At 52.8% G+C, this 230,686-nt stretch carries 194 protein-coding genes, 6 pseudogenes, 1 riboswitch and 1 other annotated feature (2 of these 202 only partly in view); of the genes and pseudogenes, 121 read left to right on the top strand and 79 right to left on the bottom strand.

What is annotated here, in order from left to right:
* Together rcsA and ACM5QY_RS01525 are read right to left on the bottom strand one after the other, a co-directional pair.
* Positions 1 to 93, bottom strand: partial view of a transcriptional regulator RcsA gene (gene rcsA, locus ACM5QY_RS01530; RefSeq protein WP_416118944.1) — the 5' portion only. It extends 606 nt beyond the left edge of the window; 93 of the gene's 699 nt are visible here — the first part of the coding sequence; it begins with the start codon at positions 91 to 93; its stop codon lies beyond the left edge, outside the window.
* A 338-nt stretch (positions 94 to 431) separates the two neighbouring features.
* Positions 432 to 3,170: a cation-transporting P-type ATPase gene (locus tag ACM5QY_RS01525; protein WP_416118943.1), complete on the bottom strand. Its 2,739-nt coding sequence runs from the start codon at positions 3,168 to 3,170 to the stop codon at positions 432 to 434.
* 647 nt (positions 3,171 to 3,817) lie between these two features.
* On the opposite strand from ACM5QY_RS01525, the gene sltY reads away from it, so the two are divergent.
* The gene (sltY, locus tag ACM5QY_RS01520) at positions 3,818 to 5,737 is read left to right on the top strand and encodes a murein transglycosylase (RefSeq protein ID WP_416122798.1); all 1,920 of its coding nucleotides are present in this window, start codon (positions 3,818 to 3,820) and stop codon (positions 5,735 to 5,737) included.
* A 56-nt stretch (positions 5,738 to 5,793) separates the two neighbouring features.
* Entirely contained in the window at positions 5,794 to 6,129 is a 336-nt protein-coding gene (gene trpR, locus ACM5QY_RS01515; RefSeq protein WP_416118942.1) for a trp operon repressor, read from the top strand.
* A 22-nt stretch (positions 6,130 to 6,151) separates the two neighbouring features.
* On the opposite strand, the gene yjjX is transcribed toward trpR, so the two are convergent.
* Positions 6,152 to 6,685, bottom strand: a complete 534-nt coding sequence (gene yjjX, locus ACM5QY_RS01510; protein WP_195813683.1) for an inosine/xanthosine triphosphatase — start codon at positions 6,683 to 6,685, stop codon at positions 6,152 to 6,154.
* 51 nt (positions 6,686 to 6,736) lie between these two features.
* Between yjjX and gpmB the strand changes: the two genes are divergently transcribed.
* Positions 6,737 to 7,384, top strand: coding sequence for a 2,3-diphosphoglycerate-dependent phosphoglycerate mutase GpmB (gene gpmB / locus ACM5QY_RS01505; protein ID WP_416118941.1), 648 nt, complete (start codon positions 6,737 to 6,739; stop codon positions 7,382 to 7,384).
* A gap of 12 nt (positions 7,385 to 7,396) precedes the next feature.
* On the opposite strand, the gene robA is transcribed toward gpmB, so the two are convergent.
* Positions 7,397 to 8,260, bottom strand: coding sequence for an MDR efflux pump AcrAB transcriptional activator RobA (gene robA, locus ACM5QY_RS01500; protein WP_416118940.1), 864 nt, complete (start codon positions 8,258 to 8,260; stop codon positions 7,397 to 7,399).
* Positions 8,261 to 8,443: 183 nt separating this feature from the next.
* Here robA and creA point away from each other — a divergent pair.
* Positions 8,444 to 8,949: pseudogene (creA, locus tag ACM5QY_RS01495) on the top strand (protein CreA).
* A gap of 99 nt (positions 8,950 to 9,048) precedes the next feature.
* Here the strand turns inward: creA and arcA are convergent.
* Positions 9,049 to 9,765 (bottom strand): two-component system response regulator ArcA, encoded by a 717-nt coding sequence (gene arcA / locus ACM5QY_RS01490; protein WP_013577079.1) that lies wholly within the window; start codon positions 9,763 to 9,765, stop codon positions 9,049 to 9,051.
* Between the two features lie 665 nt (positions 9,766 to 10,430).
* On the opposite strand from arcA, the gene ACM5QY_RS01485 reads away from it, so the two are divergent.
* The 5 genes from ACM5QY_RS01485 to thrC all read left to right on the top strand — a co-directional run bounded on the left by ACM5QY_RS01485 (position 10,431) and on the right by thrC (position 16,196).
* Positions 10,431 to 11,117 carry a tRNA/rRNA methyltransferase gene (locus tag ACM5QY_RS01485; protein ID WP_416118939.1) on the top strand — a complete coding sequence of 229 codons (687 nt, stop codon included), beginning with the start codon at positions 10,431 to 10,433 and terminating at the stop codon, positions 11,115 to 11,117.
* Positions 11,118 to 11,333: 216 nt separating this feature from the next.
* Positions 11,334 to 11,402 carry a thr operon leader peptide gene (gene thrL / locus ACM5QY_RS01480; protein WP_071823645.1) on the top strand — a complete coding sequence of 23 codons (69 nt, stop codon included), beginning with the start codon at positions 11,334 to 11,336 and terminating at the stop codon, positions 11,400 to 11,402.
* Positions 11,341 to 11,457 (top strand) — a sequence feature (Thr leader region). Its footprint overlaps the gene before it by 62 nt.
* Before the next feature lie 34 nt (positions 11,458 to 11,491).
* Positions 11,492 to 13,951, top strand: coding sequence for a bifunctional aspartate kinase/homoserine dehydrogenase I (thrA, locus tag ACM5QY_RS01475; protein ID WP_416118938.1), 2,460 nt, complete (start codon positions 11,492 to 11,494; stop codon positions 13,949 to 13,951).
* A gap of 1 nt (position 13,952) precedes the next feature.
* A complete protein-coding gene (thrB, locus tag ACM5QY_RS01470; protein WP_416118937.1) occupies positions 13,953 to 14,882 on the top strand; it encodes a homoserine kinase in 930 nt (309 codons plus the stop codon).
* Positions 14,883 to 14,906: 24 nt separating this feature from the next.
* Complete coding sequence (gene thrC, locus ACM5QY_RS01465; RefSeq protein ID WP_416118936.1) at positions 14,907 to 16,196, top strand: threonine synthase; 1,290 nt, start codon at positions 14,907 to 14,909, stop codon at positions 16,194 to 16,196.
* A gap of 67 nt (positions 16,197 to 16,263) precedes the next feature.
* Here thrC and yaaA read toward each other — a convergent pair whose 3' ends face one another.
* The gene (gene yaaA / locus ACM5QY_RS01460) at positions 16,264 to 17,037 is read right to left on the bottom strand and encodes a peroxide stress protein YaaA (protein ID WP_416118935.1); all 774 of its coding nucleotides are present in this window, start codon (positions 17,035 to 17,037) and stop codon (positions 16,264 to 16,266) included.
* Between the two features lie 106 nt (positions 17,038 to 17,143).
* Positions 17,144 to 18,577 carry an alanine/glycine:cation symporter family protein gene (locus tag ACM5QY_RS01455; protein ID WP_416118934.1) on the bottom strand — a complete coding sequence of 478 codons (1,434 nt, stop codon included), beginning with the start codon at positions 18,575 to 18,577 and terminating at the stop codon, positions 17,144 to 17,146.
* Between the two features lie 275 nt (positions 18,578 to 18,852).
* Between ACM5QY_RS01455 and tal the strand changes: the two genes are divergently transcribed.
* The 3 genes from tal (at position 18,853) to ACM5QY_RS01440 (ending at position 21,972) form a co-directional block, all read left to right on the top strand.
* A complete protein-coding gene (gene tal, locus ACM5QY_RS01450; RefSeq protein ID WP_416118933.1) occupies positions 18,853 to 19,806 on the top strand; it encodes a transaldolase in 954 nt (317 codons plus the stop codon).
* A 125-nt stretch (positions 19,807 to 19,931) separates the two neighbouring features.
* Positions 19,932 to 20,519 (top strand): molybdopterin adenylyltransferase, encoded by a 588-nt coding sequence (gene mog / locus ACM5QY_RS01445; protein ID WP_416118932.1) that lies wholly within the window; start codon positions 19,932 to 19,934, stop codon positions 20,517 to 20,519.
* Between the two features lie 130 nt (positions 20,520 to 20,649).
* Positions 20,650 to 21,972: an MFS transporter gene (locus ACM5QY_RS01440; RefSeq protein ID WP_416118931.1), complete on the top strand. Its 1,323-nt coding sequence runs from the start codon at positions 20,650 to 20,652 to the stop codon at positions 21,970 to 21,972.
* Positions 21,973 to 22,042: 70 nt separating this feature from the next.
* Here ACM5QY_RS01440 and satP read toward each other — a convergent pair whose 3' ends face one another.
* Positions 22,043 to 22,642 carry an acetate uptake transporter gene (gene satP / locus ACM5QY_RS01435; protein WP_416118930.1) on the bottom strand — a complete coding sequence of 200 codons (600 nt, stop codon included), beginning with the start codon at positions 22,640 to 22,642 and terminating at the stop codon, positions 22,043 to 22,045.
* Positions 22,643 to 22,961: 319 nt separating this feature from the next.
* On the opposite strand from satP, the gene dnaK reads away from it, so the two are divergent.
* The 4 genes from dnaK (at position 22,962) to nhaR (ending at position 28,470) form a co-directional block, all read left to right on the top strand.
* On the top strand, positions 22,962 to 24,863 hold the full coding sequence (dnaK, locus tag ACM5QY_RS01430) for a molecular chaperone DnaK (RefSeq protein ID WP_416118929.1): 1,902 nt from the start codon (positions 22,962 to 22,964) through the stop codon (positions 24,861 to 24,863).
* Positions 24,864 to 24,963: 100 nt separating this feature from the next.
* Entirely contained in the window at positions 24,964 to 26,097 is a 1,134-nt protein-coding gene (gene dnaJ, locus ACM5QY_RS01425; protein WP_416118928.1) for a molecular chaperone DnaJ, read from the top strand.
* A 240-nt stretch (positions 26,098 to 26,337) separates the two neighbouring features.
* Positions 26,338 to 27,516, top strand: a complete 1,179-nt coding sequence (nhaA, locus tag ACM5QY_RS01420) for a Na+/H+ antiporter NhaA (protein ID WP_416118927.1) — start codon at positions 26,338 to 26,340, stop codon at positions 27,514 to 27,516.
* Between the two features lie 66 nt (positions 27,517 to 27,582).
* Positions 27,583 to 28,470, top strand: a complete 888-nt coding sequence (gene nhaR, locus ACM5QY_RS01415; protein WP_416118926.1) for a transcriptional activator NhaR — start codon at positions 27,583 to 27,585, stop codon at positions 28,468 to 28,470.
* 118 nt (positions 28,471 to 28,588) lie between these two features.
* Here the strand turns inward: nhaR and rpsT are convergent, their stop codons facing one another.
* Positions 28,589 to 28,852: a 30S ribosomal protein S20 gene (rpsT, locus tag ACM5QY_RS01410; protein WP_416118925.1), complete on the bottom strand. Its 264-nt coding sequence runs from the start codon at positions 28,850 to 28,852 to the stop codon at positions 28,589 to 28,591.
* 439 nt (positions 28,853 to 29,291) lie between these two features.
* On the opposite strand from rpsT, the gene ribF reads away from it, so the two are divergent.
* The 5 genes from ribF to ispH all read left to right on the top strand — a co-directional run bounded on the left by ribF (position 29,292) and on the right by ispH (position 35,025).
* Entirely contained in the window at positions 29,292 to 30,230 is a 939-nt protein-coding gene (gene ribF / locus ACM5QY_RS01405) for a bifunctional riboflavin kinase/FAD synthetase (RefSeq protein WP_416118924.1), read from the top strand.
* 62 nt (positions 30,231 to 30,292) lie between these two features.
* Entirely contained in the window at positions 30,293 to 33,109 is a 2,817-nt protein-coding gene (gene ileS / locus ACM5QY_RS01400) for an isoleucine--tRNA ligase (protein WP_416118923.1), read from the top strand.
* On the top strand, positions 33,109 to 33,615 hold the full coding sequence (gene lspA, locus ACM5QY_RS01395) for a signal peptidase II (protein ID WP_416118922.1): 507 nt from the start codon (positions 33,109 to 33,111) through the stop codon (positions 33,613 to 33,615). The genes ileS and lspA overlap by 1 nt, the downstream gene beginning before the upstream one ends.
* A 5-nt stretch (positions 33,616 to 33,620) precedes the next feature.
* Positions 33,621 to 34,091 carry an FKBP-type peptidyl-prolyl cis-trans isomerase gene (gene fkpB, locus ACM5QY_RS01390; protein ID WP_416122797.1) on the top strand — a complete coding sequence of 157 codons (471 nt, stop codon included), beginning with the start codon at positions 33,621 to 33,623 and terminating at the stop codon, positions 34,089 to 34,091.
* On the top strand, positions 34,072 to 35,025 hold the full coding sequence (gene ispH / locus ACM5QY_RS01385) for a 4-hydroxy-3-methylbut-2-enyl diphosphate reductase (protein WP_416118921.1): 954 nt from the start codon (positions 34,072 to 34,074) through the stop codon (positions 35,023 to 35,025). Before fkpB ends, ispH begins: the two co-directional genes overlap by 20 nt.
* A 67-nt stretch (positions 35,026 to 35,092) precedes the next feature.
* Here the strand turns inward: ispH and ACM5QY_RS01380 are convergent, their stop codons facing one another.
* Together ACM5QY_RS01380 and ACM5QY_RS01375 are read right to left on the bottom strand one after the other, a co-directional pair.
* Positions 35,093 to 35,968 carry an SMP-30/gluconolactonase/LRE family protein gene (locus ACM5QY_RS01380; protein WP_416118920.1) on the bottom strand — a complete coding sequence of 292 codons (876 nt, stop codon included), beginning with the start codon at positions 35,966 to 35,968 and terminating at the stop codon, positions 35,093 to 35,095.
* A 159-nt stretch (positions 35,969 to 36,127) separates the two neighbouring features.
* A complete protein-coding gene (locus tag ACM5QY_RS01375) occupies positions 36,128 to 37,273 on the bottom strand; it encodes a porin (RefSeq protein WP_416118919.1) in 1,146 nt (381 codons plus the stop codon).
* 687 nt (positions 37,274 to 37,960) lie between these two features.
* Here ACM5QY_RS01375 and dapB point away from each other — a divergent pair.
* The 5 genes from dapB (at position 37,961) to kefC (ending at position 46,197) form a co-directional block, all read left to right on the top strand.
* Entirely contained in the window at positions 37,961 to 38,782 is an 822-nt protein-coding gene (gene dapB, locus ACM5QY_RS01370; RefSeq protein WP_416118918.1) for a 4-hydroxy-tetrahydrodipicolinate reductase, read from the top strand.
* 477 nt (positions 38,783 to 39,259) lie between these two features.
* Positions 39,260 to 40,432 carry a glutamine-hydrolyzing carbamoyl-phosphate synthase small subunit gene (gene carA / locus ACM5QY_RS01365; protein WP_416118917.1) on the top strand — a complete coding sequence of 391 codons (1,173 nt, stop codon included), beginning with the start codon at positions 39,260 to 39,262 and terminating at the stop codon, positions 40,430 to 40,432.
* 18 nt (positions 40,433 to 40,450) lie between these two features.
* Positions 40,451 to 43,675 carry a carbamoyl-phosphate synthase large subunit gene (gene carB / locus ACM5QY_RS01360; protein WP_416118916.1) on the top strand — a complete coding sequence of 1,075 codons (3,225 nt, stop codon included), beginning with the start codon at positions 40,451 to 40,453 and terminating at the stop codon, positions 43,673 to 43,675.
* A 124-nt stretch (positions 43,676 to 43,799) separates the two neighbouring features.
* Positions 43,800 to 44,354, top strand: a complete 555-nt coding sequence (gene kefF, locus ACM5QY_RS01355) for a glutathione-regulated potassium-efflux system oxidoreductase KefF (RefSeq protein WP_416118915.1) — start codon at positions 43,800 to 43,802, stop codon at positions 44,352 to 44,354.
* Positions 44,347 to 46,197, top strand: coding sequence for a glutathione-regulated potassium-efflux system protein KefC (kefC, locus tag ACM5QY_RS01350; protein WP_416118914.1), 1,851 nt, complete (start codon positions 44,347 to 44,349; stop codon positions 46,195 to 46,197). Before kefF ends, kefC begins: the two co-directional genes overlap by 8 nt.
* A gap of 59 nt (positions 46,198 to 46,256) precedes the next feature.
* Here the strand turns inward: kefC and ACM5QY_RS01345 are convergent, their stop codons facing one another.
* Positions 46,257 to 46,871 carry a LysE family translocator gene (locus ACM5QY_RS01345; RefSeq protein ID WP_416118913.1) on the bottom strand — a complete coding sequence of 205 codons (615 nt, stop codon included), beginning with the start codon at positions 46,869 to 46,871 and terminating at the stop codon, positions 46,257 to 46,259.
* Positions 46,872 to 47,276: 405 nt separating this feature from the next.
* Between ACM5QY_RS01345 and folA the strand changes: the two genes are divergently transcribed.
* Positions 47,277 to 47,762: a type 3 dihydrofolate reductase gene (gene folA, locus ACM5QY_RS01340; RefSeq protein ID WP_416118912.1), complete on the top strand. Its 486-nt coding sequence runs from the start codon at positions 47,277 to 47,279 to the stop codon at positions 47,760 to 47,762.
* 72 nt (positions 47,763 to 47,834) lie between these two features.
* Here the strand turns inward: folA and apaH are convergent, their stop codons facing one another.
* The 6 genes from apaH to lptD all read right to left on the bottom strand — a co-directional run bounded on the left by apaH (position 47,835) and on the right by lptD (position 54,651).
* Positions 47,835 to 48,689 carry a bis(5'-nucleosyl)-tetraphosphatase (symmetrical) ApaH gene (gene apaH / locus ACM5QY_RS01335; RefSeq protein WP_416118911.1) on the bottom strand — a complete coding sequence of 285 codons (855 nt, stop codon included), beginning with the start codon at positions 48,687 to 48,689 and terminating at the stop codon, positions 47,835 to 47,837.
* A 5-nt stretch (positions 48,690 to 48,694) separates the two neighbouring features.
* Positions 48,695 to 49,072: a Co2+/Mg2+ efflux protein ApaG gene (gene apaG, locus ACM5QY_RS01330; RefSeq protein WP_416118910.1), complete on the bottom strand. Its 378-nt coding sequence runs from the start codon at positions 49,070 to 49,072 to the stop codon at positions 48,695 to 48,697.
* A gap of 4 nt (positions 49,073 to 49,076) precedes the next feature.
* Positions 49,077 to 49,904, bottom strand: a complete 828-nt coding sequence (gene rsmA / locus ACM5QY_RS01325) for a 16S rRNA (adenine(1518)-N(6)/adenine(1519)-N(6))-dimethyltransferase RsmA (protein WP_416118909.1) — start codon at positions 49,902 to 49,904, stop codon at positions 49,077 to 49,079.
* Between the two features lie 5 nt (positions 49,905 to 49,909).
* A complete protein-coding gene (gene pdxA, locus ACM5QY_RS01320) occupies positions 49,910 to 50,917 on the bottom strand; it encodes a 4-hydroxythreonine-4-phosphate dehydrogenase PdxA (protein ID WP_416118908.1) in 1,008 nt (335 codons plus the stop codon).
* Entirely contained in the window at positions 50,907 to 52,202 is a 1,296-nt protein-coding gene (surA, locus tag ACM5QY_RS01315) for a peptidylprolyl isomerase SurA (protein ID WP_416118907.1), read from the bottom strand. Before surA ends, pdxA begins: the two co-directional genes overlap by 11 nt.
* A gap of 85 nt (positions 52,203 to 52,287) precedes the next feature.
* The gene (gene lptD, locus ACM5QY_RS01310; RefSeq protein ID WP_416118906.1) at positions 52,288 to 54,651 is read right to left on the bottom strand and encodes an LPS assembly protein LptD; all 2,364 of its coding nucleotides are present in this window, start codon (positions 54,649 to 54,651) and stop codon (positions 52,288 to 52,290) included.
* Between the two features lie 181 nt (positions 54,652 to 54,832).
* Between lptD and djlA the strand changes: the two genes are divergently transcribed.
* The gene (gene djlA / locus ACM5QY_RS01305) at positions 54,833 to 55,654 is read left to right on the top strand and encodes a co-chaperone DjlA (protein WP_416118905.1); all 822 of its coding nucleotides are present in this window, start codon (positions 54,833 to 54,835) and stop codon (positions 55,652 to 55,654) included.
* A gap of 62 nt (positions 55,655 to 55,716) precedes the next feature.
* Here the strand turns inward: djlA and rluA are convergent, their stop codons facing one another.
* From rluA to ACM5QY_RS01290, 3 genes are all read right to left on the bottom strand, one after another.
* Positions 55,717 to 56,418 carry a bifunctional tRNA pseudouridine(32) synthase/23S rRNA pseudouridine(746) synthase RluA gene (gene rluA, locus ACM5QY_RS01300; RefSeq protein WP_416118904.1) on the bottom strand — a complete coding sequence of 234 codons (702 nt, stop codon included), beginning with the start codon at positions 56,416 to 56,418 and terminating at the stop codon, positions 55,717 to 55,719.
* 68 nt (positions 56,419 to 56,486) lie between these two features.
* A complete protein-coding gene (gene rapA, locus ACM5QY_RS01295; RefSeq protein WP_416118903.1) occupies positions 56,487 to 59,384 on the bottom strand; it encodes an RNA polymerase-associated protein RapA in 2,898 nt (965 codons plus the stop codon).
* Between the two features lie 223 nt (positions 59,385 to 59,607).
* Positions 59,608 to 61,971, bottom strand: coding sequence for a DNA polymerase II (locus ACM5QY_RS01290; protein ID WP_416118902.1), 2,364 nt, complete (start codon positions 61,969 to 61,971; stop codon positions 59,608 to 59,610).
* Positions 61,972 to 62,255: 284 nt separating this feature from the next.
* On the opposite strand from ACM5QY_RS01290, the gene ACM5QY_RS01285 reads away from it, so the two are divergent.
* The 3 genes from ACM5QY_RS01285 to ACM5QY_RS01275 all read left to right on the top strand — a co-directional run bounded on the left by ACM5QY_RS01285 (position 62,256) and on the right by ACM5QY_RS01275 (position 65,497).
* The gene (locus ACM5QY_RS01285; protein ID WP_416118901.1) at positions 62,256 to 63,023 is read left to right on the top strand and encodes a DedA family protein; all 768 of its coding nucleotides are present in this window, start codon (positions 62,256 to 62,258) and stop codon (positions 63,021 to 63,023) included.
* A 408-nt stretch (positions 63,024 to 63,431) separates the two neighbouring features.
* Entirely contained in the window at positions 63,432 to 64,196 is a 765-nt protein-coding gene (locus ACM5QY_RS01280) for a nucleoside-specific channel-forming Tsx family protein (protein WP_416118900.1), read from the top strand.
* A 44-nt stretch (positions 64,197 to 64,240) separates the two neighbouring features.
* On the top strand, positions 64,241 to 65,497 hold the full coding sequence (locus tag ACM5QY_RS01275) for a nucleoside permease (RefSeq protein ID WP_416118899.1): 1,257 nt from the start codon (positions 64,241 to 64,243) through the stop codon (positions 65,495 to 65,497).
* Here the strand turns inward: ACM5QY_RS01275 and thiQ are convergent.
* From thiQ to sgrR, 4 genes are all read right to left on the bottom strand, one after another.
* Complete coding sequence (gene thiQ, locus ACM5QY_RS01270) at positions 65,487 to 66,200, bottom strand: thiamine ABC transporter ATP-binding protein ThiQ (protein ID WP_416118898.1); 714 nt, start codon at positions 66,198 to 66,200, stop codon at positions 65,487 to 65,489. The genes ACM5QY_RS01275 and thiQ overlap by 11 nt on opposite strands.
* Positions 66,184 to 67,794 carry a thiamine/thiamine pyrophosphate ABC transporter permease ThiP gene (gene thiP, locus ACM5QY_RS01265; protein ID WP_416118897.1) on the bottom strand — a complete coding sequence of 537 codons (1,611 nt, stop codon included), beginning with the start codon at positions 67,792 to 67,794 and terminating at the stop codon, positions 66,184 to 66,186. Before thiP ends, thiQ begins: the two co-directional genes overlap by 17 nt.
* Positions 67,770 to 68,753 (bottom strand): thiamine ABC transporter substrate binding subunit, encoded by a 984-nt coding sequence (thiB, locus tag ACM5QY_RS01260; protein WP_416118896.1) that lies wholly within the window; start codon positions 68,751 to 68,753, stop codon positions 67,770 to 67,772. The genes thiP and thiB overlap by 25 nt, the downstream gene beginning before the upstream one ends.
* Before the next feature lie 43 nt (positions 68,754 to 68,796).
* Positions 68,797 to 68,912, bottom strand: a riboswitch (TPP riboswitch).
* Between the two features lie 40 nt (positions 68,913 to 68,952).
* A complete protein-coding gene (gene sgrR, locus ACM5QY_RS01255; RefSeq protein ID WP_416118895.1) occupies positions 68,953 to 70,617 on the bottom strand; it encodes an HTH-type transcriptional regulator SgrR in 1,665 nt (554 codons plus the stop codon).
* 101 nt (positions 70,618 to 70,718) lie between these two features.
* Between sgrR and sgrT the strand changes: the two genes are divergently transcribed.
* Positions 70,719 to 70,904, top strand: a complete 186-nt coding sequence (sgrT, locus tag ACM5QY_RS01250) for a glucose uptake inhibitor SgrT (RefSeq protein ID WP_416118894.1) — start codon at positions 70,719 to 70,721, stop codon at positions 70,902 to 70,904.
* Positions 70,905 to 71,164: 260 nt separating this feature from the next.
* Complete coding sequence (locus ACM5QY_RS01245; RefSeq protein ID WP_416118893.1) at positions 71,165 to 72,328, top strand: MFS transporter; 1,164 nt, start codon at positions 71,165 to 71,167, stop codon at positions 72,326 to 72,328.
* A 60-nt stretch (positions 72,329 to 72,388) separates the two neighbouring features.
* Here the strand turns inward: ACM5QY_RS01245 and leuD are convergent, their stop codons facing one another.
* The 4 genes from leuD to leuA are packed head-to-tail and all read right to left on the bottom strand — an operon-like array spanning position 72,389 to position 77,087.
* Positions 72,389 to 72,991: a 3-isopropylmalate dehydratase small subunit gene (gene leuD, locus ACM5QY_RS01240; RefSeq protein WP_416118892.1), complete on the bottom strand. Its 603-nt coding sequence runs from the start codon at positions 72,989 to 72,991 to the stop codon at positions 72,389 to 72,391.
* A gap of 10 nt (positions 72,992 to 73,001) precedes the next feature.
* Positions 73,002 to 74,402, bottom strand: a complete 1,401-nt coding sequence (gene leuC / locus ACM5QY_RS01235) for a 3-isopropylmalate dehydratase large subunit (protein ID WP_416118891.1) — start codon at positions 74,400 to 74,402, stop codon at positions 73,002 to 73,004.
* 1 nt (position 74,403) lies between these two features.
* Positions 74,404 to 75,495: a 3-isopropylmalate dehydrogenase gene (leuB, locus tag ACM5QY_RS01230; RefSeq protein WP_101075153.1), complete on the bottom strand. Its 1,092-nt coding sequence runs from the start codon at positions 75,493 to 75,495 to the stop codon at positions 74,404 to 74,406.
* A 2-nt stretch (positions 75,496 to 75,497) separates the two neighbouring features.
* Positions 75,498 to 77,087 (bottom strand): 2-isopropylmalate synthase, encoded by a 1,590-nt coding sequence (leuA, locus tag ACM5QY_RS01225; protein WP_416118890.1) that lies wholly within the window; start codon positions 77,085 to 77,087, stop codon positions 75,498 to 75,500.
* Positions 77,088 to 77,839: 752 nt separating this feature from the next.
* On the opposite strand from leuA, the gene leuO reads away from it, so the two are divergent.
* From leuO to lpxC, 21 genes are all read left to right on the top strand, one after another.
* Positions 77,840 to 78,787: a transcriptional regulator LeuO gene (gene leuO, locus ACM5QY_RS01220; RefSeq protein ID WP_416118889.1), complete on the top strand. Its 948-nt coding sequence runs from the start codon at positions 77,840 to 77,842 to the stop codon at positions 78,785 to 78,787.
* 290 nt (positions 78,788 to 79,077) lie between these two features.
* Entirely contained in the window at positions 79,078 to 80,874 is a 1,797-nt protein-coding gene (locus tag ACM5QY_RS01215) for an AMP-dependent synthetase/ligase (RefSeq protein WP_416118888.1), read from the top strand.
* A gap of 419 nt (positions 80,875 to 81,293) precedes the next feature.
* Positions 81,294 to 83,012: an acetolactate synthase 3 large subunit gene (gene ilvI, locus ACM5QY_RS01210; protein WP_416118887.1), complete on the top strand. Its 1,719-nt coding sequence runs from the start codon at positions 81,294 to 81,296 to the stop codon at positions 83,010 to 83,012.
* Between the two features lie 2 nt (positions 83,013 to 83,014).
* The gene (gene ilvN, locus ACM5QY_RS01205) at positions 83,015 to 83,506 is read left to right on the top strand and encodes an acetolactate synthase small subunit (protein WP_192938010.1); all 492 of its coding nucleotides are present in this window, start codon (positions 83,015 to 83,017) and stop codon (positions 83,504 to 83,506) included.
* A gap of 167 nt (positions 83,507 to 83,673) precedes the next feature.
* Positions 83,674 to 84,678 carry a catabolite repressor/activator gene (cra, locus tag ACM5QY_RS01200; protein WP_416118886.1) on the top strand — a complete coding sequence of 335 codons (1,005 nt, stop codon included), beginning with the start codon at positions 83,674 to 83,676 and terminating at the stop codon, positions 84,676 to 84,678.
* Between the two features lie 709 nt (positions 84,679 to 85,387).
* Entirely contained in the window at positions 85,388 to 85,846 is a 459-nt protein-coding gene (gene mraZ, locus ACM5QY_RS01195) for a division/cell wall cluster transcriptional repressor MraZ (protein ID WP_104923345.1), read from the top strand.
* Positions 85,847 to 85,848: 2 nt separating this feature from the next.
* Complete coding sequence (gene rsmH, locus ACM5QY_RS01190) at positions 85,849 to 86,790, top strand: 16S rRNA (cytosine(1402)-N(4))-methyltransferase RsmH (protein ID WP_416118885.1); 942 nt, start codon at positions 85,849 to 85,851, stop codon at positions 86,788 to 86,790.
* Positions 86,787 to 87,107, top strand: coding sequence for a cell division protein FtsL (gene ftsL, locus ACM5QY_RS01185; RefSeq protein ID WP_416118884.1), 321 nt, complete (start codon positions 86,787 to 86,789; stop codon positions 87,105 to 87,107). Before rsmH ends, ftsL begins: the two co-directional genes overlap by 4 nt.
* 27 nt (positions 87,108 to 87,134) lie before the next feature.
* Positions 87,135 to 88,898 carry a peptidoglycan glycosyltransferase FtsI gene (locus tag ACM5QY_RS01180; RefSeq protein WP_416118883.1) on the top strand — a complete coding sequence of 588 codons (1,764 nt, stop codon included), beginning with the start codon at positions 87,135 to 87,137 and terminating at the stop codon, positions 88,896 to 88,898.
* The gene (gene murE / locus ACM5QY_RS01175) at positions 88,885 to 90,372 is read left to right on the top strand and encodes a UDP-N-acetylmuramoyl-L-alanyl-D-glutamate--2,6-diaminopimelate ligase (RefSeq protein ID WP_416118882.1); all 1,488 of its coding nucleotides are present in this window, start codon (positions 88,885 to 88,887) and stop codon (positions 90,370 to 90,372) included. Before ACM5QY_RS01180 ends, murE begins: the two co-directional genes overlap by 14 nt.
* Positions 90,369 to 91,730, top strand: coding sequence for a UDP-N-acetylmuramoyl-tripeptide--D-alanyl-D-alanine ligase (gene murF / locus ACM5QY_RS01170; RefSeq protein ID WP_416118881.1), 1,362 nt, complete (start codon positions 90,369 to 90,371; stop codon positions 91,728 to 91,730). The genes murE and murF overlap by 4 nt, the downstream gene beginning before the upstream one ends.
* Positions 91,724 to 92,806, top strand: coding sequence for a phospho-N-acetylmuramoyl-pentapeptide-transferase (gene mraY / locus ACM5QY_RS01165; protein WP_101075164.1), 1,083 nt, complete (start codon positions 91,724 to 91,726; stop codon positions 92,804 to 92,806). Before murF ends, mraY begins: the two co-directional genes overlap by 7 nt.
* A gap of 2 nt (positions 92,807 to 92,808) precedes the next feature.
* On the top strand, positions 92,809 to 94,125 hold the full coding sequence (gene murD / locus ACM5QY_RS01160; protein ID WP_416118880.1) for a UDP-N-acetylmuramoyl-L-alanine--D-glutamate ligase: 1,317 nt from the start codon (positions 92,809 to 92,811) through the stop codon (positions 94,123 to 94,125).
* Between the two features lie 5 nt (positions 94,126 to 94,130).
* Positions 94,131 to 95,333: a cell division protein FtsW gene (gene ftsW, locus ACM5QY_RS01155; RefSeq protein ID WP_416122796.1), complete on the top strand. Its 1,203-nt coding sequence runs from the start codon at positions 94,131 to 94,133 to the stop codon at positions 95,331 to 95,333.
* Complete coding sequence (gene murG / locus ACM5QY_RS01150; protein ID WP_416118879.1) at positions 95,330 to 96,397, top strand: undecaprenyldiphospho-muramoylpentapeptide beta-N-acetylglucosaminyltransferase; 1,068 nt, start codon at positions 95,330 to 95,332, stop codon at positions 96,395 to 96,397. The genes ftsW and murG overlap by 4 nt, the downstream gene beginning before the upstream one ends.
* 78 nt (positions 96,398 to 96,475) lie before the next feature.
* A complete protein-coding gene (gene murC, locus ACM5QY_RS01145) occupies positions 96,476 to 97,951 on the top strand; it encodes a UDP-N-acetylmuramate--L-alanine ligase (protein WP_416118878.1) in 1,476 nt (491 codons plus the stop codon).
* The gene (locus tag ACM5QY_RS01140) at positions 97,944 to 98,864 is read left to right on the top strand and encodes a D-alanine--D-alanine ligase (RefSeq protein WP_416118877.1); all 921 of its coding nucleotides are present in this window, start codon (positions 97,944 to 97,946) and stop codon (positions 98,862 to 98,864) included. The genes murC and ACM5QY_RS01140 overlap by 8 nt, the downstream gene beginning before the upstream one ends.
* Before the next feature lies 1 nt (position 98,865).
* Entirely contained in the window at positions 98,866 to 99,702 is an 837-nt protein-coding gene (gene ftsQ, locus ACM5QY_RS01135) for a cell division protein FtsQ (protein ID WP_416118876.1), read from the top strand.
* A complete protein-coding gene (gene ftsA / locus ACM5QY_RS01130; RefSeq protein ID WP_416118875.1) occupies positions 99,699 to 100,955 on the top strand; it encodes a cell division protein FtsA in 1,257 nt (418 codons plus the stop codon). The genes ftsQ and ftsA overlap by 4 nt, the downstream gene beginning before the upstream one ends.
* A gap of 71 nt (positions 100,956 to 101,026) precedes the next feature.
* Positions 101,027 to 102,181, top strand: a complete 1,155-nt coding sequence (gene ftsZ, locus ACM5QY_RS01125) for a cell division protein FtsZ (protein ID WP_416118874.1) — start codon at positions 101,027 to 101,029, stop codon at positions 102,179 to 102,181.
* Positions 102,182 to 102,279: 98 nt separating this feature from the next.
* Positions 102,280 to 103,197: a UDP-3-O-acyl-N-acetylglucosamine deacetylase gene (gene lpxC / locus ACM5QY_RS01120; protein ID WP_416118873.1), complete on the top strand. Its 918-nt coding sequence runs from the start codon at positions 102,280 to 102,282 to the stop codon at positions 103,195 to 103,197.
* A gap of 12 nt (positions 103,198 to 103,209) precedes the next feature.
* Here the strand turns inward: lpxC and ACM5QY_RS01115 are convergent, their stop codons facing one another.
* The gene (locus ACM5QY_RS01115) at positions 103,210 to 103,737 is read right to left on the bottom strand and encodes a DUF721 domain-containing protein (protein WP_416118872.1); all 528 of its coding nucleotides are present in this window, start codon (positions 103,735 to 103,737) and stop codon (positions 103,210 to 103,212) included.
* 26 nt (positions 103,738 to 103,763) lie between these two features.
* Between ACM5QY_RS01115 and secM the strand changes: the two genes are divergently transcribed.
* From secM to mutT, 3 genes are all read left to right on the top strand, one after another.
* Positions 103,764 to 104,291: a secA translation cis-regulator SecM gene (gene secM, locus ACM5QY_RS01110; protein WP_416118871.1), complete on the top strand. Its 528-nt coding sequence runs from the start codon at positions 103,764 to 103,766 to the stop codon at positions 104,289 to 104,291.
* An 80-nt stretch (positions 104,292 to 104,371) separates the two neighbouring features.
* Positions 104,372 to 107,089: a preprotein translocase subunit SecA gene (gene secA / locus ACM5QY_RS01105; protein ID WP_416118870.1), complete on the top strand. Its 2,718-nt coding sequence runs from the start codon at positions 104,372 to 104,374 to the stop codon at positions 107,087 to 107,089.
* A 113-nt stretch (positions 107,090 to 107,202) separates the two neighbouring features.
* Entirely contained in the window at positions 107,203 to 107,604 is a 402-nt protein-coding gene (gene mutT, locus ACM5QY_RS01100) for an 8-oxo-dGTP diphosphatase MutT (protein WP_416118869.1), read from the top strand.
* 86 nt (positions 107,605 to 107,690) lie between these two features.
* Here the strand turns inward: mutT and yacG are convergent, their stop codons facing one another.
* The 3 genes and pseudogenes from yacG to coaE form a co-directional block, all read right to left on the bottom strand.
* Complete coding sequence (gene yacG / locus ACM5QY_RS01095) at positions 107,691 to 107,888, bottom strand: DNA gyrase inhibitor YacG (RefSeq protein WP_416118868.1); 198 nt, start codon at positions 107,886 to 107,888, stop codon at positions 107,691 to 107,693.
* A gap of 9 nt (positions 107,889 to 107,897) precedes the next feature.
* Positions 107,898 to 108,649: pseudogene (zapD, locus tag ACM5QY_RS01090) on the bottom strand (cell division protein ZapD).
* Positions 108,642 to 109,271 carry a dephospho-CoA kinase gene (coaE, locus tag ACM5QY_RS01085; RefSeq protein ID WP_416118867.1) on the bottom strand — a complete coding sequence of 210 codons (630 nt, stop codon included), beginning with the start codon at positions 109,269 to 109,271 and terminating at the stop codon, positions 108,642 to 108,644. Before coaE ends, zapD begins: the two are co-directional and overlap by 8 nt.
* Before the next feature lie 241 nt (positions 109,272 to 109,512).
* Between coaE and ACM5QY_RS01080 the strand changes: the two genes are divergently transcribed.
* The gene (locus tag ACM5QY_RS01080) at positions 109,513 to 110,556 is read left to right on the top strand and encodes a GMP reductase (protein WP_416118866.1); all 1,044 of its coding nucleotides are present in this window, start codon (positions 109,513 to 109,515) and stop codon (positions 110,554 to 110,556) included.
* Positions 110,557 to 110,617: 61 nt separating this feature from the next.
* On the opposite strand, the gene hofC is transcribed toward ACM5QY_RS01080, so the two are convergent.
* The 3 genes and pseudogenes from hofC to ppdD form a co-directional block, all read right to left on the bottom strand.
* Positions 110,618 to 111,838: a protein transport protein HofC gene (gene hofC / locus ACM5QY_RS01075; RefSeq protein WP_416118865.1), complete on the bottom strand. Its 1,221-nt coding sequence runs from the start codon at positions 111,836 to 111,838 to the stop codon at positions 110,618 to 110,620.
* Positions 111,835 to 113,330, bottom strand: a pseudogene (gene gspE, locus ACM5QY_RS01070) (type II secretion system protein GspE). The gene hofC and the pseudogene gspE overlap by 4 nt, the downstream one beginning before the upstream one ends.
* Complete coding sequence (gene ppdD, locus ACM5QY_RS01065) at positions 113,327 to 113,776, bottom strand: prepilin peptidase-dependent pilin (protein WP_416118864.1); 450 nt, start codon at positions 113,774 to 113,776, stop codon at positions 113,327 to 113,329. The pseudogene gspE and the gene ppdD overlap by 4 nt, the downstream one beginning before the upstream one ends.
* A gap of 50 nt (positions 113,777 to 113,826) precedes the next feature.
* Between ppdD and ACM5QY_RS01060 the strand changes: the two genes are divergently transcribed.
* Positions 113,827 to 113,952 carry a hypothetical protein gene (locus tag ACM5QY_RS01060; protein WP_416118863.1) on the top strand — a complete coding sequence of 42 codons (126 nt, stop codon included), beginning with the start codon at positions 113,827 to 113,829 and terminating at the stop codon, positions 113,950 to 113,952.
* 117 nt (positions 113,953 to 114,069) lie between these two features.
* Here ACM5QY_RS01060 and nadC read toward each other — a convergent pair.
* A pseudogene (gene nadC, locus ACM5QY_RS01055) lies at positions 114,070 to 114,962 on the bottom strand (carboxylating nicotinate-nucleotide diphosphorylase).
* Between the two features lie 94 nt (positions 114,963 to 115,056).
* Here nadC and ampD point away from each other — a divergent pair.
* Positions 115,057 to 115,629, top strand: coding sequence for a 1,6-anhydro-N-acetylmuramyl-L-alanine amidase AmpD (gene ampD, locus ACM5QY_RS01050; RefSeq protein WP_416118862.1), 573 nt, complete (start codon positions 115,057 to 115,059; stop codon positions 115,627 to 115,629).
* Positions 115,630 to 115,684: 55 nt separating this feature from the next.
* The gene (gene ampE, locus ACM5QY_RS01045) at positions 115,685 to 116,539 is read left to right on the top strand and encodes a beta-lactamase regulator AmpE (protein WP_416118861.1); all 855 of its coding nucleotides are present in this window, start codon (positions 115,685 to 115,687) and stop codon (positions 116,537 to 116,539) included.
* A 72-nt stretch (positions 116,540 to 116,611) separates the two neighbouring features.
* Here the strand turns inward: ampE and ACM5QY_RS01040 are convergent, their stop codons facing one another.
* From ACM5QY_RS01040 to aroP, 3 genes are all read right to left on the bottom strand, one after another.
* The gene (locus ACM5QY_RS01040; protein ID WP_416118860.1) at positions 116,612 to 117,592 is read right to left on the bottom strand and encodes a glycoside hydrolase family 43 protein; all 981 of its coding nucleotides are present in this window, start codon (positions 117,590 to 117,592) and stop codon (positions 116,612 to 116,614) included.
* Positions 117,585 to 119,021: an MFS transporter gene (locus ACM5QY_RS01035; RefSeq protein ID WP_416118859.1), complete on the bottom strand. Its 1,437-nt coding sequence runs from the start codon at positions 119,019 to 119,021 to the stop codon at positions 117,585 to 117,587. Before ACM5QY_RS01035 ends, ACM5QY_RS01040 begins: the two co-directional genes overlap by 8 nt.
* A gap of 218 nt (positions 119,022 to 119,239) precedes the next feature.
* A complete protein-coding gene (gene aroP / locus ACM5QY_RS01030; protein ID WP_416118858.1) occupies positions 119,240 to 120,610 on the bottom strand; it encodes an aromatic amino acid transporter AroP in 1,371 nt (456 codons plus the stop codon).
* A gap of 428 nt (positions 120,611 to 121,038) precedes the next feature.
* Here aroP and pdhR point away from each other — a divergent pair, with 428 nt between their 5' ends.
* The 8 genes from pdhR (at position 121,039) to yacL (ending at position 136,484) form a co-directional block, all read left to right on the top strand.
* Positions 121,039 to 121,809: a pyruvate dehydrogenase complex transcriptional repressor PdhR gene (gene pdhR, locus ACM5QY_RS01025; RefSeq protein ID WP_013576986.1), complete on the top strand. Its 771-nt coding sequence runs from the start codon at positions 121,039 to 121,041 to the stop codon at positions 121,807 to 121,809.
* A 164-nt stretch (positions 121,810 to 121,973) separates the two neighbouring features.
* On the top strand, positions 121,974 to 124,637 hold the full coding sequence (aceE, locus tag ACM5QY_RS01020) for a pyruvate dehydrogenase (acetyl-transferring), homodimeric type (RefSeq protein WP_416118857.1): 2,664 nt from the start codon (positions 121,974 to 121,976) through the stop codon (positions 124,635 to 124,637).
* Between the two features lie 13 nt (positions 124,638 to 124,650).
* Positions 124,651 to 126,531: a pyruvate dehydrogenase complex dihydrolipoyllysine-residue acetyltransferase gene (gene aceF / locus ACM5QY_RS01015; protein ID WP_416118856.1), complete on the top strand. Its 1,881-nt coding sequence runs from the start codon at positions 124,651 to 124,653 to the stop codon at positions 126,529 to 126,531.
* A 213-nt stretch (positions 126,532 to 126,744) separates the two neighbouring features.
* On the top strand, positions 126,745 to 128,169 hold the full coding sequence (lpdA, locus tag ACM5QY_RS01010) for a dihydrolipoyl dehydrogenase (RefSeq protein WP_192938166.1): 1,425 nt from the start codon (positions 126,745 to 126,747) through the stop codon (positions 128,167 to 128,169).
* Positions 128,170 to 128,655: 486 nt separating this feature from the next.
* Positions 128,656 to 131,253 carry a bifunctional aconitate hydratase 2/2-methylisocitrate dehydratase gene (gene acnB / locus ACM5QY_RS01005; RefSeq protein ID WP_416118855.1) on the top strand — a complete coding sequence of 866 codons (2,598 nt, stop codon included), beginning with the start codon at positions 128,656 to 128,658 and terminating at the stop codon, positions 131,251 to 131,253.
* 105 nt (positions 131,254 to 131,358) lie between these two features.
* Positions 131,359 to 135,522 carry an Ig-like domain-containing protein gene (locus tag ACM5QY_RS01000; protein ID WP_416118854.1) on the top strand — a complete coding sequence of 1,388 codons (4,164 nt, stop codon included), beginning with the start codon at positions 131,359 to 131,361 and terminating at the stop codon, positions 135,520 to 135,522.
* Positions 135,480 to 135,992 (top strand): hypothetical protein, encoded by a 513-nt coding sequence (locus ACM5QY_RS00995; RefSeq protein WP_416118853.1) that lies wholly within the window; start codon positions 135,480 to 135,482, stop codon positions 135,990 to 135,992. The genes ACM5QY_RS01000 and ACM5QY_RS00995 overlap by 43 nt, the downstream gene beginning before the upstream one ends.
* Positions 135,993 to 136,118: 126 nt before the next feature.
* On the top strand, positions 136,119 to 136,484 hold the full coding sequence (yacL, locus tag ACM5QY_RS00990) for a protein YacL (RefSeq protein WP_416118852.1): 366 nt from the start codon (positions 136,119 to 136,121) through the stop codon (positions 136,482 to 136,484).
* A 3-nt stretch (positions 136,485 to 136,487) separates the two neighbouring features.
* Here the strand turns inward: yacL and yddG are convergent, their stop codons facing one another.
* From yddG to ACM5QY_RS00965, 5 genes are all read right to left on the bottom strand, one after another.
* A complete protein-coding gene (gene yddG, locus ACM5QY_RS00985; protein WP_416118851.1) occupies positions 136,488 to 137,366 on the bottom strand; it encodes an aromatic amino acid DMT transporter YddG in 879 nt (292 codons plus the stop codon).
* 100 nt (positions 137,367 to 137,466) lie between these two features.
* Positions 137,467 to 138,336 carry a hypothetical protein gene (locus ACM5QY_RS00980; protein WP_416118850.1) on the bottom strand — a complete coding sequence of 290 codons (870 nt, stop codon included), beginning with the start codon at positions 138,334 to 138,336 and terminating at the stop codon, positions 137,467 to 137,469.
* A gap of 442 nt (positions 138,337 to 138,778) precedes the next feature.
* The gene (gene speD / locus ACM5QY_RS00975; RefSeq protein WP_104923307.1) at positions 138,779 to 139,573 is read right to left on the bottom strand and encodes an adenosylmethionine decarboxylase; all 795 of its coding nucleotides are present in this window, start codon (positions 139,571 to 139,573) and stop codon (positions 138,779 to 138,781) included.
* 28 nt (positions 139,574 to 139,601) lie between these two features.
* Positions 139,602 to 140,477: a polyamine aminopropyltransferase gene (gene speE / locus ACM5QY_RS00970; RefSeq protein ID WP_416118849.1), complete on the bottom strand. Its 876-nt coding sequence runs from the start codon at positions 140,475 to 140,477 to the stop codon at positions 139,602 to 139,604.
* Positions 140,478 to 140,670: 193 nt separating this feature from the next.
* Positions 140,671 to 141,018, bottom strand: coding sequence for a YacC family pilotin-like protein (locus ACM5QY_RS00965; RefSeq protein ID WP_195813749.1), 348 nt, complete (start codon positions 141,016 to 141,018; stop codon positions 140,671 to 140,673).
* Between the two features lie 212 nt (positions 141,019 to 141,230).
* On the opposite strand from ACM5QY_RS00965, the gene cueO reads away from it, so the two are divergent.
* The 9 genes from cueO (at position 141,231) to hpt (ending at position 148,697) form a co-directional block, all read left to right on the top strand.
* Positions 141,231 to 142,841 (top strand): multicopper oxidase CueO, encoded by a 1,611-nt coding sequence (gene cueO / locus ACM5QY_RS00960; RefSeq protein ID WP_416118848.1) that lies wholly within the window; start codon positions 141,231 to 141,233, stop codon positions 142,839 to 142,841.
* Between the two features lie 261 nt (positions 142,842 to 143,102).
* Positions 143,103 to 143,651: a PTS glucitol/sorbitol transporter subunit IIC gene (gene srlA / locus ACM5QY_RS00955; RefSeq protein ID WP_416118847.1), complete on the top strand. Its 549-nt coding sequence runs from the start codon at positions 143,103 to 143,105 to the stop codon at positions 143,649 to 143,651.
* Positions 143,652 to 143,665: 14 nt separating this feature from the next.
* Entirely contained in the window at positions 143,666 to 144,646 is a 981-nt protein-coding gene (srlE, locus tag ACM5QY_RS00950; protein WP_416118846.1) for a PTS glucitol/sorbitol transporter subunit IIB, read from the top strand.
* A gap of 9 nt (positions 144,647 to 144,655) precedes the next feature.
* Positions 144,656 to 145,018: a PTS glucitol/sorbitol transporter subunit IIA gene (srlB, locus tag ACM5QY_RS00945; RefSeq protein ID WP_416118845.1), complete on the top strand. Its 363-nt coding sequence runs from the start codon at positions 144,656 to 144,658 to the stop codon at positions 145,016 to 145,018.
* Positions 145,019 to 145,039: 21 nt separating this feature from the next.
* The gene (gene srlD / locus ACM5QY_RS00940; RefSeq protein ID WP_416118844.1) at positions 145,040 to 145,819 is read left to right on the top strand and encodes a sorbitol-6-phosphate dehydrogenase; all 780 of its coding nucleotides are present in this window, start codon (positions 145,040 to 145,042) and stop codon (positions 145,817 to 145,819) included.
* A gap of 55 nt (positions 145,820 to 145,874) precedes the next feature.
* On the top strand, positions 145,875 to 146,237 hold the full coding sequence (gene gutM / locus ACM5QY_RS00935) for a transcriptional regulator GutM (RefSeq protein ID WP_416118843.1): 363 nt from the start codon (positions 145,875 to 145,877) through the stop codon (positions 146,235 to 146,237).
* 80 nt (positions 146,238 to 146,317) lie between these two features.
* Positions 146,318 to 147,091: a glucitol operon DNA-binding transcriptional repressor SrlR gene (gene srlR, locus ACM5QY_RS00930; protein ID WP_416118842.1), complete on the top strand. Its 774-nt coding sequence runs from the start codon at positions 146,318 to 146,320 to the stop codon at positions 147,089 to 147,091.
* Positions 147,084 to 148,049: an arabinose-5-phosphate isomerase GutQ gene (gene gutQ, locus ACM5QY_RS00925; protein WP_416118841.1), complete on the top strand. Its 966-nt coding sequence runs from the start codon at positions 147,084 to 147,086 to the stop codon at positions 148,047 to 148,049. Before srlR ends, gutQ begins: the two co-directional genes overlap by 8 nt.
* Before the next feature lie 111 nt (positions 148,050 to 148,160).
* On the top strand, positions 148,161 to 148,697 hold the full coding sequence (hpt, locus tag ACM5QY_RS00920; protein WP_416118840.1) for a hypoxanthine phosphoribosyltransferase: 537 nt from the start codon (positions 148,161 to 148,163) through the stop codon (positions 148,695 to 148,697).
* 117 nt (positions 148,698 to 148,814) lie between these two features.
* Here hpt and can read toward each other — a convergent pair whose 3' ends face one another.
* The gene (gene can / locus ACM5QY_RS00915; RefSeq protein ID WP_104923295.1) at positions 148,815 to 149,471 is read right to left on the bottom strand and encodes a carbonate dehydratase; all 657 of its coding nucleotides are present in this window, start codon (positions 149,469 to 149,471) and stop codon (positions 148,815 to 148,817) included.
* A gap of 132 nt (positions 149,472 to 149,603) precedes the next feature.
* Here can and ACM5QY_RS00910 point away from each other — a divergent pair, with 132 nt between their 5' ends.
* Both ACM5QY_RS00910 and ACM5QY_RS00905 read left to right on the top strand, forming a co-directional pair.
* Positions 149,604 to 150,527, top strand: coding sequence for an ABC transporter ATP-binding protein (locus ACM5QY_RS00910; RefSeq protein WP_416118839.1), 924 nt, complete (start codon positions 149,604 to 149,606; stop codon positions 150,525 to 150,527).
* On the top strand, positions 150,527 to 151,297 hold the full coding sequence (locus tag ACM5QY_RS00905) for an ABC transporter permease (protein ID WP_104923293.1): 771 nt from the start codon (positions 150,527 to 150,529) through the stop codon (positions 151,295 to 151,297). The genes ACM5QY_RS00910 and ACM5QY_RS00905 overlap by 1 nt, the downstream gene beginning before the upstream one ends.
* A gap of 66 nt (positions 151,298 to 151,363) precedes the next feature.
* Here ACM5QY_RS00905 and panD read toward each other — a convergent pair whose 3' ends face one another.
* From panD to panB, 3 genes are all read right to left on the bottom strand, one after another.
* On the bottom strand, positions 151,364 to 151,744 hold the full coding sequence (gene panD / locus ACM5QY_RS00900) for an aspartate 1-decarboxylase (RefSeq protein WP_101075221.1): 381 nt from the start codon (positions 151,742 to 151,744) through the stop codon (positions 151,364 to 151,366).
* Between the two features lie 106 nt (positions 151,745 to 151,850).
* Positions 151,851 to 152,705 carry a pantoate--beta-alanine ligase gene (gene panC / locus ACM5QY_RS00895; RefSeq protein WP_416118838.1) on the bottom strand — a complete coding sequence of 285 codons (855 nt, stop codon included), beginning with the start codon at positions 152,703 to 152,705 and terminating at the stop codon, positions 151,851 to 151,853.
* A 14-nt stretch (positions 152,706 to 152,719) separates the two neighbouring features.
* Positions 152,720 to 153,514, bottom strand: a complete 795-nt coding sequence (panB, locus tag ACM5QY_RS00890) for a 3-methyl-2-oxobutanoate hydroxymethyltransferase (RefSeq protein ID WP_416118837.1) — start codon at positions 153,512 to 153,514, stop codon at positions 152,720 to 152,722.
* A gap of 157 nt (positions 153,515 to 153,671) precedes the next feature.
* Here panB and qseB point away from each other — a divergent pair, with 157 nt between their 5' ends.
* Positions 153,672 to 154,349, top strand: coding sequence for a quorum sensing response regulator transcription factor QseB (gene qseB / locus ACM5QY_RS00885; RefSeq protein ID WP_416118836.1), 678 nt, complete (start codon positions 153,672 to 153,674; stop codon positions 154,347 to 154,349).
* Positions 154,350 to 154,354: 5 nt separating this feature from the next.
* The gene (gene qseC / locus ACM5QY_RS00880; protein ID WP_416122795.1) at positions 154,355 to 155,713 is read left to right on the top strand and encodes a quorum sensing histidine kinase QseC; all 1,359 of its coding nucleotides are present in this window, start codon (positions 154,355 to 154,357) and stop codon (positions 155,711 to 155,713) included.
* A gap of 5 nt (positions 155,714 to 155,718) precedes the next feature.
* Here qseC and folK read toward each other — a convergent pair whose 3' ends face one another.
* The 6 genes from folK to thpR form a co-directional block, all read right to left on the bottom strand.
* Positions 155,719 to 156,198, bottom strand: coding sequence for a 2-amino-4-hydroxy-6-hydroxymethyldihydropteridine diphosphokinase (gene folK, locus ACM5QY_RS00875; protein WP_416118835.1), 480 nt, complete (start codon positions 156,196 to 156,198; stop codon positions 155,719 to 155,721).
* Entirely contained in the window at positions 156,195 to 157,520 is a 1,326-nt protein-coding gene (pcnB, locus tag ACM5QY_RS00870; RefSeq protein ID WP_416122794.1) for a polynucleotide adenylyltransferase PcnB, read from the bottom strand. The genes folK and pcnB overlap by 4 nt, the downstream gene beginning before the upstream one ends.
* A gap of 525 nt (positions 157,521 to 158,045) precedes the next feature.
* A complete protein-coding gene (gene gluQRS / locus ACM5QY_RS00865; RefSeq protein WP_416118834.1) occupies positions 158,046 to 158,912 on the bottom strand; it encodes a tRNA glutamyl-Q(34) synthetase GluQRS in 867 nt (288 codons plus the stop codon).
* Positions 158,913 to 158,972: 60 nt separating this feature from the next.
* Entirely contained in the window at positions 158,973 to 159,428 is a 456-nt protein-coding gene (dksA, locus tag ACM5QY_RS00860; protein ID WP_095924702.1) for an RNA polymerase-binding protein DksA, read from the bottom strand.
* 244 nt (positions 159,429 to 159,672) lie between these two features.
* On the bottom strand, positions 159,673 to 160,392 hold the full coding sequence (gene sfsA, locus ACM5QY_RS00855; protein WP_416118833.1) for a DNA/RNA nuclease SfsA: 720 nt from the start codon (positions 160,390 to 160,392) through the stop codon (positions 159,673 to 159,675).
* A 23-nt stretch (positions 160,393 to 160,415) separates the two neighbouring features.
* Positions 160,416 to 160,958, bottom strand: a complete 543-nt coding sequence (thpR, locus tag ACM5QY_RS00850; RefSeq protein ID WP_416118832.1) for an RNA 2',3'-cyclic phosphodiesterase — start codon at positions 160,956 to 160,958, stop codon at positions 160,416 to 160,418.
* Between the two features lie 93 nt (positions 160,959 to 161,051).
* Here thpR and hrpB point away from each other — a divergent pair, with 93 nt between their 5' ends.
* The 6 genes from hrpB to fhuB all read left to right on the top strand — a co-directional run bounded on the left by hrpB (position 161,052) and on the right by fhuB (position 172,630).
* Positions 161,052 to 163,496 (top strand): ATP-dependent helicase HrpB, encoded by a 2,445-nt coding sequence (gene hrpB, locus ACM5QY_RS00845; protein ID WP_416118831.1) that lies wholly within the window; start codon positions 161,052 to 161,054, stop codon positions 163,494 to 163,496.
* Positions 163,497 to 163,710: 214 nt separating this feature from the next.
* Complete coding sequence (gene mrcB, locus ACM5QY_RS00840; RefSeq protein WP_416118830.1) at positions 163,711 to 166,338, top strand: bifunctional glycosyl transferase/transpeptidase; 2,628 nt, start codon at positions 163,711 to 163,713, stop codon at positions 166,336 to 166,338.
* 294 nt (positions 166,339 to 166,632) lie between these two features.
* Positions 166,633 to 168,849 (top strand): ferrichrome porin FhuA, encoded by a 2,217-nt coding sequence (gene fhuA, locus ACM5QY_RS00835; RefSeq protein ID WP_416118829.1) that lies wholly within the window; start codon positions 166,633 to 166,635, stop codon positions 168,847 to 168,849.
* 79 nt (positions 168,850 to 168,928) lie between these two features.
* On the top strand, positions 168,929 to 169,741 hold the full coding sequence (gene fhuC, locus ACM5QY_RS00830; RefSeq protein WP_416118828.1) for a Fe3+-hydroxamate ABC transporter ATP-binding protein FhuC: 813 nt from the start codon (positions 168,929 to 168,931) through the stop codon (positions 169,739 to 169,741).
* 1 nt (position 169,742) lies between these two features.
* Complete coding sequence (gene fhuD / locus ACM5QY_RS00825) at positions 169,743 to 170,645, top strand: Fe(3+)-hydroxamate ABC transporter substrate-binding protein FhuD (RefSeq protein ID WP_416118827.1); 903 nt, start codon at positions 169,743 to 169,745, stop codon at positions 170,643 to 170,645.
* Entirely contained in the window at positions 170,642 to 172,630 is a 1,989-nt protein-coding gene (fhuB, locus tag ACM5QY_RS00820) for a Fe(3+)-hydroxamate ABC transporter permease FhuB (RefSeq protein ID WP_416118826.1), read from the top strand. Before fhuD ends, fhuB begins: the two co-directional genes overlap by 4 nt.
* Before the next feature lie 113 nt (positions 172,631 to 172,743).
* Here the strand turns inward: fhuB and hemL are convergent, their stop codons facing one another.
* Positions 172,744 to 174,024 carry a glutamate-1-semialdehyde 2,1-aminomutase gene (gene hemL / locus ACM5QY_RS00815; RefSeq protein WP_416118825.1) on the bottom strand — a complete coding sequence of 427 codons (1,281 nt, stop codon included), beginning with the start codon at positions 174,022 to 174,024 and terminating at the stop codon, positions 172,744 to 172,746.
* A gap of 186 nt (positions 174,025 to 174,210) precedes the next feature.
* Here hemL and clcA point away from each other — a divergent pair, with 186 nt between their 5' ends.
* Positions 174,211 to 175,674, top strand: coding sequence for a H(+)/Cl(-) exchange transporter ClcA (gene clcA, locus ACM5QY_RS00810; RefSeq protein WP_416118824.1), 1,464 nt, complete (start codon positions 174,211 to 174,213; stop codon positions 175,672 to 175,674).
* Between the two features lie 88 nt (positions 175,675 to 175,762).
* Positions 175,763 to 176,122, top strand: coding sequence for an iron-sulfur cluster insertion protein ErpA (erpA, locus tag ACM5QY_RS00805; protein ID WP_369825840.1), 360 nt, complete (start codon positions 175,763 to 175,765; stop codon positions 176,120 to 176,122).
* A gap of 222 nt (positions 176,123 to 176,344) precedes the next feature.
* On the opposite strand, the gene ACM5QY_RS00800 is transcribed toward erpA, so the two are convergent.
* The 3 genes from ACM5QY_RS00800 to mtnN form a co-directional block, all read right to left on the bottom strand.
* A complete protein-coding gene (locus ACM5QY_RS00800) occupies positions 176,345 to 176,590 on the bottom strand; it encodes a hypothetical protein (RefSeq protein ID WP_416118823.1) in 246 nt (81 codons plus the stop codon).
* A gap of 341 nt (positions 176,591 to 176,931) precedes the next feature.
* The gene (btuF, locus tag ACM5QY_RS00795) at positions 176,932 to 177,744 is read right to left on the bottom strand and encodes a vitamin B12 ABC transporter substrate-binding protein BtuF (protein ID WP_416122793.1); all 813 of its coding nucleotides are present in this window, start codon (positions 177,742 to 177,744) and stop codon (positions 176,932 to 176,934) included.
* Entirely contained in the window at positions 177,744 to 178,448 is a 705-nt protein-coding gene (gene mtnN / locus ACM5QY_RS00790; protein ID WP_416118822.1) for a 5'-methylthioadenosine/S-adenosylhomocysteine nucleosidase, read from the bottom strand. Before mtnN ends, btuF begins: the two co-directional genes overlap by 1 nt.
* A gap of 183 nt (positions 178,449 to 178,631) precedes the next feature.
* Between mtnN and dgt the strand changes: the two genes are divergently transcribed.
* The 6 genes from dgt (at position 178,632) to gudD (ending at position 187,555) form a co-directional block, all read left to right on the top strand.
* Entirely contained in the window at positions 178,632 to 180,146 is a 1,515-nt protein-coding gene (gene dgt, locus ACM5QY_RS00785; RefSeq protein ID WP_416118821.1) for a dGTPase, read from the top strand.
* Between the two features lie 208 nt (positions 180,147 to 180,354).
* On the top strand, positions 180,355 to 181,794 hold the full coding sequence (gene degP, locus ACM5QY_RS00780; protein WP_416118820.1) for a serine endoprotease DegP: 1,440 nt from the start codon (positions 180,355 to 180,357) through the stop codon (positions 181,792 to 181,794).
* Positions 181,795 to 182,009: 215 nt separating this feature from the next.
* Positions 182,010 to 183,170 (top strand): CdaR family transcriptional regulator, encoded by a 1,161-nt coding sequence (locus ACM5QY_RS00775; protein ID WP_416118819.1) that lies wholly within the window; start codon positions 182,010 to 182,012, stop codon positions 183,168 to 183,170.
* Positions 183,171 to 183,474: 304 nt separating this feature from the next.
* The gene (locus ACM5QY_RS00770) at positions 183,475 to 184,851 is read left to right on the top strand and encodes an MFS transporter (RefSeq protein WP_416118818.1); all 1,377 of its coding nucleotides are present in this window, start codon (positions 183,475 to 183,477) and stop codon (positions 184,849 to 184,851) included.
* A complete protein-coding gene (locus tag ACM5QY_RS00765) occupies positions 184,848 to 186,188 on the top strand; it encodes an enolase C-terminal domain-like protein (protein ID WP_416118817.1) in 1,341 nt (446 codons plus the stop codon). Before ACM5QY_RS00770 ends, ACM5QY_RS00765 begins: the two co-directional genes overlap by 4 nt.
* 29 nt (positions 186,189 to 186,217) lie before the next feature.
* Complete coding sequence (gene gudD / locus ACM5QY_RS00760) at positions 186,218 to 187,555, top strand: glucarate dehydratase (protein WP_416118816.1); 1,338 nt, start codon at positions 186,218 to 186,220, stop codon at positions 187,553 to 187,555.
* 92 nt (positions 187,556 to 187,647) lie between these two features.
* On the opposite strand, the gene ACM5QY_RS00755 is transcribed toward gudD, so the two are convergent.
* The 3 genes from ACM5QY_RS00755 to ACM5QY_RS00745 all read right to left on the bottom strand — a co-directional run bounded on the left by ACM5QY_RS00755 (position 187,648) and on the right by ACM5QY_RS00745 (position 189,918).
* Positions 187,648 to 188,466, bottom strand: coding sequence for a shikimate 5-dehydrogenase (locus ACM5QY_RS00755; RefSeq protein ID WP_416118815.1), 819 nt, complete (start codon positions 188,464 to 188,466; stop codon positions 187,648 to 187,650).
* A gap of 101 nt (positions 188,467 to 188,567) precedes the next feature.
* Positions 188,568 to 189,068, bottom strand: coding sequence for a P-loop nucleotide/nucleoside kinase family protein (locus ACM5QY_RS00750; RefSeq protein WP_416118814.1), 501 nt, complete (start codon positions 189,066 to 189,068; stop codon positions 188,568 to 188,570).
* Positions 189,069 to 189,117: 49 nt separating this feature from the next.
* Positions 189,118 to 189,918 (bottom strand): isocitrate lyase/PEP mutase family protein, encoded by an 801-nt coding sequence (locus tag ACM5QY_RS00745; RefSeq protein WP_416118813.1) that lies wholly within the window; start codon positions 189,916 to 189,918, stop codon positions 189,118 to 189,120.
* A 90-nt stretch (positions 189,919 to 190,008) separates the two neighbouring features.
* On the opposite strand from ACM5QY_RS00745, the gene ACM5QY_RS00740 reads away from it, so the two are divergent.
* From ACM5QY_RS00740 to ACM5QY_RS00730, 3 genes are all read left to right on the top strand, one after another.
* Positions 190,009 to 190,893 (top strand): LysR family transcriptional regulator, encoded by an 885-nt coding sequence (locus tag ACM5QY_RS00740; RefSeq protein ID WP_416118812.1) that lies wholly within the window; start codon positions 190,009 to 190,011, stop codon positions 190,891 to 190,893.
* A gap of 69 nt (positions 190,894 to 190,962) precedes the next feature.
* Positions 190,963 to 191,616: a DNA oxidative demethylase AlkB gene (gene alkB / locus ACM5QY_RS00735; protein ID WP_416118811.1), complete on the top strand. Its 654-nt coding sequence runs from the start codon at positions 190,963 to 190,965 to the stop codon at positions 191,614 to 191,616.
* A gap of 112 nt (positions 191,617 to 191,728) precedes the next feature.
* On the top strand, positions 191,729 to 192,208 hold the full coding sequence (locus tag ACM5QY_RS00730) for a cold shock domain-containing protein (RefSeq protein ID WP_416118810.1): 480 nt from the start codon (positions 191,729 to 191,731) through the stop codon (positions 192,206 to 192,208).
* A 56-nt stretch (positions 192,209 to 192,264) separates the two neighbouring features.
* On the opposite strand, the gene ACM5QY_RS00725 is transcribed toward ACM5QY_RS00730, so the two are convergent.
* From ACM5QY_RS00725 to ACM5QY_RS00695, 7 genes are all read right to left on the bottom strand, one after another.
* A complete protein-coding gene (locus ACM5QY_RS00725) occupies positions 192,265 to 193,230 on the bottom strand; it encodes a Csu type fimbrial protein (protein ID WP_416118809.1) in 966 nt (321 codons plus the stop codon).
* A complete protein-coding gene (locus ACM5QY_RS00720) occupies positions 193,214 to 195,769 on the bottom strand; it encodes a fimbria/pilus outer membrane usher protein (protein ID WP_416118808.1) in 2,556 nt (851 codons plus the stop codon). The genes ACM5QY_RS00725 and ACM5QY_RS00720 overlap by 17 nt, the downstream gene beginning before the upstream one ends.
* Before the next feature lie 16 nt (positions 195,770 to 195,785).
* Positions 195,786 to 196,583 carry a fimbrial biogenesis chaperone gene (locus tag ACM5QY_RS00715; protein ID WP_416118807.1) on the bottom strand — a complete coding sequence of 266 codons (798 nt, stop codon included), beginning with the start codon at positions 196,581 to 196,583 and terminating at the stop codon, positions 195,786 to 195,788.
* A gap of 18 nt (positions 196,584 to 196,601) precedes the next feature.
* Complete coding sequence (locus ACM5QY_RS00710; protein WP_416118806.1) at positions 196,602 to 197,132, bottom strand: Csu type fimbrial protein; 531 nt, start codon at positions 197,130 to 197,132, stop codon at positions 196,602 to 196,604.
* A gap of 12 nt (positions 197,133 to 197,144) precedes the next feature.
* Complete coding sequence (locus tag ACM5QY_RS00705; RefSeq protein ID WP_416118805.1) at positions 197,145 to 197,660, bottom strand: Csu type fimbrial protein; 516 nt, start codon at positions 197,658 to 197,660, stop codon at positions 197,145 to 197,147.
* 62 nt (positions 197,661 to 197,722) lie between these two features.
* Entirely contained in the window at positions 197,723 to 198,265 is a 543-nt protein-coding gene (locus tag ACM5QY_RS00700; protein ID WP_416118804.1) for a Csu type fimbrial protein, read from the bottom strand.
* A 422-nt stretch (positions 198,266 to 198,687) separates the two neighbouring features.
* On the bottom strand, positions 198,688 to 200,223 hold the full coding sequence (locus ACM5QY_RS00695; RefSeq protein ID WP_416118803.1) for an MFS transporter: 1,536 nt from the start codon (positions 200,221 to 200,223) through the stop codon (positions 198,688 to 198,690).
* Between the two features lie 118 nt (positions 200,224 to 200,341).
* Here ACM5QY_RS00695 and ACM5QY_RS00690 point away from each other — a divergent pair.
* A pseudogene (locus ACM5QY_RS00690) lies at positions 200,342 to 201,219 on the top strand (LysR substrate-binding domain-containing protein).
* On the opposite strand, the gene ACM5QY_RS00685 reads toward ACM5QY_RS00690, so the two are convergent.
* The 4 genes from ACM5QY_RS00685 to ACM5QY_RS00670 all read right to left on the bottom strand — a co-directional run bounded on the left by ACM5QY_RS00685 (position 201,220) and on the right by ACM5QY_RS00670 (position 204,843).
* Positions 201,220 to 202,350: an aminotransferase class I/II-fold pyridoxal phosphate-dependent enzyme gene (locus ACM5QY_RS00685; protein WP_416118802.1), complete on the bottom strand. Its 1,131-nt coding sequence runs from the start codon at positions 202,348 to 202,350 to the stop codon at positions 201,220 to 201,222.
* Positions 202,351 to 202,377: 27 nt separating this feature from the next.
* Complete coding sequence (locus tag ACM5QY_RS00680) at positions 202,378 to 203,202, bottom strand: amino acid ABC transporter permease (RefSeq protein WP_416118801.1); 825 nt, start codon at positions 203,200 to 203,202, stop codon at positions 202,378 to 202,380.
* Entirely contained in the window at positions 203,202 to 204,020 is an 819-nt protein-coding gene (locus ACM5QY_RS00675; RefSeq protein WP_416118800.1) for a transporter substrate-binding domain-containing protein, read from the bottom strand. The genes ACM5QY_RS00680 and ACM5QY_RS00675 overlap by 1 nt, the downstream gene beginning before the upstream one ends.
* 163 nt (positions 204,021 to 204,183) lie before the next feature.
* Positions 204,184 to 204,843: a DUF1345 domain-containing protein gene (locus ACM5QY_RS00670; protein WP_416118799.1), complete on the bottom strand. Its 660-nt coding sequence runs from the start codon at positions 204,841 to 204,843 to the stop codon at positions 204,184 to 204,186.
* Between the two features lie 171 nt (positions 204,844 to 205,014).
* Between ACM5QY_RS00670 and ACM5QY_RS00665 the strand changes: the two genes are divergently transcribed.
* Complete coding sequence (locus tag ACM5QY_RS00665) at positions 205,015 to 206,307, top strand: hypothetical protein (protein WP_416118798.1); 1,293 nt, start codon at positions 205,015 to 205,017, stop codon at positions 206,305 to 206,307.
* Positions 206,304 to 206,939 (top strand): LysE family transporter, encoded by a 636-nt coding sequence (locus tag ACM5QY_RS00660; protein WP_416118797.1) that lies wholly within the window; start codon positions 206,304 to 206,306, stop codon positions 206,937 to 206,939. Before ACM5QY_RS00665 ends, ACM5QY_RS00660 begins: the two co-directional genes overlap by 4 nt.
* Here ACM5QY_RS00660 and ACM5QY_RS00655 read toward each other — a convergent pair.
* Together ACM5QY_RS00655 and ACM5QY_RS00650 are read right to left on the bottom strand one after the other, a co-directional pair.
* Complete coding sequence (locus ACM5QY_RS00655; protein ID WP_416118796.1) at positions 206,929 to 207,738, bottom strand: helix-turn-helix transcriptional regulator; 810 nt, start codon at positions 207,736 to 207,738, stop codon at positions 206,929 to 206,931. The genes ACM5QY_RS00660 and ACM5QY_RS00655 overlap by 11 nt on opposite strands.
* Positions 207,739 to 207,839: 101 nt before the next feature.
* The gene (locus ACM5QY_RS00650) at positions 207,840 to 208,808 is read right to left on the bottom strand and encodes a GGDEF domain-containing protein (RefSeq protein ID WP_416118795.1); all 969 of its coding nucleotides are present in this window, start codon (positions 208,806 to 208,808) and stop codon (positions 207,840 to 207,842) included.
* 571 nt (positions 208,809 to 209,379) lie between these two features.
* Between ACM5QY_RS00650 and ACM5QY_RS00645 the strand changes: the two genes are divergently transcribed.
* A complete protein-coding gene (locus ACM5QY_RS00645) occupies positions 209,380 to 210,741 on the top strand; it encodes an APC family permease (RefSeq protein WP_416118794.1) in 1,362 nt (453 codons plus the stop codon).
* Positions 210,742 to 210,789: 48 nt separating this feature from the next.
* Here ACM5QY_RS00645 and ACM5QY_RS00640 read toward each other — a convergent pair whose 3' ends face one another.
* Both ACM5QY_RS00640 and ACM5QY_RS00635 read right to left on the bottom strand, forming a co-directional pair.
* Positions 210,790 to 211,113 (bottom strand): AzlD domain-containing protein, encoded by a 324-nt coding sequence (locus ACM5QY_RS00640; RefSeq protein WP_416118793.1) that lies wholly within the window; start codon positions 211,111 to 211,113, stop codon positions 210,790 to 210,792.
* The gene (locus ACM5QY_RS00635; protein ID WP_416118792.1) at positions 211,110 to 211,778 is read right to left on the bottom strand and encodes an AzlC family ABC transporter permease; all 669 of its coding nucleotides are present in this window, start codon (positions 211,776 to 211,778) and stop codon (positions 211,110 to 211,112) included. Before ACM5QY_RS00635 ends, ACM5QY_RS00640 begins: the two co-directional genes overlap by 4 nt.
* A gap of 98 nt (positions 211,779 to 211,876) precedes the next feature.
* On the opposite strand from ACM5QY_RS00635, the gene ACM5QY_RS00630 reads away from it, so the two are divergent.
* Positions 211,877 to 212,425: a helix-turn-helix domain-containing protein gene (locus ACM5QY_RS00630; protein ID WP_416118791.1), complete on the top strand. Its 549-nt coding sequence runs from the start codon at positions 211,877 to 211,879 to the stop codon at positions 212,423 to 212,425.
* On the opposite strand, the gene ACM5QY_RS00625 is transcribed toward ACM5QY_RS00630, so the two are convergent.
* Positions 212,426 to 212,599, bottom strand: coding sequence for a hypothetical protein (locus ACM5QY_RS00625; RefSeq protein ID WP_416118790.1), 174 nt, complete (start codon positions 212,597 to 212,599; stop codon positions 212,426 to 212,428).
* Here ACM5QY_RS00625 and ACM5QY_RS00620 point away from each other — a divergent pair.
* Positions 212,576 to 212,770, top strand: coding sequence for a hypothetical protein (locus ACM5QY_RS00620; RefSeq protein ID WP_416118789.1), 195 nt, complete (start codon positions 212,576 to 212,578; stop codon positions 212,768 to 212,770). The two genes, ACM5QY_RS00625 and ACM5QY_RS00620, sit on opposite strands and share 24 nt — an antisense overlap.
* A 58-nt stretch (positions 212,771 to 212,828) precedes the next feature.
* Here ACM5QY_RS00620 and ACM5QY_RS00615 read toward each other — a convergent pair whose 3' ends face one another.
* Positions 212,829 to 214,361, bottom strand: coding sequence for a methyl-accepting chemotaxis protein (locus ACM5QY_RS00615; protein WP_416118788.1), 1,533 nt, complete (start codon positions 214,359 to 214,361; stop codon positions 212,829 to 212,831).
* Between the two features lie 331 nt (positions 214,362 to 214,692).
* On the opposite strand from ACM5QY_RS00615, the gene ACM5QY_RS00610 reads away from it, so the two are divergent.
* From ACM5QY_RS00610 to ACM5QY_RS00535, 16 genes and pseudogenes are all read left to right on the top strand, one after another.
* Positions 214,693 to 214,983, top strand: coding sequence for an NADPH-dependent FMN reductase family protein (locus ACM5QY_RS00610; protein WP_416118787.1), 291 nt, complete (start codon positions 214,693 to 214,695; stop codon positions 214,981 to 214,983).
* A 958-nt stretch (positions 214,984 to 215,941) separates the two neighbouring features.
* Complete coding sequence (locus ACM5QY_RS00605; RefSeq protein ID WP_416118786.1) at positions 215,942 to 216,445, top strand: helix-turn-helix transcriptional regulator; 504 nt, start codon at positions 215,942 to 215,944, stop codon at positions 216,443 to 216,445.
* Between the two features lie 88 nt (positions 216,446 to 216,533).
* Entirely contained in the window at positions 216,534 to 217,229 is a 696-nt protein-coding gene (locus ACM5QY_RS00600; RefSeq protein ID WP_416118785.1) for an EAL domain-containing protein, read from the top strand.
* Positions 217,230 to 217,493: 264 nt separating this feature from the next.
* On the top strand, positions 217,494 to 217,709 hold the full coding sequence (locus tag ACM5QY_RS00595; protein WP_416118784.1) for a hypothetical protein: 216 nt from the start codon (positions 217,494 to 217,496) through the stop codon (positions 217,707 to 217,709).
* Positions 217,710 to 217,783: 74 nt separating this feature from the next.
* Positions 217,784 to 218,440: a YjbF family lipoprotein gene (locus ACM5QY_RS00590; RefSeq protein WP_416118783.1), complete on the top strand. Its 657-nt coding sequence runs from the start codon at positions 217,784 to 217,786 to the stop codon at positions 218,438 to 218,440.
* Positions 218,437 to 219,180, top strand: a complete 744-nt coding sequence (locus tag ACM5QY_RS00585) for a capsule biosynthesis GfcC family protein (RefSeq protein WP_416118782.1) — start codon at positions 218,437 to 218,439, stop codon at positions 219,178 to 219,180. Before ACM5QY_RS00590 ends, ACM5QY_RS00585 begins: the two co-directional genes overlap by 4 nt.
* Complete coding sequence (locus tag ACM5QY_RS00580) at positions 219,180 to 221,270, top strand: YjbH domain-containing protein (RefSeq protein WP_416122792.1); 2,091 nt, start codon at positions 219,180 to 219,182, stop codon at positions 221,268 to 221,270. Before ACM5QY_RS00585 ends, ACM5QY_RS00580 begins: the two co-directional genes overlap by 1 nt.
* 169 nt (positions 221,271 to 221,439) lie before the next feature.
* Positions 221,440 to 222,870, top strand: a complete 1,431-nt coding sequence (gene wbaP, locus ACM5QY_RS00575) for an undecaprenyl-phosphate galactose phosphotransferase WbaP (protein WP_416118781.1) — start codon at positions 221,440 to 221,442, stop codon at positions 222,868 to 222,870.
* Between the two features lie 97 nt (positions 222,871 to 222,967).
* Positions 222,968 to 224,100, top strand: a pseudogene (locus ACM5QY_RS00570) (polysaccharide export protein).
* Between the two features lies 1 nt (position 224,101).
* A complete protein-coding gene (locus ACM5QY_RS00565; RefSeq protein WP_416118780.1) occupies positions 224,102 to 224,536 on the top strand; it encodes an arsenate reductase/protein-tyrosine-phosphatase family protein in 435 nt (144 codons plus the stop codon).
* Positions 224,537 to 224,555: 19 nt separating this feature from the next.
* Positions 224,556 to 226,721 (top strand): polysaccharide biosynthesis tyrosine autokinase, encoded by a 2,166-nt coding sequence (locus ACM5QY_RS00560; RefSeq protein ID WP_416118779.1) that lies wholly within the window; start codon positions 224,556 to 224,558, stop codon positions 226,719 to 226,721.
* Positions 226,722 to 226,765: 44 nt separating this feature from the next.
* Positions 226,766 to 227,428, top strand: a complete 663-nt coding sequence (locus tag ACM5QY_RS00555; protein WP_416118778.1) for a hypothetical protein — start codon at positions 226,766 to 226,768, stop codon at positions 227,426 to 227,428.
* Positions 227,398 to 228,144 carry a right-handed parallel beta-helix repeat-containing protein gene (locus tag ACM5QY_RS00550; RefSeq protein WP_416118777.1) on the top strand — a complete coding sequence of 249 codons (747 nt, stop codon included), beginning with the start codon at positions 227,398 to 227,400 and terminating at the stop codon, positions 228,142 to 228,144. Before ACM5QY_RS00555 ends, ACM5QY_RS00550 begins: the two co-directional genes overlap by 31 nt.
* A gap of 28 nt (positions 228,145 to 228,172) precedes the next feature.
* On the top strand, positions 228,173 to 229,375 hold the full coding sequence (locus ACM5QY_RS00545; RefSeq protein WP_416118776.1) for a hypothetical protein: 1,203 nt from the start codon (positions 228,173 to 228,175) through the stop codon (positions 229,373 to 229,375).
* Positions 229,376 to 229,430: 55 nt separating this feature from the next.
* On the top strand, positions 229,431 to 230,477 hold the full coding sequence (locus ACM5QY_RS00540) for a glycosyltransferase (RefSeq protein ID WP_416118775.1): 1,047 nt from the start codon (positions 229,431 to 229,433) through the stop codon (positions 230,475 to 230,477).
* Between the two features lie 23 nt (positions 230,478 to 230,500).
* Positions 230,501 to 230,686, top strand: the beginning of a protein-coding gene (locus ACM5QY_RS00535) for a glycosyltransferase family 4 protein (protein WP_416118774.1). 798 nt of this gene lie beyond the right edge of the window; 186 of the gene's 984 nt are visible here — the first part of the coding sequence; the start codon lies at positions 230,501 to 230,503; its stop codon lies off the right edge, out of view.

Here is a 230,686-nt window from a genome sequence, read left to right as displayed (position 1 = left end):
AAGAATATCTTTCTGATGTTGTCCGTTAAGTTGCAAGAGTGAATGCAATGCCAGCTGCGTGTAAAAACACTGATCTACAATGAGCGATGACATCGTAAGTTACCTATTTTTTGGCTCTATGTTTTTCTGCAGGCGCAGAGAGCTCGTTTTTATAAAGGCGACCGGTTTTTCAACGCAGCCGTATTGCGATGGGGCGTATCCCTGGGAAATTGCCAGAGGGCGGCAAAAAAGACTTTGCTGTGTGACGGGAAAACCCTTACGCAGAGTAATAAGGCGGGGATGGATTGATGTAAATCAGCAGAACGGGCTTTGGGACGTTTTGTGAGATCTTTGAGACAAAATGAGGGCAGGAAGCACTAAAGTTTCAGAATTGTGATGTTTTTAATATAAAAACCGGGCGACAGAAAGCCGCCCGGCGGAGAACATTATGGTCAGATTTTCTTGCGAATGAAGCGGTTAACCAGCCATTTTTCGATTTCGACAATCACGAAGATCATCGCACCGACCAGCAGGGTAATGCCCCAGAATTTCAGCGGCAGCGGTACGGTGCCAAACAGATGGTTCATGAACGGCAGATAAATCAGCGCCAGTTGCAGTACCAGCAGCACGCCGGAGACAATCCACAGGCCTTTGTTGACGAACACTTCGCGGCTCAGCGGGAAGCGGTCCATCACGCGGCAGTTAAACATATAAACCCATTGCGCGGTGACCAGCGTTTGCAGCAAGACGGTACGAATCAAATCGCTGCTGTAGCCGAGCGGTTGCATCCAGGCCTCAAGAATGAAGGCGCTACAGGCAATCAGAATACCGACGAACGCGATACGCCAGACGGCGTGCAGGTCTAAAACATGCTGACCCGGCTCACGCGGACGGCGGCGCATCATGCCTTTCTCGGCAGGCTCGAAGGCCAGACCGAATGACAGCGTGGTCGACGTCGCCATGTTCATCCACAGGATCTGAACCGGCGTCAGCGGGATCACCGCACCGGCCAGAATCGCCAGAATAATCAGCAACCCCTGCGCGAGGTTAGTCGGCAGAATAAACAGAATGGTTTTCTTCAGGTTGTCGTAAACACGACGGCCTTCTTTCACCGCGCTGGCGATGGTCGTGAAGTTGTCATCCGTCAGCACCATGTCTGCGGCTTCTTTGGTGACTTCAGTACCTTTGATGCCCATCGCGATGCCGACGTCAGCCTGTTTCAGCGCCGGCGCATCGTTCACGCCGTCGCCGGTCATGCCGACCACTTCCCCGTTTTCCTGCAATGCTTTCACCAGGCGCAGCTTATGCTCAGGGCTGGTACGGGCGAAAATATCGTACTGGCTGGCCGCGATCGCCAGCTCAGCGTCGTCCATATGCTCAAGCTGATTGCCGGTGATGGAATCCCCGCTGTTGCCAATGCCTAACATTTTACCGATAGCCATCGCGGTTTCCTGATGGTCACCGGTGATCATTTTCACGCGGATACCGGCCTGTTGACATTGCGCGATTGCATCGATAGCTTCAGGGCGCGGCGGATCCATCATCCCGGCGATACCGGCAAAGACCAGATCTTGCTGCAAATCGTCATGGCTCAGGTCGCCGTTAATAACCGGCTCTTCTTTGAACGCAGCGGCAACCATGCGCAGGCCCTGACGGGCGTAGCGCGCCATCTCTTCTTCCCAGTACTCACGACGGAAAGGTTTGACGCCATTTTCGGTCAGCTCAAATTTTGCCAGCGAGAACAACACATCCGGCGCGCCGGTCACAAAGAGCTGCGTTTTGCCGTTAATGCGTTGCAGGGTGGACATGTATTTGTGTTTAGAATCGAACGGGATTTTATCCAGAGATTCGACTTTACCGGTATTCAGCGTGCATTTTGCTGCCAGGACTTTCAGCGCGCCGGAAGTCGGCCCGCCGGTAATGCCCCAGTGACCTTTGTTGTCCTGAATCAGCTGGCTGTCGTTACATATATCGACCGCCATGATGAAGGTGTTAAGCACCGGCGTATTGATGACATCAATTTGTTGCTGCGTCGTGGCGTCTGTAATCCGGCCTTTCGGCTGGTAGCTTTCACCTTCAACGTGATAAGCGCGGTCTGCCAGAATCACCGCCTTGACGGTCATTTCATTCATGGTCAGCGTGCCGGTTTTATCCGAGCAGATGACGGTCATTGAGCCCAGCGTTTCGACGGTCGGCAGCTTACGGATAATCGCGTGGTTACGCGCCATCGACTGAACGCCGAGGGACAAAATAATCGAGATGATGGCGGGTAAACCTTCCGGCACGGAGGCGACGGCGAGGCTTATCAGTGACAGCAGCAATTCGCCGAGCGGCATGTCACGCAGGATAAAGGCGAAGACAAACAGGAACGCCATCATCAGCAAAATCAGGGCGAAAATGCCTTTCCCCAGTTTGTCGATTTGCTGCAACAGCGGGGTGCGCTGCGGTTCAATCGACGACATCATCTGGTTGATATGACCCAGTTCCGTGTCTTTACCGGTGGCGTACACCACGCCGGTAGCTGTACCGCCGCTGATCATGGTGCCCGAGAACAGCAGGTTGTGACGGTCACCAATCATGACTTCATCGTCGATGGTTCGGGCTGTTTTGGTGACGACGGTGGACTCGCCGGTCAGGATGGCTTCTTCAACCTGCAAATTGTGTGCGCTGACGATACGCAGGTCTGCGGGGATTTTATCGCCCGGACGCAGCTGAACGATATCGCCGGGCACCAGCTGGTCGGCATTGAGGGTCTGAATTTGTCCGTCACGGAATACAACCGCCTGACTGGACAGCATATTCTGAATGCTTTTCAGCGATTTCTCGGCGCTGTTTTCTTGCAGGAAACCGATCATGGCATTAATGACGGCAACGCCGAGGATCACCAGCGTATCGACCCAGTGGCCCATCGCGCCGGTCACGACCGCCGCCGCCAGCAGGATGTAAATCAGGACGTCATTGAAATGCGCGAGGAAGCGCATCAGGGCGCTTTTGGTTTGTTTTTCAGGTAAGGCATTCGGGCCAAATTCTTTCAGGCGCTCAGCGGCAACCTGCTGGCTCAGACCCGCTTCGCGAGTTTCCAGCCGCGACATGGCATCGTTACCACTAATCTGATACCAGTTTTTGTTTTCTGCCGCCGTTGAAGAAGAAGGGCTGGCATTGGTTTTTACAGATGATGGGGAATGAGTCATATACTTTTCCATAGGCGATGAATAAGAATGCTTGCACATGAATAAATTAAGCGTGTAATTGCTACGGGTATTCAAATGGGGTTGAGAATATGACGTGATAATAAGTAATTATGCGAAAATAAAATTGATCTGAACCAGTAAAGACTTTTTTAGTCACGGAAATAATAAAAATAATCAATAAAAACAGTGCTATGAATAAATTAGGAATATCGGTATTTTTCGTTTTTCATTTAGGTTTTGTTTAAGGTTTAAATATCACGGTAAATTAGCGTAAATAATGATGAGTTTTGTCAGTGCATTTATTTAGATTGTCATTGTAAGCGTGCTATCTGTTTTTATTGTCTCACCTGTTAGGCATTTTCAGGGAAATTGAAAAAACATGAGCGCTTATTCGTCTGCTACGTTGTGTTACGTAAAATAAGGGCGGGGTTCTCTGGTAACGGCTTTGCGCTTGCATCACACTGTGTAAAGTTTGTGATGCGGTTCCCGCATGACTTCAATTTTAAAAATGAATCGATTAGCGTAGTGACTGTCTACAGAACGAAGAACGGTTCTTACATCAAAAACAGCACGTCTGTAGGGCAATATCTGTGCCGCTGGCACAGCAGGAAAGACAACCCGTGAGGATAAAGGTAAGTATGGTCAAGGTGGACAAATGGCACGCTCTGGCAATGAGCGTAATGCTGGTGACAGCATCGGGCGTGGCGAAAGCGGATTCGCTTGATTCGCAACGTCAGCACTATATGCAGATTAAGCAGGCGTGGGATAACAATCAGATGGATGTCGTTGGCCAGCTGATGCCGACGCTCGAAGACTATCCTCTTTATCCTTATCTCGAATACCGCCAGCTGACGCAGGATCTGGGCGAGGCGACGCCGGCTCAGGTGAATGCCTTTGTGAAAGCGAATCCGACGTTGGCGCCAGCACGTTCCCTGCCTGCACGCTATGTGAATGAACTGGCGCGTCGTCAGGACTGGAACAGTTTGCTGTCTTTCAGCCCGCAGCCACCGAAGCCGGTCGCTGCCCGCTGTAACTATTACTATGCCAAATGGACCACCGGCGACCAGAAAACCGCGTTCGATGGCGCGAAAGATATCTGGTTAACCGGCACGTCACTGCCGGGTACCTGCGATAAATTATTCTCCGTCTGGCAAGGCGCCGGGAATCAGACCGCACTGACTACGCTGCAACGTATTGGTCTCGCAATGAAAGCCGGGAACACCAGTCTGGTCAGTTTTCTGGCGAAGCAGTTGCCGCCGGATTATCAGACCATGCGCGACGCGCTGGTCGATCTGCAAAATAACCCGAATACGATTGAAAGCTTTGCGCGCAACGTCGGGCCAACAGATTTTACCCGCAACGCCACCAGCATTACGTTCGCCCGCATTGCCCGTGATGATTCGGAAAACGCACGTTCGATGATCCCGGTTCTGGCCCGTTTGCAGAAGATGAGTGACAGCGATCGCCTTGAGCTGGAAGAAGCCGTGGCCTGGCGTTATATGGGCAGCGATGCCACGCCGGAGCAGGCCGCATGGCGCGATAACGTGATTCTGCGCAGCCATTCCACCACGCTGGTTGAGCGCCGGATCCGTATGGCACTGGCCGCCGGTGACCGTCAGGGGCTGAGTCAGTGGCTGGATCGTTTGCCGTCGGACGCTTTGCAGCAGGACGAATGGCAATACTGGCGTGCGTCAGTGATGATCGACAAAGGGCAGCGTTCGCAGGGCGAAGCGATGTTGCGCACCTTAATGAAGGGGCGCGGTTTCTATCCGATGGCGGCGGCGCAGAAGCTGAATGTCGCGTATCCGATGCAGATTTCTGTGGCGACGAAACCGGATTCCAGTATTTCTTCCTTACCGGAAGTGGCACGCGTTCGCGAGCTGATGTACTGGCAGATGGATAATCTGGCGCGCACCGAGTGGAGCTATCTGGTGAGCAGCCGAAGTGAGGCACAGCAGTCTGCGCTGGCGCGTTATGCCTTTGAGCAGAAATGGCCGGATCTGAGCGTACAGGCCACGATTACCGGCAAGCTGTGGGATTATCTCGAAGAACGTTTCCCGCTGGCGTGGCCGGATGAATTCCGTCGTGCGACCAACGATAAAGGCATCACACAAAGCTACGCGATGGCCATTGCCCGTCAGGAAAGCGCATGGAACCCTAAAGCACGTTCTCCGGTGGGCGCGGCTGGCCTGATGCAGGTTATGCCTGCGACGGCGCAGCACACGGTCGACATGTTTGGTTTGCAGGGTTACAGCAATCCGGCGCAGCTGCTGGATCCGCAGATGAATATCACCATCGGCACCAGCTATCTTGAATACGTTTATCAGATGTTTGGCCGCAACCGTATTTTATCCAGCGCCGCCTATAACGCCGGCCCGTCGCGGGTGAATACCTGGCTGGGAACCAGCGCGGGCAGGGTGGACTCCGTCGCATTTATCGAAAGTATCCCTTTCTCTGAAACGCGCCGATATGTTAAAAATGTGTTGGCTTATGATGCGTTTTATCGTTATTTTTTACATCAACCGGCCAAAATTTTGACGGATGCCGAATGGCAGAGGCGTTACTGATTTTCGGGCGTTTATGTTAAGCTGCTGTACTAGTTCAATAGTATGGCAGCCCTCACATGACGCAACGAACACTCACTGACCCTGCTCTTTCCCAACAAGGCAATGAGGACTGGCAGTGCTTTCTGGTACTGCTACAGCAATCTTTTGCTGAAAATCTGCATCAGGATTTGTTGCAACTGCTTCTTACGCCCGATGAACGTGCGGCGCTGGGAACGCGGGTGCGCATTATTCAGGAACTGATGCGGGGAGAAATGAGCCAGCGTGAGCTGAAAAGCCAGCTGGGTGCCGGTATCGCGACGATTACCCGGGGTTCCAACGGTCTGAAAACGGCACCGGCGGAACTGAAAGAATGGCTGGGTGAGCAGTTACTGTCAGAAAAAACGGACGACTGATGCGTCCGTTGTCATTTAAAGCTCAGTGCGTCTGCGCGCGAGCCTGATACACCGGATTATGGAACGGCGCTAAAGCCAGAACCAGCGCCTGATGATAAACGCTGGTGCGCGTCAGTTTCCCCGCCGTAAAAATGCCAATCGCGCCGCCTTTACGTTTAACTTCCGCAATACCGGTCAGCTTCTCCATCTCATCTCCCAATTCGCTGCCCTGATTGATTCCCTGTAAAATAATTTCAGGTAACATCAGGCTTGCAGAACGGGATTCGCCGCGCTGGTGCATATTCTCAATCACCATCCAGGCGAACGTCATATTGTCTTCGATACCGGCTTCCACGCCGACCCAGAAGTCCGCTTCCGGGCGAACCTGACGCGCACCAATAACGCGATGACGCGCACCGGTACGGGTCTCATTACTGCCGATAGGCTGATTGGGAACACCACTATCGACGTCAACGCCTTCAATGCGAAACGCCTCAGCGCCGAAAATGTCTTCAAAAGCCATGGCGATAGCTTTGATCTTTGCCGGGTTAGTGGTTGCAGCGACAACATGGTACATAGAGTTCTGGCATCCTTTAGCAAATTTCACGCAGTATAACGGAAAACACACATGTTACAGGTATATCTCGTCCGTCACGGCGAAACAGAATGGAACGCAGCGCGTCGTATTCAGGGGCAGTCAGACAGCCCGCTGACGGCCAAAGGTCTTTATCAGGCCCGTCAGGTTGCTGAGCGCGTGCGCAATGAAGGGATTACTCACGTCATCACCAGTGATTTGGGGCGAACCCGTCACACCGCGCAGATTATCGCTGATGCCTGTGGCTGTGAAGTGATCAATGAACCACGTCTGCGCGAGCTGCACATGGGCGTGCTGGAAGAACGTGTTCTGGATGGCCTGACGGAACAGGAAGAAATCTGGCGTAAGCAGATGGTCGATGGTTCGCCGCAAGGGCGTATTCCTGAAGGAGAAACCATGACGGAACTGGCTGCGCGTATGCGCGCTGCGCTCGACAACTGTCTGCAACTGCCGCCGGGCAGTAAACCTTTGCTGGTCAGCCACGGCATTGCGCTGGGGTGTCTGATCAGTACGATTCTGGGATTGCCTGCCTATGCGGAACGTCGTCTGCGCCTGCGTAACTGTTCATTGTCGCGCGTGGATCATCAGCAAAGTGCCTGGCTGGCGAATGGCTGGATTGTTGAAACAGCGGGCGATGTATCACATCTGGATATGCCCGCGTTAGACGAATTACAACGCTAACGCCTGGAGGCGTTAGCGGCGGATTGGGATCAGGTAATCACACTGTATTTCTAATGGTGCAGTGCCGGGATCACGGCCATTAGTGTAGAAGCGTTCGATATCCTGTCCCTTTCTGCGGGTCAGTTTCAGCGTTGGCAGACAGGTGCTGTACAACGTCAAAATGAACTCCTGTAAATGCTCAGGCGTGCCAGTGTAGTGGAACATGGCATACTCACCTTCCTGCAACACAATCGGCTGACCTTCCACATTTTCCGGCAGATGTGCGGGCTCAAGCGCGGTGGTGTAAAGGACTTCCTGTTCGTCATCTTTTTCCTGGCTTGGACGTGAATGGTGCAGGCCATAAAGGATCGGCGGCAGCGTTTTCGCTTCACCAATGTATTGACGCCAGAAATGACGACGCATCTCGTTACGGTACGTGGTGATTTGCTCCAGCGTACAGGCGTAACTTTGCGTCATGCCGATCAGATGCTGTTCAGGCAACACGATATATTCCGGCTGAGGCAGAATAAAGGCACCCAGACGAATTGGCGGGCAGATCCCGAAGGAGTGCCAGTCTTCAGCACGACGATACAGTGCCGGAGTTTGAGCAAATTGCTTTTTGAATGCCCGGGTAAACGTTTGTTGAGAGTCAAAACGGTACTGAAGGGCGATATCTAAAATGGGGCGACTGGTGAGGCGCAGAGCGACGGCCGCTTTTGAAAGGCGACGCGCGCGAATATAAGCACCGATTGCATTGTTTGTGACATCTTTGAACATTCGCTGCAGGTGCCACTTTGAATAGCCGGCCTTGGCTGCGACATTGTCGAGTGACAAGGGCTGGTCTAAATGGGTTTCTAACCAGCTAAGAAGGTCACGAATGATTCCTGCTTGATCCATAGATCGTCCTCGTTGAGCTAAGATAATTCAGAGAATGTTGGGCGGCATAATAGCAACTTTTTCCTGATAAGACTTCCTAAGAATTTTTTGGCTATCTGTGCTATTTACAGGTGTTACAGAGTATTTCATTCAGAAACTGTGAATACACGCTTTCTGAATGGGGTTTCTTTAGAAAACAACGTCATGCTTATGACGCGGAGTAACTTAATGAAAAAGTGTTGGATTTTTGTTTTTGGGATGTTTGTTTTTTGTTCTGGCGCAGCCCATGCTGAGGAAGTGGGATCGGTTGATACGGTCTTTAAACTGTTCGGTCCGGACCACAAAATTGTCGTCGAGGCCTTTGATGATCCTGATATTAAAAATGTAACGTGTTATATCAGTCGCGCAAAAACCGGCGGGATCAAAGGGGATTGGGGCTGGCAGAAGACACGTCAGATGCGGCGATTTCCTGTCAGCAGGTTGGCCCGATTGATCTGAGCGATAAGATTAAACAAGGCAAAGACAAGGGAACCGTGGTGTTTCAGAAACGGACGTCTCTGGTATTTAAAAAACTTCAGGTCGTGCGCTTCTACGATGAGAAACGCAATGCGCTTATCTACCTGAGTTACTCCGACAAAGTGGTCGATGGCTCGCCTAAAAATGCGCTGAGTGCAGTACCGATCATTCCGTGGGCGCACACGACGCCGTAAGTTTTCGGTGATGTCAAAGCACTAAAACAAAAGGCCAGCTTTCGCTGGCCTTAAATGGTTTTGATGCATCGACTACAGAGCGGTTGGCAACCTTCTGTATTAGTCTTCCAGATCACCACAGAAACGGTAACCTTCGCCATGAATGGTCGCGATGATTTCCGGGGTATCTGGCGTCGCTTCGAAATGTTTACGAATGCGGCGGATGGTAACGTCAACAGTACGGTCATGCGGCTTAAGCTCGCGACCGGTCATTTTCTTCAGCAGATCGCCACGGGTTTGGATTTTGCCTGGGTTTTCGCAGAAGTGCAGCATCGCGCGGAATTCGCTGCGCGGTAACTTGTATTGTTCGCCCTGCGGGCTGATCAGTGAACGGCTGTTGATATCCAGTTCCCAACCATTGAATTTGTAGCTTTCTACCAGACGACGTTCTTCGCCGGTTGTGCCCAGGTTCATTGTACGGGACAAAAGATTGCGTGCGCGGATAGTCAGTTCACGCGGGTTGAATGGCTTCGTGATGTAATCATCAGCGCCGATTTCCAGACCCAGAATTTTGTCAACTTCGTTGTCGCGGCCCGTCAGGAACATCAGAGCAACGCTGGCTTGTTCGCGTAATTCGCGTGCCAGCAGCAGGCCGTTTTTGCCTGGCAGGTTGATATCCATGATAACCAGATTGATGTCATTTTCGGACAGAATGTGGTGCATTTCCGCGCCATCATTGGCTTCATGTACCATGTAGCCTTCTGCTTCAAAAATGCTCTTTAACGTATTACGTGTCACTAACTCGTCTTCGACGATCAGAATGTGAGGGGTCTGCATGATTGCTACCTAAGATTGCCAACAAATAGAAAATAGGAGTACAGAAGTCCTTGTTATCCCGATGAATTTCGATGCCTTATTGGCCATCTCACTCGTTACATGACTAAAGTACGTAAACGCGTTCTCGATGCAATTTCCATCAACGGCAACAACATCGCAAGCTCGGTCAGGGATTCCACTTTCTGCAGTTCCACGGGGTCCTAAAGCGGCAAACATCCTAACCCTATTAACAGCAATATAACAGCGAGTGTCGAAATTACCACCCAACAAAATTACGGTTTGTTGACATATATCAAGTTCAATTGTAGCACGGTAACAGAACAGTGAAAAACACTTACAAGAATGCACGCTTGAGTCACATTTCGGCCTTTATTGTACACGATTCAGCAATGCATTAAGAAACGAAAGATAAATGCAAAATCTGTATGTGTCGTTATTATATATCCGCATGAAAAATAATGATAATTTTTTCTTTAAAGTGAGCTTAACCGCGCCAGCACCTTTTTTACCTATCGGATAAGCTTTTCCGATAAAATAAAGGAATATATTCAGCCGACTGTTAAGTTCTTGTGAAGAATATAAGCGAGGAGCCGTTTTGAAAGCGGATAAAATTTCATCGCTGAAAAACAGGCGGCAATTTCATTCACTCTTTGCAGAGGCACGACATGCAACTTCATATTATTTTAGTCTCTCCGGCTCGCCCGGAAAATGTCGGCGCAGCAGCCCGTGCAATGAAAACGATGGGCTTTGCGTCATTACGTATTGTTGACAGCGAGGCACATCTCAGGCCAGAAGCCGGCTGGGTGGCGCACGGTTCGCAGGAGATCCTGCAAAATGCGCTGCATTTCGATACGCTTGCGCAAGCGCTGGCTGACATCGATTTTACCGTTGCCACCACCGCACGCAGTCGCGCGCGTTTCCACTATTACTGCACGCCTCAGGAATTGCAGGTTCAGCTCGAAGAGAAAAGTGACTGGATAAACCATGCGGCGCTGGTGTTCGGGCGCGAAGATTCCGGGCTGACCAATGAAGAGCTGGAACTTGCCGACGTTCTGACCGGTGTTCCGATGGTGGCGGATTATCCGTCGCTGAACCTGGGCCAGGCGGTGATGGTTTTCTGTTATCAGTTGTCGGCACTGAATCAGGTGACGTCAGTGAAAGCGGAAAATGCGCAGGAAGGGCAGCTGGCTGCGCTGCGTGTCAGAGTGGATAGTTTGCTGGAAAATGTCGGTGCCGGAGACGATCAAAAACTGTCGGACTGGTTGCATCAGAGGCTTGGTCTTTTGCAGCAGCGGGATGCTGCGATGCTGCACACTTTGCTGCATGACATCGAAAAAAAGCTGACCCAATGATCTGATAAGAATATCCATTTCACCGGTGCGATCTGCGGCATCAGGAAAATTGACCTGCAGATAACACTGGAATTGTTTTTAAACGCAGGTCATTATTCATTTAATACTGCCCGTGATTAACCGGGCAAAAAGAGAAAAAAATTGACTTATTTTGCCTTATGCTTTAGCTAATAGAGGCAGACAGAGTAGAAACCTAAAGACAGACAGAAAATAAAAATGCGAATCATCAGCCTGAACACAACAATTATTACCACCACCGATACCACAGGTAACGGGGCGGGCTGACGCGTACAGGAAAAAGAAAAAAAGCCCGCACCTAAACAGTGCGGGCTTTTTTTTTACATTTAAACGAGAGCTTCAGGAGAAAACCAGAAATGCGAGTGTTGAAATTTGGCGGGACCTCAGTAGCAAACGCAGAACGCTTTTTGCGGGTTGCGGACATTATGGAAAGCAATGCGCGTCAGGGACAGGTGGCGACGGTATTATCCGCGCCTGCCAAAATTACCAACTATCTGGTTGCCATGATTGAACGGACTGTCGCCGGGCAGGACATCAGGAGCATCATGAGCGACGCAGAAAACATTTTTGGTCAGCTCATCACCGGTCTGGCGGCACAGCAGCCGGGCTTTGATTTGCCGAAAGTGAAAGCGTTTGTCGATCAGGAATTTGCCCAGCTTAAACAGTTGCTGCACGGCATCGCGTTGCTGGGGCAATGTCCGGACAGCGTGAATGCTTCAATCATCTGTCGTGGCGAAAAGCTCTCCATCGCCATTATGGAAGCCGTTTTCCTCGCGAAAGGGTTTGGCGTCACCGTCATCAACCCGGTCGAAAAATTGCTGGCTCAGGGCCACTATCTTGAATCGACTGTGGATATCAACGAATCCACCCGCCGTATCGCCGCCAGTGCCATTCCTGCCGATCACATCGTGCTGATGGCCGGTTTCACTGCGGGCAACGAGAAAGGTGAACTGGTTGTGCTGGGGCGTAACGGCTCCGACTATTCTGCGGCCGTGCTGGCGGCGTGTTTACGCGCTGACTGTTGCGAGATCTGGACTGACGTCGATGGCGTGTATACCTGTGACCCGCGTACTGTGCCAGATGCCCGTTTGCTGAAATCGATGTCGTATCAGGAAGCGATGGAGCTGTCGTACTTCGGTGCAAAAGTGCTTCACCCGCGTACTATCCTGCCAATTGCCCAGTTCCAGATCCCTTGCCTGATCAAAAACACTACCAACCCGCAAGCGCCCGGCACCCTGATTGGCAGCGAAAGCCTCGGCGACAATACGCCGGTGAAAGGCATCACTAACCTGAATAATATGGCGATGATCAACGTCTCCGGCCCGGGGATGAAAGGGATGATCGGCATGGCGGCGCGCGTTTTCGCGGTGATGTCGCGTTCCGGAATTTCGGTTGTGCTGATCACCCAGTCTTCGTCTGAATACAGCATCAGCTTCTGCGTGCCGCAAAGTGAGCTGGTTCGCGCACGCAAGGCGCTGGAAGATGAATTCTACCTTGAGCTGAAGGATGGCCTGCTTGAGCCGCTGGACGTCATGGAAAAACTGGCCGTGATTTCAGTGGTCGGCGACGGCATGCGTACGCTGCGCGGCATCTCTGCGAAATTCTTCTCCGCACTGGCACGCGCCAATATCAACATCGTCGCCATCGCGCAGGGGTCTTCTGAACGTTCCATTTCCGTGGTGGTGAATAATGAAGATGCGACCACCGGTGTCCGCGTCAGCCACCAGATGTTGTTCAACACCGATCAGGTTATTGAAGTATTTCTGATCGGTGTCGGCGGTGTCGGCGGGGCATTGATCGAACAGATCCGCCGTCAGCAGACCTGGCTGAAAACCAAACATATTGATCTGCGCGTGTGTGGCATCGCCAACTCCCGCGCGTTGCTCACCAATGTTCACGGCATTGCACTGGATACCTGGCAGGACGAGCTGGGCGCAGCGAAAGAGCCCCTGAATCTGGGCCGTCTGATCCACCTGGTGAAGGAATACCATCTGCTGAACCCGGTGATTGTGGACTGCACGTCCAGTCAGGAAGTGGCGGATCAATACGCCGATTTCCTGGCAGACGGTTTCCACGTTGTCACGCCGAACAAAAAGGCCAACACCTCGTCGATGAATTATTACCATCAGTTGCGTAAAGCGGCAGATGGCTCACGCCGTAAGTTCCTGTATGACACCAACGTCGGCGCGGGTTTGCCGGTTATCGAGAACCTGCAAAACCTGCTGAATGCGGGCGACGAACTGTTGCGTTTCTCCGGGATCCTCTCCGGATCGCTGTCGTTCATCTTCGGTAAACTGGATGAAGGCATGTCGCTGTCTGCGGCCACTTTGCAGGCGCGCGATATGGGTTACACCGAGCCTGATCCGCGTGACGACTTGTCGGGTATGGACGTCGCCCGTAAGCTGCTGATTCTGGCGCGTGAAGCCGGTTATAAGCTGGAACTGTCGGATATCGACGTCGAATCCGTTTTGCCTGCGTCATTTGATTCCTCAGGGAATGTGAATGAATTTGTGGCACGTCTCCCAGAGCTGGACGCCGAATTTGCGCAGCGCGTTGCGGATGCGACGGCAGCGGGTAAAGTATTGCGTTATGTGGGCGCTATCGAAGAAGGGCGTTGTAAGGTAAAAATCGACGCTGTCGATGGTAATGACCCGCTTTATAAAGTAAAAAATGGTGAGAATGCGCTGGCGTTTTACAGCCGCTATTACCAGCCGCTGCCGCTGGTATTGCGCGGCTACGGTGCCGGTAATGATGTGACGGCGGCGGGTGTGTTTGCCGATCTTTTGAGAACGCTGTCATGGAAGTTAGGAGTTTAATATGGTTAAGGTGTATGCCCCGGCTTCAATCGGGAACGTCAGCGTAGGCTTCGACGTTCTGGGCGCAGCAGTGTCTCCGGTGGATGGCACGCTTCTGGGTGATTGCGTATCGGTAGAAGCCGCTACATCATTCAGCCTGAAAAACGAAGGTAAGTTTGTTTCCAAACTGCCTGACCGGATGGAAGACAATATCGTTTATCAGTGCTGGCAGCGTTTCTGTCAGGAAATCGGCAAAGATGTGCCGGTGGCGATGACGCTTGAAAAAAATATGCCGATCGGTTCCGGGCTGGGTTCCAGCGCCTGTTCGGTGGTTGCCGGTCTGATGGCGATGAATGAATTCTGCGGCAAACCGCTCAGCGACAACAAAATGCTGGAGCTGATGGGCGAACTGGAAGGGCGGATTTCCGGCAGCGTGCATTTTGATAACGTCGCACCGTGCTATCTGGGCGGCATTCAGCTGATGCTTGAAGAGCTGGATATTATCAGCCAGAACGTGCCAAGTTTTGACGACTGGCTGTGGGTGATGGCGTATCCGGGCATCAAAGTCTCGACGGCGGAAGCGCGCGCGATTTTACCGGCGCAGTATCGCCGTCAGGATTGCATCAGTCACGGGCGCTATCTGGCGGGCTTTATTCATGCGTGCCACACACAGCAACCGGCGCTGGCCGCGAAGCTGATGAAAGACGTGATCGCTGAACCTTACCGCACACGTCTTCTGCCGGGCTTTGCCGAAGCGCGCAGCGCGGCCGAAGAAATCGGTGCACTGGCGTGCGGGATTTCCGGTTCCGGCCCGACGCTGTTTGCCGTCTGCAATGACAGCGCAACCGCGAAACGTATGGCCGACTGGTTGCAGACGCACTATCTGCAAAATGACGAAGGCTTTGTTCATATTTGTCGTCTGGATACCGCTGGCGCGCGGGTATTGGGATAACTCGATAATCGACTGGGATAACTAATGAAATTGTACAACCTGAAGGATCACAACGAGCAAGTGAGTTTTGCGCAGGCCGTCAAACAAGGTCTGGGCAAACAGCAGGGATTATTCTTCCCGCTCGACCTGCCGGAGTTTGAGCTGACCGAAATTGACCGCCTGCTGGATCTGGATTTCGTCACCCGTAGCACGCGCATTCTTTCTGCTTTCATCGGCGATGAAATTCCTGAAGACGAATTGCATCAGCGCGTGAAAAACGCGTTTGCTTTCCCGGCGCCAGTTGCAAAAGTGGAAGACGATATTGCCTGTCTGGAGCTGTTCCACGGCCCGACCCTGGCCTTTAAAGATTTCGGTGGCCGCTTCATGGCGCAGATCCTGACGCAGGTATCAGGCGACCAGCCAGTGACCATCCTGACCGCGACGTCCGGTGATACCGGTGCCGCTGTGGCGCATGCGTTCCACGGTATGAAAAATGTTCGCGTGGTGATTCTGTATCCGCGCGGCAAAATCAGCCCGCTCCAGGAAAAACTGTTCTGTACCCTCGGTGGCAATATTCACACCGTGGCTATCGATGGCGATTTCGATGCCTGCCAGGCGCTGGTCAAACAGGCGTTTGATGATGAAGAACTGAAACACGCCCTGAAGCTGAATTCGGCAAACTCCATCAACATCAGCCGTCTGCTGGCGCAGATTTGCTATTACTTCGAAGCCGTGGCGCAACTGCCGCAGGAAGCCCGCAATCAGCTGGTGGTTTCCGTGCCAAGTGGTAACTTCGGTGATCTGACGGCCGGTCTGCTAGCGAAATCTCTCGGCCTGCCGGTGAAGCGTTTTATCGCTGCCACTAACGCCAATGACACCGTGCCGCGTTTCCTGAGTAACGGTGAATGGGATCCGAAGAAAACTGTCGCGACTCTGTCGAACGCCATGGACGTCAGCCAGCCAAATAACTGGCCGCGCGTGGAAGAACTGTATCGCCGTAAAATCTGGCAACTGAAAGATCTCGGTTTTGGTGCGGTCAGCGATGACACCACGGAAGACGCGATGCGTGAGCTGGCGAATATCGGTTACATCTCTGAACCGCATGCCGCGATTGCTTATCGCGTTTTGCGTGACCAACTGCAACCGGGCGAATTCGGCCTGTTCATCGGCACGGCGCATCCGGCGAAGTTCAAAGAAAGCGTGGAAGCGATTTTGGATCAGGACATCGGCTTGCCGAAAGAACTGGCGGATCGCGCTGACCTGCCGCTGCTGTCGCACAATCTGCCGGCAGACTTCAGCGAAATGCGCGCATTCCTGATGGCGCTGCCTGAATAAAATTCGGGGCCTCTGAAATGCAAAAGCCCTCTTCGTGAGGGCTTTTTTACGGGTATAGAAAGAGAAATCAGCGTTCAGGACGCGTAAAGACCAACTCGTTGCCCTGTGAGCGTGATTCGTCAAAGGCATAACCTTCCAGATTGAAATCCTGTAATTGCTTTGCCTTATCCAGACGTTCTTTGATGATAAACCGGCTCATCAGCCCGCGCGCTTTTTTCGCGTAGAAGCTGATGACTTTGTATTTGCCATTTTTTTCATCAAGGAAAACCGGTTTGATGATTTCGCCATCCAGCAGTTTAGGTTTTACCGCTTTGAAATATTCGTCGGACGCCAGATTCACCAGCACTTTGCTTTTTTGTTCGCTCAGCAGCTGGTTGAGTTTTTCGGTCAGCAGCTCACCCCAGAAGGCGTAAAGATTAATGCCCTGCGGGTTTTCCAGCCGGATGCCCATTTCCAGGCGATACGGCATCATCAAATCCAGCGGGCGCAGCAGACCGTATAAACCGGACAACATGCGTAAATGCTTTTGCGCAAAATCGAAATCTTTCTCACTGAAATCTTCCGCCTGCAGGCCGGTATAAACGTCACCTTTGAACGCCAGTAATGCCTGGCGCGCATTATCTGGCGTAAAAGCCGGCTGCCAGTCATTGAAGCGTTCGGCATTCAGGTGGGCCAGTTTATCGCTGATCCCCATCAGTGAAGAGATTTGTGCGGGAGACATTTTACGTGCCACCGTGATTAACTGAGCGGATTTATCCAGCAGCTCAGGTTGGGTGTAGCGCGTTGTCGCAAGCGGGCTTTCGTAATCGAGCGTTTTGGCAGGTGAAATAATGGTCAGCATAGTCTCGTCCGTTGGTCAGTGACGCTTCAAATTTGGAATTTTTTTCGTTGCACTACTGTAGCAAAAAAGCCGCTGCGGGGGAGCCATGATATCGATAGGTGAAAGCTTACCGGTCAGCGCCGGGGCGGTTCTTATCCCAAATCCCCGGCTCCAGCTGACCACGTAATTCCGGGAAATGGTCGGGATTAAACACCGGTATTTTCCCCATGCGCTGCTGGCGTTCATAGTCTTTCACCACTTTGACCGCCACGCCCGAAAGGAGCAGCAGCGCCGTCAGGTTCAGTATCGCCATCAGTGCCATGAAAATATCCGCCAGTTTCCAGACGATATGCAGTTCCATCAGACAGCCGCAGAACACCATAGCGATGACCAGTAAACGGAAAATCAGTAACTTATACGGCGCGGCGCGGTGAACTAAACTCAGGTTGTTTTCCGCGTAAGCGTAGTTGCCTGAGATCGACGTAAAGGCAAAAGAAAACACCAGTACGGCCAGCGCAATGTGGCTCCATCCGCCTGTTGAGGGCGTAATCGCTTGCTGCAATAAGCGGATACCAAAAGGCGCGTCCGGGTGATCAAGCACGCCGGATGTCAGCACAATCAGCGCTGTGGCGGTGCAAATCACCACCGTATCAATGAAGACGGCAAACATCTGGTTGAAACCCAGGGTGGCGGGGTGACGGACGGACGCCATGGCCGCCGCATTCGGCGAGGAACCCACGCCCGCTTCACTGGCAAACACGCCGCGCTGCATGCCCTGAGTGACGGCCTGTGTGACGCCATAAGCCAGCGCGCCGGAGGCCGCTTCCTGCAAGCCGAAAGCGCTTTTGAAGACCAGTGCGATCACCTGTGGCAGTTTTTCGATGTTATGGCCGATGACCCAAATTGCCAGCAGCAGGTACGTAAAGGCCATCAGCGGAACCAGCCATTTGGACAGCCAGATGACAGAGCGTATGCCGCCAAAAATCAGCACGGCGGTCAGCGTGGCCAGAATAGCGGCGGTGGTGAGGTGGGGAACATGCAGCAGATGGAAGGAGGCTTGTGCAATAGAATTGGCCTGTAACGCACTGAAAACAAAACCGCAGGAGATGACCATCAGCAAAGAGAACAGAATGCCCATCCAGCGCATGCCCAATCCTTTCTCCATGTAATCCGCCGGGCCGCCGCGAAATTTACCGTGTTCGCCCACGCCTTTGTATATCTGTGCCAGCGTATTTTCAATCAGCGCCGTCGCCATACTGAAGACGGCAATCACCCACATCCAGAAAATCGCGCCCGGCCCGCCGAGGGTAATGGCTATCGCGACACCGGTCAGGTTACCGGTACCAATACGTGAGGATAAACTCAGGCACAGCGCGCGCCAGGCAGGCATTCCTCGCGGATCGCGGCCTGATTTAAAAAGGGTCGGGGAGAACAGATGTCTGAAACGACGAAACTGGATGAAACTCAGACGAACGGTGAGATAAATGCCGGTGCCAAACAGCAGGTAAATCAGGATGGAGCTCCAGAGAATTGTGTCGAAAAAATCCAGCAGATCATTCATGAATTATCCTTGGTTGATTAACCCTTCATTTTTTTAGTTGTTCGCTCAGAGTGTCATGACCACTTTGGCTGGCTAACATACCTTTTTTATTGAAACGGGGACATATGCAAATTGGCTGATTTTGTGTGTTTTGGAAGGTGAGAAATCCAGAGATGTTCGTAGCCGAGCATGCCGCGATAAGCGCCTTGCGCATGGCTTTTTGCATGTTATCATCAGCCAAAGGCAAGGCATGAAAATGCCTATACGAAAACGTCCAAACGATGAGATATGCCAAAATGACCGATAAACTGACTTCCCTACGCCAAATGACCCAGGTTGTTGCTGACACCGGAGACATCGCGGCAATGAAGTTGTACCAGCCGCAGGATGCGACCACTAACCCGTCACTGATCCTCAGCGCTGCGCAAATTCCTGAATACCGTAAACTGATCGACGAAGCCATCGCCTGGGCACGTGACCAGAGCAGCGATCACGATCAGCAAATTACTGATGCCGCTGACAAACTGGCAGTGAACATCGGTCTGGAGATCCTGAAACTGGTTCCGGGCCGTATTTCGACTGAAGTTGACGCACGTCTGTCTTACGACACTGACGCAAGCGTGGCCAAAGCGAAACACCTGATCAAGCTGTACAACGATGCAGGTATCAGCAACGACCGTATCCTGATCAAACTGGCTTCTACCTGGCAGGGTATCCGCGCGGCGGAAAAACTGGAAAAAGAAGGCATCAACTGTAACCTGACGCTGCTGTTCTCCTTCGCTCAGGCGCGTGCATGTGCAGAAGCCGGTGTGTTCCTGATTTCTCCCTTCGTTGGCCGTATCCTCGACTGGTACAAAGCCAATGGCGACAAAAAAGAGTTCGCACCCAATGAAGATCCGGGCGTTGTGTCCGTGACCGAAATCTACGAATACTACAAACAACACGGCTACGAAACTGTCGTGATGGGCGCAAGCTTCCGTAACATCGGCGAAATCATTGAACTGGCTGGCTGTGACCGTCTGACCATCGCACCTGCACTGCTGAAAGAGCTGGCAGAAAGCGAAGGTCCGCTGGAGCGCAAACTGTCCTTCTCCGGCGAAACCAAACCACGTCCTGCGCCACTGACTGAAGCTCAGTTCTACTGGGACCATAACCAGGATCCAATGGCGATCGACAAACTTGCTGACGGCATCCGTAAGTTTGCCATCGACCAGGGCAAACTGGAAAAAATGATTTCTGACCTGCTGTAATCAGCACTCAGTTTTCGATGAAAAGCGGCTAATCAGCCGCTTTTTTTGTGTCTGCGATAAAACCCCCGCGTCGTTATCGATATAATAAGGCGTATTGAAAGCAGATTTTGTCACGGAGAAATGGCATGGATAAATTGCGAATTGGTCTGGTATCGGTGTCAGACCGTGCCTCAGGTGGGGTGTATCAGGACAAAGGTATTCCGGCGCTGGAAGAATGGCTGGAAAAAGCGCTCATTACGCCCTTCAAGCTGGAAACCCGGCTTATCCCGGATGAACAACCTCTGATTGAACAGGCGATCAGCGAGCTGGTCGATGAAAGCGGCTGTCATCTGGTACTGACCACTGGCGGAACCGGCCCCGCGCGCCGCGATGTAACGCCGGATGCCACGCTGGCTATTGCCGATCGTGTGATGCCGGGCTTTGGTGAACAGATGCGTCAGATCAGCCTGCACTTTGTCCCGACGGCGATTTTATCGCGTCAGGTCGGCGTGATCCGCAAACAGGCGCTAATCCTCAATTTACCGGGGCAACCTAAATCCATTCAGGAAACGCTGGAAGGGCTGAAAGATGCCGACGGTAAAGTGATCGTTTCCGGCATTTTCGCCAGCGTCCCTTACTGCATCCAGTTACTGGACGGGCCTTATATCGAAACACACGACCACGTGGTAGCAGCTTTCCGTCCCAAAAGTGCCCGTCGCGACACAAAAAACTGAATACGGTTTGTTTTTGAAATAAGATTCAGACGCTCTGGTGTGAAAAATATTTGCCGCTATAGTAATAATTACTTTACAGGATGCGGCAAAAAATCGTTTCCATTTTCACTCTGGCGTCACACGGACTCTTATGCAACACGCACAATCGCGCCGGCTGAACCGGCAGGACTTCAAAACGCTTTCCCTGGCTGCGTTGGGCGGCGCGCTCGAATTCTACGATTTCATCATTTTCGTCTTCTTCGCTGCCGTCATTGGCGACCTCTTTTTCCCGTCTGATATGCCAGACTGGCTGCGTCAGGTGCAGACGTTTGGCATTTTTGCCGCCGGTTATCTGGCGCGTCCGCTGGGCGGCATTATCATGGCGCACTTTGGGGATCGGGTTGGCCGCAAACGGATGTTCAGCCTGAGCATTCTGCTGATGGCGTTACCGACGCTGGCGATGGGGCTTCTGCCGACCTATGCCTCAATAGGCATTGCCGCACCGTTATTGCTGTTGCTGATGCGTATTTTGCAGGGCGCGGCGATCGGCGGCGAAGTGCCCGGAGCCTGGGTTTTTGTGGCGGAACACGTTCCGCGTAACCGCATTGGTTTTGCCTGCGGGACGCTGACGGCGGGTTTAACGATGGGGATTCTGCTGGGTTCGCTGGTGGCAACTTTACTGAACACCAGCATGACGCCTGCAACCATCAGCCAGTATGGCTGGCGCATTCCGTTCTTCATCGGCGGGATCTTCGGGTTAATCGCCCTGTATCTGCGACGCTGGTTGCAGGAAACGCCGGTCTTTATTGAGATGAAAGCCCACAAAGCGCTGGCAGAAGAATTGCCGCTGAAGGCCGTTGTCGCGAATCATAAAAAAGAAATTGTGGTGTCGATGCTGATGACCTGGTTGCTGTCCGCGGGCATCGTGGTGGTCATTCTGATGACGCCAACGTGGCTGCAAAAACAGTTGGGCATTCCGGCGGCGGCGGCCTTGCAGGCAAACTGCCTCGCCACCGTTGCGCTAATGTTTGGCTGCATTATTTCGGGCAGCGTTGTGGATCGCCTGGGCGCCAGTAAAACGTTCATTATCGGCAGCCTGTTCCTCGGTATTTGCAGCTGGTCTTTCTATCATAGGGTTGCGGCTGACCCGTCTGTACTGATGGGCATGTACGCGCTGGCAGGGCTTAGCGTGGGGATCGTTGGCGCGGTGCCTTATGTGATGGTGCGGGCTTTCCCGGCGGAAGTGCGGTTTACGGGGATTTCGTTCTCTTACAATGTGGCCTACGCCATTTTCGGTGGCCTGACGCCAGTGTTCGTGACGCTCATTATGCGTCTGACGCCGATGGCACCGGCTTATTACGTGCTGGCATTGTCAGCGATTGGTTTACTGACCGGCATCTATCTCAGCCGTGATTTGAACAGTGAAACTGCCCGCGAAGCTAAATTTGCAGAACGCGCCGCTTCCGGCCAGTAAGTTTTCGTTTTTGCATACAAAAAAAAGCCCCGTTTATGAATCGGGGCTCTTTCATCTGAGACGTCGTGCGTTATGCCGTCACCGCATTCACATCACGCGCATGGCTTTTCGGTTCGCCAATCGGCAAAACGGTACGGCCATACTGCTCGTTGAGCACTTCGGCCATCGCCAGATAAATCGCGCTGGCGCCGCAGAAGATGCCTTCAAAACCTGCAAAATGCAGAACTGCCGTATTGCCGGTCATGTTGCCGAAACACAGCAGGGCAAACAAAAGGGTCAGGCTGCCGAAAACGACCTGTAAACCACGGTTTGCTTTCAACGTGCCAAAAAACATGAAGAGAGTGAAAACGCCCCAGATGCCCAGATAAGCGCCCAGGAAACTTTCGCTGCTGGCATCCGCCATGCCCATGCGTGGCAGCATCAGAATACCGACCAGGCTCAGCCAGAACGCACCGTAGGAGGTAAACGCCGTGGTGCCGAAGGTATTCCCTTTTTTAAATTCCATCATCCCGGCAAGAATTTGAATTAAACCACCATAAAAAATGCCCATGCTGACAATAACGGCGGTCAGCGGGAAAAAGCCTGCGTTGTGTAAATTCAATAAGATAGTAGTCATACCAAATCCCATTAACCCGAGCGGGCCTGGATTTGCCAACGTTTTGGTCTGCATAGATCCTCTGTATCAGAATTATTATTAATTGATAATCGGGGGAAGAAACGCTTGGGAAATGGGTAAAAAAGCCGCATATCTTTGGAAGCGCGCGGCATCATAAGGAGGGTTGCGTCAGTAAACATTGATCTGGCGTAACAGCAATTGAAGATTTTTTTTCACTTTGCCCCTTGATGCTGAGCGTCAAGGCCCCATCTTATCCTCAACCGCAGTTGTTACCGTCGGTAAAACCGTAATATGGGGCTGTTGAAATCGAAAAGATCGTCCTCATATACAGTAGCAACCTGAACGAATATGAATTTAAGTGGAGACGTTTTAGATGGGTAAAATTATTGGGATCGACCTGGGCACCACCAACTCTTGTGTAGCTATCATGGATGGCACGACTGCTCGTGTACTGGAGAATGCTGAAGGCGACCGCACCACTCCTTCCATCATCGCATATGCGGCAGATGGCGAGACTCTGGTAGGTTCTCCGGCTAAACGTCAGGCAGTGACCAACCCGCAGAACACCTTGTTTGCGATCAAACGCCTGATTGGCCGTCGCTTCCAGGATGAAGAAGTACAACGCGATAAAGGCATCATGCCTTACCAGATCGTAGGCTCCGACAACGGCGACGCCTGGATCGACATTAAAGGTCAGAAAATTGCACCTCCGCAGATTTCTGCTGAAGTGTTGAAGAAAATGAAGAAAACCGCTGAAGATTACCTGGGTGAGCCAGTAACTGAAGCTGTTATCACCGTACCTGCATACTTCAACGATGCGCAGCGTCAGGCAACGAAAGATGCTGGCCGTATCGCAGGTCTGGAAGTTAAACGTATTATTAACGAACCAACCGCTGCGGCACTGGCTTACGGCCTGGATCGCGAAATCGGTAACCGCACTATTGCGGTATACGACCTGGGTGGTGGTACTTTCGATATCTCTATTATCGAAATCGACGAAGTTGACGGTGAAAAAACCTTCGAAGTTCTGGCAACCAACGGTGATACTCACCTCGGTGGTGAAGACTTCGACAGCCGTCTGATCAACTATCTGGTTGAAGAGTTCAAGAAAGAACAAGGTATGGATCTGCGTAACGATCCGCTGGCGATGCAACGTCTGAAAGAAGCGGCTGAAAAAGCGAAGATTGAACTGTCTTCTGCTCAGCAAACTGACGTGAATCTGCCGTACATCACTGCGGATGCAACCGGTCCGAAACACATGAACATCAAAGTGACCCGTGCAAAACTGGAATCTTTGGTGGAAGACCTGGTTAACCGTTGTATCGAACCACTGAAAGTGGCTCTGAAAGACGCAGGCCTGTCTGTGTCTGACATTCAGGATGTTATCCTGGTCGGTGGTCAGACACGTATGCCAATGGTTCAGAAGAAAGTGGCTGAATTCTTTGGTAAAGAACCGCGTAAAGACGTGAACCCGGACGAAGCTGTGGCAATCGGTGCAGCAGTTCAGGGTGGTGTGTTGGCGGGTGATGTTAAAGACGTTCTGTTGCTGGACGTAACGCCGCTGTCTCTGGGTATCGAAACCATGGGCAGCGTGATGACTCCGCTCATCACCAAAAACACCACCATCCCGACGAAACACAGCCAGGTGTTCTCTACTGCGGAAGACAATCAGTCTGCAGTAACCATCCACGTGTTGCAGGGTGAGCGTAAGCGTTCAAGTGATAACAAATCTCTGGGTCAGTTCAACCTGGACGGTATTCAGGCAGCACCGCGCGGTCAGGCACAGATCGAAGTGACCTTCGACCTTGACGCCGACGGTATCCTGCATGTGTCTGCGAAAGACAAGACGACCGGCCGTGAGCAGAAGATCACCATCAAGGCATCTTCTGGTCTGACGGAAGAAGAGATCCAGAAAATGGTTAACGACGCTGAAGCGAATGCTGAAGCTGACCGTAAGTTTGAAGAACTGGTTCAGACCCGTAACCAGGCGGACCACCTGATCCACGGAACCCGTAAGCAACTGGACGAAGCTGGCGACAAACTGCCAGCAGAAGACAAAACTGCTGTAGAAGAAGCCCTGAAAGCACTGGAAGTTTCTGCTAAAGGTGAAGACAAGGCGGATATCGAAGCGAAAATCCAGGCGCTGGTTCAGGTTTCCGGCAAACTGATGGAAATGGCTCAGCAGCAAGGCCAGGCCGAAGGCGGCGACAACAGCGCGAAGAAAGATGACGACGTTGTTGATGCTGAATTCGAAGAAGTGAAAGACAAGAAATAATCGCCCTTTAGCGGGCACAGTAAGAGTTCATTACTGAAAACCAGCACGGGCGTCGAGGAAACTCTACGCCCGTGCACGCATGTTGAGGGCAGGAAAAAGCATGGCGAAGCAAGATTATTACGAGCTGTTGGGCGTTTCCAAAACGGCCGATGAGCGCGAAATTAAAAAGGCCTACAAACGGCTGGCAATGAAGCATCACCCTGACCGTAATCAGGGCGACAAAGAATCTGAAAGCAAATTTAAAGAAATTAAAGAAGCTTATGAAATTCTGACCGACGCGCAAAAACGTGCGGCCTACGACCAGTACGGTCATGCAGCCTTTGAACAGGGTGGTATGGGCGGTGGCGGTGGTTACGGCGGCGGCGGTGCAGATTTCAGCGACATCTTTGGTGACGTCTTTGGCGACATCTTTGGCGGCGGACGCCGTCAGCGTGCCAGCCGGGGTTCAGACCTGCGTTACAACATGGATCTGACTCTGGAAGAGGCCGTTCGTGGTGTCACCAAAGAAATCCGCATCCCGACTCTGGATGAATGTGACGTTTGCCACGGCAGCGGCGCGAAAGCGGGCAGCTCACCGACCACCTGTCCGACTTGTCACGGTGCGGGCCAGGTGCAGATGCGTCAGGGCTTCTTTACTGTGCAACAGGCGTGTCCGACTTGTCAGGGGCGTGGCAAAGTTATTAAAGATCCGTGCAACAAATGCCACGGTCATGGCCGCGTAGAACGTGCAAAAACATTGTCCGTTAAAATCCCTGCGGGTGTAGACACCGGCGACCGTATCCGTCTGGAAGGTGAAGGCGAAGCGGGTGAGCACGGTGCACCGTCAGGCGATCTGTACGTTCAGGTTCAGGTAAAAGCGCACAAAATCTTTGAGCGTGAAGGCAACAACCTGTACTGCGAAGTGCCAATCAACTTTGCGATGGCAGCACTCGGTGGAGAAATTGAGGTTCCTACGCTCGATGGCCGCGTAAACCTGAAGATCCCAGCCGAAACGCAAACCGGCAAAATGTTCCGTATGCGCGGACGTGGTGTGAAATCCGTTCGTGGCGGCGCGCAGGGCGACTTAATGTGCCGTGTGGTCGTCGAAACGCCGGTAAGCCTGAGCGAAAAGCAAAAGCAATTGCTGCGTGATCTGGAAGAGAGCTTTGGTGGCGTATCGGGCGAAAAAAACAGCCCGCGTTCTAAAAGCTTCCTGGACGGCGTGAAAAAGTTTTTTGATGATCTGACTCGCTAACCGCCTCCTGCAAAACAGGAACGGCAGTCCAGATAAATCCCCGGCAGCATTTCGCGCCGGGGATTTTTTTTATGGGATTTTTGGAGTTATTAGCCTAAAACCGTGTAATGAATGATTCGTAAAAACCGAGTTATACTCCAGAAATAATCGAGTTTTTACGAAGTGAATCACTGCGTACAATCCGCGTATCCCATTGTGGCGTCCCGATTTCAGCCACGCTTATTTTACAGGAGAGTCCGAATGCCGAATTTAATTCGTCGTTTTTTGCGTATGGAAGCTGCGGGCGGCATTGTACTCATCATTGCCGCCATCGTGGCACTACTTATGGCTAACAGCCCGTTGCAGGGCGCTTATCAGGCGTTTTTAGAGATTCCGGTCACGCTGCGTTTTTCTGAATTGCTGATCGATAAACCGCTTTTACTGTGGATTAACGATGGCCTGATGGCGGTGTTTTTCCTGATGATTGGCCTGGAAGTAAAACGTGAGATGTGTGAAGGCGCACTGGCTAATCGCGAGCAGGCGCTGTTTCCAGCCATTGCCGCGCTGGGCGGCATGATCGTTCCTGCGCTGATTTACCTGCTGTTCAACGGCAATGACGAAATTGCGCGTCAGGGCTGGGCAATCCCGGCTGCAACGGATATTGCTTTTGCACTGGGCGTAATGGCGCTGTTGGGATCGCGTGTACCGACCGGGCTAAAAGTATTCTTGCTGGCGCTGGCCATCATTGATGATCTGGGTGCCATCGTGATTATCGCGCTGTTCTACAGCCACGATATTTCGATGATGGCGCTGGGGCTGTCGGCAATTTGTATCACCGCCCTGGCCTGCCTGAACTGGCGCGGGGTCACTAAACTGACGCCTTACCTGCTGATTGGCGCGATTTTCTGGGTATGTGTTCTGAAATCAGGTATTCATGCGACGTTAGCGGGGGTGATCCTTGGCTTCCTGATCCCGCTCAATACCAAAGAAAATAAGGCTTCGCCGGCACGCCGCCTGGAGCACGGAATTCATCCGTACGTCGCCTGGTTTATTTTGCCGATCTTCGCTTTTGCGAATGCGGGGATTTCTTTGCAGGGCGTCTCTGCTTCCGGTGCTTTTTCCCTGCTGCCGATGGGGATTGCAGCAGGCCTGTTGCTGGGCAAACCGCTGGGCATCATGTTGTTCAGCAGTGTGGCGCTTAAATTGGGCATCACCCGTTTGCCGTCAGGTATTTCGTTCGGCCAGATTTCAGCGGTATCTGTGTTGTGCGGCATTGGTTTCACTATGTCGATTTTTATTGGGTCACTGGCTTTCGCCTTGCGGGATCCGGCTCTGCTGACTTACGCAAAAATGGGTATCCTGATGGGGTCAGTCGCTTCGGCCCTGCTGGGATACGTGCTGTTAAGTCGTGCTTTACCAAAGAAAGTTGTTAAACACTGACCGACTGGGTGCGCGCTGAGTCGCGCAACCTGATAGCCATCTCGTACTTCAGAAAAGGTTGAAAACATGCCTCATATTAATTACAACCATTTGTATTATTTTTGGCACGTGTGTAAATCAGGTTCTGTTGTGGGAGCCGCCGAGGCGTTATATCTGACCCCGCAGACTATCACCGGCCAGATCAAATCACTGGAAGAAAGGCTTGGCGGAAAGCTTTTTAAACGGCAGGGGCGCGGGCTGATACCTTCAGAGCTGGGCCAGCTGGTCTATCGCTATGCGGACAAAATGTTCACACTGAGCCAGGAAATGCTGGATATCGTCAATTACCGCAAAGAGTCGAGCCTGCTGTTTGACGTGGGTGTGGCAGATGCCTTGTCCAAGCGTCTGGTCAGCCGTGTGCTGGAAGCCGCCGTGCCAGACAACGAACAAATTCATTTACGCTGTTTTGAATCGACGCATGAAATGCTGCTCGAACAGCTCAGTTTGCATAAACTGGACATGATCCTGTCCGATTGCCCGGTGGATTCGACGCAGCAGGAAGGGTTGTTTTCGGTCAAGCTGGGTGAAAGCCCGATCAGCTTCTTTTGTTGCAGACCGCCGGAAGGCGTAGATTTCCCGGCCTGTCTTGAGCAACGTTCATTGCTGATCCCTGGCCGCCGTTCGATGCTTGGGCGTAAATTGCTGAACTGGTTTACGACGCAGGGGCTGAACGTGAATATTCTCGGTGAGTTTGATGACGCGGCGCTGATGAAGGCGTTTGGAATGAACAACGATGCCATTTTTGTCGCACCGGCAATCTACTCTTCGACGGAATTTCAGGACGAGAAAATTGAAGAAGTCGGGCGGGTAGAAGGGATCATGGAAGAGTATTACGTGATTTTTGCGGAAAGGATGATTCAGCATCCTTCGGTACAGCGGATTTGTCACACCGACTTTTCGGCGCTCTTTTCCTGAAACTTAAAGGCCTGAAACTTAAAGGCCTGAAGCTTAAAGCCTGAAATGACTCAAATTCCAGATATAAAAAAACCGGCCAGGGCCGGTTTTTTTATCAAAGCATTTCAGCGTAATGCGATTATTGCATTGCGTTGATTTGCGCAGTCAGGCTTGACTTATGACGCGCTGCTTTGTTTTTGTGGATCAGGCCTTTGCAAGACTGACGGTCCACAATTGGTTGCATTTCGTTAAATGCATTTTGTGCAGCAGTTTTGTCGCCTGCTGCGATAGCCGTGTGAACCTTTTTGATAAAGGTACGCATCATTGAACGACGGCTCGCGTTGTGCTTACGGCGTTTTTCTGACTGTACGGCGCGTTTCTTAGCTGATTTGATATTAGCCAAGGCCAACTCCCAAATATTTTTCTATTGATGAACAATTCAAAGGCCGAGGAATATGCCTTTTCGGTCTTCTTTTGTCAACGGATTTGTGCAAATAAGCGGCGATTTTAAGCGTAAACTTTAATCGTCACTTGTTACGTTGTGATGGCGCAGGATTTTAACAGCTTCCGGCATCGGAATACAGTCTTTCGCGAGAAAAATCGACAGGAGAGTGTACAAACTGCCCACTGCGGCCATTAACGCCTTGTTTATGCGAAAAGTCACGCATTCCCTGTATGCAACGAAAGATTTTCATCGCCACGTATCCATTTGAACCGCAATATCTGCGGTATGCAAGGGAGAATGGTGTGATCCTGTGAATCGCTGGTTAACCTTGGAGGCTGTACAAGGTATAATCCGCCGATTTCCATCGTTATGAGTCAGCATTGGATTTGAGCCAGCTATGGAGCTAATTCGCGGAATACACAATATTCGAGCACGTCATCATGGATGTGTGCTGACTATTGGCAATTTTGATGGTGTACACCGGGGTCACCAGGCCCTGATCGAACAGCTGAAGCTGGAAGGTCAACGTCTGGGTCTGCCGGTGATGGTAATGATTTTTGAGCCACAGCCGCTGGAGCTGTTCGCCGGTGATAAAGCACCGGCGCGCCTGACCAGTTTGCGTGACAAAGCCAAGTATCTGGCCGAGTGTGGGGTGGATTATCTGTTGTGCGTTCGCTTCGAGCCCCGGTTCGCTGCGCATATTGCACAGGAATTTATCTCTAAACTGCTGGTGGAGAAACTGGGGGTCAGGTTCCTGACGGTCGGGGATGATTTCCGCTTCGGCGCAAGCCGTTTGGGGGATTTTGAGCTGTTGCAGAAAGCCGGTGAAGAATATGGCTTTGAAGTGATCAGCACACAAACCTTCCGCGAAGGCGGCAATCGTATCAGCAGCACCGCGATCCGCGATGCGCTGCGCGACGACGATCTGGCGCTGGCCGCCAATTTACTGGGCCATCCGTTCAGTATCTCGGGCCGCGTCGTTCACGGCGATAAACTGGGGCGTACTATCGGTTTCCCGACGGCCAACGTCCCGCTGAAACGCGTGGTTTCACCCGTGCGCGGTGTTTATGCCGTGGACGTTTTAGGCCTTGGGCCAGAACCTTTGCCGGGCGTCGCCAACATTGGTATACGCCCGACGGTCGGTGGCGTGCGCAAGCAGTTGGAAGTGCACCTTATCGACACCACATTAGATTTATACGGGCGCCACATTGACGTGGTGCTTCGCGCAAAATTGCGCAACGAACAGCGTTTTTCCTCGCTTGATGCTTTGAAGCAACAAATTGCGAACGATGAGGTGACGGCCCGGGAATTCTTTGGGTTAAAGACACCACGCTAAACATGTACTGACAGGCGTGTAACAAAGCCTGGAATCCAGCCGAAAAACGGAACCGAGAATCTATGAGTGACTACAAGAACACCCTGAATTTGCCGGAAACAGGGTTCCCGATGCGTGGCGATCTGGCCAAGCGTGAACCTGACATGCTGAAAAATTGGTATGACCAGGATCTGTACGGGATTATTCGTGCTGCCAAGAAAGGCAAAAAAACCTTTATTTTGCATGACGGCCCTCCGTATGCGAACGGCAGCATTCATATTGGTCACTCAGTAAACAAAATTCTCAAAGACATGATTATCAAGTCCAAAGGGCTTGCGGGCTTCGACGCGCCGTACGTTCCGGGCTGGGATTGTCATGGTCTGCCGATTGAGCTGAAAGTTGAACAACTGATCGGCAAGCCGGGTGAGAAAGTGACGGCGGCTGAGTTCCGTGAAGCGTGCCGTAAATACGCCGCCGAGCAGGTTGAAGGTCAGAAGAAAGACTTCATCCGTTTGGGCGTGTTGGGCGACTGGGATCACCCGTACCTGACCATGGACTTCAAAACTGAAGCCAATATCATCCGTGCGCTGAGCAAAATCATCGGTAACGGCCACCTGCACAAAGGTGCGAAGCCTGTACACTGGTGTACCGATTGCGGTTCTTCACTGGCTGAAGCGGAAGTTGAGTATTACGACAAAACGTCTCCGTCTATCGATGTGACGTTTAACGCTACTGACGCAGCGGCTGTGGCAGCGAAATTCGGTGCGGCTTCCTTTAATGGCCCGATTTCTCTGGTTATCTGGACCACCACGCCGTGGACCATGCCAGCAAACCGCGCAATTTCACTCAATCCTGAATTCTCTTATCAGCTGGTTCAGGTGGAAGGTCAGTGTCTGATTCTGGCAACCGATCTGGTTGAAAGCGTCATGAAGCGCGCAGGTATTGCAGAATGGACCGTGCTGGGCGAATGCAAAGGTGCAGACCTTGAATTGCTGCGCTTCAAACACCCGTTCCTGGACTTCGACGTTCCGGCTATTTTGGGCGATCACGTGACGCTCGACGCCGGTACCGGTGCTGTGCATACCGCGCCGGGCCACGGACCTGATGACTTTGTTATCGGCCAGAAATACGGTCTGGAAGTGGCTAACCCGGTTGGCCCGAACGGTTGCTATCTGCCAGGCACTTACCCTGCGCTGGACGGTAAATTCGTCTTTAAAGCCAATGATTTGATTGTCGAGCTTCTGCGTGAAAAAGGCGCATTGCTGCACGTTGAAAAAATCACGCACAGCTACCCGTGCTGCTGGCGTCACAAAACGCCAATCATCTTCCGCGCCACGCCACAATGGTTCATCAGCATGGATCAGAAAGGCCTGCGTAAGCAGTCTCTGGAAGAGATCAAAGGCGTTCAGTGGATCCCGGACTGGGGTCAGGCACGTATTGAAAACATGGTCGCCAACCGTCCTGACTGGTGTATCTCCCGTCAGCGTACCTGGGGCGTGCCAATGTCTCTGTTTGTCCACAAAGACACCGAGCAACTGCATCCGCGCAGCCTTGAACTGATGGAAGAAGTCGCGAAACGCGTTGAAGCCGACGGTATTCAGGCGTGGTGGGATCTGAACCCTGAAGACATTCTGGGCGCAGACGCTGCTGAGTACGTCAAAGTGCCGGATACGCTGGACGTGTGGTTCGACTCCGGTTCTACGCATTCTTCCGTTGTGGATGTGCGCCCTGAGTTCAACGGTCATTCTCCGGATCTTTATCTGGAAGGCTCCGACCAGCATCGCGGCTGGTTCATGTCTTCACTGATGATTTCGACAGCAATGAAAGGCAAAGCGCCTTACAAACAAGTTCTGACACACGGTTTCACCGTGGACGGTCAGGGCCGCAAAATGTCCAAATCCATCGGCAACACCATCGCGCCTCAGGACGTGATGAACAAGCTGGGTGGCGATATTCTGCGTCTGTGGGTCGCGTCAACGGATTACACCGGTGAAATCGCCGTGTCCGACGAAATCCTCAAACGTGCTGCGGATTCTTACCGCCGTATCCGAAACACCGCGCGCTTCCTGCTGGCGAACCTTAACGGTTTCGATCCGGCGCTGCACAGCGTGGCTCCGGAGGAGATGGTGGTTCTGGATCGCTGGGCCGTTGGCCGCGCGAAAGCTGCACAGGAAGAGATCATTGCCGCGTATGAAGCCTATGATTTCCACGGTGTGGTTCAGCGTCTGATGCAGTTCTGTTCCATCGAGATGGGTTCTTTCTATCTGGATATCATCAAAGATCGCCAGTACACCGCAAAAAGCGACAGCGTTGCACGTCGCAGCTGCCAGACCGCGCTGTATTACATCAGCGAGGCTCTTGTCCGCTGGATGGCACCGATCATGTCCTTCACTGCGGATGAAATCTGGGCGGAATTGCCGGGCCAGCGCGAGAAATTCGTCTTCACCGAAGAATGGTTTGACGGTCTGTTTGGCCTGACCGGCAACGAATCCATGAACGATGTGTTCTGGGATGAGCTGCTGAAAGTCCGTGGCGAAGTGAACAAAGTCATCGAACAGGCGCGTGCGGATAAACGTCTTGGGGGTTCCCTGGAAGCCGCAGTGACGCTGTATGCCGACGACGCTCTGGCGACCGATCTGCGCTCTTTAGGCAATGAACTGCGCTTTGTTCTGCTGACCTCTGGCGCGAAAGTTGCTGCGCTGTCAGAAGCTGACGAATCCGCTCAGCCAAGTGAATTGCTTAAAGGCCTGAAAATTGGTCTGGCAAAAGCAGAAGGCGACAAGTGCCCGCGCTGCTGGCATTACACCACTGACGTCGGCCAGAATGCGGAACACAGCGAACTCTGTGGCCGTTGTGTGACTAACATTGCCGGCGACGGCGAAGAGCGTAAGTTTGCATAATGAGTAAATCTATTTGTTCCACCGGACTCCGCTGGCTCTGGCTGGCGGTCGTGGTCATCATCGTGGATCTGGGCAGTAAGTTCCTCATTATGGGGAACTTCCAGCTTGGCGAATCCATGCCGCTGATCCCGTATTTAAACCTGTTCTATGCGCAAAACCACGGCGCGGCATTTAGCTTCCTGGCAGATAAAGGCGGCTGGCAGCGCTGGTTCTTTGCTGTCATTGCGCTGGCCATCGTCGTGGCGCTGGTCGTACTGATGTACCGCGGCACTGCGAAGCAGAAACTCAATAACATCGCGTTTGCGATGATTATCGGCGGGGCGTTAGGCAATTTATTTGACCGCCTGTATCACGGTTTTGTGGTCGACTTTATCGACTTCTATGTCGGTAACTGGCATTTCGCGACATTCAATCTGGCTGACAGCTTTATTTGCGTCGGTGCAGCGCTGGTCGTGCTGGAAGGTTTTCTGGCAAAACCTACTCAGGCGGAAAAGAGCAAAGGATAAGTATGATGTCTCAACAGGTGAAACATGACAGCGCCGTGCTGGTGCATTTTACGTTGAAACTGGAAGACGGTTCGACGGCAGAATCAACCCGCGCTAATGGGAAACCCGCGCTGTTTCGCCTTGGCGATGGCAGCTTGTCTGACGCGCTGGAGAATCAGTTGTTAGGTCTGGTGGTGGGCGACAAGCGTGCATTTACCCTTGCACCTGAATCGGCTTTCGGGGGCAAAAGCCCCGATCTGGTTCAGTTCTTTTCGCGCCGTGACTTCCAGGAAACAGGCGTGCCGGATGTCGGCACGATTATGCTGTTTTCCGGGCGTGACGGCAGCGAAATGCCGGGCGTGGTGCGTGAGGTGACGGAAGATTCTATCACTGTCGATTTCAACCATCCGCTGGCGGGCCAGCATATCGATTTCGATATTGAAGTGCTGGAAATCGACCCGCAACGGGAGGAGAAGCATGCAGATATTGCTGGCTAATCCGCGAGGATTTTGTGCGGGCGTTGACCGTGCAATCAGCATCGTAGAACGCGCGCTGGAAATTTACGGCGCGCCGATTTACGTTCGTCATGAAGTGGTGCATAACCGCTATGTGGTTGACAGTCTGCGTCAGCGCGGGGCAATTTTTATCGAGCAAATCAGCGAAGTGCCTGACGGCTCGATTCTGATTTTCTCGGCTCACGGCGTGTCTCAGGCCGTCCGTGCAGAGGCCAAAGCGCGTGACCTGACCATGTTGTTTGACGCCACGTGTCCGCTTGTGACCAAAGTCCATATGGAAGTTGCACGTGCCAGCCGTAAGGGCACTGAAGCGATTCTGATTGGTCACGCCGGTCACCCGGAAGTGGAAGGCACAATGGGCCAGTACAGCAACCCGAACGGGGGAATGTATCTGGTGGAGGCGCCGGAAGACGTCTATAAATTGCAGGTGAAAGATGAAAATAACCTGTGCTTTATGACGCAAACCACGCTTTCTGTTGATGATACTTCTGCGGTGATTGATGCACTGCGTGAGCGTTTCCCGAAGATTATCGGGCCACGCAAAGACGATATTTGCTATGCGACAACCAACCGTCAGGAAGCCGTGCGAACGCTGGCGGATGGTGCGGATGTCGTGCTGGTAGTCGGGTCGAAAAACTCTTCCAACTCCAACCGTCTGGCGGAACTGGCTCAGCGCGTCGGTGTGCCTTCTTATCTGATCGACTCTGCGGCAGATATCCAGGAAAGCTGGCTGAAAAATGCGAAAAGCATTGGCGTAACGGCCGGCGCTTCAGCACCGGATATTCTGGTGCAGGACGTGATCAGCAAGCTGAAAGCGTTTGGTTGCCTCGATGTGATTAATATCGAAGGGCGCGAAGAAAATATCGTCTTCGAAGTACCGAAAGAGTTGCGTGTGGATGTGCGTCAGATCGACTGATGAAACGCATAAAATTAAAAAACCGGCTCACGTGGCCGGTTTTTTTACGTCTTTTGTCAGGCTCCCCTTAAGGGGTTCCGAGTTTGAACAGATTCTGCGGCGCGCCGACGGTCGTCGTTTGGGCGTGCAGCAACGCGCCTTCCAGTGCATGCGGGGTATCCAGATTTTTGCGCGCCGAGGTAATAAATATCTCAGTCATATCCGGGCCACCAAAGGTGCAGCAGCTTGGCTGCGTGACGGGCACCGGCAGGGTATCCAGCGTCAGCAGTTCCCCCTGATTAATCTGCTGGCGTAACAGGCACTTTGAGCCCCAGCAGGCGGTAATCAGCCAGCCGTTTTGCGTCAGCGCCGAGCCGTCAGGTATTTTATCGCCGGAAGAGTAACAGGAGATTTTCAGAGGATTCATGCGTCGCGCGTTAGCGGAATAAAAGCGTTTTTTCCGGCTGTCTGCAAACCACACTTTGCCTTCATACCAGACCAGCGTATTGGTCGTTCCCACGTTATCGAGCATGACTTCAGGCTTTTCAGCCCCGGCTTCAAAGCGGTACCACGCGCCGGTCATCTGCTTTTCTTCAATATCCATTGTGCCAAACCAGAGTGACCCATCGGGCGCGACAGCGGCTTCGTTTGGACGCGTTCCTTCCGCGCCAGGGTAATCGCAGAGTTTTTGCCGGATTTCGGATTCATAGTCGTACAGATGAACGCCATCCTGAGAAACCAGCAAAAAGACATTTCGTTTTTGCGTTAACAATACGGCGCTGGTCAGGGAAGGGAGTTCGTGGATTTCAGTCTGGCCGGAGGCTGGCCAGTAACGTAATACGCGCTGCGCCAGGATATCGACCCACAATAATGACTGGGTGCGCTGGCACCAGACGGGCGTTTCACCCAATTCGGCTCGATAGTCGCCAATGGCAGTTATGTCGGACCGGAAAAATGCTGACATCGCAAAGCTCTCCTGCTGGCTGCAAAGTGGATATAGCGAAAAACTGTCTGTGATCAGTCTAGTCTGGCTTTGCCCGCAGGGAATAACAATGAAGTAAAAAGAAAGGGCCAGCCCGTCAATAAGACGTAAAGCTGGCCCCTGAAGTTCAATCATTCAGACTTAGAAATCGTATCTCAGGCGGATCAGGTTCATATCACCGAGATTATCGGTAGAGGAAGTGAACACATGTTCGTAATCAACACGGAAACCGTAATCAAGCTGGACAGACACACCCAGACCGTTATCGATGCGCTGATAGTTACGGCCAGTCACATAAGTCAGGCGGTCACCCATGAAGTATGGCTGAATGGTTTTCACAGCAAGCTGGTTGATTGGGAATGCATAGCCCAGGAAATATTCCAGACCGTACGCATCACCCGCGAAGAAGTGATCTTCAGTTTTCAGGCCAGTGGTCAGGAAGTCATGGTAATAACCGCCACCGAAGGACGCGGTCCAGTTGCCTGGTTTCCAGCTCAGAGCGGTACCCACGATGCTCTGATTGTAGTCTTTCGAAGTATTGTTATTCGGGTTTTTCATTTCTGCGTCGGTGTAGTTGTACGCAGTACCCCATGTCAGCTCTTTGGTGATGTGGTAATCCACGCCCACGGAACCGCCACCGTTACGTTTGTAACGCAGGCTGTTTTTGCCGGTCAGTAAATCGTTATCTGAGAACAGATAAGACGCATATACATCAGCATCGCCAAAGGTATTTTTGTATTTCAGCATCTTACGTGAACGGTAAGAACCATCGTAGTCGCCGTTAACACCGTTGCCTGGTGCCTGGGCGAGCATGTCGTAGTCCCAGATATCCGTTTTCGCACCGACTACATCATAATAGACGCTGTTCTGCTGGCCGAAAGTCAGCTGACCGTAGGTTTTGCTTTTCAGACCGGTGTACAGCATACGACGGGTCGTATTGTGCGCGCCGGCAGCGTGGTGATTATCCCAGCCAGTCAGTGCCGGAATATTGACACCCAGCTCGTAGTAGTTAATCCAGCTGATATCGTCAAACAGATAATAATCGGTGGAGAAACGGAAACGTGTACCGCCATCAAAACCGTTGGTTTTGTAGTTTTTCACGCCGTTCTGGAATTGGAACTGTGGACGAATACTCCCGCCAACTTGAAATTGCAGACGGCTCAGCGGATCGTTTGGCTGCGGGTCTTGTTTAATCAGTGTGATTTCTGCGTGTGAGGCAAAGGAAGCCAGACCAAACAGCAGGCCTGCAGTCGCCACTTGCGTGACTTTGTTAAGTTTGAATTTCATGTTAAGTCCCTGCGCCAATATACTTATCCGAAAGAACCGGAGGTGAATTGGCGGTGTATTTTTATTATTTCCCCTTACCGGTAACTGTCTGGTCAGGGTGAAGACGCGCCTCATGGAACCAGGCTACTTATTCTAACGTGCCTAAATCAAATTTAGGTGGTTAAAATTAGGTTGCTATTTATTATCACAATCATTGATTTTATCAATATTATTTCATCACATATAATAAAAAATTAATGTTTCAGATCTAAGAAAAGGCGAGTTTGTTCTTTTATTTGTCTTACGCAGCGCGGAGATACCACGGTGATAATTCGTATCTTGCTATATTTCCTCTGCACAGGAATGTTGTAATGCCGGGGTTATTTGCTGCGTTTTCAGACTGGCGGGAAAGAGTGCCGCACGGTGCATTGAAGCGATGCCGGGCGTTTATGCACGGAAATGAATGATTATGCGAAGTGCTTGGGGGAGGGGGTTTAAGGCATTTTTTCTCAATCGGTTCCGATTTTACGAACCGTTTAACACAAAAACTCAGATTACGTAACCTGAAATCAGATGGCTTTTACTGATGTTAACCGGCCTGTATCATAATTTTCTAATTATGAGGCAATTTCTCTGGCTCCTGGATCGCAGGGTCGATAACCTGATTCTGTTTCACGGCAGAACGACTATAAGAAGAGAGTAGTAATTATGAGTAACGCTGATATTCGCATGGCTATCGTTGGCGCGGGCGGTCGTATGGGCCGGCAGCTGATTCAGGCCGTTTCTGATACCGATGGCGTGGTATTGGGCGCTGCGCTGGAGCGCAAGGGTTCTTCACTGGTCGGCGCCGATGCGGGCGAACTGGCGGGTACCGGCACTTCCGGCATCAGAGTGAATGATGACCTCGATGCGGTGGCGAATGACTTCGATATTCTGATCGACTTCACCCGCCCGGAAGGCACGCTGGCGCACCTGGCTTTTTGTCAGAAACACCATAAAGGTATGATTATTGGCACTACGGGCTTCGATGACGCCGGTAAGGCCACAATTAAGCAGGCTTCAGAAAGTATTCCTGTGGTTTTTGCCGCTAACTTTAGCGTGGGCGTGAACGTAGTGCTCAAGTTACTGGAAAAAGCCGCGAAGGTGATGGGCGATTATACGGATATCGAAATTGTGGAGGCGCATCATCGCCACAAAGTCGATGCGCCTTCTGGCACTGCGCTGGCGATGGGCGAGGCGATTGCTGATGCTCTGGGCCGTGATCTGAAAGAGTGCGCCGTGTATGCCCGCGAAGGCCATACCGGCGAACGTGATCCGAAAAGCATTGGTTTTGCGACCATTCGTGCCGGGGATATTGTCGGTGAGCATACCGCCATGTTTGCAGACATTGGTGAGCGCGTTGAGATAACGCACAAGGCTTCCAGCCGTATGACTTTCGCAAATGGCGCGGTTCGTGCGGCAAAATGGCTTTCTTCGCATAAAAGTGGTCTTTATGACATGCGGGATGTGCTTGGTTTAGATGATTTGTAGCAGATGATTTAGATGTGATGTGGTTGTTTTGGTCATAATCTTTTGATAAAAGGGCAGTTCCTTGATTGCCCTTCTCTTTTTATTCTTAAAATATCGGTTATGGGGTCGATTCTTTCTGTATCACTTATTTTTATATATTTTCCTCCTAAATACTCCGTGCTCTGTCTGTTTTTTGAGCGCAGCACCTTCCCTGATTTGCAATAACCTCGTTTACATCACCATTTTTCAGACATCGCCTTCCGCAAACGGTTACTATACTGACTTTGGCTGTGCTTTTATGGCGGTAAGCGGGTCTTTTCCCTGAGTTGTGCGAAAAACAGAGAAATAATGATGCTTTTGGTAGACAAACCTCATCACCCTCTCTAAAATGCCGCCGTTTGCCAAAAATTGGCTTTGGGAGCAATTTTTGCATTGATTTAGATCTCGTTATCTGAATTAATATGCAAATATTGTGATTTATTATTCTTGGAGGATGCTTTGATAAAGTCAGCGCTATTGGTTCTGGAAGACGGAACCCAATTCCACGGTCGGGCCATCGGGGCAGAAGGGTCGGCAGTGGGGGAAGTGGTCTTCAATACCTCGATGACCGGTTATCAAGAAATCCTCACTGATCCTTCCTATTCCCGCCAAATTGTCACTCTCACTTATCCCCATATCGGTAATGTCGGCACCAATGCCGCTGATGAAGAATCCTCCGCAGTACACGCTCAAGGCCTGGTCATTCGCGATTTGCCTCTGATCGCCAGCAACTACCGCAATGAAGAAAACCTCTCTGATTACCTTAAGCGCAATAACATTGTTGCCATCGCCGATATTGATACCCGTAAACTGACGCGCCTGCTTCGTGAAAAAGGTGCGCAAAATGGCTGCATCATCGCCGGCGATTCACCAGATGCTCAACTTGCGCTGCAAAAAGCCCAAGCTTTCCCGGGGCTGAAAGGGATGGATCTGGCAAAAGAAGTCACGACAGCAGAATCCTACAGCTGGCAGCAAGGCAGCTGGACGCTGGAAGGTGAGTTGCCTGAAGCGAAGAAAAATGAAGAATTACCGTTCCATGTCGTGGCCTACGACTACGGCGCGAAACGCAATATCCTGCGCATGCTGGTGGATCGCGGTTGCCGCCTGACGGTGGTTCCGGCGCAGACTCCGGCGGCCGAAGTGCTGAAACTTAATCCGGACGGCATTTTCCTGTCCAACGGTCCGGGTGACCCGGAGCCTTGCGATTACGCTATCGCTGCGATTAAAACTTTCCTCGAAACCGACATTCCGGTGTTCGGCATCTGCCTGGGCCATCAGTTACTGGCTCTCGCCAGCGGCGCGAAGACGCTGAAAATGAAACTCGGCCACCACGGCGGTAACCACCCGGTTAAAGATATCGATAACAACGTGGTGATGATTACGGCGCAGAACCACGGTTTTGCGGTCGATGAAAGCAATCTGCCAGCAAACTTGCGTGTCACGCACAAATCGCTGTTCGACCACACGGTTCAGGGCATCCACCGCACCGATAAAGCGGCATTCAGCTTCCAGGGACACCCGGAAGCGAGCCCCGGTCCGCATGACGCTGCGCCACTGTTCGACCATTTTATCGAACTGATAAACGCTTACCGCGCTTCTCATAACAACAACGCCACTCTTATAAGCAAATAAATCAGGAGCGAATAAAAAATGCCAAAACGTACAGACATAAAAAGCATCCTGATTCTGGGCGCAGGTCCGATTGTTATCGGCCAGGCTTGTGAGTTCGACTACTCCGGCGCACAGGCGTGTAAAGCGCTGCGCGAAGAGGGTTACCGCGTCATTTTGGTGAACTCCAACCCGGCAACCATCATGACTGACCCTGACATGGCCGATGCGACGTATATCGAGCCGATTACCTGGGAAGTGGTGCGCAAGATTATCGAAAAAGAACGTCCGGACGCCGTTCTGCCTACCATGGGCGGCCAGACTGCACTGAACTGTGCGCTGGAGCTGGAACGTCACGGCGTGCTGGAAGAATTCGGCGTGACCATGATTGGTGCGACCGCAGACGCCATTGATAAAGCCGAAGACCGTCGCCGCTTTGACATTGCGATGAAGAAAATCGGTCTTGATACCGCTCGTTCAGGCATTGCGCATACCATGGAAGAAGCGCTGGTTATCGCCGCTGACGTGGGTTTCCCGTGTATCATTCGTCCTTCATTCACCATGGGCGGCACCGGTGGCGGTATCGCATATAACCGCGAAGAGTTCGAAGAGATTTGCGAACGCGGCCTGGATCTTTCCCCCACCAAAGAGCTGCTGATTGATGAGTCGCTGATTGGCTGGAAAGAGTATGAGATGGAAGTGGTGCGTGATAAAAACGATAACTGCATCATCGTCTGCTCAATCGAAAACTTCGATGCGATGGGGATTCACACCGGTGACTCCATCACTGTCGCGCCCGCGCAGACCCTGACCGACAAAGAATACCAGATCATGCGTAACGCCTCGATGGCGGTACTGCGTGAAATCGGCGTAGAAACCGGCGGTTCAAACGTCCAGTTCTCGGTCAACCCGAAAAATGGCCGCCTGATTGTTATCGAAATGAACCCGCGCGTTTCCCGTTCTTCTGCGCTGGCCTCTAAAGCGACCGGCTTCCCGATTGCAAAAGTCGCCGCGAAACTGGCTGTCGGCTATACCCTTGATGAACTGATGAACGACATCACCGGTGGCAAAACGCCTGCATCGTTCGAACCGTCTATCGACTACGTTGTGACGAAAATCCCTCGCTTTAACTTCGAGAAATTTGCCGGTGCTAACGACCGTCTGACTACGCAAATGAAATCTGTCGGCGAAGTGATGGCGATTGGCCGCACCCAGCAGGAATCTCTGCAAAAAGCGTTGCGCGGTCTGGAAGTCGGCGCCAGCGGCTTCGACCCGAAAGTGAGCCTGGATGACCCGGAAGCGCTGACCAAAATCCGCCGCGAGCTGAAAGAAGCGGGCGCGGAACGCATCTGGTACATCGCGGACGCTTTCCGCGCCGGGATGTCTGTTGACGGTATCTTCAACCTGACCAACGTTGACCGCTGGTTCCTGGTGCAGATTGAAGAACTGGTGAAGCTGGAGAACGAAGTCGCCGAAGGCGGTTTCAACATCCTGACGCAGGATTACCTGCGCATGCTCAAACGCAAAGGCTTTGCTGACCTGCGTCTGGCGACGCTGGTCGGCGTTTCAGAAAGCGAAGTGCGCAAACTGCGCCACAAATACAATCTGCACCCGGTTTACAAACGTGTGGATACCTGTGCGGCGGAATTCTCGACGGACACCGCGTACATGTACTCCACGTATGAAGAAGAGTGCGAATCCAACCCGACCAATGACAAGCCAAAAATCATGGTACTGGGCGGTGGACCAAACCGTATCGGTCAGGGTATCGAGTTCGACTACTGCTGCGTGCACGCCTCACTGGCGCTGCGTGAAGACGGTTACGAAACCATTATGGTCAACTGTAACCCGGAAACGGTTTCGACCGACTACGACACCTCTGATCGCCTGTACTTCGAATCCGTGACGCTGGAAGACGTGCTGGAAATCGTGCGCATCGAGCAGCCGAAAGGCGTCATCGTGCAGTACGGTGGTCAGACCCCGCTGAAACTGGCGCGTGAACTCGAAGCCGCTGGCGTGCCGATTATCGGCACCAGCCCGGATGCCATTGACCGCGCCGAAGACCGCGAACGTTTCCAGCAGGCGGTTCACCGTCTGGGCCTGAAACAACCGGCTAACGCCACGGTCTCGACCATTGAACAAGCCGTTGAGAAAGCCGCTGGCTTGGGTTATCCGCTGGTGGTTCGTCCGTCCTATGTTCTGGGCGGCCGTGCGATGGAAATCGTATACGACGAAATCGACCTGCGTCGTTACTTCCAGAATGCGGTCAGCGTTTCCAACGATGCGCCGGTTCTGCTGGACCGCTTCCTGGATGACGCAATCGAAGTGGACGTTGACGCAATCTGCGACGGCGAACGCGTGCTGATTGGCGGCATCATGGAGCACATCGAACAGGCGGGCGTTCACTCCGGTGACTCCGCATGTTCACTGCCTTGCTACACGCTGAGCCAGGAAATTCAGGACGTGATGCGTCAGCAGGTCGAGAAACTGGCCTTCGAGCTGAGCGTTCGTGGCCTGATGAACGTCCAGTTCGCGGTGAAAAACAACGAAGTTTATCTGATTGAGGTCAACCCGCGCGCCGCACGTACCGTACCGTTCGTGTCCAAAGCGACCGGTGTACCGCTGGCGAAAGTGGCGGCCCGCGTCATGGCAGGCCAGACGCTGGCGCAGCAGGGCATCACAAAAGAAGTGATCCCGCCTTACTACTCCGTCAAAGAAGTGGTGCTGCCGTTCAATAAATTCCCTGGCGTTGACCCGATTCTCGGGCCAGAAATGCGTTCTACCGGTGAAGTCATGGGGGTCGGCCGCACTTTCGCAGAAGCGTTTGCGAAAGCGCAACTGGGCAGCAACTCCGGCATGAAGAAAGCCGGTCGCGCGCTGTTGTCAGTGCGTGAAGGCGACAAAGGCCGCGTGGTGGATTTGGCCGCGAAACTGCTGAAACGTGGCTTCGAACTCGATGCAACTCACGGCACTGCAGTGGTACTGGGCGAAGCCGGGATTAACCCGCGTCTGGTCAACAAGGTGCATGAAGGCCGTCCGCACATTCAGGACCGTATCAAAAACGGTGAGTATGTGTACATTGTCAACACCACGGCGGGCCGTCAGGCGATTGAAGACTCCAAGCTGATTCGTCGCAGTGCGCTGCAATACAAAGTGCATTACGACACCACGCTCAACGGTGGTTTCGCCACGGCGATGGCGCTGTCTTCTGACCCGACCGAACAGGTGACTTCCGTGCAGGAAATGCACGCGAAAATCAAAGGGTGATGGCATAATTGGTTGGCAAAAGGCGTGGCGAAAGCTGCGCCTTTTTCATTTAATGCGTCAGGATTTCAACAGAAAGCCCAAAATTGCGTATGCTGAAGTAAATGAAATAAGACAAGAGACCTGCATGATTTTAATAATTTACGCCCATCCTTATCCGCGCCATTCGCGGGCCAATCAGGGACTGCTCTCGGCAGTATCAGATTTACCCAACGTCGAAATCCGCTCGCTGTACGACCTTTACCCCGATTTCAATATCGACATTGACGCTGAACAGAAAGCCGTCGAGCGCGCCGATCTGGTGGTCTTCCAGCATCCGATCCAGTGGTACAGCCTGCCGCCGCTGATGAAATTGTGGATAGATAAAGTGCTGGAGCACGGCTGGGCCTACGGCCATGAGGGCAATGCGCTTAACGGAAAACATTGCCTGTGGGCGGTGACCACTGGCGGTAACGAGCATCATTTTGAACTGGGCGACCACCCGAATTTCGATGTACTGGCGCAGCCATTACAGGCGACGGCCGTTTACTGCGGCATGCACTGGTTGCCGTATTTTGCGGTGCATAACACGTTCATTTGTGACGAAGTGGCGCTGAAAGCCGCCGGAGAGGAATACCGCCAACGCCTGACTGCCTGCCTGAGTCTGAAAGAAGGCTGCCCGACGGAGGTGAATCATGGATAACCATACCCTGATGATTGAAGGGCTGATTTATCTCGGCTCCGCGGCGCTGTTTGTACCGATTGCCGTCCGCCTCGGGCTGGGCTCCGTGCTGGGTTATCTGATTGCGGGCTGCATTATCGGGCCGTGGGGATTGAAACTGGTGTCTGATGCCGAGTCGATTCTGACGTTTGCGGAAATCGGCGTGGTGCTGATGCTGTTTGTGATTGGTCTGGAGCTTGATCCTAAACGGTTATGGACCATGCGCGCTTCCGTTTTTGGCGGCGGCAGTATTCAGATGGCCGGTTGCGGCGCGGTACTCAGTGCATTTTGTTATTTCCTCGGGCTGGACTGGAAAGTTGCCTTACTGATAGGCATGACGCTGGCGCTGTCTTCCACCGCGATTGCCATGCAGGCGATGAGCGAACGCAGCCTGACGGCGTCACCCATTGGCCGCAGCGCGTTTGCCGTGCTGCTGTTCCAGGATATAGCCGCGATCCCGCTGGTGGCAATGATCCCACTTCTTGCCAGCACCGGCGAAGCCACGACGCTCCTGAGCTTCGGTCTGTCGGCGGCAAAAGTGGCCGGTGCGCTGGTGCTGGTGGTGTTGCTCGGGCGCTATGTCACGCGACCTTTGCTGCATTTCGTTGCCCGTTCCGGCATGCGTGAAGTGTTCAGTGCCGTCGCACTTTTCCTGGTGTTCGGTTTCGGCATTCTGCTGGAAATGGCCGGCATGTCGATGGCGATGGGCGCGTTTCTGGCGGGCGTATTGCTGGCGAGCTCGGAATATCGCCACGCGCTGGAAAGCGATATTCAGCCATTCAAAGGTTTACTGCTTGGGCTGTTCTTTATCGGCGTCGGGATGTCTATCGACTTCGGCACGCTGGTGCATCAGCCGTTGCTGATCGCCACCTTGCTGGTGGGCTTTATGGCGCTCAAGGCGGCGCTGTTGTGGCTGATTGCACCGTGGCTGGGTGTTCCGAAAAAGCAGCGCGGCCTGTTTGCAATCTTAATCGGGCAGGGCAGTGAATTCGCCTTTGTGATTTTCAGTGCTGCGAAAATGGCCGGCGTGATGCCTGACGAATGGTCAAAAGCGCTGACGCTTGCCGTTGCGCTTTCTATGGCTGTCACACCGCTGCTTTTGGTGATTGCGAGCCGCCTGGAGCGTAATGCGCCGAAAGATGATCGTCCGCAGGACACCATTGACGACGAAAATGCGCAGGTGATTATCGCCGGGTTTGGTCGTTTCGGGCAGATTGCCGGTCGTTTGTTGCTGGCCAACAATGTTCATACCGTCGTTCTGGATCACGATCCGGACCATATCGAAACGCTGCGAAAATTCGGTACCAAAGTGTTTTACGGTGACGCGACCCGCGTGGATTTGCTGGAATCGGCAGGCGCAGCGCAGGCCAAAGTCCTGATCAACGCCATCGATGATGTCGAAGCCAACCTGCAACTGACGGCGCTGGCAAAAGAGCATTTCCCTAATCTGAAAGTGATTGCGCGTGCCCGCGACGTTGACCACTGGTATCAGTTACGCCAGTTAGGTGTGGAAGCGCCGGAGCGTGAACTGTTTGAAGGTTCCCTGCGTGTGGGGCGTGACGTGCTCGAAGAACTCGGGCTGGATGCGTATGAAGCGCGCGAAAAAGCCGATTTGTTCCGCTGCTATAACCTGAAAATGCTGGAAGCGACCATTGAGAACTACGAAGATACTGAATTCCGTATTGCCAGTATGCAACGTGCGAAAGACATGCTGACCGCGGCTATCGAGCAGGATCAGGTACGTCTGTCATCGGTTCAGTCTGGCTGGCGCGGAAGTATTGATGGCAAAGCGCCGGAAAAGGATGTGATTGAAGCGAAGGGATAAACGCAGAAACCATTAACGTGTTAACGGAAAGCCGGCATCCGCAGTGCCGGCTTTTTTGATCAGCTCAGCGCGACTTTGATGCCTAAACCAATCAGCACGCCGCCGAGCAGTTTATCGATAATTTTCTGTGCTTTTGCCAGACCACGGCGAACCGGGGCGCTCTGGATTAATAACGCCAGCGAAGGCCACCAGACCAGGGATAAGCTGACAATAATCGACGCGTACCACAGCTTTTCGCCAAGAGTGGAGTTGATCTGCAATACCTGCGTAAACATCGCCAGGAAAAACAGTGTCGCTTTCGGGTTCAGCAGATTACACAGATAACCCTGCACGAATGCGGTACGCAGTTTGACCTGCTGCGGTTCCAGCCCGTCGAGATTCATTTTGCTGTTGCTGCGCGAGAACAATGCCTGAATGCCGACCCAGATCAGATAGACGGCGCCGACGTATTTCAGCAAATCAAACAGCCACGGCGTGGTGGTGATCACCACCGCCAGACCGGCCACGCAATAAGACATGTGCGTGATGACGCCGCAAATAACACCCAGTGACGTCATGAGTGCCGCTACGCGCGGGTATCGGGCTGCATTTTTGATGACCAGAAAGAAATCAGGGCCGGGGGAAAGCATGCCGAGGAACGCAATACTGGCAACAAAAAGGGTGGTTTCAAGCATGTAAATAACCGTTGTTAATGTTCAGAGCAAAATGAAGGCCGCATGATACGCCAATCCTTCGCAAGATAAATCACTCTTATGGCTTTTTTTGCGACGGGTGTTTATGGAAATAGCGGCGACTGTACCGTAAACGCCCCGGTGTGTAAGCGTTGTTGTACAAGGCCAGTGAGAAGGATAAACCCCCGATCACATTTCCAGCATTTTCGGCTGGGTTAGTGAAAGTTTTTCCGGTTTTTAACGCCCTTTTATGCCGGAAACTGGCACGACAGGCGGGTAAAATCCTGCGAGGGTAAGCGCTCTCTTATATCTTTGTAAAGCGTGAGTCTCCCTATCGACGGCTGATTGGGCTTTCCGTATAGTGTGGGCTGTTTTTTTGGGTCTCTTCAATCAACACAGGGCTTCATAATGATTATCAGCCTGATCGCCGCACTGGCGACCGATCGCGTTATTGGCATGGAAAACGCAATGCCTTGGCATTTACCCGGTGATCTGGCCTGGTTTAAGCGTAATACGCTCAACAAACCTGTCATCATGGGGCGCAAAACGTTCGAGTCGATTGGGCGTCCGTTACCCGGCCGGCTGAATATCGTCATCAGCTCAAAGCCTGGTGAACACGACGGCGTGACCTGGGTGACCTCTCTGGATGCCGCACTGGCCGCAGCCGGTGACGTGGAAGAAGTGATGGTGATGGGCGGTGGCCGCGTGTACGAGCAATTATTGCCGAAGGCGAACCGTTTATATCTGACCCACATTGATGCGGAAGTGGAAGGGGACACGCATTTCCCTGACTACGAGCCGGATGACTGGGAAAGCACGTTCAGCGAGTTCCACGACGCTGATGAGCAAAACTCTCACGGCTACTGCTTCGAAATTCTTGACCGGCGCGCCTGATTTTTCGGGCTGATGCGTAAAGCCAAAAGGCACCTTTCAGAGGTGCCTTTTGTATTTTATCCCGCCGCAAAATTACAGCATTTTCGGCAGTTCAGCTTGCTCTTTTTCTTTGTGGCGGTTCGACGGTTGGGTGAAATAGGTTTTATCTTCCCAGCGCAGCATCGTTAAATCCCCGCCCCAGCAACAACCGGTATCCAGCGCGTAAATGCCTTCCGGCGCGCCTTTCCCTTCCAGCGATGCCCAGTGACCAAACGCAATGCTGTAACCCGCCTCCTGCACCGGACCCGGAATATCAAACCAGGGTTTGAGGGGCCTTGGCGCGTTCTCCGGCACATCTTTGCAAATCATATCCAGCTGCCCGTTCGGGAAACAGTAGCGCATGCGGGTGAACGCATTGGTGCTGAAACGTAAACGAGCCAGACCGCTGAGCTCTGGATGCCAGTTGTTCGGCATGTCTCCGTACATGGCATCGAGAAACAGCGGATAGGTGTCGCTGCTCAGCACGGCTTCCACTTCACGGGCGCACATTTTCGCGGTGTCGAGATCCCACTGCGGCGTAATGCCCGCATGAGCCATCACCAGTTTCAGGTCATCATCCACCTGCAACACCGGCTGGCGGCGCAGCCAGTTGATCAGCTCATCGGCATCTTCTGCTTCGAGCAAAGGCGTGATGCGGTCTTTCGGCTTGTTAAAGCTAATGCCTGCGTAAACCGCCAGCAGATGCAAATCGTGATTACCCAGCACCATTCTCACGCAATCGCCCAAACCGCTGACAAAACGCAGTACTTCATGCGAAGCAGGCCCGCGTGCGACGAGATCGCCCGTCAGCCAGAGAGCATCATTTTGCGGATCAAAATCCACTTGCGCCAACAGCGCCTTGAGTTCATCGATGCAGCCGTGAACGTCACCAATAAGATATGTCGACATGTGGATTAATTTATCAGTGTAGGGATGGCGAGGCGGAAGACCGGAACCGGCACACGGAAGCTTTCACCGTTGTGCGTGATCATTTCGTAATGGCCTTCCATCGTGCCCAGCGGCGTTTCTAAAATCGCACCGCTGGTGTAGTGGAATTCGTTGCCAGGCAGGATCAGCGGCTGTTCACCGATAACCCCTTCGCCCTGGACTTCAGTCTGACAGCCGTTACTGTTGGTGATTAACCAGTAACGGCGAAGCAGTTGCACATTAAAACGCCCCAGATTGCGGACAGTGATGGTGTAGGCGAAGACAAAACGTTCTTCTTCCGGTATCGACTGTGACTCAACGTAGATACTTTGCACCTGAACACAAACACGGGGCGAATTAAGCATAACGCTACTCCTGAGGTTCCGGGGTTTTAGGTCGCGTGGACAACCAGTTAGCCAGTTTACAGAATTGCTCAACCGAAATATTTTCAGCACGCATGCTGAGATCCAGCCCCAGATCGCTCATTTGTTCTGGTGTGAACAGATGGCCCAGACTGTTGCGGATAGTCTTGCGGCGCTGGTTGAACGCATCGGTGGTCAGACGGCTGAGAATACGAATATCTGAGACCGGGTAAGGAATATTGTCGTGTGGGACTAAACGGACCACGGCCGAATCAACTTTCGGTGCCGGCGTGAAGGACTCCGGTGGCACTTCCAGTACCGGGATAATGTTGCAGTAATACTGCGCCATCACCGTTAAACGACCATACGCTTTGCTGTTCGGGCCTGCAACCAGGCGGTTCACCACTTCCTTCTGCAACATGAAGTGCATGTCTTTGATGGCATTCGTGTAGGTGAACAGATGGAACATCAGCGGCGTCGAAATGTTATAAGGCAAATTGCCGAATACGCGCAGCGGCTGGCCTAATTCTTCGGAGAGTTCCGCGAAATTAACTTTCATCGCATCAGACTGGATAACGCGCAGCTTGCCCTGAAACTTTGGATTGCTTTCCAGGCGCGCGGCCAAATCACGGTCAATTTCGATCACCGTCATACTATCCAGACGTGAGGCAACCGGCGCCGTCAAGGCAGCCAAACCGGGCCCGATTTCGACGACAGATTCGCCCGGCATAGGATGAATGGCCGACACGATGCTATCGATAACAAACTGATCGGTTAAGAAGTTTTGCCCAAAACGTTTACGGGCAAAGTGACCTTGGTGGACTCTACTATTCATTGTTGTTATTTATCGTTGCTGTTATTTGCCATACGAATGGCGAGATTTATTGCTGTCTTGAAACTGCCTGCATCGGCAGTGCCGGTTGCAGCGAGTTCAAGGGCGGTGCCGTGATCAACGGAAGTCCGGATAAAGGGAAGGCCCAGCGTGATATTCACGGCGCGACCAAATCCCTGATATTTTAGCACCGGAAGGCCCTGATCGTGATACATCGATAAAACAGCATCGGCGTGTTGCAGATATTTAGGCTGGAATAACGTATCGGCGGGCAGCGGGCCAATAAGATGCATTCCCTGCTGGCGCAGTTCTTCCAGCGCAGGAATGATGGTGTCTATCTCTTCATGACCCATATGACCGCCTTCACCCGCGTGCGGATTCAGACCACATACGTAGATTTGCGGCTCGGCGATGCCGAATTTGGTTCTCAGGTCATGATTCAAAATGGTGATGACTTCGTGCAAACATTGACGCGTGATCGCACCCGGTACGGCTAATAACGGTAAATGCGTAGTCGCCAGTGCGACACGCAACTCTTCCGTTGCCAGCATCATCACGACACGGTTGCAATGGCTGCGGTCTGCGAAGAATTCGGTATGGCCGATGAACGGGATACCGGCATCGTTGATAATGCTCTTTTGCACCGGGCCGGTGATCAGTGCGGCAAACTCGCCGCTGATTGCGCCATCGCAGGCACGGGCGAGCGTTTCAATGACATAATGGCTGTTGGCGACATTCAGTTTACCGGGCGTCACAGGCACAGCCGTGCTGACTGGTAAAACCGTTAATGTCCCTGCGGCCTGAGGTTCTGCCGGGCTGTCTTTTTGGTATTCGCGCAACCGGATCTTCAGACCCAGTTTTTCAGCGCGATCAAGCAGCAGGGCCGGATCGGCACACACCACCAACTCAACAGGCCATGCCTGCTGAGCCAGCGCCAGTACCAGATCCGGCCCAACCCCGGCAGGTTCGCCGGGGGTAATGACGACAGATTTCGTTGTCAGAGTTTTATTGTCCATTACCGTCCATAATTTTCACGTACGCTTCAGCACGTTGTTCCTGCATCCAGGTCTGAGCTTCTTCCGCAAATTTACGGTTGAACAGCATGCGGTAAGCACGTTCTTTCTGTGCTGCATCTGTTTTATCCACCTGACGGGTATCCAGTAACTGGATCAGGTGCCAGCCGAAGGAGGAGTGAACCGGCGTACTGACTTCACCTTTTTTCAGGTTCATCAGCGCATCGCGGAACGCCGGATCGTACATATCCGGAGACGCCCAACCTAAATCGCCGCCCTGATTTGCAGAGCCTGGATCCTGAGAAAGCTGTTTGGCTTCATCAGCAAACGTTGCTTTGCCACTCTTAATATCAGCGGCAGCCTGCTCCAGCTTCGCACGTGCCTGCGCATCGGTCATCACGACGGATGGCTTGATCAGGATATGGCGTGCATGGACTTCGGTCACGGAAACCGTTTTGTTATCACCACGAATATCGTTCACTTTCAGAATGTGGAAGCCCACGCCTGAACGGATCGGGCCGATAATCTGGCCTTTCTGCGCGGTGCTCAGCGCCTGAGCGAACAGGGAAGGCAGTTCCTGCAATTTGCCCCAGCCCATATTGCCGCCTTTCAGCGCCTGAGAATCAGCAGAATAGGTGATAGCCAATTTGCCGAAATCCGCACCGTTGTTCAGATCGGCGACGATTTTCTTCGCCAACTGCTCTGCAGTATCGACCTGATCCTGCGTTGGATTTTCTGGCAGTGGCAACAGAATATGGCTGAGGTTAAATTCAGCACTGCCGCCGTTCTGAGCAGCAACCTGCTTGGACAACTGATCGACTTCCTGAGGCAGAATTGTTACGCGACGGCGAACTTCGCTGTTGCGCACTTCACTGATCAGCATTTCTTTGCGGATCTGGGCACGATAGGTGCTGTAGTTAAGGCCATCGTACGCCAGACGGCTGCGCAGCTGATCAACGGAAATATTGTTCTGCTGTGCAATACCCGCAATCGCTTTATCTACATCCTGATCGGTCAGCGTGATCCCCATACGTGTCGCCATCTGCAACTGGATCTGATCCATGATCAGGCGATCGAGGATCTGATGGCGCAACGTTGCTTCATCGGGCAACTGTTGATTTGCTTGTTTGGCCTGCTGTGTCACCGACTGATACAGGCTGTCTACGTCACTTTGTAACACAACGCCGTTGTTCACGACGGCGGCAACTTTATCAACTTCCTGAGAGGCTGCAAACGCAGTGCTGGCACAAAGCGTCACGCCGAGGAGAAGTGTTCTCCAGTTCTTCATACTTTTTCCATTTGTCTAATCCGCAAGCGCGGGTTTCAAGTTCACTGAGTTCGTCGAGTCTTAACTCATCAATCGTGGTGTCGGCTTAGAAAGCGCGTTGATAAGGCAGTATGCCGCTGCCCAACATTTCTTTCGTTCCGAGGGTTTGATTGTTCCCCAGGCCTCTAAGTTCAATGTTGAATCCAATCTTATTGTCATACTTACTTTCGGACTTGGTAGTATCGTAGCTGGTGATCTTACGTTCGTAGCCCACGTTGATGGCCCAGCAGCAGGTGTTGTACTGCAAACCAATCAGCTGATCGGCGGATTGCTGTGCTTTGGTGTCGTAATAATACGCCGCAACAACGGCCCAGCGGTCGGCAATCGGCCAGCTGGCGATGCCGCCCACCTGCGAAATACCATCCTGATAGCCTGGGTTAGTCAGTTTTGGTAGCGTCGCCTGAATATATTCCGGGCTGGCATAACGGTAGCTCAACTGAACCATTCTTTCTGAGTCAGCGCGGTATTCCAGAACGGCATCACCTAACGCCAGCGCATCTAAACGGGTGTCATACTGCACACCGCCACGGATGCCCCAGAAATTATTGATTTTGTAATAGCTGTCACCGGCCCAAACCAGGCTGCCCCGGTCATCACTTTTATCCAGTACACTGTCCACGTCGCCCGTGCGCGGTGGCTGGAAGTAGTAAATCTGACCGGCAGACGCATTGAAGCGTTCTTCCAGATTTTCGTCGTAAATACGTGTCGTTAAACCGGTTGCCACCTGGTTTGCAGACGCAATACGATCCAGGCCGCTGTAGCTCTTATCGCGGAACAGACCGGTATAGTCGGACTGCAGCAGCGTTGAGTCATAGGTATTAATGCCACTCTGATTACGATACGGAATGTACAAATACTGCGCACGCGGTTCGAGGGTCTGGGTATAATCACTGTTCCAGTCCATCGTCCGGTCAAAGACCATTTTGCCGTCGGTTTTGAACTCAGGCATCACGCGGTTCACGGATGAACGAAGCTCCGTATCCGTATTGCTATCAGGAATATCCTGCTGATAGTGTGTCGCCATCAGCTTAACTTCGTTATCCAGGCTTCCCCAGCCGTTACTCAGCGGCAGGCTCAGCGTCGGTTCGAAGTGCGTACGAACCGCTTCCGGGTTGTCCGGATTAACGCTGGTGAATTTCACCGCCTGACCATAAAGGTGCAGGTCGAATGGACCCAGATCGTTTTTATAATAGTTGATGTCCAGTTGTGGTTGAGCGCGATAAGCATCTGTATCGCCGGAACCTGCGAACACCTGGAACTGCTTACTGGCCAGCGTCACATCCCAGTTTTCGTTGGCATAGCCTACGCTAAACTTCTGGGTGGAATAGCCGTCAGTGCTTGAACCGTATTTCGAGTCGAAATCGGTGAAATAGTAGGGATCACTGACCTTGGTGTAGTCGACGTTGAAACGCCAAACCTGATCGTATACGCCGGCATGACGCCAGTAGTACATCCAGCGTTTTGTCGTATCGTCGGTACGCCCCTCATCTTTTACAAACTGATCATCAATCTTCTTATCATTACCCAGGTAATCAAATTCCATCAGACCTGCACCGGCCACGGTCAGATAGCGGAATTCGTTCTGCAATTGCAGACCCCGGTTACTCATGTAGTTCGGCGTAATCGTGGCATCGTAGTTTGGCGCAATGTTCCAGTAATAAGGAACCATCAGGCCGAAGCCGTTATTACTGCTGTATTTGGCATTCGGGATGAGGAAGCCCGAGCGGCGTTTGTTACCAATCGGCAACTGCATATACGGGCTGTAGAACACCGGAACCGGGCCGATATGGAAGCGGGCATTCCAGATTTCAGCCACTTCTTCCTGACGGTCCTGAATCACTTCTGAACCCACCACGCTCCAGCTGTTATCGCCAGGCAGACAGGTCGTGAAGGTGCCGTTGTCCATGATGGTGTAGCGGTTGTTGTCACGCTGCTTCATCTTGTCGGCATTACCCCGGCCCTGTCGGCCCACCATCTGGTAATCGCCATCCTGAACGTCGGTATCTTTCGTCGTCAGGTTCGCAAAGCCTTTCGGCCCGTTCAGCTTGATCTGGTTATCGTTATAACGCACGTTCCCGGTCGCCGTGGCGGTGCGGGTCGGAGTGGGCTGATTGGGGTTGGCAATTTGGTTGAGCTGAACATGATCGGCATCGAGCGTACTGTTACCCTGAACAATATTAACGTTGCCGCTGAAAAGCGCGCTGTCAGGATAATTTCCGGTGGCCTTGTCGGCATTGATGGTCACAGGCAGTGAATTAGGATCACCCTGCACCAAAGGTTTGTCATAGGTCGGAACGCCGAGCATACATTGCGCTGCGAGGTCGGCCATTGCGCCGTGACTGTACAATACTGACCAGATTGTGGCAGCCAGCACTGTGGGTAAGCGTGTTTTCAGACGTCTGTTTTTCATACGTAAAATGGTGTTCCGTCATCAGAGGCATCATGCCGGCAAACGGTCAGAGACTATCTCACTCATCATGGTTGCGCTAGTGTTAAATCCAACCTGTTACGCTGTCGCCGTTAGGCACAACGATAAATGCCGGTTATGATAAAGCAATTTTTAAGCGACGGCATGGCGAATTGAGGAGTATATGCAGTATTGGGGAAAACTGCTCGGACTTATCCTGGGCTTATGGTCCGGTTTAGGCTTCTGGGGAATTGTTTCAGGGGTGTTGATAGGGCATATGTTTGATACCGCGCGTTCAGCGAAACGCCGTGGATATTTCGCCGATCAACAGACACGTCAAACTCTCTTTTTCCGCACCACGTTTGAAGTGATGGGGAATCTGACTAAATCAAAAGGCAGAGTGACCGAGGCGGATATACAAATCGCCAGTCTTTACATGGAACGTATGCAGTTGCACGGTGAGCAGCGTGAAGCCGCCCAGCGCGCCTTCCGCGACGGGAAAGAGGCGAATTATCCGTTGCGGGAAAAAATGCGGGCATTGCGCACTGCGTGTTTCGGCCGCTTTGATCTGATCCGGACTTTTCTGGAAATCCAGATCCAGGCGGCGTATGCCGACGGTTCTTTGCACCCGAACGAGCGCGAAGTGTTGTATGTGATTGCCGAAGAACTCGGGATCTCCCGCATGCAGTTCGATCAGTTCCTGCGCATGATGGAAGGCGGACAACAGTTCGGTGGAAGTCAGCAGGGCGGAAACTCTTATCGCGGCGGCTATCACCAGACACAGCAAGGCCCTACGCTGGCCGATGCCTGTAAAGTGCTGGGCGTGAATGCTACGGACGATGCGACCACTATCAAACGTGCGTACCGTAAGCTGATGGGCGAACATCATCCGGACAAACTGGTGGCAAAAGGTTTACCGCCGGAAATGATGGAAATGGCGAAAGAGAAAGCGCAGTCGATTCAGGCCGCGTATGATCTCATCAAAAGAGAGAAAGGTTTTAAGTAATCTTCTCCGCCACAAAAGTAAAAGGCGCTGAATTCAGCGCCTTTTTTGTGTCTTCCGGAAGCTTAAAAATCCGGCTCGCAGCTGAATACCAGCGGCGCGTCAGTGATCGGATGGTAAAACGACAGCTCCTGCGCATGGAGTTGCAGACGGTCTGCGGCGGCCAGCGCCTGCGGATGTGCGTAAAACTTATCGCCCAGAATCGGATACCCGAGCGCCAGCAAATGCACGCGTAGCTGATGCGAACGTCCGGTAATTGGCCGGAGTTTTACGCGCGTCGTGCCGTCTTCATCCCACGACATCACTTCATACTGCGTCAGCGCTTTTTTCCCGGTCTCATGGCAGACTTTCTGCTTGGGCCGGTTGGGATAATCGCAAATCAGGGGTAAATCAATGATGCCGTAATCCTCTCCGACCCGCCCCCAGACGCGCGCGATATACACTTTCTTGGTTTCGCGTTCGCGGAACTGGCGTTTAAGTTCACGCTCAGCCTCTTTGGTCAGCGCCACCACGATCACGCCGCTGGTCGACATATCCAGACGATGTACCGATTCCGCTTCCGGATATTGCTGCTGAATGCGCGTCATCAGGCTGTCCTGATGTTCGGCTAATTTCCCCGGTACCGAAAGCAGCCCGCTTGGCTTATTCACCACCATGATGTGTTCATCCTGGAAAATCACCTGCAACCAGGGATCGGTCGGTGGATTGTAATTCTCCAGCGGCCGGGTTTTGGACGGTTCAGGCATTGTCGGTTGATGTTCGCTCATAGCGGTTTCAGTCTGCATTCAGGGTGGAATAAAAGAAGGGATGCAGTACCGGCTGCATCCCGACAGGCTTACTGGTGGCTGACGACCACCAGACGGATCGCATCCAGACGCCAGCTTGCGTCGTTCAGATTCGCCAGTACCTGCTTACGGTTTGAGTCTACCGATTCCAGTTCGTCATCGCGAATGTTCGGGTTCACTTCTTTCAGCGCCTTCAGACGATCCAGCTCCTGGGTCAGTTGCTCGTCCGCTTCGACTTTCGCCGCGTCAATCAGCGCACGCGCCTGCTCTGCAATTTCCGCTTCAGCCTGTTGCAGCATGGCGTGAACATCCTGCTGTACGGCATTTACCAGCTTGCTGGAATTATGACGGTTGATGGCGTTCAGCTGGCGGTTAAAGCTTTCGAACTCCACCTGCGCGGCCAGGTTAGTGCCTTTGCGATCCATCAGCATACGCACCGGCGTCGGTGGCAGGAAGCGGGTCAGTTGCAGGTGTTTCGGTGCCTGACATTCGACCACATAAATCAGTTCTGCCAGCAGCGTACCGACCGGCAGCGCCTTGTTTTTCAGGATTGACACCGCACAGCTGCCGGTATCGCCGGAAAGGATCAGATCCAGACCGTTACGCACGATCGGATGCTCCCAACTGATGAACTGCGTATCTTCACGCGACAGCGCCTGTTCACGGTTAAACGTGACAGTACAACCGTCTTCAGGCAAGCCCGGGAAATCCGGCACCAGCATATGATCAGACGGCGTCAGAACGATCAGGTTATCACTGCGATCGTCCTGATTGATGCCGACGATATCAAACAGGTTCAGCGCGAAATTCACCAGATTGACGTCGTTATCCTGCTCGCCAATTTCCTTCGCCAGCTGCTGCGCACGTTCGCCGCCGTTGGAATGCATCTCCAGCAAACGGTCGCGGCCATTTTCCAGCTTCTCTTTCAGCGCGTCGTGTTCTGCGCGGCATTTGAGAATAAAGTCGTCCAGACCTGCCTGCTCAGCCGGTGTGGCGAGGAACGCAATCAGCTGATCGTAAGCGCTGTCATAAATAGTGCGGCCGGTCGGGCAGGTATGTTCGAACGCATCCAGACCTTCATGGAACCAGCGAACCAGCACCGACTGCGCGGTTTGTTCGAGGTAAGGCACCATGATGTCGATATTGTTTTGCTGGCCGATACGGTCCAGACGGCCAATACGTTGCTCGAGCAGATCCGGATTGAACGGCAGATCGAACATCACCATTTTGCTGGCGAACTGGAAGTTACGGCCTTCGGAGCCGATTTCAGAACACAGCAGAACCTGGGCCCCTTCTTCCTGAGAAGCAAAATACGCGGCGGCGCGGTCACGTTCGATGATCGACAAACCTTCGTGGAACACGGCGGCGCGGATGGCTTCGCGTTCACGCAGAACTTGTTCCAGTTGCAGTGCGGTGGCGGCTTTGGCGCAAATCACCAGCACTTTCTCGTCACGGTTGGCGGTCAGATAACCGAGCAGCCATTCCACGCGCGGGTCGAAGTTCCACCAGGTGGCGTTTTCGCCTTCGAACTCCTGATAAATCTGCTCCGGGTACAGCATGTCGTGCGCACGGGCTTCGGCAGTTTTCTTCGCGCCCATAATGCCCGAGACTTTAATCGCGGTCTGATACTGCGTTGGCAGCGGCAGTTTCACGGAATGCAGATGACGATCCGGGAAACCTTTTACGCCGTTACGGGTGTTACGGAACAGTACGCGGCTGGTGCCGTGGCGATCCATCAGCATCGAAACCAGCTGTTTTGCGGCGGCTTCGTCGCCTTTATTGGCGGCGGTCAGCAGCGCGTCGGTGTCAGCATTGCCGACGCTTTCGCCCAGCAAGGCCAGCGCTTCCGGCGTCAGCGGCTCTTTGTTGAGCAGCAGCGTCACGGCATCAGCGACCGGCTGATATTGCTGCTGTTCTTCGATGAACTCTTCGTAATCGTGGAAACGATCCGGATCCAGCAGGCGCAGACGCGCAAAGTGACTTTCCTGGCCCAGTTGTTCCGGCGTTGCGGTCAGCAGCAGGACGCTCGGGATTTGCTGGGAAAGCTGCTCGATAACCTGATACTCGCGGCTCGGCGCGTCTTCGCTCCACACCAGATGGTGCGCTTCATCGACCACCAGCATGTCCCAGGACGCATCGGACAACTGCTCGAGGCGGGACTTGTTGCGGCGCACGAAATCAAGCGAACAGATGACCAGTTGTTCGGTTTCAAACGGGTTGGTCGCTTCATGCACGGATTCGGCGTAGCGGTCATCATCAAACAGAGAGAAACGCAGGTTGAAGCGGCGCAGCATCTCAACCAGCCACTGATGTTGCAGGGTTTCAGGCACCACGATCAGCACGCGTTCGGCGCGGCCGGACAGCAATTGCTGATGAATAATCATGCCGGCTTCGATGGTTTTACCCAGGCCCACTTCATCGGCCAGTAAAACGCGCGGCGCATGACGCTGGCCGACTTCGTAAGCGATGTGAAGCTGGTGCGGGATCAGGCTGGCGCGCATACCGCGCAGGCCGCCGAACTCCAGACGGAACTGCTCGCGCTGATATTTACGTGCGCGAAAACGCAGGGCAAAACGATCCATCCGGTCAATCTGACCGGCGAACAGGCGATCCTGGGGTTTGCTGAACGTCAGTTTGCTGTCGAGCAGCACTTCACGCATGGCAACGCCGGTTTCTTCCGTATCCAGACGGGTACCGATATAGGTCAGTAAACCTTTGTCCTCAATGACTTCTTCGACTTGCAGCTGCCAGCCTTCGTGGCAACTGATGGTATCACCGGGATTGAACATCACGCGGGTGATCGGGGAATCATTTCGGGCATACAAACGGTTTTCACCGGTGGCGGGGAAAAGCAGGGTAACCATGCGCACATCCAGCGCGACCACGGTTCCTAATCCTAATTCGCTTTCCGTATCGCTTATCCAGCGTTGACCCAATGTAAACGGCATAATCTCTCTCTGTGTTATTTGCTCTGTATACGATAACTGCGGCAGCGACTGCGCATTGCTCGCTATGCCTCTGATAATGCTCGGGCAATAGTTTTCTTTTCCCGTCAGCAGGCGGGAAGTGATTCACTGTGTGAGGATGTTTCAGAAATGGGAAAGGGCGCTATGGTAATGGAAGGTAAGCGATTCGTCACCTTAGAATCACATTCGCCGCACCTTCTTTTGCTTAAAATAGCCCCATCTGTCCTGTAATGAGTGTAGCAAAATCGTCATGAAGGAAAGGCAAAATGCCGTCGGCCACTGGTTCAAGCTGACGTTCGATGTAGTGATCGTAATCAACCGGTGACTGGCGGTTCTCCAGCGGTTCCGGCCCGGAGGTGGTCATTACGTAGCTTATCCACCCGCCATTCTGGTACTGCTTTGCGCGGCCATGCTGCACATTATACTCATCCGCCAGCCGCGCTGCGCGGACGTGCGGCGGCACATTTTTCTCGTAATCACTGAGCTTGCGGCGCAGGCGTTTGCGGTACACCAGTTTATCGTCTAACTCGCCATTGAGCGTGCGCGCCACGTAATCACGGACATAATCCTGATACGGCTTCTGATGGAAAATCCGCTCATACAGTGCCTGCTGAAACTCCTGCGCCAGCGGCGTCCAGTCGGTACGCACCGTTTCCAGCCCCTTGTAAACGATGTGTTCGCCGTCGGCATCTTTCACCAGCCCGGCATAACGCTTTTTACTGCCGGTTTCAGAACCGCGAATGGTCGGCATCAGAAAGCGTTGATAATGGGTTTCGAATTCCAGTTCCAGCGCGCTTTCCAGCCCGTATTCCTGCTGTAAATGCTGCTTCCACCAGGCATTCACCTGCTCCACCAGACGGCGGCCAATCACATCGGCGTCTTCCTGCGTATGGGCTTTGTTAAGCCAGACAAAGGTGGAATCCGTGTCGCCGTAAATCACCTGATAGCCTTCGGCCTCAATCAGCTCGCGGGTCTGGCGCATGATGTCGTGCCCGCGTAGCGTAATGGAAGAAGCCAGACGCGGATCGAAAAACCTGCAGCCGCTCGAACCGAGTACGCCATAAAAGGCGTTCATGATGATTTTCAGCGCCTGCGACAGCGGTTTGTTTTTGTGTTTTTTTGCGGCTTCGCGCCCCTGCCAGATCTGGTTGACGATTTCCGGCAGGCAATGTTTTTCCCGTGAAAAACGGGCGTTGCGGTAGCCGGGAACAGAATGTTCATCGTCGGGCTGTTGCATCCCGGCCACCAGCCCGACCGGGTCGATCAGGAACGTACGGATAATCGACGGGTACAGACTTTTGTAATCGAGCACCAGCACGGAATCATATAAACCGGGGCGGGAATCCATCACAAAACCGCCGGGGCTCATTTCGCCTTCCAGCTCACCCAGATTCGGCGCGACATACCCGGCGCGGTGCATTCGCGGTAAATAAAGGTGAGTGAATGCGGCGACTGAACCGCCGCTGCGGTCGACGGCCAGCCCGGTCACCGACGCGCGTTCGAGAAGAAACGGCATCAGCTCGGTTTTGGCAAAAATACGCGTGACCAGCTCGCAGTCTTTCAGGTTATAGCGTGCCAGCGCGGGTTTGTCTTCGCGAAAACGTTGTTCGATTTCGGCCAGACGCTGATACGGGTTATCGCTGGATTTCCCTTCGCCTAACAAACTTTGCGAGACGAATTCCAGGCTGAAAGAGTTGAAGTTCCAGAAGGCGGATTTCAGGGCTTCAATGCCGTCGATAATCAGACGACCCGCAGCGGCGGCAAAGAAATGCCCCTGTTTGAAACCGTGCTCGCGCCATTCCAGCTCACTGCCGCCGCGCCCGAATTTAAGCGGGATTTTGTAGCGGTCGGCGTGTTTTTGTAACACGCGTAAATCGAACTGCACAACGCTCCAGCCGATAATCGCATCCGGATCGTAAGCTTCCAGCCACTCATTGAGTTTTTGCAGCAATTGCGGACGGCTGTCGACGTATTCCAGCGTAAAATCAAACTGACTGTCCGGGTCACCGTTCGGCGGCCCGAGCATATAGACGTGGCGCTGTCCGCAGCCTTCCAGCCCGATGCAGTACAGCTCGCCGTTGCCGCTGGTTTCGATATCCAGAGAACAGAGTTTCAGCGGCGGGCGGTATTCCTGCGCCGGTTTCATTTTGGTCTCAAGCAGCAGATTGCCCGGCCCCGGTTTACCGCTGAACCACACCGGCGCAGTGATGTAGCGCTCCATCAGAAAGCGTTCCGGCGGGCGGATATCCGCTTCATAGACCCTGACGCCGTACTCTTTTAGCCGCTTTTCAATCCGCATTAACTGCCGGTGTTGCGGGCAATACAGGCCGAGAACCGGCCGGGAATGGAAATCCTGCAACGGCAGGTCGCGCAAACTGACATTTTTTTCATCGGCCAGCAGACGCTCAGCCAGCGCCCGCTGTTCCACCGGAATAAAGGCGACCGATTCCTGCAACGGCAGGCGAACTTTCTGCGGGCCGTCGTCAGTCGCCAGCCACAATTCCACTTCCGTGCCACGCGGCGTGTCGCGCCAGTGGCGGGTCAGCACGAATCCCTGACGTGGCGACATGTCGGGGGTACGTGTGGCGGAAGGAGTGGATTGTGCGTTAATAAGCGCCTCGGAAGCGGAAAAAAAATCAATGACAGAGTATGGTTATTTATACAGTCTTTGTCCACGACTCTGGCTTCTGCCAAATACGCATACAATTACTGGGTTGACGACAATAGTTCGTGCGCTGACAATCCAGCCGCTTGATGTATTTACTACAATCAAAGTTCAGAAAACTGACATTTGTCTCATTATTTATCCGTACTGATGCTCTACGCCTTTTGCGTCACAATTACTGGGAATTTATGGAAGCCTATTTACAACATCTGGTCGCTCAGTCGGTGGGCTTTGCTTTAATTATTGTCGCCGTGGTGGCTTTTTTCGAATCGCTGGCGCTGGTCGGGCTGATTCTGCCCGGCACGGTGATGATGGCGACGCTCGGGACGCTGATCGGCAGCGGGCAGGTCGGCTTGTATGAAGCGTGGCTGGCAGCCGGACTCGGTTGCTTCTTGGGCGACTGGGCGTCTTACTTTATCGGACGGCGTTTCAAAGAACCGCTGCATCAGTGGAAGTTCCTGCAACGCTATCAGTCATTGCTCGATAAAACCGGGCTCGCCCTTGATCGCCACAGTTTTGCCACCGTGATCATCGGGCGTTTTATTGGCCCGACGCGCCCGCTGGTGCCGATGGTTGCCGGTATGCTGAATCTGCCGCCGTTTAAATTTGCGCCGCCCAATATCGTCGGCTGCATTGCCTGGCCGCCAGTCTATTTCTTGCCGGGAATTCTGGCCGGTGTGGCGATCGATATCCCTGCGGGCCATAACAGCGCGGTCTTCAAATGGATGCTCTTTGCGGCGTTCGTACTGATCTGGCTGAGTGCCTGGCTTATCTGGCGCGGGTTCCGCGCCGGAAAAGCAGCGCCAGATGCGATGACAAAATGGTTACCGTTGCCGCGTCTGCGAGTGGTGTGCGTGCTGAGCCTGGTTGCGACGGTAGTAAGCATCGTGATGCTGAGCAAACAGCCGATGATGCCGGTTTACGGTCATCTGCTGTGGAAAGTGATTACCCGCTGACGGGAACGGCAATTTCCTGCTAAACGCTTTCTGCAGGAGATTGCCGTATTATTTCTCTTTGCATGAAATGATATCGTCTGCTTATCATTCATGATAACTTTCCTCTATAAATAGTTCACCTTACCGATTATTTTTTAATTGATTTACTTAATTTGAACTCTCTCTCAGTTCTGACCGATAGTTTATTTTCCTTTCCGAATTTTCCGTTTTTTAAAATTTCACAATGGGTTGTTTTTTATAGATAAAATACCGTTCCGTGCCATTTATAGGTAAAAACTATAAATGCCCCGATAAATCAATATTGGTTTAACTCTTTCCTCATCGTGAATACTCCCAGCGCTCTGACATTTGAATCCTATGCGCACAGACTTTACGCGTGTGCATTTCTGGCTAAGGGAATTAAGCTCAATGAAAAAAATTATTAAATATACGTTACCTCTTGCACTGTCATTTTTAACGCCTGGCGCTCAGGCTGAATATTTATGGGGATTCTTTGATACCGGTTTGCATTATCTGGACTGGACACAAAACACCACGCACAGAACGGGAATGAAATCGCATAAAGATGACTTTTTCTATCTTGAACTGGAGGGCGGTGCGGGATTTACCTGGGGCGAAACCTATGGTTTCTTCGATCTGGAAAATCCGCTGAATAAAGAACATGACCAGCCGGGAGATGAACAGCGTTATACCTTCAAAAGTACCAACCGGTTCTATCTGGGAAATTCAGGTTTTAACCTTTACGGGCATTTATATGGCACCTACGGCGCGCCGCTCGGTGTGCATTTCCATGACGTTATGGCGTTATACGGAATTGGCTACAACATTAAAGCGGGTAACTTCTGGTATAAGCCTTTTATTGCCAAACGTTATACCGATCAGACGTATTACACCGGCGATAATGGCTATGTATTTGGCTGGGCTGCGGGGTATGACTTCACCGCGTGGGGTGAGAATTTCAGCCTGACTAACTGGACGGAATATGAATTTGACCGCGCTGACCAATATGCTGCCGGCAACGGCGGTAAAGAAGGTGTTAACGGCGGTGCCGGGTTCTGGTGGAAGCCTAATCCAAGCCTGACGGTCGGTTTACAGTACCGTTATGCGGATAATAAATTGGGTGAAAGTTTCCTGCAGGACGGGATTATTTATTCCATAAAATATAACTTCTGATCTGCTCGTATCGCATTGTTCATGCTCTCCTGAAAGGAAATAAAATGACAATACAAATCCGGCTGAAAATTATGTTCTTTCTTCAGTTTTTTATCTGGGGTTCCTGGCTGGTGACGCTGGGTTCTTATATGATCAACACATTGAATTTTACCGGTGCGCAGGTGGGATTAGTTTACGGCGCAAAAGGCATTGCCTGTATTATTATGCCCGGCATCGTCGGTATTATTGCGGACCGATGGGTAAAAGCCAATAAACTTTATGCGCTGTGTCATTTCTTCGGCGCGATAGCCTTATTTACAGCGGCCGGCATCGCAGACCCTGATCTGATGTTCTTTGCGATGCTGTTTAATGCGATGGTTTATATGCCGACCATCGCACTATCCAATACCATTTCCTATATTTGCCTTGAGAAAGGCGGGCTGGATACGGTGAAAAATTTCCCTCTGGTACGCGTATTTGGCACGGTCGGGTTTATTTTTGCCATGTGGGTCATCAGCCTTTCCGGCTTCGAGCTTAGCAACATTCAGCTGTATATCGCGTCGGGCATCTCCGTGGTGCTGGCTCTGTACGCGTTAACGCTGCCGGCTTGCCCGACGTCCGGCGTGAAGAAAGGCAGTTCGTGGGGGACCTTGCTGGGGCTGGATGCGTTTGTGCTATTCCGCCAGAAGAAGATGGCCGTTTTCTTCCTTTTCGCCATGCTGCTCGGCGTTTCCCTGCAAATCAGCAACACGTTTGCCAGCCCGTTTATGCATGATTTCTACCGCAATCCGCTGTTCCACGACAGCCTGGTGGTGAAGTATCCGTCCATTCTGTTGTCGATGTCCCAGATTGCCGAAGTCTTCTTTATTCTGACCATCCCGTTCTTCCTGTCCCGGTTTGGGATCAAGCGGGTCATGATGATCAGCATGGCGGCCTGGACGCTGCGCTTTGCGTTGTTCGCTTTCGGCGATCCGTCGTTTGGCGGGATGATTTTCCTGCTGTTGTCGATGCTGGTGTACGGCTGCGCGTTCGACTTCTTCAACATTTCAGGGGCGATATTCGTTGAAAAAGAAGTGGCGCATAACATCCGCGCCAGCGCTCAGGGCTTATTTATGACGATGGTGAATGGTGTCGGAGCGTATATCGGTGCCATTGCCAGCGGGCACGTGGTCGATCACTTTACGGTGGATGGCGTTAAAGACTGGCAAAGCATCTGGCTTGCTTTTGCCGCTTATACCGTGGTTCTGGTGATCGTCTTTGCCTTCACGTTTAAATACAAACACAACCCGGCCGGATTCACCAAACCGGTCCTCAGCCACTGATATCAGGACGCCGGATGCCCAGCACTTTGGCTTCCGGCGCGGTGCCGTCAGCCAGCGCCTGCGTCGGACCATCGTAGAAAATCCGGCCATCCACAATCAGTAAGGTGCGCGGCGCAATCCGCGCCGCATCGTCCAGATTGTGCGACACCATCAGCAGCGTGAGATTGCGCTGCTCACACACGTTATCCAGCAAACTTAGCATCTCACTGCGCAGCGCCGGATCGAGTGCCGAAAACGGTTCGTCGAGCAGCAAAACCGGCTGACTGCGTAACAGGCAACGCGCCAGTGCCACGCGCTGACGCTGCCCGCCGGAAAGCTGCGACGGCAGGCGTTCCAGACACTCTTGCAGCCCGACCTGCCGGGCGATTTCCTCTAATGCCTGCTTTTGCTGCGCGCTGAGTTTCAGCCCCGGATGCAGCCCCAGCCCCATGTTCTGGCGCACGGTCAGATGTGAGAACAGATTGTTTTCCTGAAACAGCATCGAGACCGGACGTTTCGCCGGTGGCGTTGCGCTGTGATCGGCACCGTTCAGCAAAATCTGCCCGCTGACCGGCGTCAGAAAACCCGCCACCAGGCTGAGCAGGGTACTTTTCCCCGCACCGCTCGGGCCGAGGATCGCCACGCGTTCACCCGCCGCGATACGCAAATCAAAGCGCATCGGCAAATGCTCGTACAGGTAAGTCAGTTTATTCAGCGTCAGCATGGCGGCCCGGCAATTTCTCAATCAGGGTAAATAACAGGAAGCATAGCAGCAGGAGTAAAAGCGCCGTGACCGCACCGTCCTGGCTGCGATAGGAACCCATCTGCTGATACAGATAAAACGGCAGCGTGCGGAAATTCTCGTTGCCAAACAGCGCTATCACACCGAAATCGCCGAGTGACAGCACGCAGGCGAACGCCAGTGCCTGCGCAATCGGACGTTTCAGCGCGCTGAGTTCCACCCGGCGCAAGCGCTGCCAGCCGTGCATATCCAGCGAAAGGCACAGAGGATTGTAGCGTTCGGCCACGTCGCGCATCGGGTTATCCAGCACTTTTAAGGCGTAAGGTACGGCCATCAGCGCGTTGGTCAAAATGACCAGCGGCCACGGCGATTGCGGCAAACCCGTGGTGTCGCCGAGCAGCAGGAAAAAGCCCGTCGCCAGCACAATACCCGGCATGGCGAGGATCAGCATTCCGCTGAGATCCATCGCCTGCGCCCAGCCACTTCTCCGGCGCAAACGCAGCTCGCGGCTGCTCCACAGCAACATCATCGTCAGCAACACGCACACTACTCCGCTGCCCAGCGCGATACGGACTGACGTCCATAACGCCTGCCACAGCGCGGGCTGTTGCAGCACACTGATGGCGGCGCGATTCACACCATCGAAAATCACCGCCAGCAGTGGTGGCAGGATCAGCAGCAAAGCCAGACCAATCAGCAGGCCGTCGGTGATGCGGCGCAGCGGGGAATCGTCCGGATTACGCCAGCGCTGCGCATGCGTTTGCCCGACCGGCAGCGCCTGACTGAGTTTCTGGCTGAGCAGCACCAGTGCCAGACAGCAAAATAGCTGGATCAGCGCCAGTGTGGCGGCGCGGCCTAAATCGTAGTCGTAACTCAGCGCCTGATAGATTGCCAGTTCGATGGTGGTCGCCTGCGGGCCACCGCCAAGGGAAAGGACGGTCGCAAAGCTGGCGAAACACAGCATAAAAATCAGCGCCGCCGCCGGGAAAATCTGGCGACGCAGCGCGGGCCATTCGACAAAGCGAAACTGCTGCCACGCGTTCATCCCCAACTGAGCCGCCAACTGGCGCTGCTCAACCGCGATATTTTCCAGTGCCTGCAATAAAAGACGGGTCGCCATCGGCAGATTGAAAAAGACGTGCGCCAGCAAAATGCCCTGTAAGCCATACGGCGAAAAATGGTAATCCACGCCCAGCCAGCCGCAAATCTGCGCCAGCCAGCCCTGTCTTCCGTACACGCTGAGAATGCCGAAAACCGCGACTAAAACCGGCAATACCAGGGTCATCGCGCACAAGCGTAATAAAAGCTGGCGGCCGGGAAAACGGCGGCGGAAGAGGGCGCGGGCCAATAAAATGGCGGGCAGCATCGAGCAGAGCGCCGAAAGCAGCGCCTGCCAGAAGGTGAAGCGGATGACGTGCCAGAGATACGGATCCTGCCACACAGACGCGCCGCTCATGTGTGGCGCATGACGCCACAACGAGCCTAATGCCAGCGCGGCGACCAGCAGCATCACCAGTGACGCCACCGCGCCCGGCCAAAGCCAGCGGGGGATCAACGGCTGACGGCGTTCTGCCATGCCTGAATCCATTCGCTGCGGTGAGTAGCCACATCCTGGGCGCTGTATTGCAGGGATTTCGCCGGTACGGTCAGCTGTTTGAAGGCATCAGGCAATGGCGTACTGATCACCGGATACATCCAGTTGCCGGTCGGAATGACTTTCTGGAAATCTTCGGTGGTGACGAATTTCATGAACTGTTCAGCCAGTTTCGGCTGTTTGCTGCTGGTCAACTGACCTGCGACTTCCACCTGCATGTAATGGCCTTCGGTAAAGTCAGCGGCGGCATAATTGTCTTTCTTCTCTTCGACAATGTGATACGCCGGAGAGGTGGTGTAGCTCAGCACCAGATCGCTTTCGCCCTTGAGGAAAAGGCCGTAAGCCTCGCTCCAGCCTTTAGTGACGGTCACGGTTTTTGCCGCCAGTTTTTGCCACGCTTCCGGCGCTTTATCACCATAGACTTTTTGCATCCACAGCAGCAGGCCAAGACCCGGCGTGCTGGTGCGCGGATCTTCGTAAATCACTTTCCATTTCTGGTCGCTGTTGATCAGCTCATCGAGGCTTTTTGGCGGGTTTTTCAGTTTGTTTTTGTCATACACGAACGCGAAATAGCCGTAGTCGTAAGGCACAAACGTCGTGTTATTCCAGCCGCCCGGCACTGTCAGTTTTGCGTCGGTTTTCGGCGCTTTGGCAAACAGACCGGTTTGCTCAGCGGCCTGCAACAGGTTGTTATCCAGCCCGAGCACAACGTCTGCTTTGCTATTTTTGCCTTCCATCCGCAGACGGTTCAGAAGCGACACGCCATCTTCCAGCGCGACATATTTCAGTTCGCAGCCGCATTGTGCTTCAAAGGCTTTTTTGATTGCCGGGCCAGGGCCCCAGTCGGCAGAGAAAGAATCGTAGGTGTACACCGTCAGAACGGGTTTTGCAGCAAAGGCAGGTGCAGAAAGTAACAGCAGGCAGGACAATAATTTTTTCAACTTTGCGCTCCAAAAAAGAAAAGGGGCAAAGGATTTTGAGTGAGCATTGCACAGTCTCAAATCCCTCCGCCGGGGTTAACCGGATCAGGTTCGACGGGTATCAGGTCTCAGCCATATTTAAACTTGCGTTAACAAGTGCAGGCACCCCGTTGAGAACGGATGTCATTCTAGTGATTATCGGCGCAATGCGATAGTCCGATTAGCTGTCGGGGGGCGCGAACCAGGCAGATTTGAAGTCGAACCAGCCGAGGGTGTTCATCCGCACGCCGCGCATACTGCGCTGGCCTTGCAAAACCAGCCAGTGATGGAACAGCGGATGAATATGGTGGGTGGCGACCTGTTTCTCGCTCCAGTGTGCCATCGACAGCTTACCGTCGTGCCATAACGCGGCGTCTTCATCCATCGTTTGCGGGAAGCAATAGGCCGTCAGCGGCAGTTCAAAGAACGTCGCAAACAGGGAAAATTCCAACGGCAATGTGAAGTTTGCGCTGCCGAGCCACAGATCACTGTGTGCATCGCCACGGTGCCAGACGGCGTAATCCACGATCTGAATGATCAGTTCGATCCCCTCCGAAGCCAGTATTGGCCGCAGCGCGTTACAGATGGCGTGATGTTCAGAATGCTCGCTGTAAAACGTCAGCGTTATCTGCGTCAGATTTTCGGGTTTTGGCGGACGTGTTTGAAGCGCCTTGTGATGCCAGCGGGGCAACAGGCCGTATGCCGGCGACCAGTAGCGCTGATAGATTGGCTCTGCGGCATTCAGTAAAGCAATCGGACTCAGTAAATCACACAGCCATGCCCGTATTTCATCCTTCTGGCCGATGGCCGAGCGCTGGTCGAACATCAGGAAATAGCAGCCCTCTTCAAGGCGGCTTTCAAGCTCACTTTTGCCGGATTCATCGGCCTGAAGCTGGACGCCGGAATGTACCAGTTCTTCAGAGAGTTCCGGTAAAACCCAGATATTGACCTCGTCGATCAGCGCCCGGAATCCAAAATATTCGTCAAACGCGCGGATCCGCAACTGGGTTTTCTGGTTTCGCACCACGGCATACGGGCCCGTGCCCACCGGATGGCGGGCGAAATCCGGCAAGGACTCCCATTCCTGCGGCAGGATCGTGGCGTGAATATTGCCTAACAGCCACGGCAGCCAGCGATCGGGCGCGTTCAGATGGATGTCGATGACATTGGGCGTCGGCGATGTCACAGACGCGAGATTACTGAACAGCCGGTGTGAATGCATCAGGCGGGTAAAAGTGGCGATGATATCCGCCATTTCCAGCTCGCGACCATGATGAAAATGAATCGCCGGGCGAAGATAAAATCGCCAGTGTAGTGGCGAAAGTTCCTGCCAGTGGTGCGCTAAGTCGTCTTCCGTTTCCCCATTTTCCTCATTTATGCGCGTCAGCCCGCTAAAAATCTGCCGCGCGATATGCGTTTCAGAACGGCGGAGCATGGTGCCGGGCAGCAGGTTAAACAGCGGGCGATAATACAGGACGCGCAGAATATGTTTGCCCTGACGGAAGCTGCGTCCCAGTTGGGATAACAGCATCTGGCGGACACTGCTTTTGTCGCCCACCAGTTGTACCAGTTGATCGATATGATCCTGTTCAAGCAGTTCTTCCGCCCGCTGCTGCTGGAGCGCCAGCCCGGTATAAAGGAATGTCAGCGTTGATCGTTTACCTCGCCCGGCCTCGGCATCCCAGTTCAGCCAGCCCTGTTCCTGCATGGTGCGAAGCAGTGACCGCATATGCCGCCGCGAACAGTTCAGGATTTCCGATAATGCCTGCAAGGTGGTCTCGGTTTCTTCGCCGTGGCAGCTTTGCCACAATTTGATGAACTGCTGTTGCAAACGGGATGAGGTCATAAAAGAGGAACTCCGCAGGAAATCTCATCAATTTATCTTTCCTCATATTACCCCGATACTGATCTCCAACGAAAGCCCGTCATGAAGGTCAGGAGGTCATCATGAAAAACGTTCTAACTGCCCGCTTCTATCAGCGCTATTTCTCTGCCATCAGCAGAAATGCGGCCAGAAATCATGCTGACTGGTTGTCATGGGTTCCGGTGGAATACCGTTTAGACATTCTCTCCCGTCTGACACAGTGGGACATAGAATCGCAGAGCGATGAGCAATACCGTCGTCATTTATAATCCGCCGACGCGGCCAGATTCGATTTTCTGAGTAATGGTGTAATGTCACCAGCCAGTGGGGTAGCCCACTGGTTTTTTTCTATTCAATATCCCCTTCACACTTCGAGCCGCAGATGCGTTGGCCGCTCTTGTTCACCCGAATCACTGACTCATGTCAGCTCATCGGGATTCGCGCGTTTGCCGCCTTCCTGCAACTCGAATTGTTTTGGGTATACACTGTATGTTTCGTTGTAAGACTTTCATTTCTCAGGGATGGCGTTATGTCTAAACCTCGTATTAATGCAATTTATGTCACCTTTCTGGTGGTCTCCTTGCTGTGTGGTATCGCCGGTGCATTACAGGCGCCGACGCTCAGCCTGTTTCTGACCAACGAAGTGAAAGTCCGTCCGCTGTGGGTTGGCTTCTTTTATACCGTCAATGCGCTTGCCGGGATTGCGATCAGCTTTCTGCTGGCGAACCGCTCGGACAATAAAGGCGACCGCCGCAAGTTGCTGATGTTTTGCTGCCTGATGGCGATCGGTAACAGTCTGGTGTTTGCGTTCAGCCGCGATTATCTGGTGCTGATCACCGTCGGTGTTTTACTTGCAGCTATCGGGAATGCGGCGATGCCACAACTGTTTGCGCTGGCGCGTGAGCACGCCGACCGTTCTTCCAGTGAAGTCGTCATGTTCAGCTCGATGATGCGTGCGATGCTGTCGCTGGCGTGGGTGCTGGGCCCGCCGCTGTCTTTTATGCTTGCGCTGAATTACGGCTTTACGCCGATGTATCTGAGTGCGGCAGCGGTGTTTGTCGGCAGCATACTGATGATTGCCTTTTTCCTGCCGTCCGTGCCGCGCCTCGAACAGCCGGTGGATGAAAAAGTGGTGCCGGTCAGTGCGTGGCGGAACAAAGATGTGCGTCGGCTGTTTTTCGCGTCATTGCTGATGTGGACGTGCAATATCATGTACATCATTGATATGCCGCTGTATATCACCCGGGATTTAGGTTTGCCGGAAGGGCTGGCGGGGTTGCTGATGGGAACGGCTGCGGGGCTTGAGATCCCGGCGATGTTACTGGCGGGCTATCTGGTTAAACGTACCGGTAAGCGCAAACTGATGCTCTATGCGGTGGCGAGCGGGGTGATTTTCTATGCCGGTCTGGTGGCGTTCCCGTTCAAAGCCGCGCTGATGATCCTGCAACTGTTTAACGCGATTTTCATCGGCATCGTGGCGGGTATCGGGATGCTGTATTTTCAGGATCTGATGCCGGGGCGCGCCGGTTCTGCGACCACGTTATTCACCAACAGTATTTCGACCGGGGTGATTTGTGCCGGTTTGCTTCAGGGCGTGATCGTGGAGAACTTCGGCCATTACCCGGTGTATTGGGCCGCGACCGTTCTGGCGGTTTTATCGCTCGGCCTGATGGTTAAAGTGAAAGACGTCTGACCGCGCTGAAAAGAAAAACCCGCGAATTTCGCGGGTTTTTTTATGCCTGATGCACGGTAATCAGTGCATAAATTCAGGCTGATTTTTCTCGTAGCTGGAGATGTTTTCTTCGTGCTGCAAGGTCAGGCCGATGCTGTCCAGACCGTTGATCATGCAGTGGCGGCGGAAGCTGTCGATGACAAACGGATAGCTTTTATCACCGGCTTTCACGGTTTGCGCTTCCAGATCCACTTCGAACTGAATGCCTTCGTTGTCACTCACCAGCTGGAAAAGTTCGTCAACTTCCGCTTCGCTCAGGGTGATGGGCAGCAACTGGTTGTTGAACGAGTTGCCGTAGAAAATATCGGCAAAGCTCGGCGCGATGACCGCGTGAAAACCGTAGTCGGTCAGCGCCCACGGCGCATGTTCACGGGAAGAACCGCAACCAAAGTTTTCGCGTGCCAGCAGAATACTCGCGCCTTTGTAGCGCGGTTTGTTCAGCACGAAATCGGGATTCGGCATCTGGCCGGCGTCGTCCAGAAAACGCCAGTCATTAAACAGGTGCTGGCCGAAACCGGTGCGGGTTACTTTCTGCAAAAACTGTTTCGGGATAATCGCATCGGTATCGACGTTTGCGGCATCCAGCGGAACCACCAGACCGATGTGTTGGGTAAATTTAGCCATGGTGTTTTCCTCAGTTCAGTTCACGGACATCAGCGAATCGGCCGGTGACCGCCGCCGCCGCCGCCATTGCCGGGCTGACCAGATGCGTACGGCCGCCACGGCCCTGACGGCCTTCGAAGTTACGGTTGCTGGTAGATGCGCAACGTTCGCCCGGTTCCAGACGGTCGTTGTTCATCGCCAGACACATGGAGCAGCCCGGCAGACGCCATTCAAAACCGGCTTCGATGAAGATCTTATCCAGACCTTCTTCTTCTGCCTGCGCTTTAACCGGACCAGAGCCTGGCACTACAATCGCCTGCACGCCGGTCGCCACTTTGCGGCCTTTGGCAACCGCTGCGGCTGCGCGTAAGTCTTCAATACGTGAGTTGGTGCAGGAACCGATGAAGACTTTATTGATCGCAACGTCGGTCAGTTTAATGCCCGGCTGCAAATCCATGTACGCCAGCGCTTTTTCAGCGGAAGCGCGTTCAACCGGATCGGCAAACGAAGCAGGATTTGGGATCACCTGATTCACCGCCATTACCTGACCCGGGTTGGTGCCCCAGGTCACCTGTGGGGCGATTTCAGCCGCGTCCAGCGTCACAATGCTGTCGAACTTTGCGCCATCCTCAGTTTTCAGGGTTTTCCAGTATTCAACAGCGGCGTCCCAGTTCTGCTCTTTCGGCGCAAACTGGCGGCCTTTCAGATAAGCAAACGTGGTTTCATCAGGCGCAACCAGACCGGCTTTTGCCCCCATTTCAATTGCCATGTTGCACAGGGTCATACGACCTTCCATGCTCAGCGCTTCAATGGCTTTACCGCAGAATTCTACAACGTGGCCGGTACCGCCCGCGCTGCCGGTTTTACCGATAATCGCCAGCACGATGTCTTTGGCGGTGATGCCCGCCGGGGCTTCGCCGGTGACTTCAATTTTCATGGTTTTCGCGCGGCCCTGTTTCAGGGTTTGCGTGGCCAGAACGTGCTCAACTTCAGACGTACCGATACCGAAAGCCAGTGAGCCGAACGCGCCGTGCGTGGCGGTGTGGGAGTCGCCGCACACGATAGTCATGCCCGGCAACGTCATACCCTGCTCAGGGCCGATGACGTGTACGATGCCCTGGAACGGGTGGTTCAGGTCATACAACTGCACGCCAAATTCTGCACAGTTTTTGATTAATTCCTGCATCTGAATGCGCGCCATTTCGCCGCTCGCATTGATGTCTTTGGTTTGCGTGGACACGTTGTGATCCATGGTCGCAAAAGTTTTGCCCGGCTGACGCACCGGACGGCCCATCGCACGCAGGCCGTCGAATGCCTGCGGAGACGTCACTTCATGAACCAGATGGCGGTCGATGTATAATAATGGCGTTTCGTTTTGCGCTTCGTAAACCACGTGAGCATCAAACAATTTTTGGTACAGCGTCTTGGCCATGTTATGCCCCTTCTTTCACAAAGCGGGCAATAATGTCGCCCATTTCACTGGTGCCCAACGCCTGCTGGCCGTTCGCCAGATCGCCGGTGCGGTGGCCTGCTTCCAGCGCTTTATTCACGGCCTGTTCGATTGCATTTGCCGCGTCATCCGCGCCCAAACTGTAGCGCAGTAACAGTGCCGCAGACAGGATTTGTGCAATCGGGTTAGCGATGTTTTTACCGGCGATATCCGGCGCTGAACCGCCTGCCGGTTCGAACAGACCAAACGCCTGCTCGTTCATGCTGGCAGAAGGCAACATGCCCATAGAGCCTGTGATCATCGCGCATTCGTCAGACAGGATGTCGCCGAATAAATTGGAACACAGCAGCACGTCAAACTGGGACGGATCTTTAATCAGCTGCATGGTCGCGTTGTCGATATACATGTGGCTCAGGCTGACGTCAGGGTAATCTTTTGCGATTTCGTTAACCACTTCGCGCCACATAATAGAGGTCTGCAACACGTTGGCTTTATCGATGGAGGTCACTTTGCTGCGGCGTTTGCGCGCAGATTCAAACGCGATGCGTGCAATACGTTCGATCTCGAAGCGGTAATACACTTCGGTATCAAACGCTTTTTCGTGTTGTCCCTGACCTTCGCGGCCTTTCGGCTGACCGAAGTAAATACCGCCGGTCAGTTCCCGCACGCACAAAATGTCGAAGCCTTTTGCGGCGATGTCGGCACGCAGCGGGCAAAATTCTTCCAGACCTTGATACAGACGGGCAGGGCGCAGGTTGCTGAACAATTTAAAGTGCTTACGCAGCGGCAATAATGCGCCGCGTTCTGGCTGATCGTTCGGCGGTAAATGTTCCCATTTCGGTCCGCCGACGGAGCCAAACAGAATGGCATCGGCCTGTTCGCAGCCCGCAACGGTGGCTTCCGGCAACGGGCTGCCGTGTTTATCGATGGCTGCGCCACCGACGTCATATTCGCTGGTCGTAATTTTCAGGCCAAAACGCTGACGCACGGCGTCCAGAACTTTATAGGCCTGGGCCATAACTTCAGGGCCAATTCCGTCTCCGGGTAAGACGGCAATATGATGGGTCTTGCTCATGTTCACACCGTTTCCTGATTATTTTGAATGTTGTTTTGTTGCTGACTTTCCTGCTGCAAACGTTGTTTTTCGATCTCAACTTGTTTGCTGCGCCAGATGTTGTTCAGTACGTGCACCATCGCTTGTGCGGAGGATTCGACGATGTCCGTCGCCAGACCCACGCCGTGGAAGCGGCGGCCATTAAAGGAGACGACAACGTCGACCTGACCCAGCGCGTCGCGGCCCTGGCCTTTTGCACTCAGCTGGTATTTGACCAGCTCAATCTGATAGCCGGTGATGCGGTTGATGGCCTGATAGACCGCATCAACCGGGCCGTTGCCGGTGGCGGCTTCGGTCATGATTTCTTCGCCACAGGCCAGATTCACAGAAGCCGTTGCGGTAATTTTGGAACCGGACTGCACGCTGAAGTTATCCAGACGGTAGAATTCTGGTTCTTCCTGCTGCTTATTAATGAAGACCAGTGCTTCTAAATCGTAGTCGAAAACCTGACCTTTTTTGTCGGCCAGCTTCAGGAATGCGGTATACAGATGATCCATGTTGTAATCGGATTCTTTATAGCCCATTTCTTCCATACGATGCTTCACGGCCGCGCGGCCGGAGCGGGACGTCAGGTTCAGCTGAATCTGGTTCAGACCGATAGATTCCGGGGTCATGATTTCGTAGTTTTCGCGGTTTTTCAGCACGCCGTCCTGATGGATACCGGAGGAGTGTGCAAACGCGTTAGACCCGACAATCGCCTTGTTGCCCGGAATCGGCATGTTGGTGATCTGGCTGACAATCTGGCTGGTGCGGTAGATTTCTTTGTGATTGATGTTGGTGTGAACATTCATGTATTCCGAACGGGTGCGGATGGCCATGATCACTTCTTCCAGCGCGGTATTCCCGGCGCGTTCGCCGATACCGTTCAGCGTGCCTTCAACCTGACGCGCACCAGCCTGAATGGCGGCGATGGAGTTACCGACCGCCATGCCCAGATCATCGTGGCAGTGAACGGAGATAATCGCTTTATCGATGTTAGGCACGCGTTCGTACAGGTTAGTAATGATGCCGCCGAACTGAACCGGCGTGGTGTAACCGACGGTGTCCGGGATATTAATGGTGGTCGCGCCGGCTTTGATGGCGGCTTCCACGACGCGGCACAGATTGTCCAGCGGCGTACGGCCTGCATCTTCGCAAGAGAATTCCACGTCATCGGTATAATTACGGGCGCGTTTCACGGAGTGAATCGCCATATCCAGCACCTGATCAAACGAACGTTTCAGTTTGGATTCAATGTGCAGGGTAGAGGTCGCCAAAAATACGTGAATACGGAAGGCTTCTGCCACACGCAACGCTTCGGCTGCGGCATCGATATCGCCGTCGACACAACGGGCCAGACCGCAAACACGGCTGTTTTTAATCTGACGCGCGATAGTTTGTACAGACTCGAAATCGCCAGGAGACGAGACCGGGAAGCCCACTTCCATGACATCCACGCCCATTCTTTCCAGCGCCATTGCAATTTGAATCTTCTCTTTAACACTCAGGCTGGCTTGCAACGCCTGTTCACCGTCACGCAGCGTGGTATCGAAAATAATGACTTGCTCGCTCATGGGTTATTCCTTGTCTGCTTTATTTTCGCGCCCTGCGGGGGAGATAAAAAAAAACCCGCGCATCGGCGCGGGTTTATTGTCTGTGGAAGTTGAAATCAGTTCTGATTTTCGCCCACTGGCTTACCGCGCAAATTTTCTGCGTTGAGTAGTAGGCCTGGGAGACGGGTAATCATGAACATGTTTTCAGCTTCTCTTGATTGGGTGGTCGGAACGTATACCGTTCAAACAGTGCCTAAAGTGATACGGGAATGTCCCTGGCATGTCAACCTTCACTGTGTGGAAAACGCAAAAAACCTTGCAAATGATATTTTATCTCATTTAGCATAAAAAACTGGTTGTCAGAACATGTCTGGCGCAAAGGTTTTCGCGGTTTTTTCCTTCATGCAAAGCACATAAAAAGACCAAAAATAGGCAGGAATTTTAAGCATTGCGTTAAATAACCCTTCCAATACAGATAATTAGAGATAATGTAGCTCTGCTTAACTTATTATTCATTTTTCGCATGTTGTTTCCATAATCATTTTATTGTCTTATATCATCAGTTTTTAGGGGGAAGTGAGATTTATATTTCCCTTTATGATTATTAGGAAAGGTATTTCTCTATCCTTTCCTAAATAACATGATGAATTCCCACGGAATTACCGGTTATTGTTTCTGCTGGTCTGATATTTCTCCGTGCCCTGTTTTTATAAAGAAAGTTATTAACGTCGTTACTCCTTTATGATATTGGAGTGATCTTGATGGAGAACTTCATGTCAGATATGACCACAGAAAATAAAAATAAGCAGACCGAAACCGAAACACATCTTCGTAATGTGGATTTAAATTTATTGACGGTATTCGATGCGGTAATGCAATTACAAAATATTACCCGCGCCGCCAATATGCTGGGAATGTCTCAGCCCGCGGTCAGTAATGCCGTAGCCCGGCTGAAAGTCATGTTTAATGATGATTTATTTGTGCGTTATGGGCGGGGCATTCAGCCTACCATGCGTGCCCGCCAGCTTTTCGGGCCTGTCCGGCAGGCATTACAACTGGTGATGAATGAGCTGCCGGGCGCCGGTTTTGACCCGCACAACAGCATGCGTCAGTTTAATGTGGCGATTTGCAGCCCGCTGGATAAGCGTCTGACTTCTCAGGTTCTCAATGCTATTGAGACGTTATCAACCGGCGTCAGCATTAAATTACAGACCATCGTCAATGATAATATTGAGCATCAGCTGCGTTATCAGAATATTGAATTTATGATCAGCTATCGCAAATTCGAACGTGCCGATTTTTGTAATCAGGCGTTATTTAATGACGAACTGGTTCTGGTTGCGGCGAAAAATCACCCGCGCATTAGCCCGCATATGTCTGATGAAAAATACCTGAAAGAAAAACATGCCGTGATGGTGCTGGACCGTTTCTATTCTTTCAGCTCGGCTTATTACGACGACCCTGAAATGCAATCTTTAATTTCTTATCAGGGAACCGATCTTTTCAGCGTAATGGAAATTGTGTCTAAAACCGAAATGGTCGCACTGGTTCCGCGCTGGCTGGCACAGTCAAATGCAGGAATGCTCAATTTATCCGTGATCCCTCTGCCGTGGATGAAAAATCATCTGACCTGTTATCTTTCCTGGCATGAATCATCCAGCAAAGATAAAGGGAATATGTGGATGAAGTCTTTATTAAGCCAATGTGTTCTGTCTCTGTAAAAAGCCAACGACTCATACTTTTATTGCAGCCCCGGCTGGAGTAAAAGTGGCTGGTTATGATGTTCTTTGGAGTGTTTTATCCTGCTTGTTTTTTTTACCTCGTTAAAACCAGGCAGGTTTTTTTTGCAGTAAAAATTCATCAGGCCTCCTTTCCAAAAGCGCTTAGCGCACCCACAATTTCATTTCACCATGCCCTCTTTGTCGGTAGACTGCGTTAAATCTTTGTAATAAAGCAATGCAGTCAATCCTCCTCCTTTCCTGATGACGCTGGATGTCGGTGTAAACGCTCAATGAATCCAACCTTAAATAACTACCATCTGATTACCCGTTTTCGCCAGCAAGTCAGTGCCCGTGCCGGGCAGGTTGCTTTCCGTGAATGGTCCCCTGCGAGGGAAGTCTCCCTGACCTGGCGTGAACTTGGCGAAAAAGTCGATGCCCTGTCCGACGTGTTATTGCAGGAACAGGTGAGTGTTCAGGAACGCATCGCGATATGCGGAAATAACTCTATGGCGTGGTCCATCGCCGATCTGGCGATTCTCCAGCTACGTGCCGTGACCGTACCTATTTATGCCACCAATACGCCTGCGCAGTCGGCGTATGTGCTTAATGATGCGGATATCCGCATTCTCTTTGTTGTCGGCCAGAAACAGTACGACGCGGCAGTAGCTTTGCGCGACCTGTGCCCGCAGCTCAAACATATTCTGGTGCTGGACAGCAGCGTTGATCTGGGCGGCGTCACTATTGCCCGGCACGTTTCCGAACTCGTTCCGCAGGACCGGTTTTTGTCTGCTGAACGTGAAGTCCGCGTGAATGCCGGTAATCTGGATGATTTATTCACGCTGATTTATACCTCGGGCACCACGGGCGAAGCGAAAGGCGTCATGCTCGATTACACCAGCATGGCGACGCAACTCCGGCAACATGAAGAACGACTGAGTATCTCGGACACCGATGTTTCATTGTGTTTTCTGCCGCTCGCGCATGTCTTTGAGCGGGCCTGGAGTTTTTTCGTGCTCCATTCTGGCGCGCAGAATGTGTTCCTGCGGGAAACCGATTTGGTGCGTGATGCTTTGCAAGCGGTCAAACCGACGGTTATGTGCGCTGTGCCGCGTTTCTATGAAAAGGTCTTCAGCGCAATCCATGACAAAGTTGCCCGCTCAGGCTCGCTGAAGAAGCGGCTTTTCCACTGGGCTGTGGCGCAGGGCAAAGAAAAATACCTGACCGAACGTCGCGGTGAGCGTTATCCTTTCTGGCTTTCTCCTGCTCATTATCTGGCGGATAAGTTGGTGCTGCAAAAGCTGCGCGGTTTGCTCGGCGGTAACTTGCGCTTTCTGCCTGCGGCCGGCGCGAGCCTGGATGACAATGTCATTTTGTTTTTCGAATCCCTCGGGCTGCACATTAAATACGGTTATGGCCTGACGGAAACCTGCGCGACGGTAACCTGTTGGGAAGAAAAAAATTTCCGTTTTGGCTCGGTGGGAACGGCGTTGCCGGAAGTCGAAGTGCGCATCGGCGATGAAAATGAGATCCAGGTGCGCGGCCCGACGTTGCTGCGCGGGTACTTCAATAAGCCGGAAGAAACGGCCGCCAGTTTTACCGCGGATGGCTGGTTCAAAACCGGTGACGCCGGGAAAATGGACGAGCAGGGCAACGTTTTCATTACTGAACGTCTCAAAGACTTAATGAAAACGTCGGGCGGAAAATACATCGCGCCGCAGCGGATCGAAGGCACGCTGGTGCAGGATCGTTATATTGAACAGGCAGCGGTGATTGCCGATGAGCGCCATTTTGTTTCCGCGCTGATCGTCCCGGATTTTGATGTGCTAAACGTGTATGCCCAGGCGCATCACATTGATTATTTCAACCGGGCCGGGCTGGTGAAAAACGAACAGATCCTGTCACTCTTTGCACATCAGTTGCGTGAGATCCAGCATGATCTGGCCGGTTTTGAACAGGTCAAAAAGTTTGTGCTGCTGACGAAACCTTTCACCATGGAAGCCGGAGAACTGACGCCGACGCTCAAACTGCGCCGTAAAATCATTTTCAGCCGCTACCAGCAGGAAATTGATCAGCTTTATCGCGAGTAAGTCGAACCCGTCGATTTACCACTTTTTTGTTAAAAATACCGGCCGACGCCCGTTTGCCGGTTTCTCTCTTATTTTTATGTCAGCCCCGGACATAATTTAATACTGTAATTTTTCCGACCTTCCTGATATTTCTGACTGGTTAGCGCACGCAGGCAGTGTTTTGTCCCGAACGGGTGAATGAAGACAGTGTGAGGTAATAAAACAACGGCTTCGGACAATTTTTGGCGTTTGCCTGACTCAGATTCTGACGCTAAGGTACTGAGTTAGATTCGTTAACGCCAATAAGAACAGCAGGGTTTTTTAAACCCGACAGAAAGTCCTAAAATTCAGAGATTTATCGTTAAATCGTTGCCTGATAGAACAGCGAGCTGAAAGAAAAGTCACCCTATAGAAGAAGCAAAAAGCCTGGAGGCAAAACCATGGAGATGTTGTCAGGAGCCGAGATGGTCGTCCGGTCGTTAATCGATCAGGGCGTTAAGCACGTATTCGGTTATCCCGGCGGAGCGGTGTTGGATATCTATGATGCCCTGCATACGGTCGGTGGGATTGATCATGTGCTGGTGAGACATGAACAGGGTGCTGTTCATATGGCTGACGGTTATGCGCGCGCCACAGGCGATGTGGGCGTGGTGCTGGTGACTTCGGGTCCCGGCGCAACCAATGCGATCACCGGTATTGCCACGGCTTATATGGATTCCATCCCACTTGTGGTGCTATCCGGCCAGGTACACAGTTCACTCATTGGGTATGACGCGTTTCAGGAATGCGACATGGTGGGGATTTCCCGCCCGGTGGTGAAACACAGTTTTCTGGTAAAACGTGCGGAAGATATTCCGACGGTCCTCAAAAAAGCGTTTTATCTGGCATCCACCGGCCGTCCTGGCCCGGTCGTTGTCGATTTGCCTAAAGACGTGGTGAATCCGCAAATCAAACTGCCTTACGCCTACCCCGATCAGGTTTCGATGCGTTCGTATAACCCGACCGTGCAGGGCCATCGCGGGCAAATCAAACGTGCTGTTCAGACCCTGCTGGCCGCGAAAAAGCCGGTGTTGTATGTCGGCGGCGGCGCGATCAACTCTGAATGTGATGCAGAGCTTTTACAACTGGCCGAGAAACTGAATCTGCCGGTGACCAGTTCCCTGATGGGGCTGGGCGCGTTCCCGGGCACGCATCGTCAGAGTCTCGGTATGCTGGGCATGCACGGCACGTATGAAGCCAATATGGCGATGCACAATGCTGATCTGATTTTCGGTGTGGGTGTGCGCTTCGATGACCGTACCACCAATAATCTGGCGAAGTACTGCCCGAATGCCACGGTCATGCATATCGATATCGACCCGACGTCTATTTCCAAAACCGTTAATGCCGACATCCCGATTGTGGGCGATGCGAAGCAGACGCTGGTTCAGATGCTTGAACTGCTGGCGCAAAGCGATGAGAAGCAGGAATACGACGCGCTGCGTGACTGGTGGCAGAATATTGAGAACTGGCGCGGGCGCGAGTGTCTGAGCTACGACAAACATAGCGGCACCATCAAACCGCAGGCGGTTATCGAAACACTGCATCGTCTGACCAAAGGTGAGGCTTACGTGACCTCTGATGTCGGTCAGCATCAGATGTTTGCCGCCTTGTATTACAAATTCGACAAACCGCGCCGCTGGATCAACTCCGGTGGTCTGGGCACGATGGGCTTCGGCTTACCGGCCGCGTTGGGTGTGAAACTCGGCCTGCCAGACGAAACGGTCATTTGTGTGACGGGTGACGGCAGTATCCAGATGAATATTCAGGAGCTGTCTACCGCGCTGCAATACGATTTACCGGTGATAGTTGTCAACCTGAACAACGGTTATCTCGGCATGGTGAAACAGTGGCAGGACATGATTTACTCCGGCCGCCATTCGCAATCTTATATGCAGTCGCTGCCTGATTTCGTCAAACTGGCGGAAGCTTACGGACATGTCGGTATTGCAATCCGTACGCCTGAAGAACTGGAAAGCAAACTGGCGCTGGCGCTGGAACAGAAAAATCGTCTGGTATTTGTCGATATCAGCATTGATGAAACAGAACACGTTTACCCGATGCACATCCGTGGCGGTGCGATGGACGAAATGTGGTTAAGCAAAACGGAGAGGACCTGATCATGCGCCGGATTTTATCAGTATTACTGGAAAACGAATCGGGCGCGTTGTCCCGCGTAGTCGGCCTGTTCTCTCAGCGTGGCTACAACATTGAAAGCCTGACGGTTGCCCCGACCGATGACCCGACGTTGTCCCGTATGACGATTCAGACCGTCGGCGATGCCAAGGTGCTGGAGCAAATCGAAAAGCAGTTGCACAAGCTGGTTGACGTATTGCGTGTTACCGAACTGATCCAGGGTGCGCACGTTGAGCGCGAAATCATGCTGGTTAAGGTGCAGGCTTCCGGTTATGGACGTGAAGAAGTGAAGCGCTCGACAGAAATTTTCCGTGGACAGATCGTGGATGTGACTGCAACGCTTTACACCGTTCAGCTGGCGGGAACCAGCGATAAACTTGACGCCTTTTTAGCCAGCATTCGCGATGTGGCTGAAATTGTGGAAGTTGCCCGTTCCGGCGTGGTCGGTGTTTCCCGTGGTGAGAAAATCATGCGCTAAAGCGTAAATAATCAGCAGCATGTAAAACTTCTTAGCCTGATGAAAGCCCAACTTTTCCGTTGGGCTTTCTTTTTTGCTGATCAGGTGAAGCGATTCGGTAAAACCCCTTGCCCGGCAATGGCTTCTGAGGTTAGATAAAGCATTATCTTTATTAAGGGGTTTTCTCAGTGAAGCTGGATGAGATCGCGAAGTTAGCGGGCGTTTCGCGTACGACGGCCAGTTATGTCATTAACGGCAAGGCGAAACAGTATCGTGTCAGCGATAAGACAGTCGAAAAAGTCATGGCTGTCGTGAAGGAACATAACTATCACCCGAATGCGGTGGCCGCAGGTTTGCGTGCCGGCCGAACCCGTTCTATTGGTCTGGTAATCCCGGATCTGGAAAACACCAGCTACACCAAAATCGCCAATTTCCTCGAACGTCAGGCCAGACAGCGTGGGTATCAGTTGCTGATCGCCTGTTCTGAAGATCAGCCTGATAACGAAATGCGTTGCATCGAACATCTGCTTCAGCGGCAGGTAGACGCAATTATTATTTCCACGTCTTTACCGCCAGAGCATCCTTTCTATCAGCGCTGGGCCAATGATAATTTCCCGATCATCGCACTCGATCGTGCGCTGGACCCTGAGCATTTCATCAGTGTCGTGGGCGCTGATCAAGAAGACGCGCTGATGCTGGCGCAGGAATTGCGCACATTCCCGGCTGAATCGGTCCTGTATCTGGGCGCGTTGCCTGAACTTTCTGTGAGTTTCCTGCGTGAGCAGGGCTTCCGTCAGGCCTGGGCAGATGATCCACGTCAGCCAAAATATCTGTATGCCAATGCCTACGATCGTGAATCAGCGGCTGTCGTTTTTGCCGAGTGGCTGAAAACTAATCCGATGCCTCAGGCGTTGTTCACCACCTCTTTCCCGCTGTTGCAGGGCGTGATGGACGTGACGCTCAAAACAGAAGGGCGCTTGCCTGTAGATCTGGCGATCGCCACGTTTGGCGATAACGAGCTGCTCGATTTCCTCGAATGCCCTGTTCTCGCCGTCGCTCAACGTCATCGTGATGTGGCTGAACGCGTGCTGGAGTTGGTGCTGGCGTGCCTTGATGAGCCGAAGAAACCGAAAGCCGGTCTGACCCGGATCCGTCGCAATCTGTTCCGCCGTGGTCGCCTGAGCCGCAAGTAAACACCGCAACGGGCAGTCATCCAGATTGCCCGTCACTTTCTTCCCGACACATCCGGTCTTCGCTTAAGATAATTCGAGTTATTCTTACTGATAATACCAATACGAAAATTCCCATAGAAGTGGAATGGGTAATTTAGGAGCATTCTCAGATGACTGAATTATTAAGAAATGTTTTTGCGCTTCTTTGGTTGATATAAACCTTCCAATCAATTTCTAAAATACGTTAATACTGTCTGCAAAAGTGCTGTAGAATTCCCCGCTTAATTTCCTTCGGTATGTGTACACCCCCGACGCTGATGGTTTTTAAAACGGCGCAGAGGCTTATGTCATGCGGGTTGGCATACAAAATGATGATGATTTAGCAGTGATAGCCAGAAAAAAATTGAGAATGATTTTTTTTATGGCAAACCGGTCAAGAAATGAGAGTTAGATAGCAGAAGAATATAAATAGTTAAATAATGTTCAGTTTGGTTTTTTTTTAAACGAAATTATTAACCCTGCAAAATTTCTTCAACTAATCATGACGTTATTTTCTATCCCTCCTCTAAAACACCTCACGACAATGCGCAGCACTTTCGTTTACCTGCGTAAATATTGCCAAACCGCCTCTGCTCTGGCTTGACAAGGTTTTAAAACCATCCGTAAACTCTTTTATGTGGGAATTTGTGGGGGAAAGTGGTGAAAAAGGTCACAGAGGGGTAAATCGGTCATGTTTCGTGGCGCGACGATGGTTAACCTCGACAGCAAAGGGCGACTTGCCGTACCCACCCGTTATCGGGATTTGCTGAGCGAAGAATCGCAAGGTCAAATGGTGTGCACCATAGACCTCCATCACCCATGTCTCCTCCTTTACACCCTCCCGGAATGGGAAGTTATCGAACAAAAATTGTCCCGTCTGTCGAGCATGAACCCCGTCGAGCGCCGTATTCAGCGGCTGTTACTCGGGCATGCGAGTGAATGTCAGATGGATAACGCCGGGCGTTTACTGATCGCTACCACGTTGCGTCAGCACGCCGGGCTCGCAAAAGAAGTGATGCTGGTTGGGCAGTTCAATAAGTTTGAACTGTGGGATGAACAGACCTGGTATCAACAAGTTAAGGAAGACATCGACACTGAACAATCATCTCAGGAACCGCTTTCTGAGAGATTACAGGACTTGTCATTATAAGCATGGTTGAAAACTACAAACACACTTCCGTTTTGCTGGATGAAGCCGTTAACGGCCTCAACATTCGACAGGACGGCATTTACATCGACGGAACTTTTGGCCGTGGTGGCCATTCACGTCTGATTCTGTCCCAGCTTGGGCCGGACGGACGCTTGCTGGCAATTGACCGCGATCCACAGGCGATCAAAGCCGCAGAGGCTATTGAAGACCCACGGTTTTCGATTATTCACGGGCCGTTTTCTGACCTCGCTGAGTATGTCCGCGATCGCGGCCTTGAAGGCAAAATCGACGGCGTACTGCTCGATTTAGGTGTTTCTTCACCGCAACTCGACGACGCAGAGCGCGGCTTCTCTTTCATGCGCGACGGGCCTCTGGATATGCGTATGGATCCGACCCGTGGTTATTCAGCCGCAGAATGGCTGATGAAAGCGGAAGAAGAAGACATCACCTGGGTACTGAAGACGTTTGGTGAAGAGCGTTTCGCAAAACGTATTGCGCGCGCAATTGTTGAACGTAACCGTGAATTGCCTATGACACGTACCAAGGAACTGGCTGACCTGATTGCGAATGCCTCGCCGTTTCGTGAAAAGCATAAGCATCCGGCCACGCGCAGTTTCCAGGCGATCCGTATTTATATCAACAGCGAGCTGGAAGAAATTGAACGTGCGCTGGACGGTGCTCTGGAAATTCTGGCACCTCAAGGGCGTTTATCCGTGATCAGCTTCCATTCACTGGAAGACCGTATCGTGAAGCGTTTTATCCGCCAGCACAGTCGTGGTGCACAGGTTCCGGCGGGTATCCCGATGACCGAAGCACAGATCGCAGAACTTGGCGGACGTTCGCTGAAATCCGTCGGAAAAATGATGCCTTCTGATGCAGAAGTGTCAGAAAACCCACGGGCACGCAGTTCTGTTCTCCGTTTTGCTGAGAGAACGAGCGCGTGATTGGTAACGAACGCCACGGACTGGTGGGGGTCATTGCCAGCGATATTCTTCGCAACGGCAAGATCCCGATGATTTTGCTGACCGCCGTTCTGGTCAGCGCAATATTCGTTGTGACCACTGCGCACCGTACGCGTTTGCTGACGGCGCAGCGTGAGCAACTGGTATTGGAAAGGGATGCGCTGGACATTGAATGGCGCAACCTGATCCTCGAAGAGAACGCTCTCGGTGATCACAGCCGGGTAGAACGCATCGCAACGGAGAAATTGCAGATGCAGCACGTTGATCCCTCTCAAGAAATTATTGTGGTTCAGCCTTAAAATGCGCATGGAGAATACAGGCAGCTAATGAAAGCAACACGCACCGCGAAGTTAAAGCGCCCCGAAGACCAAGCCAGCTTTATCAGCTGGCGTTTTGCGTTGTTGTGCGCCTGTATCCTTCTGGCCCTGGTGGGTCTGATGTTGCGTGTGGCTTACCTGCAAGTCATCAATCCGGACAAACTGGTCAAAGAAGGAGATTTACGCTCCCTGCGCGTCCAGACCATCCCCACGTCTCGCGGCATGATCACTGACCGCTCTGGACGCCCGCTGGCGGTGAGCGTGCCGGTCAATGCTATCTGGGCCGACCCGAAAGAAATCAATGATCGCGGTGGTATAACCGTCGATACAAAATGGAAAGCGCTGGCCGATGCGCTGAACATGCCGCTCGATCAGCTTTCTGCCCGCATCAATGCCAATCCGAAAGGCCGTTTCGTGTATCTGGCGCGTCAGGTGAATCCGGCCGTCGGCGAATATGTCCATAAACTCAAGCTGCCGGGTATTTCCCTGCGTCATGAATCCCGCCGTTATTATCCGGCCGGGCAGGTGACGTCGCATGTGATTGGTGTCACCAACATTGATGGCGAAGGTATCGAAGGCGTTGAGAAGAGTTTTGACCGCTGGCTGACCGGTAAACCGGGCGAGCGCACTATCCGTAAAGACCGTTTTGGTCGCGTCATTGAAGACATCTCCACCGTTGACAGCCAGGCCGCACACAATCTGGCGCTGAGCATCGACGAACGTCTGCAGGCGCTGGTGTACCGCGAACTCAATAACGCCGTCGCTTTCAACAAAGCGGAATCCGGCACAGCGGTGCTGGTCGATGTGCAAACCGGCGAAGTGCTGGCGATGGCCAACAGCCCGTCCTACAACCCGAACAACATGCCGGATACGCCGAAAGACGTCATGCGTAACCGCGCGATCACAGACATTTTCGAACCGGGTTCTACCGTGAAACCGATGGTCGTCATGACCGCGTTGAAAAATGGCGTGGTTCGTGAGAACAGCGTGCTGAATACGCTGCCGTACCGGATCAACGGCCATGAGATTAAAGATGTGGCCCGTTACGCGGAGCTTTCCGTGACGGGTATCTTGCAGAAGTCGAGTAACGTCGGTGTTTCACGACTGGCGTTATCGATGCCATCCGCAGAGCTGGTAGACACTTACTCGCGATTCGGATTGGGAAAACCGACCAATTTGGGGCTGGTTGGAGAAAGCAGTGGCTTATACCCTAAAAAACAACGGTGGTCTGACATAGAGAGGGCCACCTTCTCTTTCGGCTACGGGCTAATGGTGACACCTCTCCAGCTAGCGCGAGTCTATGCCACGATCGGCAGTATGGGCATTTATCGCCCGTTGTCGATCACACGTGTTGATCCGCCGGTTTCCGGCGAACGCATATTCCCTGAGCCGGTGGTGCGCACCGTCGTGCATATGATGGAAAGTGTGGCGCTGCCGGGCGGCGGCGGCGTGAAAGCCGCCATCAAGGGCTACCGGATTGCGATAAAAACCGGTACGGCGAAGAAAGTCGGTCCGGACGGTAAATACGTCAATAAATACATTGCTTATACCGCCGGCGTTGCGCCAGCAAGCAACCCAAGATATGCCCTGGTGGTCGTGATTAACGATCCGCAGGGAGGGAAGTATTACGGTGGGGCTGTTTCCGCACCGGTGTTTGGCGCCATCATGGGCGGGGTGTTGCGTACCATGAACGTTGAACCTGACGCGCTGACTGCCGATGAAAATGCAGACATAGTAAATAATCAAAAAGAGGCAACAGGTGGCAGATCGTAATTTGCGCGACATCTTAGCGCCCTGGGTGAATGAAGCCCCAGCGGTAGCGCTAAAAGACATGATCTTAGACAGCCGCATCGCGGCTGCCGGCGATCTGTTTGTCGCGGTCTCAGGCCATACCAGTGATGGGCGTCGTTATATTCCCCAGGCAATTGCCCAGGGCGTCGCTGCCGTCGTGGCCGAAGCAAAAGGTGAAAAAGAGCACGGCACGGTTAGCCAGATGCATGGTGTACCAGTGATTTATCTTGAGGATCTTAACGTCTTGCTTTCCGAACTGGCAGGCCGTTTTTATCAGCAGCCAGGCAAGTCATTACGTTTGGTTGGCGTGACCGGTACCAACGGTAAAACTACTACCACACAACTGCTGGCGCAGTGGAGCCAGTTGCTGGGCGAAACCAGCGCGGTGATGGGGACGGTAGGAAATGGCCTGCTCGATAACGTGGTTCCAGCCGAAAACACCACCGGTTCAGCCGTCCAGGTGCAGCATATTCTGGCTGATTTAGTGAAACAGGGTGCCACTTTCGCCGCGATGGAAGTTTCTTCCCACGGGCTGGTGCAGCATCGTGTGGCCGCGCTGCCGTTTGCCGCCGCCGCGTTTACCAACCTGAGCCGCGATCATCTGGATTACCACGGCGACATGCAAAGCTACGAAGACGCCAAATGGCTGCTCTTCTCTTCGCATCAGGTCGGTCAAAAAATTATCAATGCTGACGATGAAGTCGGGGCGCGCTGGCTGGCGAAAACCCCGAATTCCATTGCGGTCAGCATGGAAGACAAAATCCCGGCAGGCTGGAAAGGCCGCTGGCTGGTTGCCCGTAGCGTGAATTATCACGACAACGGCGCGACGGTGAATATCGATTCAAGCTGGGGCGAAGGCAAGCTGGAGAGCCGCCTGATGGGCGCGTTCAACGTCAGCAATCTGCTGGTCGCACTGGCGACGCTGCTTTCCCTTGATTATCCGCTGGCACAATTGCTGGCGACAGGTTCCCAGTTACAACCGGTTTGCGGTCGTATGGAAGTCTTCAACGCGCCGGGTAAACCTACCGCCGTTGTCGATTATGCACATACGCCGGATGCGCTGGAAAAAGCGCTGGCGGCTGCCCGTCTGCACTGTAAAGGGCAACTGTGGTGCGTGTTTGGTTGCGGTGGCGATCGTGATAAAGGCAAGCGTCCTCTGATGGGCGGGATCGCAGAACAGTTCGCCGACCGCGTTATCGTGACCGATGACAACCCGCGCAGCGAAGAACCCCGCGCCATCGTGGCAGATATTCTCGCCGGATTGCTGGATGCAGGTCGTGCGCAGGAAATTCACGGTCGTGCGGAAGCCGTGACCAGCGCCATCATGCAGGCTAAAGAAGACGACGTTGTGCTGATTGCCGGTAAAGGGCACGAAGATTATCAGCTGGTAGGGAATCAGCGTCTTGATTACTCCGATCGCGTCACGGTCGCACGCTTGCTGGGGGTGATCGCATGATCCGCGTTTCTCTGCAAACTTTGGCTGACGCGCTCAACGCTGAACTTATCGGTGCGGATACGCAAATTGACAGCGTGACCACGGATACCCGTCAGATCACCTCTGGTTGTTTGTTTGTGGCGCTGAAAGGCGAGAAATTCGATGCACACGATTTTGCGGCAGACGCCGTTAAAGCGGGTGCAGGGGCGTTGCTGGTAAGTAAGCACTTACCGGTGGAAGTCCCTCAGTTAGTGGTCGATGATACCCGTATTGCGCTGGGGCAACTCGGTGGCTGGGTTCGTCAGCAGGTGCCAGCCCGCGTGGTCGGCTTGACCGGCTCTTCCGGCAAGACTTCTGTTAAAGAAATGACCGCTGCGATATTGCGTGAGTGCGGCAATGTGCTCTACACCACAGGAAACTTCAATAACGACATCGGCGTGCCGCTGACGTTACTGCGCCTGACCGCAGAGCATGATTTTGCCGTCATTGAGATGGGCGCAAACCATCCGGGCGAAATCGGCTATACCACGGCGCTGGCACGTCCTGAGACGGCGCTGATCAACAACCTGTCCGCGGCTCATCTGGAAGGTTTTGGTTCTCTGGCCGGTGTTGCCCGCGCCAAAGGCGAGATTTTCGACGGTTTGCCTGAAAACGGTATTGCGGTGATCAACGCCGGCAGTAATGACTGGGCAAACTGGCAGCACAAACTGACCGGTAAAACCGTCTGGCAATTTTCTTCTTCAAATACGGAAGGCACCGATTTCAACGCGACAGACGTCATACTCAGCCCGCTGAAGACCGCTTTCACTCTGCATTCTCCGAAAGGCAGCATTGATGTTTCGTTACCGGTGCCGGGACGTCACAACATTGCTAACGCACTGGCTGCGGCGGCGCTGGCGCTGTCTGTCGGCGCTTCGCTTGAAAACGTGCGCGCTGGCCTGAAAACGCTGCAATCTGTCAAAGGACGCCTGTTCCCGATTGCACTCAGCGAAGGCAAAACCCTGCTCGATGACAGCTATAACGCGAACGTCGGTTCCATGACGGCGGCGGCACAAGTGCTGTCAGAAATGCCGGGTTACCGTGTGATGGCCGTTGGCGATATGGCTGAACTGGGCGCCGAAAGCGAAAGTTGTCACCGTCAGGTCGGCGAAGCGATTCGTGCAGCAGGCATCGACAAAGTATTCAGCATAGGCCACGACAGCCGCATCATCAGTGATGCCAGCGGATGTGGTGAGCATTTAGAGGATAAGGCAGCCCTGACGGCCCGTTTAACGAGCTTACTGTCTGAACATGCGGTAATTACCGTTTTGATTAAAGGTTCACGTAGTGCCGCAATGGAGCAGGTAGTACGCGCGTTACAGGAGAATGCAACATGCTAGTTTGGCTGGCCGAACACTTGGTCAAATATTATTCCGGCTTCAACGTCTTTTCATACCTGACGTTTCGCGCCATTGTCAGCCTGCTGACTGCTTTGTTCCTGTCTTTGTGGATCGGACCACGGATGATCGCCCGTCTGCAAAAAATGTCTTTTGGTCAGGTTGTCCGCAACGACGGCCCGGAATCGCATTTCAGTAAACGCGGAACGCCAACGATGGGCGGCCTGATGATTCTGGCTTCCATCACGATTTCTGTCCTGATGTGGGCTTATCCTTCAAACCCGTACGTCTGGTGCGTGCTGTTTGTCCTGCTGGGCTACGGTGTTGTCGGGTTTATCGATGACTATCGCAAAGTTGTCCGTAAAGATACCAAGGGCCTTATCGCCCGCTGGAAATACTTCTGGCAGTCGGTGATTGCGCTTGCCGCCGCCTTCACGATGTACGCCATCGGGAAAGACACGCCAGCCACCGAGCTGGTTGTTCCGTTCTTTAAAGACATCATGCCGCAGCTCGGCCTGCTGTATATCCTGCTGAGTTACTTCGTGATTGTCGGAACCAGCAACGCGGTCAACCTGACGGATGGTCTGGATGGTCTGGCAATTATGCCCACCGTGTTCGTCGCTGCTGGCTTTGCGCTGGTGGCCTGGGCGACCGGTAACATGAATTTTGCCAGCTACCTGCACATTCCTTACCTGCGTCACGCGGGCGAACTGGTGATCGTGTGTACCGCCATTGTCGGTGCCGGGCTTGGGTTCCTGTGGTTTAACACCTATCCGGCACAAGTTTTCATGGGCGATGTCGGCTCTCTGGCTCTGGGCGGTGCGCTGGGGACTATCGCCGTGTTGCTGCGTCAGGAGTTCTTACTGGTGATTATGGGCGGTGTGTTCGTGGTTGAAACACTGTCTGTCATCTTGCAAGTCGGGTCCTTTAAGTTACGCGGTCAGCGCATTTTCCGTATGGCGCCGATCCATCACCATTACGAACTTAAAGGCTGGCCGGAACCGCGCGTCATTGTGCGCTTCTGGATTATTTCGCTGATGCTGGTCCTGATTGGTCTGGCGACGCTGAAGGTGCGGTAATTATGGCTGACTATCAGGGTAAAAAAGTGGTCATCATCGGGCTGGGTCTTACCGGCCTGTCCTGTGTTGATTTCTTTGTGGCACGGGGCGTGACGCCGCGTGTTATTGATACCCGCGTCAGCCCGCCCGGACTGGATAAACTCGCGGATAACATTGAGCGTCACCTCGGTTCGCTCAATGAAGACTGGCTGCTGGATGCGGATCTGATTATCTCCAGCCCCGGAATGGCGCTGGCCACCCCTGCACTGAGCGCTGCCGCTGACGCAGGCGTGGAAATTGTCGGCGATGTCGAGCTGTTCTGCCGCGAAACGCAAACGCCGGTTGTGGCGATCACCGGATCGAACGGTAAAAGTACCGTGACGACGCTGGTCGGCGAAATGGCGAAAGCCGCCGGATGGCGCGTCGGCGTGGGCGGCAACATCGGTTTGCCGGTGCTGACAATGCTTGATCAAGAATACGATTTGTTTGTGCTTGAGCTGTCCAGTTTCCAGCTTGAAACCACGCACAGCCTGCGTGCAGCGGCCGCGACCATTCTTAACGTGACCGAAGATCATATGGATCGCTATCCGTTTGGTTTGCAGCAGTACCGTGCGGCAAAACTGAAAGTTTACGAGAATGCCGCGCTGTGCGTCGTCAACGCGGATGATGCGCTGACAATGCCGGTGCGTGGCGCTGATAAGCGTTGCGTGAGTTTTGGTGTGGATGTCGGTGATTATCACCTGACACGCCAGCAGGACGATATCTGGCTGCGCGTGCGTGGCGAGAAGGTTCTGAATACCAACGAAATGCCGCTGACGGGCCGCCACAATTATACCAATGCGCTGGCCGCGCTGGCGCTGGCAGATGCCGTGGGCATTCCTCATGCATCTGGCCTGAAAGCCCTGACGACCTTTACCGGTCTGGCGCACCGTTTTCAGGTGGCGTGGCAGCACAACGGTGTGCGTTGGATCAACGATTCCAAAGCAACCAACGTGGGCAGCACCGAAGCGGCACTCAACGGCCTGCATGTTGAGGGCACATTGCATCTTCTGCTGGGCGGGGACGGAAAATCTGCGGATTTCTCACCGCTGACGAAATATTTGCAGGGCGACAATCTGCGTATTTACTGCTTTGGCCGTGACGGCGCGGAGCTGGCGGATTTACGGCCTGAAGTTTCTTCTTTGTTTGAAACGATGGAACAGGCGATGCGTGATATCAGTACGCGTGTGGCGTCAGGCGACATGGTTTTACTGTCTCCGGCCTGCGCCAGCCTCGATCAGTTCCGCAGTTTTGAACAACGCGGTGATATTTTCACTGCGCTGGCGAAGGAGCTGGGTTAATGCGGATCCGTATCCCTGGGTTGAGCCTCGTCAGAAAATTTAACGACTGGGTGATGGGGTCGAAAGAAAACGACTCTCTGACGCTGGTGTTGTATGACCGGACACTGCTGTGGCTGACCTTTGGTCTGGCGATTATCGGTTTTGTGATGGTGACGTCGGCTTCGATGCCGATCGGACAGCGTCTGGCGGATGACCCGTTTTTGTTTGCCAAGCGTGACGCAATTTACCTTGCTCTGGCCTTCGGGTTGTCGCTGGTGACGCTGCGCGTACCGATGGCGGTCTGGCAGAAATACAGTAACGTCCTGCTGTTGCTTTCCGTGGTGATGTTGCTGGTTGTGCTGGTGGTGGGGAGCTCGGTAAACGGGGCATCGCGCTGGATTTCACTGGGGCCATTGCGTATTCAGCCCGCAGAGTTTTCCAAGTTGTCACTGTTTTGTTATCTCGCCAGTTATCTGGTGCGAAAGGTTGATGAAGTCCGAAGCAACTTCTGGGGCTTTTGTAAACCGATGGGCGTGATGGTGGTTCTGGCCGTTCTTCTGCTGGCTCAGCCTGACCTCGGCACGGTCGTTGTACTGTTTATTACCACGCTGGCAATGCTGTTCCTGGCGGGGGCAAAGATGTGGCAGTTTCTGGCCATCATCGGTTCCGGTGCTTTCGCCGTTGTGCTGCTGGTTCTTGCCGAACCTTACCGTATGCGCCGCGTAACGTCGTTCTGGAATCCATGGGCCGATCCGTTCGGGAGTGGCTACCAGTTAACCCAGTCACTGATGGCGTTTGGCCGTGGTGAACTCTGGGGACAGGGGCTCGGGAATTCGGTGCAGAAACTGGAGTATTTACCGGAAGCGCATACCGACTTCATCTTCTCCATATTGGGGGAAGAACTGGGGTATTTCGGTGTGGTTCTGGCGTTGTTGATGGTATTCTTCGTCGCTTTTCGCGCCATGTCGATTGGGCGTCGCGCATTAGAGCTAGATCAGCGGTTTTCCGGGTTTTTGGCCTGCTCAATTGGTGTGTGGTTCAGTTTCCAGGCGCTGGTTAACGTTGGGGCCGCGGCGGGGATGTTGCCAACGAAAGGCCTGACCTTACCGCTCATCAGTTACGGTGGTTCGAGCCTGATCATTATGTCGACAGCAATCGTGTTATTGCTGCGAGTGGATTTTGAAACGCGCCTGGCAAAAGCCCAGGCGTTTGTAAGGAGTGCCCGATGAGTGGCAATACCCGGCGTTTAATGGTGATGGCAGGCGGTACCGGCGGGCACGTTTTCCCCGGTCTGGCAGTCGCACATCACCTGATGGCACAAGGCTGGGAAGTCCGCTGGCTTGGCACGGCAGATCGAATGGAAGCGGATTTGGTGCCAAAGAATGGCATCGAGATTGATTTCATTAAAATCTCAGGATTACGTGGGAAAGGTCTGAAAGCGCAGCTCACTGCCCCCATTCGCATATATCATGCGTGGCGCCAGGCGAAAGCCATCATGAAGCGCTTCCAGCCGGATGTCGTTTTAGGCATGGGCGGTTACGTTTCCGGCCCTGGCGGCCTGGCAGCATGGTCACTGGGTATTCCGGTGGTGCTGCATGAACAAAATGGTATTGCGGGCATGACCAATCGCGGTTTGTCGCATATTGCCAAAAAAGTATTACAGGCGTTTCCCGGCGCGTTCCCGAATGCGGCCGTGGTCGGTAATCCGGTGCGTACCGACGTGCTGGCGCTGGAATTACCGCAAACCCGTCTGGCCGGGCGCGAAGGCCCCATCCGCGTACTGGTCATTGGCGGAAGCCAGGGCGCGCGGGTGCTGAATCAGACTATGCCTGAAGTGGCGGCGCTGATGGGCGATAAAATTACGTTGTGGCATCAGGTCGGTAAAGGCGCGCTGGAGTCCGCAAATCAGGCTTACGAAAAAGCCGGTCAGACTCAGCATAAGGTCACCGAATTTATTGATGACATGGCGCAGGCCTATGCCTGGGCGGATGTTGTGGTCTGCCGTTCCGGTGCGTTGACGGTCAGCGAAATAGCGGCCGCTGGTTTACCGGCGATCTTCGTGCCGTTCCAGCATAAAGATCGTCAGCAGTACTGGAATGCGTTGCCGCTGGAAAAGGCCGGTGCCGCGAAGATTATTGAGCAGAAAGATTTTAGTGCCGCAGCCGTCACTGACCTGATGGCCGGATGGGACAGAACCCATCTGATGGAAATGGCTATCGCTGCCCGTGCAGCCGCTATTCCTGATGCGACAGAGCGCGTGGCCGCAGAAGTGGTCGCCGTCAGCAAAAAATGAAATTGAACGGGCCATGCGCAGCGTGGTCCTGGCCGTATGAAACGGATTAATCAGTAACCTGAAATAGTGAATAAAAACGTGAATACACAACAATTGGCGAAACTGCGTACCTTCGTGCCAGAGATGCATCGTGTCCGGCACATTCACTTTGTTGGCATCGGTGGTGCCGGCATGGGTGGTATCGCCGAAGTGTTGGCCAATGAAGGCTATCAGATTAGCGGTTCTGACTTAGCACCGAACGCGGTCACGCAGCAACTGACCGCACTGGGCGCGACGATTTATTTCAATCACCGCCCGGAGAATGTGCTCGATGCCAGCGTGGTGGTGGTTTCGACGGCAATCTCTTCCGATAACCCGGAAATTGTTGCCGCCCGTGAAGCGCGTATCCCGGTTATCCGTCGTGCGGAAATGCTCGCCGAGCTGATGCGTTTTCGTCATGGCATCGCTGTGGCAGGGACACACGGTAAAACCACGACCACCGCGATGGTCACCAGTATTTACGCAGAAGCCGGGCTGGATCCGACTTTCGTGAATGGTGGACTGGTTAAAGCGGCAGGCACGCATGCGCGTCTGGGCTCAAGCCGTTTCCTGATTGCAGAAGCGGACGAAAGTGATGCGTCCTTCCTGCATCTGCAACCGATGGTGGCGATTGTCACCAACATCGAAGCAGATCATATGGATACGTATCAGGGTGATTTTGAAAACCTGAAACAGACGTTTGTGAATTTCCTGCACAACCTGCCGTTCTACGGACGTGCGGTGATGTGTCTTGATGATCCGGTGATCCGTGAGCTGATCCCACGCGTAGGCCGTCACATTACCACTTACGGTTTCAGCGAAGATGCGGATGTGATTATCGAGAATTACCGTCAGGTTGGCGCACAGGGGCACTTTACGATACGTCGTCAGGATCTGCCGCTGATCAGCGTCACGCTGAACGCGCCGGGCCGACATAACGCCCTGAATGCCGCTGCGGCTGTGGCCGTGGCGACGGATGAAGGTATCAGCGATGACGCCATCCTGCGCGCGCTGGAAGGCTTCCAGGGAACCGGTCGTCGTTTTGATTTCCTGGGCGACTACGCGCTGGAAAATGTGAACGGAAAAACCGGCAGCGCGATGCTGGTTGATGACTACGGCCATCACCCGACAGAAGTGGATGCGACAATCAAAGCCGCACGCGCGGGCTGGGCGGACAAGCGTCTGGTCATGATTTTCCAGCCACACCGTTACACGCGTACCCGCGATTTGTATGACGACTTCGCGAATGTGCTGTCTCAGGTAGATGTGCTGATCATGCTCGATGTTTATCCGGCCGGTGAAGCGCCGATTCCGGGTGCCGACAGTCGCTCGTTATGCCGCACCATTCGTGCGCGAGGTAAACTGGATCCTATTCTGGTTTCTGATATTGACGCTGTGCCTGAAAGCCTGGCGCAGATCCTCGAAGGTGATGATTTAGTGCTGGTGCAGGGTGCCGGTAACGTTGGCAAAGTGGCCCGTAAACTGGCTGATCAAAAGTTGCAGCCAGTGAAAAAAGGTGAAGAACATCATGTCTGAGAAAGTAGCGGTATTGTTGGGTGGTACTTCCGCAGAACGCGATGTGTCATTGCAGTCCGGCGCTGCGGTGCTGGCAGGTTTACGCGAATCAGGTGTGGATGCGCATGGCATCGACACCAAAACATTTAACGTGGCGCTTCTTAAAGAAGAAGGGTTCAGCAAAGTCTTTATCGCGCTGCATGGCCGCGGTGGTGAAGACGGTACTTTGCAAGGGTTGCTTGAGCACATTGGCCTGCCGTATACCGGCAGTGGCGTCATGGCTTCTGCGCTGACCATGGATAAATTCCGCACCAAGCTGGTGTGGCAGGCGCTGGGTTTACCGGTTGCTCCGTTCGTGGCATTGCATCGTTCACAAATTGAAGCCGCAGGGCAGGGCGCTCTGGCAACGAAAATTGCCGAATTAGGCCTGCCGGTTATCGTCAAACCCAGCCGTGAAGGTTCCAGCGTTGGCATGAGCAAAGTGACAACTGAAAAAGAGTTGCTGCCAGCCCTGCTGGAAGGCTTTCGTCATGACGATAACGTACTGATTGAAAAATGGTTAAGTGGTCCGGAATACACGGTAGCGATCGTGGGTGATCAGGTTATGCCATCCATCCGTATCCAGCCTGCCGGGACATTTTATGACTATCAGGCGAAATATCTGTCTGATGAAACACAGTATTTTTGCCCAAGCGGTTTGAGCGAGGCGCAAGAGCAGCAGTTATCTGCGCTGGCGTTGCAGGCTTATCAGGCGCTCGATTGCAGTGGCTGGGGCCGTGTTGATGTGATGCAGGACGGTGACGGCAGCTTTAATTTGCTGGAAGTGAATACATCACCGGGAATGACCAGCCACAGCTTAGTGCCGATGGCGGCAAAACATTCCGGTCTGAGCTTCCCGCAACTCGTTTTCCGTATTCTGGCTTTGGCTGACTGATATGTCTCAAGCCGCCCTGAATACCCGAGAGCGTGAGACGGTCGAGACTAACGGCCGTCGCAGTAATGGTGGCCAGCTTGCAGGGATTGTGTTTCTGCTGTTGGTAGTAGGAACGATTTTATGGAGTGCGTGGGCGGTAATTATCTGGATGCAGGATGCGAACCGGTTGCCGTTGTCCCAGCTTGTGGTTACGGGAGAACGTCATTACACGACCAACGATGATATTCGTCAGGCGATTCTGTCCTTAGGGGCACCGGGAACGTTTATGACGCAGGATGTTAACGTCATTCAGCAGCAGATTGAGCGTTTACCCTGGATAAAACAGGTCAGCGTCCGTAAGCAATGGCCGAACGAATTGAAGATACACCTGGTGGAGTATGTGCCGGTCGCACACTGGAATGATCTGCATATGGTTGATGCCGATGGCAAATCATTCAGCATACCCGCTGAACGTGTGGTCAAACAGAAAATGCCGTTGCTTTACGGTCCGGAAGGCAGCGAACAGGATGTTTTGCAGGGCTTTCAAACGATGAGTCAGGCGCTGGCCGCCGGAAAATTCACGTTGAAGGCAGTCGTAATGAGTGCGCGTCACTCGTGGCAGTTAACTCTGGACAGCGACGTCCGGCTGGAATTGGGAAGAGATGACCGGATGGGGCGTTTACAACGTTTTATCGAGCTTTATCCGCGATTCCAGCAACAGGCTGAAGCCGATAAAAAACGCATCACTTATGTCGATTTACGTTACGACAGCGGTGCGTCGGTCGGTTGGGCTCCGGAGTTTATTGACCAGCAAAACAGTAATCAGCAACAGAATCAGGCACAGGCTAAACAACAATGATCAAGTCGACGGACAGAAAACTGGTAGTTGGGCTGGAAATCGGTACGGCAAAAGTTGCCGCATTGGTGGGGGAAGTTCTGCCCGATGGCATGGTCAATATTATCGGTGTGGGCAGTTGCCCGTCCCGTGGCATGGACAAGGGTGGCGTGAATGATCTGGAATCGGTGGTGAAGTGCGTACAGCGCGCCATCGATCAGGCTGAACTGATGGCGGATTGCCAAATTTCCTCTGTTTACCTTGCTTTGTCCGGTAAACATATCAGTTGTCAGAATGAAATAGGGATGGTTCCTATTTCAGAAGAAGAAGTCACGCAGGAAGATGTAGAGAACGTTGTGCATACCGCGAAATCGGTTCGCGTTCGTGATGAGCATCGTGTTTTGCATGTGATCCCTCAGGAATATGCCATTGATTATCAGGAAGGGATCAAAAACCCTGTCGGGCTTTCCGGTGTGCGTATGCAGGCAAAAGTTCACCTGATTACCTGCCATAACGATATGGCGAAGAACATTGTAAAGGCGGTTGAACGCTGTGGCTTAAAAGTTGACCAGCTGATTTTTGCCGGTCTGGCGTCCAGTTATGCGGTTCTGACCGAAGATGAGCGCGAATTAGGGGTCTGTGTCGTCGATATTGGTGGTGGAACCATGGATATCGCGGTTTATACCGGCGGCGCACTACGTCATACTAAGGTTATCCCTTATGCAGGGAACGTGGTGACCAGCGACATCGCTTATGCGTTTGGAACGCCACCGACCGATGCAGAAGCCATCAAGGTTCGCCACGGTTGTGCATTAGGATCGATTGTCGGCAAAGACGAAAACGTCGAAGTGCCGAGCGTAGGCGGACGTCCGCCACGCAGTCTGCAACGTCAGACACTGGCTGAAGTCATCGAGCCTCGTTACACAGAATTGCTGAATTTAGTGAACGACGAAATTTTGCAATTGCAGGAGCAGTTACGTCAGCAAGGCGTAAAACATCATCTGGCCGCAGGTATTGTTTTGACAGGCGGCGCAGCACAAATTGATGGTCTGGCAGCTTGTGCGCAGCGGGTATTCCATACCCAGGTGCGTATCGGGCAACCTCTGAACATCACAGGGCTGACAGATTATGCGCAGGAACCTTACTACTCAACGGCTGTAGGGCTGCTGCACTACGGGAAGGAGTCTCACCTGAGCGGTGAGGCCGAAGTGGAAAAACGCGCCTCAGTGGGCAACTGGTTCAAACGAATCAATAGCTGGCTGAGAAAAGAGTTTTAATGTTTTAACAACGGGATCATGCTCTTATAGCTTTTGATTCCGACGCGACAGGCACAAAACGGAGAGAAACTATGTTTGAACCTATGGAACTGACCAACGACGCGGTGATTAAAGTCATCGGCGTCGGCGGTGGCGGCGGTAACGCTGTCGAACACATGGTGCGTGAGCGCATTGAAGGTGTTGAATTCTTTGCCGTTAACACAGACGCCCAGGCGTTGCGTAAAACGGCTGTAGGCCAGACGATTCAGATCGGTAGCGGTATTACCAAAGGTCTGGGTGCTGGTGCGAACCCTGAAGTGGGTCGTAATTCGGCAGAAGAAGACCGTGAAGCCCTGCGCGCTGCGCTTGAAGGTGCAGACATGGTCTTTATCGCAGCGGGCATGGGCGGCGGTACCGGTACCGGTGCAGCGCCAGTGGTGGCTGAAGTAGCAAAAGACTTGGGTATTCTGACCGTTGCTGTGGTGACTAAGCCTTTCAATTTTGAAGGCAAGAAGCGCATGGCATTCGCGGAGCAGGGTATCGCTGAACTGTCCAAGCATGTGGACTCCCTGATTACCATCCCGAACGACAAGCTGTTAAAAGTGTTGGGTCGCGGTATCTCTCTGCTGGACGCCTTCGGTGCAGCCAACGACGTGCTGAAAGGCGCGGTGCAGGGTATCGCTGAGCTGATCACCCGTCCGGGTCTGATGAACGTCGACTTTGCTGACGTGCGCACCGTAATGTCCGAAATGGGTTATGCCATGATGGGTTCCGGCGTGGCATGCGGTGAAGACCGTGCTGAAGAAGCGGCTGAAATGGCGATCTCCAGCCCGTTGCTGGAAGACATCGACTTGTCTGGCGCGCGCGGCGTTCTGGTCAATATTACCGCGGGCTTCGACCTGCGTTTGGATGAATTTGAAACCGTGGGTAACACCATCCGTGCTTTCGCTTCTGACAACGCGACCGTCGTTATCGGGACCTCCCTTGACCCGGAAATGAATGACGAACTGCGTGTTACCGTGGTGGCGACCGGCATTGGCATGGACAAACGTCCTGAGATCACTTTGGTGACCAATAAGCCAGCCAGCCAGCCAGTGATGGATCACCGTTACCAGCAGCACGGGATGTCTCCGCTGCCGCAGGAAACTAAGCCAGCGGCTAAAGTGGTGAATGATCCAAGCGCGCAATCTAATAAAGAGCCCGACTATTTGGACATCCCGGCCTTCCTGCGTAAGCAGGCAGACTAGTCCGAATTGTAGGATCTCCGCTCTTTGTGCTAAACTGTCCCGCCGATCTTAAGGTAAGCTTAGGTCGGTTGGATGGATAACATTGCGAGATAAAAACGATGATCAAACAACGTACATTAAAACGTATCGTTCAGGCGACGGGCGTCGGTTTGCATACCGGCAAGAAAGTCACCCTGACTCTGCGTCCTGCACCGGCAAATACCGGGGTCATCTATCGTCGCACTGACTTGAATCCCCCGGTTGATTTCCCGGCAGATGCAAAATCCGTGCGTGATACCATGCTCTGTACTTGCCTGGTGAATGAGCAAGACGTACGCATTTCTACGGTTGAACACCTTAATGCGGCATTAGCGGGCCTGGGCATTGATAACATTGTTATCGAAGTCGATGCGCCTGAAGTGCCGATTATGGACGGTAGCGCCGCGCCTTTCGTCTATCTGCTGATGGACGCTGGGATCGAAGAACTGAAGAGCGCGAAGAAATTCCTGCGCATCAAAGAAACTGTGCGTGTTGAAGACGGTGATAAGTGGGCTGAGTTCAAACCATTCAATGGTTTTTCTCTGGACTTCACTATCGACTTCAATCACCCGGCGATTGATTCCAGTTCTCAGCGTTACAAAATGAACTTCTCCGCAGAAGCATTTGTTCGCCAAATCAGCCGCGCACGTACTTTTGGTTTTATGCGTGATATCGAGTATCTGCAGTCACGTGGTTTGTGCCTGGGTGGCAGCTTTGATTGCGCGATTGTTGTGGATGATTACCGCGTGCTTAACGAAGATGGCCTGCGTTTTGAAGACGAATTCGTTCGTCACAAAATGCTTGATGCTATCGGCGACCTGTTCATGTGTGGGCATAACATTATTGGTGCGTTTACCGCATTCAAATCTGGCCACGCGTTGAACAATAAGTTATTGCAAGCGGTACTGGCTAAGCAGGAAGCCTGGGAATTAGTTACCTTCCAGGATGAAGCTGAAATGCCTGTGGCTTTTAAAGCACCCTCTACAGTATTGGCGTAATCGCTACTGATATCATGACTTATTACGACTGGTTGTTTTGGCACCCTCTCCGGCCAATTCAGCCAGTCGTTCTAATGCCTTTCTGAGTTTTTCCGGGCTACGGCTCGCAAGTCCCCGTAATCCTTCCGCACTCTGCGCACTTAAATGCCTGACGGGCATTGATTCCGAAGCGATCGCTTTATTTTTAACGGCAATCTGCGAGGCATTTTCCATTTTCGCCATGAGCGAAGGATTAATCCTGATGTCGATTGACGACAAAGATGGTAGAATTTGCGCTCGAAGTGCAGAGAGTAGTGCCGGTTGTTCATAGCGTAAGCGCATCATCCAACTGGCATTGGCTATCTCCAGCACTAAAACTCCCTGTCGATAATTACCGACACGACACCATGGTTGCATGGGCGCCGGTAACAGACCTTTCACTGCGCGGTTTAGATTTAATAACGCCGCCGCACGCTGTTGAACAATACGCAGCGGGCTTTGCTCAGTGGAAGAAGCATCATCGAACAGGATATCTAATAATTGTGGGCGGCTATCGCGCATGATGGGCTCCGGCGGATTGTAAACTTGTGATTGGTATTCTAAATCGTTGGCGACAATTTGGCAGAAAGTATTTTTGGCCGCATCTCCTGTTGGGGATGGTCGCGGCAAGCCTTGGCGTGTCAACGAACCTCTCGCAAACGGAACTGCCTGCGGTTCCCAATACGTCCTCAAGCCTAAACAGACTTAACATCGGCAGTTCAGGGCTGAGTAATCTCGCATTGCTCCAGGCGAATCGCCGCCCGTCTTTCGGTGTGGATTACTGGCAGCAGCATGCACTGCGCACGGTTATCCGTCATCTTTCTTTTGCGCTGGCACCCCAGGTCGTTTATACCGTATCCCAACCTGAAATTGTTGCGCAGGAAGCCGAACCCCTGCACGTACAGCAACTTGCACTGCTGGTAACCCTGAATGCATTACTGACGCATGAATCCAAACCGCCGGTTATCATCCGTCACACGCAACAACCTTTTTACACCTTCTCTTCGTCGTACCAAACCGGACTGTGGTTAGCACAGGTGCAAGGCATTCGTGCCGGCCCGGCCTTCCTGATTTAACAGACTGTAAGTTTAAACTCTATCTATAAATCAACAAATTAGTGGCTACATTACGTGGCCTCCAAGAGATATTAAGCATCATGTTAATCAAATTATTGACCAAAGTTTTTGGTAGCCGTAACGATCGTACATTGCGCCGCATGCGTAAAGTGGTTGACCTGATCAGCCGCATGGAACCTGAAATTCAGAAGCTGACCGATGAGCAACTGAGAGCTAAAACCGATGAGTTCCGTGAGCGTCTGGCGAAAGGTGAAGTGCTTGAGACGCTGATCCCGGAAGCTTTTGCGGTGGTTCGTGAATCCAGTAAGCGTGTATTTGGTATGCGCCACTTTGACGTTCAGTTACTCGGCGGCATGGTGCTCAACGAGCGCTGCATCGCTGAAATGCGTACAGGTGAAGGTAAAACCCTGACCGCAACGCTGCCGGCATACCTGAACGCACTGAGCGGTAAAGGCGTTCACGTTGTGACCGTCAACGATTACTTAGCACAGCGTGACGCCGAAAATAACCGTCCACTGTTTGAGTTCCTCGGTCTGAGCATCGGTATTAACTTGCCGGGCATGCCTTCTCCGGCTAAGCGCGAGGCTTACGCTGCTGACATCACTTACGGCACAAACAACGAATACGGCTTTGACTACCTGCGCGACAACATGGCTTTCAGCCCTGAAGAACGTGTTCAGCGTAAACTGCACTACGCACTGGTGGATGAGGTCGACTCCATCTTGATCGATGAAGCGCGTACCCCGCTGATCATTTCCGGTCCGGCTGAAGACAGCTCAGAAATGTACACCCGCGTCGACAAATTGATCCCTAAACTCATCCGTCAGGAAAAAGAAGACTCAGAAACCTTCCAGGGTGAAGGCCATTTCTCTGTGGATGAGAAAGCGCGTCAGGTTCATCTGACTGAACGTGGTCTGGTGCTGATTGAAGAATTGTTGGTGGAAGCAGGCATCATGGAAGAGGGCGAATCTCTGTACTCCCCGACCAACATTATGCTGATGCACCACGTGACCGCCGCTCTGCGCGCGCACGTGCTGTTCACCCGTGATGTCGATTACATCGTGAAAGACGGTGAAGTTATCATCGTTGACGAACACACCGGTCGTACCATGCAGGGTCGTCGCTGGTCTGATGGTCTGCATCAGGCTGTGGAAGCGAAAGAAGGCGTTGATATTCAAAACGAAAACCAGACGCTGGCTTCTATCACCTTCCAGAACTACTTCCGTCTGTACGAAAAACTGGCCGGTATGACCGGTACTGCGGATACTGAAGCGTTCGAATTCAGCTCCATCTACAAACTGGACACCATCGTTGTGCCAACGAACCGCCCTATGGTGCGTAAAGATATGGCCGATCTGGTGTACATGACTGAAATGGAAAAAATTGGCGCGATTATCGAAGATATCCGTCAGTGTACTGCCAGAGGCCAGCCGGTTCTAGTGGGTACCATTTCGATTGAAAAATCCGAAGTTGTTTCCAATGAACTGACTAAAGCGGGCATCGTGCACAGCGTTCTGAACGCTAAGTTCCACGCCAAAGAAGCGGATATCGTCGCACAGGCGGGTCAGCCAAGCGCGGTCACCATTGCAACCAACATGGCCGGTCGTGGTACCGATATCGTGCTGGGCGGCAGCTGGCAGGTTGAAGTTGAAAACCTGGGCGAAGAAGCCACTGATGAGAAAATCGCGGAAATCAAAGCAGCATGGCAAATCCGTCATGACGCCGTTCTGGCTTCCGGCGGTCTGCACATTATCGGTACAGAGCGTCACGAATCACGCCGTATCGATAACCAGCTGCGTGGCCGTGCGGGTCGTCAGGGTGATGCCGGTTCATCCCGTTTCTATCTGTCCATGGAAGACGCCCTGATGCGTATCTTTGCTTCCGACCGTGTGACGAGCATGATGCGTAAACTGGGTATGAAACCGGGCGAAGCGATTGAGCACCCTTGGGTCACCAAAGCGATTGCTAATGCACAGCGTAAAGTTGAAAGCCGTAACTTTGATATCCGTAAACAATTGCTGGAATACGATGATGTCGCCAGCGATCAGCGTCGTGCGATCTATAGCCAGCGTAACGAATTGCTGGACGTGTCCGATGTGAGCGAAACCATTGCCAGCATCCGCGAAGATGTTTTCAAGTCAACAATCGACAGCTACATTCCGCCACAGTCTCTGGAAGAAATGTGGGATGTTCAGGGCCTTCAGGATCGCCTGAAACAAGATTTCGAGCTGGAAATGCCGATTGCAGAATGGCTGGATAAAGAGCCGGAGCTGCATGAAGAAACCCTGCGTGAACGTATTATGGAACTCGCGAAGGAATCTTACGCCCGTAAAGAAGAAGTGGTTGGCGCAGAAATGATGCGTAACTTCGAGAAAGGTGTGATGCTGCAAACGCTTGATTCCCTATGGAAAGAGCATCTCGCGGCGATGGACTACCTGCGTCAGGGCATCCATTTACGTGGCTATGCGCAGAAAGATCCTAAGCAGGAATACAAACGCGAATCCTTCGCCATGTTTGCCGCCATGCTGGAATCACTGAAATATGAAGTGGTCAGCGTGCTGAGCAAAGTTCAGGTTCGTATGCCTGAAGAAATTGAAGCAATGGAAATTCAGCGCCGTGAAGAGGCCGAGCATCTGGCCCGTCAGCAGCAGCTGAGCCATCAGGATCAGCAGGAAATTGAAGTAGCTGAAGCTGCGCGTCTTGCCGCATCCGGCGAACGCAAAGTAGGCCGCAACGATCTCTGCCCATGTGGTTCTGGCAAGAAATACAAACAATGTCATGGCCGTCTGCAAAAGTAAGATCTCAGGCTAAGTCATCGTGTTAATCTTAAAGGCGGGCTAATCCCCGCCTTTATTTTTGTCTCAAAATCCTTATATCAGACAGTCATTACAGTCAGTCAATAGGTGGAAAAGTGACGCTTAAACAACTGAATATCGCAGCCGGCATTATCCGGAATTCCGGTAATGAAATTTTTATTACTCAACGTGATGCGTCATCGCACATGGCGGGATTTTGGGAGTTTCCGGGCGGTAAAATTGAAGCGGGTGAGACGCCTGAGCAGGCTGTCGTTCGTGAGTTACACGAAGAAGTCGGCATTGACGCGAAAGCGCCTGTTTTGCTGAAAACGCTAGAACACCGGTTCCCGGATCGTATTATCACGCTTTACTTCTTTCTGGTAGAGGAGTGGCAGGGCGAGCCCTATGGAAAAGAAGGGCAACCAAAGCGCTGGGTTAAACAGTCAGAGCTGAAAGCGGAAGAATTTCCTCCCGCCAACGAAGTGGTCGTAAACGCGCTTAAAAATAACCAATTCTGATTGGCTAGTGATCAGCTCTGCCACTAAAAAAGGGGCCAGGCCCCTTTTTAATCTATGTGGAATGCAGCAACTGCTAAATGTTAGCGTTAAATCTCTTCTTCGCTCCAGTCGTCCAGATCATTCACATCCCCTTTGCTCGGAATGCGTTTTTCTTCATCGGCCCATTCGCCGAGATCGATAAGCTGGCAGCGTTTGGAACAAAAAGGACGGTAAGGGCTTACTTCGCCCCAGACCACCGTTTTGTTACACGTCGGGCAATTTACTTCAATAATTTCGGGATCCATTTGCAACTCCTAGCAGCAGGCAAGTTCAAAATTCAGTCGTGCCGGAACCACGCCATGTTCACTGTCGAGCGGTAAAAAGCGGATGGCATAACGGGTTTTGTGCCCGGAAACTTGCGGGTAAAGCTGGTTTTCCATCGAGAGGCGCAAGCGTAACAGATCTGCACCTTCTGCGTTATCCTGGAAAAAACCGTTCAGGCTGATTTGATTACGGAAAGCGCCGGACTGACGTATCAAATCCAGAACCAGAGTGAGTGAGCTGTTGAGCGGAGCCAGTGTCTCAAGCCAGTTTTGCACTTCACTGTCCCGCTGGGATTGTGCCAGATGCAGCCAGAGGTGGAGTGTCGGCAAATCGAAACTGCAACACCCCCCGGAATGCTCTGACGCTGACGAACCAGCGCAATCAGACGATCTTCTTTCAGTGCCTGACCAATTCGTGGTGCTTTCATCAACACTGACGCGCACTGTTTTAGATCGGAACGTAATCCGTCAACCCGCGACGAATCAACACCCGGCACATCCTGCCATTGAGATAATTTCTGTTGCTGGCGTTCCAGCTCTTTGAGCAAATCGGTGCGGACTTCTCCGCGTTCCAGCACGTCCAGTAAGTCAGACGCGGTACGAAAGAACAGAAGAGCCGAAGCCGCAGCAGTAATTTGTGCATTTGCGTGCATCTGCTGTAACAGGAATTCGATACGCAACCAGGTACGCATTTTTTCATTCAGAGGATGTTCAAAAAGAACGGTTGCAGCTACATCAGTCATGCTTGGCAATATCCTGTCTGTTTTCGCCCGCCGCCAGTTTCAGATAGTGGCGATGTAATTGGGCAACACGCGGTTCGATCGTTTGGGGATCTCCGCTGTTATCAATAATGTCATCCGCGCAGGCCAGACGTTTTTCACGGCTCACCTGCGCGGCAATAATACTTTCAGCTTGCTGGCGGTCAACGCCATCCCGCAAGATCGTGCGGGAAAGCTGAATCTGTGGCTCGACATCCACCACCAGAACCCGATCGGCCTGCGTTTGCAATCCGTTTTCGATCAGTAACGGAACCACCCAAAGCACATAAGGCGTATTTGCCTGCGCTATAAGATGCTGTGTTCGGGCATGAATAATAGGGTGCAATAATTTATTAACCCATTCTTTTTCAAACGGATTACTAAAAATGCGTTCCCGCAATGCCGGTCGGTTCAGTGAGCCATCGGCAAGAATAATGCTTTTGCCAAATCGTTTGCCCAGTTCTGCCAGCGCCTGCTCACCCGGAGCAACAACCTGGCGGGCAATAATATCTGCATCGACAATACTTACGCCATGCCGGTTGAAGCTTTCGGCTACGGTGCTTTTACCGCTTCCGATACCCCCGGTCAATGCAACGATATAGCTCATACTGGCGCTCTGATAAAATTAGTTAGGTAAATGATAAAGAGATTATGAGTAAGTGCAAGCCGCCGTCATCTTGGTTTTGATGCAAAAAATTATTCACCAGCGCAATCAAAAGTCTGTGATGTAAGCTGTAAAAGCCACCTTGCCGTTGTCATTTTCCTGTGTATGATAAAACCCCTGGAAAGGGTGTCTAAAATTTGTTGTACACCCTAGCGATCCGTCGCCAAACCAGGACAAAGCCGTCATGCGTATTGAAGAAGATTTGAAGTTAGGTTTTAAAGACGTTCTCATCCGCCCGAAACGTTCTACCCTCAAAAGCCGTTCTGAAGTCGAACTGGAACGCACATTCACATTCAAACACTCTGGTATCAGCTGGTCCGGCACACCGATTATCGCTGCTAATATGGACACAGTGGGTACATTCCGCATGGCGACGGTATTAGCGTCTTTTGGTTTACTGACGGCGGTGCATAAGCATTACAGCGTCGGGCAATGGCAGGCCTTCATCACTTCCGCTGACGAGTCAGTTTTGCGCAATGTGATGGTGTCGACCGGGACGTCAGAAGCGGATTTTGTTAAAACATTGCAAATCCTCGCGCTTTCTCCGCTGCTGAAATTTGTCTGTCTTGACGTCGCGAACGGCTATTCCGAACACTTCGTGGGTTTCCTGCAGCGCGTTCGTGAAGCCTGTCCGGACAAAGTCATTTGCGCCGGCAACGTGGTTACGGGCGAAATGGTCGAAGAGCTGATTCTTTCCGGTGCAGATATCGTTAAAGTCGGCATTGGCCCAGGCTCTGTCTGCACTACCCGTGTAAAAACCGGCGTGGGCTATCCGCAGCTTTCTGCTGTTATCGAATGTGCGGATGCCGCACACGGTCTGGGTGGACAAATCGTCAGTGACGGCGGTTGCGCAGTCCCTGGCGATGTGGCGAAAGCGTTTGGCGGCGGCGCAGACTTCGTGATGCTTGGCGGTATGCTGGCCGCTCACGAAGAATGTGAAGGCACCGTCGTTGAAGAAAACGGCGAAAAATTCATGCTGTTCTACGGCATGAGCTCAGAGTCTGCGATGAAACGTCACGTTGGCGGTGTCGCTGAATATCGCGCTGCAGAAGGCAAAACCGTGAAGCTGCCTTTGCGTGGCCCGGTCGAGAATACGGTACGTGACGTTCTTGGCGGCCTGCGTTCTGCCTGCACCTATGTCGGCGCAGAGCGTCTCAAAGAACTGACCAAACGAACTACCTTTATTCGTGTCGCAGAGCAGGAAAACCGCCTGTTCGGCAGCAAATAAACCGGTAAGAATATCTGCGGCGAAACGTGTTTTCGCCGCTATTGTTTTGCCCGTGCAATCATCATCCCATCACTGACCCCAACTGAAAAATGGGCAAGTACATCGCAATCACTAACCCGCCAACAATCACGCCCATTACGGCCATCAGCAGTGGCTCAATCGTTTGAGATAAAGTATCCGCCAGCGAATTTGCCTTGCTGTTATGTAACTGTGCCAGCTTAAGCAACAACTCATCGAGCGTACCGGATTCCTCACCGATTTTGATCAGTTGCTGGCATAGCGCAGGAAACAACGGTGACTCCTGAAATGCTTTATGTAAGGGTGTCCCCTGCATAATTTTTTCACGAATCACATCGAGCGCTGCCTGAAAATGCAGGTTGGAGACAGACGCTGACGCGGCAGTCAGCCCGGCAATCAACGTCATTCCCGCTCGTTGTGTCATGGCCAGCGTTTGAAAAACCTGACTGAGGCAACTGTCAGTGACCAGCCGGGAAGTCAGCGGCAATCGCAGAAGCAGCTTTTGTTCGCGCAGCTTCCAGCGGGTGTGCGGATGTAGCTTTTGCTGATAGCCAAAACAGCAAAGCGACAAAATGCCGGCCAGCCACGGCCCTGAACTCACTAACACTTCAGATATCCCGATCAGCATGCGGGTAAACCAGGGCAGTTGTGCATCAAATGTGGCATAGATTTTCGCAAATTCCGGCAGAACCAGCGTCAGCATTAACAGCGTCACGAGCGTGGCGATGACGCTGACGATCAGCGGATAGCGCAGCGCTTTTTTCACCTTCGTTCTCAGTTCTGACTGCTGCTCCTGCTGCGCCGCCAGTTGCAAACAGCATTGATCTAACTGGCCGGTCAGTTCTCCGATGGAAACAAGCTGCCGGTATATCGCCGGAAAAACGTCAGGGTAAGCAGTGAGCATGGCCGATAACGGGTTACCTTCCCTGACGCCTTTTGCCACGTTAAGCAAAACGCAGTTCCATGCGGGTTTCGGGTGCTCGTTTGCCAGCAATGCCAGGCTGCTGACCAGTGGCAGCCCGGCCTGCAACAGTGTGGCGAGCTGCCTGATGACTGAAATGCGCTCCTGATTTTTCCAGTAACCTGGCCCGAGACGCTGGATCATTTTGATCTTCAATGGCTGTAAACCCGCAACGAAAAGTTGCTGATAAATACTGTCCCTGTTTATCTCAATGGCGTCTCCTTGCTGGATGCTTCCTTGAGTATCAATGGCTTGCCAGTGATAAAGCCGCCATTTGGGAGCGTTCACTGGCGTTTCACTCATGCGCAATAGCCTTCACCGGTCACCCGATAGAGCTCTTCAAGAGAAGTGATGCCTTGCTCCACCAGCAACATTCCCGCTTCCTGCAATGTTTTTTGCCCCTGCTCGCGGGCAATTTTACTCAGCTCGCTGACGCTGGCATCAGCCACAAGTGCCTGTTGCAGCCGAGGAGTGATATTGAGTATTTCGTAAATCCCCATCCTGCCGTAATAGCCTGAAAAGCATTGATTGCACCCCGACGCCTGCCACATTGGCGCGGGACCGCTTTTGCCCTCCGGCCCGTTTTCGACCAGTGATAAATGCGGCTTCCGGCAGTGCGGACATAATTTTCGTACCAGCCTTTGGGCAATCACCAGACGCAAACTGGCTGCGATATGGAAACCTTCAATACCCATCTGCCGGAGCCGTGTCAGCGTTTCACAGGTTGAGTTGGTGTGCAGCGTGGAAAGCACCAGATGGCCGGTCTGTGCGGCTTTAACGGCGATCTCTGCTGTTTCTTTATCGCGAATTTCGCCGACCATGATCACATCAGGATCCTGTCGCAACAACGCCCGCAGGACGCTGGCAAAACTGAGATCTGTCTTGCTGTTGATCTGCGTTTGATTGATGCCGCTGACCGGTATTTCAACCGGATCCTCGACGCTGCTGATATTGCGTGAAATGGCATTGAGATGACGCAATCCGCTGTAAAGCGTTACCGTTTTACCGCTGCCTGTCGGGCCGGTCACAAGGATCAGCCCCTGCGGGTGTTTGAGCGCGGCTTTGAAAAACTCCAAATCCCGCAGTGTGAAACCTAACTGAGACATCGCCAGATCCTGTTGCGTCATATGCAGGATCCTCAGAACGATTTTTTCACCGTGCAGGGTGGCAGGGAAGAGACGCGCATGGAGTAGCGCTGATTTTGCAGCATGACGGAAAGCTGGCCATCCTGCGGTAAACGACGTTCGGCGACATTCAGTTGCCCCATAATCTTCAGGCGTGCGCAAACACCGGCGGCCATTGAAAATTCAGGGCCGGGGATTTCCTGCAACACGCCGTCAATTCTCACCCGTACGCGGAAACTGTTTTCATAGGGTTCAAAATGGATATCCGATGCCCGGCGGCTGATTGCCTGCCTCAGAATCTGGTTGAGGACGTTCACCACTGGCGCATCACTCAGGTCGTTCAGCGCATTATCACCAGCGTTTCCTGACGCAGGGGGTTGCCCATCGTCTGCTGTATCCTGCTTCGTTTCTGCCGGGCTCGTCCCCCTGTGCTGTTCCAGCCTGGCTCGTGGCCAGCGCTCAACCTGCACTTTTAATCCGCTGGCAAAGCGCAGTACGTTACTCAGCGTTTCTGTCTCTGGTTCCGCTTCATGACAGGCAACGCGGAGAGTCTGCTTGTCGCGATGCACAATGATGGCTTTATAACGCTGACAAAGGGCGTCCAGCGAGGCGTCGCTGTGCTGTCTTTCGCTGTCTGTTGGTGAGACAGGGTTGAGTGGCGTATCGGTCATTTCGCGGCTCCCGTGGCATCAAAGCGGAAGACGCTCTCGCAGGCTTCCACCATTGCGGCATTTCCGGCGTTAGAGCAGGTGCGGTTCCAGATAATACCGCCTGCCTGTGCATCTACCGATGGTGTCATGACGACGCTCAGCCCGTTTAGTGCCTGCTGGCCGGTGAGTGAAATTACGCCTGCGGTGACCTGCGTTTTGCTGACATAACGGCTGGTAGCTGCAGCCGGAATACCTTCGCTGCCTGCATTGCAGCCGCTTAATGAGCCGGTATCAATAACGCACAGCTCGACGCCGGTTTTATACGGCACCATCGTTTGCAGCATGTCGGTCATTGCGGCTTTCTGGATGTAGCTTTGGTAAGCGGGAATGCCGATGGCGCTCAGGATCGCAATAATTGCGATCACGACCATCAGTTCAATGAGGGTAAATCCTTGTTGCCGGTGCATGGCCTTCTCCATTTGTAAGACTGCGTGGTTGTTGCTCGGCAGCAAACTAAATGGGGAAGAAATTTTCTTCCAGCGCCTTTGGTGAGTTTTCCAGGACGCCTTCCACGGTCTTTGCCGGAGACGACAAACACGTCAAAATTTTTGCGGCAAGCCTCGCAGCAATGAAAGACAAATGAAAAAGAGGGTGGCGGTCAGAAGTGATGAGTGGGAGGGTAGTGCGGCAAGATGAAATAGACCGAAGGGAAGTCGTGTTGCCCCTGAAATGGAGTTCAGGGGCAATAGCGAAAAAGCTGTTAGCTAAAACGCATCGAGAGATCCATGGCGCGGACATGCTTGGTCAGAGCGCCCACGGAAATGTAATCCACACCCGTTTCGGCAAATTCACGCAGTGTTTTCTCAGTGACGTTGCCCGAGACTTCAAGCAGCGCGCGGCCTGCGGTCAGGCCAACGCCTTCACGCATCATAGGGACGGTAAAGTTATCGAGCATGATAATGTCCGCGCCAGCATCCAGTGCCTGCTGAAGTTCGTCGAGGGATTCCACTTCTACTTCAACAGGAACATCAGCATGGATCCACAATGCGCGCTCAACGGCGGCTTTAATCGAGCCACAGGCGATAATGTGGTTTTCTTTAATAAGAAAGGCATCGGCCAGGCCGAGACGATGGTTGCTTCCGCCACCGCACAGGACGGCATATTTTAGCGCCGTACGCAGACCCGGTAAGGTTTTACGCGTGTCCAGCAACCGGGTTTTGGTGCCTTCAAGTATTTTCACGTAGTGATTTACTTCGGTTGCCACGCCTGAGAGCGTTTGGACAAAATTCAGTGCTGTGCGCTCGCCGGTCAGCAGCATGCGCGCGGAGCCGGTCAGTTCACACAGTTTCTGGTTTTCAGAAACGACGTCACCGTCTTTGACGTGCCACTTAACTGAAACTTTCTCCCCCGACAACTGGTGGAAAACTTCATCCAGCCAGCGTTGCCCGCAAAAAACACCGGCTTCGCGGGTGATGATCGTCGCGTTCGCTTCTTTATCCTGCGGCAAAAGCTGTGCGGTTAAGTCATTGTCAGCGTTGGCCTCGCCCCGAGGTCTTCGCCAAGCGCCTGAGTCACAATGGCAGGGATATCATGCTGAATACGTTCGAGTAACTGTGCGCGGCGACTTTCAGGGCTGTAGCTGCGAGTGGACATACAAATACTCCGAAATGGCGGATAAGAAGGACAAAAAAACATGCTACCCTGTTGCCGTGATAAGTACCACACAAGCACATCATTGAGGTCTTTGATGCACTTAGAACATGGCTGGATAGCCGGAGCCCGGCGGGTCGTTTCCCCTCATTTTGATCTCCGTCCTGACGACGAGATCCCTTCTTTGCTGGTTGTTCATAACATCAGCCTGCCACCCGGAAAGTTCGGCGGGCCTTATATTGATCAATTGTTTACCGGTACGCTGAATCCGCAAGATGATCCTTACTTTGAAGGGATCCATCAGTTGCGCGTGGCAGCCCATTGCCTGATCCGCCGTGATGGCGAGATTGTTCAATATGTGCCGTTTGATAAACGGGCCTGGCATGCCGGCGTTTCTTCCTGGTGCGGGCGTGAACGCTGCAATGATTTTTCGATTGGTATTGAGCTGGAAGGCACCGATTTTGTGCCTTTCACTGAGGCGCAGTATCGCAGCCTCGCACACGTTACTGCCTTGTTAATCAAGCACTATCCGATTAGTCTGAATGCCATTACCGGGCACAGCGATATCGCGCCGGGGCGCAAAACCGATCCCGGCCCTGAGTTCGACTGGGCATTTTATCGCAAGCTGTTAGCATCGCCGTTAGGGCAAAATAAGCCTTCTGACCAGTGAGTGAAAAGGCCACCGGTTTCTGTTTTAAGAATGTGTAAAGAGAGAGTGACAGGCGATGACGTTATTTACTTTGCTGCTGGTACTGGCCTGGGAACGGTTGTTCAAACTGGGTGAACACTGGCAGTTGGATCATCGGTTTGAGTTCATATTCCGTCGTGGGCGGCAGACCTCTTTAGTCAAAACGCTGGCTATCATGATTGTCTGGATGGCGGTGATCTGGGCCATTTTGCGCGTCCTACACGGGTTGTTCTTTGGTGTGCCGTCCCTCGTTATCTGGGTGATTTTATGCCTGCTGTGTATCGGCGCTGGGATCAAGCGTAAACATTACCGTGCTTATCATAAATCAGCCCGTCAGGGAGATACTGACGCCTGTAAAGAGATGGCTGAAGAGCTGGCGCTGATCCACGGTTTACCGGGCGATTGCACGGAAGAAGCCCGTTTGCGAGAGCTGCAAAATGCGCTCTTGTGGATAAACTATCGTTATTATCTCGGGCCGTTATTCTGGTTTGTAGTATGCGGGCCTTACGGACCTGTCGCACTGGGCGGATATGCCGTTCTGCGGGGTTATCAGACATGGCTGGCGCGTCACATGACGCCGCTCAAGCGTTCGCAGTCCGGCGTCGACAGCCTGTTGCATGTTCTTGACTGGATCCCCGTTCGTCTTGCCGGTGCGGCGTATGCGCTGCTCGGGCACGGTGAAAAAGCCTTACCGGCGTGGTTTGCCTCGCTCGGCGATATTCATTCTTCGCAGTATCAGGTGCTGACACGGCTGGCGCAGTTTTCTCTGGCGCGCGATCCGCATATGGATCCCGTACAAACGCCGCGTGCTGCGGTGGGGCTGGCGCGCAAGGTCACCATGATTATTCTGGTTGTGGTCGCGGTTCTGACGATCTACGGCGCGCTGATTTAAGGCCTGATTCCCGCAAGGTTAAAAGCACGCATTCAAAAGCCCGGCACATTTCTGTTGCCGGGCTTTTTGTTTTTATTGCGCAGTATTTTTCTGCAACGTCAGCGGCCGGTTATCCGGGCCGGGAACGCCAAAGTCCGGCAGCCCGTTTTCATCCCAGATGAAGGTTTTAATCCGGGTATGACGGTTCGGGTCGTAAAGCGGGTCACCCTCAATTTCGGTGTAATTCCGGGCATGATAAACCAGGATATCTTCACCCTGTTCGTTGCGGGTAAAACTGTTATGGCCGGGGCCAAACTGTCTGTTCTCAGTATGCGTCGTGAATACCGGACGCGGTGATTTTTTCCACGCACCGGCGTCGAGTAAATTGCTGTCAGCCTCTGCCGAAAGTAAACCGATACAATAGTTTTCATCGGTCGCACTGGCAGAATAGGTGATGAAAATCTTACCGCCGTGTTTAATCACGGCCGGGCCTTCGTTCACCCAAAAGCCGATAATCTCCCAATCCAGTTCGGGTTTGCTGAGCATGACGGGCGGTGATTTGAGCGTCCACGGGTTTTCCATTTCGGCGATATACAAATTAGAGTTGCCGCGAATAGCCGGGTCTTTTTGTGCCCACAGATAATAACTTTTCCCTTTGTGTTCAAAGTGCGTTGCATCGAGCGAGAAGCTGTCGATTGGTGTCTGAATCCGGCCTTTCTCGAGCCAGTTTCCTGTCAGCGGATCGGCATCTTCACAGACCAGTGCAAACATACGGTGCTGGAACAAACCGTCGACAATGTCCTGAGAAGGCGCTGCCGCGTAGTAAATTACCCATTTCCCGTCGATGAAATGCAGTTCAGGCGCCCAGATCAGCGCGCTCATCGGACCTGAATCGGGTTTATGCCAGACAACGGTGGCGGTGGCGTCAGCGAGGCCTGCCAGCGTTGACGAACGGCGGATTTCGAGCCGGTCATATTCCGGAACCGACGCGATAAAATAATAGCGTCCATCGCTGTGCAGCCAGATATGAGGATCCGCACGCTGTTCGATCAGCGGATTTGGGTAATTACTCATGTTTCAGCTCCTTGCTGTGAAGGGGGGCAGAGGCAAGTACTTGCGCCTGTTTTTCATCATGATATTCATTGAGTTCGCGGTAGTTACGGCGACGAATTTCCAGATCAGCCTGGATCGTCCGCATGGTTTCGCGATCCACTTTCAGCAGGCGGACAACCCCCGCCGTAATGAGATAACCCACACCAGGAATGATGGTAAACAACAGTACAATCCCGTTGATCGCATGGTCACTTTGCTGCGCCGCACCGGCGTTATAGCCGTAAGCGGAGAGCAGGAATCCGACCATCGCACCGGCCACGGCCAGCCCGCATTTCAGGAAAAACAGGTTGCCGGAGAAGCTGATCCCGGTGACGCGTTTACCGGTTTTCCATTCGCCGTAGTCATCAACGTCGGCCATCAGCGACCAGTGCAGCGGTGAAGGGAGCTGGTGCATGATGTTCAAAACAAAGTAAGCCACCAGAATAAGCGTCGTGGCGTGCGGGTCGAGGAAATAGAATCCGCAGGAGAAAATCGTCAGGATGATATTGGCCCAGAAAAAGACTTTCAGTTTGCAGTATTTGTCCGTCAGCGGTTTTGCCAGCGCACTGCCAATCATCATGCCGACCACGCCGAGGCTGATAAACATACTGGCAAATGACGTCGATTTTTCCATTACCCAGGTGACGTAATACATGGTTGCCGCCATGCGGATGAAGCCGGGGCAGACGTTGCAAAAAGTCAGCAGCAGAATGCGAACCCACTGGTCGTTTTTCCATACGTCTTTCAGGTCAGATTTTAAGGCGTGTTTTGACGGCACGGCAGGCTGGATGCGCTCTTTCACTGAACTGAAGCAGAACAGGAACATAAACAGCGCGATGATCGCCATGACGCCCATCGACATTTGGTAGCCCTTGGCTTTGTCTGCGCCGCCAAAGTAATCGGCCATTGGCAGCAAAGTGGAAGATAAAATCAGTGTGGCGATACCCACCATAAAGAAGCGGTAAGACTGGCAGGCGACGCGTTCATGCGGGTCGGCAGTAATCACACCGCCAAGCGAGCAGTAGGGAATGTTGATGGCGGTATAGGTCAGCGACATCAGGAAATAGGTGACGAAAGCATAGATAACTTTGCTGTTGTAGCTCCATTCCGGCGTGGTAAACATCAGCACGCTGAACAGAACGTAGGGCACCGATATCCATAACAAATACGGACGAAACCGGCCCCAGCGTGTGGTGGTGCGGTCAGCAATCGCACCCATTATCGGATCGGTGACGGCGTCGATAACCCGCACCGACAGCAGCAAAACGCCGACCAGCGCCGGGGCAAGCCCGAAAACGTCGGTGTAGAAATAATTGAGGAACAGCATGATTGCACCGCCAATCATATTGCAGCCTGCATCTCCCATTCCGTACGCTACTTTCTCTTTGAACGACAGTGCGCCTTCCTTCATGGATGTTCTCCGGCTATTGGTTAAAAAGGTGAGTTGTTAAAAAACTGTTTGATAGCATTGAGTATTGGCTGGAGAGACGAAGAGGAGTCAGGAGGTAAGAGTCATGAAGATGGACGATTTGGTCATGCTGGGCAAACTGTGACGTATATAACAAAGCGCCCCGGAAAGTGAAACGTAGCCGGGGCGCTTTAAGTTTTTAGCTGTGATAAATCGGGAGATTACGCGTTGACCGATTTTCCACTTTGCTGATTTTTAATCCAGTAGCCAACGCCCAGGATCACCAGCCAGACCGGGATCAGCCAGACGGAGATCGCCATGCCCGGCGTGATGGCCATAATCACCAGAATTGCGGCCATGAACAGCAGGCAGATGTAGTTACCCAGCGGATATAGCAGCGCTTTAAACTTGGTCTCGATACCGGCGCGGCGCATCGCCTGACGGAATTTGATGTGCGCGAGGCTGATCATCGCCCAGTTGATCACCAGTGCAGAAACTACCAGCGCCATCAGCAGGCCGAAAGCTTCGCCCGGCATCAGGTAGTTAATCAATACGCAAAGTGCAGTCGTCGCGGCAGACACGAGGATGGATGCCACCGGAACGCCGCGCTTGTCGACATTGAGCAAGGCTTTCGGCGCGTTTCCTTGCTGAGCCAGACCAAACAACATGCGGCTGTTGCAGTAAACGCAGCTGTTGTAGACCGACAATGCCGCCGTCAGGATCACGACGTTCAGCGCGTTGGCGACCAGTGCATCACCCAGATCATGGAAAATCAGGACAAACGGGCTGGTATCCGGCCCGACGCGCGTCCACGGCATTAAGGAAAGCAGAACCGCCAGCGAACCCACATAGAAAATCAGGATGCGGTAGATAACCTGGTTGGTTGCTTTAGGAATACTGATTTCAGGATTATCCGCTTCTGCTGCGGTAATACCCACCAGCTCAAGGCCGCCGAACGAGAACATGATGATCGCCATCATCATCACCAGCCCGGTCATACCGTGAGGCAGGAAACCGCCTTGCTCCCACAGGTTGCGGACAGTGGCTTGCGGGCCTGCGGTGTCGCTAAACAGTAACCAGCCGCCGAACAGAATCATGGCGACAACGGCAACCACTTTAATGATGGCAAACCAGAACTCCATTTCCCCGAACACTTTTACGTTGGTCAGGTTGATGGCGTTAATCACCACAAAGAAAACGGCCGCTGAAGCCCAGGTTGGGATCTCTGGGTACCAGAATTGAATGTACTTGCCGACTGCCGTCAGCTCAGCCATCGCGACCAGAACGTAAAGCACCCAGTAGTTCCAGCCGGAAGCAAAACCGGCAAATCCGCCCCAGTATTTATACGCAAAATGGCTGAATGACCCGGCAACCGGCTCTTCAACGACCATCTCGCCTAACTGGCGCATTATTAAAAACGCAATAAAACCAGCGATTGCGTAGCCGAGAATAATCCCAGGGCCCGCGGACTGGATGACGGAGGCGCTGCCCAGAAACAGACCTGTCCCGACAGCCCCACCCAGCGCGATCAACTGAATATGACGGTTTTTCAGGCCGCGCTTCAGCTCATCGCCTTTTTGTTGATCAACCATTTACCTGTCCTCTGTCATTGGGGCAAAACCCATAACATTCTGCGTGTTAGAAAGAATGTAAGGCGATAATTACACTTTTTGTATTTAATTATTTACGGCTGGATTGTGCCTAAAAAGCAGCATCATCTACCGTTCGGGCAAGAATAGTGTTATGCGCAAAAGTTTGCACGGGGTTTATGCATCATCTGCATAACAAATAGCCAAATTGACTGGAAATTTGTTCCGGATCTAAAAAATGTGACCTGAAGCAGAGAAAAATCGAGAAATGCTAAGGATTTGTTAAATTGTGCGGGGTCGAAGCATTTACTCGGTAGCCATATGGACACAAGGTGAATACTTTGTTACTTTACGGCCACGTTTTTTAAATTGGTATTACCAATTGACTCCGGCAACTTACAGAGTCGCTACTCGCAGAGAACAACACAGATATGGCTTACAGCAAAATCAGACAGCCTAAGTTATCCGATGTGATCGAGCAGCAACTTGAGTTCCTGATCCTCGAAGGCACCTTGAGGCCCGGGGAAAAGCTTCCGCCAGAGCGCGAACTGGCCAAACAGTTTGATGTTTCGCGACCTTCACTCAGAGAGGCTATCCAAAGCCTGGAAGGGAAGGGACTGCTCCTGCGTCGCCAGGGTGGTGGTACTTTCGTGCAAAGTAATCTGTGGCAAAGCGTGAGTGACCCGCTGGCTGAGTTACTGGCCGACCATCCTGAATCACAATTCGATCTCCTTGAAACACGACATGCCCTTGAAGGGATCGCTGCGTATTACGCGGCGCTTCGTGGCACAGAAGAAGATTTGCAGCGCATTCGCGATTGTCACGTGGTCATTCAGACCGCACAGGACAGCGGAGATCTGGACGCAGAAGCCGATGCGGTGATGCAGTATCAGGTCGCTGTAACAGAAGCAGCGCATAATGTCGTGCTGCTGCATCTGGTTCGCTGTATGGGACCGATGCTCGAGAAGAACGTTCGACAGAACTTTGAATTGCTTTACTCACGCCGGGAAATGCTGGCCACGGTAAGCAACCACCGCGCCAGTATTTTCGAGGCGATTGTTGCACGGGAACCAGAAATAGCGCGTGCCGCATCACACCGTCACCTGGCGTTCATAGAAGAAGTTTTGCTGGATCTCAGCAGGGAACACACCCGGCGGGATCGGTCTTTACGACGGCTCCAGCAAAGAAAAGATGAAAGTTAACCTTCGGGGTTAATTTTTAGAGCCTTCATTTGAGGGCTCACGGCAACTACATGACGGGCCTGTCTTCGTGCGTTTTGTTCAGTATGAAGAGCTTTTGAAGCAAGAGCGCAGGAAGACAGGCTCCAGATAAACCAACGTATAAGATACAGATAAGGAAAAGCACCATGTCAGAACGTGTAAATAATGACGTGGATCCGATCGAAACTCGCGACTGGCTACAAGCGATCGAATCGGTCATCCGTGAAGAAGGTGTTGAGCGTGCGCAGTTCCTGATCGACCAGGTTCTGAGTGAAGCGCGCAAGGGCGGCGTCAGCGTCGCTGCTGGTGCAGCCAGCCGTAACTACGTCAATACCATCGCTGTTGAAGACGAACCTGAATATCCGGGTAACCTGGAGCTGGAACGCAACATTCGTACCGCAATCCGCTGGAACGCCATTATGACCGTTCTGCGCGCATCCAAGAAAGATCTGGATCTGGGCGGCCATATGTCATCCTTCCAGTCTTCCGCAGCGGTTTACGAAGTGTGCTTTAACCACTTCTTCCGTGCGCGCAACGAGAAAGACGGCGGCGATCTGGTGTACTTCCAGGGCCACATCTCTCCGGGTGTTTACGCGCGTGCTTTCCTTGAAGGCCGCCTGACCGAAGACCAGATGAACAATTTCCGTCAGGAAGTTCACGGTAAAGGTCTGTCATCTTATCCGCACCCTAAACTGATGCCTGAATTCTGGCAGTTCCCGACCGTATCAATGGGTCTGGGTCCAATCGGTGCGATCTATCAGGCTAAGTTCCTGAAATATCTTGATCACCGTGGCCTGAAAGACACCACCGCGCAGCGCGTTTACGCATTCCTGGGCGACGGTGAAATGGACGAGCCAGAATCCAAAGGTGCGATCACTATCGCGACCCGTGAGAAACTGGACAACCTGTGCTTCATCATCAACTGTAACTTACAGCGTCTTGATGGCCCGGTCACCGGCAACGGCAAAATCATCAACGAACTGGAAGGCATCTTTGCAGGCGCCGGCTGGAACGTGATCAAAGTGATCTGGGGCAACCGTTGGGATGCTCTGCTGCGTAAAGACACCAGCGGCAAACTGATCCAACTGATGAACGAAACCGTGGACGGCGACTACCAGACCTTCAAGTCCCGCGACGGTAAATACGTTCGTGAACACTTCTTCGGCCGTTACCCGGAAACTGCTGAGCTGGTCAAAGACATGACCGACGACGAGATCTGGGCACTGAACCGTGGTGGTCATGATCCGAAGAAAGTCTTCGCTGCACTGAACAAAGCACAGAATACAAAAGGTCAGCCGACCGTGATCCTGGCGCATACCATCAAAGGTTATGGCATGGGCGAAGCGGCTGAAGGCAAGAACATTGCCCACCAGGTGAAGAAAATGAACATGGATGGCGTGCGCTATATCCGTGATCGTTTCAGTGTGCCAGTTTCCGATGAAAATCTGGAAAAACTGCCGTACATCACTCTGGAAAAAGATTCTGCAGAATACAAATACCTGCACGAGCGTCGTGCTGCGCTGAAAGGCTACCTGCCGACCCGTCTGCCAAACTTCACGCAGAAGCTGGAAATGCCGAAACTGGAAGACTTCTCACAACTGCTCGAAGAGCAGAAGAAAGAGATCTCTACCACAATCGCATTCGTGCGTGCGCTGAACGTGATGCTGAAAAACGACTCTATCAAAGACCGTCTTGTGCCGATCATCGCCGATGAAGCGCGTACATTCGGTATGGAAGGTCTGTTCCGTCAGATTGGTATTTACAGCCCGAACGGCCAGCAGTACACCCCGCAGGACCGTGAGCAGGTTGCTTACTATAAAGAAGACGAGAAAGGTCAGATCCTGCAGGAAGGCATCAACGAACTGGGCGCTGCTTCTTCATGGCTGGCCGCAGCGACGTCTTACAGCACCAACGATCTGCCAATGATCCCGTTCTACATCTACTACTCCATGTTTGGTTTCCAGCGTATCGGCGACCTGTGCTGGGCAGCGGGTGACCAACAGGCGCGTGGCTTCTTGGTCGGTGGTACTTCGGGTCGTACAACGCTTAACGGCGAAGGTTTGCAGCACGAAGATGGTCACAGCCACATTCAGTCGCTGACTATCCCTAACTGTATTTCTTACGATCCGGCGTATGCCTACGAAGTGGCAGTCATCATGCATGACGGTCTGGTGCGTATGTACGGCGATGCGCAGGAAAACATTTATTACTACATCACTACGCTGAACGAAAACTACCACATGCCAGCCATGCCAGAAGGCGCGGAAGAAGGCATCCGTAAAGGTATCTACAAGTTAGAAACCGTGGAAGGTAGCAAAGGTAAAGTGCAGCTGATGAGCTCCGGTTCTATTCTGCGTCACGTCCGTGAAGCCGCTCAGATCCTGTCCAAAGACTACTGCGTAGGCTCTGACGTTTACAGCGTAACCTCGTTCACCGAACTGGCCCGTGATGGTCAGGATTGTGAGCGCTGGAACATGCTGCACCCGACTGAAACCCCACGCGTACCTTATGTGGCTCAGGTAATGAACGATGCACCGGTTGTTGCTTCAACCGACTACATGAAGCTGTTCGCAGAGCAGATCCGTAACTTCGTTCCTGCCAGCGATTTCCGCGTACTGGGCACCGACGGCTTTGGTCGTTCTGACAGCCGCGAAAACCTGCGTCACCACTTCGAAATTGATGCGTCTTACGTTGTGGTTGCTGCGCTGGGCGAACTGGCCAAACGTGGCGAGATCGATGTGAAAGTAGTGGCTGAAGCCATTACTAAGTTCGGCATCGATGCTGACAAAGTTAACCCGCGTCTGGCATAAGAGGTAAAGACAGATGGCTATTGAAATTAACGTACCGGACATCGGTGCAGATGCAGTGGAAGTCACCGAAATCATGGTGAAGGTGGGCGATAAAGTCGAAGTTGAACAATCGCTGATCACCGTTGAAGGCGACAAAGCTTCTATGGAAGTGCCTTCTCCACAAGCAGGCGTGGTCAAAGAAATTAAAGTTGCGGTCGGCGATACCGTCGAAACCGGCAAACTGATCATGATCTTTGAAGCCGCTGACGGTGCTGCTGATGCAGCACCGGCGAAACAGGAAGCGAAAGCAGAAGACAAACCTGCTGCCGCCGCACCTGCTTCCAGCGAAAGTAAAGAAGTGAACGTGCCTGATATCGGCGGCGACGAAGTTGAAGTCACCGAGATCATGGTCAAAGTGGGCGACACCGTGACAGCTGAGCAATCGCTGATCACCGTAGAAGGCGACAAAGCTTCTATGGAAGTCCCTGCGCCGTTCGCGGGCAAAGTGAAAGAAATCAAAATCGCGGCGGGCGACAAAGTCAGCACCGGTTCTTTGATCATGGTCTTCGACGTTGCAGGCTCCGGCGCTGCTGCTCCGGCGAAAGAAGAAGCCAAAGCAGAAGCAGCTCCGGCTGCTCCAGCCGCTTCCGGCAGCAAAGAAGTGAATGTGCCTGATATCGGCGGCGACGAAGTTGAAGTCACTGAAATCATGGTTAAAGTGGGCGACAAAGTCACCGCTGAACAATCACTGATCACCGTTGAAGGCGACAAAGCGTCAATGGAAGTTCCGGCTCCGTTCGCGGGTACCGTGAAAGAGATCAAGATTGCTGCGGGTGACAAAGTCAGCACCGGCTCCCTGATCATGGTCTTCGAAGTAGAAGGTGCAGCTCCTGCCCCTGCTGCTAAGAAAGAAGAGGCTGCTGCGCCTGCCAAGCAAGAACAAAAAGCGGCTGCTCCAGCTGCAAGCAAAGGCGAATTCGCTGAGAACGATGCTTACGTTCACGCCACGCCGGTTATCCGCCGTTTGGCCCGTGAATTTGGCGTAAACCTGGCGAAAGTCAAAGGGACTGGCCGTAAAGGTCGTATCCTGCGCGAAGACGTTCAGACTTACGTGAAAGACGCGGTTAAACGCGCTGAAGCCGCTCCGGCTGCTGCCACTGGCGGCGGTATTCCGGGTATGTTGCCTTGGCCGAAAGTCGACTTCAGCAAGTTTGGTGAAATCGAAGAAGTGGAACTGGGCCGTATCCAGAAAATCTCCGGTGCCAACCTGAGCCGTAACTGGGTGATGATCCCGCACGTTACACACTTCGACAAAACCGATATCACTGAGCTGGAAGCGTTCCGTAAACAGCAAAATGACGAAGCGGCTAAACGCAAACTGGATGTGAAATTCACCCCAGTGGTCTTCATCATGAAAGCCGTTGCGGCTGCCCTTGAGCAGATGCCACGCTTCAACAGTTCTCTGTCCGAAGATGGTCAGAAACTGACGCTGAAAAAATACATCAACGTCGGTGTTGCGGTTGATACGCCTAACGGCCTGGTTGTTCCTGTCTTCAAAGATGTGAACAAGAAAGGTATCGCTGAGCTGTCCCGTGAACTGATGGCGATCTCCAAGAAAGCGCGTGACGGTAAGCTGACTGCTGCTGAAATGCAGGGCGGTTGCTTCACTATCTCCAGCCTTGGCGGTATCGGGACGACCCACTTTGCGCCAATCGTCAATGCGCCTGAAGTGGCTATCCTCGGTGTTTCCAAGTCTGCGATGGAACCGGTCTGGAACGGTAAAGAGTTCGTTCCGCGTCTGATGATGCCAATGTCGCTCTCCTTCGACCACCGTGTTATCGACGGTGCGGATGGTGCGCGCTTCATTACCATCATCAACAACGTACTGTCTGACATTCGCCGCCTGGTGATGTAAGCCAAAAAGCCGGCCAAGCGGCCGGCTTTTTTCTGGTAATCTCTTTGTGCCGTCAGAGATTATCAGGTGGAAAACGTAAATCGTATGCCGTTTGTTGTTTCAAATATGTTAACAATTTTGTAAACTGCGGGCGGATAGAACGACCCGGTGGATGATGGGCGTTGCAACATAAAAAAGACGTCTGACCCGCCGGAAATAAATTAAGAGGTCATGATGAGTACTGAAATTAAAACTCAGGTCGTGGTACTTGGGGCGGGCCCTGCAGGCTATTCTGCTGCTTTCCGTTGCGCTGATTTAGGTCTTGAGACAGTTCTGGTTGAACGTTATTCCACCCTGGGTGGCGTGTGCCTGAACGTAGGCTGTATCCCTTCAAAAGCTCTGCTGCACGTTGCGAAAGTGATTTCTGAAGCAAAAGCGCTCGCAGAACACGGTATTGTTTTCGGTGAGCCGAAAACCGATATCGACAAAGTGCGTCTCTGGAAAGAGAAAGTCATCAACCAGCTGACCGGTGGTCTGGCAGGCATGGCGAAAGGCCGTAAAGTCAAAGTCGTTAACGGCTTGGGCAAATTTACCGGTGCAAATACTCTGGTTGTTGAAGGCGAAAATGGTCCAACGACTATCACTTTCGACAATGCCATCATTGCGGCGGGTTCCCGTCCAATCAAACTGCCATTCATTCCTCATGATGATCCACGCGTATGGGATTCCACCGACGCACTGGAACTGAAAACCGTCCCTGAGCGTCTGCTCGTGATGGGCGGCGGCATCATCGGTCTGGAAATGGGCACCGTTTACCACGCGCTGGGTTCTCAGATTGACGTGGTAGAAATGTTTGATCAGGTGATCCCTGCGGCTGATAAAGATGTGGTGAAAGTCTTTACCAAGAAAATCAGCAAGCAATTCAACCTGATGCTGGAAACCAAAGTGACTGCCGTAGAAGCCAAAGAAGATGGCATTTACGTCACCATGGAAGGCAAAAAAGCGCCAGCCGAACCACAGCGTTATGACGCCGTGCTGGTGGCTATCGGCCGCGTACCTAACGGTAAGCTGCTGGAAGCCGGCGCTGCAGGCATCGAAGTTGACGACCGTGGTTTCATCCACGTCGACAAACAAATGCGTACCAACGTGCCACACATCTTTGCTATCGGCGACATCGTCGGTCAGCCAATGCTGGCGCACAAAGGTGTTCACGAAGGTCACGTGGCAGCCGAAGTTATCTCCGGCAAAAAACACTACTTCGATCCGAAAGTCATTCCGTCCATTGCCTACACTGAGCCAGAAGTTGCCTGGGTGGGTCTGACTGAGAAAGAAGCGAAAGAAAAAGGCATCAGCTACGAAACCGCCACCTTCCCGTGGGCAGCTTCAGGCCGTGCTATCGCTTCCGACTGTGCAGACGGCATGACCAAACTGATCTTCGACAAAGAAACTCACCGTGTTATCGGTGGTGCCATTGTCGGTACCAACGGCGGCGAGCTGTTGGGCGAGATTGGTCTGGCCATCGAAATGGGTTGTGATGCTGAAGATATCGCGCTGACCATCCATGCTCACCCGACTCTGCACGAGTCCGTGGGTCTGGCAGCAGAAATCTACGAAGGCAGTATTACTGACCTGCCAAACCCGAAAGCCAAGAAAAAATAATTCTGGCCTGACGGTATGAATAAGCGGCGCTGAAAAGTGCCGCTTTTTTTATGTCTGAAAAACGGCACACGATATAGTGGAAAGCACCTCGCAAAGACAATTTTTAGGATTTTTTCACGCGTTTTTTTGTGCCTTTTTTCTCCCACTTCTGCCATTTATTCCCTTGTGCCAATAAGGTTGTTGTGATGATCTAGAAGGCGAATTGGGATGAACAGCCGATCCGTCTGTGCTCAACGATTCAGCAAAGATTTAATGTTGCTTTTATGTGAACGAATTAACAAGCGGGCAAAATCCTGCTATGCTGCTTGCGCGCTAAAGGGCACTGTGCTCAGGTTCAGGACGTAAAGTTTCCGATCAAGAAACCCTCTTACCCGCAGTGTTCCCGATTCATCAGACAGCTTGAATTTCCCTGTCCCTACAGGCACGGCGTGATGCTGATGATGGAAGCCAGGCATAATAAATGACAATGAGAGCGAGGAGAATGTCGTGCTAGAAGAATACCGTAAGCACGTAGCCGAGCGTGCTGCAGAGGGCATCGTCCCTAAGCCACTTGATGCTTCACAGATGGCAGCGTTGGTTGAGTCCCTGAAAAATCCGCCAAAAGGCGAAGAAGAAACTCTGTTAGACCTGCTGATTAATCGTGTTCCGCCGGGCGTTGACGAAGCCGCCTATGTTAAGGCCGGGTTCCTGGCTGCCGTCGCCAAAGGCGAAACTACCTCCCCGTTGGTCACTCCTGAAAAAGCCATTGAACTGCTGGGCACCATGCAGGGTGGTTACAACATTCATCCGCTGATCGACGCGCTTGAGAGCGACAAACTTGCGCCGATTGCTGCCAAAGCGTTATCCCATACGCTGCTGATGTTCGATAACTTCTACGATGTGGAAGAAAAAGCACGCGCTGGCAACGAACACGCCAAAAAGATTTTGCAGTCGTGGGCTGATGCCGAATGGTATCTGTCACGCCCGCAGCTGGCTGAAAAAATCACCGTTACCGTCTTCAAGGTGACCGGCGAAACCAACACCGATGATTTGTCTCCTGCTCCGGATGCCTGGTCCCGTCCAGATATTCCATTGCACGCGCTGGCCATGCTGAAAAATGAACGCGAAGGTATCCATCCGGATCAACCGGGTAGCGTTGGCCCGATCAAACAAATCGAAGAACTGAACAAAAAAGGCTTCCCGCTGGCCTATGTCGGTGACGTGGTCGGTACCGGTTCTTCCCGTAAATCCGCGACCAACTCCGTGCTGTGGTTCATGGGCGACGATATCCCTCATGTCCCTAACAAGCGCGGCGGCGGTGTGGTGCTGGGCGGTAAAATTGCGCCAATCTTCTTCAACACCATGGAAGATGCCGGTGCATTGCCAATCGAAGTGGACGTTTCTGACCTGAACATGGGTGATGTTATCGACATCTATCCGTACAAAGGCGAAGTACGTAACCACGAAACCGGTGAAGTGATTGCGACTTTTGAACTGAAAACTGACGTGCTGCTGGACGAAGTCCGTGCAGGCGGCCGTATTCCGCTGATTATCGGCCGTGGTTTAACCACCAAAGCCCGTGAATCGCTGAAACTGCCTCAGAGCGAAGTATTCCGCATTGCGAAGCCGGTCGCCAAGAGTAACAAAGGCTTCTCGCTGGCGCAGAAAATGGTGGGTCGCGCCTGTGGCGTTACCGGTATTCGTCCGAACGAATATTGTGAACCCAAAATGACGTCTGTGGGTTCTCAGGACACTACCGGCCCGATGACCCGTGATGAGCTGAAAGACCTGGCGTGTCTGGGCTTCTCGGCGGATTTAGTGATGCAGTCATTCTGTCATACCGCAGCCTATCCTAAGCCGGTTGACGTGACCACGCACCACACGCTGCCTGACTTCATTATGAACCGCGGCGGTGTTTCCCTGCGTCCGGGCGACGGTATTATCCACTCGTGGCTGAACCGTATGCTGTTGCCGGATACGGTCGGTACCGGCGGTGACTCTCACACCCGTTTCCCGATCGGGATTTCCTTCCCGGCGGGTTCCGGCCTGGTGGCGTTTGCGGCTGCGACTGGCGTGATGCCGCTGGATATGCCGGAATCCGTTCTGGTGCGTTTCAAAGGTACAATGCAGCCGGGTATCACCTTGCGTGATCTGGTTCATGCGATTCCTTATTACGCCATCAAAGAAGGTCACCTGACCGTTGAGAAGAAGGGTAAGAAAAACCTCTTCTCTGGCCGTATTCTGGAAATCGAAGGTTTGCCGGAACTGAAAGTGGAACAGGCGTTTGAACTGGCGGATGCGTCCGCAGAACGTTCAGCGGCCGGTTGTACGATCAAGCTGGATCAGGCACCGATCAAAGAATACCTGAGTTCTAACATCGTGCTGCTGAAGTGGATGATCTCTGAAGGTTACGGCGATCGTCGTACCATTGAGCGTCGCATCAACGGCATGGAAGAGTGGCTGGCGAATCCAAGCCTGCTCGAAGCCGATGCTGATGCCGAATATGCGGCGGTGATCGAAATCGATCTGGCCGATATCAAAGAGCCTATTCTTTGTGCGCCGAACGATCCGGATGATGCGCGTCTGCTGTCTGACGTGCAGAACAGCAAAATCGATGAAGTCTTTATCGGTTCGTGCATGACCAACATCGGTCACTTCCGCGCCGCCGGTAAACTGCTCGACAGCCATAAAGGCGCGTTGCCAACCCGTTTATGGGTTGCGCCACCGACCAAAATGGATGCCGCTCAGCTGACGGAAGAAGGCTACTACAGCGTCTTTGGTAAGAGCGGTGCGCGTGTTGAAATTCCGGGCTGTTCACTGTGCATGGGTAACCAGGCGCGCGTGGCCGACGGTTCTACCGTGGTTTCCACCTCAACGCGTAACTTCCCGAACCGTCTGGGCAACGGCGCCAATGTTTATCTGGCTTCCGCTGAACTGGCGGCTATCGCCTCTCTGCTGGGACGTCTGCCAACGCCAGAGGAATATCTGGGCTATATGGCGGAAGTGGATAAGACGGCAGTGGATACCTACCGCTATCTGAACTTCGACAAGCTGAGCGAATACACCGACAAAGCTGACGGTGTGATTTTCCAAACCGCAGTCTAAATCGACCAAGTTCGTGTTTTTCAGAAAGGAGGCTTCGGCCTCCTTTTCTATTTTTATATCATGGAGTTGAAGAGTTAATTTCTTATTATTAAGCCAGCCTTAATAATGAATTTAGTAGACGCTTTTCAGAGCCTGTCCCTTAAATTCTCGCCCCTGCGCGAGTTATGGATACTATTTATTTTTTCGCGTAGTCGAGTTTTTTTCTTCTCACGGATGAAGCCCTCTATGCGATTTTCTAAAGCAGTATGTGTGTTACAAATAGGTGTACAGTTTTTATATTCCTCACTTTGTGTTTACACTTTTTCATTTGATGCGGTGGCTGAGACCAAAGCACCGCATTCAAAAACAAGCGTTCCCGCGAGCCCTGCATCCTCACCGGATAAAAATAATAAAACGTCTGATACGGACGGCGACCTTGCCGGTTTAGCGACTCAGGCGGGCAGCTTGTTGCAAAATGACGCCCTGAAAAGCACCCTGGTTTCTGGCGCAACAGGGAAGGCGGCCCAAAGCGTAGAAGAATGGCTGAACCAGTTCGGGACGGCGAGGGTAAGCGTTTCTGCCGATGAAAATCTGTCATTAGAGCAAATTGAATTAGACGTCTTGCTCCCGCTTTATGACGATAAAACCAATCTGTTTTTCACTCAGCTGGGCGCCCGGCGTGCGGATGACCGCAACATCATGAATACCGGTTTAGGCTATCGCCATTTCTCAGATAAATGGATGTGGGGCGCCAATACCTTTTATGACCGTCAGATGTCAGAGAATCACCATCAACGTTTAGGATTGGGCGGCGAGTTAGGCTGGGATTATTTAAAAATATCCGCCAACAGTTATCTGCGTCTTTCCGACTGGATGGCGTCTTCGCGTTATGAAAATTATGACGAGCGCGCGGCGAATGGTTTTGATATTCGTACGGAAGGTTATTTGCCGTCGTATCCTCAGCTTGGCGCGAGCGTTATTTTTGAACAGTACTTCGGCAATAACGTGGATCTTTTCAACGACGAGGACAATCGTCAGAAAGATCCTTACGCCGTGACGGTCGGGCTGAACTATACGCCTTTCACCCTGATGACCGCCGGGATCAGCCAAAAAATGGGCAAAGGCGACACACAGGATACGCAGTTTAACCTGAGTTTCAGCTACGCGCCTTTCGTCGGTCTTGATACCCAGCTCGACCCCGAGCAGGTCGCAGTACGACGTTCCTTGCTGGGCGGCCGGCAGGATCTGGTTAATCGTAACAATACTATCGTGCTGGATTATCGTAAGCAGGAAGCCATTTCGTTAGGGTTGCCGGATAAAATTGAAGGCGCTGAAAATGTCACCTTACCTGTCAACGCGGTGATTAAAAGCAAGTACGGCGTCGATCGTATTGACTGGCAGGCCGACGACCTGATCCGTCACGGCGGCGAGATTAGCCAGGATAAACGCTCCGGTCAGTACAGCATTACGCTGCCAGACTATGCGTTTGGTGGTGCTGAAAATCACTATATCGTGAGCGGTAAAGCGTTTGATACCAAAGGAAATGGTTCAAACCTCAGCCAGATGGATGTCTATGTCACCGGTGCAGATGCCGCGACCTGGCAGGCAACAACGTCAGTTTCGCCGTCTTCTCTGTCAGCCGATGGCAACAGCACGTCGACGGTGACCGTTAAAATTCTCAGCAACAAATCACAACCGGTGACGGGCGCGGCGGACCAGCTTACCGCAACAATCCGCTTTACCGCGTCGCCAACGCCGGGCGAAGCACAAGCCAGCGCGGCTGTTCAGGCTCCGGCGATATCCGCGTTTAAGGAAATCTCTCCGGGACTCTACACCAGCACCTTTACCAGCGGAAATGCAGCCGGAACCGCAGACATTACGCCTGTGGCGAATGGCAAAACAACGCTGCCCTCTGCCCGTATCGAGTTACACAGTGCAGACACCACGGCATCCATGAGTTCGATGACGGCATCGAAAATCAGTGCTCTGGCGAACGGCACCGATAACATTCAGCTCACCGTAAAAGTGCTGAATGTCGAAGGATTACCGTACAAAGGCATTAACGTGCTGTGGAGTGCGGACAACGCGAACACGCAACTTTCTGCTAATCAAAGCGTCAGTGATGAAAATGGTCTGGTGACGGTGAATGTCAGCAGCCTGAGCATACTGAACACCACGATTTCGGCACGTCTCGAAAATGGCGCAACGCTAAACAGCGACGTGCTGAGTTTTGGCGCTGACATGGCGACGGCACTGGTCACTACTCTCAGCACTGATAAAGTTCAGGCGATTGCCGATAACAACGACAAAGTCACGCTGACCGCGACGGTCGCCAATGCACAGAGTCAGCCACTTAACGGTGCCCCGGTTGACTGGAAAATCGAACAGGGTAACGGCAATCTCGGCGTTGAGCAGAGCACGACGGACGCTAAAGGCAACGCTCAGGTAACACTGACTTCTGCGATGGCAAACAGCGTTGTTGTTTCCGCGCATTCCGGCACAACTGAGGCTAAAAACACCGACCTGATTCAGTTTGCCGCAGACAATAACACCATGAGCATCACCGGCCTTGCGCTGGATAAAACTCAGGCACTGGCGGACGGTACAGATCCCATCACTTATGTCGTCAGCGTCACGGATGTGAACGGTAATAAAGTGGAAGGCGCACCGGTGACCTGGAGCAGTGATTCAGCCTTCGCCACATTGTCGTCAGAGACCACCCGTACCGATGCGCAGGGGCAGGCAACTGTCCAGGTCACCAGCAAGACGGCGGGGGATGTCATTATTACCGCCAAACTGCCGGCAGGAGCGGCGAGTCAGGCCGAGACGGCAAGCTTTAAGACGGATGTCAGCACGGCGAAGATGAGCAGCGTCACGTCAGATAAAACCCAGGCTCTGGCAGATGGGAAAGAAACCGTGACGTGGAGCGCCACGGTGAAAGATGCCAACCAGAATCCGGTTGCGGATGCGCAGGTTAAATGGAGCAGCGATAACGCCGATATCACGCTGGCGGGCAGCAGTACAAACACCAATGCCAGCGGTGTGGCAACCCTAACCGCCACCTCGACGAAAACAGCGGACGCCATTATCACGGCGACAGTGGCCACTACCGGGAGCAATGCAAGCGCCGGTAAAGTGGGTTACATCGCGGATGGCAGTACCACCAGGCTGACCGCAGTGGCCGCAGATAAAGCCGAAGCACTGGCTAACGGCGTTGATCTCATCACGCTTTCGACGACGGTGACTGACATCAACGGCAACCCGCTGGTCAACGCTGACGTGGCGTGGAGCACCAATCCTGCCAACGGAACGCTGTCAGCCAGCAGCACCAAAACGGATGCTCAGGGTAAGGCAACGGTGACGCTCTCTTCGCTGGCGCTGGGCAATTATACGGTGACCGCATCGGCCAACAGCGCGACGGCAACTTCACCGTCTCTGTCCTTCATCGCTGATATGGCCACCGCGCAAATCGCGACGCTGACGGCAGATAAAACGGCCGGAATTGTGGCCGGTATTGATTCAGTGGCGCTTCAGGCAACGGTGCAGGACGCCAGTCATCACCCATTAGCGGGCGTTACCATCAACTGGAGCAGTGACAATGCCAGCGGGATCTTTACACCGGTTTCAGGCGTCACGGATGCGAACGGTGTTGCAACCGCCACGCTGACCTCGACGCTTGCACAAACCACGGTGATTAAAGCCAGCACAACAAACAGTGAGAAAACGCTGTCCGCAGAGCTGGTGGCGAACAATGAAACCGCACAGGTCACAGTGGCGGCAGACAAAGTTCAGGCGACGGCGAACGGCACGGATGTTGTGACCTGGAAAGCGACAGTGCTGGATGCCAATAACAACCCGGTGAAAGCCAGCAGTATCGACTGGAAAAGTGATAACGCGCTGGTGACGCTGGCTGGCGCTAACAGCCAGACGGGAGCAGACGGCACGGCGCTGATGACCGGAACCTCGCTGAAATCAGGCACCGCAATCATGACCGCAACCCTGACGCAGCAACAGCGCAGCGCCAGTGCGATGGCTGTGGGTTACATCGCTGATATCACGACGGCTCAGATCGTGACGTTGTCTGCTAATAAACAGACGGCTTATGCCAGTGACGAGGACATTGTGACGTACTCAGCAACAGTCACAGATATCAATGATAATCCGCTGACGGGTGCCACCATCAACTGGGCGACAACGTTAAACACTTTGTCCGCCCGAGCAGCGTGGCTGACAGCAAGGGTACCGCAGTGGTTAACCTTAAAGGATCTGATGTCGGTACCGCAACGGTGACGGCAAGTATCGCCCAAGCCAGTAAAACCAACAGCAGTGTTATCTTTACCAAAACTTTTTCTGATAACTGGTCAATCGACAGTGCGACAGGAAGCTACAGAAGTATTGCTTTCCCGACTTCACCATCGTCGGGCTTCCTGGCTGTTGCACCGACTGAAGGACCCACAAAATTAATCGGTTATACCGATGGCGTGACGCCGCTGGCGGCGCCAATGAAGGATGAAAACGGCAATCAGTTCATGGTGAACTTTGGCGGTCAACGACAAAACGGGTGCTCAACGCATACCTTTAACTCCAGTATTGGCTGTTCCGGAGGGCCGAAAATTATCGCGTTATTATCGTATACAGCAGTGAATAACCCGGACTTACCTGCGGGCGTTTACAACGGGGACATCACTTTCATCGGCACGAATGGAAAATCACAATACGACATCTATGCGACTGTGCATGTGGTGCTGACAGTGAAATAAGCCAGCCGTCATTTAAACCTTAACGCGAAAACCGCTCATTTCATCATGGGCGGTTTTTTTGTTGTATCTTGACGCTATGCTCAGGCCGTAATAGTCTGCCGCGCTTGTCAGAGAGAGGAATAAACCATGGACTACGATTTTCTGCGCGATATCACCGGTGAGGTCAAAGTGCGCTTCTCAATGGGCCATGAAGTGCTGGGTCACTGGCTGAATGAAGAAGTGAAAGGCGATCTGAGTGTGCTTGATGCTGTTGAAGCCGCGCTGGCTGAGCTCAAAGGCAGCGAGCGCCAGACCCAGAGGGTCGGCCATGAATACACGCTGTTGCTGGCGGATGATGAAGTCATGATCCGTGCGAATCAGCTGGACTTCGATGGCGATGAAATTGAAGAAGGCATGAGCTATTACGACGAAGAGAGCCTGGCGTTTTGCGGCGTTGAGGACTTTCTGCAAGTCCTCGCCAAATACCGCAGTTTTGTGACCACCTACCGCTGAGTTTTACTTCCCGCGCGCGGCGGTCCAGCACAGCAACGAACCGCCAACCACCATCAGCACGCCCGGCCAGAAACTCGCGCCCGGCAGCGTGTGCAGCCACAATCCGGCAATCAGAATTGACGACAGCGGCGTGAAATACGACAGTGCCGCCACCAGCGTGGCATTGCCTTTTTTCATCGCCAGATCCCAGCACTGATAGGAAATTGCCGTCACCGCACCCATCGCCAGCAGCTCAAGGATTGCCGGCAATGTCAGGCTGATCCGGTTCGAGGAATAGGTGAAGTACAGCGCCCACAGCACCGCGCCGGTCGCCAGCAAAAACAGCGGCAGCACGCCTTTGCCTTTACACAGCACGCGCACCAAATTGGAATACAACGCCCACGACACCGCTGCGCCCAGTGCCAGACTGTAGGCCACCGGATTGCCGCGTACATTGCGCATTAGCTGATGAATATCCAGCCCGTGGCCGCCACTGATGGCCCACAGCACGCCGGTAAAAGCCAGCACCACACCGGGCCAGATCCACCAGCGCACGCGCAGTTTCAGCAAAGGAACGGCAAAAATCAGCGTCAGGCTCGGCCAGAGATAATTAATAAGTCCGAGTTCCAGCGTCTGCTGGCGGGTATGGGCCAGACCAATCGCCAGTGAAAACGCCACCATATAAAAGACAAACAGCAGGCCGCAGACAATCAGATACGACGCAGATTCCCCGCGCAGCGACGGTTTCCCGCCCGCCATCCAGACCATGATCCCGCTGACGGTATAAATGGATGCGGCGGCGCCAAAAGGCCCCAGCGATTCGGACAGACTGCGGGTGAGCGCCACACTCATGCTCCACAGCAAAATGGCAAGAACGCCAAACAGCGTTGCGAAACGATCCATCGGAAGGTAAGCCTCAGAAGAAGAAGGCGTTAAAGATAAGCGATTGTTGCGTGTGTGGAAACCGCAACAACCGACTTAACAGGCTCTTTAGGAGAATGCATTAAAAGTAGAAGCCGACTTCAAGGCCGAGTGTGGACGTGGTGGTCGCAGGCTGGTAATAACCCACGGTGCTTCCGTTCAGGTCGCCCTGTTTCTCGTCCGATTTGCCGTATTTCTGATGCACGTAGCTGGCTTTAACAAAGACGTCGTCGTTGATATTCCAGGTCAGGCTGGTAAACGGCGAAAGCCTGGATTTCGGCTCCAGCCAGACTGCGCCCTGGTTGCTGTGTGTCCAGGTCTTAATCGGATACAGCGCCCCCCCTTCCAGACTCAGCCGTGAATCGGCGGTCAGTTGCCAGTTCGCGCCCAGAGACGCTTTTGCGTAGGGCTGCAACGACACTTCGACAGCGGTGTAGCGCCGTGTACGGTCTTCGCTGGCGATATACACATTGTCAGAGCGGATGTTACGCAACCATACCTGGCCGCCAAGCGCGCCTTTCACATCGAAAGAAACGCTCTCTGACGCCCGGTAACGGTAACCGCGCGTCATGTCCGCACTGTAGCCGGTGTAGTAGGTTTTTCCCTTGAGCGATCCGTTGGGCACATTGGCCTGATCGTCGAGGGTGCTGCCTTTGTAATTAACGATCCCGAACATTACGCTCATGTCCCAGGCTTTTAATAAACCTTCTTTGGCATCGAGATAATTATTGGATCCGAAATTAACGCGCAGGCGCGGGCCATGTTCAGCAACATATTTACCGTCCATATTATCGACGGATTCGTCCCACTTATAATATTCAGCACCATAACTGACATAGTGCCGCATCCCTTCAGTATTATTGCTTAACAAACTTTCCCCGGCCCGGGAAACCCCGGAAACCAATAAAGAACTCGTGACCAGCAGGCTGGATACGGTCTTTAATTTACTCATTGTCATTATCTTATTTCTACTTGCAGGTGGATGGAGCTGGTTGCTTAGTAAGCAATAGGGCGATGCTAATGAACGGAAGAGGATAGATAAAGGAATTTATCGATTTTTAAGAAAAAAGCGATCTTTTGATCTGCGTTAAGTCAAATTAACAGAAATATATAAAGTTGATTTGATTTATAGTCTGTATATTAGTTTTGTAATTTGACTTAATTCGCAGATCTTTGATCGGATAATTTTGCTTAAATAAGGATTTTGTTAATGTTTAACGATTAATTTGTCTTAAGGAGTATAGCCTGTTTTCCAACCGGCCAATATATTTTACTTAAGTAATGCTTATCGAGTTTTTGCTTCTTTCATTTTTACAGGGCTAATATGGCTTATCATGAAACGAAAAAAAGGCCGGACATCCCGTGATGTCCGGCCTTGTCTTTTTATGCGCTGATCAGACGGCAGGGAGATTGCGGCCGTAGTAGATTTCCTGCATTTCTTTGTACAGCAGATCGGTGATTTCCTTGCGTTCCTGCTCGCTCAGTTCTTCCGGATTTGCATTAAACAGATAATGCTTCAGATCGAATTCTTTCAGCAACATCTTGGTATGGAAGATATTTTCCTGATACACGTTCACGTCCATCATCTTGTACAGCCCTTTCATATCCTGCGACATAAAGTTCTGAATCGAATTGATGGAATGATCGATGTAGTGCTTCACGCCGTTCACGTCACGGGTAAAACCGCGAACGCGGTAATCAATCGTGACAATGTCAGATTCCAGCTGGTGGATTAAATAATTCAGCGCTTTCAGCGGCGAAATCACGCCACAGGTGGAAACTTCGATGTCGGCGCGGAACGTACACAGGCCGCCTTCAGGATGACTTTCCGGATAAGTGTGCACGCAGATATGACTTTTATCGAGATGCGCGACCACGGAATGGGGCAGCGGACCCGGATGTTCGGTGGTATCGACATCACTGGGGTCAATCGGCTCTTCGCTCACTAAAATCGTGACACTGGCGCCCTGTGGTTCGTAATCCTGCCGCGCAACGTTAAGAATGTTTGCACCGATAATCGAACAGGTTTCGGTGAGGATCTCAGTTAAGCGGTTGGCGTTATATTCTTTGTCAATGTAGGCAATATAGCCGTCACGATCGGCTGCGCTTTTGGCGTAGCAGATATCGTAGATACAAAAACTCAGGCTTTTGGTCAGGTTATTGAAGCCATGCAGTTTCAGTTTTTGCAATTTAGTTCACCTCCTTGCGGATGCGGCATCAGCGCGCGGCTGACAGGGCATTCAGCAGATACTGCGGCAGGGCAAAGCTGCCGTGATGAATCGCCGGATTGTAATAACGACAGGTCATGTCTGCGGCGTCGAAACGCGCCTGCAAAGTTTTGTTGTCGATCTGGCGGTAAGCCGGGTTATTGGTCGCCCAGGCGAAGGTCATGATGCCGCCGTAATAGGTCGGGATCGCGGCCTGATAGAAACTGACATCACTGAAATAGTGGCTCAGTTTGGTATGGCTGTTGACCGCTTCATCCTGCTGAAGGAAGCAGACGCCGTTTTGCGCCACGAAAATACCGCCCGGTTTCAGGCAACGCGCGCAACCTTCGTAGAAGGCTGAGGTAAACAGGCTTTCTCCCGGACCGATAGGATCGGTGCAGTCGGAGATAATCACATCAAACGTTTCAGTGGTCTGATTCACGAAATTCACGCCGTCTTCAATCACCAGATTGAAACGGGCGTCATCGTAAGCGCCGGCATTATGGTTCGGCAGATACTGGCGGCAAAATTCCACTACGCCCGCATCAATTTCCACCATCGTGACCGATTCCACGCCTTTGTGGCGGCAGACTTCGCGCAGCATTCCGCCGTCGCCACCGCCGATGATCAGCACTTTTTTGGCATCGCCGTGCGCCAGTAACGGAACGTGTGTCAGCATCTCGTGATAGATAAATTCATCACGTTCGGTGGTTTGCACCACACCGTCGAGCGCCATCACGCGGCCCAGCGCTGCATTTTCAAAAATCACCAGATCCTGGTGTTCGGTTTTCTCACGGTACAACTCTTTTTCGACGCTAAAGTACTGGCCAAAATGGGCGTGCAGCGTCTCATGCCATATTTCTTTGGGTGACGAGTTCCGGGACATGTCGTTGTTTCTCCTGAGCATTCGCAGCCATAAAAATGGGCGCACATGATAGCTAACTCTGCCTGTGCATGCACGGTCGAATTTCAAACAGATAAAATTAGCTTAATTGTAGCTGAGTGAGGTGTGGCGCGGATCAGAAGAGGGAAAATGAAACGCTCCGGCATCAGATTGACGGAGCACTGCGGGGAGAAATTTAGTTGGTGTAGGCCAGCAGACTGAGGGAATCACGCGCCAGAGATTTGCATTTGGTCGGTTTCGGCACCGCGATGCCGCTCAGGTCACGATAGCTGTCTTCGCCCATCGCCTGCATATTGAAACTGTTGTAGTTGCTCAGATCCCAGCGGTTTTGCTGCGCGAAAAAGACGATCGCACGTTTGATCTGGGTATTTGGCAGCTGTTCATAGCCGCAGTTATTTTTCAAATAAACGAAGACTGCGGTCAGATCCGCCAGATCTTCCGCTTCTGACTCACTCAACGCCTGGCTGGCGGAGGAGAATCCGAGCAGTGACAGTAACAGCAAACACAGTGTTGTTCTTTTCATGGAAGAGTTCTTGTTCTTTTAGATTGAAAGATTAGAAAGACCTGGCTCAAAGAGAATCGAAATGACGTTACCATATTTGCGATGAGTGGCACCAAATTTCTTTTCTGCGCGCCCGCCACTTGACCTTCCCCTTGGGAGAGGGTTTAGGCTGTCGTACTATTATGGCAGTTTTATGCCGTTCGTCTGGCAATTTCCCCTCATAAGGACTGAACATGAACCGTCGCGATTTCGTGAAATGGACAACGCTTTTAGGTGCCGCCAGTACGTTACCCGGCTGGAGCCGGTTTGCGCTTGCCGCTGACCGCACGGCGCTGCCCATTCCTGCACTGCTTGAACCGGATGCCCGCAGCGCGATTTCGCTCTCACTGCAACGCGGTCAGAGCCAGTTTCTGCCCGGCGTGAATACACAAACCTGGGGCGTGAACGGCAATCTGCTGGGGCCAGCGCTGCGCGTGCGACGGGGCAAACCGCTCACTGTTACGGTCAGAAACAATCTGGACGTCGCGAGCACGGTTCACTGGCACGGGCTGGAAATCCCCGGTGACGTTGACGGCGGTCCGCAGGGGCTGATTGCGCCCGGCCAGAATCGCAGCGTGAGTTTACAGCTCGATCAGCCCGCCGCGACCTGCTGGTTCCACCCGCATCCGCATCAGACCAGCGGCTATCAGGTGGCGATGGGGCTGGCCGGATTAGTCCTGATTGAAGATGAAGGCAGCGACGCATTACAGATCCCAAAACGCTGGGGCGTGGATGATATTCCGGTAATTTTGCAGGATAAACGCCTGAACGATGCCGGGCAGATTGATTACCAGATGGACGTGATGACCGCCGCCGTCGGCTGGTTCGGCGAGCACATGCTGACCAATGGCGCGATTTATCCGCAGCACGGCATTTCGCGCGGCTGGGTGCGTTTTCGTTTGCTCAATGGCTGTAATGCGCGCTCGCTGCACATCGCCACCAGCGATCAGCGGCCGATGTATGTCATTGCCAGCGACGGCGGTTTTCTCTCTGAGCCAGTGAAAGTCAGCGATTTGCCTTTGCTGATGGGCGAACGGTTTGAAGTGCTTATTGATTGCAGCGACGGTAAAGCTTTCGATCTGGTGACCTTACCGGTGAAACAAATGGGTATGACGCTGGCACCGTTCGACAAACCGTTGCCGGTGCTACGCATTCAGCCGACGCTGACGCAAAGCGGCGGCTCGCTGCCGGATTCCCTGATCAAACTGCCGGCGCTGGTTTCTGTCGATAATCTTCCTGCCCGCTGGCTGCAACTGATGATGGATCCGCAGCTGGATCAGCAGGGCATGGCCGCGCTGATGCAACGTTACGGGCATAACGCGATGGCCGGAATGAGCATGGATCACGGTGGCGATGATATGAATATGGCGGCGATGCCGGGGATGTCGGGTTCAGGCCATGACAGTCACGGCGGCATGGCCGGGATGGATAGGGGCAAAGCGGCCGGAAGTTACGATTTTATGCAGGGCAATAAAATCAACGGCAAAGCCTATGATATGAACGTTCCGGCGTTCGATGTGAAACAAGGACAGTACGAGAAATGGACGATTTCCGGTGAAGGCGACATGATGCTGCATCCGTTCCATATCCACGGCACGCAGTTCCGTATTCTTTCTGAAAACGGTCAGCCGGTCGCGCCGCACCGTCAGGGCTGGAAAGATATCGTCCGCGTCGAGGGTGCCCGCAGCGAAGTGCTCGTCCGCTTCAACCATCTGGCTGACAAACAGCACGCGTACATGGCGCACTGCCATCTGCTGGAACACGAAGATACCGGCATGATGCTCGGATTTACGGTTTCGGCGTAGTCCACTCTTCTGATTTCCCTTCTGTAATGCCTTAAAAATCAGCGGCCCGGAGACCCTTCTACGGGCCGCTTTTTTACGCCTGCCATCCCCGCACCTTTCTATCCTTTGCCAACGCTTGCTTATTAATATTTCATTTTGAAAGATAAATCTTTCAAAATGTGATCAATATGGAGTTATTATAAATTCATAATGATTATATTTTCAGCGTGGAGTGACAAAACATGAAAGCGTAAAGTCCACGTATCCCTACAGGAGAACAAGATGATTGAAGTGATTACACACGGTGCTGAGTGGTTTATCGGCCTGTTTCAAAAAGGGGGAGAGGTTTTTGTCGGGATGGTCACCGGCATTTTACCGCTCTTAATCAGTTTGCTGGTGGTCATGAATGCGCTGATCGTTTTTGTGGGTCAGCGCCGGATCGAACGTCTGGCGCAGCGCTGTGCCGGAAATCCGGTTTCGCGTTATCTGCTGCTGCCGGTCATCGGTACATTTGTTTTTTGTAACCCGATGACGCTGAGTCTCGGGCGCTTCATGCCTGAAATCTATAAGCCGGGCTACTACGCGGCGAGTTCCTACAGTTGCCATTCCATGAACGGATTATTCCCGCACATTAACCCGGGCGAATTGTTCGTTTATCTCGGCGTGGCCAGCGGGCTGACTACATTGGGATTACCCCTCGGGCCGCTGGCGGTCAGCTATTTCCTGGTCGGCATGGTGACCAACTTCTTCCGGGGCTGGATTACCGATCTCACCACGCGCATCTTCGAACGCAAGATGGGTATTCAGCTTGATCGTCAGGTTCAACTTTAAACGCGGAGTACAAAATGAGCGTTACCATTCGAATTAACCGGGGTGAAGGTGGCTGGGGCGGTCCGTTACTGATTGAGGCGGTACCCGGCAAAAAAATTGTGTATATCACGGCGGGAACCCGTCCGAAGATCGTCGACAAACTGGCGGCGCTGACCGGCTGGGAAACCGTCGATGGATTCAAAGAAGGCGAACCACCGGCGGATGAAATCGGTGTGGCGGTGATCGACTGCGGCGGAACGCTGCGCTGCGGCATCTATCCAAAGCGTCGGATCCCGACCGTAAACATTCACTCGACCGGCAAATCTGGCCCGCTGGCGCAGTTTATTACAGAAGATATTTATGTCTCCGGTGTGAGGGAACACGACATTGTTTTCGACACCATTGAACGCGTTCCTGTGGACGGTAAACCCGCGTCAGCGGCGGCGGGGCGTGACTACGACACCACCAAAAAAATCACCGAGCAAAGCGACGGACTGCTGGCAAAAGTCGGGATGGGCATGGGGTCGGGCGTTGCGGTGCTGTTTCAGGCAGGGCGCGACACCATTGATACTGTGCTCAAAACGATCCTGCCGTTTATGGCATTCGTGGCGGCACTGATCGGCATCATCATGGCGTCCGGTCTCGGCGATCTGGTGGCGCATGGCCTGACGCCACTGGCGAAAAGTCCGGTCGGACTGGTGATGCTGGCGCTGATTTGTTCCTTCCCGCTGCTGTCTCCTTTCCTCGGCCCTGGTGCGGTGATCGCGCAGGTCATCGGCGTACTGGTCGGCGTTCAGATCGGGCTGGGCAATATTCCGCCGCATCTGGCTTTACCGGCGCTCTTTGCCATTAACGCGCAGGCGGCCTGCGACTTCATTCCGGTCGGGCTTTCGCTGGCCGAAGCCAGGCAGGACACCGTTCGCGTCGGCGTGCCGTCCGTGCTGGTCAGCCGTTTTCTGACCGGTGCCCCGACGGTGCTTATCGCCTGGGCCGCGTCCGCCTTCATCTATCAGTAAGGAGCCACCATGCAAACTATCTATCAAACCACGATCACACATATCGGTGACTTTGCCCGTGAGGCGCTATCCGACCAGATGCTGATTACGTTCCGCGAAGGTGCACCGGCCGACATTCAGGATTATTGCTTCATTCATCAGCACGGTCAGACCGAAGGCGAACTGCATCGCGGAGCCTGCATGGAACTGGCGGATGTCTGTTATCCGGTGACCGCCGTCGGCGAGGTGGCGATGCAAAACCTGCGCGAACTCGGGCATATCACGCTGCGTTTTGACGGCAGCGCAGAGGCGGAATATCCCGGCTGCGTGCATGTAAAAGGCGCGACGCCCGAAGATATTCCGCTGGGCAGCATATTGAAATTTATCGATTAACACTAAAATCAGGAGTCAGTTATGGAACAGGTTGCAGTCGTGATCGGCGGTGGTCAGACGCTGGGCGCATTTCTCTGTCAGGGGTTGGCTGAATCCGGATATCGGGTTGCGGTGGCAGATCTGAATGAAAAGAATGCCGCAGACGTGGCGGCGCAGATTAATCAGCAGTTTGGAGACGAAAGGGCATTTGGATTTGTCGTCGATGCCACCAATGAAAGCAGCGTTGAGCAACTGGCAAAGGCGGTGGACCAGACCTTTGGCGGCGTCAGTTTGCTGGTGTATAGCGCCGGAATGGCGAAGGCATCGCCAATTACCGATTTTGCCCTCAATGATTTTGATCTCTCCCTTCAGGTGAATCTGGTCGGGTATTTCCTCTGCGCCCGCGAGTTTTCCCGCCTGATGATCCGCGACCGCATTCCGGGTCGTATCATCCAGATCAATTCCAAGTCGGGCAAAGTGGGCAGCAAACACAACGCCGGTTACAGCGCAGCGAAATTCGGCGGCGTTGGGCTGACGCAATCTCTGGCGCTGGATCTGGCGGAATACGGCATTACCGTGCATTCGCTGATGTTAGGAAACCTGCTGAAATCGCCGATGTTCCAGTCATTATTGCCGCAGTATGCCAAAAAACTCGGCATAGAGGCCGGCGAAGTAGAACAGTATTACATTGATAAAGTCCCGTTAAAACGCGGCTGTGATTATCAGGATGTGCTGGATATGCTGCTGTTTTATGCCAGCGATAAAGCGTCCTACTGCACCGGCCAGTCGATCAATATTACCGGCGGTCAGGTCATGTTCTGATGCCCTCCGCCCTTGGCTGAGACCGGGGCGGATTTTTGCTTATAAGGAGAAAACGATGACCCCGACTTCCGCGCTGATTGTTTGCGCCGTTCTGGCCTGGGTGGCTCAAATTGTGTTGGGCTGGTGGCAGTTACAACGCTTCAACCGCGCATTTGATCAGCTGTGTTTACGCGGCTCAGTCGGCGTCGGGCGTTCGGGTGGCCGCTTCAAACCGCGCGTGGTACTGGCGCTGGCTTTCGATAAAGAAGAAAAAGTTTGCGCCGGTTTTCTGCTGCGCGGGCTGACCATTTTTGCCAGCCCTCAGTCCTTTACTACCCTCAACGGAATGAAACGGGAACAATTGATGACAGGTGTGATCTTCCCGAAAGATCCGAATATTCAAACCGCACTATCATTAGCGATTGAACCGAAATCATGATATTTTCACTTTAAAAGCTATTATCTTTCAAAAAGAATGGTGGCGAGTGAATTTATCTGAAAATTTGAGCGGAAATCGTGATGAAACCTAAGCAACGGCAGGCGGCGATACTGGAGCATTTGCAACAATTTGGTAAGACGGCGGTGGAAGATCTGGCAGCACATTTCGCCACCACCGGCACCACCATTCGAAAAGATCTCACGCTGCTGGAAGAAGAAGGTGCCGTGATCCGCACCTATGGCGGTGTGGTGCTGAGCCGCGAAGAAGGCGACCAGCCTATCGACCGTAAAACACACATTAATACCGGTAAAAAGTTGCGGATTGCCCGCGCCGCGATTAACGAAATTCAGGACGGCGACTCCCTGATTTTCGACGCAGGCAGCACGGTCATGCAGATGGTGCCTTTCCTCAGCCAGTTCAATAACATCACCGTCATGACCAACAGCCTGCATATCGTCAATGCGCTGGTGGAACTCGATAACGATCAAACCATTCTGATGCCGGGCGGGACCTACCGTAAAAAATCCTCTTCTTTCCATGGCAGTCTGGCGGAAAGCGCTTTTGATCAGTTTAATTTCGACAAACTGTTTATCGGCGCGGATGGCGTCGATCTGAACGGCGGTGTTACCACGTTCAACGAAGTTCACGGCGTCAGCCAGGCGATGTGCAATGCCGCCGAACGTATTTTCCTGCTGGTGGATTCCTCAAAATTTGGCCGTAAAAGCCCGAATGTGGTCTGTAATTTGGGCAAAGTCGATACGTTGATCACGGACAGCGGGTTAACCGCTCCCTATCGTGAGGTCATCGAAAAACTGGGGATCCGCATTATTTTAGTCGGGGAAGACGATGAATGATTCATTACTGAACTACGCACGCGAAACGCTGGAAATTGAGATTGAAGAAGCGCAACGGTTACTCACCCGCCTCGACGATAACTTCCTCTGCGCGTGCCGGCTGTTGCTGAACTGCACCGGCAAAGCGGTGGTTTCCGGCATGGGCAAATCCGGCCATATCGGCAAGAAAATCGCCGCATCGCTGGCCAGCACGGGAACGCCAGCCTTCTTTGTGCATCCCGCTGAAGCCCTGCACGGCGATCTGGGGATGATCGGCAGTAACGATGTGCTGATCTTCATCTCCTATTCCGGCCGTGCAAAAGAGCTGGAAATCATTTTGTCCCTGCTGAAAGAAAACCAGACGCGCCTGGTCGCCATCACCGGCGGGAAAGATTCCCCGCTGGCGCTGGCGGCAGATTGTGTGCTCGACATCAGTGTGGAGCGCGAGGCTTGCCCGATGGGGCTTGCGCCGACGTCAAGCGCCGTAAATACGCTGATGATGGGTGATGCGCTGGCGATGGCACTGATGCGCCACCGTGGTTTCGGCGCTGAAGATTTCGCGCGCTCACACCCGGGCGGCAGTCTGGGCGCAAGGTTGCTCAACCGCGTCCATAACCTGATGCGCACCGGCGATCGTTTGCCTGTTGTCGACAGCCAGAAAAATGTCATGGATGCCATGCTGGAACTGAGCCGCACGGGGCTGGGGCTGATTGCAGTCTGCGATGCCAGCCTGCATGTCGTGGGCGTTTTCACCGACGGTGATTTACGCCGCTGGCTGGTGAAAGGGCACAGCCTCAACGATCCGCTGGTGGGCGCGATGAGCCGTCCGGGGTATCAGCTTCCTGCCCAATGGCGGGCGGGTGAAGCGCTGGAAGCTCTGCATCAGCAGCACATCAGCGCTGCGCCGGTGGTCGACAGCGAAGGCATTCTGGTGGGCGCTATCAACCTGCATGATCTGCACCAGGCCGGTATCGGCTGACTCCGGCGTTACTCATCGCCGGGTTCTTTGATATAATCCTTTCCACTATATGGTCGCCGTTCTTTCTGAAAACGGCGATAAATATTCTTAAATCAGGTGGTTAGTCTTTATATGAAACATCGCGTTGATGTCATGATTTCCGAACAGGAAATTAAAACCCGAATTGAAGAGCTGGGCCGTAAAATCACCGACGACTACCGTGACAGCGGCAGCGAAATGGTACTGGTCGGGCTGCTGCGCGGTTCGTTTATGTTCATGGCCGATTTGTGCCGCGCCATTGATGTGCCGCATGAAGTCGATTTCATGACCGCATCGAGCTACGGCAACGGCATGTCCACCACCCGTGACGTCAAAATCCTGAAAGATCTCGACGAAGACATTCGCGGCAAAGACGTTCTGATCGTCGAAGACATCATTGACTCCGGCAACACACTGAGCAAAGTGCGCGAACTCCTGCAACTGCGCGGCCCGAAATCACTCGCGATTTGTACCCTGCTCGATAAGCCAGAGCGCCGTGAAGTCGAAGTTAAAGTGGAATACGTCGGTTTTGCGATCCCGGACGAATTCGTCGTCGGTTTCGGCATCGACTACGCCCAGCGCTATCGTCACCTGCCGTACGTCGGCAAAGTGGTTATGCTGGACGAATAGAAACAAGCTATCCGCTTCAGACATTTTCTGAAGTCAGTGGGTACAGAAAAAAGCACTAAAAAAGGCACATTTTTGTGCCTTTTGTTTTTTTATTTTCTGTAGAGTGGGGGCGGTTTGTTATTGCGGGTTGCCGTTCAGTAAGGCGGAGACGCCCTGACGGTAGCGCTGTTCCAGCGTTTCGCGGCTGGTGGCGTCGACTTCGAGATTGCGCAGTCGTCCGTCCTGAATGCCGTAAACCCAGCCGTGCAGCGTGACTTTCTGGCCGCGTTTCCAGGCCGATTGCATCACGGTGGAGTGGCCGAGGTTGTAAACTTGTTCCACCACGTTCAGTTCGCACAATTTATCGAGACGCTGATTGGGTGACAGTTCGCCCAGCAGGGAACTGTGTTTGTACCAGATATCCCGGATATGCAATAACCAGTTATTAATCAAACCCAGTTCTGGGTTTTCAACCGCTGCCTGTACGCCACCGCAACCATAGTGACCGCAAATGATGACGTGTTCCACTTCCAGTACGTCGATTGCATATTGCACAACGGACAGGCAGTTGAGATCAGTATGGATGACCAGGTTGGCGACGTTACGGTGAACAAACAGTTCGCCCGGTTCAAGCCCGGTCAGTTGCTCTGCGGGAACACGACTGTCAGAACAACCGATCCACAGAAAACGGGGTTTTTGAGATTGGGAGAGTCGTTCGAAGAAGCCAGGATCTTCGTCGATCATGGTCTTGGACCAGTTGGCGTTATTACGGATGAGCTTTTCTATATCATTCATTGAGGTTAATAGCCTGTAACGAGCCAACTGCGATGGAGTAATATAGGGCAATGCTCCGTCTTTTAAAACTGATTCAACATCTCCTCTTACTCATTCCTACAACAGGGTTTTCACAACAAGGTACGTCCTTTTATGAATTATGCATTGGAACTGGAAAAGTTAACGAAAACTTACGCCGGTGGTGTACAGGCTTTGCGCGGTATCGATCTGCGCGTCGAAGCCGGCGATTTTTATGCCCTGCTGGGGCCTAACGGTGCGGGTAAATCGACTACCATTGGTATCATCAGCTCACTGGTGAACAAAACCGCCGGTAAAGTGCGGGTGTTTGGTTATGACATCGACAAAGATATCGTCAACGCTAAACGTCAGCTCGGGCTGGTGCCGCAGGAATTTAACTTCAACCCGTTTGAAACCGTGATGCAGGTTGTCGTCAACCAGGCCGGTTACTACGGCGTGCCCCGTCCGCTGGCGCTTGAGCGTGCGGAAAAGTATCTGACCCAGCTGGATTTATGGGGTAAGCGCAATGAGCGTTCCCGCATGCTTTCCGGCGGCATGAAGCGTCGTCTGATGATTGCCCGCGCGCTGATGCATGAGCCGAAACTGCTGATCCTCGACGAACCCACTGCCGGGGTGGATATCGAACTGCGCCGCTCGATGTGGGGCTTCCTGAAAGAGCTGAATGCGCAGGGTACGACCATTATTCTGACTACGCACTATCTGGAAGAAGCCGAAATGCTGTGCCGCAACATCGGCATTATTCAGGGCGGTCAGCTGGTGGAAAACACCAGCATGAAGGAATTGCTCTCCAAGCTGAAATCCGAAACCTTTATTCTGGATTTAGGGGCGAAAAACCCGCTGCCGGTGCTGGAGGGTTACCGCAGTCAGCTGACGGATACGTCGACGCTGGAAGTGGAAGTCATGCGCGAGCAGGGTCTGAACTCCCTGTTCAGCCAGCTGAGCAAGCAGGGCGTGCAGGTATTGAGTATGCGTAACAAAGCCAACCGTCTGGAAGAGCTGTTTGTCACGCTGGTGAACGGCAGCGGGGAAAAGAAATAATGTCGCAACTGTATTGGATCGCACTTAAAAGTATCTGGATGAAAGAGATCAACCGGTTTGGCCGTATCTGGATCCAAACGCTGGTTCCGCCGGTGATCACCATGACGCTTTATTTCATCATCTTCGGTAATCTGATCGGTTCGCAAATCGGCAGCATGCACGGTTTTACTTACATGCAGTTCATCGTGCCGGGTCTGATCATGATGGCGGTGATCACCAACTCTTACGCCAACGTGGCGTCGTCGTTCTTCAGCGCGAAATTCCAGCGCAATATTGAAGAGCTGCTGGTTGCGCCGGTACCTACGCACGTCGTGATCGCCGGTTATGTTGGCGGCGGCGTGGCGCGAGGGATCTGCGTGGGGATCCTGGTCACGGCGATTTCGCTGTTCTTCGTGCCGCTGGTGATCCATTCCTGGTGGGTGATTGCGCTGACGCTGCTGCTGACGGCGATCCTTTTCTCACTGGGCGGCCTGCTGAATGCGGTGTTTGCCACCACGTTCGATGATATCAGCCTGATCCCGACCTTCGTGCTGACGCCGCTGACGTATCTGGGCGGCGTGTTTTACTCGCTGTCGCTGCTGCCGCCCATCTGGCAGGCGATTTCCAAGCTGAACCCGATCGTCTACATGATCAGCGGTTTCCGCTACGGATTCCTGGGGATCAGTGATGTTCCGCTGATCTTCACAATGAGCGTGCTGGTGGCGTTTATTGCGGCGTTTTATCTGCTGGCGTGGTACTTGATTGAGCGCGGGCGTGGTTTACGTAGTTAATGCCGTTAGGATTATAAAATGAAAAACGGGGCAATCCATGCCCCGTTTTTTTTGCCAGATTCGGGCTCAAGCCACCTGAACCGGCACGGCTTTCGCGGTGCGTTTCAGCTGGTTTTCACCTTCAAAATAAGCCACTTTCGGTTTGTGCTGGCGGGCATCAGCGTCAGACATCTGCACGTAAGAGCAGATGATCAGCAGATCGCCGACACAGGCGCAGCGCGCTGCCGCGCCGTTAACCGAAATAATACGCGAACCGCGTTCCGCCGCGATGGCGTAAGTTGAGAAACGCTGACCGTTATCAACGTTATAAATATCAATCGCTTCGTACTCTAAAATGCCTGAAGCATCGAGAAAGTCCTGGTCGATGGCGCAGGAACCTTCGTAGTGCAAATCTGCCTGAGTCACGTGAACCCGGTGCAGTTTGCCTTGCAGCATAGTGCGGATCATCACATATACCTTACTTGCGTAAAAAATCAGGGAACCCGCCGGGCGGAGATAATAAAATTCCGATATTTCCGGCGGCCAACATAGTTGCCGATTTGGGCTGCGCTGTCTACTGCGTCAGATCAACCTCTTGATTATCAATCAGCCGGGCTTTCCCTAACCATGCCGCCATCAGGATCACCGCAGACGTGCTGTCGACGGACAATTCCTGTAAAGTTTTGGCATCACGAATAAACAATTCATCTGGCGTAAATCTGGCTTCACGCAGCTGTTGCGCGGTTTCCTGCAACATCTCTTCAACGTGACGCTCGCCCTGGCTCAGACGCTCCGCCAGAGAATTCATGATCTTGTTCAGCAGTGGCGCTATTTTACGCTCTTCGGAGGTCAGATAACCATTGCGCGAACTCAGCGCCAGACCGTCTTTGGCGCGCACAATCGGTACGCCAATAATTTCAATGTCATAGCCCATGTCTTCCACCATCGTGCGCAGCAGCGCCAGTTGCTGGAAATCTTTCTGACCGAAACAGGCCACCTGCGGCTGCACCAGATTGAACAATTTGCTGACAATCGTCGATACGCCACGGAAATGCCCCGGACGGCTCGCGCCTTCCAGAATGGTGGAAATCACCGGCACATCGACCTGCGTTTGCGTCGTCAGGCCTTTCGGATAAATCTCCGCCGGAGACGGGGCAAACACCAGATCCACGCCGCGTTTGTTCAGCTTTTCACAGTCTTCCTGCAAGGTGCGCGGGTAACGTTCGAGATCGTCCGGGCGTTCGAACTGCATCGGATTCACAAAAATACTGACCACCACCACGTCGCCGCGCGCTTTCGCTTCATCCACCAGTGTCATGTGGCCTTCGTGCAAATTCCCCATGGTCGGCACCAGGGCAATACGTTTGTTATTCTTGCGGAAATCGCGGATTTCGCGACGCAGCAGCGCCACGCTGTCAATTATCAGCACACTTCTTCTCCCGATTATTTAAAGGAATGCTCTTCGCCCGGATACACGCCCTGTGCGACCTGATCGATATACAAACGCACTGCGCTGCGCATATCACCCGCTTCGGCCAGGAAGTCTTTGGCGAATTTTGGTGTATGGCCGCCGGTAATACCGAACGCGTCATGCATCACCAGAATCTGTCCGTCGGTCACGTTACCGGCACCAATGCCGATCACCGGAATGGTCAGTTCTTCGGTCACGCGGCGCGCCAGTTCCACCGGCACACATTCCAGCACCAGCAACTGCGCACCGGCTTCTTCGAGCATCAGTGCATCTTTGATCAGCTGGTTAGCGGCTACTTCATCACGCCCCTGCACTTTGTAGCCACCAAAAATGTTCACGGACTGCGGCGTCAGGCCGAGATGGCCGCAGACCGGCACGGCGCGCTCGGTCAGCATTCTGACGGTATCGTACAGCCAGCTGCCGCCTTCGAGTTTCACCATATTGCCACCGGCACGCATCAGGATTGCCGCGCTTTCAAACGCCTGCTCCGGGGTGGCGTAACTCATGAACGGCAGGTCAGCCAGCAATAAGGCCTGAGGCGCACCACGGCGCACGCAGCGCGTATGGTAAGCAATTTCTTCAACCGTCACTGGCAGGGTGGAATCCTGCCCCTGAACGACCATCCCGAGTGAATCACCAATCAGCATAACGGTGATACCCTGCTCAGCAAACAGCTGTGCAAAGCTGGCGTCATAGGCGGTAATGGTCGCAAATTTGTGTTTTTCCTGCTTCCATTGGCGAAGCTGGCTCAGCGTTGTTGGTTTCATGAACACTTTCCTTTGAACAATTCATCGGATGAATATGATGCCCATATTCTACTGTATGAGCCGAAATGCAGACAGCAAGATCAGCAACGACTCCATGATCCCGATCTTAAGAAGTGATTAAGAAGCTTCGCCTATAATGAAAAAAACGGAGGGAACCATGCGAATTTTATTGGTTGAAGACGACAAAATGATTGGCGACGGCATCAAAGCCGGGCTGACAAAACTGGGATTTACGCTCGACTGGTTTACCGACGGGCTGACCGGCAAAGCCGCACTCGACAGTGCGCCGTACGATGCGGTGATCCTCGATTTAAGCCTGCCGGGAATGGACGGCATGGATCTGCTGCGCGAATGGCGCAAGGCCGGTCGCGACACGCCGGTGCTGATCCTCACGGCGCGCGATGCGCTTGAACAGCGTGTCGGCGGGTTGCAGGCCGGGGCGGATGATTATCTGTGCAAGCCGTTTGCGCTGGTGGAAGTGGCCGCGCGTTTGCAGGCGCTGATCCGCCGTCGTCATGGCGTGGTGACACCGAAAGTGACGCACGGCGCGGTGGAATTCGACCCCGCCGCCCGCAGCGTCACGCTTAACGGCGAAACCGTAACGCTCACGCCGCGTGAAGTGGCGGTGCTGGAACTGTTTCTCAATAACAAAGGCCGCGTACTGGCGCGCACGCTGATTCAGGAAAAACTGTACAGCTGGGACGACGAGGTCAGCAGCAACGCGGTTGAGGTCCATATCCATCATCTTCGCAGCAAACTCGGCAAAAGTTTTATCCGCACCGTTCACGGCGTGGGTTATACGCTGGGCGATGTGCCGTCCGGGGAGAACGCGTGAAGGAGCTGAAAAACCTGAGTCTGCGCCTCCGGCTGATCCTGCTGTTTACCGTGCTGGCGCTGATGACGTGGCTGATCGCCAGCGGCGTGGCGTGGCATCAGACCCGTAAACACATCAATGAAGTGTTTGATACGCAACAGATGTTGTTCGCTAAACGTCTGGCCGCCACCGGGCTGGGCGACCGGCTGAATATGCAAAAAGACGCTGAGTTGCCGGACACCAAAAAGATGGTGCGCAAAGGCTCGCGCGGCCATACCGATGACGATGCGCTGACGTTTGCTATTTTTAATCAGCATGGCGACATGCTGCTCAACGACGGCGAAAACGGCAAACGCATCCGCTTTGACGGCAACACGCAGGGCTTTAAAGATGAGGAACTGAAGGGCGACCACGATGACTGGCGTATGGTCTGGCTGACCTCGCCGGACGGGCAATACCGTGTGGCCGTCGGGCAGGAATACGATTACCGCAACGATATGGCCTGGAGTTTAGTCAGCGGGCAACTGACGCCCTGGCTGGCCTCGTTGCCGGTGTTGCTGCTGGCGCTGATTGTGATGGTGACGCTGGAGCTTCGTCCGCTGCGCCGCGTGGCGGAAGGGCTGCGTCAGCGATCGCCGGAAGATGCGACGCCGATTGTCACCGATCGTCTTCCCGGTGAAGTGTTGCCGCTGGCGAACGCGCTGAATTCTTTGTTCGACCGTACCAGTGAAATGCTGGTTCGCGAACGCCGGTTTACCTCCGATGCGGCGCATGAGTTACGCAGCCCGCTGGCCGCATTACGCGTGCAAACCGAAGTGGTGCAGCTTTCCGGTGACGACGCCGAAATGCGCGAACATGCGCTGGAAAATCTGACCACCAGTATCGATCGCGCCACGCGGCTGGTGGATCAGCTGCTGACGCTTTCGCGGCTGGAAAGTTTTTCGGCACCGGAAGAACTGGAGGTTATCGACTGGCCTTCGCTGCTGGCACAAAATCTGGCCGAACAGGATTATCGCGCGCACAGCAAAGGTATCGAATTACGTTTTGAAGAGCAGGGCACGCCGCCGCCAATGCGCGGGCAATCGCTTTTACTTTCGCTGATGGTGAGAAACTTGCTGGATAACGCGATTCGCTATTCTCCGGCGGAAACCACCGTGTCGGTGACGCTGAATGTGCAGGGATTAACGGTCGAGGATCAGGGGCCGGGGATCACGGAAGAACATCTTGCGCGTCTGGGCGAACGTTTTTACCGGCCACCGGGTCAGGAGCAAACTGGCAGCGGCCTGGGGATTTCGATCGTACAGAGGATCGCACAGTTACATCAGTTGCGTGTGGTTTACCGGAACAGGGCTGAAGGGGGAGTGGAAGTGCGGGTAAGCCGCTGAGCGACTTACCATTTGGTCAGGTCATTAAGCGGTACGCGTGCCAGTACATTTTGCAGCGTTTCGCCATCCGGGAACACCAGCCCCGGCGCCAGATCCGCCAGCGGATACAGCATAAACTCGCGGTTCTTCATGTCGTAATGTGGCACGGTCAGACGCTCAGTGCTGATCACCCGATCGCCATAAATCAGCATATCAAGATCCAATGTCCGCGGGCCCCAGCGTTCGGCTTTGCGGACACGTCCCTGATTTTGCTCGATGGCCTGAGTGCAATCGAGCAATTGTTCCGGTGGCAACAGTGTATCGAGCGCCACGACGGCGTTCAGATAATCGGGTTGATCCTGCGGCCCCAGCGGTTTACTGCGGTAAAACGGTGACGCGGCGACAAAACGGGTGCGCGGCAAATGTGCCAGCGCCTCCAGCGCGCAATTTACCTGGTCAATAGGACGGGCAAGATTACTGCCCAGAGCCAGGTAAACGCGGATCATTGACCGCCATCCTTGCGCGGAGCCCGTTTGCGGGGACGGCGGGTACGCGCCCGGCGTGCCGGGACAGCATCATCACCCAGCGTACCGAGCATGGTTTTCTGCGAGGCCGGCGTGGCTTCCTGGAATTCTCCCCACCACTGCGCCAGACTTTGCAGTTCGCGATGTTGTTCAACTTCAGCACGCAGAACCAGTAAATCGTAAGCGGCGCGGAACTTAGGATGTTCCATCAGCTTATGTGCACGTTTGCCCTGACGGCGCGACAGACGTAACTGCAATGCCCAGATATCACGCACCAGCGTGGTAATCCGTTTCGGGATCGCCAGCGTGCGACATTGTTCATCAAGCACATCGTTCATGGCCAGCGCGAAGGCGTCGTAATACGTCAGACCGCCTTCCTGCGCCAGTTTCTGCGCATGTTCAATCACCGGATACCACAACATAGCCGCGAACAGGAACGCCGGATTGACGCGCTGATCGTTTTGCAAACGGTAGTCGGTATTTTTCAGAACCTGCGACAGAATGTGTTCCATCGGGCTGTCGCCTTGCTCAGTAAACTGGCGGGCAATCAGCGGGAACAACGGCTGGAACAGCTGGTATTCGCAAAGCTTTTTATAGGTCTCATAACCGTAACCGGCCTGCAAAAGCTTCAACGACTCTTCAAACAGACGCGCTGGCGGAATTTCCTGTAACAGGGTCGCCAGACGTGGGATTGGCTCGGCAGTTTCCGGGCTGATTTTCATGTCCAGTTTCGCCGCGAAACGCACTGCGCGCAGCATACGCACCGGATCTTCACGGTATCGGGTTTCCGGATCACCAATCAGGCGGATAATGCCATTTTCCAGATCACGCAGGCCGCCGGTGTAATCGCGAACCGTGAAATCGGCAACGCCGTAGTACAGGCTGTTGATGGTGAAGTCGCGGCGCTGGGCGTCGTCTTCAATCGTGCCGAAGATATTGTCGCGCAGCAGCATACCGTTCTGGGCCTGCTGTGAAACGTTTTTATCGTCGGTTTCTTCGTACTGTTCGTGATGACCACGGAACGTGGCGACCTCGATGATTTCCGGGCCAAACATGACGTGTGCCAGACGGAAACGGCGGCCAACCAGACGGCAGTTACGGAAAAGCTTCCGCACCTGGTCGGGGGTCGCGTTGGTCGTGATATCGAAATCTTTTGGCTTTTTATCCAGCAGCAAATCGCGCACGCCACCGCCCACCAGGAAGGCTTCATAGCCAGACTTATTCAGGCGGTACAGGACTTTCAGGGCGTTTTCGCTGATATCGCGACGGGAAATATTGTGCTCATCGCGGGGAATAATGGTGATTGCACGGGTTTCGCCCGCGTAATCGAATGACGGACGCGGTTTCTGAACGTGTTCAGCACGCGGAGCGCGTTGTTCATTGCGTTCACCCCGGTTGTCATTACGCTCACCGCGATTGTCGTTACGTTCGCCACGCGGCTGATAAGGCGTTGAGCGACGGTTGTTGTTGTTACGACGGTCGCCCCGGTTTGCGTTGTCTTCCCGACGGCCACGATTTTCGCGGCGTTGCTCGTTGTCACGACGTTCAGGATTGTTTGCTTTCACAGTGTTTTCAGCCACAGGAGACGGATCGCGACGGGAATTGTCCTCGCGATTAGCTTCTCCATGAAGTGTGGCTTCGTCATGAAGAGCCTTTTCTTCACGAACGACTTTATCTTCACGGACCAGCACCTTACGGCAAAAATTGGCTACTCGGGTAAAAATGGTACACCTCGATAGTGACTGAAAAAATTGGCGTGACGCAAAAACAGCGGCTAATCATAGCTCACGATCGCCATTTTGAGAATGCCGATGTCAGTTCAGCGGTGATTAAGCGCCCTGACGCGGTATCTCAGAGGGCGTCCAGTGCGTTGTCGCCCAGCGTAATAATAAAGGCAAAGTGTAATCCTGCCAGTTTTCCGGCAGCGTTTGGCCTAAAAATTTCAGTGCGTTAATGATAACCGGCCGCGGATCGCCTTCAGGCAGCGCCGGTGCGTGATTCTGTTTGGATAGCTTGTCGCCATTTTCATTGCGTGCCAGTGGCAAATGCAGATATCCCGGTTGCGGATAGCCCAGATGTTGGTAAAGCGAAATCTGGCGTACGGTCGGCTCGATGAGATCGGCTCCGCGCACAATATGATTTACGCCCTGAAAATGGTCATCGATGACCACCGCCAGATTATAGGCAAACAGCCCGTCGCGGCGGCGGATAATAAAATCTTCTTCAGCCAGATGTTTGTCGGCCTGCAAGTGCCCCTGAAAATCGTCATCAAAACCGTAAACCGGTAATGTCTGATGCAGACGAATTGCCGCATTTTCTGCGCCTGAATTCAGGTTCCGGCAGTGACCGTCGTAAACGCCGCCGGTTTGCGCAATGCGCTGACGTGTGCAGGTGCAGTAATAGCTTTTGCGTTGCTGATACAGCCAGTCCAGCACTTCGCGGTAGGCGTCATGACGTTTGGATTGCCAGACGACGTCGCCGTCCCATTCCAGACCATAGCGTTCGAGCGTGGTCAGAATCCGGTCAGCAGAACCGGGAATTTCACGCGGCGGATCGATATCGTCAATGCGTACCCGCCATTGACCGTCTTGTGAACGGGCATGCAGATAACTGCCGAGTGCGGCAATCAGCGAACCAAAATGGAGGTCACCGGAAGGTGAAGGCGCGAAACGGCCTGTGTATTGATTTTGTGGCATAAGAATGGGCGTGCTTTTAAAGGGAACGCGGTGCATGACGCACCGCGTGGAACCCGGGACTTAGCCAGCCATCTGCTTTTCGCGGATTTCAGCCAGAGTCTTACAGTCGATACACAAGTCAGCGGTCGGACGAGCTTCAAGACGGCGGATGCCGATCTCAACGCCACAGGAATCGCAATAACCGAAATCCTCGTCTTCCACTTTTTTCAGTGTTTTTTCAATCTTTTTGATCAGCTTACGTTCACGGTCACGGTTACGCAGTTCGAGGCTGAATTCTTCTTCCTGAGCGGCACGGTCAACCGGATCAGGGAAGTTTGCAGCTTCATCCTGCATGTGTGTAACGGTACGATCTACTTCATCCCTGAGCTGATTGCGCCATGCTTCAAGAATTTTTTTGAAGTGAGCCAGCTGAGCGTCGTTCATGTACTCTTCGCCCGGCTTCTCTTGATACGGCTGCACCCCAGCGATAGCGAGAATGCTCAAGGACGACGTCTTACGGGTTTGGCCTTCTTGCATGATGCTTCTCCTACATAACACGCACTATGTTCATCCACCTTAATGTTTACAGATTTTCTGCAAATAAAAGGTTTCGAACATTTCGATCCCCAACGGGGGAAAAAATCAGGCCGCTATAAATAACAGAAGGCAACGAAGTTGGCAATTATTCCTGACAGGTGCTTGACAAGCCTGTGAGGAAAAGCGTATTCGCGACCTGTATTTATGCCGCCGACGGCTAATAACAGGGTTATCCGAACTGGGTTTATCCGTTTAGCGATTTCGTGACCAGCGGTAATCGTTCTGTGAGGCGGATACCCTCAGCAGAAAGTGCGGCACCGTAGCACATCACTTCTACACCTTTTTTCTGAACCTGCGTCAGCAATTCTGTGTAACGGGGATCAATATGGTGTGCAGCAGACACGCTTTCAATGCCTGAATGTAAAACAGCGAAGAAAAGTACCGCTCGCTGCCCCTGTTCTGCCATCGACTGTAACTCGCGTAAATGCTTCTGGCCGCGCAGTGTGACTGCATCCGGGAAGAATCCCTGACCTTCGTGCAGTAACGTGACAGATTTCACTTCAATATAGCAGTCAGGCTGGTTTTCTGCCTGTAACATCAAGTCTATACGGCTATTTTCGGTGCCGTATTTTACTTCCGCTGATAAATTACTGTAACCGGATAATTCCGGTATGCGCTGAGCTTCTATTGCTTCGCGCACCAGCTGATTTGCCCGCAGCGTATTCACGCAAATCCAGTGATGCTGCTGCGTTTCGGTCAGTTCCCAACTGTGGGCATATTTACGTTTCGCGTTGTCCGAGGTGGAATACCAGACGGTATCGCCCGGCGTGGCGCAGCCGGTCATAGCGCCGGTGTTGGCGCAGTGCAGCGTGAGTTCCCGGCCATCGGGGGTGATGACGTCGGCCAGAAAACGTTTGTAACGTTTGATCAGGGTAGCGGGTTGAAGCGCTGGCTCGAAATGCATGAGAGTTTCCGTATAAAAGAGGTTCAGGTGGCCGGAATATCAGCCAGAGGCCAGCTTTGCAGGCAGCGGTAACGGGTTCGCCCGCTTTCGTAAGTCGATTCGTACAGACTGAATTCTTCGGCGTCCAGTTGCCAGTTCGGTGTAGCGGGTGGAATGGCCACCGGGCGCGTGGCGTTGCGGTACAACGACACGTGCGGATGAAACGGCTGTGTACTTTGATGGCAGCCGTTGCGGGCGGCGTGAGAACGCAGCACGGAAGCCAGTTGCAGCAGCCCATTGGGCGCGCGCTTCGTGCCAATCCACACCACGCCGGAGCCCGGCCAGTGGCCGATATCATCCAGATAAAGGCTGAATTTCTGCGTCTCCAGGCGTCCGGCAACGCGGGTCAGCGCGTCCGTTTTGAGTTCACTGATTTCGCCCAGAAACGCCAGCGTAATGTGCAGGTTCGCCGCCGTGACGGGGCGGCCGGTGTCTTGCGGAAAATTCTCGGCACGCCATTTAATCACCTGCTTCTGTAACTTTGCAGGTAACGCTAAGGCGAAAAACAGGCGGCGCTCGACAGACATATTCATTCCTGGTTTAAAAAATCACGACATACCGGATCTGGCGCTAAATGCTACAATGCCCGCCGTTTAAAGTTAACTCTCCTGGAGCATTCATTGTCTTCTTTGCCGGTCAGCGCCGTACTTGAACCGCTTTTAGCCGCTCTTAAGCAGGCACCGCAAGTGTTACTGCTCGCGCCTACCGGTGCCGGTAAATCGACCTGGCTGCCGTTGCAGTTGCTCAAACAGGGCAATCTGGCGGGGAAAATACTCTTGCTGGAACCGCGTCGTCTGGCGGCAAAAAATGTCGCTTTCCGCCTTGCGCAGCAACTGGGGGAAACGCCGGGGCAAACCGTCGGTTACCGTATGCGCGCGGAAAGCAAAACCAGCGCGGCGACGCGGCTTGAAGTGGTGACTGAAGGCATTCTCACCCGCATGGTGCAGGCGGATCCTGAACTGACCGGCGTTTCGCTGGTGATCCTCGATGAATTCCATGAGCGCAGTTTGCAGGCAGATCTGGCGCTGGCGCTGCTGCTCGACGTACAAAATGCGCTGCGCGATGATCTGAAACTGCTGATCATGTCCGCGACGCTCGATAATCTGCGTTTATCGCCGCTGCTGCCTGACGCGCCGGTGATCGTCTCCGAAGGCCGTAGTTTTCCGGTTGACCGGCAGTATCTTTCCCTCGCCACCCACGAACGGCTGGACGAAGGTGTAGCCCGCGTGGTCAGCCGCCTGATGAGTGAAAATCATGGCTCGATGCTGCTGTTTTTACCCGGCGTTTCTGAAATTACCCGCGTACAAAATCTGCTGTCGGGTCGTGTGGCAGACGATGTCGATCTCTGCCCGTTGTACGGCGCGCTGTCTTTAGAACAGCAGCAAAAAGCCATTCAGCCGTCACCCGCCGGGCGTCGCAAAATCGTGCTGGCGACCAATATTGCGGAAACCAGTCTGACCATTGAAGGCATCCGGCTGGTGGTCGACAGCGGTCTGGAACGCAGTGCACAGTTTGACCCGCGCAGCGGCCTGACGCGGCTCGTCACGCAGCGCATCAGTCAGGCGTCCATGACCCAGCGTGCAGGCCGTGCCGGGCGTCTGGAGCCGGGATTGTGCTGGCATCTGTTCAGCAAAGAGCAGGCGGAACGCGCCAGTGCGCAGGCCGAAGCGGAAATCCTGCAAAGCGATCTGAGCAGTTTCTGGCTGGAACTGTTGCAGTGGGGCTGTCAGGATCCGGCGCAGCTTCAGTGGCTGGATATACCGCCAATTGCGGCGCTGTCGGCGGCAAAACACCTTTTACATCAGCTCGGCGCGACCGACGCGCAGGGCAAACTTACCGCCGCCGGGCAGCGCATGGCGCAACTCGGTTGCGAGCCCCGTCTGGCGGCGATGTTGATTTCTGCGGCGCAGCAAAGCCCGGACGCGCTGGCCACGGCGGCGCTGCTGGCGGCCATGCTTGAAGAACCGCCACGTGGCGGATTGCCGGATATTGATTACTGGTTCAGCCGTCCGCAGGGCAACTGGCAGCGTCGCGCAAAACAGCTGGTACAGCGCACCGGTGGTAAAAGCGGTGATGCCGATGCCTCTCTCGCGCCTTGGCTGCTGGCGCAGGCTTTCAGCGACCGTATTGCCCAGCGGCGCGGCGAGGATGGCCGTTATCTGCTGGCGAACGGGCTGGGCGCGTCTTTGCCGCAGGACGACGGATTAACCCGTGCACCGTGGCTGGTCGCGCCGCAATTATTGCAGGGCAACAACAGCCCGGATGCCCGCATTTTGCTGGCGATTTCGCTGGATATCACCCAACTGCCCGCGCGGTTGCCGGGTGTTGTGAAAGAACAGACGGCAGTCGAATGGGATGAAGAAAAAGGTACGCTGCGCGCGTGGCGGCGCTGGCAAATCGGGCGTCTGGTGCTGAAAGCGAATCCGCTGGCGAAACCGGAAGATGCCGATCTGCAACAGGCGCTGATTGACTGGATCCGCTCGCAGGGTTTGCAGGCGCTCACCTGGTCGGTCGCGGCGGAACAACTGCGTCTGCGACTGACCTGCGCGGCAAAATGGCTGCCGGAAGCCAACTGGCCAGCGATGGACGACGAGACTTTACTCGACGGGCTGGAAAGCTGGTTACAGCCTTCTTTACAGGGCGTGCGTTCGTTAAAATCACTGCAACAGGTTGATTTACATGATGCCTTATTAAGACTTTGTGACTGGCAACAGCGTCAGCGTCTGGACGCCGCTTTACCGACGCATTACACCGTCCCGACTGGCAGTCGTCTGCCGATCCGCTATCATGCAGACCAGCCACCGGCGCTTTCGGTGCGGATGCAGGAAATGTTTGGCGAGGAACGCAGCCCGTTAGTGGCCGAAGGGCGTGTAAACGTGGTGCTGGAATTACTGTCTCCGGCGCAGCGGCCATTGCAAATCACCGCCGACCTCGCGGCGTTCTGGCAGGGCTCGTACCGTGAAGTGCAGAAAGAAATGAAAGGGCGTTACCCGAAACATCCGTGGCCGGATAACCCGGCGGAGGCCGCGCCGACACGGCGAACCAAGAAGTACTCCGCGCAATAAGCGTGGTGACGAAATTGTTTAAGAAAGGCCGCTTTTTTTCAGACCTTTCTTCTGGAAGTTAACCAAAGCGGGGCACAGAGTAAGCGCCTTGCTGCCCGCGTTGCGGGATAAAAAAGTATCCGTTTGAATCGACTATGAAAATGACTCCGCTAAACAGAATCATTATGCAGAATAACTTTATGACGAACACAGCAGTACGTGGGGAGAATGACTGATGTCTGGCGATGATCGCGAGCCAATTGGCCGTAAAGGTAAACCCGCCGGGCGCAAGCCTGCGCGGACTCGTCCGGTTCGCCGCAGCCGTCGGGATGACGATTACGACGAATACGAAGAAGAGGAACTCGATGACGAGTATGAGGATGACGATGATTACGAAGAAGAACGGGGATCGCGCATGAGCCGCAAAGCACCGCCGCGCAAAGCGAAAAAAGGCGGCAAGAAGAGCCTCAAACGCCGTATTTTCTGGCTGCTGGTCAAGCTGTTCATCGTCTTTGCCATTCTGTTAGGCATTTACGCGGTCTATCTGAACCGTGAAATCCACAGCCGCATCGACGGCGGTAAAGTCTGGCAGTTACCGGCGGCGGTTTATGGCCGTCAGGTCAACCTTGAGCCGGATATGGCCATCAGTAAAGCCGAAATGGTCGGGTTGCTCGAAGGCACACAGTATCGCGAAGTAACGCGTATTACGCGTCCGGGTGAATTTACGGTTCGCGCGAACACGATTGATTTGCTGCGCCGTCCGTTTGATTTCCCGGAAGGCAAAGAAGGACAGGTCAATGCCCGTCTGGTCTTTGACGGCAACAGCCTGTCAGAAATTAAAAACCTGGATAATCAGCGTGATTTCGGGTTGTTCCGCCTGGATCCGCGTCTGATCACCATGTTGCAGGCGTCGAATGCTAACGGCGAACAGCGTCTGTTCGTCCCACGTTCAGGTTTCCCGGATTTGCTGGTGGATACTTTGCTGGCAACGGAAGACCGCCACTTCTATGAGCACGACGGGATTAACTTCTATTCCATCGGCCGCGCGGTGATAGCCAACCTGACGGCCGGTCACGCGGTGCAGGGCGGTTCTACACTGACCCAGCAGTTGGTCAAAAACCTGTTCCTGACCAACGAACGCTCGCTGAGCCGTAAGGCGCGTGAAGCGGTGATGGCGGTGCTGCTCGACGCCGATTACAGCAAGGATCGTATCCTTGAGCTGTATCTGAACGAAGTCTATCTCGGCCAGAGCGGATCCGATCAGATCCGCGGATTCCCGCTGGCGAGCCTGTATTACTTTGGTCGTCCGGTGAACGAACTGAGCCTCGATCAGCAGGCATTGCTGGTCGGTATGGTGAAAGGTGCGTCGCTGTATAACCCGTGGCGTAATCCGGCAATGGCGCTGCAACGCCGTAATCTGGTGCTGCGTTTGCTGGTCGATCAGAAAGTTATCGATCAGGAACTGTATGACATGCTGAGTGCGCGTCCGCTGGGCGTGCAACCAAAAGGCGGGGTGATTTCACCGCAGCCTGCGTTCATGCAGATGGTGCGTCAGGACTTGCAGGCCAAGCTTGGCGATAAAGTGCAGGACATGTCCGGGGTGAAAATTTTCACCACGCTGGATCCGATTTCTCAGGATGCGGCGGAAAAAGCGGTGGAAGAAGGCATTCCGTTGCTGCGTAAGAAAAGCGGCCTGAACGACATCGAAACCGCGATGGTGGTGGTTGACCGTTATACCGGCGAAGTGCGGGCGATGGTCGGCGGTGCGGATACGCAGTTTGCCGGTTTCAACCGCGCCATGCAGGCACGCCGTCAGGTGGGGTCTCTGGCGAAACCGGCGACCTATCTGACTGCGCTTTCGCAGCCGGATAAATACCGTCTGAACACCATCCTTGCCGACCAGCCGCTGAACCTGAAACTGGCGAACGGCCAGATCTGGTCACCGAAAAACGATGACCATCAGTTCCGCGGGCAGGTTCTGCTGGTGGATGCGCTGGCGCGTTCGATGAACGTTCCGACCGTAAACCTCGGTATGGCGGTGGGCCTCGACAACATCACCAAAACGCTGATTGATTTGGGGATCCCGAAAGAATCCCTGAACCAGACGCCGTCGATGTTGCTCGGTGCAATCGCGCTGACGCCGATGGAAGTGGCGCAGGAATACCAGACCATTGCCAGCGGCGGTAACAAAGCGCCACTGTCGGCGGTGCGTTCGGTGATTGCGGAAGACGGCACGGTCTTGTACCAGAGTTTCCCGCAGGCAGTACGTGTGATCCCTTCTCAGGCGGCTTATCTGACATTGTACGCCATGCAGCAGGTGGTTCAGGAAGGGACATCGCGCGCGCTGGCGAACAAATTCCCGAAACTGCATCTGGCCGCGAAAACCGGGACATCGAACGAACTGCGTGACAGCTGGTTTGCCGGTATCGACGGCAATCAGGTGGCAATCACCTGGGTTGGCCGCGATAACAACGGCCCGTCTAAGCTGTGGGGTTCTACCGGTGCGCTGGTGCTGTATGGCCGTTATCTGGAAAACGGCACGCCTCAGCCGCTGGATCTGCAAATGCCGGAAGGTATCAGCACGATGAATATCGACGGCGCGGGTAACTTTGTTTGTGGCGGCGGCGGCATGTTGGGCGGTGGCGCGGCGCGTTCGATTCCGGTGTGGACGGATTCACCGGAGGCCATGTGCCAGGCTTCTGCGTCTGCCGTTCAGCAGCAGCAACAACAGCAGCAGATTCAGCAGCAGCAACAGCAGCAACAACAACAGCCTCAGGGCCAGCAACCTCAGGCGCAGGATGAGAAGAAAGACAGCAACGGTGTTGCAGGTTGGATCAAGGACATGTTTGGTTCCGGCCAGTAACAAATTGTTGATTTCAGAAACATTTAAGGGCGCGATGCGAATCGCGCCCTTTTTAATTGTTATTCCTAACTCAAATTTCCCCGTCGCGTTTTACATTCCCGCCAGGTCTTTCACAACTATATCCGTTTAATTCTTAAGCGTTTTTACCCATGCTTAACATGGGGATACTTTTTATTCATTCAGCCAATCTTTGACTCAAATAGGCTTGCAGAGCTCCGCGCAATGCGCATATTATGCGACGGTCATAATAATAATTATCGTTTACATTCCCATTACCACTCCAGAGATAACGCAATGGCTTCTCAATGCACGCTTTCAACCTCAGTCCAAAAAGGCGCATTTAAGCGTCGGACGCTCGCGTTAACCATCACCGCAGTTCTGAGCTCCACCGCGTTTTACGCAGGTGCAGCAACCACAGCGTCTGCGAAAGAAGATACGATTAACGTCACCAGTTCAACGTCTGCGCAAGCCGGGCAGGAATCGGCGTGGGGCCCTGCGGCAACTATTGCGGCAAAGCACAGCGCGACCGGCACCAAAACCGATACGCCACTGGTGAAAACCCCGCAGTCTATTTCTGTGGTCACCCGCGAAGAGATGGACATGAAACAGCCGGCTTCCGTGAAAGAAGCGCTGGGATACACGCCGGGTGTCTTCGCCAGCCGTGGCAGTTCATCCACGTATGACGCGATCGCGATCCGTGGTTTCACTTCTGTGAACACCAACCAGTATCTCGATGGCATCAAACTTCAGGGTGATAACTATTCTGAAGTGTCGATGGATCCGTACATGCTTGAGCGCGTTGAAGTGCTGCGTGGCCCGTCTTCTGTCCTGTACGGAAAAAGTAATCCGGGCGGCGTCGTCAGCATGGTCAGCAAGCGTCCAACCACTGAACCGCTTAAAGAAGTGCAGTTCAAAATGGGTACGGATAACCTGTTCCAGACGGGCTTTGATTTCAGCGATGCCATCGATGATGCTGGCGTCTATTCTTATCGCCTGACCGGCGTGGCGCGTAGCCAGGACAGCCAGCAGGAGATGTCGAAAGAAAAACGTTACAGCATCGCGCCATCTTTCACCTGGCGTCCTGACGATAAAACGAATTTCACCTTCCTGAGCAACTTCCAGAACGATCCGGATGCCGGTTTCTATGGCTGGTTGCCGCGTGAAGGCACCGTTGTGCCTTATTACGATGCCAACGGGAAAGCGCACAAGCTTTCAACCGACTTCAACGAAGGCGAGCAAAGCAACAAGATGTCCCGTAACCAGAAAATGGTCGGTTACAGCTTCGAACACGGCTTTAACGATACGTGGACCGTTCGCCAGAACCTGCGTTACACCAAGCTGGATACTGAGTACAAAAGCGTTTACGGCACCGGTTACGTTTCTAACGGCGTGATGAGCCGCGCGTATGTTCAGTCAAAAGAGAAACTGGCTAACTTCGATGTGGATACTCAGGCGCAGGCTAAATTTGCTACCGCTGATGTCGATCACACCCTGCTGATGGGCGTGGATTACATGCGTATGCGTAATGACATCGATGCCGATTACGGCAGCGCCAGCAATCTGAATATGAGCAACCCGCAGTACGGCAACAGCAATGTCTCGCTGTACTTCCCGTATGAAGTCCTGAATCGTCAGGAACAAACCGGGCTGTACGCGCAGGATCAGGCGGAATGGAACCAGTGGATCCTGACCCTCGGCGGCCGTTACGACTTCGCGAAAACCTCAACGCTTACCCGTTCGAGCAATACGACTGCGGAGATCAATGACGAACAGTTTACGTGGCGCGGTGGTCTGAACTACCTGTTTGATAACGGGATTTCACCTTACTTCAGCTACAGCGAGTCCTTCGAGCCGACTGCCGGTTCCAGCAAACAAGGCCAGCCGTTCGATCCTTCGATGGGCAAGCAGTATGAAGCCGGGATCAAATACATCCCGAACGATCGTCCGATCAGCCTCACCGCTGCGGTTTATCAGCTGACCAAAGACAAAAACCTGACAGCGGATCCGACGGACAGCGCATTCAGCCTGCAGTCCGGTGAAATTCGTTCGCGGGGTGTTGAGCTTGAAGCGAAGGCTGCGGTCACCGCTAACATCAACATGACGGCGTCTTACACCTACACGGATGCGAAATACACGCATGACACCGCGTATGAAGGCAAACGTCCTGCTGAAGTGCCGGCCAACATGGCGTCACTGTGGGCTGATTACACCTTCCACGAAACGGCGCTCAGCGGGCTGACTGTTGGATCTGGTGTGCGTTACTTTGGTTCAAGCTCCAGCTTCTACACGACAACGGATAAAAATAACCAGACCTTCAACGTGGCCGGTTATACGCTGGTTGACGCTACCGTGAAATACGATCTGGCCCGCTTCGGTATGCCGGGCTCTTCCGTGGGCGTGAACGTCAATAACCTGCTGGATCGTGAGTACGTTGCAAGTTGCTACCGCGATTACGCCTGTTACTGGGGTTCGGATCGTCAGGTTGTCGCAACAGCAACCTTCCGTTTCTAAAAGTTTTAAGAAGTTAAATCCGGGCACGCTGGTCGTGCCCGTTTCCTGTTCACTTCCAGACGTCAACGTAGAAAATCCTATGCCTGATAACAACGTCCACCCATCTTCATCGCTGCCTGACAGCGTCTTTCGCCTGCAAGATGTCAGCTTTTCAGTGCCGGGGCGAACGTTGCTCGCACCGCTGTCGCTGACCTTCCCGCAAGGGAAAGTGTGCGGGCTGATTGGCCATAACGGCTCTGGGAAATCGACGTTGTTAAAAATGCTGGGACGACATCAACCGGCGACGTCCGGGACGATTTACCTGAATGAAACGCCTCTCACCCAATGGGACAGCAAAGCGTTTGCGCGTCAGGTGGCGTATCTGCCGCAGCAACTTCCGGCCGCAGAAGGCATGACGGTGCAGGAACTGGTGGCGATTGGCCGCTATCCGTGGCACGGCGCACTGGGGCGTTTCAAACATCAGGACAAAGAAAAAGTCGAAGAAGCGATTACGCTGGTGGGCCTGAAACCGTTCGCCCGGCGTCTGGTCGACAGCCTCTCCGGCGGCGAGCGTCAGCGCGCGTGGCTGGCGATGATGGTCGCACAGGACAGCCGCTGTCTGCTGCTCGACGAACCGACGTCTGCGCTGGATATCGCGCATCAGAAAGACGTGCTGGCGCTGATCCAGCGTCTGAGCCGTGAGAAAGGCTTAACCGTGATCGTGGTATTGCATGATCTGAATATGGCAGCGCGTTATTGCGATGAGCTGATGGCATTGCGCGGCGGCGAGATGATCGTGCAGGGCGCGCCAGAAGCCATGATGCGCGGTGACGTTCTCGAACAAATTTACGGTATTCCGATGGGCATTCTTCCGCATCCTGCGGGCGGTGCGCCGGTAAGCTTTGTTTACTGATATGTCTGATATTCAACATTATTCAGGGCTGACGCGCCGTCGCCTTTTACAGATGATGGCGCTGTCCCCGTTACTGACTTCCCTGCCAGCGCTGTCTGCCTCGCGCCCCGATTTGGGCCGCATTGTGACCCTCGAATGGCTGCCGACCGAACTGCTGATTGCGCTCGGTGTAATGCCGCTGGCGATTGCCGATATCCCCAATTACAACCTGTGGGTGGTGGAACCGCCGCTGGCGCCCGGCGTCATTGATGTCGGCCAGCGCACCGAGCCCAACATGGAGCTTATCCAGCAACTGAAACCGTCTTTGTTGCTGATAACCGAAGGTTATGGCCCGGACACCAAACAGCTGGAAACCATCGCGCCGGTGCTGGGCGTCAAAGCCAATGACGGCAGCGCGAAACCGATGCAACTGGCGATCAAATCGCTGCATAAACTGGCGGATACGCTCGGTTTGCAGGATCGCGCCGGACAACATTTGCAGGTTTATAACGACACGATTGTGAAAACGCGTGAGCTGATGAAACCGGTGGCGCAACAGCCGGTGCTGCTGATGACCTTTATCGATCCGCGCCACGTTCTGGTGTTTGGTCAGGGCAGCATGTTCCATGAAATTATGGGCGATGTCGGGCTGACCAATGCGTGGGGCGGCGAAGGCAGTTTCTGGGGCAGCGTGTCAGTGGGCGTTGAACGCCTGACCCGCATTAAAAATGCCCGCGTGCTGTGCTTTGATCATGGCAGCGCCGACATCATGGACGCGGTCGCCAAAACGCCGCTGTGGAAATCGATGCCTTTCGTCCGTTCAAATCAGTTCAGCGTTGTGCCCGCCGTCTGGTTCTACGGCGCAACGTTCAGCGCCATGCATTTTTGTAAAATCCTGAACAGCACACTGGGGAAACCGGTATGAACCGCCGCTCACTCTGCGTTTCGCTGATCCTTATTTTGGTTCTGGCGCTGGCGGCCGGTGCGCTCAGCCTCTACAACCTGCATCAGCAATTGCCTTATCACTTATGGCGCGGTGCGCTCTGGCAGCCGGATATCGACGATGTTCAGCAGATGCTTTTCCACTACAGCTCGCTGCCGCGTATCGCCGTCGCGCTGCTGGCCGGTGCCGGTCTGGGGCTGGTCGGTTTGTTGTTCCAGCAGGTATTACGCAACCCGTTAGCTGAACCGGCGACGCTGGGCGTTTCGGCGGGCGCGCAGCTCGGCCTGACGATCGCCACTCTCTGGGCGCTGCCGGGCGGTATGATCACGCAGCAGTTTGCCGCGATGACTGGCGCGGTGGTGATCGGCGGGCTGGTCTTCGGGATCGCCTGGGGCAAACGCATGTCGCCCGTGACGCTGATTCTGGCCGGTCTGGTGCTCGGTCTGTATTGCGGCGCGGTGAATGGCCTGATCGGCATCTTCAACTATCAGGGGCTGCAAAGCCTGTATATGTGGAGCAGCGGTTCTCTGACGCAGCAGGACTGGGATGTTGCGACGTTTTTACTGCCGCGTGTGATTATCGTCTGGCTGCTGGCGTTTCTGTTGCAGCGTCCGATGACGTTGCTCGGGCTGGATGACGGCGTCGCGAAAAACCTCGGTCTGGGGTTATCGGCAGCGCGTCTGGCGGTGCTGGCACTGGCGATTCTGATGAGTGCGCAGCTGGTCAACGCCGTCGGGATCATCGGTTTTATCGGCCTGTTTGCGCCGCTTCTGGCGAAAATGCTGGGCGCACGTCGTCTGACCGCGCGTCTGGTGATGGCTCCGCTGATTGGCGCATTGCTGCTGTGGCTCACCGATCAGGTGATGCAGTACGTGACACAAATCTGGATGGAAATCCCGACCGGTGCCGCGACTGCGTTAGTCGGTGCGCCGCTGCTGCTGTGGCTGCTGCCGCGTCTGCGTAACAGCATGACGCCGCCGCCGATGAATCAGGGCGACAATGTGCCCAATGAACGTCACCATCTGGTGCGCTGGGTTGCGCTGGCTTTGCTGGTGCTGATCGCCGGGCTGGTGGTGGCGCTGATGGCCGGGCGCAATGCGACAGGCTGGAACTGGGCGACGGGCGCAGATTTACAGGCGCTGCTGCCGTGGCGTTTACCGCGCGTACTGGCGGCGCTGGCGGCAGGGATTATGCTGGCCTCTTCCGGCGTGCTGATTCAGAAACTGACCGGCAACGCGATGGCGAGCCCGGAAGTGCTGGGGATCAGCTCCGGTGCGGCGACCGGCGTCGTGGTGATGATGTTTATCGTTCCCGGCGATGCGTTTGTTTGGTTGCTGCCTGCGGGCAGTGCCGGCGCGGCATTAACGTTGCTGGTGATTATGGTCGCCTCCGGCCTGCGCAGTTTCTCCGCGGAACGGATGTTGCTGACCGGTATTGCGCTGAGTACCGCCTTCACCACGCTGATGACGCTGCTGCTGGCCAGCGGTGATCCGCGTATGGGCGGGTTGCTGACCTGGCTTTCCGGTTCGACCTATTCAGTGACTGCGCCGGTGGCGTGGCGAACGCTGGCGCTGGCTGCGCTGCTGATGGCTATCGTGCCACTCTGCCGCCGCTGGATAAATATCTTGCCGCTCGGCAGCGTGACTGCGAAATCCGTCGGCCTGGCGCTGACGCCAACGCGCATGGCTATTCTGCTGCTGGCCGCCGTGATGACGGCTGCCGCAACGCTGACCGTCGGGCCGCTGAGTTTTGTCGGGCTGATGGCACCGCATATGGCGCGCATGATGGGATTCCGCCGCGCCGTTCCGCAGTGGATGGTGGCGAGTATTCTCGGCGGCCTGCTGATGGTCTTCGCGGACTGGTGTGGCCGAATGGTGATCTTCCCGAACCAGATCCCAGCCGGTTTGCTCGCAACCTTTATCGGCGCGCCTTACTTTATCTATCTTCTGAGAAAACAGGCGAGTTAGTTCTCCCGCCCCTGCGAAGGGGGAGGCCAGGAGGGGGTTTAGCAAACAACTTTTGAGTTGCCATTAATACCCTACCCCAACCCTCCCCTTCGCAGGGGAGGGAGCCTATCTGATTACAATTTAGCGAAACAACGGCGCGCGGCGTCGATGGTGCGCTGAATGTCTTCCTGCGTGTGGGCCAGAGACATGAAGCCCGCTTCGAACGCGGAAGGTGCCAGATAAATGCCTTCTTCCAGCATCATGTGGAAGAATTTCTTGAAACGCTCAACGTCGCATTTCATCACGTCCTGATAGCCGGTGACGGTTTTGGCATCGGTGAAGAACAGGCCAAACATGCCGCCGACGTGGTTTACCACAAACGGGATGTTTTCTTTTTCTGCGGCTTCCAGCAAACCTTCTGCCAGTTGCGTGGTACGTTCGGTCAGGGTCTGATGAACGCCCGGCTGGGCTACCTGCGTCAGGCAGGCAATACCGGCGGCCATCGCAATCGGGTTACCGGAAAGCGTCCCCGCCTGATACACCGGACCGGTTGGTGCCAGCGCTTCCATCACGTCACGGCGTCCACCAAATGCGCCCACCGGCATACCGCCGCCGATGATTTTGCCCAGACAGGTCAGGTCAGGCACAACGTCGTAGTAATCCTGAGCGCCGCCCAGCGCGACGCGGAAACCGGTCATCACTTCGTCGATAATCAGCAGTGCCCCGAACTCGTCACAAATCGCACGCAGGCCCGGCAGGAATTCCGGCAGTGGCGGCACGCAGTTCATATTGCCCGCGACCGGCTCCACGATGATGCAGGCGATATCGTCCGGGAACTCTTCAAACGCCGCACGGACAGACTCCAGATCGTTATAGGTGCAGGTCAGGGTATGTTTGGCGAAATCAGCAGGCACGCCCGGCGAGTTGGGCTGGCCAAGGGTCAGCGCGCCGGAACCGGCTTTCACCAGCAGGCAGTCGGCGTGGCCGTGATAGCAGCCTTCGAATTTGACGATTTTATCGCGGTGCGTGAAGCCGCGAGCCAGACGAATGGCGCTCATGGTCGCTTCGGTACCGGAGTTCACCATGCGAACCATGTCCATGCTGGGCACAAGTTCAGTAACCAGTTCGGCCATTTTGACTTCCATTTCGGTCGGTGCGCCAAAGCTCAGGCCGCGTTGTGCTGCTTCAATAACCGCGTTGCGGATTTCCGCGTTGTTATGGCCGAGCACCATCGGGCCCCACGAGCCGACATAGTCAATGTAGGCTTTGCCATCGACATCAAACAGGAACGCGCCATCTGCGCGCGCAATGAATAAGGGGACGCCGCCGACGCAGGAGAAGGCACGTACCGGCGAGTTAACACCGCCCGGAATTAGCGCTTGCGCCTGCGTGAACAGACTTTCTGACTTACTCATTATTCGGCTCCTGAATTGCTGGGTTCTGTATGTAATAAGAATGTTGTTGCGCCCATTCTAGTGAACTGGGCGGCGTTATCAAACCGTAAACCGTGCGGCATATTGTTGCAGATCCTGTCAGACGGGCGTTTTGTATGATTAAATCCATCAATCTTTCCTAACTCTTTCCGAATAATCTTTCACGCAATGAATGAATCAGACTCTGAACATTTAGATAATCCTCGCCTGCGCGGTCCCCGTAAACGCAGTGAAGTGCTGCGTCTTTTCCTGCGTCGCGACAAAACGCCGCTGACGATTTTAATGGTCGCGGCGGTCGTTGGTACCGTCGCCGGGCTGCTCGGCGTGGCGTTCGAAAAAGCGGTGAACGGGGTGATGCACCTGCGCCTCTCGGGGCTGGGTTTTTTCAGTGATTACGCGATCCTGCTGTGGCCGCTGACCTTTGTGGTTTCCGCCGCGCTGGCGATGTTTGGCTATTACCTGGTAAAGCGTTTTGCCCCGGAAGCGGGCGGTTCCGGCATTCCTGAAATTGAAGGCGCGCTGGAAGAATTACGGCCGGTTCGATGGTGGCGCGTTATCCCGGTAAAATTTTTGGGCGGGATGGGCACACTCGGCGCGGGCATGGTGTTGGGCAGGGAAGGGCCGACCGTGCAGATGGGCGCAAACGTCGGGAAAATGATGGTGGATATTTTCCGGCTGCGCAGCGCCGAAGCGCGCCATTCTTTGCTGGCAACCGGCGCGGCGGCGGGGCTTTCGGCGGCCTTTAACGCTCCGCTGGCGGGGATCCTGTTTATTCTCGAAGAGATGCGCCTGCAATTTCGCTACAGCCTGATTTCCATTAAAGCGGTGTTTATCGGCGTGATTATGTCGAGCATTGTCTTCCGCATTTTCAACGGCGACGGCGCGGTGATTGAAGTCGGGAAACTGGCGAGCGCACCGCTCAATACGCTGTGGCTTTATCTGGTGTTAGGTATGGTGTTTGGCGTGGTGGGCGTCAGTTTTAATGCGCTGATTTTCCGCACGCAGGATATGTTCGCGCGAATTCATGGTGGTAATCTGAAGAAAATCCTGATTATCGGCGGCGTGCTGGGCGGTTTCTGCGGAATGATCGGGCTGGTTCAGCCGGAAGCGGCAGGCGGCGGTTTCGCGCTGATCCCGCTGGCGGCGGCGGGGAAATACAGCCTGCTGATGCTGCTGTTTATCTTTGTTGTGCGCGTGGCGACCACGCTGTTGTGCTTTGCCTCCGGCGCGCCGGGCGGGATTTTCGCGCCGATGTTAGCGCTCGGTACCTTACTGGGAACGGCGTTTGGCACCGCTGCACTGTACTTCTTCCCGCAATACGGTATTCAGCCCGCGACCTTTGCGATTGCCGGAATGGGCGCGTTATTTGCGGGCAGCGTGCGTGCGCCGCTCACCGGGATTGTGCTGGTGCTGGAAATGACCGATAACTATCAGCTGATTTTACCGATGATTATCACCTGCCTGGGCGCAACGCTGCTGGCGCAATTTTTGGGTGGCAAGCCCTTGTATTCCGCCATTCTGACCCGCACCCTGCAAAGGCAGGAACGTGAAAATGCCGAAAAAGCGGAAGCCGAATCTGAGACGAAAGGCACCAATAGTCAGGACAGCGCGACCAAAACACCCCATACTTGAAGCATTAACTCAGGTATAAGATAATGAGTACATTATTCAGACAGTCAATCCGGCGGCCTGAACAAATGCGGATTGGGAGCGAGAGATTATGAGCGAAGCATTGTTGAATGAAACTGCTGCGTTGCCGTTACAGTTTACTGAAAACGCAGCGAAGAAGGTGAAGAACCTGATTTCTGATGAAGAAAACCCGAACCTGAAACTGCGTGTTTATATCACCGGTGGCGGTTGCAGTGGTTTCCAGTATGGTTTTACCTTTGATGACAAAATCAACGACGGCGACATGACCATTGAGAAATCAGGCGTGGCGCTGGTGGTCGATCCGATGAGCCTGCAATATCTGGTGGGCGGCTCCGTGGATTACACCGAAGGTCTGGAAGGGTCACGTTTTGTGGTGACGAATCCAAACGCGAAGACGACATGCGGTTGCGGCTCTTCTTTCAGTATCTGATTACCCTTCATCCTTCAAGCCGCCTCTGCGTTGGCTGCCTTTACTCACCCCGGTCACTTACTCATGTAAGCTCCCGGGGATTCGTTCAGTTGCCGCCTTGATGCAACATGAATGATTTTGGGTATACAAGGACTGAACAAAAAAAAGCCCGTTTGCGGATGCAGACGGGCTTTTTTAATGGTTGATGGCGGACGCTGAGGTAAGTAAGCATTCACATGCAATTTACCATTCCACCGTCACCAGCCTGGAGTCGGTGCGGATGCCCGGCACCGAAGCGAGCATCATTTCGCTGATGTGTGGCTGCATCATCGCGCGGCTGGCACAGGTAACGGACGTGCCGGAATGCGCCACATCGACTTTGCAGGTCGGTAAGATGGTCAGGCTGATATGGATATCACCACTTGTCATGCCTGCAACCGCGACCAGCGGGCTCAATGCCAGCAGCACGCTGAGTAAGAGTACTTTCATTAATATTTTTTCCTGCCGGTGTAATCACAATAAAATCAGCCTGGGCTGAAAAGGTTATCGGTAATGTTTTCGCGGCCTTCAATCCAAATTTCTTATGAATTGGATGCCAGTCATGCCTTTTAGTGACGTTATTTTTAACGTTCTGGCGTGACTTTTATTATTTCGTTTGTACAACAAAGAGATAACGTGAAAGCGGGGAAAATGCATGAACCGGATAATTCTACGACAGGCATGTTACCAGATGACAGTGCTGGATTCTTGATTTTGGTTAATAAAAGAACAATTCGGAAAAGTGCGATACCGCACAGATTTCGGCAGAAACGCATTTTGTTAGTAAGTATTCACCTTTGAGGCAAGGCAACAAGTTGAGGGCAGAGCTGTTGTGCGGCCAGCAAAATACGTGGCCCCGTGCGGCTGAACCAGTCCGGTTCGAGTGCGATAACCTGCGCGTTGAGCAGGGAATGCCAGTACCCTTCAATGATCGCTTTTTGCGATTTTCCCCCCGATATAACAATAACCTGTGGCTGACGGCTTAAAACCTGCTCCCGGCTGACCTGAGGCCACGGAACACGGCTGTCGGCGAAAACGTTTCTGGCGCCACAGACTTCCAGCACTTCACTTTGCATTGTCGCGGATGAAGCGGTAAAAAGCGGCTGAGTGCCGAACTGAATAAACGCCGGAACCGGTATTTCACGGTGATACTTCTGCTTCAGGGCCTGCCATTGCTGACGAAAATCACTGGCTGCCTGCCGGGCTTTTGCGGGTTCCGGGCTGTAGGTTGCCAGCTGTTCCAGCGCCTTTGCCACATCTTGTGCATTCTGCGGGTCGAGATAAATGACGTGGATGCCCAGAGACGTCAGCTGATCAAGCGGACGTTGCGGATTACCGCCGCGCCAGGCGAGCACCAGATCCGGTTTCAGCGTCACAATGCGTTCGACGTTCATTCCCTGCCAGTTTGCAACCTGCTCAAGCTTGCTGGCCTGGGGCGGGAAGTCGGAGTAAGCACTAACTCCGACCAGCTGATCGCCCATGCCCGCAGCAAACGCCAGTTCTGTCAGATTGGGCGCGAGGCTGATCACCCGCTGCGCCGGTGCCGCTGTCGCCACCAGAGGCAGCGACAGACAAATCAAAAAAAGACAGAACCGGCGCATGATCACGCTTCGGAAGCGGCCAGTGCTTTCAGCATGGCATCGACCATCAGCGTGGATTGCTGTGCAGCAACCACCAGGAACTCTTCGAAGCTCAGGTGAGATTCTGTGTCTGCGACGTCAGAAATGGCACGCACGACCACGAAAGGCGTGTCGAAAAGATGGCAAACATGGCCGACTGCGGCGGCTTCCATTTCCACGGCAGCGACGTTCGGGAAGGTGGCACGGATGCGGGCCAGAGGCGCTGCGCCGTTGATGAAAGCATCGCCACTGCAAATCAGGCCGCGTACTGCGTTCAAATCCAGTTCACGGATACAGGTTTCAGCCAGTTCGACCAAAAACGGAGCCGCGATGAAAGCCGCCGGGCAACCTGCCATCTGGCCCGGTTCATAACCAAATGCGGTGACATCCGCGTCGTGGTAGCGAACTTCGTCGGAAACCACGATATCGCCGACTTTCAGCGTTTTTGCCAGACCACCGGCAGAACCGGTGTTGATCACCACATCCGGGCGGCAATGTTCCAGCAGCAGCGTGGTGCCCATCGCGGCAGACACTTTACCGATGCCTGATTTCAGCAGCGCGACGTCCACGCCGTTCAGCTGGCCGGTATAGATTTCACAGCCAGCGCGTTCGATCGTCTGACGGTTGATGATTTTGTCGCGCAGCAGGGTCACTTCCTGCTCCATTGCGCCAATAATGCCTACTTTCATATGAATACTCGCAGATTGGGGTGAAATGAACCGCAGCAGGTGCGGAATTGACGGTTTAATAACGAAAACAATGTGCAATAGTCTATCATGGCTAAAGGGAAGAGATAATGCGTTTGGGCTTCGGGTTTTGTCAGGCAAAACACGTCTGGGCTGGACGCGTGAGTGGCTGAAAAGGTGGGAATCATGTCCGGGATCGATTTTAAAGCGAAATTCAATTTTCAGCGCCCGTTTAGCGCCCCGATTGAGGCGCGGGATGCGTACGACGTCGTCCGTCAGTTTGAGAGCGACCGCGGGCGTATTATCAATTCTGCCGCCATCCGCCGCCTGCAACAAAAAACACAAGTTTTTCCGCTGGAAAAAAACGCCGCCGTCCGCAGCCGCCTGACGCATTCCCTCGAAGTTCAGCAGGTGGGCCGCCACATTGCCAAAGAAATCCTGCATCGCCTCGACCGTCAGGGCAAACTCGACGTCTACGGGCTGAGCGATGTCACCGATCCGTTCGAAAGCGTGGTCGAAATGGCCTGTCTGATGCACGATATCGGTAACCCGCCGTTCGGGCATTTTGGCGAATCAGCAATCAACAACTGGTTCAAAAAGCGCCTGGATATCGAAAGTTGTGGTGAATCGCCACCGGAAACCGATTCCTGCCTGGTAGCCTGTTTACGACTGACGCCGGATGAGGCTGATCTGAATCATCTGCGCAGCAAAATCCGTTATGATCTCAGCAATTTTGAAGGCAACGCGCAGGCCATTCGCCTGGTGTTTACGTTGCTCAAACTTAACCTGACCTACAGCCAGACGGCGTGCATCCTGAAATATACCCGTCCGGCGTATTCGATGATCCGCTTGCCTTCGCACGATTACCTGATGAAAAAGCCAGGCTTTTATCTGGCGGAAGAGGCGTTTATTAAAGCGTTGCGCAGCCAGCTCGGGTTAGGAGAGTTCAACCGCTTTCCGCTGACCTACATTATGGAAGCGGCAGACGATATTTCTTATTGCATTGCTGATCTGGAAGATGCAGTCGAGAAAAACATTTTCAGCGTCGAAGAGCTCTATAAATATCTTTGCCGTGAATGGGGCGAGATCGAGAAAAACGACTTTTTCGATAAAGTGGTTCGCACCGCCTATGAAAAAATGGATAAAGCGAAGACATTCCGCAATCCGGTGGATTATTTCTTTATGGAGCTTCGTGTTCAGACGGTTAAACAGCTGGTGCCCCACGCTGCGCGCAGATTCATTGATAATATCGAAGAGGTTTATCAGGGGACCTTTAATCACGCGCTGCTCGAAGATGACAGCCAGGCGAACCGGTTGTTAGAAATTTATAAGTCGGTGGCGTTTAAACAGGTATTCAACCACCCTGAAGTCGAAGAGCTGGAATTACAGGGCTACCGGGTGATCAGCGGATTACTGGATATTTACAGCCCGTTGCTCGATATGCCCTTGTCTGATTTCAGCCAGTTAGTACAGGAAGACACGCACAGGAAATATCCTATAGAAACCCGTCTGTTGCATAAGATTTCTGCCAAACACCGTCTGGCGTATAACAATGCCGTCGTGGCGCTCGAAGGCGCAGGTGTTTCGGAATTTTCCGCGCAGGAGTTCTATTACCGGGCGAGAATGATTCAGGATTATATCAGCGGCATGACAGATCTCTACGCCTACGACGAATACCGTCGCCTGATGGCCGCTGAATAACACTCACTTACGTTACATCTTTATACGTCTTTTATTTTCTTTACGAATCTGTTTGAAAAAGCGTCTTTTGTAAATGCTGACAATACTTTTTTACTATTCACCGGATTTCCGTGATGAACTTCATGGTTTAAATATCATCTCAGTATCACTACAACACAGCAATGTGACTAATTTGGTTACCAACAATAATTTAAAGAGATCCTGAAAAATGAAAAAATCGACTTTATTCCTCAGCGCTTTAGCGTTAAGTATTGGTATGGCAATTGCCCCGGTTTCATCTGCTCTGGCGGCCGAAACCGCCTCTTCCAGCACCACACAGCTCCCAAGTCTGGCGCCGATGCTGGAAAAAGTGATGCCATCCGTGGTGAGTGTGAACGTTGAAGGCAGCGCGTCGGTGAAAACACCGCGCATGGGCCAGCAGTTCCAGCAATTCTTTGGCCAGAACTCTCCGCTGTGCCAGGACGGTTCGCCGTTCCAGGGCTCCCCGGTTTGTCAGGGCGGTGCTCAGGACGGCCAACCGGCTCCTGAACAGAAAGAAGATTTCCGCGCACTGGGCTCCGGCGTCATTATTGATGCAGATAAAGGCTATGTTGTGACCAACAACCACGTTGTTGATAACGCGACAAAAATCAGCGTACAGCTGAACGATGGCCGTAAATTCGATGCGAAAGTGATCGGTAAAGATCCACGTTCTGACATCGCGGTGATTCAGCTGCAAAATGCGAAAAACCTGACCGCGATTAAAATGGCCGATTCCGAGCAACTGCGCGTGGGTGATTACACCGTGGCTATCGGTAACCCGTATGGTTTAGGTGAAACAGTGACATCCGGTATTGTTTCTGCGCTGGGACGTTCCGGCCTGAACATCGAAAACTATGAAAACTTCATCCAGACGGATGCGGCGATCAACCGCGGTAACTCTGGTGGTGCGCTGGTTAACCTGAACGGTGAACTGATTGGTCTGAATACGGCGATCCTGGCACCGGACGGCGGCAACATCGGTATCGGTTTTGCGATCCCAAGTAACATGGTGAAAAACCTGTCCAAACAGATGATCGAATTTGGCCAGGTGAAACGTGGCGAACTGGGCATCATGGGGACCGAGCTGAACTCCGAGCTGGCGAAAGCGATGAAAGTTGACGCACAGCGCGGCGCATTCATCAGCCAGGTCATGCCGAAATCTGCCGCAGAGAAAGCGGGTATTAAAGCCGGTGACGTTATCCTGAGCATGAACGGTAAGCCAATCAGCAGCTTCGCGTCGTTCCGCGCGGATATCGGCACTATGCCAATCGGCACCAAAGTGACGCTGGGCCTGCTGCGTGACGGCAAGCCGGTGAACGTTGACGTGACCATTGAGCAAAGCACGCAGACGCCTAAAGTTGAATCCGGCAATATCTTCACCGGCATTGAAGGTGCTGAGCTGAGCAATGGCGTCGCGGGCGATCAGAAAGGCGTGAAAGTTGACGAAGTGAAACCGGGTTCAAAAGCCGCGAGCATTGGCCTGAAAAAAGGCGATGTGATCCTGGGTGTGAACCAGCAGAAAATCGCTAACTTAGGCGAGCTGCGTAAAATTCTGGATACCAAGCCGTCCGTACTGGCGCTGGATATTCAGCGTGGTGACTCTTCAATCTACCTGCTGGCGCAATAATCCACAGGCAGTTCTGCAAGGCACGCTCCGGCGTGCCTTTTTTATGTCTTTATCTTCCGATCCCCGCCTGCATTTTCTTGTGCATTTGCTTAAAAATGTGACCTTACACGCAACTTCAATAGGTGCTTTCGCTCTTTGGGCATTTGCATAATGTGTCGGGGTAAACCGCTGAGTATGCTGTTCTGACAACGATAAAACAGGCAAGGCAGGGGATCATGTCAGCGTATCAACTCGATGCAAAGCTGGCGCAACAAATTGTTGCCCGAACAATGCAAATCATTGATAGTAATGTGAATGTCATGGACGGACGGGGAAGAATTATTGGTAGCGGCGACGATCAGCGTCTTGGCGAATTGCATGAAGGTGCTTTGTTGTCGATTTCACAGGAACGTATTGTCGATATTGATGAAGGCGTTGCACGGCATTTGCACGGCGTACGTCCGGGGATCAACCTGCCGCTGCGTATTGACGGGCAGATTGTCGGCGTGGTTGGCCTGACGGGCAATCCGTCGCAGTTACGCCAGTACGGTGAGCTGGTCTGCATGACCGCAGAAATGATGCTTGAGCAGGCGCGTTTGTTACATATGCTTGCACAGGACAGCCGTTTGCGCGAAGAACTGGTGCTTAACCTGATTCGCGTGGACGAACTTTCTCCGGCATTAATGGAGTGGGCGCAGCGTCTGGGCATTGACCTGAATCGCCCGCGTGTGGCGGCGGTGGTCGAAGTCGACAGCGGTCAGCTGGGTGTGGATTCCGCGATGGCGGAGCTGCAACAGTTGCAAACCTTACTGACCACGCCGGAGCGCGATAACCTGATCGCCATTGTTTCGCTTACCGAAATGGTGGTGTTGAAACCTGCGCTTAACAGCTATGATCGCTGGGATCCGGACGGCCACCGGCAGCGGATCGATCACTTGCTTTCGCGCATGACCGAAACCGGTCGCCTGCGTGTGCGTATTTCCCTCGGTAACTTCTTCAGCGGCCCCGGCAGCATTGCCCGATCCTATCGCACCGCCCGAACTACCATGACTGTCGGCAAACAGCGCATGCCCGAACAGCGTTGTTATTTCTATCAGGATCTGATTTTGCCGGTACTGCTCGACAGCCTTCGCGGCGGCTGGCAGGCCGGTGAGCTGGTGCGGCCGCTGGCGCGTCTTAAAGCCACTGACGGCAACGGATTACTCCGTCGCACCCTGGCGTCCTGGTTCCATAATAATGTGCAACCGACGGCAACGTCTAAAGCGCTTTATATTCACCGTAATACGCTGGAATATCGTTTAAACCGTATTTCAGAATTAACCGGTCTGGATCTGGGTAATTTCGACGACCGCCTGTTGCTGTATGTGGCGCTTCAGTTAGATAACGATCAGATGTAATTAATGTGTCCGTCCTGAAAATATTTCGTCATTGGATATTTTCAGGAAAAAACTGCCGTCTTAAATAAACGTGACATCAGTCACAAGCCTTTCTCTTTTCGTGAACTGACTCGCAGGGTGCTGGGCATTCGCCTCAAGATAAATGCAAAGCGCTTTCCATGCTTGTCACTTTGCCTAATGAGTTGGATTCCGGTTGTTCTTATACTGGCATTCTTCCTTCCTCTCTGAACCCTACAGTTCTGCGGCTGGCTGGAACGACGTATATCTTTGGGTATTTGCATCACTATCAATTCCGGAGAACATCATGGAAACAATCGTTTCATCAGCCAGTGCCGTGAAAAAAAGAACAAATGCGCGCTACTGGATCGTGGTGATGTTATTTATAGTCACATCATTTAATTACGGCGACCGCGCGACGTTATCTATTGCCGGGTCGGCAATGGCAAAAGATATCGGTCTTGATTCTGTCGGGATGGGTTTTATATTTTCGGCATTCTCCTGGGCCTACGTTATCGGGCAAATACCCGGTGGCTGGTTACTGGATAAATTTGGTTCTAAAAAAGTCTACTTCTACAGTATTTTTATCTGGTCATTATTCACGTTGCTGCAAGGGTTCGTCGATATATTCAGCGGCTTCGGCATCGTGGTTTCCCTCTTTGTTTTACGTTTCCTGGTCGGGCTGGCTGAAGCACCTTCTTTTCCGGGTAACAGCCGGATCGTTGCGGCATGGTTCCCGGCACAGGAACGCGGCACCGCGGTCTCGATTTTTAACTCCGCGCAGTACTTCGCGACGGTTATTTTCGCCCCGATTATGGGCTGGCTGACCCACGCCGTAGGCTGGTCGCACGTATTCTTCTTCATGGGCGGTCTGGGGATCATCCTGAGTTTCATCTGGCTGAAAGTGATCCACGATCCGAAAGATCATCCGGGCGTCAATCAGGCCGAACTCGACTACATGGAAGCCGGCGGTGCGCTGATCAATATGGATCAGAAAGTCACTAAAAAGGCGAAAATCAAAGGTGAGAAAGCCTCACAGCTCAAACAGTTAATGAAATCCCGCATGATGATTGGCATCTACATCGGCCAGTACTGCATCAATGCGCTGACCTACTTCTTCATCACCTGGTTCCCGGTGTATCTGGTTCAGGCACGCGGCATGTCCATTCTTAAAGCAGGCATGGTGGCGTCGGTTCCGGCCATTTGCGGCTTCCTCGGCGGCGTGCTGGGCGGGATTATTTCCGACTGGCTGATGCGCAGAACCAACAACCTGACACTTTCCCGTAAAGCACCGATCGTTATCGGCATGTTGTTGTCGATGTCGATGATTGCCTGTAACTACGTCGATACCGAATGGATGGTCGTCGGGATCATGGCGTTCGCCTTCTTCGGCAAAGGGCTGGGCGCACTGGGCTGGGCCGTCATGGCCGATACCGCACCGAAAGAAATCAGCGGGCTGAGCGGCGGGTTGTTCAACATGTTCGGTAACGTTTCCGGCATCATCACCCCGATTGCGGTCGGCTACATTATCGGTACTACCGGTTCCTTTAATGGCGCACTGGTCTTCGTCGGCATCCACGCACTGCTCGCCGTCATCAGCTACGTCTTTATTGTTGGCAAAATTGAACGTATCCAGTTACGTCCTTACGGTTCCGCAAGCACTGTAAAAGGAGTATCACGATGAGTACGCAATCTTCCCCGGTCATCACTGACATGCAGGTTATTCCTGTGGCAGGGCACGACAGTATGTTGATGAATATCGGCGGGGCACACGGTGCGTTTTTCACCCGTAACATCGTTATTCTGACTGACAGCGCCGGGAACACCGGCGTGGGTGAAGCGCCGGGCGGCGAAGTGATTTACAACACGCTGGTGGACGCCATCGCACAGGTCAAAGGCCAGGAAGTGGCACGGATGAACCGGCTGGTGCATCAGATTCATGTGGGTAATCAGTCGTCGGATTTCGATTCGTTTGGTAAAGGGGCATGGACGTTTGAGTTGCGCGTGAATGCGGTGGCGGCGCTGGAAGCTGCGCTGCTGGATCTGATGGGCAAATTCCTCGGCGTGCCGGTGTGCGAGCTGCTCGGGCCGGGCAAACAGCGCGATGAAGTGACGGTGCTCGGTTATCTCTTCTATATCGGCGACCGGCAGAAAACAGATTTGCCGTATCAGGAGGGGGCGCGCGGCGTTCACGACTGGTATCACCTGCGTCATCAGAAAGCCATGAACAGCGACGCGGTGGTGGAACTGGCGGAAGCTGCGCAAGATCGCTACGGGTTTAAAGATTTCAAACTCAAAGGCGGTGTATTGCCGGGCGAGCAGGAAATCGACGCGGTGAAAGCGCTGGCAAAACGCTTCCCGGATGCGCGGATTACCGTCGATCCAAACGGCGCGTGGCTGCTCGATGAAGCGATTGATTTGTGTAAAAACCTGCACGGGATCCTCAGCTATGCGGAAGATCCGTGCGGCGCGGAACAGGGCTTTTCAGGCCGCGAAGTGATGGCCGAATTCCGCCGCGCCACCGGTTTGCCGGTCGCCACCAACATGATCGCGACCAACTGGCGCGAGATGCAGCACGCCGTGATGTTGCAGTCCGTCGATATTCCGCTGGCGGATCCGCATTTCTGGACCATGCACGGTGCGGTGCGGGTGGCGCAACTGTGTGATGAATGGGGCCTGACCTGGGGCTGCCATTCCAATAACCATTTCGACATTTCTCTGGCGATGTTCACCCATGTCGGCGCGGCCGTGCCGGGTAAACCGACGGCGATTGATACGCACTGGATCTGGCAGGAAGGCAATCAGCGCCTGACCAAAGAGCCGCTGCAAATCGTCAACGGGAAAATCAAAGTGCCTGACAAACCGGGCTTAGGGATCGAGATCGACAGGGATCAGATCCACCGCGCCCATGAGCTGTACAAAAAATTGCCGACCGGTGCGCGCAACGATGCCGTCGCGATGCAGTACCTGATCCCCGGCTGGAAATTCGATCGCAAGCGCCCGGCGATGGGCCGCCGATAACGGAATCCGAATTCACTCAGGAGTTAGCTATGACCTCTTCATCTACACCAAAAATTGTTTCCATGCAGGTGATCCCGGTGGCCGGGCACGACAGCATGTTGCTCAACCTCAGCGGTGCGCATGCACCGTTTTTCACCCGTAACATCCTGATCCTCAAGGACAGCAGCGGGAATACCGGCGTGGGCGAAGTGCCGGGCGGCGAGAAAATCCGCCAGACGCTGGATGATGCTGCGTTACTGGTGATCGGCAAAACGCTGGGCGAATACAAAAACGTCATGACCGCCGTCCGCGAAAAATTTGCCGACCGCGATGCTTCCGGTCGCGGGCTGCAAACCTTCGATTTACGCACAACGATCCACGTTGTCACCGCGATTGAAGCGGCGATGCTGGATTTGCTCGGTAAACATCTGGGCGTGACGGTGGCGTCCCTGCTTGGCGACGGTCAGCAGCGCGATGAAGTTGAAATGCTCGGTTATCTGTTCTATATCGGCGACCGTAACAAAACCTCGCTCGGCTACCAGAGCCAGCCAGGCGAGAGCTGCGACTGGTATCGCCTGCGCCATGAAGAAGCCCTGACGCCCGCTGCCGTCGTGCGTCTGGCTGAAGCCGCGTATGAAAAATACGGCTTCAATGATTTCAAACTGAAAGGCGGCGTGCTGGCGGGCAGCGAAGAAGCCGAAGCCGTGACCGCGCTGGCGCAGCGTTTCCCGCAGGCGCGCATCACACTGGATCCGAACGGTGCCTGGTCGCTCAATGAAGCCATCGCGCTCGGCAAACAGCTGCGCGGCGTGCTGGCCTATGCGGAAGATCCGTGTGGCGCAGAGCAGGGCTTCTCGGGGCGTGAAGTCATGGCGGAATTCCGTCAGGCGACCGGTTTACCGACCGCAACGAATATGATCGCCACCGACTGGCGTCAGATGGGCCATACCATCCAGCTGAAATCCGTGGATATTCCGCTGGCGGATCCGCATTTCTGGACGATGCAGGGCTCGGTGCGCGTGGCGCAGATGTGCCACGAATGGGGCCTGACCTGGGGTTCTCATTCCAATAACCACTTTGATATCTCGCTGGCGATGTTTACGCAGGTTGCCGCTGCCGCGCCGGGCAAAATTACCGCCATCGACACGCACTGGATCTGGCAGGAAGGCAATCAGCGCCTGACCAAAGAACCACTGCAAATCAAAGGCGGCAAAGTGCGCGTGCCGGAACAACCGGGTCTGGGCGTTGAGCTGGATATGGATCAGGTGATGAAAGCTCACGAACTCTACAAAGGGATGGGGCTGGGCGCGCGCGATGATGCGCAGGGAATGCAGTTCCTGGTGCCGGACTGGAAGTTTGATCCGAAGAAACCGTGTCTGGTTCGATAGCTTTTTGATTTAAAAAAATTGGTGCAGTAATGACCACCGCCCTGACGTTGCCGTCAGGGCTTTTTTGTTTTTACGTCAGTCGATTACAACCATCAACCCCGCGCATACTCCGCCGCCGCTTCGGTCAGTTCATCCGACGGGCGTTCGCCGGTGTACAGCACGAACTGTTCGACGGCTTGCAGCGCGGCGACTTCTGCGCCGGTGATGACTTTTTTGCCATGCTCACGGCCGTAGCGGATCAGCGGCGTTTCGACTGGCAGGGCGACGACGTCGAAGACGATGCTGGCGCGGTCGATGACCTCTGGCGCAAAGGCCAGCGAATCCACTTCCGGGCCACCCTCCATGCCGATTGGCGTGACGTTCACCACCATATCGACGGCCAAATCACCGACGTCGGCTTTCCATTGGTAGCCGTATTCTTCTGCCAGTGCGCGGCCATTGGCTTCGTTGCGCGCAATGATATAACCGGTTTTGAAACCGGCGTCTCGGATGGCGGCGACCACCGCTTTGCCCATTCCGCCGCTGCCGCGCAGCGCAAATACCGCATCGCGCGGCACTTTATGGCTGTCGAGCAGTTTGGCGACGGCAATGTAGTCGGTGTTGTAGGCGCGCAGGAAACCGTCGTCATTGACGATGGTATTCACGGACTGAATGGCGGTTGCGGAAGGATCCAGTTCGTCGAGGAACGGAATGCAGGCTTCCTTGAACGGCATGGAGACCGCGCAGCCACGGATCCCCAACGCGCGAACGCCTTTGACGGCGGCCTCGATATCCTGAGTGGTGAACGCCTTGTAGACGAAATTCAGGTCTAACGCCTGATAAAGGTAGTTATGAAAACGGGTACCGAAATTTCCCGGACGACCGGAAAGGGACATGCAAAGCTGCGTGTCTTTGTTGATTTCCCGACTCATGATGCTCTCCTGATAGGGTAGGTTTGGCTTAGGTAAACCTTAGCTGAAACGATACAACCCTACAATCATCGTCTGCCTCCGCCAGCCCTTCCGGTCAGCGTTTACTTTTCGTTATCGTATTGAATAATCGTGAAACCTTCTTGCGCTTGTGGTTCAGCAAAATGTCGGGAGATCAGCGCAAACTGCTCATCGGTGACCGTAAAATCATGTGTGCCGGACTGATTGCGGGCGTGCAGCCGGGATGTACAAATATCGTCGGGCACATTCAGAAAATGCAGGCGATGGTCAGCGCCCGATTCACGGATGATGCTCATCACCCACTGGCGGTTGGCGACGGTATTGGCCGGGAAATCCAGTACCACGGAAACGCCGGCTTTGAGCAACGAAATCACATGCGGCGCGATGGCATTGCGCAGTTTTGCCGAGCAGCGGACGTAATCCTCAATAGTGCGCATTTCTTCTTTATACAGCGCGGATAACCACTGATCTTCAGCGATCCCCACCGTGACCGGCTGCTTTGCCAGCTCGCGCGCCAGAGTGGATTTCCCGGAGGCAATTTTCCCGCACAAGATATGCAGCATTGCCTGATTATGGGTGTTCATTGTCGGTTTCTCCGGTTTGATGTCCTGGTTTTTCAGACCATCCAGGTGGTTAAAATATCATGTTGATTTCAGAATAAGGCGTGGCATTTTCCATCATTGGCGTCATCGCATCGTCCTGTAAAAAACCGCTGACCAGCCGCGCGTTATGCGCCCATAACGTTTGCGGCAGCCAGGAACCGGCGCTGAGGCGACGCACGCCCGACCGCGTCAGTTCTTCCACCGGCGCAAGCCCCGGCCAGACCACGACATTGAGCAGCAGCGGAGTGCTGTCAGCGATGGCGCGCATTTCGTTCAGGTCAGCTAATCCGAGAACAAAAAGCCCGTCAGCCCCTGCGCGGTGATACGTCTGCGCCCGTGCCATCACTTCGGCGGCGCGGTTTTCCGCTGAAACCAGATTACGGGCGTAAACGTCGGTACGCACATTAATGTACAACTCTGCACCGCGGCGGATACACGCGGTGCGAATGGCATCCACTTTTGCGCACAGGAGATCGGGATTTCCCGCACCGTCCTCGATATTAATGCCGGTGACACCGATGTCGATAAGCCGCGAGACGTTTAAGGCAACCTGCGCCGGGTCATCGCTGTAGCCGCCTTCGATATCCGCAGAAAGCGGAACCGAAATCACCCGGACGATAGACGCCGCGCGCGCCACATAGTCATCCACCGGCAGCGCATTGCCGTCGCGATACCCCAAAGACCAGGCGACGCCCGCGCTGGTGGTGGCAATGGCTGCCGCGCCAAGATGTTGAATCTGGCGCGCGCTGCCTGCGTCCCAGGCGTTGGGTAATTTCAGCGGTTTATCCTGCAAATGCAGGGCGTGAAAGGCGGAGACTGAAGGCGTTTTCATAGAATTTCCTCGAAAAAGAATCATTCTAATCATGCTTAATTTTATTGATAATAGCCGGAAATAACATTCATTGATTCCCTGAGAGCAATAATGAACGCGCCGTCGCTGCACTTAGTGCAAACCTTTGTCGCTGTGGTTGAACACCATAGTTTTGCCCGCGCCGCGGATGCGCTGGGGATCACGCCGTCGTCGGTCAGCCGTTTTATTAAAACGCTGGAACAGCATTTGGGTACGCCGTTGCTGAACCGGACCACGCGGGCGATGTCGCTGACCGAATCCGGGAAACGCTATTTTTCTGAATGCCATCAGGCGCTGTTGCAGCTGCGAAACGCCGCCGAAACCGTGCGCGATGAGCAGAAACTGCCTTATGGCGAACTGGTGGTCAGCGCGCCGGTGGCGTTTGGTCACACGCACATTGTGCCGTATCTGCGTGCGTTTCTGGCGGCACATCCGCGTGTACAGCTGGATTTGCGTCTGACCGATGACTACGCTGATCTCGTGGCCGACGGCATCATGCTGGCGTTTCGTATTGGCCGCATGAAGGATTCCTCGCTGATTGCCCACAAGATGCTGGAGAACCGGCGGATCCTGGTGGCCGCGCCCGCGTATCTGGAAAAACGCGGTGTGCCGCAGGCGCTGGAAGATCTCAATCAGCATGAATGTATCGTCTCATCAGCCAGTCAGGACGGCCTGCTGTGGCGGCTGTTTTCTGGCGCAGAAGAGCGCACGCTGGCACCGAAAGGGTCGGTGAAAGTGGATAACGCGGATGCGGCGCGGCGGCTTTGCACCGATGCACACGGCATCGCTTTTCATTCGGCGGTGACGATGGCAGCGGCGATTGCCGCAGGCGATCTGGTGCAGGTTCTGCCGCAATGGACGGGGCGGGAAACCGGCGTGTATTGCGTGCGGCCTAACCGGCATATCGGCCCGGCGGCCGCGGTTTTTCTCGCGTTTTTGTCCTCACGCTGGCGTTGAAAATGAGGGTCTGATGCTCAACAGGCGACATCCGTTATACTGAATGCATACGCAAACGCGGAGGCTGACATGAATTTGGATCTTTTTGATCATCCCGATTTTCACCCGCACTGGCGCGAGGATCTTTTTCCCGGCGCGGTGGTGTTGCGTGGTGCGGCGCGGGAAAACGACGTGGCGCTGCTGGCGGAGATTGACCGGATCGCCGGGCTGGTGCCTTTTCAGTATCGTGCGACACCGGGCGGTTACGCGATGTCCGTGGCGATGACCAACTGCGGCGATGTCGGCTGGGTGACGGATAAAGCCGGTTACCGTTATCAGACCACGTCGCCGGAAAGCCAGCAGCAATGGCCCGCAATGTCAGCACTGTTTCGAGATATCGCGGTGAAAGCCGCAGAGCAGGCCGGTTTTGCCGGTTTTAACCCGGACGCCTGTTTGATTAACCGGTATCAGCCGGGCGCAAAAATGAGCCTGCATCAGGATAAAGACGAGCATGACTTCGGGCAGCCGATTGTCTCGATTTCTCTTGGTTTACCGGCGGTATTTCAGTTCGGCGGGCTGGAGCGCAGCGACAAAACGCAGCGGATTACACTGACGCACGGCGATATCGTGGTGTGGGGTGGCCCGTCGCGGCTGCGTTATCACGGCGTTTTGCCGCTGAAATCGGGGGAACATCCGTTAACGGGGTCGTACCGGTTTAATCTGACTTTTAGAAAAGCCATCTGACGTGGGGCGACTCAGGCTGTAAAGCACAGGACTTTATCCTCATTCTGCTTTACACTGCCGCCCTGCAAAATCTGACATATTGTTGAACGAATAATTACTTAGGCGGTAAGCGATGAACGGCGTAATCACAACCTGGTTTGAAGATAAAGGTTTCGGTTTTATCAAAGATGAAAACGGCGATAACCGTTATTTCCACGTGATTAAAGTCGCAAACCCTGAGCTGATTAAGAAAGATGCGGTGGTCACTTTTGAGCCGACAACCAACAACAAAGGCCTTTCCGCCTTTTCGGTCAAAGTGGAACCTGAAAGCAAATACATCTTTATTGCCGGTGAACGCATCAAAATCACCAGCATCAAATCCTTCCTGGCCTTCAACGAAGAAGTGCCGGGGGAAACTAAAGTCGACAAAGAAAATGCCGTGCTTTCCGTCGGCCTGCTGATGAACCGTATCCGTCCGCAGGAAGAAGAGCAAAAAGCTGCGACGCGTACCATGAAAAAGTTGCTGATCACCACCTTCCAGAACAGCACGTATGTGTTTACGGAAGATGAAATTGACGTGGATGCCACCGTCAAAACGCTGAAAGCGCTGTAATTTTTTCCTGTCTCAAACCGGTGCGCATTCGTTGCACCGGTTCTGTTTTACCCTTTCTAGTACGTCACCGTCACTAACACCGTATCGCTGTAACTTCCGGCGGGGACGTTCGCCTGTGCGGCATTGACCGTCGCGGTGTACGGAATGCTTTGCGATAAACCGGTGCCCGTCGCCGAAGCATTGGTGGCGCTTGTCCACACCGTTGCATCAGCTTTAAACAGCTGATATTGCAGATAATAAGGGAGGGAGTTGATCGTCGCGGACATCTGCCGGTACTGACCACTGCTCGCATTGCTGCTGTTGAGATTAACGCTGTAGGTCGCCCCCAGCGTGCAGCGAACGCTCAGTGCGTTTGAGGTGACGGAGGAGAATCCGCCGGGAAAAGCCGCTGAACCGAAGTTAACGTTGGGTGCGCTGTCGATATAGCAGAAATTCGTGACGATCAGCGTGGCGGTGATAGCGGTAGTGGCTGTGCCGTCGGTGTAGGAGCAGATGCCTAATACGCCGATAAAGCAGATATGGTACGCCCAGCTGATGTTAATGGTGTCTGTGTACGTGCCCGCTTGCAAATTAGAGCCGGTGGAGGTTTTCAGGTACAGCGGCAGGCTGCCGTCGCTGGCATTAAATAACCCTAAAAGCCCCAGAAGCGTCGTGCTACTCCAGGTGGTGGTTGCACCCACGTTGACCGGCGTTGCGCAGCCGCTGTCCTGGCAAATGATATACGGCAGGTATTGTTTACTGATGGCGTTATAAAGTCGTGCTGATGTGCCGGTCGCATTGGCCGTAGAGGCGATTGTCGCCGTAACGGTGTTGGTACTGAGCAACGAAAGCGCGCTGCCGGTACAGATAAAGCCGCTGGTTGCTGTCACCTGCTCGGCGGTTGTGCCGACGGTAAACGAGTTGTTGGAGGCAAACGTCCCGGCACCGGAAGAGCTGGAACACGCCGCCTGCGCGGCCTCAACGCTGAAAAACAGGGCGCAAACCATCAATATTCTGACTACCCATTCACGGATTCTGTTCATTGATTTCTCCTGATACCGGGGCGTTGCGGCAAACCAGCGGCCCGACCTGTTCGATGCTGTGACTGTTGACGTTGAGGTCAAAACCGATCCGGCAAACTGCGCCATCTTCCTGACGTAGGCTCAACATATTGTGAGGCGCAAGATTGCTGAAATAAGCCAGCCCGCCATAACCGACGACGGTGGTTTGCTGGCTGTTTTGTTCCGTGACCACGGTGCCGATTTTCAGCGGCTGCCCCTGGCTGTTGTGCAGCGTGATATTGGCGGACAACACTTTCTTCACCTTGAATTCGACCACCACGCCGCTGCCCTGGCGCACGGAGATGTTATCAGTCACGCGGGTTGCCACGATGTCAGCGGGCAACGGTAAGGTATCGATATCCACTTTCGCCGGATAATACGAGCTGACGGTGGGGATCAGCAGATGGCCGTTTTTATCAGTATTGCCCTGTTTCTGGTTCTCATACATCACCGGCACACCGGGGTAGTTCCCGGTATCGACAACAATGAAGGCGTCGTTGATTTTGTCCGACAGGAAAAAATCATTGGCCATAAACACCACCGATCCGCTGAGATCGGCCCAGTTAGTGTATTTGCCCGTTTCGCCATACAGGCCGCCTTCCAGCGTGGCGTAGCGCGTTTTCCACGTTGCATCGGCCTGCTGATAAGGATCCCGCCCGCCGGTATAGGCCAGATTCCAGCCCAGCCCGCCGTCAGTTGGCGCGGTTTTACTGGCGCTGAGCTGTTCCTGATAATTCCCTGCGCTGTCGCGTTGCAGACCCGCCGTCACGCTGGCCCCGGAATCGAGCGGCACGATAAATTGCAATTGCGCGCTGTAGCCGCTGTCGCCGAGGGTTTTATTGAGCGAAAGGAACATGCTGCTTTGCCCCCACAGCGAGCGGCTGTAGGAAAAATTAAGCAACCGCGTATGGCTGCGGTCATAGGCTTCGACGTCGTAGTACCCGATGCCCACTGTGCCGTTAGACGGGCCAAAGGGCGACGTACTGAACGTAACCTGATCGGCCTGACGGCTGAGACGTGTATCGCTGGTATATGACGTCAGATCCTGAAAACCGGGGCTGCGGGATGAGCGCAAAGCCGAAAGACTGAAACGGTTGGAATAGTAGGAATAGCCGACCGTGTACTGATTGCCGCTTTTTTCGTGAGTGTCGCCGTCAGAATTTGGCGATGCGCTGATCATCCCGCTGTTGTCCGGCACACCGTTGATATTGAGATTCGTGTTCGCATTGTTGTTGTCGGTGTCGATTTCGCCGCTGTCGACCGGCGCGCGGCTGGCGCGGCTCTGGCTGGCGGAAACACTGAACGTGCCCCAATGCCCGACCGCCACATCCGCGCCCAATCCGCCCAGCCCCAGCCCTTGTGTGGCTTCGCCGTGCGAGGACAGCGTGAGGAAATTACTGATGCCGTAACGGTAAATTCCGCTGAAGGCGGCGTCCGAATAATCCCCGCTGGTGATACCGTAATTTTTTCTCACCGCGCCGAGCGACAGATCGAAATCGCTCAGCCCCTTGCGCAGCAACGTGTTCGACACATAAAACGGCACGCTGGTGGAAACCTGGCGTCCGAGGGCGTCGGTGGTGACCACCGTTGCTTCACCGGCTCCGTTGATGTACGGCACATTGGTCAGCGTAAACGGCCCGGAATTCAGATTATTGCTGCTGGCCTTGTAACCGTTGAGGAACAAATCCACCGTCGTGGGCACCGCCGCCGTGCCGCTGTATTGCAACAGCGGATACGTCACCAGATCGGGTCGCACGCTGAAATTACGGCTGATGCGTAAACCGGCCATGCGCGCCGAGTTGCTCCAGGTCAGCGAGTTACTGACAAAGTCCCCGACCTGATAACTGACCAGCCGCTGTTCGTCGTTGTACCGCCAGAAGGTGTCGTAACGCAGATAGCCGTTTTGCACGTTGCCGTCCGTGTTTCCGCTGCTCCCCAGGCTCTCGCGAAAAGTGCCGGTGTTAGTCAGAATGCCGACGCTGCTGAACAACCGCTGTTCCAGTAACGTGGCGACGGAACGCGGCCCGTCGTGCGGATCGGTGTAATACGCATCGTAGTTGAGCAGTAAACCGGTACTGCTTTTCGCGGGCGTATAGCCGATGAGGTTATCACTGCTGACATCCTGTTTCGGCAGCCAGTCGTCAGGTACCTGAATGATCATCTGCTGAACCGCGGCGTTGTACGTCGCTTTCACGCCGGGCAGGGCAGAGATATTCACCAGCCCGTCCTGCTGCCCGTTAGTGCGCACATGGTTTTTCGCCAGCACGCCGGACTCCACAAAGTAAGCGTTAGTGCGGTACACCACCGGCACGACCTGATTATCGGTCTGGCCGTTTATCACCAGCGTCAGATAATACGTCGCCTCCAGGGTCACCGGGGCGGCGCGCGGCGCATCCGGTAACGCGCCGTATTCATTTGCCTGAGCCAGCAGCGAAAATACGGACAGTCCGGTGCTGCCCGCACAAATCAGGCACAGCCGGAAGGATTGTCTGCAATACCCTCGCAGGGGTTGTAATAACATTTCGGGTGCCCCGGCCCTATTCGCCGCGCGGGATCACGATGGGCTGCGTATTATCTGCAATTTGTGCATTGAGCTGACCGCCGGGGATTACGCCTGCGGGCACCGGCCAGCGCATTTCCTGACCCGGCAACACGTAGCCCATAAACCCGCTGACCATGGTTTTAACGCCTTGTTTGTTATTGCCGCTGGCGGACCAGAAGACGTTACTCAGGCGTGCGTGAACGGTGCCGTTATTCCTGACTTTCAGCAGCATTTTTCCGCCTTCGTTATCCACGCTCCATTTCAGCACCGGTTTAGTGGCGGAAGCCGGATCGCGTTTGATATCGGTGCGTTCGTTGGTCCACAGCCCTTCGCCATCGAGAAATAACGGCAGCAGATAGCGCATTTGTAATTGCAGGCCGACCACGGCTTTCGCCTGGCCTTCCGGCGAGGCATTCAGCGGGGAAGGAATTTCATCAATAATGATGCGGAAGGATTTTTCAGTTTTCGGTGCCACCGGTGTATTGCGGATCAGCCGGATCAACTGGCGCTGGCCGGGGGCGACGGTGGCAAACGGCGGGCTGGCCACCACGGCGGTCTGGTCGGCGTAGCGTTCGTTAAAATTCTCCTGTTTCCACGCCATCACCCGCACCTGCAATGACACCGGATCCGCGCCGCGATTTTCCAGCCACAGTGCTGAACTGTTCTGGTCTGCCTCAATAATCTGATAAACCGGCCACACCAGCACCGAACTGGCCGCAAAAGCGTGGCCGGATAAGCTCAGTGCAAAAAGTACAATAAAACGTAAAACGGTGCGTAAAAAAATCAATTTCATGGTTCACATCCTGATGATTCAATACGTTAAAGTCACGGTTATCGTGTCGTTGTAAGTGCCCGCAGTCGGTGACGTCGTGAATGAAAACAACCTTGCATAGACCGGATAAGTTTGTGTTGTGGCCGGAAAGCTGCTGACGGTCATCGCCTGCGAACCGGTTCCCCATACTTTGGTGCGTGCTGAGTCCTGATAAAGCTGATACGCCAGCGAGGCCGTTGCGCCGCTGTTGGTCATATAACGCTGGGTCACGGAACCCCCGTTCAGGCCGTAATCCATCGATATCGCCACCGTCGCGCCGGGTGTGCACGTCACGACGACAGAACCCGCACCGGACGCACTGACCACATCCACGTTGGTGGGGACGGATGCAAAAGAGCCGAAGTTGATCGTGCCAAGGCTGGTGACAGAGGTGCTGAGGGAGTTGCCGAAGGCGCAGCCGTTGGTGATGGTGGCGTTGACGGTAAAGTTGGTGGTGGCAATATCCGCCCGCAGGGCAGCGGAAAACAGGAGTGACAACGAAGCCAGCAGGATGAGGGTGCGTTCAGGCATAATAGTGCCCCGCTACCAGCTGACAGTGACATTGACCGTGTCCGAATAAATACCGGCCGCGGGTGTGGTCTGTGCCGGTACACGGCCATAGACCGGATACCACTGATCGGCGCCGGACCCTGTGGCGCTTACGCCGGTGGTGTTGTCCCAAATCGTGGTGCGCGGCGCTGTGGTGTAGAGGTTATACGCCACCGTTAATGCGCTGTTGGTCGTATTGGCCATCTTGCGGGCGGTCACGTTGCCCGCCGTGCCGCCATCCATCAGGATTTTGTAGCTCAGCCCGTTGACGCAGTTCACGCGAACCGACCCCGCCAGTTGTGCGCTGGTGACGTCGATGGTACTGGTCAGGGTGGCATAATTACCGAAGTTAAGGATGCCGAATGTGGTGGTGCCGGCCGACGACGTACCCGCCGTACAGGCAGGTAACAACGTTGCGGTGATCCCCAGCGTCGCACCATATGAGGACGGGATCACCACCTGAAATGACAGCACGATTAAGGCTGGCAGCAGCGGTAATTTGATGTCCATGACCCTTCCTTCCATGAATAACAAATCGCACAGGGCGTGACATGCCCTGACGGAATAAAGCGTTACCAGGAAAGTGTGGCGACTACCGTATCGTTATACGTTCCGGCAGCGGGGGTTGTGCTGGTCTGATCCGCCGGTAAAACCCGGCCATAGATCGGTATGTTTTGCGCCGTCGTGCCGGTTCCCAACGTTACCGGGGAATTTATGGTGATTTCTGTGGTACGGGCAGTGTCTGAGTAGAGGCGATAATGAATACTGTTACCGCTCGACGTCATGGCGCGGACGCCGCCGGTTGCGGCCAGTCCGCCATTTAAGGAAAGTGTCGGGCTGAGGCCGGTGCTGCACGTGACGGTCACGGCGCTGGTGCCGTTCGCCCCAAGAAGTGTTCCGTTGATGACGCTGGTTAAATCGGCGTAGTTACCAAAGTTTAAGTTACCCCACAGGTTTGTTCCGCCGGTGACCGTGCCGTTGCCGACGGTACAGCCGGTGCTGATGGTCAGCGAAACACCCAATTGCCCTGTTAAGTTACCGGCTGCCTGCGCGCCTGTGGCTAACGTCAGGGTTGTTGCGGCCAGAATAGCCAATAAAGAATTTTTTGCGCCCATGATGACTCCCAATAACTGCTTACACGGATGTGTACTCATGCAACGGGGTTGCATGTGGAAATCCTCTGGTGGTCTGTAATTAACGCTAAAGACAGCCAAAAAAATCGGACAAGAAACGACGTACTGGCCGGGATTTGTGTTTTTCAGTCTTAACTGAAGATGTCCCTGACCTTAACCTCATGATGGAAAACGCCGTTATCGTTAAATATAAGTTAATAAATTTACCTTAAGGGGATATTTTTGGCATTTTTGATAATAAGGATAAAAATTCTATAAATGTAAAATTGATAGATTTTTATCCCAAAAGTACATTTATTACCGCATCATTTAAGAAAATGATGCGGCATAAAGATGAAGTTTATTAACCATTTTTTTAGATATTCATAAAGGGTTGCGCGGCTGTGTCCGGAGCCTCAAGCGGATTACGGCGACAAATCCTTCTGACAAACGGCAGTATTTTCAGCCGTTTCCTGATGATTGCCGCGCAGCGCCAGCAACACCACCAGCGCGGAAAACAGCGTAATGCCCGTCAGACACAGTAACAACGGGTGCAGCGACGCCGCATAAAGCTGCTGAAGCTGCGCGGTGCTGGCCTGAGGAATAAGCTGCTGCGCGACGGCCAGATTACCGGTCGCCAGCCGCTGCGCCGCCTGGCTGATTTCCCCGCTGGTGAATTGCGCCGCCAGCGCGCTGTGTGTCAGTGCGGCCAAAATCGCGCCCACAATTGCCAGCGAAATCCCTTCACCGGCCACGCGTGTGGTGCTGAAAATTCCGGTCGCCATACCTGCCCGTTCTTTTGGCACCACGCTGACCGAAAGCCCGTCCATCAAACCCCAGGGTAAACCCGTACCGACGCCAATTATCAGCATCGGCGCGATCATGCCGGACAGATCCTGCGCCAGAACCGCGCGGCTCAGCCAGCCCAGACCGGCGGCGGCAATCACCAGCCCGGACGTACACAACACGCCCGCCGGTACCCAGCGCGTCAGCCATGCGGCCAGCAGCGGCACGACCAGCATCGGCACCGACAGTGCCATCATCATCAGCCCGGCGCGCTCTTCGCTCAGCCCGATGACGCCGATAAACAGCATCGGCAGAACCACCAGCAGCACCACAAAACAGAAACCCGTCGCCAGCGGCAGCGCCTGCACACCGATAAAACGCACGTAGCGGAACAGCGATAAATCCAGCATCGGGTTTTTCACGCGCCGCTCAACCGCCACGAAAATCCCCAGTAACACCGCCGCGCCCGCCAGCATCGCCAGCACCTGCGGGCTGCTCAGGCCGGACTGCGGAATGTCCATCAGCGCCCAGGTCAGCAGGGCCAGCATGGCAGTAAACGACACCGTGCCCGGCCAGTCGATACCGGCGGCCTGCGGATTTCGCGTTTCGCGCATTTTCGACGTGCCGTTCAGCAGTGAAATCAGGGCAACGATGGCGATGGAGAAAAAGACCGAGCGCCAGCCGAAATGCGCGATAAGCAATCCGGCCAGAAACGGGCCGAACGCCAGCCCGACGCCAAAACTGCTGCCCATCAGGCTGAACGCGCGGGTTCGCGCTGCGCCGTCAAATTCCTGCGCCAGAGCCGCTGCACCGCCCGCCAGCGCACCGGCGGCGGCAATCCCCTGCGCGCCACGCAGTAAATCGGTCCACAGCAAACTGCTGCTAAAAGCCTGCAACAGCGAAAGCAGGGCGAACAGCGAAACGCCGCTGATAAACACTTTTTTGCGCCCGATTTCATCCGCCAGCGCACCGGCCGCCATCAGAAAACAGCCGAACGTCAGCATGAAAGAATTCGTTATCCAGCTGAGCGCCTGCGCGCTGCCGCCAAGTTCACGGGCGATGGCGGGCGTGGCGACCGCGCCGCTGACAAAATTAAGCGGCAGGATCACCGCCGCCAGACAAACGGTGAACAGAACCCGGAGATTGCCTGTGGCCTGCGTGGATGTGGTGTTCATTGGTTTCCCCAACGGAAAGAGTCGTGACGTTGATGATAAAATGTCGGTAATCTTGCGGAAACAGGCTCTGCGTCCGATGATTAAGGACTAAAACGCTCGAATGGCGGGGAAGGGTTAAATGGAAAATCTGAATGGTTTGCTGGCGTTTGTCCGTGCGGCACAAAGCCAGAGTTTTGCCGCGGCGGCAGAGCGCATGGGCATTTCGGCGTCGGCGGTGGGGAAAAGCGTGGCGCGGCTGGAGGAAAAACTCAACGTGCGGCTGTTTAACCGCAGCACGCGGCGCATCAGCCTGACCGATGAAGGGCAGCTTTTTTTCGAACGCTGCCAGAATATCGTCACGCAGCTGGAAGAAGCCGAGCAGGAGCTGGTGCGGATTTCCGCCGTGCCGCGCGGCAAATTGCGCATCACCGCGCCTGCTATCGGTTACCGCATGCTGTTGCCGCATTTGCCGGCGTTTCGCGCACGCTATCCTGACGTCGAGCTGGATCTGGATTTCAGCGACCGCATGGTTGACGTCATCGATGAAGGGTTTGATATCGCCATCCGCAGCGGCGAACTGAACAGCTCGCAGATGATGTCGCGCCGTCTGGGGCCGTTCCGCTTTGCCGTCGTCGGCAGCCCCGGCTATTTCGCGCAAAATCCAGCGCCACAAACGCCGGCCGATTTGCGCCATCACGCCTGTCTGCGTTACCGGTTTCCGGGCAACGGTCAATGGCAGGCGTGGGAACTGAGCGAAATCCCCGAAGAACTTCCGCTGGCGCTGAGCAGCAATAATCTGGAATCGATACTTCAGGCGGCGGTGCAGGGCTGGGAATGGCGTATGTGCCGGAGTTTATCGTGCGCCATTATCTGGCCTCCGGCGAGCTGATTTCGGTACTGGACAGTTTTCAGAAAGAGGGCGGCAAGTTCTCGGTGGTCTGGCCGAGCAGCCGCCATATGTTGCCCAAGGTGCGGGTATTTATCGATTTTCTGACCAGCAAAAAAGTACTGGGCTGATCACCGGCGATCCAGCCATTTACCGATTTCGGTCAGCGCCGGTTCCAGATTTTCACGGCCAAAGCCAACGCGCAGAAAATCCTCCGAAACCGGCGTCAGTACAGAGGCGTAAGTGACGGACGGAATCACCATCACACCGGTTTCTTCCACCAGCCGGGTGGCGAAAGCTTCCGCGCCTTTTGCACCGAGATAACGCGGAAAGGCCAGCACACCGGCCTTCGGCACGGAAAGTCGGAACAGATGCGGGTAACGCGCCAGAAATTGCGTCAGCGCGGCAAGCTGGCGGCGGGAACGCGCCATCACGCGCTCGAGGATCGGCGCGCGGGCGTTGAGCGCTATCGTCGTCAGAAACTCGCCGGGCATGGAATTGCAGATCGACAGATACTGCTTCATGCGTTCGAGTTTCAGCATCCACGCGTCATCCTGACACGCCACCCAGCCGATTCGCAGGCCGGGCAATCCGTAGGCTTTTGACGTCACATTCAGCGAGATCCCACGTTCGTAAATATCGGCCAGCTGCGGCAGACGATCCGCCGGATCAAACTCCGTCTGGCGATAGACTTCATCGGAGAAAATCCAGATCCCCCGCGCGCGGCACATGTCCACCAGATCCGTCAGTTGCTGATGAGAGATCAGCGCGCCGGTCGGGTTATGCGGGAAGTTTATCGCCAGCACTTTGGTGTTTTCACGCACCGCAGCCCGTACTTTTTCCACGTCCAGCGCCCAGTCGTTGTTTTCATCGAGCGCCACGCCGGTGACGGAACAGCGCGACAACGGCACGCTTTCCAGCGACTGATAATTGGGCGTGATAACAACCGCGTGATCACCCGGTTCGAGCAGCATCTGAAAACTGGCATAAATCGCTTCGTCGGCACCGGCAAAACTGATGACCTGCTGCGGCGTGATGTGCCGGTACGTGGACGCGATGGCTTCGAGAAGTTCAGGCGACCCGCGCAGCGGCGGGTAATCCAGCACGGTTTGCATGAAAGGCGCGCGGTGCTCTTTTCCCGCCAGTTCAAACAGCGTATCGATGCTCATCGATTCCGGGTAAGAGGAGGAAAGCGGAAAGCGGACGGCGTGTTCATGCCGCGAGAGATAGCTGATTAAACGAAAATCTTCTGGAAAGGACATGGCGTACCCGTTAATAAAATTTGAACATCAGCGGCGCTGGCCCTGCGCAAAACGGCGCTCAAGACGGCTTTGCAGCAGCTCTAAAACAATCGACATAATCCAGTAGATTGCGGCCGCCGTCGCCAGCATTTCCATATAGCGGTAAGTGCTGCGCCCGTAGGATTGCGCGAGAAAATTCAGCTCCCACAGCCCCATCAGTGAAACCAGAGACGAGTCTTTTAACATGGAAATAAACATCGAACCGGCGGGCGGGATAATAATGCGCAGCGCCTGCGGAGCCGTGACGTGAACCGCCACTGTCCAGCGCGAAACACCCAGCGCCAGTGCGGCTTCCTGCTGACCGCGCGGTACGGAAAGCACTCCGCTGCGGATGGTTTCCGCCAGATACGCGCCGTAGTTCATCGACAGCGCGATAATGCCGGAGCTGAGCGCGCCGAGCACAATCCCGAACTGCGGTAGCGCCAGATAGATAATTAACACCTGAACCAGCAGCGGCGTACCGCGAAACAGCGAGGCGTAAAACGTGGCGCAGCCAAAGGCCAGCGCGTTTTTGGACATCCGCCCGAGCGCGGTAATCAGGCCAATCAGCAGGCAGAAAAACATCGAGCAGGCGGTGATCATAATGGTCAGCGCCGCGCCCTGAATAAAGCCGTCCGGCGACAGGCGCAGCCCGAGCAGGAACGGCAATTTCTGGCTGATCAGGCTCCAGTCCAGCCCCATTTTGCTGAAGGTACCGAGCAGCAGACTGAGCAGAATCAGCCACGTCAGCCCGGTTTTGAATTTAAACGCGTGCGCGTGGTGCCAGCGTTCCGGCGTTTCCACCTTCGGCTGGCTGTCCGGGACTTGTGGCATCAGGGTGCCTCGTGCGTAATATCTTCACCCAGCCAGTGCTGGGAAATTTTCGCCAGCGTGCCGTCGTCGCGCAGCGATTTGATGGTGTCTGCGACTTTTTTATCCCACTCGGCGTCGCCTTTGTCCGTCGCCACCCAGTTCGGTTCGGCGTACAGTTCGGTGACAATTTTGAACACCGGCGCGCGTTTGATGCGGGCATTCGCGGTGGCTAAATCAGACACCACGCCGTCCAGACGCACGCCCGGCCCCAACGCCAGATTCTGGAACGCGACTTCTTCGTCACTCGGGATGACCTGCACGTTATCAAACGGGAAGTTCAGCGGTTTCGCGCCCGGAATTACCAGCGCTTTTTGCAGGTACGTTTCATAGGTCGAACCGATGCCCACGCCGATTTTCTTGTTGCTCAGATCCGCGGCAGATTTGATGCGGTCGTCTTTCTTGTTCACCACCAGCACTGCCGGAGAGTTGTAATACGGCGTCGGGAAATCCAGCACTTTGGCGCGTTCGGTATTTGGCGTCATCGAGCAGATACAGGTATCCCAGCGCCCCTGCCATTTCCCGCCGACAATCGTTTCCCAGCCTGGCGCAATAATTTCCAGCTTCACGCCCATGCGCTGTGCCACGGCTTTAGCGACATCCACGTCAAAACCGGCAAGCTGATTATTGTCATCAATAAAGCCGAAAGGCGGGTAGTCATTGACGATGGCATTGCGCAAAACACCGGTTTTGGTCACGCGATCTAACGTCGACCCGGCAAAAGTCGTGGCAGAAAACAGCGTGGAGGCCAGCAGTGTCAGGGCAACAAACGAAGTGCGCATAAGCAAAGTTTCCTTAAACGTAACCAAATTGGGGAAATATTGTGAAAACCTACACTAAGTTTTAGACGTATAGAAGTCCAAAGTTCGACTTTTTGGACTTACAGTGAACTCTGCCGAAAATCTCCCGAAATACAGCGTATTACTTCAATCGTTAAGTCAGTCATTAGCTGAGCAATCCCGCGCCGACGTTAATGGAAAACCCGAGAATGGCCAGATTGAAGACGAAGGAAATCACCGACTGCAACAGCGCGATCTGCCGCATATCGGTGGTGCCGGTTGCCACGTCAGCGGTCTGCGACGCCACGGCAATAGTGAAAGAGAAATAGATAAAATCCCAGTAACCGGGTTCGTCGGGCTTTTCCGGGAAAATCATCGGCGTGCAGTCTTTGCTGCGCCGCAGATAGTGATGATGCGCGTAATGCATGGCGAACGACGTGGGCAGCAGCGCCCAGGAGGCAATCAGCGTGGTGGCGGTCAGCAGAATGTGCAGCGCCCGCGCGGTGCCGGTGAGATCTTTGAGCGACCCGAGCTCCATCAGGATCGCCAGAATGCTCACCAGACAGGTCAGCGTCACCAGCGTCAGCACGATGCTGGCGCTTTCATCCTGCGTTTTGGCGATGTGCGGAATGTCTTTCGGCTCAGTGCGTAACATCCGAAACCACAGGAAAAACAGATACAGCCACGCCAGCACGTTCCAGCCAATCATCAGGCGTTGCAAAACCCCCAGATGGGCGGGAAGGACGAAAAAACAAACCAGCCCGGCAACGAGTGAAATCACCAACCGGGTGCGGGCTTGCAGGTAATGGCGAAGGGAAATGCTCATGGTGTGAGACGCTTAGCGAAAAAGGGATGGATACGTTAAGGGTAGACGCAGATGACGGGCTTGTAATGGCGGTAACTTTCACTTCTTTGCGTCTGCGCAATTTCTTCCAATACCCGGTTTCGCGGGAGTGATGTAGTAGGTTCTTTCTATTGCGCTTAAAGGTTTGAAATCATGTTTACTACGTCATTTTGGCCAGCCGCGGCGGCATATCAGGTTTCAATGATGGATCTGGATGCCCCGGAAAATCTGAATCCTAAAGCTCTGCAAACCATTCATTACTGCCTGCGTCTCACGGAAGCGATCAATCAGCTGGAAGCCGCCTGCGAAAGCCGTTTGCTGGATGCGCTGCGCGAGGAAATGTCGATCCAGTGTTTCCGCCTCGCGCCGATGTTTGATGACCCGGATACCCGTCGCGGCCTGTTTTTACGCGCGGAAGTGCTGGCGGACGACAGTTGCGGGAAAACCGTGCTGCCGCAAATCGCCGGACTGAATGAACAGCAACTGGTGCTGGGCATCGGCAATACCTCGACGTGGGTGGGGAAATCCAAACAAAGTTTTTATTCGTCGTGGTTTGGCGAACCCGCGCCGATGTTGCAGGAAATCTCCGACGTGATGGACAACCTCTTCCCGGAAAGTTTGCTGTATCTGCAAAAGGAAATTGCCGGGGATTTGCTGGCGATGCCGGGCTGCGCGTACAAAATTATCAATCTGTTTGGCATTGCCGGTGAAGCGAATACCTATCCGAAACATTTTGCGTATTTCTTCCCGGAAGATGAAGGGCTGAAGCATTCGCCGGTCAAACGCACCGTGGTTTTCGCCAACACGTACCTGCAACTGTTCGAACTGTTTTCCCGCACCGAAGCGGCGAAAATGGGCTGGCCGGAAGACCGGTTGCCGGACAGCCGCGTGTGCCAGCGTTATCTGATTGCGTGGTTCCGCGGGCACGATCTCGGGCATTCGCTGGTGCGTAACGAAAACGTCTTCCCGAAACTCAGCAAGATTGATCGCTGGGGATCGATGATGGTTCAGGAAGCGCTGGCCGACCAGTTTGGTCTGCTGATGTGTCTCACGCCGAAGGTGGCCGACGGTCTGCAACTGGATCGCACCGTGCTGGCGCGGATCTACTTCCTCGAAATGCTGCGCTATCTGCGTCGCGGCCCGTCGAGCTATCCGGACGCCGGTGCGGCCTGGATCCAGTTCAACTATCTGCGCGAACACGGATGCATTGAGCTGTCCGCTGATGCCATCGAATTTCACCCGGAACTTTTCTACACCCAGATGGCGGATCTCACCCGTCTGATGAGCGAAGCGTTGCTGGGCGGTGACGCGGAACGGGCGAAAGATTTCATGCTGGAACGTTGCCCGCACACCAATCCGGAGGATGTCGATGTGCTGATGGCGCGTCTGGGTACCACCAATGACATGATTGAATACAACCAGTTAATCAAGAGAGTTCCGCTATGATGCCGTTTTCAAATGGATTTTTGCTCAGCCTGTCGCTGTGTCTGGACATCGGGATTGCCAATATCGCCATGATTACGCTGGCGATGCAACGCGGCTATTTTCACGGATTCTGGCTGGGCATTGGCACCTGCATCGGCGACCTGATTTACGCGATGCTGGCGCTGGCAGGGATGACGCTGTTGCTGCAATACCAGAGCGTACGCTGGGTGCTGTGGGTCGGCGGCTCGCTGATGCTGATGTGGTTTACCTACAAAATGATCCGCGCGGCGCTGGCACCCGCCGGCGATCTGAATTCCGGTGACAACGCGCAGCCGCGCTCTGTGATCCGCAACTTTGGTCGTGGCGTGCTGCTGGCGATGTCCTCACCGACGGCGATTCTGTGGTTTGCCGCCGTCGGCGGGGCGCTGATTTCCCGCATGGGGCAAGGCGGCACCGTGGAAGCGTCGTGGTTCCTGACCGGCTTCTTCATTGCCGGTGTGTTCTGGACGATCGTGCTGTGCTGCGTTGGCAGCTGGGGCGGGAAAATGCTCGGCACCAAAATGCTGAAATACTCTTACGTGGCGTCGGCGGCAATTTTCTCGTATTTCGCGCTGTACGTCGTTATCACCGGGTATCGCGAATTTATCGTGTAGCCGCGTGGCCGTGCGAGGCGTTCAGCGACAGCGAATAGAGATGGGGCGTGATCCCCATCATCTTGCGGAACGTGTTGATGAAGTGGCTTTGATCGTAGAAGCCCAGGCGGATCGCCACATCCAGCGCATTATTGTTTTTGCGCAGCTGGTTACGGGCTTCGAGCAGCCGCAGTTGCATATGGTATTGCAGCGGCGGCATGCCGATGTGCTGACGGAAAAGTCGCACAAAATGGAATTTACTCAGCCCGCTGATTTGCGCCAGCGTATCAAGATGTATTTTGCGCGTCAGATGGTCGCGCATGAAATCCAGTGCCAGCGTGATGGGGCGCAGCGACTGCTCCTGCTCTTTTGCCGGTTCTTCCAGCAGCGCGCCCAGCAGCCACAGCAGATTCTGCTCCTGATCTTCATCATTGAGCGTGCGTTTGTAATGGCGAAGTGCGGAAAACAGCGCGGGATTATTCAGAACACCTTCGGTGAGCACCGGCGCGTGATGGTCTGAACGCAGATTGTGATCGACCGACACCTGGCGCAGCAACGCTTGCGGAATATGCACGCTGAGAAATTCGACTTTTTCTTCGCCGAACAACGATGACTGCACCGTTGACGGGTTATAAATCGTGATATCGCCTGCGCGCACCAGCGCGGTTTTGCCGTGCAGCCAGATTTCTTCCGTGCCGGTCAGATTGGCGCTGATGACGTATTCGTCGTGGGTGTGACGCGGAAATGACGAATTACTCGCGGTCAGATGCGAGCATTCAATGTCGTTAGCCATTGTCCATTCAGAAATAGAAAGAGACACATCACACCCCGTAATTCGTTGCTGTAGCCCTAAAGAAGAACAAAACGTTTTTTGTTATGTGAAATTTATAGCACATACCGCTGAAACCGGCAGGGGCAGGCTTATGCCTGAAGGCGAACCGGTTCCGTGCCCAACATAACGCCGTTTTTTCCGTGATGCTTTATCGCGTACATCGCCTGATCGGCACGCAGTAATACGTCGCTGAAATCATCGCTGGCCGCCATTTCCGCAATCCCGATGGATGCGCCTATCTGCGCATTGCCGTTGTCCAGCTCAAACGGGATCACCGCCGCATTCAGGCACGCCTGCGCCACGTTTTTAATCACCGGATTATTCAGTGAATACGGAAACAGCAACACAAATTCATCACCGCCCAGACGCCCCGGAATAACGCCCGCCGGGCAAACGTCTTTAAAACGCTGGCTGAGGCGCATCAGAACGTCATCGCCGCTGCGGTGCCCGAGCGTGTCGTTCACATGCTTAAAATCATCCAGATCGATAAACGCCACGCAAAGCGAACCGGTTTTTTTTAGCGCGCTGAACTGCTGTTGTAACGCATGACGGTTCGCCAGCCCGGTCAGCGGATCGTGGTTGGCCAGCGTGGCTAACTGTTGCTCATAATTCTTTTCTTTGGTCATGTCGATGTGAGTGCCCGTGACTTTCAGCGGGCGTCCGGCGTCGTCCCATTCGGTGACGCGGCCACGATCGAGCACCCAGGTAATGGTGCCATTTTTCGCCTGCATCCGGTGCAGCGCCTCGTAAAACGGCGTTTTGCCTTCCAGATGATTGTAAAAAGCTGACAGCACGTCTGCTTTGTCGTCCGGGTGCAAATGTTCTCGCCAGACCTCAAAACGCGCGCTCAGTTCTTTGGGCTGATAACCCAGCATGGATCCCCACCGGCGGTTGTAAATCACCAGTTTTCCGCTGGGCACGTCGAGCTGCCACAAACATAAACCGGTTCCATCCAGCGCCGCGTTCAGCTTGTTGCGGGCATCGTGCGCGATGCGTTTCAAACGGGCATTGTGCTTCTTCAGGTTCTGGAGTTGCTGCTTAAGTGAGGAATCAGACATTTCTTATTTTATGATCAAATAATTTTCATTCTTGTCACAGACCGTGATTTTGTAAACATCAGGCGTGAAAAAGATGTCAGGGGAGGGAATTTTAGGAATTTGCCCATAAGGGCAATCAGGGAGGGAAGACGGCTTGCGTGAGGCCGAAAATGTTAAATCAGAAGCGCACTCGTTATTTTTAAACAGGGATTGTCGATATATCTCCTGATGCAATAACGCGGTGTTTAATTATTTTCACATTATAAAAACATTTCATTCCCCTCTGCGAAAGCGCTTTGACAATACGTGCCAGTTTTCACGGGTTATTTTATTTATTGCCTGTCTTTATCCTGAGCTGGCTTGTCAATTCAATACGGAATAAGGCAAAATATGCGGCCCGCAAAACGGGGCGTATCACGCGTTCTGCATTAACGAAATCATTCTTCGTACAAGAAAAACATCCAAAAACCAGAGGCCGGGCTTAGTACCGGATAGATATTTACTTTCAGAAATCGACAGTCTTGTCGCAAGGAAACATAAATGGTGCACCACTCTTTTTATGTGACGTCATCCGTCATGGGAAATTCACATCATGTCGGATAACATCGCAACAGGTACCGCTTCCCGCGTGGAACTGCGTAAAAGCCTTACGCTGATTCCGGTTGTCATGATAGGCCTGGCCTATATGCAACCCATGACACTGTTTGATACTTTCGGTATTGTCTCCGGCCTGACCGACGGTCATGTACCGACGGCCTATGCCTTCGCGCTGATCGCCGTGTTATTTACGGCGCTGAGCTACGGCAAACTGGTGCGCCGCTATCCTTCTGCGGGCTCCGCTTATACTTACGCGCAAAAAGCGATTCATCCGGTGGTCGGCTTTATGGTCGGCTGGTCGTCGCTGCTCGATTACTTATTCGCGCCGATGATTAATATCCTGCTGGCAAAAATCTATTTTGAAGCGCTGGTGCCTTCCGTGCCGTCGTGGATATTTGTCATCGTGCTGGTCGGGTTTATGACGCTGTCGAATTTACGCAGCATCAAAACCGTCGCCAATATTAATACGCTGGTCGTCGTCTTACAGATTGTGCTGATTGCCGTGATTACCGGCATGGTCATTTACGGCGTTAACCACGGCACCGGTTACGGCACGTTAGCCAGTTCGAAACCGTTCTGGGGCGAAAATACCCATACTGTGCCGCTGATTACCGGCGCGACGATTCTGTGCTTCTCGTTCACCGGCTTTGACGGCATCAGTAATTTGTCGGAAGAAACCAAAGACGCCGAACGCGTGATCCCGCGGGCGATCTTCCTGACGGCGTTAATTGGCGGTGCCATCTTTATCGGCGCAACCTATTTCCTGCAGCTGTATTTCCCGGACATTTCCAGCTTCAAAAATCCGGACGCTTCGCAGCCTGAAATCATGTTGCAGGTCGCGGGGCGTGCCTTCCAGTTCGGCGCGCTGATTTTCTCCAGCATCACCGTTCTGGCGTCCGGCATGGCGGCGCACGCGGGCGTTTCGCGCCTGATGTACGTCATGGGCCGCGACGGCGTATTCCCGAAACGTTTCTTCGGCTACATTCACCCGAAATGGCGCACGCCGTCTTTCAACGTGTTGCTGGTCGGCGCGATTGCCCTGATGGCGATTAACTTCGATCTGGTGACGGCGACGGCGCTGATTAACTTCGGTGCGCTGGTGGCGTTTACCTTCGTGAACCTGTCTGTGATTTCGCAGTTCTGGATCCGCGAGAAGCGCAACAAAACCTTGATGGACCACTTCCAGTATCTGTTTTTACCGATGTGCGGCGCGCTGACGGTCGGGGCGTTGTGGGTCAATCTGGAAGAAGGCTCGATGGTGCTGGGGCTGATCTGGGGCGCAGTCGGCTTCATCTATCTGGCCTGTGTGACCAAAAGCTTCCGCAATCCGGTGCCGCAGTACGAAGACGTGGCGTAACGATTTATGAATAACGATGGCTCCTGCGGGAGCCATTTTTGTTTCTGTTTATGCGATTCCCACCCCGCGCATCAGCGCCGTGACCATCGCTGCCGCGATAATAATGACGATCAGCGGTGCCTTTCGCCATGCTAAAAACAGCGCCACGCCGACGCCCGCTACCCGCGCAAATCCGCCAAAGTGATGGCCTTCAAACAGCGCTGACGTGGCCGCAACGGCCAGTAACAGAATCGTGGCGGAATCCGACAACATCGATTGCGTTGCCGGTGAAAAATTCAGACGCGATCCCAGCCGGTAACCGGCCACGCGCATCGCAAATGTACCTGCCGCCAGAACGGCGATCCCGGCAATCCATAACATGTGCTGCGTCATTTTTTGTTTCTCCAGGCCAATAATCCCAGCAGTGAAAACAGCACCGGCATTCCGGCGGGCACAAAAGGCACGGCGGCGACGGAGAACAGTGCGCCGGACGCCGCCGGGATCAGCGTTCTGCGCTTTCTCAGTGCCGGGAAAATCAGCGCCAGCAAAATGGCCGGGAATACGGCATCCAGCCCGATCGCTTTGATATCCGGAATAAATTGCCCGATATACGCCCCGGCAATCACGCTGACCGGCCAGAACAACGCAATGCCCGCGCCGCACAGCCAGTAGGCTTTTTTGCGTTTTTCATGGGTGGGCTGCGAGATGCCGAACACCACGCTTTCGTCGTTCATGATGTGGCACCCGAGCCAGCTGAGCGATTTGCTGCCCACCAGATCTTTTACCGCGATACCGAACGGCAAATGGCGGGCATTCACCAGCAAACCCGCGGCTGCCGCAGCGAACGGGCTTCCGCCACCGCCGACAATTGCGATGAACAAAAACTCCGAGGCGCCGGCGAGCACCAGCAAAGAAAGCATCAGCGGCACCCACAGTGGGAAACCTCCGGCGACCGCCAGTGAACCGTAAGAAATCCCCACCAGACCGTCGGCGAGGCACACCAGAAAAATAGCTTTCACCACATCTTTTCCCAGCGGTGAAAAGAAACGCGCTTGCATAATTCAATCCCATAACGAACGAGTATCCATTATAATGAACACTTCCGAATCGTTCTTCAAGTCGAACGATCGTTCGTTATATAAATCACGGTGCCGTTATGTCTCAACCTATCAGCGTTATTTCCAAAGGTCTGGTGCGTGAACGTCAGCGCGCAGGCTTGTCTCTGGCGGAAGTCGCCCGCCGCGCCGGTGTGGCTAAATCGACGCTTTCACAACTCGAAGCCGGTAACGGTAATCCGAGTCTGGAAACGCTGTGGGCGCTGTGTGTGGCGCTGAATATTCCTTTCGCGCGCCTGATGGAGCCGGAAGTGAATAAAATGCAGGTGATCCGGCGTGGCGAAGGCCCGTCGGTGGTCGCAGAAATGTCGGATTACAAAGCGGTGCTTCTGGCGACCTGTCCGCCGGGCGCGCGGCGCGATGTGTATCTGCTGACCACGCAGCCGGGCAGCGACCGCGTTTCCAGCCCGCATCCGCAGGGTTCTGTCGAACACATCATTATCACGCAGGGGCGTGCGCTGGTCGGGCTGGTGGATTCACCGGTCGAGCTGAACGCCGGTGACTACATTTCGTATCCGGCCGACGTTGAGCATATTTTCAGGGCGCTGGAGCCCGACACCATGGCCGTGCTGGTGTCGGAGCAAAGCTGATCAAAACGTAATCAGCTTTTTCGTCAGATTGCTTTTGAGCAGCAGCATGGATGACATCACCGAAAGCAGGAACGTCATCAGAATGACCAGCAGTTTGGCGGTCAGGGAATTGACCGGGAACCACCCGACGAGCAGATTAAAAAAGGTGTAGTGCAGGATATAAACGCCGGTCATGGTTTTACCGAGCGAGCTGACCATTTCACTGACCGGCAGCCGCGTGGCGTCCGGTTTTACGCCGTTCGCGGCAAATTTATCTACTGGATCATCGGGCTGCTGATGGGTGTCGCGCTGTTCGTGATTGTCGAGATAGAGAAAGTGCTGACGAGGGGCTGGCGTAAGAGTTAGAGAAAAAAATATCCTGAACGGCCAACGGGTCGTTCAGGATGATTTGTTGAAAATCAGGTTACAATTTAAAGACTGTCACCGTCTGGCGTAACTGGTGCGCCTGCTGATCCAGAGACGCGGCAGCGGCGGCGGCTTGTTCCACCAGCGCGGCGTTTTGCTGCGTGACGCCGTCCATCTGCGTCACCGCCAGATTGACCTGCTCGATACCGATGCTTTGTTCGGACGACGCAGACGCAATCTCATCCATAATATCGTTCACCTGCTTAATGGATTGCACGATTTCATTCATGCGTTCCCCGACCAGCGTCACCTGACTGGAACCCGCGGTGATCCGCGTGACCGATTCCCCAATCAGGTTTTTGATGTCTTTCGCCGCTGTCGCACTGCGCTGCGCCAGGGTGCGGACTTCACTCGCCACTACCGCAAAACCACGCCCCGCTTCCCCCGCACGCGCAGCTTCAACGGCCGCATTGAGCGCAAGAATGTTGGTCTGGAACGCAATGCCTTCAATCACCCCGACAATCTGCACGATATCCTGCGATTCGGTGGAAATGCGCTGCATGGTGTTCGTCAACTGGCTCATCGCTTCGCCGCCGTGTTGTGTGGCCGACGTGGCTTTAACCGCCAGCTGGCTGGCCTGACGGGCATTTTCGGCGTTCATTTTGACTGTTGCGGTGATCTCTTCCATGCTGGCCGCAGTTTCCTGAAGTGATGCCGCCTGCTCTTCGGTGCGCTGCGACAGGTCGGTATTCCCCATTGAGATTTCGCTGGAGCCGGTGGCAATCGCATCGCTCGACAGCTGAATTTCCTGCACCAGTTCACGCAGCTTTTGTTTCATCTCGTTGAGCGTATACATCAGGCTGGAACGGTCGTTATCGGCAATTTTTACGTCGATGTTTAAATTACCGGCGGCAATTTGCGCGGCAATGTTGGCCGCGATATCCGGCTCTCCGCCAAGCGTGCGGCGGATGCTGCGGGTCATCACCCCGGCGATAATGCTCACCACCACGAAAATCGCCAGAGAGATCGCCAGCAGTTCCCAGGCCATTGTCCAGAAACTGGCGTTAATGTCGTCGTAGAAAAAGCCGGTACCGAGCATCCAGTTCCATTCAGGGATGGATACCACGCCCTGCAATTTAGGCTGCAATGGCTCGCTGGCGCTGCGTTTGACCAGCACATCAACCAGCCCGAAGTGATTTTCTTTTACCGCCTGTTTATAAGCTTCATTATCCACCATGCCGGACGGCGTATGGTTTCCGCCTGAACGTTTGCCGATGAGATCGGGATTCGGGTGAACAATCGTTAAATCTTTATCATCGTTCGCCCAGTAGTAACTTTTAGATTCGCTGTTAAGTTCAGAAAGCATTTTCTTAGCGCCTTCCTGGGCCTGCGCCTGATTCATTTTCCCGGACGTTTGTTCCTGAACATAATAACGGGAGATATGTTCGGCTTTAGTCAGTAAGTTGACGATTTCCGTCTTTCTGCTTTCAATCAGAGAATAATTCAATGAATACAATGCCGAACCCACAACGCAGGAAACGCCAAGAAGAGCAGAACCAACAAGTACAAATAATCTTGTGGAGATTTTCATAGTTACCCTTTTATTTTATGAGTCATAGCACGAAATTATTATCGGCACCGGTTTGTTGCTGCTTTAATGCGAAATTGTAAAATTAAACTCAATAATTTTAAATTTTAGTTAAATATTGCAAGGGGGATGCATCATAAAGTTGCGTGATTAGTTAATGATATTGAATTATTAAGAACGTAAAGGAGAGTACGAGCGAAAAAAACGCCGCTTTATTGGCAGGGTTAATCTGCCGCAGAGGGGAAAACGGGGGCGGTCAGACCGTAAAAATGATGGAAATGCAGTCGAAATCTATACCGGCAATCCGTACGACGCCTGGCTGGAATTTACTGACGTGTTAACCCGCGCCGACCAGAGCGAAAAACGGGGGGCAGGCTGGAGCGATCCGCCCAACAATTCCCAAAGCTTTGTCAGCACCATGCGAATTTTTTATGACACTGTCATTATGCGGGGTGCCTGTGTCATCGGAAGCTGTCCACGGGAAGGCTATAAATTTTGTTTCCCGGTCGCACTGCTGGAAAACGACGAGTTCCTCGGCTTGCTGCTGGATGAGGAAAATCAATACGATTTGACCGAAAAACGCATCGATGGCTGGCTGGAGAAAATTAAACAGGCCGTGCTTTAGCAATGTGAAATCCTTTAAATAGCCCGTCAACAACCAGCCACAAGGCGGTTTTTTTTATGCCAGCCGTAAACATGTTATTACCTGCTATTCATCCTGAAGGGTTTTGACAGACTCATTCCTGAGGCACTTAGGCAGATTCTGTGACAGTATTTAGCAATAAATGTTGTCAGGATTAGGATTCCTCTTGGTTAGAAAAATAAAATCGCAGTAATAAAAATCCTATAGCACCCTGAAAATAGGGTGCTAAGGTTATTTTTCTATAGGTTTAGGATAACTCCTAGGTAATTATCTTAATAATTGAAAACTTATTTCCAATACATATCTATGTACAAAACTCCAATAGTTTAGATTTCTGAAGGTGTTTTTAAGAAAACATCCTGATTTTGAAGTATTGATGTTTATTTTTCGTGAAAATAAAAACTAAAATTTACTCTAAAAAAGAATAATGCTCTGTTCTACAGTAAATAATCAGGCCAAATGGTGCTTTAACAAATCCACTGGAATGCGATCAGTTCTTATTGAGATAGTTCTTAGATTTTTGCCGTCACATCAGTGAAAAGCGTCGTATAGCTCACATTTCTGCGTTGAATTAGCCATATAACTAAGAATACGCCTAGGAAAGAGGTAGGTTAATAACGATAAGAATGTGTAAATCGATCGGTCAAACCTATTGTTGCTCATGTTTATGAGCGAGAAAAACGATTTGAAGAGTTTCCGCTGCGTATTACTCTACATACAGTCTTAGGAAAGGAATAAATATGAATTAAAACGCAGGTAAACTTCGTTTTCTTTATATCGTTCTGAAAGTGCTTTATTCTCCCCCGGTATCTCGGAGTAGAGTTTGAGCGTTTTTAAAACCACAAAATTAGGCGGCCCAATGCCTCGGGTAATTATCTGGAGTGAGTGCCATTTTACGAAATTGGCGTTGAAAGAAATAATCTCCAAGAAGGTACCTTACGTGAACGGTGTCATTTCCTATGACCAAAGCGAACAGGTGCAATTGTATACAAAGGATTATCTGATCATCGACCCGTCAGCGGGTGGCTTCCACAAGTGCTACGAGTTTTTGCGAGAGAATCTGAATGTTTTAGACCCGGAACGAATACTTATTGTGTCTTCTGCGGTCGATGTTCTGATGCTTGAGCTTCTTCTCAAAAAGGAATTTAAATTTTTGAAGAAGAAAAATGACTTATCTGACGTGGCGAATGCAATAGAACAGTTTATTCAGCTGCGTGGCACCACGATTAACAAGGAGGCGTTTAACTACAATATTACGCGAATGGAAGAGAAGGTTTTAGTGATGATGATGTCTGGCCTGTCTGTTACCAGTATCTCAAACATCCTGAAACTGAGTGTAAAAACGATCAGCGTCCATAAATGTAACTCTCTAAGAAAGATTGGCGTGGACGCCAGCAGTAGCTCGGCATTGTTCTTTTTGCACAAACATGCCGTGGGAAATTGAGTTAACCGATAAATATAACAAGTATCAAAAATTATTTTTGCTTTGAAGAAGTTTTGTTCGGCTATTGCTATTTATTTCAGGGGACGATATGCAATCGGTCACAAGAGGTTATCCGGGACATATTTTTGAACCCATCGTCACTGCTTCCGGTGGCCTGTTGGGTTTCGAATTGGCGAGAAAGTCGCAAAAAGTAGAAAGTCAACAAAATTCATGTGGTTATGAACATAATTTATCTCCTGAAGATAAAGTAAAAGTATTTTTCAACCAGGTCACACTTGCCTGCGTCAATGCCAATATATTTATCGATAATGATTTTCTGTTATCTATAAATATCGACGATGACATCGCCTGTCATATCGTTAGCAATACCGCTATACGTAATGTCTTACAGCAACATCGCTTTATCCGGCTGGCACTGGATCAGAATTTTTCTGAATTTAGTGAAGAAAGTCCGCGCAAGGTTATCCGGTCATTATCAGAATGCTGCACGTTATGGTTAGATAATTTCGGGGCCGGTAGCACCAGCCTTTCACTGGTTATGAACGAATCGTTTGAATATATAAAGGTCAGCGAAAGTTTTTTTTGGCAACACCAGGGAACTCAATCTTTTAGAAAAATTATTGAACACCTCACGCCTTATTGTCAGGGTGTTATCGTGAAAGGTGTCGAAAATGCACAACACGTAGAGTATTTAAATGGCAGCAATATTCGGGCAATGCAAGGGATATTGTGGACTTCCTATAATCAGGAGGAGCTGATTCAGTCGTTCTTTTCGAATGGCTGAACATTATTGCCATAACGTTGTAAATATTAATAACTTCTGTAAACGCTAAGGATATCTCGCCTGAAATTTAATGGTGAGATAGCCTTGCGTGGGAAACTGTTGAGTAAATATTTTGGCAAATTGGTGGCCGTAAACCAGGAGCGGTAGCATGGCTAAAATATATACCGGTCTTAAATTGTACAATAATTATTTTCTATTGATATACTCAAAGGGCCCATTGGTTATTGGGCGAACAATCCGTCTGTCAATTGAAGAGGAGTAATTATGAGAAAACTCATGTTTTCTGTTATTGCCCTGATGATGCTGCCGCTATATTCGCAGACAACATCTGCTGCTGAACTTAGCTCAGGGGAAACAGTGGCGGCAGTGGTTGGTACCAGCGGCGCAATATTAGCCGCAGGTCTGATTGCTGTAGGTAACGATGATAGTGATGGTAACAGCAATACCAATACCTCAACTACCACCACAACGTCACGCTAATAAGTCACTTAATTATAACCACACATCCGTGTGGTTATTTTCCCACATGATAATAAAGATATAGGGAATCACTTGTGCGCTATTCCTTATTGTTCCTCTGCCTCTTGTTACAAGCATGTTCCCCTTCGCAAAACAGTCTGGTTGATACTTTTAAGGTTGCCATTAAAGGGCCGCAGGATGTTGTGGTGCCACCCCAAAGAATTGCCGCTATTCCTTACGGCAGCATTTATTTAAAACTGCCTACATCTGCGCAAATCTTTGTGGTCGGTTATCTCCAGGATGGTTTTGAAAAATGGAGTACCGGCGACCAGGTCGTGTTTATTACCCAAAATGGTCGCCTTGTTCGGTCGGCCGGTTATTCGCAAGGGGATCTGCTGGAAGTCACCAATCTGCAACAAGACCCGCTGTTGCATGCAGCAAATTTGCGTGAAGGGGCGAGCTGGACGCGCCTGATGCGCTGGACGGAGAACCGGCAGCCATTGTCATCCGTTGTGACATCCCATTTCAGCCGTCAGGACGATGAAACCCTGACATTTCCCGGAAGAGTCGTCGCCTGTCAGGTGTGGCGCGAGGAAGTGACGCTTCAGGCCACGGGCGACCGCTGGCAAAACACTTTCTGGGTAGATCCACACAGCGGATTAGTGCTCAAGAGCAATCAGAGGTTGGGAGCAGATATGCCGGTGAGTATGACATTGCTCAAACCTGCCAATGCGGGGATCCCACCAGCATGAAAATAAAAACGCTTTTATTCATTTTTAGCGCCTTGCCGGGGATGACATTTTCCGAGAGCAACGTGGCCGTTTACACCAGCGCCTCTCAGGGGCAGCCTGCCCAGATACTCAGCCATATTAAAGATATGCGCCAGATGATGGCGGAGTCTGACCTGATCCGCCAATCCTGGTCGCCCGGCACGGTGATTGCCGTGCCTGCCGCCACGCCAGAGGCGCAGCAACAGTATCTGTACATGCAGAACCAGCTCAAGGCCTGGCGTGCCACGGAGAGTGGCGATACGCAGCATACCATTAACCGCGTCATTCAGCAGTTGCAGGGGTTGCAGGTTACCGGTCGTCAGTTTACCCCGATGGATTCGGATTTGATCCTCAACAACAATGCCGCTAACCGCCCGTTACAGGGGGATTATCGCGTCTATACCGCAACGCGTCCCAACAGCGTGTTGTTGCTGGGTGCGGTGAGTGGTGCGGGAAAACAGCCGTGGGTTGCAGGACGTACGATTCGTGAGTATCTCGCGGATCATCAATTTCTTTCTGGTGCCAATCTGAATGAAGCCGTGGTGATTGATCCCAATGGAACCATCCGGGTCGCGCCGGTCGCGTATTGGAATTATCGCCACGCTGAAGCCCAGCCGGGCAGTATCATTTGGGTCGGTTTTTCTGACTGGACGCTGCCGCGCCAGTTTGAAAACCTTAATCAGCACATCGTCTCTGTTTTGGCGCACCGGATCCCTGAATGATGAAACCAAAATATCTTCTCAGCCTGCTTGCTGTGTCCGTGGTTTACGCTAATTCCGTCCGGGCGCAAACGTATGATGAACCCCTTGGTCCTTCACAGTCCGATTTCGGTGGAGCGGGACTTTTACAAACACCGACGGCGCGGGTCCCGAAAGAAGGGGAGTCCAGTGCCAACTACCGCGATAATGATGCCTACCGTTTTTATTCGGTCTCGATGGCGTTGTTTCCCTGGCTGGAGACCACGTTGCGTTATACCGACGTGCGTGACCGGCTTTACAGTAGTGATCCGAACTTCAGCGGCAATCAAACCTATAAAGACAAGTCTTTCGATGTGAAATTAAGACTGTGGGAAGAGGGTTACTATCTTCCGCAGGTCGCGTTGGGCAAGCGCGATATCGGCGGCACGGGGTTGTTCGACAGTGAGTATCTGGTCGCCAGTAAAGCGGCCGGACCATTAGATTTCACGCTGGGGGTAGGCTGGGGTTATATCGGCAACAGCGGCAATATCACGAACCCTTTCTGCAAAGCCAGCGATAAATATTGTACCCGCGCGCAAAGCCATTCCACCGGCGATATTTCACTAAATGATATGTTCCGCGGCCCTGCGGGGGTATTCGGCGGCGTAGAGTATCAGACCCCCTGGCAGCCGTTGCGCCTGAAGATGGAATACGATGGTAATAATTACCGCGATGATTTCGCCGGGGCACTAAAACAGAACAGTAAGTTTAACTTCGGTGCTGTTTATCGCCTGGCAAGCTGGATGGATGTCAATGCCAGCTACGAGCGTGGCAATACCTTTATGTTCGGTTTTACCCTGCGCAGTAACATGAACGATTGGGTTCCTCATCAGATTGATGATCCGGTTCCTGCCTATCAGCCGCAGCCGCAAAGTGCGGGAATGGTTAATTACAGCGTCGCGACCGGGCAACTGGCTCAGATTAAAGGCAATGCCGGGTTTAGCGAACCGCGTATCGACATCCGTGACGACACTCTCAACGTTACGGGTCAGCAGGATAAATATCGCAATACGTCCAAAGGCGTAGAGCGTGCCAATCTCATCATGCTGAATAATCTGCCGGAGAATGTCGACACACTGGATGTTACCCAAAACCGCTTTGGTATGCCGATGGTCACCACACGTACCCGCGTGGCGAGTCTGCGTCAGCAGCAACAGGGTTATCCGCTGGGGCAGGAACAGTCCCTGAACCAGCAACGGATTGAACCGGTCACAGACGTCGGTCAGGGATTCTTTATCGGCAAAGACCGGTTTAATTACAGCCTTTCGCCGGTATTAAGACAATCCGTCGGCGGCCCTGAAAACTTTTATATGTATCAGATCGGTGTGCTGGCGGATGCCAACTACTGGCTGACAGATCACCTGCTTGTCGATGGCGGCGTGTTCGGCAACGTTGCCAATAACTACGATAAGTTCCGCTATGACGGCGTCAGTAATGACTCTTCTCTGCCACGCGTACGAACGCATATCCGTGAATATGTTCAGAACGATGTCTATGTGAATAACCTACAAGCCAACTACTTCCGTTATCTGGGCAACGGTTTCTACGGACAGCTTTATGGCGGTTATCTGGAGATGATGTACGGCGGCGTCGGGGGCGAAGTGCTCTACCGGCCACTGGATTCTGACTGGGCACTGGGTATTGATGCTAACTATGTCAAACAGCGCGACTGGGACGACATGATGCGCTTCACTAATTACAAGGCCGCAACCGGCAACCTGACAGCCTACTGGCGGCCGGCATTTATGGATGATGTGCTGGTGAAAATGAGTGTCGGGCAATATCTGGCTAAAGATAAAGGCGGCACGTTGGATCTCTCCAAACGCTTTGACAGCGGTGTCACCGTGGGAGCCTATGCGACGCTGACGAATGTCTCTAAACAGGAATACGGTGAAGGCTCCTTTACTAAAGGCTTCTACATCTCTGTTCCGCTGGACTTGCTGACTGTCAAACCAACACGCAGCACGCCAGCGGTCAGCTGGACACCACTGACGCGTGATGGTGGCCAGATGCTGGGCAGACAGTACGGCTTGTACGGTATTACTTCAGACAGAGATACGCCGCAGTTGCCTTAATGAAAGGTTGTGCCTGACTGAAACAGTCAGGCATCTACAAAATGACTTATTTATTATTTTTCTGATATGTCAGCATGTCAGGAGACAGTTAATGAAGTCCATTATTATAAGCCTATTAACCTGATGTTCTCAGGTAATAATTATTTTTGATACTTGTTGTGAGGGAAATATGACATTTCTCACCAGAAATTTTTACTCAAGCCTGTTTCTTGCTCTTTCGGATTTCGTCAGTTTTACCCTGTCGATTTATGTCGCTAAAATATTACTGAGCTTCATGCTCAAAGAGTTTGATGACTATATTCCCGCTCAACATGTTACTGCCCTGGTTTTATTGCACTGGACGCTGGCATTTTGTTGTGTTGGCTGGTTCTCGATTCGCTTGCGGCATTATTACTACCGCAAAACCTTCTGGTTTGAACTGAAAGAAATTTTACGCACGCTGGTCATTTTTGCCGTTATTGAGATCGCGGTGATGGCCTTCGCAGAATGGAATTTTTCCCGTTATATGTGGATCCTCACCTGGCTGTTGGTGCTGATATTTGTACCTTGTGCCCGCATGATGACTAAGCGTGTATTAACGGTTCTGGGTATCTGGCAACGCGATGCCATTATTATTGGTACCGGTAAAAATGCTCACGAGGCTTACAAAGCGATTCAAAGCGAAAAGAATCTCGGGCTGAACGTCACCGGATTTATTTCCAGCGAACTGACTGACAAGCCGGGTGACTGCATTGATGGCATTCCGATCATATTCTGCGATGACCTGTGGTTATTAACCCCGTGCGACAAGAAAACCCAGTTTATTGTCGCCGTGGAAGCACACCAGAGCGATATCCGTAACTACTGGCTGCGGGTGTTTATGATCCACGGTTACCGTTATGTCTCAGTGATCCCGACCCTGCGCGGCATGCCGCTCGACAGTACGGATATGTCGTTTATTTTCAGCCACGAAGTGATGATCTTACGTGTTCATCAGAACCTGGCAAAATGGTCATCACGCTTCCTGAAACGTGCTTTCGATATTGTGGCTTCACTGGGGATTATTGCCATATTGTCTCCGCTGCTGCTGTATATCAGCTTCAAAGTCAGGAAAGATGGCGGCCCGGCAATTTATGGCCATGAGCGTATTGGTAAAGGCGGCCGTCCTTTCAAATGTCTTAAATTCCGCTCAATGGTAATCAATTCCAAAGAAGTGCTTGAGGAATTGCTGGCAAATAACCCCGAAGCACGCGCCGAGTGGGATGAGACATTTAAGCTGAAAAACGATCCACGTATTACGCGCATCGGGCATTTATTGCGTAAAACCAGCATGGATGAATTGCCGCAGTTATTTAATGTATTAAAAGGAGAGATGAGCCTTGTTGGTCCGAGGCCTATTATTAACGCTGAACTGGAGCGTTACAGTGATGAGGTGGATTATTACTTGCTGAGCAAACCGGGAATGACCGGATTATGGCAGGTGAGTGGTCGCAGTGATGTGGATTACGAGACCCGCGTCTATCTTGACGCCTGGTATGTAAAAAACTGGTCGATGTGGAATGACATCGCCATCTTATTTAAAACAGTAAGTGTTGTGCTTAGAAAAGACGGTGCTTATTAACAGTCTTTTAAATAATGTATCACCCTCATGTATTGGCTGCTAGTTATTAGCGTCATGGCCAACATCAATTTCTGTTGAACCACATGATATGGATTTTATGAAAAATAAAACGTTTAAGATTTCTGCATTATTCGGGGCTTTGTTACTGAGCGGATGTACGGTTATTCCAGGGCAGTCGTTAAGTACCACGGACAAAGATGTTGTTCAACCTACTGATAGCAATTATGACATTGATAAATTAGTGAACGTGTACCCGATGACGCCCAGCCTGGTTGATCAACTGCGTCCATTAACTGAAGAAGCACGTCCAAATCCTCAGTTAGATCTGCAACTGCAAAACTACCAATATCGTATCGGTGTTGGTGATGTGCTTATGGTTACCGTCTGGGATCACCCGGAACTGACCACCCCAGCCGGGCAATACCGCAGTGCCAGTGATACAGGGAACTGGGTCAATGCTGATGGGACGATATTTTATCCATATATTGGAAAAATATACGTAGTAGGCAAAACACTCGCAGAAGTGCGTGATGAAATCACTCGTCGTTTAGCGACTTATATTGAAAGTCCTCAGGTCGATGTGGGAGTTGCGGCTTTTAGATCGCAGAAAGTTTACGTTACAGGGGAAGTTGTGAAATCTAGCCAGCAGCCAATCACTAATATTCCACTTACAATAATAGATGCGATTAATGCTGCGGGAGGAATGGCTCCTGACGCTGACTGGCGCAACGTGATACTGACTCATAATGGACAAGATACGCGTATATCGCTTCAGGCGTTGCTACAAAATGGGGATTTAACTCAAAACCATCTGCTTTATCCAGGCGATATACTTTATGTGCCGCGCAATGATGACTTAAAAGTTTTCGTTATGGGAGAAGTAGGAAAACAAAGTACGCTTAAAATGGATCGCAGTGGCATGACGCTGGCGGAAGCATTAGGCCATGCGGAGGGGTATCACAGGAAATGTCAGATGCTTCTGGGATTTTCGTAATCCGACAGGTTTTAGGCAGCAAACAAGGCAAAATTGCAAATATTTATCAGCTTAATGCAAAAGATGCTTCTGCGATGGTAATGAGCACAGAGTTTCACCTGCAACCATATGATATTGTTTATGTTACCACGGCTCCTGTGGTTCGATGGAATCGTGTTATATCTCAAATAGTGCCGACAATATCTGGTGTGCATAGTATAACGGAAGCAACCCGCTTTGTCCGAAACTGGGATTAATATGCATCATTCCATCTTAGTTGTATGTACCGGAAATATCTGCCGTTCACCAATAGCTGAGAGGCTATTGAAAAATTACTTACCAGATATAAAGGTAAGTTCTGCTGGTATAAAAGCATTGGAAAATAAGGATGCTGACACCTCAGCAATTGCAATTGCTGAAAAATATGGGGTTTCTTTATCTGGTCATAAAGGAAAACAATGCAGCTCAAGATTAATTCGGGATTATGATCTTATTTTAGTAATGGAGAAGTCACACATTGATTACATTACTGAAAATCATCCAGAGTCAAGAGGGAAGGTTATGCTACTTGGGCACTGGATGAACGGGAGAGATATCCCGGATCCGTATATGAAAAGTCCTGAGGTATTTGAATTTGTATTTAAATTAATTGATCAGGCTTGTCAATGCTGGGTTAAAAAACTCAGTGTATAACTAATCAGGGAAATAAAGCATGCGGTCAGTTATTTCAAAAAACACCCATGAAGATGACTCAAAAGAGTTTGATTTAAATCGTCTTTTCGGCGCATTGATCGACCACTATAAATTAGTGAGTTGTATTACATTTGCACTAACTTCACTTGCAATAATATATGTTATTTTTGCATCCCCTATTTACAAAGCTGATGCTTTAATACAAGTAGAACAGAAACAAGGTAATGCTATTTTAGATAGTATTAGCCAGGTTTTACCAGAGACACAACCTCAATCTGAGCCAGAGATTGCTTTGTTACAATCAAGAATGATTCTTGGTGAAACAATCGATGATCTTAATCTTCAAATAGAAGTCTCGCAAAAATATTTTCCGATTTTTGGGAGAGGTTTATCTCGACTTATGGGAGAAAATAAACAGAGTATTGAAGTGAGTAAACTTTTTGTACCAAAATTAAACTCTGATAATCCCGAAGTTGAATTGACTATAGTAGATAAAACTCATTATCGTGTAAGTATAGATTCGATTGACTATTATGGTCAGGTTGGCGTTACTTTAGAAAAGCCACAAATAAATATATTAGTCAATAAGATAGATGCAGTACCTGACACGAAATTTTCGTTAAAATATTCAAGTAAATTAGACGTAATTAATGATTTGCAAAAAAGTATATTAGTGGCAGACCAAGGAAAGGATACCGGTATGCTCACTTTATCTATGATGGGAAGTGATCCAGTAAAGATATCCCGGATTTTAAATAGTGTAAGCAATAACTATCTGGCACAGAATATCGCGAGACAAGCAGCGCAAAATGAAAAAAGTTTAGAATTCCTTCAAATTCAATTGCCAAAAGTAAGAGCCGATCTCGATAATGCTGAAAATAAAATGAATGCTTATCGACGTCAAAAGGATTCAATTGATCTTTCACTGGAAGCTAAATCAATACTTGACCAAATTGTGAATGTTGATAATCAGTTAAATCAATTAACATTTAGAGAGGCAGAAATTTCTCAACTGTTTACCAAAGAGCATCCGACTTATAAAGCCCTCTTAGAGAAAAGGCAAATATTACAAGATGAAAAAAATAAACTAAGTAAGCAAGTATCAGCCATGCCTGTTACACAGCAAGAAGTGTTAAGACTAAGCCGAGATGTAGAATCAGGGCGTGCTGTGTATATGCAATTATTAAACCGGCAACAGGAACTTGAGATAGCTAAATCCAGTGCAATTGGTAACGTGAGAATCATCGATCAGGCGGTAACCGAGCCGAAGCCGGTCAAACCGAACAAAGCCATAATTGTTGCAATTGCTTTTATTTTAAGTTTAGTGCTTTCAGTTATTATTGTTGTTCTTAAAGAGTTCTTACATAAAGGCGTCGAAACACCTCAACAGCTTGAAAACTTAGGGATTAATGTTTTTGCAAGTATTCCTAATTCAGAATGGATGGAGAAAAACAATAATTTAAAAATAAGTAGAAATAATATAAATAATGTGGAAAAGGTAGAGAAAATACTCGCTATAGATAACCCTGCAGATATAGCAATTGAGGCAATACGAAGCCTTAGAACGAGCTTGTATTTTGCGATGATGGAATCTTCAAATAATGTGCTGATGATTTCAGGGCCAACTCCTGGCGCAGGTAAGTCATTTATTAGTGCGAATTTAGCAGTGGTAATGGGACAACTAGATAAAAAAGTATTACTGATAGATGGTGATATGAGGAAAGGGTTTGCACATAAAGTTATGGGTATATCTGATAGAATCGGACTTTCGAATATACTCACCACAGATATTCCGTATTCAGAAGCTATAAATATAATTAGCAAGGCGAATATTGATTTTCTGGGCCGAGGAAAATTACCTTCAAACCCTGCTGAATTGTTGATGAGTCCAAGGTTTTCAAAATTAATTGAATGGGCAACAAAAAATTATGACTTAGTTATCATCGATAGCCCACCAATATTAGCAGTAACTGATGCTGCGATAATTGGACGGCATGCGGGAACGAACTTAATAGTAGCCAGATTTGAAGATACGACCACCAAAGACATTGAATTGAGTTTAAGCCGGTTTCAACAAAGCGGCGTAAGTATTAATGGATGCATTCTTAATGGTATAATAAAAAGACATAGTAGTTATTATAATTACTATGGTTATGAATATACTAGCCACCCTAAGAGTAAATAGTTTCTAAAGGGTAGTTTATTACAAACATAAAGTGAAGGTTAAATATGAATCGTAGAAATCTAATTATATTAACCTTTCTTACTTTAGGGCTGAAAGGTAGGCTAGCTTTAGCTTCGAAAAATCCAGAAGCTTTAAATATAACTCAGCACATCTTAGATCTAATGTCTGCGGGGAAAACTGTAAATATCCCCGCAGGTAATTATCTAATAGATGCGATATCAATAAAGGTTATATCGGGAAGTAAGTTGATTTTTTCTAAAGAAGCCGTTTTTAAAGTAAATGTTCCAGACCGTAGCGGTGGATGTATATTCCTTATTGATGATAAACAAGATATTGAAATAACAGGCGGTACTTTTAACGCTGAAGACGATATGATTGAAGTTATTAGTATTCGCAATGGAGCACATTCTATATCAGTTAGTGAGGTAATGTGTAATGGATGTAGGTTATTAAGAACGGATGTAATGAAAAGCTATGTTCGCATAAATGGTTCCGAATTAAATTATAACGTTAACATTAGTGAGTGTCATGGCGCGTCATCAAATATAGCGACAAGAAAAGCTTTCATTGAGTTACATTACATAAAGGATTGTAATTGTTTTGATTGTGAAATAGATGGATATTATCACGGTATAATGTTCTGGGGGGGGATGCAAACCCAAAAAGAGATGGGGTTGTGGAAAATATTAGGAAAGCATCCCATTTGAATTTTAAAGGCAATACTATAAAAAATGTTCAACTAGGAGGGATTTGGGGGTCGATGGGGGAATATATTACTATTGATTCCAATTATCTTGAACAGGGAAGGGATGTTGGTATTGACTTTGAAGGTTGCAATAATTCGTTAGCAATAAATAATATTATAAAAAACTTTAGGCATGGAGGACTAGCAACATTTTTTTTGTGTAACGATATTAAATTCGAAAACAATACTTCTATTTCAACAAAAAAGGAAAACATAGTAGCTGCGATATTTAACTCAACGCTTAAGCAAGACAACAGGAATATCAAGTTCATTAATAATAAATTTATAGGAGATGGGGTTGTAACAGTATTTTCCCAAAATGGAACTGTTAGTGAGTTATTAATCCAAGGTAATGTATTTACAAACACATTGATAAAACTAACTAGTCCTAATAATGGGGCGATAAAAATATCTAAAAATAACTTCTCATTTAATATAATGCCACAAAAGGACATGCCTGTTGTAAATGTTTCAAATGTGCTTAATTCTACTAGTTATCTAATTGTAGAGAATAATCATATTAACAGTGAACAAAAATGGTTCGCAGATATCCCTGTGTTCCATATAAAAACGTTAGAATCTAGAAATTCAGAGTTAGCACCAATAGTTGAAGGTAACTTGGTCGAGAAAGTATCTTCACCTAAATCTGCTATAGTTTCAAAAATAACTCAAAAATAATTTTATATATTATCCCTCAGGATGTAAGATGAATAAACTGAGAAATTTTCTACTTTTTATAACATTCGCATTACCTAAAGCTGGTGCTAAGCTCGGTGGCTTTCCATTATATATATCATTAATTAGCAGTCTTTACTTCATGGTTTCTGGATTGCTGTATGTTTTTAAAAGGAAGATAGAGTTATTCTTTGTTTTATTACCTATCTTACTTGTCTTAGTCATGTTTTTGTTTAATCAGTTATCATTCACTGGCAATGAATATTATGGTAGTGGATATCTTGGCTCTGCATCTGTAATTGCTTATATTACTTCTTTTTTCTCGTTCCTATGCTACTACGGTGCTTTACAAATAAAGAACTCAGAAGAATGGAAAAGGAATTTAGTATTTATTTTTTATATCCTTGTCATCTACGCACTCATGCAAAAAATTTTTGGTGATTATAAAGTCACAATCCCAGGAATAACAGCGAATTACCAAGATGCAATAACTCCTGACTTTTTGGCAGGGAAAAATAATATGATCTGGGGGATCGGATATTTAAAAGCTACTTCCACTTATCAAAACGGAAATTTATTTGGTGCAAATCTCCTACTCATTGGTTTTGCTGTAATATCGAATTTTATCGTAGACAATAAGAAAGTAATAATTCCCATCTCTCTGTTATGCATTGTCGTTTTATTAACAGCATCGGTCTCAATTTACATTGGTCTGATTGCTGGGTTATTGTGGATGTTCTTTACATCCAAAAATAATTCAGGCCGCTCAATTATAATTTTTCTGCTTGGTATCCTTTTTCTGTCTCTACTGTTATTTTTTGTCTTCACAACAGATAATGTATTTTCTGAAATAATTCGCGAGAGATTATTTAATCGAGACTTGTCTGAAGGCAGTGGAAGAATTGAGAAAATAAATGAGTATTTAGAAATGGTTGGAAATAATTTTTGGGTATTGATTAATGGCATGCTTTTTTATGATAGAAAGTTTGATGAGATTTATGAAGTATTACCTGCTGCAATATTACAAATCTTTGGGTTGCCTTTGCTCGTCTATTATATATGGTTCTTGGCTGTAAAGTTAAAAGCTATCGTTAAGTCTCCTTATATGCTTCCTTTCATAGCATATTTTACCGCATCACTTTCTGATGGAGCATACTGGTTGCCACCTACTGCGACAAATTTATTTATTCTTTTAGGGCTTTGTACACTTTGGAATAAAAAAAGTAAAGCATAATGAAATTATCAACTAATTTTTTTGGTGCTCATGAAATTAATATGCCGAGTATGATATGCTAAGAAATAAAAAAATAGCAGTGGTATTCACAGCTTCAATTTTGGGCGGCCATGAATTGATGGCTGTAAATCATATTAAAAAATTCAAAAAAAGAGGGGTGGATATATGTTCTTTTGTCCCAGAAAATAATGATAAATTAATTACTCTAATGAAGTCATCAAGTTTGGATTATACTTTACATCAAGTGCGTCATCGGCGTCTGGAAATAATTAATTCCTTCATTAATTTGAAGTATCTACGTGAAGCTTTTAGTTTTTTAAAGGGAATACATAATAATTTCGATTTCGTAATAGTCGTCCAAGGGGATGTTGAGTTAGGGGCAGGTTTTATAAGCGCGGGAAGGAAATTATCTTTAAATAATATTATCAGCTATATTCCTTATACTCATAGTTTTAAAGTTATGGGGAGTAGGTTCGCTTTAGTGAAAGATGTTCTCGCGAAATATGCTTATAGACGTTGTGATAAATATATTACTATATGTAGTCAGTTTTCACTCGATTTAAAGAAGAAAAATCCCAAATCTCAAGTGCGCGTTTTGAAAAATTTTGTTGAAACACCTAATGATTTTAAAACGAATCTGACCTACGAAAACAATGTTAAAAAACATGGTTATTTGACTATACTCATGGCTGGAAGAATTTATTTCAGGCAGAAAGGACAGGATATTCTCATTAAGGCGCTAAAAAGAATTCCATCTAATATTCATATTCAACTTAATGTTATTGGTGATGGCCCTGATTTCGATAAATTAGTAGAATTATCTACAGAACTCAACGGGAATATAAAGGTTGTTTTCTTTGGTTGGAAAGAAAATGTATGGGAGCACTCGAATTCTGTAGATTTACTGGTCATTCCTTCAAATTATGAAGGCGTACCATTAATAATGCTAGAAGCATTGAAAAGAAATCTCCCAATAATTGCTCCTGCCAGAGATGGAATGCTTGATTATCTTGACAAAAATTCATTATATCCCACAGGTCCCTCTGAGTGCCAATCTCTCGCAAATAAAATCATGGATTTTTTTAACGAAAGAAATTGTTAATTTATTGAAGGGTGTGATTATTGATGAGTAAAATATTAATTGATAACCGTTGGGACGGAACTGGCGGTATAGGTACCTTCGCACACGAGACGAATAAAATAAACCGTTATAAAGATGCAGGTTTTACTGGGAAACCATTTAGTCCGTTAGATTCTTTTAGGTTAACGCTGAGAACAATGTTTACTAGAAATAAAATTTTGTTTTTCCCT

It is taken from the genome of Rahnella sp. PCH160 (genome assembly GCF_047784855.1).
GTDB lineage: Bacteria > Pseudomonadota > Gammaproteobacteria > Enterobacterales > Enterobacteriaceae > Rahnella.
Note: the sequence above shows the minus strand (reverse complement) of the source record. Positions and strands in the feature narration are given on the sequence as shown.

What these genes read in the sequence shown, in the direction of transcription:
- ACM5QY_RS01525 (WP_416118943.1), bottom strand. Translation starts at nt 3,170, where the DNA reads ATGACTCATTCCCCATCATCTGTAAAAACCAATGCCAGCCCTTCTTCT.
- trpR (WP_416118942.1), top strand. Translation starts at nt 5,794, where the DNA reads ATGACGCAACGAACACTCACTGACCCTGCTCTTTCCCAACAAGGCAAT.
- yjjX (WP_195813683.1), bottom strand. Translation starts at nt 6,685, where the DNA reads ATGTACCATGTTGTCGCTGCAACCACTAACCCGGCAAAGATCAAAGCT.
- gpmB (WP_416118941.1), top strand. Translation starts at nt 6,737, where the DNA reads ATGTTACAGGTATATCTCGTCCGTCACGGCGAAACAGAATGGAACGCA.
- robA (WP_416118940.1), bottom strand. Translation starts at nt 8,260, where the DNA reads ATGGATCAAGCAGGAATCATTCGTGACCTTCTTAGCTGGTTAGAAACC.
- arcA (WP_013577079.1), bottom strand. Translation starts at nt 9,765, where the DNA reads ATGCAGACCCCTCACATTCTGATCGTCGAAGACGAGTTAGTGACACGT.
- ACM5QY_RS01485 (WP_416118939.1), top strand. Translation starts at nt 10,431, where the DNA reads ATGCAACTTCATATTATTTTAGTCTCTCCGGCTCGCCCGGAAAATGTC.
- thrA (WP_416118938.1), top strand. Translation starts at nt 11,492, where the DNA reads ATGCGAGTGTTGAAATTTGGCGGGACCTCAGTAGCAAACGCAGAACGC.
- thrB (WP_416118937.1), top strand. Translation starts at nt 13,953, where the DNA reads ATGGTTAAGGTGTATGCCCCGGCTTCAATCGGGAACGTCAGCGTAGGC.
- thrC (WP_416118936.1), top strand. Translation starts at nt 14,907, where the DNA reads ATGAAATTGTACAACCTGAAGGATCACAACGAGCAAGTGAGTTTTGCG.
- yaaA (WP_416118935.1), bottom strand. Translation starts at nt 17,037, where the DNA reads ATGCTGACCATTATTTCACCTGCCAAAACGCTCGATTACGAAAGCCCG.
- ACM5QY_RS01455 (WP_416118934.1), bottom strand. Translation starts at nt 18,577, where the DNA reads ATGAATGATCTGCTGGATTTTTTCGACACAATTCTCTGGAGCTCCATC.
- tal (WP_416118933.1), top strand. Translation starts at nt 18,853, where the DNA reads ATGACCGATAAACTGACTTCCCTACGCCAAATGACCCAGGTTGTTGCT.
- mog (WP_416118932.1), top strand. Translation starts at nt 19,932, where the DNA reads ATGGATAAATTGCGAATTGGTCTGGTATCGGTGTCAGACCGTGCCTCA.
- ACM5QY_RS01440 (WP_416118931.1), top strand. Translation starts at nt 20,650, where the DNA reads ATGCAACACGCACAATCGCGCCGGCTGAACCGGCAGGACTTCAAAACG.
- satP (WP_416118930.1), bottom strand. Translation starts at nt 22,642, where the DNA reads ATGCAGACCAAAACGTTGGCAAATCCAGGCCCGCTCGGGTTAATGGGA.
- dnaK (WP_416118929.1), top strand. Translation starts at nt 22,962, where the DNA reads ATGGGTAAAATTATTGGGATCGACCTGGGCACCACCAACTCTTGTGTA.
- dnaJ (WP_416118928.1), top strand. Translation starts at nt 24,964, where the DNA reads ATGGCGAAGCAAGATTATTACGAGCTGTTGGGCGTTTCCAAAACGGCC.
- nhaA (WP_416118927.1), top strand. Translation starts at nt 26,338, where the DNA reads ATGCCGAATTTAATTCGTCGTTTTTTGCGTATGGAAGCTGCGGGCGGC.
- nhaR (WP_416118926.1), top strand. Translation starts at nt 27,583, where the DNA reads ATGCCTCATATTAATTACAACCATTTGTATTATTTTTGGCACGTGTGT.
- ribF (WP_416118924.1), top strand. Translation starts at nt 29,292, where the DNA reads ATGGAGCTAATTCGCGGAATACACAATATTCGAGCACGTCATCATGGA.
- ileS (WP_416118923.1), top strand. Translation starts at nt 30,293, where the DNA reads ATGAGTGACTACAAGAACACCCTGAATTTGCCGGAAACAGGGTTCCCG.
- lspA (WP_416118922.1), top strand. Translation starts at nt 33,109, where the DNA reads ATGAGTAAATCTATTTGTTCCACCGGACTCCGCTGGCTCTGGCTGGCG.
- fkpB (WP_416122797.1), top strand. Translation starts at nt 33,621, where the DNA reads ATGTCTCAACAGGTGAAACATGACAGCGCCGTGCTGGTGCATTTTACG.
- ispH (WP_416118921.1), top strand. Translation starts at nt 34,072, where the DNA reads ATGCAGATATTGCTGGCTAATCCGCGAGGATTTTGTGCGGGCGTTGAC.
- ACM5QY_RS01380 (WP_416118920.1), bottom strand. Translation starts at nt 35,968, where the DNA reads ATGTCAGCATTTTTCCGGTCCGACATAACTGCCATTGGCGACTATCGA.
- ACM5QY_RS01375 (WP_416118919.1), bottom strand. Translation starts at nt 37,273, where the DNA reads ATGAAATTCAAACTTAACAAAGTCACGCAAGTGGCGACTGCAGGCCTG.
- dapB (WP_416118918.1), top strand. Translation starts at nt 37,961, where the DNA reads ATGAGTAACGCTGATATTCGCATGGCTATCGTTGGCGCGGGCGGTCGT.
- carB (WP_416118916.1), top strand. Translation starts at nt 40,451, where the DNA reads ATGCCAAAACGTACAGACATAAAAAGCATCCTGATTCTGGGCGCAGGT.
- kefF (WP_416118915.1), top strand. Translation starts at nt 43,800, where the DNA reads ATGATTTTAATAATTTACGCCCATCCTTATCCGCGCCATTCGCGGGCC.
- kefC (WP_416118914.1), top strand. Translation starts at nt 44,347, where the DNA reads ATGGATAACCATACCCTGATGATTGAAGGGCTGATTTATCTCGGCTCC.
- ACM5QY_RS01345 (WP_416118913.1), bottom strand. Translation starts at nt 46,871, where the DNA reads ATGCTTGAAACCACCCTTTTTGTTGCCAGTATTGCGTTCCTCGGCATG.
- folA (WP_416118912.1), top strand. Translation starts at nt 47,277, where the DNA reads ATGATTATCAGCCTGATCGCCGCACTGGCGACCGATCGCGTTATTGGC.
- apaH (WP_416118911.1), bottom strand. Translation starts at nt 48,689, where the DNA reads ATGTCGACATATCTTATTGGTGACGTTCACGGCTGCATCGATGAACTC.
- apaG (WP_416118910.1), bottom strand. Translation starts at nt 49,072, where the DNA reads ATGCTTAATTCGCCCCGTGTTTGTGTTCAGGTGCAAAGTATCTACGTT.
- rsmA (WP_416118909.1), bottom strand. Translation starts at nt 49,904, where the DNA reads ATGAATAGTAGAGTCCACCAAGGTCACTTTGCCCGTAAACGTTTTGGG.
- pdxA (WP_416118908.1), bottom strand. Translation starts at nt 50,917, where the DNA reads ATGGACAATAAAACTCTGACAACGAAATCTGTCGTCATTACCCCCGGC.
- surA (WP_416118907.1), bottom strand. Translation starts at nt 52,202, where the DNA reads ATGAAGAACTGGAGAACACTTCTCCTCGGCGTGACGCTTTGTGCCAGC.
- lptD (WP_416118906.1), bottom strand. Translation starts at nt 54,651, where the DNA reads ATGAAAAACAGACGTCTGAAAACACGCTTACCCACAGTGCTGGCTGCC.
- djlA (WP_416118905.1), top strand. Translation starts at nt 54,833, where the DNA reads ATGCAGTATTGGGGAAAACTGCTCGGACTTATCCTGGGCTTATGGTCC.
- rluA (WP_416118904.1), bottom strand. Translation starts at nt 56,418, where the DNA reads ATGAGCGAACATCAACCGACAATGCCTGAACCGTCCAAAACCCGGCCG.
- rapA (WP_416118903.1), bottom strand. Translation starts at nt 59,384, where the DNA reads ATGCCGTTTACATTGGGTCAACGCTGGATAAGCGATACGGAAAGCGAA.
- ACM5QY_RS01290 (WP_416118902.1), bottom strand. Translation starts at nt 61,971, where the DNA reads ATGTCGCCACGTCAGGGATTCGTGCTGACCCGCCACTGGCGCGACACG.
- ACM5QY_RS01285 (WP_416118901.1), top strand. Translation starts at nt 62,256, where the DNA reads ATGGAAGCCTATTTACAACATCTGGTCGCTCAGTCGGTGGGCTTTGCT.
- ACM5QY_RS01280 (WP_416118900.1), top strand. Translation starts at nt 63,432, where the DNA reads ATGAAAAAAATTATTAAATATACGTTACCTCTTGCACTGTCATTTTTA.
- ACM5QY_RS01275 (WP_416118899.1), top strand. Translation starts at nt 64,241, where the DNA reads ATGACAATACAAATCCGGCTGAAAATTATGTTCTTTCTTCAGTTTTTT.
- thiQ (WP_416118898.1), bottom strand. Translation starts at nt 66,200, where the DNA reads ATGCTGACGCTGAATAAACTGACTTACCTGTACGAGCATTTGCCGATG.
- thiP (WP_416118897.1), bottom strand. Translation starts at nt 67,794, where the DNA reads ATGGCAGAACGCCGTCAGCCGTTGATCCCCCGCTGGCTTTGGCCGGGC.
- sgrR (WP_416118895.1), bottom strand. Translation starts at nt 70,617, where the DNA reads ATGACCTCATCCCGTTTGCAACAGCAGTTCATCAAATTGTGGCAAAGC.
- sgrT (WP_416118894.1), top strand. Translation starts at nt 70,719, where the DNA reads ATGAAAAACGTTCTAACTGCCCGCTTCTATCAGCGCTATTTCTCTGCC.
- ACM5QY_RS01245 (WP_416118893.1), top strand. Translation starts at nt 71,165, where the DNA reads ATGTCTAAACCTCGTATTAATGCAATTTATGTCACCTTTCTGGTGGTC.
- leuD (WP_416118892.1), bottom strand. Translation starts at nt 72,991, where the DNA reads ATGGCTAAATTTACCCAACACATCGGTCTGGTGGTTCCGCTGGATGCC.
- leuC (WP_416118891.1), bottom strand. Translation starts at nt 74,402, where the DNA reads ATGGCCAAGACGCTGTACCAAAAATTGTTTGATGCTCACGTGGTTTAC.
- leuB (WP_101075153.1), bottom strand. Translation starts at nt 75,495, where the DNA reads ATGAGCAAGACCCATCATATTGCCGTCTTACCCGGAGACGGAATTGGC.
- leuA (WP_416118890.1), bottom strand. Translation starts at nt 77,087, where the DNA reads ATGAGCGAGCAAGTCATTATTTTCGATACCACGCTGCGTGACGGTGAA.
- leuO (WP_416118889.1), top strand. Translation starts at nt 77,840, where the DNA reads ATGTCAGATATGACCACAGAAAATAAAAATAAGCAGACCGAAACCGAA.
- ACM5QY_RS01215 (WP_416118888.1), top strand. Translation starts at nt 79,078, where the DNA reads ATGAATCCAACCTTAAATAACTACCATCTGATTACCCGTTTTCGCCAG.
- ilvI (WP_416118887.1), top strand. Translation starts at nt 81,294, where the DNA reads ATGGAGATGTTGTCAGGAGCCGAGATGGTCGTCCGGTCGTTAATCGAT.
- ilvN (WP_192938010.1), top strand. Translation starts at nt 83,015, where the DNA reads ATGCGCCGGATTTTATCAGTATTACTGGAAAACGAATCGGGCGCGTTG.
- mraZ (WP_104923345.1), top strand. Translation starts at nt 85,388, where the DNA reads ATGTTTCGTGGCGCGACGATGGTTAACCTCGACAGCAAAGGGCGACTT.
- rsmH (WP_416118885.1), top strand. Translation starts at nt 85,849, where the DNA reads ATGGTTGAAAACTACAAACACACTTCCGTTTTGCTGGATGAAGCCGTT.
- ACM5QY_RS01180 (WP_416118883.1), top strand. Translation starts at nt 87,135, where the DNA reads ATGAAAGCAACACGCACCGCGAAGTTAAAGCGCCCCGAAGACCAAGCC.
- murF (WP_416118881.1), top strand. Translation starts at nt 90,369, where the DNA reads ATGATCCGCGTTTCTCTGCAAACTTTGGCTGACGCGCTCAACGCTGAA.
- mraY (WP_101075164.1), top strand. Translation starts at nt 91,724, where the DNA reads ATGCTAGTTTGGCTGGCCGAACACTTGGTCAAATATTATTCCGGCTTC.
- murD (WP_416118880.1), top strand. Translation starts at nt 92,809, where the DNA reads ATGGCTGACTATCAGGGTAAAAAAGTGGTCATCATCGGGCTGGGTCTT.
- murG (WP_416118879.1), top strand. Translation starts at nt 95,330, where the DNA reads ATGAGTGGCAATACCCGGCGTTTAATGGTGATGGCAGGCGGTACCGGC.
- ACM5QY_RS01140 (WP_416118877.1), top strand. Translation starts at nt 97,944, where the DNA reads ATGTCTGAGAAAGTAGCGGTATTGTTGGGTGGTACTTCCGCAGAACGC.
- ftsQ (WP_416118876.1), top strand. Translation starts at nt 98,866, where the DNA reads ATGTCTCAAGCCGCCCTGAATACCCGAGAGCGTGAGACGGTCGAGACT.
- ftsA (WP_416118875.1), top strand. Translation starts at nt 99,699, where the DNA reads ATGATCAAGTCGACGGACAGAAAACTGGTAGTTGGGCTGGAAATCGGT.
- ftsZ (WP_416118874.1), top strand. Translation starts at nt 101,027, where the DNA reads ATGTTTGAACCTATGGAACTGACCAACGACGCGGTGATTAAAGTCATC.
- lpxC (WP_416118873.1), top strand. Translation starts at nt 102,280, where the DNA reads ATGATCAAACAACGTACATTAAAACGTATCGTTCAGGCGACGGGCGTC.
- ACM5QY_RS01115 (WP_416118872.1), bottom strand. Translation starts at nt 103,737, where the DNA reads ATGCGCGATAGCCGCCCACAATTATTAGATATCCTGTTCGATGATGCT.
- secA (WP_416118870.1), top strand. Translation starts at nt 104,372, where the DNA reads ATGTTAATCAAATTATTGACCAAAGTTTTTGGTAGCCGTAACGATCGT.
- yacG (WP_416118868.1), bottom strand. Translation starts at nt 107,888, where the DNA reads ATGGATCCCGAAATTATTGAAGTAAATTGCCCGACGTGTAACAAAACG.
- coaE (WP_416118867.1), bottom strand. Translation starts at nt 109,271, where the DNA reads ATGAGCTATATCGTTGCATTGACCGGGGGTATCGGAAGCGGTAAAAGC.
- ACM5QY_RS01080 (WP_416118866.1), top strand. Translation starts at nt 109,513, where the DNA reads ATGCGTATTGAAGAAGATTTGAAGTTAGGTTTTAAAGACGTTCTCATC.
- hofC (WP_416118865.1), bottom strand. Translation starts at nt 111,838, where the DNA reads ATGAGTGAAACGCCAGTGAACGCTCCCAAATGGCGGCTTTATCACTGG.
- ppdD (WP_416118864.1), bottom strand. Translation starts at nt 113,776, where the DNA reads ATGCACCGGCAACAAGGATTTACCCTCATTGAACTGATGGTCGTGATC.
- ACM5QY_RS01060 (WP_416118863.1), top strand. Translation starts at nt 113,827, where the DNA reads ATGGGGAAGAAATTTTCTTCCAGCGCCTTTGGTGAGTTTTCCAGGACG.
- ampD (WP_416118862.1), top strand. Translation starts at nt 115,057, where the DNA reads ATGCACTTAGAACATGGCTGGATAGCCGGAGCCCGGCGGGTCGTTTCC.
- ampE (WP_416118861.1), top strand. Translation starts at nt 115,685, where the DNA reads ATGACGTTATTTACTTTGCTGCTGGTACTGGCCTGGGAACGGTTGTTC.
- ACM5QY_RS01040 (WP_416118860.1), bottom strand. Translation starts at nt 117,592, where the DNA reads ATGAGTAATTACCCAAATCCGCTGATCGAACAGCGTGCGGATCCTCAT.
- ACM5QY_RS01035 (WP_416118859.1), bottom strand. Translation starts at nt 119,021, where the DNA reads ATGAAGGAAGGCGCACTGTCGTTCAAAGAGAAAGTAGCGTACGGAATG.
- aroP (WP_416118858.1), bottom strand. Translation starts at nt 120,610, where the DNA reads ATGGTTGATCAACAAAAAGGCGATGAGCTGAAGCGCGGCCTGAAAAAC.
- pdhR (WP_013576986.1), top strand. Translation starts at nt 121,039, where the DNA reads ATGGCTTACAGCAAAATCAGACAGCCTAAGTTATCCGATGTGATCGAG.
- aceE (WP_416118857.1), top strand. Translation starts at nt 121,974, where the DNA reads ATGTCAGAACGTGTAAATAATGACGTGGATCCGATCGAAACTCGCGAC.
- aceF (WP_416118856.1), top strand. Translation starts at nt 124,651, where the DNA reads ATGGCTATTGAAATTAACGTACCGGACATCGGTGCAGATGCAGTGGAA.
- lpdA (WP_192938166.1), top strand. Translation starts at nt 126,745, where the DNA reads ATGAGTACTGAAATTAAAACTCAGGTCGTGGTACTTGGGGCGGGCCCT.
- ACM5QY_RS01000 (WP_416118854.1), top strand. Translation starts at nt 131,359, where the DNA reads ATGAATTTAGTAGACGCTTTTCAGAGCCTGTCCCTTAAATTCTCGCCC.
- yacL (WP_416118852.1), top strand. Translation starts at nt 136,119, where the DNA reads ATGGACTACGATTTTCTGCGCGATATCACCGGTGAGGTCAAAGTGCGC.
- yddG (WP_416118851.1), bottom strand. Translation starts at nt 137,366, where the DNA reads ATGGATCGTTTCGCAACGCTGTTTGGCGTTCTTGCCATTTTGCTGTGG.
- ACM5QY_RS00980 (WP_416118850.1), bottom strand. Translation starts at nt 138,336, where the DNA reads ATGAGTAAATTAAAGACCGTATCCAGCCTGCTGGTCACGAGTTCTTTA.
- speE (WP_416118849.1), bottom strand. Translation starts at nt 140,477, where the DNA reads ATGTCCCGGAACTCGTCACCCAAAGAAATATGGCATGAGACGCTGCAC.
- ACM5QY_RS00965 (WP_195813749.1), bottom strand. Translation starts at nt 141,018, where the DNA reads ATGAAAAGAACAACACTGTGTTTGCTGTTACTGTCACTGCTCGGATTC.
- cueO (WP_416118848.1), top strand. Translation starts at nt 141,231, where the DNA reads ATGAACCGTCGCGATTTCGTGAAATGGACAACGCTTTTAGGTGCCGCC.
- srlA (WP_416118847.1), top strand. Translation starts at nt 143,103, where the DNA reads ATGATTGAAGTGATTACACACGGTGCTGAGTGGTTTATCGGCCTGTTT.
- srlE (WP_416118846.1), top strand. Translation starts at nt 143,666, where the DNA reads ATGAGCGTTACCATTCGAATTAACCGGGGTGAAGGTGGCTGGGGCGGT.
- srlB (WP_416118845.1), top strand. Translation starts at nt 144,656, where the DNA reads ATGCAAACTATCTATCAAACCACGATCACACATATCGGTGACTTTGCC.
- srlD (WP_416118844.1), top strand. Translation starts at nt 145,040, where the DNA reads ATGGAACAGGTTGCAGTCGTGATCGGCGGTGGTCAGACGCTGGGCGCA.
- gutM (WP_416118843.1), top strand. Translation starts at nt 145,875, where the DNA reads ATGACCCCGACTTCCGCGCTGATTGTTTGCGCCGTTCTGGCCTGGGTG.
- srlR (WP_416118842.1), top strand. Translation starts at nt 146,318, where the DNA reads ATGAAACCTAAGCAACGGCAGGCGGCGATACTGGAGCATTTGCAACAA.
- gutQ (WP_416118841.1), top strand. Translation starts at nt 147,084, where the DNA reads ATGAATGATTCATTACTGAACTACGCACGCGAAACGCTGGAAATTGAG.
- hpt (WP_416118840.1), top strand. Translation starts at nt 148,161, where the DNA reads ATGAAACATCGCGTTGATGTCATGATTTCCGAACAGGAAATTAAAACC.
- can (WP_104923295.1), bottom strand. Translation starts at nt 149,471, where the DNA reads ATGAATGATATAGAAAAGCTCATCCGTAATAACGCCAACTGGTCCAAG.
- ACM5QY_RS00910 (WP_416118839.1), top strand. Translation starts at nt 149,604, where the DNA reads ATGAATTATGCATTGGAACTGGAAAAGTTAACGAAAACTTACGCCGGT.
- ACM5QY_RS00905 (WP_104923293.1), top strand. Translation starts at nt 150,527, where the DNA reads ATGTCGCAACTGTATTGGATCGCACTTAAAAGTATCTGGATGAAAGAG.
- panD (WP_101075221.1), bottom strand. Translation starts at nt 151,744, where the DNA reads ATGATCCGCACTATGCTGCAAGGCAAACTGCACCGGGTTCACGTGACT.
- panB (WP_416118837.1), bottom strand. Translation starts at nt 153,514, where the DNA reads ATGAAACCAACAACGCTGAGCCAGCTTCGCCAATGGAAGCAGGAAAAA.
- qseB (WP_416118836.1), top strand. Translation starts at nt 153,672, where the DNA reads ATGCGAATTTTATTGGTTGAAGACGACAAAATGATTGGCGACGGCATC.
- folK (WP_416118835.1), bottom strand. Translation starts at nt 156,198, where the DNA reads ATGATCCGCGTTTACCTGGCTCTGGGCAGTAATCTTGCCCGTCCTATT.
- gluQRS (WP_416118834.1), bottom strand. Translation starts at nt 158,912, where the DNA reads ATGCCACAAAATCAATACACAGGCCGTTTCGCGCCTTCACCTTCCGGT.
- dksA (WP_095924702.1), bottom strand. Translation starts at nt 159,428, where the DNA reads ATGCAAGAAGGCCAAACCCGTAAGACGTCGTCCTTGAGCATTCTCGCT.
- sfsA (WP_416118833.1), bottom strand. Translation starts at nt 160,392, where the DNA reads ATGCATTTCGAGCCAGCGCTTCAACCCGCTACCCTGATCAAACGTTAC.
- thpR (WP_416118832.1), bottom strand. Translation starts at nt 160,958, where the DNA reads ATGTCTGTCGAGCGCCGCCTGTTTTTCGCCTTAGCGTTACCTGCAAAG.
- mrcB (WP_416118830.1), top strand. Translation starts at nt 163,711, where the DNA reads ATGTCTGGCGATGATCGCGAGCCAATTGGCCGTAAAGGTAAACCCGCC.
- fhuA (WP_416118829.1), top strand. Translation starts at nt 166,633, where the DNA reads ATGGCTTCTCAATGCACGCTTTCAACCTCAGTCCAAAAAGGCGCATTT.
- fhuC (WP_416118828.1), top strand. Translation starts at nt 168,929, where the DNA reads ATGCCTGATAACAACGTCCACCCATCTTCATCGCTGCCTGACAGCGTC.
- fhuD (WP_416118827.1), top strand. Translation starts at nt 169,743, where the DNA reads ATGTCTGATATTCAACATTATTCAGGGCTGACGCGCCGTCGCCTTTTA.
- fhuB (WP_416118826.1), top strand. Translation starts at nt 170,642, where the DNA reads ATGAACCGCCGCTCACTCTGCGTTTCGCTGATCCTTATTTTGGTTCTG.
- hemL (WP_416118825.1), bottom strand. Translation starts at nt 174,024, where the DNA reads ATGAGTAAGTCAGAAAGTCTGTTCACGCAGGCGCAAGCGCTAATTCCG.
- clcA (WP_416118824.1), top strand. Translation starts at nt 174,211, where the DNA reads ATGAATGAATCAGACTCTGAACATTTAGATAATCCTCGCCTGCGCGGT.
- erpA (WP_369825840.1), top strand. Translation starts at nt 175,763, where the DNA reads ATGAGCGAAGCATTGTTGAATGAAACTGCTGCGTTGCCGTTACAGTTT.
- ACM5QY_RS00800 (WP_416118823.1), bottom strand. Translation starts at nt 176,590, where the DNA reads ATGAAAGTACTCTTACTCAGCGTGCTGCTGGCATTGAGCCCGCTGGTC.
- mtnN (WP_416118822.1), bottom strand. Translation starts at nt 178,448, where the DNA reads ATGAAAGTAGGCATTATTGGCGCAATGGAGCAGGAAGTGACCCTGCTG.
- dgt (WP_416118821.1), top strand. Translation starts at nt 178,632, where the DNA reads ATGTCCGGGATCGATTTTAAAGCGAAATTCAATTTTCAGCGCCCGTTT.
- degP (WP_416118820.1), top strand. Translation starts at nt 180,355, where the DNA reads ATGAAAAAATCGACTTTATTCCTCAGCGCTTTAGCGTTAAGTATTGGT.
- ACM5QY_RS00775 (WP_416118819.1), top strand. Translation starts at nt 182,010, where the DNA reads ATGTCAGCGTATCAACTCGATGCAAAGCTGGCGCAACAAATTGTTGCC.
- ACM5QY_RS00770 (WP_416118818.1), top strand. Translation starts at nt 183,475, where the DNA reads ATGGAAACAATCGTTTCATCAGCCAGTGCCGTGAAAAAAAGAACAAAT.
- ACM5QY_RS00765 (WP_416118817.1), top strand. Translation starts at nt 184,848, where the DNA reads ATGAGTACGCAATCTTCCCCGGTCATCACTGACATGCAGGTTATTCCT.
- gudD (WP_416118816.1), top strand. Translation starts at nt 186,218, where the DNA reads ATGACCTCTTCATCTACACCAAAAATTGTTTCCATGCAGGTGATCCCG.
- ACM5QY_RS00755 (WP_416118815.1), bottom strand. Translation starts at nt 188,466, where the DNA reads ATGAGTCGGGAAATCAACAAAGACACGCAGCTTTGCATGTCCCTTTCC.
- ACM5QY_RS00750 (WP_416118814.1), bottom strand. Translation starts at nt 189,068, where the DNA reads ATGAACACCCATAATCAGGCAATGCTGCATATCTTGTGCGGGAAAATT.
- ACM5QY_RS00745 (WP_416118813.1), bottom strand. Translation starts at nt 189,918, where the DNA reads ATGAAAACGCCTTCAGTCTCCGCCTTTCACGCCCTGCATTTGCAGGAT.
- ACM5QY_RS00740 (WP_416118812.1), top strand. Translation starts at nt 190,009, where the DNA reads ATGAACGCGCCGTCGCTGCACTTAGTGCAAACCTTTGTCGCTGTGGTT.
- alkB (WP_416118811.1), top strand. Translation starts at nt 190,963, where the DNA reads ATGAATTTGGATCTTTTTGATCATCCCGATTTTCACCCGCACTGGCGC.
- ACM5QY_RS00730 (WP_416118810.1), top strand. Translation starts at nt 191,729, where the DNA reads ATGAACGGCGTAATCACAACCTGGTTTGAAGATAAAGGTTTCGGTTTT.
- ACM5QY_RS00725 (WP_416118809.1), bottom strand. Translation starts at nt 193,230, where the DNA reads ATGAACAGAATCCGTGAATGGGTAGTCAGAATATTGATGGTTTGCGCC.
- ACM5QY_RS00720 (WP_416118808.1), bottom strand. Translation starts at nt 195,769, where the DNA reads ATGTTATTACAACCCCTGCGAGGGTATTGCAGACAATCCTTCCGGCTG.
- ACM5QY_RS00715 (WP_416118807.1), bottom strand. Translation starts at nt 196,583, where the DNA reads ATGAAATTGATTTTTTTACGCACCGTTTTACGTTTTATTGTACTTTTT.
- ACM5QY_RS00710 (WP_416118806.1), bottom strand. Translation starts at nt 197,132, where the DNA reads ATGCCTGAACGCACCCTCATCCTGCTGGCTTCGTTGTCACTCCTGTTT.
- ACM5QY_RS00705 (WP_416118805.1), bottom strand. Translation starts at nt 197,660, where the DNA reads ATGGACATCAAATTACCGCTGCTGCCAGCCTTAATCGTGCTGTCATTT.
- ACM5QY_RS00700 (WP_416118804.1), bottom strand. Translation starts at nt 198,265, where the DNA reads ATGGGCGCAAAAAATTCTTTATTGGCTATTCTGGCCGCAACAACCCTG.
- ACM5QY_RS00695 (WP_416118803.1), bottom strand. Translation starts at nt 200,223, where the DNA reads ATGAACACCACATCCACGCAGGCCACAGGCAATCTCCGGGTTCTGTTC.
- ACM5QY_RS00685 (WP_416118802.1), bottom strand. Translation starts at nt 202,350, where the DNA reads ATGTCCTTTCCAGAAGATTTTCGTTTAATCAGCTATCTCTCGCGGCAT.
- ACM5QY_RS00680 (WP_416118801.1), bottom strand. Translation starts at nt 203,202, where the DNA reads ATGCCACAAGTCCCGGACAGCCAGCCGAAGGTGGAAACGCCGGAACGC.
- ACM5QY_RS00675 (WP_416118800.1), bottom strand. Translation starts at nt 204,020, where the DNA reads ATGCGCACTTCGTTTGTTGCCCTGACACTGCTGGCCTCCACGCTGTTT.
- ACM5QY_RS00670 (WP_416118799.1), bottom strand. Translation starts at nt 204,843, where the DNA reads ATGAGCATTTCCCTTCGCCATTACCTGCAAGCCCGCACCCGGTTGGTG.
- ACM5QY_RS00665 (WP_416118798.1), top strand. Translation starts at nt 205,015, where the DNA reads ATGTTTACTACGTCATTTTGGCCAGCCGCGGCGGCATATCAGGTTTCA.
- ACM5QY_RS00660 (WP_416118797.1), top strand. Translation starts at nt 206,304, where the DNA reads ATGATGCCGTTTTCAAATGGATTTTTGCTCAGCCTGTCGCTGTGTCTG.
- ACM5QY_RS00650 (WP_416118795.1), bottom strand. Translation starts at nt 208,808, where the DNA reads ATGTCTGATTCCTCACTTAAGCAGCAACTCCAGAACCTGAAGAAGCAC.
- ACM5QY_RS00645 (WP_416118794.1), top strand. Translation starts at nt 209,380, where the DNA reads ATGTCGGATAACATCGCAACAGGTACCGCTTCCCGCGTGGAACTGCGT.
- ACM5QY_RS00640 (WP_416118793.1), bottom strand. Translation starts at nt 211,113, where the DNA reads ATGACGCAGCACATGTTATGGATTGCCGGGATCGCCGTTCTGGCGGCA.
- ACM5QY_RS00635 (WP_416118792.1), bottom strand. Translation starts at nt 211,778, where the DNA reads ATGCAAGCGCGTTTCTTTTCACCGCTGGGAAAAGATGTGGTGAAAGCT.
- ACM5QY_RS00630 (WP_416118791.1), top strand. Translation starts at nt 211,877, where the DNA reads ATGTCTCAACCTATCAGCGTTATTTCCAAAGGTCTGGTGCGTGAACGT.
- ACM5QY_RS00625 (WP_416118790.1), bottom strand. Translation starts at nt 212,599, where the DNA reads ATGACCGGCGTTTATATCCTGCACTACACCTTTTTTAATCTGCTCGTC.
- ACM5QY_RS00615 (WP_416118788.1), bottom strand. Translation starts at nt 214,361, where the DNA reads ATGAAAATCTCCACAAGATTATTTGTACTTGTTGGTTCTGCTCTTCTT.
- ACM5QY_RS00600 (WP_416118785.1), top strand. Translation starts at nt 216,534, where the DNA reads ATGCAATCGGTCACAAGAGGTTATCCGGGACATATTTTTGAACCCATC.
- ACM5QY_RS00595 (WP_416118784.1), top strand. Translation starts at nt 217,494, where the DNA reads ATGAGAAAACTCATGTTTTCTGTTATTGCCCTGATGATGCTGCCGCTA.
- ACM5QY_RS00585 (WP_416118782.1), top strand. Translation starts at nt 218,437, where the DNA reads ATGAAAATAAAAACGCTTTTATTCATTTTTAGCGCCTTGCCGGGGATG.
- ACM5QY_RS00580 (WP_416122792.1), top strand. Translation starts at nt 219,180, where the DNA reads ATGAAACCAAAATATCTTCTCAGCCTGCTTGCTGTGTCCGTGGTTTAC.
- wbaP (WP_416118781.1), top strand. Translation starts at nt 221,440, where the DNA reads ATGACATTTCTCACCAGAAATTTTTACTCAAGCCTGTTTCTTGCTCTT.
- ACM5QY_RS00565 (WP_416118780.1), top strand. Translation starts at nt 224,102, where the DNA reads ATGCATCATTCCATCTTAGTTGTATGTACCGGAAATATCTGCCGTTCA.
- ACM5QY_RS00560 (WP_416118779.1), top strand. Translation starts at nt 224,556, where the DNA reads ATGCGGTCAGTTATTTCAAAAAACACCCATGAAGATGACTCAAAAGAG.
- ACM5QY_RS00555 (WP_416118778.1), top strand. Translation starts at nt 226,766, where the DNA reads ATGAATCGTAGAAATCTAATTATATTAACCTTTCTTACTTTAGGGCTG.
- ACM5QY_RS00545 (WP_416118776.1), top strand. Translation starts at nt 228,173, where the DNA reads ATGAATAAACTGAGAAATTTTCTACTTTTTATAACATTCGCATTACCT.
- ACM5QY_RS00540 (WP_416118775.1), top strand. Translation starts at nt 229,431, where the DNA reads ATGCTAAGAAATAAAAAAATAGCAGTGGTATTCACAGCTTCAATTTTG.